This window comes from Candidatus Latescibacter sp. IFSED24 (assembly GCF_058273205.1).
Genome location: NZ_CM177850.1, coordinates 805,862 through 1,036,547, shown reverse-complemented (window position 1 = coordinate 1,036,547; position 230,686 = coordinate 805,862). Strand labels below are relative to the sequence as shown.

The 230,686-nt window shown below is 67.8% G+C and carries 192 protein-coding genes and 1 tRNA gene (2 of these 193 cut by a window edge); 32 read left to right on the top strand and 161 right to left on the bottom strand.

The genetic code is table 11. From position 1 onward, the window contains the following. From rnhB to fusA, 20 genes are all read right to left on the bottom strand, one after another. Positions 1-85 carry the beginning of a ribonuclease HII gene (gene rnhB, locus IFSED24_RS04155; RefSeq protein ID WP_491333964.1) on the bottom strand. Its footprint begins 560 nt before the window's first position, so 85 of the gene's 645 nt are visible here — the first part of the coding sequence; its start codon is at positions 83-85; its stop codon lies beyond the left edge, outside the window. Between the two features lie 4 nt (positions 86-89). After that, positions 90-440 carry a 50S ribosomal protein L19 gene (gene rplS / locus IFSED24_RS04150; protein WP_491333963.1) on the bottom strand — a complete coding sequence of 117 codons (351 nt, stop codon included), beginning with the start codon at positions 438-440 and terminating at the stop codon, positions 90-92. 77 nt (positions 441-517) lie between these two features. Then, positions 518-1,243 (bottom strand): tRNA (guanosine(37)-N1)-methyltransferase TrmD, encoded by a 726-nt coding sequence (trmD, locus tag IFSED24_RS04145; protein ID WP_491333962.1) that lies wholly within the window; start codon positions 1,241-1,243, stop codon positions 518-520. Beyond that, entirely contained in the window at positions 1,236-1,745 is a 510-nt protein-coding gene (locus IFSED24_RS04140; protein WP_491333961.1) for a ribosome maturation factor RimM, read from the bottom strand. The genes trmD and IFSED24_RS04140 overlap by 8 nt, the downstream gene beginning before the upstream one ends. 1 nt (position 1,746) lies before the next feature. Further along, the gene (locus IFSED24_RS04135) at positions 1,747-2,019 is read right to left on the bottom strand and encodes a KH domain-containing protein (RefSeq protein WP_491333960.1); all 273 of its coding nucleotides are present in this window, start codon (positions 2,017-2,019) and stop codon (positions 1,747-1,749) included. Between the two features lies 1 nt (position 2,020). Then, on the bottom strand, positions 2,021-2,518 hold the full coding sequence (gene rpsP, locus IFSED24_RS04130) for a 30S ribosomal protein S16 (RefSeq protein ID WP_491333959.1): 498 nt from the start codon (positions 2,516-2,518) through the stop codon (positions 2,021-2,023). Positions 2,519-2,593: 75 nt separating this feature from the next. Next, a complete protein-coding gene (gene ffh, locus IFSED24_RS04125; protein WP_491333958.1) occupies positions 2,594-3,934 on the bottom strand; it encodes a signal recognition particle protein in 1,341 nt (446 codons plus the stop codon). Between the two features lie 251 nt (positions 3,935-4,185). After that, complete coding sequence (rpe, locus tag IFSED24_RS04120) at positions 4,186-4,836, bottom strand: ribulose-phosphate 3-epimerase (RefSeq protein WP_491335025.1); 651 nt, start codon at positions 4,834-4,836, stop codon at positions 4,186-4,188. 7 nt (positions 4,837-4,843) lie between these two features. Beyond that, entirely contained in the window at positions 4,844-5,587 is a 744-nt protein-coding gene (locus IFSED24_RS04115) for a PASTA domain-containing protein (protein ID WP_491333957.1), read from the bottom strand. After that, a complete protein-coding gene (locus IFSED24_RS04110) occupies positions 5,580-6,959 on the bottom strand; it encodes an RsmB/NOP family class I SAM-dependent RNA methyltransferase (protein WP_491333956.1) in 1,380 nt (459 codons plus the stop codon). The genes IFSED24_RS04115 and IFSED24_RS04110 overlap by 8 nt, the downstream gene beginning before the upstream one ends. Further along, entirely contained in the window at positions 6,956-7,897 is a 942-nt protein-coding gene (fmt, locus tag IFSED24_RS04105; protein ID WP_491333955.1) for a methionyl-tRNA formyltransferase, read from the bottom strand. The genes IFSED24_RS04110 and fmt overlap by 4 nt, the downstream gene beginning before the upstream one ends. Then, complete coding sequence (def, locus tag IFSED24_RS04100; protein WP_491333954.1) at positions 7,894-8,427, bottom strand: peptide deformylase; 534 nt, start codon at positions 8,425-8,427, stop codon at positions 7,894-7,896. Before def ends, fmt begins: the two co-directional genes overlap by 4 nt. Positions 8,428-8,429: 2 nt before the next feature. Beyond that, positions 8,430-8,756: a preprotein translocase subunit YajC gene (yajC, locus tag IFSED24_RS04095; RefSeq protein WP_491333953.1), complete on the bottom strand. Its 327-nt coding sequence runs from the start codon at positions 8,754-8,756 to the stop codon at positions 8,430-8,432. A 78-nt stretch (positions 8,757-8,834) separates the two neighbouring features. Beyond that, a complete protein-coding gene (tgt, locus tag IFSED24_RS04090) occupies positions 8,835-10,046 on the bottom strand; it encodes a tRNA guanosine(34) transglycosylase Tgt (RefSeq protein WP_491333952.1) in 1,212 nt (403 codons plus the stop codon). Then, a complete protein-coding gene (queA, locus tag IFSED24_RS04085; protein ID WP_491333951.1) occupies positions 10,043-11,239 on the bottom strand; it encodes a tRNA preQ1(34) S-adenosylmethionine ribosyltransferase-isomerase QueA in 1,197 nt (398 codons plus the stop codon). The genes tgt and queA overlap by 4 nt, the downstream gene beginning before the upstream one ends. Before the next feature lie 2 nt (positions 11,240-11,241). Further along, complete coding sequence (ruvB, locus tag IFSED24_RS04080) at positions 11,242-12,273, bottom strand: Holliday junction branch migration DNA helicase RuvB (protein ID WP_491333950.1); 1,032 nt, start codon at positions 12,271-12,273, stop codon at positions 11,242-11,244. Between the two features lie 36 nt (positions 12,274-12,309). After that, positions 12,310-12,924: a Holliday junction branch migration protein RuvA gene (ruvA, locus tag IFSED24_RS04075; RefSeq protein WP_491333949.1), complete on the bottom strand. Its 615-nt coding sequence runs from the start codon at positions 12,922-12,924 to the stop codon at positions 12,310-12,312. Further along, positions 12,921-13,427 (bottom strand): crossover junction endodeoxyribonuclease RuvC, encoded by a 507-nt coding sequence (gene ruvC, locus IFSED24_RS04070; RefSeq protein WP_491333948.1) that lies wholly within the window; start codon positions 13,425-13,427, stop codon positions 12,921-12,923. Before ruvC ends, ruvA begins: the two co-directional genes overlap by 4 nt. Positions 13,428-13,515: 88 nt before the next feature. Next, positions 13,516-14,274, bottom strand: coding sequence for a YebC/PmpR family DNA-binding transcriptional regulator (locus IFSED24_RS04065; RefSeq protein ID WP_491333947.1), 759 nt, complete (start codon positions 14,272-14,274; stop codon positions 13,516-13,518). A gap of 11 nt (positions 14,275-14,285) precedes the next feature. Then, positions 14,286-16,373 carry an elongation factor G gene (gene fusA / locus IFSED24_RS04060; protein ID WP_491333946.1) on the bottom strand — a complete coding sequence of 696 codons (2,088 nt, stop codon included), beginning with the start codon at positions 16,371-16,373 and terminating at the stop codon, positions 14,286-14,288. Between the two features lie 371 nt (positions 16,374-16,744). Between fusA and IFSED24_RS04055 the strand changes: the two genes are divergently transcribed. Further along, on the top strand, positions 16,745-17,611 hold the full coding sequence (locus IFSED24_RS04055) for a hypothetical protein (RefSeq protein WP_491333945.1): 867 nt from the start codon (positions 16,745-16,747) through the stop codon (positions 17,609-17,611). Between the two features lie 139 nt (positions 17,612-17,750). On the opposite strand, the gene IFSED24_RS04050 is transcribed toward IFSED24_RS04055, so the two are convergent. From IFSED24_RS04050 to radC, 12 genes are all read right to left on the bottom strand, one after another. Next, entirely contained in the window at positions 17,751-18,143 is a 393-nt protein-coding gene (locus IFSED24_RS04050; RefSeq protein WP_491335088.1) for a hypothetical protein, read from the bottom strand. A 347-nt stretch (positions 18,144-18,490) separates the two neighbouring features. Beyond that, positions 18,491-18,576: transfer RNA gene (locus IFSED24_RS04045), tRNA-Leu, on the bottom strand. Positions 18,577-18,595: 19 nt separating this feature from the next. Beyond that, the gene (secG, locus tag IFSED24_RS04040; protein WP_491333944.1) at positions 18,596-18,997 is read right to left on the bottom strand and encodes a preprotein translocase subunit SecG; all 402 of its coding nucleotides are present in this window, start codon (positions 18,995-18,997) and stop codon (positions 18,596-18,598) included. 119 nt (positions 18,998-19,116) lie between these two features. Then, positions 19,117-20,313, bottom strand: a complete 1,197-nt coding sequence (locus IFSED24_RS04035; RefSeq protein WP_491333943.1) for a phosphoglycerate kinase — start codon at positions 20,311-20,313, stop codon at positions 19,117-19,119. 2 nt (positions 20,314-20,315) lie between these two features. Then, positions 20,316-20,948, bottom strand: coding sequence for a ComF family protein (locus IFSED24_RS04030; protein ID WP_491333942.1), 633 nt, complete (start codon positions 20,946-20,948; stop codon positions 20,316-20,318). Positions 20,949-21,174: 226 nt separating this feature from the next. Then, complete coding sequence (gene lgt, locus IFSED24_RS04025) at positions 21,175-21,948, bottom strand: prolipoprotein diacylglyceryl transferase (RefSeq protein ID WP_491333941.1); 774 nt, start codon at positions 21,946-21,948, stop codon at positions 21,175-21,177. Between the two features lie 10 nt (positions 21,949-21,958). Next, positions 21,959-23,230: a rod shape-determining protein RodA gene (gene rodA, locus IFSED24_RS04020; protein ID WP_491333940.1), complete on the bottom strand. Its 1,272-nt coding sequence runs from the start codon at positions 23,228-23,230 to the stop codon at positions 21,959-21,961. After that, on the bottom strand, positions 23,227-25,008 hold the full coding sequence (gene mrdA, locus IFSED24_RS04015; protein WP_491333939.1) for a penicillin-binding protein 2: 1,782 nt from the start codon (positions 25,006-25,008) through the stop codon (positions 23,227-23,229). Before mrdA ends, rodA begins: the two co-directional genes overlap by 4 nt. A 1-nt stretch (position 25,009) precedes the next feature. Continuing rightward, entirely contained in the window at positions 25,010-25,501 is a 492-nt protein-coding gene (mreD, locus tag IFSED24_RS04010) for a rod shape-determining protein MreD (RefSeq protein WP_491333938.1), read from the bottom strand. Further along, positions 25,498-26,343, bottom strand: coding sequence for a rod shape-determining protein MreC (gene mreC / locus IFSED24_RS04005; protein WP_491333937.1), 846 nt, complete (start codon positions 26,341-26,343; stop codon positions 25,498-25,500). Before mreC ends, mreD begins: the two co-directional genes overlap by 4 nt. A gap of 33 nt (positions 26,344-26,376) precedes the next feature. Continuing rightward, a complete protein-coding gene (locus tag IFSED24_RS04000) occupies positions 26,377-27,399 on the bottom strand; it encodes a rod shape-determining protein (protein ID WP_491333936.1) in 1,023 nt (340 codons plus the stop codon). A 32-nt stretch (positions 27,400-27,431) separates the two neighbouring features. Then, entirely contained in the window at positions 27,432-28,160 is a 729-nt protein-coding gene (radC, locus tag IFSED24_RS03995; RefSeq protein ID WP_491333935.1) for a RadC family protein, read from the bottom strand. 176 nt (positions 28,161-28,336) lie between these two features. Between radC and IFSED24_RS03990 the strand changes: the two genes are divergently transcribed. After that, complete coding sequence (locus IFSED24_RS03990; protein WP_491333934.1) at positions 28,337-29,587, top strand: aspartate kinase; 1,251 nt, start codon at positions 28,337-28,339, stop codon at positions 29,585-29,587. Here the strand turns inward: IFSED24_RS03990 and IFSED24_RS03985 are convergent. The 15 genes from IFSED24_RS03985 to IFSED24_RS03915 form a co-directional block, all read right to left on the bottom strand. Beyond that, entirely contained in the window at positions 29,514-30,782 is a 1,269-nt protein-coding gene (locus IFSED24_RS03985) for a rhomboid family intramembrane serine protease (protein WP_491333933.1), read from the bottom strand. The genes IFSED24_RS03990 and IFSED24_RS03985 overlap by 74 nt on opposite strands. Before the next feature lie 60 nt (positions 30,783-30,842). Then, positions 30,843-32,141 carry a GWxTD domain-containing protein gene (locus tag IFSED24_RS03980; protein ID WP_491333932.1) on the bottom strand — a complete coding sequence of 433 codons (1,299 nt, stop codon included), beginning with the start codon at positions 32,139-32,141 and terminating at the stop codon, positions 30,843-30,845. Beyond that, positions 32,125-32,829, bottom strand: coding sequence for an ABC transporter ATP-binding protein (locus tag IFSED24_RS03975; protein ID WP_491333931.1), 705 nt, complete (start codon positions 32,827-32,829; stop codon positions 32,125-32,127). Before IFSED24_RS03975 ends, IFSED24_RS03980 begins: the two co-directional genes overlap by 17 nt. Beyond that, the gene (locus IFSED24_RS03970) at positions 32,826-34,283 is read right to left on the bottom strand and encodes a TolC family protein (RefSeq protein ID WP_491333930.1); all 1,458 of its coding nucleotides are present in this window, start codon (positions 34,281-34,283) and stop codon (positions 32,826-32,828) included. The genes IFSED24_RS03975 and IFSED24_RS03970 overlap by 4 nt, the downstream gene beginning before the upstream one ends. Positions 34,284-34,502: 219 nt before the next feature. Further along, positions 34,503-35,165, bottom strand: a complete 663-nt coding sequence (locus IFSED24_RS03965; RefSeq protein ID WP_491333929.1) for an energy transducer TonB — start codon at positions 35,163-35,165, stop codon at positions 34,503-34,505. A gap of 7 nt (positions 35,166-35,172) precedes the next feature. Then, entirely contained in the window at positions 35,173-35,601 is a 429-nt protein-coding gene (locus IFSED24_RS03960) for an ExbD/TolR family protein (RefSeq protein WP_491333928.1), read from the bottom strand. A gap of 4 nt (positions 35,602-35,605) precedes the next feature. Beyond that, complete coding sequence (locus tag IFSED24_RS03955) at positions 35,606-36,028, bottom strand: ExbD/TolR family protein (RefSeq protein ID WP_491333927.1); 423 nt, start codon at positions 36,026-36,028, stop codon at positions 35,606-35,608. 30 nt (positions 36,029-36,058) lie between these two features. Continuing rightward, a complete protein-coding gene (locus IFSED24_RS03950) occupies positions 36,059-36,937 on the bottom strand; it encodes a MotA/TolQ/ExbB proton channel family protein (RefSeq protein WP_491333926.1) in 879 nt (292 codons plus the stop codon). Between the two features lie 247 nt (positions 36,938-37,184). After that, entirely contained in the window at positions 37,185-38,825 is a 1,641-nt protein-coding gene (locus IFSED24_RS03945) for a GWxTD domain-containing protein (protein WP_491333925.1), read from the bottom strand. 156 nt (positions 38,826-38,981) lie between these two features. After that, on the bottom strand, positions 38,982-39,914 hold the full coding sequence (locus tag IFSED24_RS03940; RefSeq protein ID WP_491333924.1) for a PorV/PorQ family protein: 933 nt from the start codon (positions 39,912-39,914) through the stop codon (positions 38,982-38,984). A gap of 57 nt (positions 39,915-39,971) precedes the next feature. Further along, complete coding sequence (locus IFSED24_RS03935) at positions 39,972-42,869, bottom strand: hypothetical protein (RefSeq protein ID WP_491333923.1); 2,898 nt, start codon at positions 42,867-42,869, stop codon at positions 39,972-39,974. Positions 42,870-42,919: 50 nt separating this feature from the next. Beyond that, on the bottom strand, positions 42,920-45,931 hold the full coding sequence (locus IFSED24_RS03930) for a TonB-dependent receptor (protein ID WP_491333922.1): 3,012 nt from the start codon (positions 45,929-45,931) through the stop codon (positions 42,920-42,922). A gap of 226 nt (positions 45,932-46,157) precedes the next feature. Next, positions 46,158-47,837: an ABC transporter ATP-binding protein gene (locus tag IFSED24_RS03925; RefSeq protein WP_491333921.1), complete on the bottom strand. Its 1,680-nt coding sequence runs from the start codon at positions 47,835-47,837 to the stop codon at positions 46,158-46,160. Then, complete coding sequence (locus IFSED24_RS03920) at positions 47,830-48,684, bottom strand: ABC transporter permease (RefSeq protein ID WP_491333920.1); 855 nt, start codon at positions 48,682-48,684, stop codon at positions 47,830-47,832. Before IFSED24_RS03920 ends, IFSED24_RS03925 begins: the two co-directional genes overlap by 8 nt. Continuing rightward, positions 48,681-49,667 carry an ABC transporter permease gene (locus tag IFSED24_RS03915; RefSeq protein ID WP_491333919.1) on the bottom strand — a complete coding sequence of 329 codons (987 nt, stop codon included), beginning with the start codon at positions 49,665-49,667 and terminating at the stop codon, positions 48,681-48,683. Before IFSED24_RS03915 ends, IFSED24_RS03920 begins: the two co-directional genes overlap by 4 nt. A gap of 291 nt (positions 49,668-49,958) precedes the next feature. On the opposite strand from IFSED24_RS03915, the gene IFSED24_RS03910 reads away from it, so the two are divergent. Further along, entirely contained in the window at positions 49,959-52,007 is a 2,049-nt protein-coding gene (locus IFSED24_RS03910) for a hypothetical protein (RefSeq protein ID WP_491333918.1), read from the top strand. A gap of 43 nt (positions 52,008-52,050) precedes the next feature. Then, complete coding sequence (locus tag IFSED24_RS03905; protein WP_491333917.1) at positions 52,051-53,307, top strand: DUF5723 family protein; 1,257 nt, start codon at positions 52,051-52,053, stop codon at positions 53,305-53,307. Here the strand turns inward: IFSED24_RS03905 and IFSED24_RS03900 are convergent. The 7 genes from IFSED24_RS03900 to IFSED24_RS03870 form a co-directional block, all read right to left on the bottom strand. Further along, positions 53,304-54,062 (bottom strand): lipoate--protein ligase family protein, encoded by a 759-nt coding sequence (locus tag IFSED24_RS03900; protein WP_491333916.1) that lies wholly within the window; start codon positions 54,060-54,062, stop codon positions 53,304-53,306. The two genes, IFSED24_RS03905 and IFSED24_RS03900, sit on opposite strands and share 4 nt — an antisense overlap. Positions 54,063-54,072: 10 nt before the next feature. Beyond that, positions 54,073-55,578 carry an aminomethyl-transferring glycine dehydrogenase subunit GcvPB gene (gene gcvPB / locus IFSED24_RS03895; protein WP_491333915.1) on the bottom strand — a complete coding sequence of 502 codons (1,506 nt, stop codon included), beginning with the start codon at positions 55,576-55,578 and terminating at the stop codon, positions 54,073-54,075. Next, positions 55,575-56,939, bottom strand: a complete 1,365-nt coding sequence (gcvPA, locus tag IFSED24_RS03890; protein ID WP_491333914.1) for an aminomethyl-transferring glycine dehydrogenase subunit GcvPA — start codon at positions 56,937-56,939, stop codon at positions 55,575-55,577. The genes gcvPB and gcvPA overlap by 4 nt, the downstream gene beginning before the upstream one ends. Positions 56,940-56,960: 21 nt before the next feature. Next, positions 56,961-57,338, bottom strand: a complete 378-nt coding sequence (gcvH, locus tag IFSED24_RS03885) for a glycine cleavage system protein GcvH (protein ID WP_491333913.1) — start codon at positions 57,336-57,338, stop codon at positions 56,961-56,963. Between the two features lie 24 nt (positions 57,339-57,362). Beyond that, positions 57,363-58,505, bottom strand: a complete 1,143-nt coding sequence (gene gcvT, locus IFSED24_RS03880) for a glycine cleavage system aminomethyltransferase GcvT (protein WP_491333912.1) — start codon at positions 58,503-58,505, stop codon at positions 57,363-57,365. Between the two features lie 131 nt (positions 58,506-58,636). Beyond that, positions 58,637-61,516 (bottom strand): excinuclease ABC subunit UvrA, encoded by a 2,880-nt coding sequence (gene uvrA / locus IFSED24_RS03875; protein ID WP_491333911.1) that lies wholly within the window; start codon positions 61,514-61,516, stop codon positions 58,637-58,639. Positions 61,517-61,544: 28 nt separating this feature from the next. Further along, positions 61,545-62,303, bottom strand: coding sequence for a peptidylprolyl isomerase (locus IFSED24_RS03870; RefSeq protein ID WP_491333910.1), 759 nt, complete (start codon positions 62,301-62,303; stop codon positions 61,545-61,547). A gap of 174 nt (positions 62,304-62,477) precedes the next feature. On the opposite strand from IFSED24_RS03870, the gene IFSED24_RS03865 reads away from it, so the two are divergent. Together IFSED24_RS03865 and IFSED24_RS03860 are read left to right on the top strand one after the other, a co-directional pair. Then, entirely contained in the window at positions 62,478-63,638 is a 1,161-nt protein-coding gene (locus IFSED24_RS03865) for an aminotransferase class V-fold PLP-dependent enzyme (protein WP_491333909.1), read from the top strand. 114 nt (positions 63,639-63,752) lie between these two features. Continuing rightward, complete coding sequence (locus IFSED24_RS03860; protein ID WP_491333908.1) at positions 63,753-64,331, top strand: hypothetical protein; 579 nt, start codon at positions 63,753-63,755, stop codon at positions 64,329-64,331. A 108-nt stretch (positions 64,332-64,439) separates the two neighbouring features. Here IFSED24_RS03860 and IFSED24_RS03855 read toward each other — a convergent pair whose 3' ends face one another. The 3 genes from IFSED24_RS03855 to IFSED24_RS03845 all read right to left on the bottom strand — a co-directional run bounded on the left by IFSED24_RS03855 (position 64,440) and on the right by IFSED24_RS03845 (position 67,739). Then, positions 64,440-65,060: an OmpA/MotB family protein gene (locus IFSED24_RS03855; protein WP_491333907.1), complete on the bottom strand. Its 621-nt coding sequence runs from the start codon at positions 65,058-65,060 to the stop codon at positions 64,440-64,442. A gap of 191 nt (positions 65,061-65,251) precedes the next feature. Next, on the bottom strand, positions 65,252-65,917 hold the full coding sequence (locus IFSED24_RS03850) for a potassium channel family protein (protein ID WP_491333906.1): 666 nt from the start codon (positions 65,915-65,917) through the stop codon (positions 65,252-65,254). A 22-nt stretch (positions 65,918-65,939) separates the two neighbouring features. After that, positions 65,940-67,739 (bottom strand): TrkH family potassium uptake protein, encoded by a 1,800-nt coding sequence (locus IFSED24_RS03845; protein WP_491333905.1) that lies wholly within the window; start codon positions 67,737-67,739, stop codon positions 65,940-65,942. 314 nt (positions 67,740-68,053) lie between these two features. Here IFSED24_RS03845 and IFSED24_RS03840 point away from each other — a divergent pair, with 314 nt between their 5' ends. Both IFSED24_RS03840 and IFSED24_RS03835 read left to right on the top strand, forming a co-directional pair. Beyond that, the gene (locus IFSED24_RS03840) at positions 68,054-70,096 is read left to right on the top strand and encodes a tetratricopeptide repeat protein (RefSeq protein WP_491333904.1); all 2,043 of its coding nucleotides are present in this window, start codon (positions 68,054-68,056) and stop codon (positions 70,094-70,096) included. A gap of 43 nt (positions 70,097-70,139) precedes the next feature. After that, positions 70,140-71,300 carry a DUF4388 domain-containing protein gene (locus tag IFSED24_RS03835; RefSeq protein WP_491333903.1) on the top strand — a complete coding sequence of 387 codons (1,161 nt, stop codon included), beginning with the start codon at positions 70,140-70,142 and terminating at the stop codon, positions 71,298-71,300. Positions 71,301-71,369: 69 nt separating this feature from the next. Here the strand turns inward: IFSED24_RS03835 and IFSED24_RS03830 are convergent, their stop codons facing one another. The 7 genes from IFSED24_RS03830 to IFSED24_RS03800 all read right to left on the bottom strand — a co-directional run bounded on the left by IFSED24_RS03830 (position 71,370) and on the right by IFSED24_RS03800 (position 78,495). Next, entirely contained in the window at positions 71,370-72,233 is an 864-nt protein-coding gene (locus tag IFSED24_RS03830; protein WP_491333902.1) for a hypothetical protein, read from the bottom strand. Between the two features lie 282 nt (positions 72,234-72,515). Further along, a complete protein-coding gene (locus IFSED24_RS03825) occupies positions 72,516-73,784 on the bottom strand; it encodes a M16 family metallopeptidase (RefSeq protein ID WP_491333901.1) in 1,269 nt (422 codons plus the stop codon). A gap of 1 nt (position 73,785) precedes the next feature. Further along, positions 73,786-76,011 (bottom strand): polyribonucleotide nucleotidyltransferase, encoded by a 2,226-nt coding sequence (pnp, locus tag IFSED24_RS03820; protein WP_491333900.1) that lies wholly within the window; start codon positions 76,009-76,011, stop codon positions 73,786-73,788. Positions 76,012-76,221: 210 nt separating this feature from the next. Next, the gene (gene rpsO, locus IFSED24_RS03815) at positions 76,222-76,491 is read right to left on the bottom strand and encodes a 30S ribosomal protein S15 (protein ID WP_491333899.1); all 270 of its coding nucleotides are present in this window, start codon (positions 76,489-76,491) and stop codon (positions 76,222-76,224) included. A 296-nt stretch (positions 76,492-76,787) separates the two neighbouring features. Further along, the gene (gene cysC / locus IFSED24_RS03810; protein ID WP_491333898.1) at positions 76,788-77,405 is read right to left on the bottom strand and encodes an adenylyl-sulfate kinase; all 618 of its coding nucleotides are present in this window, start codon (positions 77,403-77,405) and stop codon (positions 76,788-76,790) included. A gap of 29 nt (positions 77,406-77,434) precedes the next feature. Continuing rightward, a complete protein-coding gene (locus IFSED24_RS03805) occupies positions 77,435-77,650 on the bottom strand; it encodes a CopG family transcriptional regulator (protein WP_491333897.1) in 216 nt (71 codons plus the stop codon). 104 nt (positions 77,651-77,754) lie between these two features. Then, positions 77,755-78,495, bottom strand: a complete 741-nt coding sequence (locus IFSED24_RS03800; protein ID WP_491333896.1) for a sugar transferase — start codon at positions 78,493-78,495, stop codon at positions 77,755-77,757. Positions 78,496-78,689: 194 nt separating this feature from the next. Between IFSED24_RS03800 and IFSED24_RS03795 the strand changes: the two genes are divergently transcribed. Genes IFSED24_RS03795 through asnB form a run of 5 tightly spaced genes read left to right on the top strand, consistent with a single transcriptional unit; the run spans position 78,690 to position 84,496 of the window. Continuing rightward, positions 78,690-79,829 (top strand): DegT/DnrJ/EryC1/StrS family aminotransferase, encoded by a 1,140-nt coding sequence (locus tag IFSED24_RS03795; RefSeq protein ID WP_491333895.1) that lies wholly within the window; start codon positions 78,690-78,692, stop codon positions 79,827-79,829. 39 nt (positions 79,830-79,868) lie between these two features. Next, positions 79,869-80,495, top strand: coding sequence for a GNAT family N-acetyltransferase (locus IFSED24_RS03790; RefSeq protein WP_491333894.1), 627 nt, complete (start codon positions 79,869-79,871; stop codon positions 80,493-80,495). After that, the gene (locus tag IFSED24_RS03785; RefSeq protein ID WP_491333893.1) at positions 80,492-81,514 is read left to right on the top strand and encodes a glycosyltransferase family 2 protein; all 1,023 of its coding nucleotides are present in this window, start codon (positions 80,492-80,494) and stop codon (positions 81,512-81,514) included. The genes IFSED24_RS03790 and IFSED24_RS03785 overlap by 4 nt, the downstream gene beginning before the upstream one ends. A 33-nt stretch (positions 81,515-81,547) precedes the next feature. Next, positions 81,548-82,513 carry a D-glucuronyl C5-epimerase family protein gene (locus tag IFSED24_RS03780; RefSeq protein WP_491333892.1) on the top strand — a complete coding sequence of 322 codons (966 nt, stop codon included), beginning with the start codon at positions 81,548-81,550 and terminating at the stop codon, positions 82,511-82,513. Between the two features lie 33 nt (positions 82,514-82,546). Beyond that, on the top strand, positions 82,547-84,496 hold the full coding sequence (gene asnB / locus IFSED24_RS03775; RefSeq protein ID WP_491333891.1) for an asparagine synthase (glutamine-hydrolyzing): 1,950 nt from the start codon (positions 82,547-82,549) through the stop codon (positions 84,494-84,496). On the opposite strand, the gene IFSED24_RS03770 is transcribed toward asnB, so the two are convergent. The 14 genes from IFSED24_RS03770 to IFSED24_RS03705 all read right to left on the bottom strand — a co-directional run bounded on the left by IFSED24_RS03770 (position 84,462) and on the right by IFSED24_RS03705 (position 108,538). After that, the gene (locus IFSED24_RS03770) at positions 84,462-85,757 is read right to left on the bottom strand and encodes a lipopolysaccharide biosynthesis protein (protein WP_491333890.1); all 1,296 of its coding nucleotides are present in this window, start codon (positions 85,755-85,757) and stop codon (positions 84,462-84,464) included. The genes asnB and IFSED24_RS03770 overlap by 35 nt on opposite strands. Further along, on the bottom strand, positions 85,754-86,836 hold the full coding sequence (locus tag IFSED24_RS03765) for a glycosyltransferase family 4 protein (RefSeq protein ID WP_491333889.1): 1,083 nt from the start codon (positions 86,834-86,836) through the stop codon (positions 85,754-85,756). The genes IFSED24_RS03770 and IFSED24_RS03765 overlap by 4 nt, the downstream gene beginning before the upstream one ends. Then, complete coding sequence (locus IFSED24_RS03760; RefSeq protein ID WP_491333888.1) at positions 86,833-88,233, bottom strand: hypothetical protein; 1,401 nt, start codon at positions 88,231-88,233, stop codon at positions 86,833-86,835. Before IFSED24_RS03760 ends, IFSED24_RS03765 begins: the two co-directional genes overlap by 4 nt. 4 nt (positions 88,234-88,237) lie before the next feature. Continuing rightward, positions 88,238-89,236 (bottom strand): GNVR domain-containing protein, encoded by a 999-nt coding sequence (locus IFSED24_RS03755; protein ID WP_491333887.1) that lies wholly within the window; start codon positions 89,234-89,236, stop codon positions 88,238-88,240. 2 nt (positions 89,237-89,238) lie between these two features. Beyond that, positions 89,239-91,647 carry an SLBB domain-containing protein gene (locus tag IFSED24_RS03750; RefSeq protein ID WP_491333886.1) on the bottom strand — a complete coding sequence of 803 codons (2,409 nt, stop codon included), beginning with the start codon at positions 91,645-91,647 and terminating at the stop codon, positions 89,239-89,241. A 72-nt stretch (positions 91,648-91,719) separates the two neighbouring features. Further along, the gene (ribF, locus tag IFSED24_RS03745) at positions 91,720-92,820 is read right to left on the bottom strand and encodes a bifunctional riboflavin kinase/FMN adenylyltransferase (protein WP_491333885.1); all 1,101 of its coding nucleotides are present in this window, start codon (positions 92,818-92,820) and stop codon (positions 91,720-91,722) included. After that, positions 92,811-93,830 (bottom strand): tRNA pseudouridine(55) synthase TruB, encoded by a 1,020-nt coding sequence (truB, locus tag IFSED24_RS03740; protein ID WP_491333884.1) that lies wholly within the window; start codon positions 93,828-93,830, stop codon positions 92,811-92,813. The genes ribF and truB overlap by 10 nt, the downstream gene beginning before the upstream one ends. A 7-nt stretch (positions 93,831-93,837) precedes the next feature. Continuing rightward, on the bottom strand, positions 93,838-95,220 hold the full coding sequence (gene rbfA, locus IFSED24_RS03735) for a 30S ribosome-binding factor RbfA (RefSeq protein ID WP_491333883.1): 1,383 nt from the start codon (positions 95,218-95,220) through the stop codon (positions 93,838-93,840). A gap of 156 nt (positions 95,221-95,376) precedes the next feature. Beyond that, complete coding sequence (gene infB, locus IFSED24_RS03730; RefSeq protein ID WP_491333882.1) at positions 95,377-98,271, bottom strand: translation initiation factor IF-2; 2,895 nt, start codon at positions 98,269-98,271, stop codon at positions 95,377-95,379. Between the two features lie 25 nt (positions 98,272-98,296). Then, a complete protein-coding gene (locus IFSED24_RS03725; protein ID WP_491333881.1) occupies positions 98,297-98,671 on the bottom strand; it encodes a L7Ae/L30e/S12e/Gadd45 family ribosomal protein in 375 nt (124 codons plus the stop codon). Further along, positions 98,672-100,339 carry a transcription termination factor NusA gene (gene nusA / locus IFSED24_RS03720; RefSeq protein ID WP_491333880.1) on the bottom strand — a complete coding sequence of 556 codons (1,668 nt, stop codon included), beginning with the start codon at positions 100,337-100,339 and terminating at the stop codon, positions 98,672-98,674. A gap of 22 nt (positions 100,340-100,361) precedes the next feature. After that, positions 100,362-100,997, bottom strand: a complete 636-nt coding sequence (rimP, locus tag IFSED24_RS03715; RefSeq protein WP_491333879.1) for a ribosome maturation factor RimP — start codon at positions 100,995-100,997, stop codon at positions 100,362-100,364. A gap of 145 nt (positions 100,998-101,142) precedes the next feature. Further along, the gene (locus tag IFSED24_RS03710; RefSeq protein WP_491333878.1) at positions 101,143-102,096 is read right to left on the bottom strand and encodes a M28 family peptidase; all 954 of its coding nucleotides are present in this window, start codon (positions 102,094-102,096) and stop codon (positions 101,143-101,145) included. Next, positions 102,086-108,538, bottom strand: coding sequence for a hypothetical protein (locus IFSED24_RS03705; RefSeq protein WP_491333877.1), 6,453 nt, complete (start codon positions 108,536-108,538; stop codon positions 102,086-102,088). The genes IFSED24_RS03710 and IFSED24_RS03705 overlap by 11 nt, the downstream gene beginning before the upstream one ends. A 228-nt stretch (positions 108,539-108,766) precedes the next feature. On the opposite strand from IFSED24_RS03705, the gene IFSED24_RS03700 reads away from it, so the two are divergent. From IFSED24_RS03700 to IFSED24_RS03690, 3 genes are all read left to right on the top strand, one after another. Further along, a complete protein-coding gene (locus tag IFSED24_RS03700; protein ID WP_491333876.1) occupies positions 108,767-110,146 on the top strand; it encodes an LptF/LptG family permease in 1,380 nt (459 codons plus the stop codon). Then, complete coding sequence (locus IFSED24_RS03695) at positions 110,143-111,216, top strand: LptF/LptG family permease (RefSeq protein WP_491333875.1); 1,074 nt, start codon at positions 110,143-110,145, stop codon at positions 111,214-111,216. Before IFSED24_RS03700 ends, IFSED24_RS03695 begins: the two co-directional genes overlap by 4 nt. 139 nt (positions 111,217-111,355) lie before the next feature. Continuing rightward, positions 111,356-112,897: a PKD domain-containing protein gene (locus IFSED24_RS03690; RefSeq protein WP_491333874.1), complete on the top strand. Its 1,542-nt coding sequence runs from the start codon at positions 111,356-111,358 to the stop codon at positions 112,895-112,897. Between the two features lie 101 nt (positions 112,898-112,998). On the opposite strand, the gene metK is transcribed toward IFSED24_RS03690, so the two are convergent. The 22 genes from metK to rplU form a co-directional block, all read right to left on the bottom strand. After that, on the bottom strand, positions 112,999-114,144 hold the full coding sequence (metK, locus tag IFSED24_RS03685) for a methionine adenosyltransferase (protein WP_491333873.1): 1,146 nt from the start codon (positions 114,142-114,144) through the stop codon (positions 112,999-113,001). Beyond that, positions 114,141-115,109, bottom strand: coding sequence for a sugar nucleotidyltransferase (locus IFSED24_RS03680; RefSeq protein ID WP_491333872.1), 969 nt, complete (start codon positions 115,107-115,109; stop codon positions 114,141-114,143). Before IFSED24_RS03680 ends, metK begins: the two co-directional genes overlap by 4 nt. A 14-nt stretch (positions 115,110-115,123) precedes the next feature. Next, a complete protein-coding gene (locus tag IFSED24_RS03675; protein WP_491333871.1) occupies positions 115,124-116,182 on the bottom strand; it encodes an SIS domain-containing protein in 1,059 nt (352 codons plus the stop codon). After that, on the bottom strand, positions 116,179-117,936 hold the full coding sequence (ptsP, locus tag IFSED24_RS03670) for a phosphoenolpyruvate--protein phosphotransferase (RefSeq protein WP_491333870.1): 1,758 nt from the start codon (positions 117,934-117,936) through the stop codon (positions 116,179-116,181). The genes IFSED24_RS03675 and ptsP overlap by 4 nt, the downstream gene beginning before the upstream one ends. A 1-nt stretch (position 117,937) precedes the next feature. After that, complete coding sequence (locus IFSED24_RS03665) at positions 117,938-118,204, bottom strand: HPr family phosphocarrier protein (RefSeq protein WP_491335024.1); 267 nt, start codon at positions 118,202-118,204, stop codon at positions 117,938-117,940. A 72-nt stretch (positions 118,205-118,276) separates the two neighbouring features. After that, positions 118,277-119,056 carry a PTS system mannose/fructose/sorbose family transporter subunit IID gene (locus tag IFSED24_RS03660; RefSeq protein ID WP_491333869.1) on the bottom strand — a complete coding sequence of 260 codons (780 nt, stop codon included), beginning with the start codon at positions 119,054-119,056 and terminating at the stop codon, positions 118,277-118,279. Positions 119,057-119,078: 22 nt separating this feature from the next. After that, positions 119,079-119,816, bottom strand: a complete 738-nt coding sequence (locus tag IFSED24_RS03655) for a PTS sugar transporter subunit IIC (RefSeq protein WP_491333868.1) — start codon at positions 119,814-119,816, stop codon at positions 119,079-119,081. Beyond that, positions 119,816-120,322: a PTS sugar transporter subunit IIB gene (locus tag IFSED24_RS03650; protein ID WP_491333867.1), complete on the bottom strand. Its 507-nt coding sequence runs from the start codon at positions 120,320-120,322 to the stop codon at positions 119,816-119,818. The genes IFSED24_RS03655 and IFSED24_RS03650 overlap by 1 nt, the downstream gene beginning before the upstream one ends. After that, positions 120,319-120,711, bottom strand: coding sequence for a PTS sugar transporter subunit IIA (locus tag IFSED24_RS03645; RefSeq protein WP_491333866.1), 393 nt, complete (start codon positions 120,709-120,711; stop codon positions 120,319-120,321). Before IFSED24_RS03645 ends, IFSED24_RS03650 begins: the two co-directional genes overlap by 4 nt. A gap of 47 nt (positions 120,712-120,758) precedes the next feature. Next, positions 120,759-121,727 carry an HPr(Ser) kinase/phosphatase gene (gene hprK, locus IFSED24_RS03640; RefSeq protein WP_491333865.1) on the bottom strand — a complete coding sequence of 323 codons (969 nt, stop codon included), beginning with the start codon at positions 121,725-121,727 and terminating at the stop codon, positions 120,759-120,761. Between the two features lie 18 nt (positions 121,728-121,745). Continuing rightward, the gene (gene hpf / locus IFSED24_RS03635; protein ID WP_491333864.1) at positions 121,746-122,267 is read right to left on the bottom strand and encodes a ribosome hibernation-promoting factor, HPF/YfiA family; all 522 of its coding nucleotides are present in this window, start codon (positions 122,265-122,267) and stop codon (positions 121,746-121,748) included. Between the two features lie 79 nt (positions 122,268-122,346). Beyond that, positions 122,347-123,780, bottom strand: coding sequence for an RNA polymerase factor sigma-54 (rpoN, locus tag IFSED24_RS03630; RefSeq protein WP_491333863.1), 1,434 nt, complete (start codon positions 123,778-123,780; stop codon positions 122,347-122,349). A gap of 43 nt (positions 123,781-123,823) precedes the next feature. Then, positions 123,824-124,573, bottom strand: a complete 750-nt coding sequence (gene lptB, locus IFSED24_RS03625; RefSeq protein WP_491333862.1) for an LPS export ABC transporter ATP-binding protein — start codon at positions 124,571-124,573, stop codon at positions 123,824-123,826. Beyond that, positions 124,570-125,193 carry an LPS export ABC transporter periplasmic protein LptC gene (gene lptC / locus IFSED24_RS03620; RefSeq protein ID WP_491333861.1) on the bottom strand — a complete coding sequence of 208 codons (624 nt, stop codon included), beginning with the start codon at positions 125,191-125,193 and terminating at the stop codon, positions 124,570-124,572. Before lptC ends, lptB begins: the two co-directional genes overlap by 4 nt. An 8-nt stretch (positions 125,194-125,201) precedes the next feature. After that, a complete protein-coding gene (locus tag IFSED24_RS03615; RefSeq protein ID WP_491333860.1) occupies positions 125,202-126,113 on the bottom strand; it encodes a lysophospholipid acyltransferase family protein in 912 nt (303 codons plus the stop codon). Positions 126,114-126,272: 159 nt separating this feature from the next. Beyond that, positions 126,273-127,271, bottom strand: coding sequence for a KpsF/GutQ family sugar-phosphate isomerase (locus IFSED24_RS03610; protein ID WP_491333859.1), 999 nt, complete (start codon positions 127,269-127,271; stop codon positions 126,273-126,275). Next, on the bottom strand, positions 127,268-127,891 hold the full coding sequence (locus IFSED24_RS03605) for a KdsC family phosphatase (protein ID WP_491333858.1): 624 nt from the start codon (positions 127,889-127,891) through the stop codon (positions 127,268-127,270). Before IFSED24_RS03605 ends, IFSED24_RS03610 begins: the two co-directional genes overlap by 4 nt. Continuing rightward, on the bottom strand, positions 127,888-128,724 hold the full coding sequence (gene kdsA, locus IFSED24_RS03600; RefSeq protein WP_491333857.1) for a 3-deoxy-8-phosphooctulonate synthase: 837 nt from the start codon (positions 128,722-128,724) through the stop codon (positions 127,888-127,890). The genes IFSED24_RS03605 and kdsA overlap by 4 nt, the downstream gene beginning before the upstream one ends. A gap of 10 nt (positions 128,725-128,734) precedes the next feature. After that, positions 128,735-130,384 carry a CTP synthase gene (pyrG, locus tag IFSED24_RS03595; protein WP_491333856.1) on the bottom strand — a complete coding sequence of 550 codons (1,650 nt, stop codon included), beginning with the start codon at positions 130,382-130,384 and terminating at the stop codon, positions 128,735-128,737. Then, entirely contained in the window at positions 130,384-131,163 is a 780-nt protein-coding gene (kdsB, locus tag IFSED24_RS03590) for a 3-deoxy-manno-octulosonate cytidylyltransferase (RefSeq protein WP_491333855.1), read from the bottom strand. The genes pyrG and kdsB overlap by 1 nt, the downstream gene beginning before the upstream one ends. Positions 131,164-131,270: 107 nt before the next feature. Then, on the bottom strand, positions 131,271-131,525 hold the full coding sequence (gene rpmA / locus IFSED24_RS03585) for a 50S ribosomal protein L27 (protein ID WP_491333854.1): 255 nt from the start codon (positions 131,523-131,525) through the stop codon (positions 131,271-131,273). Positions 131,526-131,581: 56 nt separating this feature from the next. Further along, positions 131,582-131,893, bottom strand: a complete 312-nt coding sequence (gene rplU / locus IFSED24_RS03580) for a 50S ribosomal protein L21 (RefSeq protein ID WP_491333853.1) — start codon at positions 131,891-131,893, stop codon at positions 131,582-131,584. A gap of 265 nt (positions 131,894-132,158) precedes the next feature. Here rplU and trxB point away from each other — a divergent pair, with 265 nt between their 5' ends. The 5 genes from trxB to IFSED24_RS03555 all read left to right on the top strand — a co-directional run bounded on the left by trxB (position 132,159) and on the right by IFSED24_RS03555 (position 136,174). Further along, entirely contained in the window at positions 132,159-133,097 is a 939-nt protein-coding gene (trxB, locus tag IFSED24_RS03575) for a thioredoxin-disulfide reductase (RefSeq protein WP_491333852.1), read from the top strand. 63 nt (positions 133,098-133,160) lie between these two features. Continuing rightward, complete coding sequence (locus IFSED24_RS03570) at positions 133,161-133,613, top strand: hypothetical protein (protein ID WP_491333851.1); 453 nt, start codon at positions 133,161-133,163, stop codon at positions 133,611-133,613. Positions 133,614-133,631: 18 nt separating this feature from the next. Then, positions 133,632-134,513: a bile acid:sodium symporter family protein gene (locus IFSED24_RS03565; RefSeq protein ID WP_491333850.1), complete on the top strand. Its 882-nt coding sequence runs from the start codon at positions 133,632-133,634 to the stop codon at positions 134,511-134,513. Further along, positions 134,510-135,406 (top strand): 1,4-dihydroxy-2-naphthoate octaprenyltransferase, encoded by an 897-nt coding sequence (menA, locus tag IFSED24_RS03560; protein WP_491333849.1) that lies wholly within the window; start codon positions 134,510-134,512, stop codon positions 135,404-135,406. Before IFSED24_RS03565 ends, menA begins: the two co-directional genes overlap by 4 nt. An 84-nt stretch (positions 135,407-135,490) precedes the next feature. After that, entirely contained in the window at positions 135,491-136,174 is a 684-nt protein-coding gene (locus tag IFSED24_RS03555; protein WP_491333848.1) for a hypothetical protein, read from the top strand. Position 136,175: 1 nt separating this feature from the next. Here IFSED24_RS03555 and folE read toward each other — a convergent pair whose 3' ends face one another. From folE to IFSED24_RS03535, 4 genes are all read right to left on the bottom strand, one after another. Beyond that, complete coding sequence (gene folE / locus IFSED24_RS03550) at positions 136,176-136,724, bottom strand: GTP cyclohydrolase I FolE (RefSeq protein ID WP_491333847.1); 549 nt, start codon at positions 136,722-136,724, stop codon at positions 136,176-136,178. A 66-nt stretch (positions 136,725-136,790) separates the two neighbouring features. Continuing rightward, positions 136,791-138,137 (bottom strand): sigma-54-dependent transcriptional regulator, encoded by a 1,347-nt coding sequence (locus tag IFSED24_RS03545; protein WP_491333846.1) that lies wholly within the window; start codon positions 138,135-138,137, stop codon positions 136,791-136,793. Then, positions 138,134-139,621, bottom strand: coding sequence for a sensor histidine kinase (locus IFSED24_RS03540; RefSeq protein ID WP_491333845.1), 1,488 nt, complete (start codon positions 139,619-139,621; stop codon positions 138,134-138,136). The genes IFSED24_RS03545 and IFSED24_RS03540 overlap by 4 nt, the downstream gene beginning before the upstream one ends. Continuing rightward, a complete protein-coding gene (locus IFSED24_RS03535; protein WP_491333844.1) occupies positions 139,618-140,538 on the bottom strand; it encodes a PhnD/SsuA/transferrin family substrate-binding protein in 921 nt (306 codons plus the stop codon). Before IFSED24_RS03535 ends, IFSED24_RS03540 begins: the two co-directional genes overlap by 4 nt. 183 nt (positions 140,539-140,721) lie before the next feature. Between IFSED24_RS03535 and IFSED24_RS03530 the strand changes: the two genes are divergently transcribed. The 7 genes from IFSED24_RS03530 to IFSED24_RS03500 all read left to right on the top strand — a co-directional run bounded on the left by IFSED24_RS03530 (position 140,722) and on the right by IFSED24_RS03500 (position 147,860). Beyond that, positions 140,722-141,183: a CYTH domain-containing protein gene (locus tag IFSED24_RS03530; protein ID WP_491333843.1), complete on the top strand. Its 462-nt coding sequence runs from the start codon at positions 140,722-140,724 to the stop codon at positions 141,181-141,183. Between the two features lie 28 nt (positions 141,184-141,211). After that, positions 141,212-142,774, top strand: coding sequence for an SLC13 family permease (locus tag IFSED24_RS03525; protein WP_491333842.1), 1,563 nt, complete (start codon positions 141,212-141,214; stop codon positions 142,772-142,774). A gap of 2 nt (positions 142,775-142,776) precedes the next feature. Continuing rightward, on the top strand, positions 142,777-143,574 hold the full coding sequence (locus IFSED24_RS03520) for a hypothetical protein (RefSeq protein WP_491333841.1): 798 nt from the start codon (positions 142,777-142,779) through the stop codon (positions 143,572-143,574). Positions 143,575-143,576: 2 nt separating this feature from the next. After that, positions 143,577-144,218 carry a DUF47 domain-containing protein gene (locus tag IFSED24_RS03515; RefSeq protein ID WP_491333840.1) on the top strand — a complete coding sequence of 214 codons (642 nt, stop codon included), beginning with the start codon at positions 143,577-143,579 and terminating at the stop codon, positions 144,216-144,218. A gap of 10 nt (positions 144,219-144,228) precedes the next feature. Next, positions 144,229-145,824, top strand: coding sequence for an inorganic phosphate transporter (locus tag IFSED24_RS03510; protein WP_491333839.1), 1,596 nt, complete (start codon positions 144,229-144,231; stop codon positions 145,822-145,824). Continuing rightward, complete coding sequence (locus IFSED24_RS03505; protein ID WP_491333838.1) at positions 145,809-147,149, top strand: OprO/OprP family phosphate-selective porin; 1,341 nt, start codon at positions 145,809-145,811, stop codon at positions 147,147-147,149. Before IFSED24_RS03510 ends, IFSED24_RS03505 begins: the two co-directional genes overlap by 16 nt. Before the next feature lie 69 nt (positions 147,150-147,218). Further along, a complete protein-coding gene (locus IFSED24_RS03500) occupies positions 147,219-147,860 on the top strand; it encodes a hypothetical protein (RefSeq protein ID WP_491333837.1) in 642 nt (213 codons plus the stop codon). Here IFSED24_RS03500 and purN read toward each other — a convergent pair. The 3 genes from purN to lnt are packed head-to-tail and all read right to left on the bottom strand — an operon-like array spanning position 147,857 to position 150,616. Further along, complete coding sequence (purN, locus tag IFSED24_RS03495; RefSeq protein WP_491333836.1) at positions 147,857-148,468, bottom strand: phosphoribosylglycinamide formyltransferase; 612 nt, start codon at positions 148,466-148,468, stop codon at positions 147,857-147,859. The genes IFSED24_RS03500 and purN overlap by 4 nt on opposite strands. A 1-nt stretch (position 148,469) precedes the next feature. Next, entirely contained in the window at positions 148,470-148,994 is a 525-nt protein-coding gene (locus tag IFSED24_RS03490) for an NUDIX domain-containing protein (RefSeq protein ID WP_491333835.1), read from the bottom strand. Continuing rightward, a complete protein-coding gene (gene lnt / locus IFSED24_RS03485) occupies positions 148,991-150,616 on the bottom strand; it encodes an apolipoprotein N-acyltransferase (protein ID WP_491333834.1) in 1,626 nt (541 codons plus the stop codon). The genes IFSED24_RS03490 and lnt overlap by 4 nt, the downstream gene beginning before the upstream one ends. A 104-nt stretch (positions 150,617-150,720) precedes the next feature. Here lnt and IFSED24_RS03480 point away from each other — a divergent pair, with 104 nt between their 5' ends. Next, positions 150,721-151,647: a FlgD immunoglobulin-like domain containing protein gene (locus IFSED24_RS03480; RefSeq protein WP_491333833.1), complete on the top strand. Its 927-nt coding sequence runs from the start codon at positions 150,721-150,723 to the stop codon at positions 151,645-151,647. Here the strand turns inward: IFSED24_RS03480 and IFSED24_RS03475 are convergent, their stop codons facing one another. The 45 genes from IFSED24_RS03475 to IFSED24_RS03255 form a co-directional block, all read right to left on the bottom strand. Then, complete coding sequence (locus IFSED24_RS03475; RefSeq protein WP_491333832.1) at positions 151,648-153,147, bottom strand: sigma-54 interaction domain-containing protein; 1,500 nt, start codon at positions 153,145-153,147, stop codon at positions 151,648-151,650. It lies immediately after the preceding gene. Between the two features lie 248 nt (positions 153,148-153,395). Continuing rightward, a complete protein-coding gene (gene purM, locus IFSED24_RS03470; protein WP_491333831.1) occupies positions 153,396-154,409 on the bottom strand; it encodes a phosphoribosylformylglycinamidine cyclo-ligase in 1,014 nt (337 codons plus the stop codon). A 37-nt stretch (positions 154,410-154,446) separates the two neighbouring features. Continuing rightward, complete coding sequence (locus IFSED24_RS03465; RefSeq protein ID WP_491333830.1) at positions 154,447-155,790, bottom strand: HD-GYP domain-containing protein; 1,344 nt, start codon at positions 155,788-155,790, stop codon at positions 154,447-154,449. A 318-nt stretch (positions 155,791-156,108) separates the two neighbouring features. Continuing rightward, positions 156,109-156,957, bottom strand: coding sequence for a hypothetical protein (locus tag IFSED24_RS03460; protein WP_491333829.1), 849 nt, complete (start codon positions 156,955-156,957; stop codon positions 156,109-156,111). Positions 156,958-157,105: 148 nt separating this feature from the next. Beyond that, positions 157,106-158,014, bottom strand: coding sequence for a PfkB family carbohydrate kinase (locus tag IFSED24_RS03455; RefSeq protein ID WP_491333828.1), 909 nt, complete (start codon positions 158,012-158,014; stop codon positions 157,106-157,108). A 2-nt stretch (positions 158,015-158,016) separates the two neighbouring features. Beyond that, positions 158,017-159,756, bottom strand: a complete 1,740-nt coding sequence (gene argS / locus IFSED24_RS03450; RefSeq protein WP_491333827.1) for an arginine--tRNA ligase — start codon at positions 159,754-159,756, stop codon at positions 158,017-158,019. Positions 159,757-159,760: 4 nt separating this feature from the next. Next, positions 159,761-160,258 carry a ribosome silencing factor gene (rsfS, locus tag IFSED24_RS03445; RefSeq protein WP_491333826.1) on the bottom strand — a complete coding sequence of 166 codons (498 nt, stop codon included), beginning with the start codon at positions 160,256-160,258 and terminating at the stop codon, positions 159,761-159,763. Between the two features lie 19 nt (positions 160,259-160,277). After that, on the bottom strand, positions 160,278-161,282 hold the full coding sequence (locus IFSED24_RS03440) for a polyprenyl synthetase family protein (RefSeq protein ID WP_491333825.1): 1,005 nt from the start codon (positions 161,280-161,282) through the stop codon (positions 160,278-160,280). A gap of 89 nt (positions 161,283-161,371) precedes the next feature. Further along, positions 161,372-162,220: a twin-arginine translocase subunit TatC gene (gene tatC, locus IFSED24_RS03435; protein WP_491333824.1), complete on the bottom strand. Its 849-nt coding sequence runs from the start codon at positions 162,218-162,220 to the stop codon at positions 161,372-161,374. Beyond that, positions 162,217-162,684, bottom strand: coding sequence for a transcriptional regulator NrdR (gene nrdR / locus IFSED24_RS03430; protein WP_491333823.1), 468 nt, complete (start codon positions 162,682-162,684; stop codon positions 162,217-162,219). Before nrdR ends, tatC begins: the two co-directional genes overlap by 4 nt. 64 nt (positions 162,685-162,748) lie before the next feature. After that, positions 162,749-163,993, bottom strand: coding sequence for a serine hydroxymethyltransferase (gene glyA, locus IFSED24_RS03425; protein WP_491333822.1), 1,245 nt, complete (start codon positions 163,991-163,993; stop codon positions 162,749-162,751). 11 nt (positions 163,994-164,004) lie between these two features. Then, entirely contained in the window at positions 164,005-164,454 is a 450-nt protein-coding gene (gene rpiB / locus IFSED24_RS03420; RefSeq protein ID WP_491333821.1) for a ribose 5-phosphate isomerase B, read from the bottom strand. Continuing rightward, entirely contained in the window at positions 164,451-164,945 is a 495-nt protein-coding gene (locus IFSED24_RS03415; RefSeq protein WP_491333820.1) for an arsenate reductase/protein-tyrosine-phosphatase family protein, read from the bottom strand. The genes rpiB and IFSED24_RS03415 overlap by 4 nt, the downstream gene beginning before the upstream one ends. Positions 164,946-165,037: 92 nt before the next feature. Then, positions 165,038-165,640: an L-threonylcarbamoyladenylate synthase gene (locus IFSED24_RS03410; protein ID WP_491333819.1), complete on the bottom strand. Its 603-nt coding sequence runs from the start codon at positions 165,638-165,640 to the stop codon at positions 165,038-165,040. Beyond that, the gene (purE, locus tag IFSED24_RS03405; protein ID WP_491333818.1) at positions 165,637-166,116 is read right to left on the bottom strand and encodes a 5-(carboxyamino)imidazole ribonucleotide mutase; all 480 of its coding nucleotides are present in this window, start codon (positions 166,114-166,116) and stop codon (positions 165,637-165,639) included. Before purE ends, IFSED24_RS03410 begins: the two co-directional genes overlap by 4 nt. Beyond that, a complete protein-coding gene (gene purD / locus IFSED24_RS03400; protein WP_491333817.1) occupies positions 166,113-167,438 on the bottom strand; it encodes a phosphoribosylamine--glycine ligase in 1,326 nt (441 codons plus the stop codon). Before purD ends, purE begins: the two co-directional genes overlap by 4 nt. 81 nt (positions 167,439-167,519) lie before the next feature. Then, positions 167,520-168,512 carry a carbamate kinase gene (gene arcC, locus IFSED24_RS03395; protein WP_491333816.1) on the bottom strand — a complete coding sequence of 331 codons (993 nt, stop codon included), beginning with the start codon at positions 168,510-168,512 and terminating at the stop codon, positions 167,520-167,522. Between the two features lie 102 nt (positions 168,513-168,614). Continuing rightward, entirely contained in the window at positions 168,615-170,267 is a 1,653-nt protein-coding gene (locus IFSED24_RS03390; protein ID WP_491333815.1) for a hypothetical protein, read from the bottom strand. Positions 170,268-170,356: 89 nt separating this feature from the next. Continuing rightward, positions 170,357-171,880, bottom strand: coding sequence for a hypothetical protein (locus IFSED24_RS03385; RefSeq protein WP_491333814.1), 1,524 nt, complete (start codon positions 171,878-171,880; stop codon positions 170,357-170,359). Then, positions 171,877-172,650: a hypothetical protein gene (locus tag IFSED24_RS03380; protein WP_491333813.1), complete on the bottom strand. Its 774-nt coding sequence runs from the start codon at positions 172,648-172,650 to the stop codon at positions 171,877-171,879. Before IFSED24_RS03380 ends, IFSED24_RS03385 begins: the two co-directional genes overlap by 4 nt. After that, positions 172,647-174,290 carry a lamin tail domain-containing protein gene (locus tag IFSED24_RS03375; RefSeq protein ID WP_491333812.1) on the bottom strand — a complete coding sequence of 548 codons (1,644 nt, stop codon included), beginning with the start codon at positions 174,288-174,290 and terminating at the stop codon, positions 172,647-172,649. The genes IFSED24_RS03380 and IFSED24_RS03375 overlap by 4 nt, the downstream gene beginning before the upstream one ends. Before the next feature lie 53 nt (positions 174,291-174,343). Then, entirely contained in the window at positions 174,344-176,563 is a 2,220-nt protein-coding gene (locus tag IFSED24_RS03370; protein WP_491333811.1) for a hypothetical protein, read from the bottom strand. Positions 176,564-176,668: 105 nt separating this feature from the next. Further along, positions 176,669-179,356, bottom strand: a complete 2,688-nt coding sequence (gene ppdK, locus IFSED24_RS03365) for a pyruvate, phosphate dikinase (protein WP_491333810.1) — start codon at positions 179,354-179,356, stop codon at positions 176,669-176,671. A 178-nt stretch (positions 179,357-179,534) separates the two neighbouring features. After that, the gene (locus IFSED24_RS03360; protein ID WP_491333809.1) at positions 179,535-181,856 is read right to left on the bottom strand and encodes a WD40/YVTN/BNR-like repeat-containing protein; all 2,322 of its coding nucleotides are present in this window, start codon (positions 181,854-181,856) and stop codon (positions 179,535-179,537) included. A gap of 109 nt (positions 181,857-181,965) precedes the next feature. Continuing rightward, entirely contained in the window at positions 181,966-184,500 is a 2,535-nt protein-coding gene (locus tag IFSED24_RS03355; protein WP_491333808.1) for a hypothetical protein, read from the bottom strand. Between the two features lie 45 nt (positions 184,501-184,545). Continuing rightward, positions 184,546-187,026 (bottom strand): hypothetical protein, encoded by a 2,481-nt coding sequence (locus IFSED24_RS03350; RefSeq protein ID WP_491333807.1) that lies wholly within the window; start codon positions 187,024-187,026, stop codon positions 184,546-184,548. Between the two features lie 276 nt (positions 187,027-187,302). Next, complete coding sequence (locus tag IFSED24_RS03345) at positions 187,303-190,320, bottom strand: FlgD immunoglobulin-like domain containing protein (protein WP_491333806.1); 3,018 nt, start codon at positions 190,318-190,320, stop codon at positions 187,303-187,305. A gap of 477 nt (positions 190,321-190,797) precedes the next feature. Then, a complete protein-coding gene (glyS, locus tag IFSED24_RS03340) occupies positions 190,798-192,978 on the bottom strand; it encodes a glycine--tRNA ligase subunit beta (RefSeq protein WP_491333805.1) in 2,181 nt (726 codons plus the stop codon). Then, positions 192,975-193,859 carry a glycine--tRNA ligase subunit alpha gene (gene glyQ, locus IFSED24_RS03335; RefSeq protein WP_491333804.1) on the bottom strand — a complete coding sequence of 295 codons (885 nt, stop codon included), beginning with the start codon at positions 193,857-193,859 and terminating at the stop codon, positions 192,975-192,977. Before glyQ ends, glyS begins: the two co-directional genes overlap by 4 nt. Beyond that, positions 193,859-194,686: a DNA repair protein RecO gene (gene recO / locus IFSED24_RS03330; protein ID WP_491333803.1), complete on the bottom strand. Its 828-nt coding sequence runs from the start codon at positions 194,684-194,686 to the stop codon at positions 193,859-193,861. Before recO ends, glyQ begins: the two co-directional genes overlap by 1 nt. Next, on the bottom strand, positions 194,683-196,119 hold the full coding sequence (gene mgtE, locus IFSED24_RS03325; protein ID WP_491333802.1) for a magnesium transporter: 1,437 nt from the start codon (positions 196,117-196,119) through the stop codon (positions 194,683-194,685). The genes recO and mgtE overlap by 4 nt, the downstream gene beginning before the upstream one ends. Beyond that, positions 196,116-196,772 (bottom strand): DUF502 domain-containing protein, encoded by a 657-nt coding sequence (locus IFSED24_RS03320; protein ID WP_491333801.1) that lies wholly within the window; start codon positions 196,770-196,772, stop codon positions 196,116-196,118. The genes mgtE and IFSED24_RS03320 overlap by 4 nt, the downstream gene beginning before the upstream one ends. Positions 196,773-196,785: 13 nt before the next feature. After that, entirely contained in the window at positions 196,786-198,114 is a 1,329-nt protein-coding gene (locus IFSED24_RS03315) for a hemolysin family protein (protein ID WP_491333800.1), read from the bottom strand. Positions 198,115-198,131: 17 nt separating this feature from the next. Next, positions 198,132-198,662, bottom strand: coding sequence for an rRNA maturation RNase YbeY (gene ybeY, locus IFSED24_RS03310; RefSeq protein ID WP_491333799.1), 531 nt, complete (start codon positions 198,660-198,662; stop codon positions 198,132-198,134). Beyond that, on the bottom strand, positions 198,659-200,935 hold the full coding sequence (locus IFSED24_RS03305) for an HD family phosphohydrolase (protein WP_491333798.1): 2,277 nt from the start codon (positions 200,933-200,935) through the stop codon (positions 198,659-198,661). The genes ybeY and IFSED24_RS03305 overlap by 4 nt, the downstream gene beginning before the upstream one ends. Next, on the bottom strand, positions 200,932-201,972 hold the full coding sequence (locus IFSED24_RS03300; protein WP_491333797.1) for a PhoH family protein: 1,041 nt from the start codon (positions 201,970-201,972) through the stop codon (positions 200,932-200,934). The genes IFSED24_RS03305 and IFSED24_RS03300 overlap by 4 nt, the downstream gene beginning before the upstream one ends. Continuing rightward, entirely contained in the window at positions 201,969-203,762 is a 1,794-nt protein-coding gene (gene aspS / locus IFSED24_RS03295; protein WP_491333796.1) for an aspartate--tRNA ligase, read from the bottom strand. Before aspS ends, IFSED24_RS03300 begins: the two co-directional genes overlap by 4 nt. Beyond that, positions 203,759-205,033 (bottom strand): histidine--tRNA ligase, encoded by a 1,275-nt coding sequence (gene hisS, locus IFSED24_RS03290; protein WP_491333795.1) that lies wholly within the window; start codon positions 205,031-205,033, stop codon positions 203,759-203,761. Before hisS ends, aspS begins: the two co-directional genes overlap by 4 nt. Before the next feature lie 97 nt (positions 205,034-205,130). Beyond that, the gene (locus tag IFSED24_RS03285; RefSeq protein ID WP_491333794.1) at positions 205,131-206,045 is read right to left on the bottom strand and encodes a substrate-binding domain-containing protein; all 915 of its coding nucleotides are present in this window, start codon (positions 206,043-206,045) and stop codon (positions 205,131-205,133) included. Continuing rightward, a complete protein-coding gene (locus IFSED24_RS03280; protein ID WP_491333793.1) occupies positions 206,042-206,974 on the bottom strand; it encodes a CdaR family protein in 933 nt (310 codons plus the stop codon). Before IFSED24_RS03280 ends, IFSED24_RS03285 begins: the two co-directional genes overlap by 4 nt. Next, positions 206,971-208,302 carry an N-acetylmuramoyl-L-alanine amidase gene (locus tag IFSED24_RS03275; protein ID WP_491333792.1) on the bottom strand — a complete coding sequence of 444 codons (1,332 nt, stop codon included), beginning with the start codon at positions 208,300-208,302 and terminating at the stop codon, positions 206,971-206,973. The genes IFSED24_RS03280 and IFSED24_RS03275 overlap by 4 nt, the downstream gene beginning before the upstream one ends. 97 nt (positions 208,303-208,399) lie before the next feature. Continuing rightward, positions 208,400-209,308, bottom strand: coding sequence for a M23 family metallopeptidase (locus IFSED24_RS03270; RefSeq protein ID WP_491333791.1), 909 nt, complete (start codon positions 209,306-209,308; stop codon positions 208,400-208,402). Positions 209,309-209,528: 220 nt separating this feature from the next. Next, positions 209,529-210,395, bottom strand: a complete 867-nt coding sequence (locus IFSED24_RS03265) for a sigma-70 family RNA polymerase sigma factor (protein WP_491333790.1) — start codon at positions 210,393-210,395, stop codon at positions 209,529-209,531. Positions 210,396-210,449: 54 nt separating this feature from the next. After that, the gene (locus IFSED24_RS03260; RefSeq protein ID WP_491333789.1) at positions 210,450-211,655 is read right to left on the bottom strand and encodes a trypsin-like peptidase domain-containing protein; all 1,206 of its coding nucleotides are present in this window, start codon (positions 211,653-211,655) and stop codon (positions 210,450-210,452) included. 385 nt (positions 211,656-212,040) lie between these two features. Continuing rightward, positions 212,041-212,532, bottom strand: a complete 492-nt coding sequence (locus tag IFSED24_RS03255; RefSeq protein ID WP_491333788.1) for a hypothetical protein — start codon at positions 212,530-212,532, stop codon at positions 212,041-212,043. A gap of 71 nt (positions 212,533-212,603) precedes the next feature. On the opposite strand from IFSED24_RS03255, the gene IFSED24_RS03250 reads away from it, so the two are divergent. Continuing rightward, complete coding sequence (locus IFSED24_RS03250; protein ID WP_491333787.1) at positions 212,604-213,386, top strand: UDP-2,3-diacylglucosamine diphosphatase; 783 nt, start codon at positions 212,604-212,606, stop codon at positions 213,384-213,386. 16 nt (positions 213,387-213,402) lie between these two features. On the opposite strand, the gene IFSED24_RS03245 is transcribed toward IFSED24_RS03250, so the two are convergent. The 7 genes from IFSED24_RS03245 to IFSED24_RS03215 all read right to left on the bottom strand — a co-directional run bounded on the left by IFSED24_RS03245 (position 213,403) and on the right by IFSED24_RS03215 (position 226,749). Beyond that, entirely contained in the window at positions 213,403-214,341 is a 939-nt protein-coding gene (locus IFSED24_RS03245) for a PorV/PorQ family protein (RefSeq protein ID WP_491333786.1), read from the bottom strand. 118 nt (positions 214,342-214,459) lie between these two features. Beyond that, positions 214,460-217,852 (bottom strand): T9SS type A sorting domain-containing protein, encoded by a 3,393-nt coding sequence (locus IFSED24_RS03240; protein WP_491333785.1) that lies wholly within the window; start codon positions 217,850-217,852, stop codon positions 214,460-214,462. Positions 217,853-218,156: 304 nt separating this feature from the next. After that, positions 218,157-219,863, bottom strand: a complete 1,707-nt coding sequence (locus IFSED24_RS03235) for a DUF4384 domain-containing protein (RefSeq protein WP_491333784.1) — start codon at positions 219,861-219,863, stop codon at positions 218,157-218,159. A 27-nt stretch (positions 219,864-219,890) separates the two neighbouring features. Continuing rightward, positions 219,891-220,859, bottom strand: a complete 969-nt coding sequence (locus IFSED24_RS03230; RefSeq protein ID WP_491333783.1) for a hypothetical protein — start codon at positions 220,857-220,859, stop codon at positions 219,891-219,893. 903 nt (positions 220,860-221,762) lie between these two features. After that, positions 221,763-224,783 (bottom strand): sigma 54-interacting transcriptional regulator, encoded by a 3,021-nt coding sequence (locus IFSED24_RS03225; RefSeq protein WP_491333782.1) that lies wholly within the window; start codon positions 224,781-224,783, stop codon positions 221,763-221,765. Positions 224,784-224,927: 144 nt separating this feature from the next. Then, positions 224,928-225,236, bottom strand: coding sequence for a hypothetical protein (locus IFSED24_RS03220; RefSeq protein WP_491333781.1), 309 nt, complete (start codon positions 225,234-225,236; stop codon positions 224,928-224,930). Positions 225,237-225,393: 157 nt separating this feature from the next. Then, on the bottom strand, positions 225,394-226,749 hold the full coding sequence (locus tag IFSED24_RS03215; RefSeq protein ID WP_491335023.1) for a sigma-54-dependent transcriptional regulator: 1,356 nt from the start codon (positions 226,747-226,749) through the stop codon (positions 225,394-225,396). A 129-nt stretch (positions 226,750-226,878) separates the two neighbouring features. On the opposite strand from IFSED24_RS03215, the gene rlmN reads away from it, so the two are divergent. After that, the gene (rlmN, locus tag IFSED24_RS03210) at positions 226,879-227,934 is read left to right on the top strand and encodes a dual-specificity RNA methyltransferase RlmN (protein WP_491333780.1); all 1,056 of its coding nucleotides are present in this window, start codon (positions 226,879-226,881) and stop codon (positions 227,932-227,934) included. Positions 227,935-227,995: 61 nt separating this feature from the next. Here the strand turns inward: rlmN and IFSED24_RS03205 are convergent, their stop codons facing one another. Together IFSED24_RS03205 and IFSED24_RS03200 are read right to left on the bottom strand one after the other, a co-directional pair. Then, on the bottom strand, positions 227,996-228,394 hold the full coding sequence (locus IFSED24_RS03205) for an RrF2 family transcriptional regulator (RefSeq protein ID WP_491333779.1): 399 nt from the start codon (positions 228,392-228,394) through the stop codon (positions 227,996-227,998). 150 nt (positions 228,395-228,544) lie between these two features. Further along, positions 228,545-229,684, bottom strand: a complete 1,140-nt coding sequence (locus tag IFSED24_RS03200) for an A/G-specific adenine glycosylase (RefSeq protein WP_491333778.1) — start codon at positions 229,682-229,684, stop codon at positions 228,545-228,547. Between the two features lie 113 nt (positions 229,685-229,797). Between IFSED24_RS03200 and IFSED24_RS03195 the strand changes: the two genes are divergently transcribed. Next, a protein-coding gene (locus IFSED24_RS03195) for an AMP-dependent synthetase/ligase (protein ID WP_491333777.1) crosses the window boundary here: on the top strand, positions 229,798-230,686 show its beginning. The gene runs 923 nt beyond the window's last position; only the first 889 of its 1,812 coding nucleotides appear in the window; it begins with the start codon at positions 229,798-229,800; the stop codon falls past the right edge of the window.

The window sequence follows — 230,686 nt, the reverse complement described above, 5'->3', positions numbered from 1 at the left end:
CCTCGTCCACGCCGGCCAGGAGCAGGGTTCCCCCACGGGAACACTCCCGGTCGAATTCGAACAGTCGCGTCGTCCGTCGGGTCACGGCGCTACTTGCGCCGGGCCTCGCGGATCCTGGCCTTGCGACCGCGCTTGTGTCGCAGGTAGTAGAGCTTGGCGCGCCGGACACGACCTCGCTTGACCACCAGGATGTTGGCCACGTTGGGCGACTCCAGCGGGAAGATCCTCTCCACCGCCACGCCGCTCGAGAGCTTGCGCACGGTGATGGACTTCTCCTGCCCGGTGCCCTGCATGGCGATGACCGCGCCCTCGAAGTTCTGCAGGCGTTCCTTGCCGCCTTCCTTGATGCGCACGGCGACCCGGATGGTGTCGCCGATGTTGAACTCGGGCAGGTCCTCCCGCAGTTCCTCGTAGCGCAGACTGTCGATCACGTTGCTCATGACTGCCTCCAGTATGGGCGCCCGGTCCGGTGGACCAGGCCTGGTCGGCCCCGTCGGGGGCTCGTTCGTTTCGTTTTCTAGCGTCCCTGGGCGGCTTCACGGTCGCGTTCGGCCAGCAGATCCGGCCGCCGCTCGCGCGTGCGCTCCTGCGCCTGTTCGCGCCGCCAGCTCTCGATATTCGCGTGGTGCCCGGTCAGCAGCACCTCGGGAACGGACAGACCCCGGTATTCGGGGGGCTTGGTGTACCATGGACAGTCGAGGCCACCGTCACGGTCGCGGGTAAAGCTGTCACTCGCGGCCGAAGCGGCGTCGTGCAGGACGCCCTCGATACGGCGCACCATGGCGTCGACGATGACCAGCGCCGGTAATTCGCCGCCGGTCAGCACGTAGTCGCCGATGGAGACCTCGCGCATGGTCAGCAGCTGACGCACGCGCTCGTCGATCCCCTTGTAGTGGCCGCAGACGAGGATGATCTCGCCAGCGTCCTGCGCTGCGGCGAGCAACTCGAGTACGAGTTGTTCGTCGAGCCGTTCTCCCTGCGGCGAGGTCAGCAGCACGGGAGCGTCCGCATCGGCGCGGACCGCCTCCACCGCTTCGACCACGCACGGCGCCATCATGATCATGCCGGCGCCGCCGCCGTAAGGCGAATCATCGACGGTGCGATGCTTGTCCACCGCGAAGTCCCGGATATCGGTGACCTCGTAGCGGACGAGCCCCTGCTTCGCCGCCCGGCCGCAGATGCTGGTCTCCAGCACCGTGCGGACCATGTCGGGAAACAGCGTGAGCACCTTGACCTCAAGCATCGAGCAATCCCTCCGGCGGATCGACGACCAGCGGGCCGTCCAGACCGGCGTCGGGCGCCATGATCGGCGCCACCGCGGGGATCATCACCTCGCGGCCTTCGTGCTCGATGACCAGCAGGACCTGCGCCGTGTAGCGACGCACCTCCTGCACCGTGCCCAGGATCTCGCCGTCGCGTCGCTGCACCGTCCGCCCCAGGTAACGGAAGGGCAGGCCCTCCGCCGGTCGGGGGAAGTCGGCGTCGAGGTAGCGTGCGCGCGGAAAGCCGAGCTGACGTCCGACCATGGCCTCGGCCTGGTCGCGATCGTCACACCCGGCGGGCTTGACCGCCACGCAGTTACCCGCCGGTCGGGCCTTCTCGAAGACGGCGGCCTGGCCGTCGTCCCAGAGCAGGTAGTCCGAACCGAGCAGCGGCGCGTGGAAATCGAGCAGCGGGTAGAGCTTCACCTCTCCCCGCAGCCCCACGGCCTTGACCACGTCGGCGATGGGCACGAATCCGTCCATGCTACTCTTCCACGATCTCCAGCGCGAACCGCTGATCGCTGCGGGCGTTGATCGCCGCCAGCAACGTGCGGACCGCCCGGGCGGTCTGACCATTCTTGCCGATGAACTGACCATGATCGTCGGGATGCAATCGGACCTTGAAAACCTCGCGGTCGTCCTGGGCCACCAGATCGACGCGCACGTCATCGGGATGGTCGACCAGATTGACGGTCAGGTAGGAGATCAGATCCAGGGCCCGTTCCTGGGCCGCATTCAACTGCTGGGCTCCACTCACGCTACTCATCCTCCGTGGCGGGTTCGGTCGCCTCGTCGGCGGCTTCCTCGGCGGGCGCAGCCGCGGCAGCGGCCTCGGCGGCCGCGGCGGCCGCGATGTCGTCCCGACGCTTCTGCTCGGCCTCGTTCACCTGACGCAGGTGGTCGTGCCGGGCCTTCTCTTCCCGCTCGACCCGCGCCTGCTGGCCGGGCTTCCAGGCCTCCATCTTGGCCTGGATCTCTTCGGGAGACAGGCCCTGCTTCATCAGGCTGAACTGGTAGAGGATGCCCTCGCGCTTGAGCAGCGACCGGGCGGTATCGCGCACCTCGGCGCCCTTTTCCAGCCAGGAGAGGATCTCGTCGTGGTGCAGGTCCACCTCGAGGGGCTCGACGAAAGGATTGTAGTAGCCCAGGTTCGCCAGGTAGGCACCGTCCCGCCGCTTGCGGCTATCGAGCACGACAAGGCGGTAGAACGGGCGCTTCTTCTTGCCCATACGGGTCAGTCGGATGGTTGTCGCCAACTTATCAGCCTCCCATTCGGGTGGTGTCGCGACGCGCACCATGCGCGCCGCGTGCGCGAGGCCCCGCGGGGCCTCCTAATGCGGACTGCCGCCCAGCACGCGCTGACCGAACTCCTGCAGGCCACCGGCGGCGTTGATCTGCTTCATCATGCGCCGCATGTCCCGGTACTGCTTGAGCAGCTTGTTCACCTGCGAGACGTTGGTCCCGCTGCCGCGGGCGATCCGCTTGCGTCGCGAGCCGTTGATCACATCCGGCTTGCGTCGCTCCTCGAGCGTCATGGAGTTGATGATCGCCTCCACGCGCGCGAACTGCTTGTCATCCACATCGATCTTGTCCAGGGCGCCACCGCCCATGCCGGGCAGCATCTTGAGCATGCCCTTGAACGATCCCATGCGCTTGATCTGCTTGATCTGGCGCTGGAAATCCTCGAGCGAGAATTCGCCCTGGCTGAAGCGGTCGGCCAGGTGCTGGGCCTCGTCGAGATCCATCTTGCTCTCGGCCTGCTCGATCAGCGTGAGCACGTCGCCCATGCCCAGGATCCGGCTGGCCATGCGGTCGGGGTGGAAGACCTCGAGATCGTCGAGCTTCTCGCCCACGCCCACCAGCTTGACCGGCTTGCCGGTGATCTCCTTGACCGACAGCGCCGCGCCGCCGCGGGCGTCGCCGTCGAGCTTGGTCAGGACCACGCCGTCGTAGCCCACCTGCGCGGCGAACTGCTCGGCGATGTTCACGGCCTCCTGGCCGGTCATGGCGTCCAGGACGAGGAGTTTCTCGTCCATGGCCACGGTCTTCTCGATATCGTTCAGCTCCTTGAGGAGCGTCTCGTCGATGTGCAGGCGGCCGGCGGTGTCGACGATCAGCACGTCACAGTTGTTGTCGCGGGCCTTGCGCTGGCCCAGCTTGACGATCTGCGGCGCGCTCTTCTTCACGCGGTCGCTGAACACCGGCACGCCCACCTGGCCGGCGATGGTCTCGAGCTGATCGATGGCCGCGGGGCGGTAGATGTCGGCCGCCACCAGGAGCGGCCGCCGACCTTGACCCAGCAGCTGCTTGGCCAGCTTGCCGCAGAAGGTGGTCTTGCCCGAGCCCTGCAGGCCCATGACCATGACCGTGGCCATGCCCTTCTCGGGCAGGAGGAGCTCGGCGGTCTCGCCACCCAGGAGGCCCTTCAGCTCCTCGTGGACGATCTTGACCACCTGCTGCGCCGGATCCAGGCCCTCGAGGACATCCTGCCCCAGCGCCTGTTCGCGGACGCGCGAGACGAGACCCTTGGCCACCTGGTAGTTGACGTCGGCCTCGAGGAGCGCCAGGCGCACCTCGCGCAGCGCTTCCTTGATGTTCTCCTCGGTCAGCTGCTTCTGGCCGGCCAGCTTGCGCATGGCCCCTTCGAGGCGTCGGGTCAGATCCTGGAACACGGTATCGCTCTCCGCGGTGCGCTGCGCTGCGCACGAAGGCGCACAAGCCAGTGCCGGCCGCCAGGATGGTGGCGGTCAGCGCTCGCTCGCGCTAAAACATTGCCAACATGACACTTGTCGAGCCATGCCAAAAGTCGGGGCGGGCCGCTGGGCCCACCCCGGGATGCTCGACGGGCTGGAAATATAGCAGAATCGCCCGATTGGGGCAAGATTCACCTGCTTGAGGCCAGGATCCGCCGGACGGCATACCGTCAGGCGTGCTCGCCGCGCAGGATTGCGGCCGCGGCGGTCCGGTCGTCCGCCTTGCAGAACCAGGACCCCGACACGAGGATGTCGGCCCCGGCCTGACGGCAGCCGGCGGCGGTCTGGTCGTTGACGCCCCCGTCGACGCTGATGGCGTAGGACCAGCCGCGCTCCTCGCGCCACCGTGCCAGCTGCGCAATCTTCTCGAGACCACGGGGATCGAAGGCCTGGCCGCCGAAGCCCGGCTGCACGGTCATCACCAGGACCAGATCGGCAGCCGTCAGCAGCGGTTCGAGCGCGGCCAGGTCGGTACTCGGGTTGAGCGACAGCCCCCGGCGCAGGCCCAGCTCGCCGATCCGCTCGAGCGTGGCGGGCAAGGGGCAGTCCGCCTCGACGTGCACGGTGATGGCGTCGACCCCGGCCGCAGCGAACGGCTCGAGATACTGCTCGGGGTTGGTCATCATCAGATGGGCGTCCAGCAGCAGATCGGTGCACCGCCGCACCGCGGCGCAGATGAACGGCCCGAAGGTCAGGTTGGGCACGAAGTGGGCGTCCATGACGTCGAGGTGGAGCAGGTCCACGCCGGCGTCCCTCATGCTGGCGATGTCACGGCGGATGTCGGTGAAGTCGGCCGACAGGAGCGAGGGGGCCACGGCCACGCCGTGGTCAGGGTGACGAAGCCACCAGCTCAATGCGTTCTCCCTTGCGGATGCGGCGCCCCGGCGCCGGTTCCTGGCGCAGGACCAGGTTGGCGGCGAGGCGATCGGTACGCTCGTAGGTCACCGGGCCCAGCACGCAACCCGCGTCGGCTACCTGCTGGCGCGCGCGGTAGAGCGGCACGCCGCGCAGATCGGGCATGCACAGCAGGCGCGGCGGTGCCGGTTCGCCCACCACAAGGCCCACCGCCAGCCCCTTGCGCAGGTCGCGGCCGGCGGGCGGATTCTGGAAGAGGACGGTGGGCGTGGTGATGTCCTCGCGGGTCAGGCGGATGACCCGGCCGAGGCGGAAGTTCTCCCGTTGCAGCGTGATCTCGGCCTGCCGGAAGCTGAGGCCGGCGAGACTGGGCACGCCACCCCGGGGCGGACCGTTGCTGGTGACCACGCGGATGGTGCGACCGCCCCGGATGGGACTGCCGGCGGCCGGGGTCTGCTCGAGGATCATGCCCGCGGGGATGGTGGGATGCGCGCGCTGGCGGGACTCGGTGACCTGCAGCTGCTTATCGGCCAGGACCAGGTTGGCGCCCGCGACGGTCATTCCCTGCAGGTCCGGGGTCACCACCACGGTGTTGCGATGGACGATGCGCGGCAACACCGTGAAATTCACCGCTACCAGCAGCACGCCGCCGATGACCATCAGGCCCAGCAAGAGCAGGAGGAATTCCCAGACTTTCATGCCGCGCGCTTCACTCATGGCCCTCGGTCGACTCCCGTCGGCGACGCAGCCGCGCCGCGAAGAAACCATCGCAATCGTGGCGCCAGGGCAACCAGGTGCGCTGGTAGCAGCCGTCCGGATCGGGGTCCGGCTCCAGCCCCAGCGGCGCCGCCAGCAGCGCGGCCACGACCTGCTCGTTCTCCTCCGGTTCCAGCGAGCACGTAGCATAGTACAGGCATCCGCCGGGGACCAGCAAATCCGTGGCGCTCGCCGCCAGCGCCCGCAGCCGTTCGGCGTTGCGAGGCAGGGTGTCCGGTCGCAGCCGCCAGCGACCTTCGGGATGATGGCGTCCCACGCCAGTCCCGGAGCAGGGGCCGTCGACCAGGACGGCGGCGCAGCTGCCCATGCGCAGCGGCGGCTGCAAGCCGTCGGCGGCCACGAGCGGCATCCCTGCCTGCCCGAGGCGATCCCGATTCTCGCGCACCCGACTCAGCCGGCGCGGCCGGAGATCCATGGCCACCACCAGACGCCGGGCGTCGAGCATGGCGCGCAGATGCGCGGCCTTGCCGCCGGGCGCGGCGCAGAGATCAACCACGGGGCCGTCCTCGATACCGGCGAGGTCGCTCCCCTCGCGAGTCAACCAATCCAGCGCAGCCTGCGCGCCGGCATCCTGGACGAGCAGCCGGGGAATCCGGTCGAGCAGCGCGCGCAGGCGTGTCCGATCCAGCCGCTCCGCGAGGCGCAGGGCCCGGGGAAAACCGGCGACCGGTGCGGCGCTGGTCCCGGCGGCGGCCAGGGCCCCCAGGGTAGCCGTCGGATCCTGTCCGGGCAAGACGTGCAGGGTGATGGGCGCGGGCTCGTTGGCGTGCTGCAGCAGCTGGGTGGTCTCCGCGTCGCCGAAGCGCTCGAGCCAGCGCGAGACCAGCCAGCGGGGATGCGACCACCAGGCCGCCAGGTAATCGGCAGCGGTCCGTTCTGGCCCCATGAAGAGCTCGTGGACCGCCTGCAAGGGAGTGCCGGACTCGGCCGCCTCCACGTGGCGGATCACGGACTGCAGCACCGCATTGGCATAACCCACGGCGCGCGGCTTTCGCTCTGCCCGTAGCAGCTCACCGGCCTGGTGCACGGCGGCGTACGCCGGCACGCCGGTGCTCGTCAGGAGCTGGTGCAGGGCCAGGTGGAGGACGCCGCGCACCACCGCATCCGGGCTGGCCTGCCGGCGACTGAAGCGCTCGACGATGAAGTCGTAGCGGCCCTGCCACTGCAGCGCCCCCTTGACAAGTTCCTCCAGGACCCCCGCCTCGGCGCCGAGCGTCCGCCGCGCGCGCGCCAGCTCGGCATCCAGCGGGCGTCCGCGCCGGACGGCGAGGAGCACCTTGAGGGCCAGCCGGCGGCGTGGGTCGACGCTCACGAGGTGAAGACCTGCCCGACCTGCACCGGAAAACCGCGCAGGAACTGGTCCACCGGCAGCATGCGCCGCCCCGGAGCCTGCAGTTCCAGGAGGCGCAGCACGCCCTCGCCGCACGCCACCAGCAGTCCATCGTCGGCCACGGCGAGGACCGTGCCCGGCGCGTCGCCGTCCTGCTGGAGTCCCGCCGGTTCGGCCCGACCGATCTTCAGCAGCTTGTCGCCGACGTAGCTGGTGGTGCCCGGGAAGGGATCGAGGGCGCGGATCTGGTTGTGCACGGTCACCACGTCGCGGTCCCAGCGGACGGGGGAAAGTCCCTTGGTGAGCTTGGGCGCGTAGACCGCGCCGCGGTCGTTCTGCTGACGGGGTACGATCTGCCCGGCGTCCAGCAGTGGCAACGTCTCCTGCAGGAGCGCCGCGCCGAGCTCGCCGAGACGAGCCAGCAGCGCGCCACCGGTCTCCTGCGCCGCGATGGGTGTGGGCCGGGTGGCGAGGACGGGACCGGTGTCGACCCCGGCATCCATCTGCATGATGGAGACCCCGCTCCAGGCATCGCCGTGGAGGATCGCCTGCTGAACCGGCGAGACGCCCCGCCAGCGCGGCAGCAGGCTGAAATGTACGTTGAGACACCCCAGCCGCGGCATGCTGAGCAAAGGCTCGCGCAGGATGTGTCCGAACGCGGTCACCACCACCGCGTCGCAGGCCAGGTCGCGCAACATGTCCGTGACCTTGGTGCGCTCGGCGCGGCCGCCGTCCTGGGTCAGCACCGCCAGGCCCCGCTCCAGCGCTGCGGCCTTGACCGCGGTGGGGGCCAGGTGACGGCCCCGCCCAGCGGGACGGTCGGGCTGGGAGACCACCAGCGGCACGTCGTGGCCCCCGTCGAGGAGGGCGTCGAGGCAGGGCACCGCGAAATCCGGCGAGCCCATGAAGACGATCTTCACGCCGCGACCTCCGCTTCCCGCGCCCGCAACCGCAGCAGACGCCAGCCCAGGAGCCAGCGCCGCCAGCGCGGCAGATGATCGATGAAGAGGACGCCATCGAGGTGGTCGACCTCGTGCTGGACGATGCGCGACAGGATGCCGTCGTCGCGCAAGGTCCGCTCGTTACCCTCCAGGTCGCGGTACCGGACACTGATCTCCCGGGGCCGTTGCAAGGTCACGAAGAGCTCGGGAAACGAGAGGCACCCCTCCTCGAATCCGACCAGAGGACCGGAGCGTTCGGTGATCACGGGGTTGACCAGGACCAGCGGCTGCAGCGGTCGCTGGGCCGGATCGGCCGCCAGGACCACGCGCCGCAGATCGCCCACCTGCGGCGCCGCGAGCCCCACGCCGTCGGCGGCGAGCATGGCCTCGGCCATGGCCCGGGCGAGGTCGGAAACATCCTCGTCGGCGGGAACCTCGGCACAGCGAGCACGGAGGCACGGTGCGCCGTATCGCCGCACGGGCAGGATGTCGGCTGCCGTCTGGTCCAAGATCAGGCCTTCTTCTGCACCACGGCGCCGACCGCGCTCTTGGCGATCTCCACCTTCACCCCGTCGGCGATGAACGCCACGACCTTGTCCTCATGCACGTCCTTGACCGTGGCGAAGAGGCCGCCGTTGGTCACGATGCGGTCGCCGTTCTTGAGCGCCGAGATCATGGCCTGCCGCTGCTTCTGCTGCTTCTGCTGCGGACGGATGATGAGGAACCAGAAGACGGCGATGATCATGGCCATCATGCCGAAGGTCCAGAGGGGGTTGGGGCCGCCCTGGGCACCGTCGGCGGGCGGAGCGGACATGGCGAGGAAGTTGAACAGGGACACGGGTCACTCCTTGTCGTCGATGGTTCGGTTGTCGAGATTCGGTTCCATAATGCGACCGCAGCGGCGAGGCGGCAACTTCTATCGGCGTTTTCGCCCCCCGGGCGGACGGCTCGCGATCCGGGCCAGCCGCTCCTCCTCGCCCGCGTTCCACCGCTGCGTCACCTCCTGCGCGTAGGCCATCATCCGGCCCTCGGCGATGGCGGCCCGGATGCCGCGCATCAGTTCCTGGTAGAACCAGAGGTTGTGCTGGGTCGCCAGCATGGAGGCCAGCAGTTCGCGCGCCTGGAACAGGTGGCGCAGGTAGGCGCGCGAGTGCCGCCGGCAGACCGGGCAGGGGCAGTCGGGGTCGAGGGGACGCTCGTCGCGGGCGTACTCGCTGTTCTTGACCACCAGGCGGCCGGACCAGGTCAGCACCGAGCCGGTGCGGGCCATGCGCGTGGGCAGCACGCAGTCGAACATGTCCACGCCGGCCGCGACCGCGGCCACGATGTCGTCGGGGTAGCCCACGCCCATGAGGTAGCGCGGCTTGTCCCGTGGCAGCAGGTCCGCCGCCACGGCGCTCAACTCGTGCAGCACGGGCTTCGGCTCGCCCACCGAGAGGCCGCCGATGGCGTAGCCCGGCAGGTCGAGGTCGATCATGTCCTCGGCCGACCGCCGGCGCTCGGCCGCGCTGGTGCCGCCCTGCATGATCCCGAAGAGCACGCGCTCATAGCCACCCTGGAACCGGCGCCCGCCGGGCCCGAAAGCCTCCAGGCAGCGGCGCAGCCAGCGGCCGGTGCGGTCCACCGCGCGCGACACCTCGGCGGGCTCGGCGGTGGCAGGCACGCAGTGGTCGAAGGCCATGACGATGTCCGCACCTAGGGCGAGCTGGATCTCCATGCTCCGCTCGGGCGAGAAGAACAGCGGCGACCCGTCGAGATGCGAGCGGAAGCGGACCCCTTCCTCGCTCACCTTGACCAGCTCGCTCAGCGAGAAGACCTGGAAACCCGCGCTGTCGGTGAGCAGCGCGCCGTCCCAGGACTCGAAACGATGCAGGCCACCGAGGCTGGCCACGAGCTCGTGGCCGGGCCGCAGATGCAGATGGTAAGTGTTGCCCAGGATGATCCGGGACCCGGAAGCGGCGACCTGGTCGAAGGTGACCGCCTTCACCGACCCCGCGGTGCCCACGGGCATGAACACCGGCGTCTTCACGTCGGCATGCGGGGTGGCGAGCCGCCCCAGGCGCGCGCTGGTCCCCGCGTCGCGGGCCAGCACCGAGAAACCGAAGGGGCGTTCCAGCAGATCGCTCACGATCCCTCCTGCGCGGCGGGGCGGACGAACATGGCATCCCCGTAGCTGTAGAAACGGAGTCGCCGGGCCACGGCCTCGTCGTAGGCGGCGCGCCAGGACGATTCGCCGGCGAACGCCGCCACGAGCATCAGCAGGCTCGACCCCGGCAGGTGGAAATTGGTGACCAGGGCATCGGCGGCGGTCACGGTGGCCGGCGGCTTGATGAACAGGCGCGTCGTGCCGGCGATCCGCCACCCTGCCGCCTCGCGCTCGGCAAGCCCGTGGAACACGGCCCCCGTCTCGTCGAAGCGGTGGACCGCGCCGGTCGGCGCCTCTTCGGCGAGGCCGAGTCCGGCCACGGTGGCCAGGACCCGCAGACTGGTGGTGCCCACGGCGACCACGCGCCCTCCACGCCGGCGGCAGGCGGCCACCGCCGCGCTGGTGGCCGCCGGCAGGCGGAAGAACTCCGGGTGCAGCCGACCGGCGGTGATCTGCTCGAGCGAAGGCGGCTGGAACGTGCCTGGCCCCACATGCAGCGTGACCCTGGCCAGCGCCACCCCGCGCCCTGCCAGGATCGCCAGCAGGTCGTCGGCGAAGTGCAGCCCGGCCGTGGGCGCGGCCACCGAAGCGCCGTCGGGATCGCACGCCGCACGGGCGTAGACGGTCTGGTAGCGTTCGCGATCGCGAGCCCGGCGCGCGGCGGCCGCCGGGTCGTCGGGATCGCGTCGGATATACGGCGGTAGCGGTACGTCGCCCCAACGCTCGGCGATGCTCACGAAATCGGTGCCGTCCGGTGCCGTCACCACCACGCCCAGGTCATCGCGCTCGTGCACGGTGAGCCGTGGGCCCGCAGGCAACGAGGACGACGCCCCCACCACCGTCAGCACCAGCCCCGGACGCAGCCGGCGTGCGGGGCGGGCCATGGCCTGCCAGGCGCCCGGTTCGGCAGCATGCGGCTGCACGAGCAGCAACTCCACCCGACCCCCGGTGTCCTCGCGCACGGTCCACAGGCGCGCCGGCAGGACCCGGCTGTCGTTGGCCACCAGCAGGTCCCCCGGTGCCAGCAGGTCGGGCAGGTCCCTGAAGTCCCGCACTCCCTGGACCGGCCCGTGACGGTCGAGGATCAGCAGCCGCGAGGCGCCGCGGATGGCCGGCGGATCCTGGGCCACCAGTTCCGGTGGCAGATCGAAATCGTATGTATCCGGGCGTGCCATGGTCAGAGCAACTCGCCCTGGGTCGAGGTCGCGCTGGCCGGTGGCTCCAGACCCAGGTGCCGCCAGCCGCCCGGGGTGACCTCGCGGCCGCGCGGCGTCCGTTTGAGCAGACCCGATTGAATGAGGAAAGGTTCGACCACGTCCTCGAGAGTGTCGCTCTCCTCGCCCAGCGAGACCGCCAGGTTCTGGATGCCGACCGGCCCGCCCTGGAAGTGCTCGCAGACGATCTGCAGGTAACGCCGATCCAGGGGTTCGAGGCCCAGCTGGTCGACGCCGAGCAAGGTGAGGCCGCGGTCCGCGGCCTCGCGGTCGATGATGCTGGTCCCGAACACCTGGGCGAAATCGCGGACCCGGCGCAGCAGCCGGTTGGCGGCGCGGGGCGTGCCCCGGCTGCGGCGGGCGATCTCCAGCGCACCTTCAGGTTCGATCGCCACATTCAAGAGGCCCGCCGAGCGGTTGACGATGGTGGCGAGATCCTCGGGAGGATAGAAATCGAGGTGGCAGACGATGCCGAAGCGGCTGCGCAGCGCCGGCGTGATGAGACCGGCGCGCGTGGTGGCGCCGATGAGTGTGAACGGTTCGAGCTGCAGGTTGAAATGCCGCGCCCCCGGCCCCTTGTCGATGACCAGCTCGACCCGCCAGTCCTCCATGGCCGGGTAGAGGTGCTCCTCGATGACCCGGTTGAGGCGGTGGATCTCGTCGACGAAGAGCGCGCGACGCTCGGCCTGCTCGGACAGGAGGGCGATGAGCTCGGCGCTGTTCTGGAACGCCGGACCGCTGGTCAGGCGGATCTCCAGTTCCATCTCCACGGCGAGGATCTGCGCCAGCGTCGTCTTACCCAGCCCCGGCGGCCCGTAGAGCAGCACGTGGTCGAGAACCTCGCCACGCTCGCGTGCGGCCTGCACGAACACACGCAGGTTGTCCTTGATCTTCTCCTGGCCGACGAACTCGGCGAAGCTCCGCGGCCGCAGGCTGCGGTCCAGCTCACGGTCCTCGGGGGTCTGGCCAGGGTCGGTCCAGCGGGTCTCGTCCACGGGGCTCCTCCACTCGCTCGTCGTGCGTCTCGCCGCCTAGCGCCCGGGGGCACCCATGCTGCCGAGGGCCGACCGGATCCATATCTGGACATCGTCCGCCACGGCGGGATTCGCCTGACGTGCCTGATGCAGGAGCGCCTCGGCCTGGGCCGGCGGCAACCCCATGGCCTGGAGCACCTCGAGCGCCTCGCCCAGGCTGCCCGCCGGGGCGGCGGCCGCCACCGGACCGTCGCCGCCGATCAGGGTCGCCGGGACACGCTGGCCCAGCTCGACCACCAGGCGGGCGGCGCTCTTCTTGCCGATTCCCGGCAGGCGGGCCAGGGTCTTCTCGTCGCCCGTGCGGAGGCAGCGCGCGATCTCCGCCGGTTCCGCCCCCGAGAGCATGCCCAGCGCCACCTTGGGCCCGATCCCCGAGACCGTGATCAGCAGGCGGAACATGGCCCGCTCCTCCTGCTCGGGGAATCCGTAGAGCGTCCAGCCATCCTCGCGGACCGACAGGTGGGTATGGAGCCGCACACGCTCGCCCACCGCGGGCAGGCGGCCGGCCCCGCGCTCGGACAGCAGCAGGTCCAGGCCCACGGCGCCGTCGGCCACGGCCACCACAGCCTCGCGCCCCGCGTGCACCAGCACGCCATCGACAAAGGCGATCAACGGCGACCTCCCGCACCCAGCGCGGCGAAGCGCCCCCGCCCCTGATGGGCCAGGGCCACCGCCAGCGCGTCACTCTCGTCGAGGGGCGGCTCGTCCACCAGCCCCAGCAGACGCATCACCATGAACCGCACCTGCTCCTTGCCGGCCTGTCCGTTGCCGGTGACCGCCTTCTTGACCTCGCCCGGCGTGTATTCGTGCACTATCAGCCCGGCCCGAGCGCCCGCAAGCATGGCCGCCCCGCGCGCGTGGCCCAGGACCAGGCTGCTGCGCGCGTTCTTGGCGTTGAACAGATCCTCGATGGCCATGACCTCGGGCGCATGCCCGGCGATCACCTGGGTCAGCTCGTCGTGGATGGCGAGCAGCCGCACCGGCAGCGACGCCTCGCGTCCGGGCCGGATCACCCCCGAGGCGATGCGGCGCACGGTGGGGACGACCTGCACCACGCCCCAGCCGGTGGCATGGGACCCGGGGTCGACGCCGAGGATGCGCGTGGCCGTGGACAAGGTCTCTCCTCGGGAGCGGACCGCCGGCGCAGCGGTCCAAAAAAATACCGGGGGGCGTCCGCTCGCCCCCCGGTCGCAAGCGATCCGGTCAGGAGTCTAGCTTGGCCATCAGGTCGTCGTCGATGTCGAAGTTGGCCGAGACCTTGGAGACGTCGTCGAGATCGTCGAGGAAACCGACCAGGCGCAGCACGCCCGCCGCTTCCTTCTCGTCCTCGATCTTGACCTCGGTGCTCGGTTCCATGATCAGTTCGGCGCTGCGCACCGGCAGCCCGGCCTCGGTCAGCGCCGTGACCACGGTGTGCATGTCCTCCATGGCCGTGGTCACCACCGCGTTGCCCTCGGCCTCCTCCACGTCCTCGGCCCCGTGCTCGATGGCCACCTCCATGGCCTTCTCCACGTCGATGTCCTGCTCGTCGTCACCGACGACGATCAGGCCCTTGCGCGTGAAGAGGTACGAGACGCAGCCGGTGGAGCCCAGCTTGCCCGCGTACTTGGTGAACACGTGCCGCACCTCGGCGGCGGTCCGGTTCTTGTTGTCGGTCTGCGTCTCCACGAGGATCGCCACCCCGGCGGGGCCGTAGCCCTCGTAGTTGATCTCCTCGTAGGTGACGCCATCGAGGTCGCCCGTGCCGCGCTTGATCGCCTTCTCGACCGTGTCGTTGGGCATATTCGCGGCGCGGGCCGTGGTCACGGCGGCGCGCAGCCGGGGATTGGCCTCGATGTCGCCGCCGCCCTCGCGGGCGGCGATGGTGACCTCGCGAATCAACCGGGTCCACACCTTGGCGCGCTTGGAGTCCTGCGCCGCCTTGCGATGCTTGATGTTGGCCCATTTCGAATGACCGGCCATGGACGTCCTCCCTACTCGCTCTTGTTCCGGCTGGCCTGGTACTCGTCCACCAGGCGCTTCTGGACGTCACCCGGCACCTCGGCGTAGTGCGAGAACTCCATGGTGAAGGTGCCGGTCCCCTGGGTCATGGCGCGCAGCGAGATGGCGTAATGATAGAGTTCATCCTCGGGCACCTGGGCGTTGACGATCTGGAACGGTCCGTCGGCTTCCGCCCCCTGGATCGACCCCCGGCGCGTGCTGATGTCGCCCATCACGTCGCCCATGTAGTCCTTGGGCACGACGATGCGCACGTTCATGATCGGCTCGAGGATCACCGGACGCAGCTGAGCCGCGTCCTCCTCCACGGCCTTCTGCAGGCCGATGCGCGCCGCGGTCTTGAACGCCGCCTCGCTCGAGTCCACGTTGTGGTAGCTACCGAAGTACAGCGCCACCTTGATGTCGACCATCTCGTAGCCGGCGAGCAGGCCGTCGGCCAGCGTCTCGCGGCAACCCTTCTCCACGGCGGGGATGAACTTTCCGGGCACCACACCGCCGACGATCTCGTCGAGGAACTCGAAGCCCGCCCCGCGCTCGTTCGCCTCGATCCGCAGGTGCACGTCGCCGAACTGGCCGCGGCCGCCGGACTGCTTCTTGTGCCGCCCCTGCTTCTCGGTCTTGCCCTTGACCGTCTCCTTGAAAGCCACCTTCGGCCGCGAACGCTCGACCTCGACGCCCGTGGTCTTCTTGAGCTTGTCGAGGATGTAGGCGGTATGGATGTCGCCCTGCGTGACGAGGAGCGTCTGGGAGAGCTCGCCCTGGTGGCGGAGCTCGAAGGTCGGATCCTCCTCGTGGATCTTGTTGAGGCCAGCGGACATCTTGTCCTCGTCGCCCGCCGTGATCGGCCGGATGGCCTCGGCGTTGGTGGGGACGGGGTAGGGAATGGGCTTGAGGCCGAAGTCCCCCTTGCTGATCAGGGTGGTCCCCGTGCCGGTCACCTTGAGCTTGGCGGCCTGCACGATGTCGCCGGTTGCGACCGCCTCCACCTTGTCCTTCTGCTTGCCCACCGCGGCGGACATCTGGCCCAGGCGCTCGCCGCCGGCGCCGCCGCTGCCGATGAGGTTGTCGCCGCTCTTGACCTGGCCGCTGAAGACACGCAGCCAGACCACGTCGCCACCCTGCGCCTCGTACTGCTTCTTGAACGCGTAGACCAGCGGCTCGCCGCCGGGACTGCAAGGCCAGACGGCATCCTCGCCGTCGCTATCGACGCCCTGGACCTCGGTGCGGATCGCGGGGCTGGGCAGCAGCCCGACCACCGTATCCAGCAGGGCGGCCACGCCGACCTCGGTGTCGGCCGCGGTGGCCAGCACCGGATAGATGTTCCCGGCCGCGATCCCCGCCTCCAGGCCGCGCATGAGCTCCTCGTCGCTGAGGGTCATCTCCTCGAGGTACTTCTCCATCAGCTCGTCGACCGCCTCGGCAGCCGGATCCATCAGCGCTTCCCGGGCTGCCTGGGCGGCGTCCTGCAACTCGGCAGGAATGTCCTGGATGGTCGCCTTGTCCCCGTCCATGACATAGGCCTTCATCTTGATGAGGTCGACCACGCCCCGGAAACCCTCCTTGCTGCCGATGGGCAGCTGGATGGGCACGGCGTTGACGCCCACGCGCTCGCGGATGCCGGCGAGGGCGTCCTCCCAGTCGGCGTGTTCCTTGTTCATGCGGTTGATCACGATCAGGCTCGGCACCTCGTGGGCGCGCAGCAGCCGCCAGAGGCTGTCCGAAGCCACCTCATAGCCGCCGTCGGCCTTGATCACGAACAGCGCGCCCTCGATGACGGCGAGACTGGCGTAGACATCGCCGCGGTAATCGTCCACCCCGGGGGTGTCGATGATGTTGACCTTGGTGCCCTGGACGTCGGCCCAGGCCAGCGAGGCGGAGATGGTCTGCTTCTTCTCGATCTCTTCATCGAGGAAATCGAAGACGGAGCTGCCGTCGTCGACGTTTCCGCGACGCCCGACCTTCCCGGTGGCGTGGAGCATGGCATCGGCCAGCGCGGTCTTGCCCACTCCGTGCGGCGCGATGAGGGCGATGTTACGGATCTTGTCCATGGGATAGGTCTTCAAGGATCGTCCTCCCGGGTCGGTCGTCTCTGTCCGGATCGGAGCACGTGATCGCCGCGTGGCGGGTCCGGATCGCCCGCTTGGCTGGCGATTTGGCCTGTTTTAGGCGAAGAGCAATAGTAGTCGCCGCCAGGGTGCCTGTCAATATGGCCCCAGACCCTTCCTGCACCGTGGCGCTTGTCCCGGTACCGGCCGTTTCCTACATTGATGGCAAGGAATTAGCGCGGCAATTCCGGCTGGACACCCCGCCGGGCAGACATTACCGTTAGTTGTCGCCTGACCATCCGGTGGTGAGCCTGTCACCGCCCCGGTTCGCCGGCATTCTGTCGCCGCCTGGTCGATCCGGTCCCCACATCCCTGGCGAGGTGCCCTGCATGAATTCGAGGCTCTTCCTGGCTGTGATCTGCACGCTGGTAATGGCCCTCTGGTCCGCCCTGGCTCTCGGCCAGGACGCTGCCTCCAGCGACCCGCTCGAGAGCGACACCGCGGCCGAACCGGAACAGACCTGGCGCGACTACAGCATCAAGGCCTACACCATCGAGATCTTCGGTGGCATGTTCGGGGGGGACACGTACCTCGAGTTGCCGGTCAAGGGTGACCGCACCTACGTCGAGCCCGAGAGCGACAGGATCATGTCGTTTTCCGGCGAGTGGTTCCAGGACGCCGAGCTCGACCGCGAACGTTACGACGGTCCGGTCAAGACCATGGAAGATGGCTACACCCTCGGCGTGAAGGTCGGCAGCTACCTCTCCGACCACTTCCACCTCGACCTCGTGTTCTCCTACAGCGCCAGCGAAGCCGTGCTCATGCTCACCGACAAGACACCCGACGGCGGCGGCGCGCCCACCCAGGTCGAGTGGGACCGGGACAACAGCGTCCAGATCTTCCGCGGCGCCCTCGAGATGATGTACGACTTCGACAACTACCGACTGCTGGGGATCTATCCCTACCTCGGCTTCGGCTTCGGCGGTGTGATCAACCGCTTCAGCGCGCTCGAGGACGTGAGCGGTCTGTTCCTCGTGGGGACCGGCGGCCTACGTCGCGAGATCGCGGGCAACGCCTCGGCCTTCGTGCAGTTCGACTTCACCAACTTCTCCATGGACCGTCACGAACTGAACTACACGAAGAGCGTCAGCTACACCGACATCACCTTCGGCATCTCGTTCTTCATCGATGTCGTCCCCCAGGACATCCGCGCCCTGCACGATGCGGAGGTCGCCGAGTCCCGCCGTCACCGCTGAGCCCTCGACCTTGCCGCTCAGCACTCCCGGGTGCTGAGCGTGGCCACGGAAAGAAGAAGCCGCCCGGGTCCGAATGACCCGGGCGGCTTCCTTTCACGGCCAGGGATGAGCCCCTAAGAGGGCCCCACCCCCAAAGCCACTAGGCCTTCTTGGCCACCTTCTTTTTGGCGACCTTCTTGGCCACCTTCTTCTTGGCGACCTTCTTGGCCACCTTCTTGGCCACCTTCTTGGCCACCTTCTTCTTGGCGACCTTCTTCTTGGCCACCTTCTTCTTGGCCACCTTCTTCTTGGCGACCTTCTTCTTGGCAGCCTTCTTGACGACCTTCTTGGCAGCCTTCTTGACCGTCTTCTTGGCAGCCTTCTTGGCGGCCTTCTTCACGGTCTTCTTCGCGGCCTTCTTGGCAGCCTTCTTGACCGTCTTCTTCGCGGCCTTCTTGACAGCCTTCTTGGTCGTCTTCTTGGCGACCTTCTTCTTGGCCTTCTTAGCGACCTTCGTTCCGGTAGCCGCTGCGAGCAGGGTTCTCTCCTCCATCCTTGGACCTCGCTTGTTGGATGATCCTCTTTCCGCAACGGTCCAGCACCCTTGGAACCGGCGGCACTTCTTTGCTTGCAGCAGCGATGACTACTGGAAGCAGATGCATTATCCAGACGTGATGAAAAATCGGTCAAGCATTTTTCTGGATTAACTTCGAAAAAACAATCGCGTCTTGCACACCCGATCGTGAACTCCGCACACCATCCGTGACGCGGAGCGAGACGGTCGACGCTCAGCGCAGCGTGCAATCACGTCGCCGATCGACGTGAGTTCATCAGCATGTTTTCGACGAAGCGTGACACCAAAAGAAGAAGGGCTCCCGTGAAGGAGCCCTTCATTCATCGTGGTGCCCGGGGCGGGATTCGAACCCGCACGGCTTGTGGCCACTACCCCCTCAAGATAGCGTGTCTACCAATTCCACCACCCGGGCAACCGAACATCATCACGTTCTACTGGTCTCCACCCTGGGGCTCGTCCTGCTGTCCGCCACCGGCCGGTTGCTCGGCGGGTGCGGCGGGAGGAAGGGTGCCATCCTCGATGGGCGGCGCGGGCGAATCGGCGTCGAAGTTTCCGCTCTGCTGGGCGTTCTCGAGCAGGCTGCCGGAACTGGTCGAACCGGAACCGGACATCATGAACAGCGCCAGCGAGGTCACCATGAAACCGATGCCGCACCAGATGGTCACCTTGTGCAGCAGGGTGGTCATGCCACGCGAGCCGAGGATCTGCTGCGGCGCGCCACCAGAGCCGCCGAAGGCGCCGGCCAGACCGCCACCCTTGCTCGACTGCAGCAGCACGGCGACGCAGAGAACGATGCTGACCAGGACGTGAACGATCACGAAGAGCATGTACATGCCGGAGTCTCCCACGGTCTTACCGTCAATACAGACAAAACCCTCGCCCACCCGTGGTGCCGAGGGGAGGGTAAGTTAATACGCCCCTCCCCCTTCTGTCAACCTCCGCGCCGTCTGCTTCAGGCGTCGCTCAACACGGTGACGCCGGGCAGTTCGCGGCCACCCATCAGCTCGAGCGAGGCGCCGCCGCCGGTTGAGATGTGGCTGATACCCTCGGCCAGGCCCAGCTGATTGATGGCGGCCACGCTATCGCCACCACCCACCACGCTGACGGCGCCCTCGCCGGTGACCGCCGCCACCGCCTCGCCCATGGCCCGGGTCCCCTTGGCGAAGATGGGGATCTCGAACACGCCCATGGGTCCGTTCCAGAAGACCGACCGCGAACCGGCCACCACCTCGCGGAACGCGCTGATCGACCGGGGACCGATGTCGAGTCCCTGCCAGTGGTCGGGGATGTCGGTGACCAGGACGTCCTTGTGCTCGCCGGTGTCGGAGAAGTCGGTGGAGACCACCACGTCGGTGGGCAGGAGCAGTTTGGCCCGGCTCGACTTGGCTTGCTCGAGGATCTCGCCGGCCACGGCCAGGCTATTCTCGTCGAGCAGGCTGTCGCCGATGTTCAGGTCCATCACCTTGAAGAAGGTGAAGATCATACCGCCGCCGAGGAGCAGGTGGTCCACGCGGTCGAGCAGGTTCCGGATCACGTCGACCTTGCCGTCGACCTTGGCGCCGCCGAGGATCGCCGTGAAGGGGCGTGCCGGTTTCTCGAGCATGCCGTACAGGTAGTCGAGCTCCTTCTCCATGAGCAGGCCGGCGAAGCGTCGTGCGAACTGCTCGGCCGCGCCGACGGTGGAGGCATGCGCCCGGTGCGCGGTCCCGAAAGCATCGTTGACGTAGACGTCGCCGAGTGCCGCCAGCGCCACGGCGAACGCGGGCTCGTTCTTGGTCTCGCCGGGATTGAACCGCAGATTCTCCAGGAGCAGGACCTCGCCCGCCGCCAGTCCGGCGGCGCGCCGCTGCGCGTCGGGCCCCACGGTGTCCACGGCGAACTTCACGGGGACCTCGAGCAGTTCGGCCAGCCGATCGGCCACCGGCCGCAAGGAGAACTCGGGCTTGATCTCGCCCTTGGGCCGTCCCAGGTGGCTCATGAGGATGAGGCTGCCGCCGCCAGCGGTGATGTGGCGGATCGACGGCAGTGCCGCGCGGATCCGCGTGTCGTCGGTGATGGCGCGATTCTGATCGAGGGGGACGTTGAAATCGACCCGCATCAGCACCTTGTGCCCGGCAGGGTCGAGTTGAGAGAGGCTGGCCTTCTTCATGGTCACTCCTGAGGCTCGCCGCGCGCACGGGCGCCGGCGTCCGACTCGAGGCTGGTATCGTCCTGGCCTGCGGAAGCTAGCGACGGTGGGCCAGTAGTGTCAAGAGCCTGCCGCACGCCGAGGCGTGGCGCCTGGCCGAGCGCCGCGAACCAGGCCACGCGCCAGCCGGCCGTTTCGAGCGCGTCCGCCGCCGCGCACAGGGTCGCCCCGGTGGTGGCCAGATCATCGACCACCGCCACGGTGCGCTCTTCTCCGGACGCCGGCGCCCGGGCCGCGAAGACCCGGGAGACATTGATCAGGCGGCTGTCTCCGGTCACCGGCTGGCTGGCCTGCTGCGGCGTGTAGCGCGGTCGTGTCAGCACATCCTGCGTCAGAGGGAGGCCGCCCGGCCGGCTCGCCAGCGTGGCCAGCACCCTGGTCTGGTCGAATCCGCGCTCGCGCAGCCGGCGCCGATGCAGAGGGATGGGTACGAGCAGGGCCGGGCCGTCGACCGCCTGCGCCCGGATCAACACCGGCGCCAGCAGGGCGGCGAAGGGATGGCTCAGCCCCCGCAGGCCCTGATACTTCCAGGCTCCCACCGCCCGGACCAGCCTGCCATGTTCGGGCAGCGCCGACCACAGCGCACGGCCGGCCACCTTTCCCTGGCGCGGCGGGCTGCACCACGATGCGAAGCACTCGGCGCAGAGGTGTGGCTGGTGCCAGCGAGTCAGGCCGACCGCCCTCGCGTCAGGCCCTCGCCCGGTCCAGGCCCCCTGCGCCCGGGAGCGTCCACAGACGACACAATGCTCCGGCGCCAACACCTCGAGCAGGGCGTCGCCCAATCGTTGCAGGAAGAGCATGTCTGCCGACCGCCACGGGCGGTCACCGGGGAGGCAGGACCGTCGGCTGACGCCGGGCGAGCTGGAGCATGACGACCAGCCCCACGCCGACCAGACACACGCTCAGCCACTGGTTGTTGCTCCAGCCGAAGAGCATGGTCTGCGAGGGTTCGTAGTAGCGGGTGAAATCGACGAGGAACCGGTGGATCCCGTAGAGCAGGAGGAAGCGGCCCATGGTCTCGCCACGACGCCAGCCATGGCGCTCCCAGAGCAGGAGGAGGCCGAAGACGAGGAAGCCCCCCAGCGAGCTGTAGAGCTGCGCCGGATGCACCGGGACGTGGCCGAAATGATTCACGGGCGGCGAGCCCGCGGGGAACTGCACCGCCCAGGGCAGATCGCAGGGCTCCCCGTAGCAGCAACCCGCGAGGAAGCAGCCGATGCGCGTGATGCCGATCCCCAAGGCCACCGAGGGGATCATCAGATCGGCGGCCAGCAGGAAGGGCAGGCCGCGGCGGCGGCAGAAGAACCAACCGGCCGCCAGGGCCAGGATGATGCCACCGTAAAGCGTCAAGCCGCCCTCGGTGATGGCGAAGATCTGCAGCCACTGGCCGGCGAACTGGTCGAGATGCGTGAGCACGTAGGACAGCCGGACGCCCACCAGGCTGGAGACCAGGATCACGAAGCTGAGATCATAGATGGTCTCGGTGGCGACCCCGACCCGGCGCCCCCGCCGGGTCGCCACCCAGATGCCCACCAGGAAGCTGAGCGCCAGCATGAAGCCGTAGCTCTTGATCGGACCCAGCAGCACCGGGTGCATGGTTGACTCCTCAGTCGTCGTAGCGGTGCACGCTCAGGTTGAGGATCAACCCCACCATGAGCGAGGACACCAGCAGGCTCGAACCGCCGTAGCTGATCAGGGGCAGCGGCAACCCGGTGACCGGAAGCAGCCCCGTGGTGATGGCCACGTTGACCACCACATGGAACGTGAAGTAGGACGCCACGCCGATGGCCAGCAGGCTCGCGAAGGGCCGGCGCACGGAGGTGGCCACGTCCACGGTCCGCAGCACCAGCAACATGAAGAGCACGAGCAAGGTTCCCGCGCCCAGCAGTCCCAGCTCCTCTCCCGCCACCGAAAAGATGAAGTCGGTATGCCGTTCGGGCAAGAAGGCCAAACCCTTCTGCGTTCCTTGCAGGTAGTGCGTGCCGAAGAGTCCGCCCGAGCCGATGGCCACCTTGGACTGGATCGCCTGGTAGCCGGTGCCCATCTCGTCGCGCGTCGGGTCGAAGAAGGTGAGGATGCGTTCCTGCTGGTAGGGCTTCAGACGCGCCCAGACCAGCGGGATGCCCAGCCCGGCCGCGATGTTCGAGAGCAGGATCAGGACGCTGGTGCTCATGCTCAGGCGCACCAGATAGAGGATCGCCATCAGGACGACCATGTAGACGCCCCAGGGCCAGGGCTGCTGCAGCACCCGTTCGGAATAGAACATGATGACCGCGCTGGCCGCCGCCGAGAGCGCGGTCATGAGCAGCAAGCCCGAGATGCCGTACCAGAAGATCATGCCCAGCCAGATCGCGATGAAGACGAGGCTGGTCCCGAGATCGGGCTCCCGCAGGATCAGCACCGTCGGGACCAGGGCCAGCACGAACGAGCTCAGGGTGGCCATGATCCGCGACCCGCTCTCCACCCGCCGTCCGAGCCAGGCGGCTAAAAGCAGCACCACGGCTACCTTGCTGAATTCCGAGGGTTGCAGGCGCAGCGAGCCCATCGCCAGCCAGCGCCGCGATCCAGCCACCTCCGGAGCCGCCAGCAACACCAGCAGCAGGAGCGCCACAACCCCCAGGTAAGAGGGCCAGGCCAGGTTCTCCAGGTGTCGCATGGGGATCCGGCTGACGACGCAGATGGCCAGCCACGAGACCACCACCCACATGACCTGTCGCCAGAAGATGCCCTTGGGCACGTCGACTCGGTTCTGCGAGTAGGGACCGTGCAGCGGTTCGGTCACCGACCACAGGAGTGCCAGGCTGAAGACGATGAGCGCGGCGTAGGTGATCAGCAGACGGCGGTCGCCGCGAGGCCAGAGCGCACCCAGGTGGATCATGGTCCAGCCTCCTCGTTCGCGGTGGCCGGGCTTCCGTACCGCCAGTCGAAATAGACATGCAGCCATTCGCCGGCCACGGGGGCGGCCTCGGCGCCGCCGTGACCCGCGTTCTCCAGGATCACGGCCACTGCCACCTCGGGCGCCGTGGCCGGAGCGTAGCACATGAACCAGGCGTGATCCTCGCCATGAGGGTTCTGCGCCGTGCCGGTCTTGCCGGCCACGGGCACGCCCGCGCGTCTGGCCGCTCCCCCGGTCCCCGCGTCCACAACCTGGCGCAGGGCCCGGCGGATCCAGGACAGGTGTGCGGCGGAGAAGGGCAGCGCCACCTCGGGACTCACCGGTGTCTGACCGCGCACGAAGGTGGGACCGGGCACCGCACCGCTGGCGGCGATGCGCGCCGAGAGCAGCGCCATCTGCAACGGTGTGACCAGGATCTCGCCCTGGCCGATGGCGTTGTTGAGCAGGACGCCGCGGGTCCAGCCGCCGCGGCCGAAGCGGCGGTCGTACCAGGCCGCCGTGGGGATATTGCCCGCCGCCTCGGCGGGATAGATCCCGGACACGGGGCTACCCAGTCCGAACGAGCGGGCCGCCGTCGCCAGTTCATCGATCTCCAGGCGCAGGCCGAGCTGGTAATAGAACACGTCGCAGGAGTGGGCCAGAGCGCCGGCATGATCGAGCGACCCGTGACCGTTGGTCTTCCAGCAGCGGAACCAGCGGTTGCCGAACTGGTAGCCGCCGGGGCAAGGCTCGAGGACGCTGAAGGTGTCCACCACGCCCTTGGCCAGACCCGCCAGCGAGGTCACCGCCTTGTAGAGCGATCCCGGCGGATAGGTGGCCTGGACGATGCGGTTGAAGAAGGGCTTGGCCGGATCCTCGATGAGCGCATGCCACTGATCCGGACTGATGGAGGTGGTCATGAGGTTGGCGTCGAACGAGGGCAGGCTCACCGCGGCGAGCACCTCCCCCGAGGGCACCGCCACAGCCACGCCACAGCCGCGCCGTCCGGCCAGGAGCGACGCCATGGCCTGCTGCAACGGCAGTGCCAGCGTCAGCGCCACGTCGCGCCCCGGTTGCACGGGTCGCAGCCACAGCGATTCGCGCCCCACGATGCGCCCCGAGGCGTTGACCTCCTCGAGCTTCAGCCCGGTGCGGCCACGCAGACCCGTCTCGAAGGCCGACTCGACCCCCTGCTTGCCGATGAAGTCGCCGATGCGATAGTCCAGGACGGGATCGGCCCCGTCAAGATCCTCCTGGTCGACCTCGCCGGTGTAGCCGATGACGTGGGCGAAGAGCTCTCCGTGCAGGTACCGCCGCCGCAGCCGCGACTCGATGCGGACCCCGGGCAGGCGCGGCCGCCGCTCCTCCACCGCGACCAGTTGCGGCATGCTCGCCCCGCGGATCAGCGTGACCCGACCGCGACCACGGCGCCGGCGTTCCGCCTCGAGGCTGGCCAGGGTCTCGGTGGGCGGCAGGTCGAACCAGGTCATGAGCTGCTGCAGGGTGGTGTCCGCTGCGCCCCCGGTGAAGCAGCTCGTGGCGATGGTGATGTCCGAGAGGAACATGTTGTCGGCGAGAGGCTCGCCGTCGCGATCGGTGATCCGCCCCCGGGGTGCGGGCACCCGGAACTGCACCTGGCTGTTCTTCAACGAGCGCTGTCGGTAATAGTCGTGCTGGATGACCATCAACCCGAACAGGTTCAGCAGCAGGATGCCGAAGAGGAGCATGGATAGCATCCGGAAGATGCGACCGCGGAAGGGCTGGGCGGACTTGAAGTCCATCTCAGTCCTCCCGGCGCAGGATACCCAGCAGGTCCGCCAGCCTGATCAGCGGCACCCCCACCAGCGCGGTGTAGATCGCCGTCGGCAGGGCGAGCATGAACCAGGGCCCCAGGAAGGCCTCGCTCTGCTGACGGCTCTGCACCAGGAGGAAGATCGTATCATGGCCGAGGCTGGACACCAGCACCAGCGCCCCCTCCACCAGCGGCAGGCCATACAGCAGGCGCCCCCGGGTGCGGCCGACCACGTAGCCGAGGATCGACTTGCAGAACGCGTGCAGCCCCAGCATGGTGGGCACCGAGAGATCCTGGACCAGGCCCAGGCAGAACCCGCCGACTGTGCCGGCCCGCGAACCCTCGCTCATGGCCAGGATCACCACGGCGATCACCGCGAAGTCGGGAGCCACGCCCTTGATGGCGATCATGGGTGCCAGGAAGTTCTCGCCCAGGAACGCCAGGGCGATCCAGGCCAGGGTCGTGCGCAGGAAGACCCTCATGAGCCGTCCTCCGCCGTCGGCGCCGCGGCGGGCTCCGCCCCCACCACGTACACCGTCTCGTTGTAGCGGAAGTCGGCCAGCGGGTGCACCAGGATCTCCTTGAAGATCTGGTCGTTGGGCGCGGTGACCTGGGCGACCTCGCCGACGATGAGGCCGCGCGGCACCGGATCGTGCACCGGCCCACCCTGCTCGTCGCGGATCTCGGCGATGCCCGAGGTGATCACCAGGTCGCCCTGGCGAACATCCTCGTCGCGTCCGACCAGTTCGATGACGAACACGCCGGCCCGCGGACGCAGCACCCCGAGCAGGCCGGTGCGCTCGAGTTCCACGCCCAGCGCCAGGTCCGGCGCCGTGAGCAGCTCAACCCACGCCGCCTGGGGATCGATGATGGTGTGCAGACGACCGAGGAAGCCGGCGCTGGAGATCACCGCCAGCCCGGGCCGCCAGATCGCCGGCTCGAGGCTATGGACCTGGATCATGGTGGCCAGTCGGGCGCGCTTGCGGGCCGTGACCTGGCACGGCAGCAGCGGATCATCGCACCCAGCCGGCAGGCTGGGCCCCGCGCCGCGCAACGTATCGTTGACCGCCCGCTCCTCCGCCTGCAGCCGCAGCTGCAGCGTCTGGACCTGGGCGGTGAGCCGGGCGTTGTCGGCGCGCACTCGCAGCACATCCTCGCCGAAGTTGCGCACCTCGAGCCAGGGGTTGACGATCACCGTGGACAGCGCGTGCGCCACCTGGATCTGCGCCGCATCGGGCAGCAGCAACAGGACCAGCGCGAGGGCGACACAGATGCCGCCGACGACCCCGTCGGTCCGGACGCCGGGTTGGGACGTGCGCGCCATGCCTGTTACCGGGCTCCTTCCACGCAGGCTGCGTCAGCGCATGATCACGGGGCGGTACTTCTCGAAGTCGTCGAGGATCTTGCCCGTGCCGAGCACGACGCAGAAGAGTGGGTCGTCCATGAGATTGATGGGCAGATCGGTCTGCTCGCGGAGCAGTTCGGGCAGCCCCTTGAGGAGCGCGCCGCCGCCGGTGAGCACGATGCCACGGTCCTTGATGTCGGCCGCCAGCTCGGGAGGGGTCTGCTCGAGGGCCTGCTTCAGCGCGTCCACGATCTGCTGCACCGGCTCGATCAATGCCTCGCGGATCTCGGACGAGGAGATCTTCATGGTCTTGGGCACGCCCGACACCTGGTAGAGGCCCTTGACCTCCATGTCCTCGTCGTCGCCGGCCTTGTGCGCCGAGCCGATGGTCTTCTTGATCATCTCGGCGGTCTGGTCGCCGATCAGCAGGTTGTGGTTCTTCTTGATGTAGCTGACGATGGCCTCGTCCATCTCGTCGCCGCCCACGCGGATCGAGGTGTCGCAGACGATGCCGTTGAGCGCGATCACCGCGATCTCGGTGGTCCCGCCGCCGATGTCGATGATCATGTTGCCCGACGGCTGGTCCACGGGCAGGCCCACGCCGATGGCCGCGGCCACGGGCTCGGCCACCAGATATACCTCGCGCGCGCCGGCGTGCTTGGCGCTGTCGCGCACGGCGCGCTTCTCCACCTCGGTGATGCCCGACGGCACGCAGATGATGATCCGCGGGGCCACGAAGTGACGCTTCTTCTGCGCCTGCTTGATGAACTCGCGCAGCATGTACTCGCAGACCTCGAAGTCCGCGATCACTCCGTCCTTGAGCGGTCGGATCGCCGCGATGGTGTCGGGGGTCTTGCCGAGCATGGCCTTGGCCTGGGCGCCCACGGCGTAGACCTTGTCGGTGGCCTTCTCCACCGCCACCACCGAGGGCTCGTTCAGCACGATCCCCTTGCCCTTGATGTAGACCAGGGTGTTGGCGGTGCCGAGATCGATGGCGATGTCGTTGACGAACATGCCCTGCAGGCGTTTCAGCATGATCCCTCGTTCCTTCGACGTGTGGCCGACCGTCAGGGCGGATCGGGCCAGCCGTATTCCCTGATGCTGACCAGTTCGCCGTCGCCGACGACGAGATGGTCGAGCAATTCGATGCCCAGGAGCCGTCCGCCGCGTGCCAGACGCCGCGTCAGTTCCAGATCATCCCCACTGGGCCGGGCCGACCCGGAAGGGTGGTTGTGGGCCACGATCACCGCCGCTGCCTGCAACCCCACCGCGGGCCGGTAGACTTCCCGCGGATGGACCAGCGATGCGTCGAGCGTCCCCACCGAGACGGTCCGCACCGCACGCAGCCGGTGGCGGGCGTCGAGATAGATCCCCAGGAAATGCTCACGGTCCAGGCCGCCGAGTTCCCTGCCGAGCAGGTCGGCAAGATCCTCGGGTCCCCGGATCCGCAGGCCGGGAGCCGTCGTCCCCGCGGTCAGGCGACGGCCCAGTTCGCAGGCCGCCTGCAACCGCGCGGTGCGTACCGGACCCATGCCCGGCAGTCCCTGGAGGCGCTCCACCGGTTCACGGGCCAGCAACGTCGGTTCCGGATACCGTTCTAGCAACCCGCGGGCCACCAGCGTTGCCGGCAGCTTGCCACCGGGTCCCAGCACCAGCGCCAGCAACTCCACGGTCCCCAGCAGCCGGGGTCCGTGTCGATGCAGGCGACGGTGTTCTTCCCGATCCAGGACGCCACGCCGAGCGGGCGCGAGGCGGCCGATTGCCGTCGCCTTTCCTCGTAAGCTATTATTTTTCAATGATATAACCTCAACAACGGCAATCTGAAGGTAACAGACCGGTCGGGGACCGGCAACTCTTTTTCACACCACGATTTGCAGCGCCACGGGTGGGTCGGTTGGCACCACGGTCGTTCTTGTCCGGAGAAGGGTTTTGGCCTATCCTGCGCGAAACCCCCAGCGTCGGAGGATGGAGCTTGAGCGACGCCGTCAGGAAATCCGACGGTCCCATCGTGGTCCGCAAGTACGGAGGCAGCAGCCTCGCCGACATCCCCCGCCTACGCGCGGTGGCCCGCGACCTGCGCCGCGCCCGCGAGGAGGGCCTCAGACTCGTGATCGTGGTCAGCGCCATGGGCGACCAGACCGACCAGCTGGCGTCCCTGGCACGTCAGGTCAACCCCGAGCCGCCACGCCGCGAACTGGACATGCTGCTCTCGGTCGGCGAGCGCATGAGCATGGCGCTGCTCTGCATGGCCCTGGCCGCCGAGGGTGTTCCGGCCATGTCGTTGACCGGCAGCCAGGCCGGCATCATCACCGACACTAGCCACACCGATGCGCGCATCCGGGCCGTGCGCCCCATCCGGGTCCCCGAAGCCCTGGCTGCCGGTCAGGTGGTGGTGGTGGCGGGGTTCCAGGGCGTGAGCGAAGAGACCAAGGAGATCACCACCCTCGGCCGTGGCGGCAGCGACACCTCGGCCGTGGCCCTGGCGCACGCCCTGGGCGCCGAGCGCTGCGAGATCCTCAAGGACGTGCCCGGTGTCATGACCGCCGATCCCGGACAGGTGCCCGACGCCGTGTGCTTGCAGGAGCTCTCCTACGAGGACATGCAGCGGATCGCCGATGCCGGCTGCGGCGTGGTGCACCCGCGCGCCGTGGATTACGCGCGCCGTCACGCCGTCAAGCTGGTGGTGGGGTCGAGCTTCACGGGACGGATCGGCACCGTGATCGGCGCGACCGCCGCGCCCGCACCCCCCACCCTGGGCGCCTACCAGCCCAGAGTGCTGATCGTGGCCGAACAACAGGCCCGCCTGATGCTCGGCTCGCCGGGGCCGCTGCCACACCCCGACCTGCCCACGCTGGCCCGCCGCGCCACGGCGGCCGGCCCCCTGACGGGCGAGTGGCTGGCCGCCGGCGACCGCTGGTTCTGGGAAGGCTGGGGCGCCGTGGCCAATCTGGCCCCGGTGGCCATGTCCGCCGGAGAGCTGGCCGAGGCCGAGCCCGACGAGGTGCTGTACCACTGGGAGGACGAGCTGGCAGTGGTGACACTGGCCGGCCGCCGCCCCGAGAACTGGTGCGGCGCGCTCATGGCCATCGGCGACGTCCTCCGCGAGCACGACTGTGCGGAGGCGCCGCTGCGCACCGATGGCGAGGCCGTCAGGATCCTGGTGCCGCAATCGGCCCTGCCCCAGCTGCCGCAGGCTCTCCACACGGCTTTTCTCGGGGGCTGAATTCGCGTTCCAGATACTCGCGCCAGGCGCCAGGCGGCAGTTCGCGCCGGGCTTGCTCGAGCCAGCCAGCGGCCTCCTGCTGCCGGTTCGGATCGGCGTGCAGCAGCAGCACAAGGCGCACCCAGGCCCGCTGGCAGGCCGGATGGTCGGAACGCTGGGACACGAGGTCGCTGTAGATATGCGTGGCCAGGTCACGCTGTCCCACCTTGTCGGCATGATGGGCGGCCGTGGCCAGCTCTCCCGGCTCCAGGCCGAGTCCGGGCTGGCCACGACGCCCCTCGGCCAGGGTCGCCAGGGCCAGATCCCAGCGGCCAGCGCGCACCTGCCGCCGGTATACGGCGCGGTAATGAACCGCAGCTTCGCCGGCAGGCTCCACCAGGAGCAAAGCTCTGGCCAGTTCCACCCGCGCCTCGTCGTCGTGGTCGATCAGCTCGAAGTATTCGGTGAAGGCACCCACCGCCGCCCAGCCCTCGCCGCGTTCCAGATAGCGACGCGCCATGGCCAGCCGCGATTCGGCACGTCCTTCGCCGATCCCGCCCAGAGCGACCGCAAGAAGCAGGCCCATGGTGAAGCCGCCGAGGTGCGCGCCGTAGGAGACCATGCTCCCGCTCTCGGTGCTGACCAGCGCATTGACCACCTGCAGGAGCAGCCAGAGCAGGACCGCCGCCGGCAACGGTACATGGCTCCGGCCGGCGCGGTTCTGCCCCATGAAGGGCGCGAAGACCCAGTAGGCCACCGCCACCCGGGCGAAGGGCAGGCGCACCAGCGCGAAGCCCATCAGACCCGAGATGGCGCCCGAGATGCCCAGGATGCCCATTCCCCCCTGTCCGAACCACCCCTGCCAGGACACCAGGCCATGGGCCAGGTTGCCCCCGACTCCGGCGACCAGGACCAGCATGAAGAGCCCGACCCGGCCCAGGCGGTCCTCCAGGGCGGGCAAGAAGGCCCCCAGGTAAACGAGGTTGCCCAGCAGGTGCAGCCAGCTCCCGTGCAGGAAGAGCGCGGTGATGGCGGTCCAGGGCCGCCCGCCGCCCACGTAGAAGATCAGATCCCAGGGATGCACGGGCAGCAGATCCGGCAGCCAGCGTTGCCAGCAGAAGACCACCACCAGCAACCCGATCAGCGCCGCTGACAACCATGGCTGACGCCGTCGCCTGATATCCAGACCGGTGGGATAGAAGTAGCAGAAGTACATGCCGACCTCAGGTGGAGCCACACTCGTTCCCCGTATTGATCGGCCAGTCGGATAAGGGGTTTAGGGCCGGTCGGCCAGGGGTTCCTGGCGGCGCAGGCGGAAATCGCCCAGATCGTGGGCATCGTAGAAGAAGAAACGCAGGCCGAGCGAGGGATAGGTCCAGATCTCCCAGACCGCGCCCGGCGTCCGGTCGTCCGCGAAGGACTCCAGCTGGGCGGGTTCGCCGTACTTGATGAACACCCGACCGCGATCGCTCAGGGCTCCGCGCGTGTGGTTGCCGAAGCGGTCGTCGGCCGTCACGATGTGCAGCAGATGTTCCTGCTCGCAGATGGTGGGCTCGCGCTGGCTGGTGCCGGCGATCCTCTGCCAGAGGTCCGCCCAGGCCTGGTCCCGATCCGCCGGCGGCAGGGTGCCCAGCGAATCGCGAACGCTCTCCGGCAGCCGCCCATCGAGCCAGTCGAGGTGGCGCTGCCAGACCTCGTCGCTGGCCAGGTCGAGATGCAGGTTGAGCAGGGCGAGGGCCGGTTCTCGGGGCAGGCGCAGCGAGGCCCCCTCCACCGTGGTCTCCAACGCCACCTCGAGACGACAGCGTCCGAACGGCAGGTCCCGGGTCGACCAGGCCTGATGCATAATCAGGGAATCGGCGGACGCCGCCAGCGCGGGCACCGGCATGCGTTGCTGGCGTGCTGTTTCCAGTCCGGAACCCGTGACCTCGGTGAGCAGGTCGAGCTGGTCGAGGGGCCGGTCGGGGCCGCCCTGCCGCCGTGCCAGCACCGCCGTGATGATCAGGCTGTCGCGGGTGGCGGGCACCAGATGCTCGCCCGCGTGGTCGGGCGCGAGGTCGGCCTTGACCCTCGACAGCCACAGCGGCATGGCCTGGAACGCGCGCGGTGCGAAGCCGAGCTCGCGCTCCCAGCGCCGCGCCGTGTCGAGCACGCGCACCATGACGACCAGACGGACCGGCTCCTGGCCGCGGATGTGCAACGGCACCCTCACCGCCAGTTCGCCCTGGCCGCGAGTGGCGGCGACGTCCGGCAAGGTGATCCGTTCGCTGGCGACACCACCGCCCGCCGGGTCCTCGCCGCGCCAGGCGGTGACCTGCACCTCGAGCCCGCTGACCAGGCCGTCCGGCGTGTGTTGGAAGACCAGCGCCCGGTAGGGGACCACGGCGCGCACGCAGGGCTGGACCGTCCCCTGGGTATCCTGGTGGAAGGCCACCCAGGTCTGCAGGGGCAGTCGATTCAGGCGAGGGTCGGTGGTCCGGTACGCCGGCGGGTTGCAGCCGGACAGCAGGACCAGCAGGACCAGCAACGGGACCGGGACCGCCAGCGAGCGTCCGCGCTCAGGCGGTCGGAACATGGTGCTCGTCCGACGCGATGCAACCATCATGCAGGCGGATGATGCGGCGGGTATAGGCGGCGATGTCGGTCTCGTGGGTCACCAGGATCAGGGTGCGTCCCCCCCGGTCGAGTTCGCCCAGCAGCGCCATGATCTCCTCGCTGGTCCGCGAATCGAGGTTGCCGGTGGGCTCGTCGGCCAGCACGAGCGCGGGTTCGGTCACCAGCGCGCGGGCGATGGCCACGCGCTGGCGCTGGCCGCCGCTGAGCTCGTTGGGCTTGTGGTGCATGCGGTCGGCGAGCCCCACCTGGGTGAGGGCGGCCGTGGCGCGGTCGCGTCGTTCGACCACGTCGCAGCCGGCATAGACCAGGGGCAACTCGACGTTCTGCAGCGCCGTGCTGCGCGGCAGGAGGTTGAAGGTCTGGAAGACGAACCCCACCTGACGGTTGCGCACCGCCGCCAGCTCGTCCTCGCCCAGGCCCGACACGTCGCGGCCGTCGAGCTCGTAGGTCCCGGCGGTGGGCGTGTCGAGGCAGCCCAGCAGGTTCATCAGCGTCGACTTCCCCGAACCGCTGCTGCCCATGATCGCCAGATACTCGCCGCGCTCCACATCCAGATCCACGCCGCGCACGGCGGGCACCTCCTGGGTGCCCACCCGGTAGGTCTTCTCGATGCCGCGCAGGCGGATCAGGGGCGCGCCGTCGATCACTGCGATCGACCCATCTTGTTGAGGCGGCCCACCGCACGCCACAGGCGCGCCCGGCTGATGAGGTAGTCGCACACGGCCTGGACCTCCTCGGCCCGCGCCGACGCCAGGCTGACCTCGGCGTTGATGCGGTCGAGCTGGGTGCCGGCGCCCACACGGAAGCGCTCCTGGGCCAGCCGCAACTCCTCCTGGGCCTGCGTGATGGTCTCGGCGGCCACCTTCTGCTTCTCGATGGCCTCGCGCATGGCGTTGTGGTACTGGCGCACCTCGATCTGGGCGTCGAGCGCCGCCTGCTCGTGCTGGTACTCGGCGATGCGTGCCTGGGCCTTGGCCTTGCCCCGGTTGGTCCAGTTCTGGAAGCGGTTGAACACGTCCCAGGAGACCTGGCCGCCGTAGGCCCAGCTCTGCGACTCCTGCGAACCGAACTTGTAGGGCGACTCGTCGTACGAACGGCGGTACTGGGCGTAGAGATCGAGGCGCGGCCAGAAGTTGCCGCCGGCGGCGGACGCGCTGTAGTCGGCGGCCCGTGCCTGGGCCTCGGTGCCCAGCAGGTCGAGGCGATTCTCGAGCGCCTCGGTGTAGAGCTGCTGCACGTCCTCGAGCACCATCTCGGTCTGCAGCGGTGAGGTGTCGATGGCCACCCGGGCCGCCAGCGGCTGGTTCATGGCATAGGCCAGATCGGCGGCTGACTGCTCGACCCGGTTCTCGGCGACCACCAGGTCGTAGCGCGTCTGCTCGACGCGCACCCGCTGCTGGAGCACCTCGCTCTTCGCCGCGCTGCCGAGCCGGAAGTAGGTCTCGGTGCGTTCGAGCTGGGCCAGCGCCTCGTCGCGGGTATCGGTGGCTACCTCCTGGAGCTTCAGGTAGCGCAGGAGATCGTAGTAGGCCACGGCCACGTTCTGGATGACCTGCTCGCGCGTGTAGTCCACGCCGTACTCGGCCGCCTCGCGGTTGGCCTTGGACGACTTGATCCGGTTGATGTTGGCCATGCCGTCGAAGAGGTTGATGTTGGCCGAGGCGCCCCAGTTCTTGCTGGTGGCCTTGACCTTCACGTCCTCGATGTACGAGCCGATCTGCTGCTGGCCGGGCAACAGCACGTAACCCGGCCCACCCTGGACGTTCAGGGTGTCGAAGGCCGCACCGTAGACCGGATACTCGGAGTCGAAGTCGGTACGGTCGGATTTGTTGTACGACCCGTTGAGGTTGAGGTTGGGCAGCAGGGCGCCCCAGCTCTCGGTGACGTTCTCGTCGGCGATCTCGAGCTCGGCGGCCCGGATGCGCAGGTTGGCGCTGCTGTCGAGGGCGATCATCACGCAATCGCGGAGCGTCAGGACCCCACCGGCCGGGGTCGCCGGTTCGGCGTCCTGGGCGGCGACGGGCGACACCGTCCCGGAAAGGGTGACAGCCAGCAGCAGGACCAGCAGGAACGACAGGCGGCGATCGTGGCGGAACAACATGGGCGCTCTCTCCTCGCGGATGTCTACAGGGCCTGAGCCTCGGGGGCTCGCGGGCATTCTAAAGGCGACCGGGGCGGGCTGGCCAGCCTTGATTCGACCGGCGCATCAGCCATTCCTACGGACCAGAACTCGTGGGGTTGCCTGGTCCTGCGACGGCCTGGCCAGAAAAAGGGCCGCGTCAGATTGACGCGGCCCACGGCGTTCTGGTTGCCTCGGCGTCTACTTCAGCGTGAAGTTGTACGGCATGGCCATCCAGCACTTCACCGGGATGTTGCGCTGCTTGCCGGGGATCCACTTGGTCTTGCGCGCGGCCTTGATGGCCTCGCGGTCGAGCATGGGATGGATGCCCTTGAGGATCTGGGCGTCGAGCACGCTGCCGTCGGGCCCCACCAGGATCTTCACCACCACGGTGCCCTGCATCTGCGACAGCCGCGCCATCTCGGGGTACTCGGGCGGCACGTACCCGCCGGGCGCGAGCCGCGGCTTCTCCTGGCTCACCACGAAGCCCTCGTCGCCGCCGGTGCCGTACTGGGGCATGCCCGACATGATGGCCTGATCGAAGTCGATCATGGTGTCGGCGATGTCCACTTCCTCGGTGACCTCGTCGTCCGGCGCCGCCTCGATGACCTTGGGCGGTTCGGGCTGCTTGATCTCCGGCGGCGGCAGGTCGATGGCTTCCTGCTTGTCCTCGAGGTCCACGACCTCGAGCTCTTCCTGCCGCAGCTTGTAGGGCGTGAACCGGATCTCCGGCGAGATGATGAAGGCGATGACGGTGATCACCAGCGCGATGACCGCCGACCAGCGCAGCGTCTTCTGGTACTGCGCCTTGAACTCGGCGTTGGCCGACAGCGTATACTGCTGGGTTGCAGTCTCGGTCGTCATGGCGCTCCTAGTACTTCGGGCCGGGGTTGATCTCGAGGTCGTTGTTGAAGAAGACCCGCACCGCGTTGACCTCCTTCAACTCCTCCATGACGTCGCTGACCGTCCCGTATGGCGTGTACGTGTCGGTCTTGAACGCCACGATCATCTGCGGATTCTCGTTCATCTTCTGCCCGAAGAGGTCCGCGATGTGCTTGACCTGGACCAGGCGGTCGTCCACCGAGATCCGCCCCGCGCGATCGATGTAGATGTTGGAGATCATCTCGCGCTGGGCTTCCTCGCCCGCCTCGGCGCGCGGCAGCTCCACGGGCAAGCCGACCTCTTCGCGGAACACCGTGGTCACCATGAAGAAGATCAGCAGCAGGAACACGATGTCACCCATGGACGAGGTCGGGATGAACGGTTCCCGCTTCGTGCTGCGATTGAAATCCATGGCCATGCCGCTACCTCTTGCTCGTCTTGAGAGTCAGCTTCCTGGCGTTGGCCAGCTTCACCTCGTCGAGGCAGGCCACCATCATGCCGTAATGCGCGTCGGGGTGCGTTTCCAGGATGACCACGAGCTTATCGTTGGCGAGGATGCGTCCCTCGAGGATGTTCTTCACCTGGTTCAGCTCGATGGGCTTCTTGTCGAGGGTCAGGCTGTTGTCGTACGCGATGCGCAGGGTCGCGACGTTGGACTCCTTGACCTTCGCCACGTCCTGCTTGCTGTCCTGCTTCCCCGGCAGGAGCATGATGAGCCCCTGCTCCTCGGCGAAGATCGTCGAGACGATGAAGAAGATCAGCAGCAGGAACGAGATGTCACTGGTCGAGGCCATGGAGACCTCACCGAGCGCTTCCTTCTTCTTCTTGTTCTTGAAGACTGCCATGCCAGGCTCCCTGCGTCTGCCGACTGCTGACTACGACCTCAGGGTGTCCAGGGCCTCGATCAACTCCATGGCTGCTTCTTCCATCTCGATGGTGAAGCGGTCGATGGCCGACACGAAGTAGTTGTAGCCGATGGTCGCGGGGATGGCGATCACCAGACCGGTGGCCGTGGTGATCAGCGCCTCGGAGATACCAGACGCTACCAGCTTGGCGTTCACCTGGTCGCTGTTGGCGATGGCCTCGAAGGCGTTGATCATACCCGACACCGTACCGAGGAAGCCGACCAGCGGGGCGATGGTGGACACCGAAGAGACCCACACCAGACCGCGTTCGAGGAAGCTCATCTCGATGACGCCGGCGGTGCCGATCGCCTTCTCCACGGCTTCGTCGCCCTTGTCGGCCTTCTGCAGACCGCTGTAGAGGATGGCCGCGATGGGGCCGCGCCACTTCTGGCATTCCTCGGCCGCCGCCTGCACGCCCTCGGTCTTCAGCGTGGTGATCACCGTCCCGATGAGCTTGCGCGTATTGACCTTGGCGCGGCTCAGGGTGATCAGGCGCTCGATGATGAAGACCAGGCCGACCACGGCGATGGTCAAGAGCCACCACATGAAGTTGCCGCCCTTGAGGAAGAGCTTGCCGAAGCCGGTCTTGGCAATCGGGCTCTTCTCGACCAGGCCCATCAGGCCACCCCGGGGCTCGATGTAAACGGGCACCAGGCCGCTGGAATCGTTGGCGGTGACCCCGAAGCCGAGCGAGTCGGTGGGGGCCTCGATCTTCTCGTAACGCGCCCGCATGGCCTCCATCTCGGCGTCTTCATCCTGCGCGACTGCGGGCACGACGGTCGCCGCGGCCAGTACACCGAGGCAGAGGAACATGAAGCAGGCGTTTTTCAACGTAGCGTGACGAGCCATTGCCAAAGTCTCCCTTTCCAAATGGGACCCGGACGGGTTGGTCGCTCGGAGGTCCAGGCTGCAGGTGGGGCTCCTGCCTGGGCCTCCCTTTCGAGCGGGTTTGCGACCGGGCTTGAGCGTGCCCGAAGCGCCCTCTCGACCGCCGATTTTCGGCAGTATATCGACGTCAATTAAATAGTGTCAACAAGGGGTCTAAGTCAAACGTTTCTTCGCCGTTCGGCCCATTGAACCGCCTCGCATACGGGGTTCAATCGCCCATCATCCTCGCGTTCTGGCCTTCCAGGACGAAACGACCGGTGCCTGTTTGGTCGACGAACAGGAAGCGGAGACCGTCGCCCTGTCCGCTGTAGGAGTTGGGGAAGAGCTGATCTCCCCCGTTGTCGTAGCGCCAGAGCTGGAATACGCGGGAGTTGGCCGCGGTGTAATGCCGCTGCACATCCAGCTCGGCGGTGGACGAATAGGGCATGGGCACGCCGCCCACTTGCCGGTAGGGGCTGTAGCCCGCGCCGTCGTTGATGTTGAGGCCCTTGCTCATGGTGCCCTCGCGCTCGGGCGCATAGCGCTCGTAGAGCATGATCCGCGCGTCCTCGAGTTCGCGCTCGTTCATGGGCATGGCTTCCTCGCGAACGCTGTCGGGATCGCCCAGCAGGAGGTAGATGCGGCCTCGCGGGTCGGTGGCGCCCTGCTGATCCCAGCCACCCAGGTAATGCTGCACGTAGCTGACCCGACGGCGGAACTCGGCGTAGATCTCGTTGTAGCTGTCGAGCGGCGAGGGATCGAGGTCGTGCCAGAAGGCATCGAGCATGTTCTGCTGCTCGACCCGCGGCGCCTCCTCGAACCGGTCCAGATCGGCGCCGAAGAACACCGTCCGCCCCTCGGCGAGCAGGTCGTCGGTGGCGCGGGCCAGATTCGGCAGGCTCCAGACCATGTCGAACCCGGTGAGCAGGCCCTGGCCGACCGAATCCAGCGGGGCGATCCCCAGCCGGAAGGCTCCGGGCGGCAGGCCGCCGGCATCCATCTCCCAGTAGACCGCCGCCGGCCGACCGGACGTCAGTGCGCGGCGGACGCTGTCCTCCAGCCGCAGGGTGTCCACCAGGCTGAAGTCCAGATGATCGCTCTGGATCTCCAGGAAGACGTCACGGGCGGCGGCCCGCTGCCGATCCTCGGCGAGCGCGGGCGGTTCCAGCGTGAAATAGAGTTGCAGGAACTCGCTCTCGAGGCCGAAGCGGCGGGCGGGGTTGAGGTACTCCCAGGGACCGTCGGTGCCTGGCACCACGGGGCGGCCGTCGTGCTGCCAGGTCCGGATCGGTGCGTGCGCCATGAAGATGGCGTCGCCCACCGAGAGCCCGCGCGGTTGCCGCCGGGGCGGGGCGAACCAGTCGGCCGCCGCCAGGCTGGAGGCCCTGTTGTCGGTCCCCAGGTTCACCAGGCCAGGACGGCGTCGGTTCAGGTCCTCCAGGAGCAGGCTGAAGCGGCCGGCCGGGATGGTGACATCCTCGAGCACCACGCTGAAGACCTGCTGCAGGGTCGGTGAATCGGCCTCGCTGCGGTTGCGCGCAGCCACCCGGAGCGTGGTCTCGGTGTGCTGCTCGCGGCCGTCGAGGCCGACCAGGGTGGCCGTCACCCGCAGGCGGCCTCGCCAGCGGCCCGCGTCGTCCTCGAAGGTGATCTCGCGATGGGGCACCGCGACCATGGCCACTACATCGAGTCCACCGTCGCGCGTCGACAAGGTGGCCACATCGCAGACGAAGTGGAAATGCCCTTCACCCGTCACTGGCCGCAACCAGGCCGCCGCTGCCGGCGTGACTCCGGCCAGCAGCAGACCCACGATCAGGAACGACGAGGATGCCGCCAGCCTTGCTCCTCGCCAGTCGTGCAGGGACTTCATGTCGCCTCCCCGGACCGGGTCCACCTTGTCCGCAACGTCGAGCGGAACGTTCGCGTTCGTGACATTACGTTACAAAAAGCGACCCCGGTGGTAAAGCGACCCCGCCACCTCGGCTGGTGGCGGGGTCGGGAGGAAACGCGCAAGCCGCGGTCGGGATCAGTAGACCACGGTGAGCGAGAGCCGGTGCACGTACTGCAGCGGGCCCATGTCCACCGCGCTGTAGTCGAGCTGCAGCTTGCTCTTCTGCCCGGTCTTGAGGGCCGCACCGAAGCCGAAGGCCAGGCCGTCGGTGTCGTAGTTGATGTGGTAGCCGAGCCGGCCGTGGAAGGTCTCGTTCAGGCTGTATTCGCCACCCACGTTCGCCCGCTCCTTGTTGTCGGAGGGGTGGGCGAACTCGGCGGCGAAGAGCAGCTTGTGGTTGTCGCTGTGGATGGGCACGAAGCTGGCGCCAACCTTGAACTGGGTGGGCATCTTCGATTCGGTCTCGTCGAAGGTCATCTTGCCGCCCAGGTTCTGGATCACCATGCCCAGCTTGAGGTCCTTGACCCCGATGCGGTACATGATGCCGAAGTCGAAACCGACGGTGTTCACCGCGGTCTCGGCCAGGCCCTCGTGGATGTACTGCAGGGTGAAGCCGGCCGAGAACTTGTCGGTCCAGAACTTGGAGTAGCTGAAACCGAACGACGTCATGCCGGCATCGAAGTGCTGGCCGTTGCCATCGGGCTCGTAGGCGGTCCGCACCAGCATGGGATCCAGCCACACTGACCGCGCCGACAGCGCGATGGTGCCGGGGATCGAGCGCGGGTTGGTCGCCAGGACGATGCTCGTCAGGTTGATGTCGGCCGGCCAGCTGACGTGATTGATGGCCACTTCGTTGGTGACCACGTTGACCAGCCCGCCCGGGTTCCAGAAGACGCTGTTGGCGTCGTCGGCGACTCCGGTGAAGGCCGATCCCATCCCGGTCCCGCGGGCGCTGACGCCGATCTGCAAGAACTGGGCTCCGAACGTGCCGACCTTGGCGAACTGTTCGCCAAAGGCCGCTCCGGGCAGCGCCAGCAAGATGGCCATCAACAGGGCAATGCGCTTCATGGTTTCCTCCAGGTCCGTCTCGCGACGGGACGTCTAGTCTGATCCCTCGTAGCGGGTCTACCGCACCACCACGAACTTGCCGATGAAATCCTCGAACCCGCCGTCGTCCGAGTGGACGACGTACAGGTAGATGCCACTGACGACCTCCTGCCCGTTGCGGCTGATGAGGTTCCAGGACGCCTCACCATAACCCTGGGTGCCATCGTGCTCGATGGTCTCCACCAGGTCGCCGCTGAGCGTGAAGATCTTGATGGTATTGCGAGCCTCGGGCAGGTTCGCGAACCGCACCCTCACCCCCGTGGGATCGTCCCCGCTGGGGAACAGCTCCTGGAACTCGTTGAGCGCGTCCCGGGTGGCGGGGTTGGGATACACGTAAATGTTGGCGCCCTGCCCGTCGCGATCCGCGGCGCTCTGGGCCACCGAGGCCGGCGACGTGTTGTCGTAGCTGCTCGAGGGATCGCCCGAGAGGCCCTGGCCGACGATGCGGTAGGTACCGTCGGGCAGCACGTCGAGCTCGTGATCGGTGGCTGTCACCGAGTAGAAATAGATGAAACCGTTGTGCACGCTGGGATCGATATACTCGTAGAACTGGGTCGGATCCTTGCCGACCACCACGAGCTGTTCGTCGCCGCTATCGTCGACGAAGACGCTCTCGGCACGCGCGGTCACGGCCCAGAAGGTGTCCAGGGCGTCGGGTGCGTAGTACCAGTCCCAGACCGGCATCATCAGCTCGCTCCGCTCACCGTTGGCGTCGTAGAGCAACGGCAGGGAGGTGTAGAAACCATCCGTGTCGCGGTCGACCACCACCTGCATGGAGTCGTCCAGGTCGGCGAACTGCGGTTCCGAGAGGATCTTGGGCGTGTACATGACCGGTTCGAGGCCGGTGTTGGGCCCCAGCGGCAAGGTGTCGCTGACCACCTCGTTGGGCCCCACGTTGTAGTCGACGATGAACGAGTCCACCACGTCGTACTCGGCGATGAGCTGCCAGAGGTTCGACCCCGGACCGTTCTCCAGCGAGGAGCCGTAGGGACGGGTCCAGTTGTCCGCGCGCCAGATCCGGTAAGACTCGAAATCGATGGCGTTCAGGCGGATGTCCGCCGTGACCTCGCTCTTGTCATCCCAGTAGACGTGGACCCGGTTGTGCGTGGGCCACACCCGCATGCCCGGCGGCGGCGGGGCCATGCCCACCAGCCAGTGGACCTGGGTCTCGTTGCCGGCAATGCCGGTGCAGCCGGCCTTGGCCGCATCGGCCTCGGCGGGGTTGTTGCAGTTCCAGTAGTTCTCGATGTCGTACTGAGAACAGGCGGCATTCTCGGGCAACTCGCTGGGCGAGTGCGGCTTCTGGCGGAAGCACTCGAAGCAGTTGTCCATGTTGATCATGGCGCAGTGCTTCACCCGCGCGCCCTCGTACTCCTGGTACGTGAAGATGTCCTCTGGCGTCAGCGTGGGCTGGCCGATCAGGAAGGAGCCATCGACGCAGGTCACGTCGCCGAAGTCGGGGTACAGGTTGTCGAAATCGGCGGCGTTCTCGAAATCCTCGCGGCAGAGCATGGTCTCGCGACCAAGCTCACCGGTGATGATGGGGGTTCCGGCCTCGCTGATCTGGTCGTCGCCGATCAGATTGAAGAAGTTGCCGTGCCAGGTCAGGAAGGCCTCGGCGCAGTTGCGTAGGAGCCCATCCCGGCCCGGACCCACGACCATGCCCACCTGGAACTGGAGCGAGGCGTCGGGCTGCATGATCTCGAAGGGGCCGGCGGAGACCAGGAAGCGGAAGTCGTCCTGCTTGCCCGGCTGCACGTCGGGGTCACGATCCTCGAGCGAAGAACTCAGGAGCTCGTAGCGCTCCGCGTCGGTGCGCGGGTCGCCGCCCTGATCGAAGGGCGCCTGGCCACTGAACCGCTGGAAGGTCCGCAGGGCCACGGACCGCGGGGCCCGGATGCCCTGGGGATCGGTGTCGTGGCCGAGGAAGGCGATGCCGAAGTAGCCGTCGAGGCGATTCTCTTCGGCGGCGTCGAACATGTAGCCGACCTCGACGGGGACCCAGCTTCCGTCCGAGGCGCGCACCGCGCCCGAGAATGAGCCGGCCATGTCGTCGGCGGCGGTACCGCCCTGGTTGCGCGGGCCGATGTCGCTGTCGGCGAAGAAGCCGATGTAGATGTTGTTGAGGTCGGTGACGCCGACGTTGGTGATGGTGAACTGGAAGCCCACGAAATCATCGACCTGGTCGTTCTCCCACGCGAAGCTCTCCTGCACCACCTTCAGGTTGAGCGGCGTATGATCGGGGAAGCTCTCCGAGGCCAGCCGCGTGTTGTCGTACATCGTGGTGACCATCATCTGGTTGCCGATCTGGCCGAAATCCTCTTCGATCAGCCCGTCCTCATCGTCGTCGTAGCCGTTGAGGGTCTCCTCGTCGATCCGCTCGCGGCCGTTGTCGTCATAGTCCTCGTCGTCGTTGGGACCCGGCTCGGGGAACCGACGGCCGCTGGCGTCGGGGTAGTTGGGCGGGCGCACCAGCACGCCGCCGACCGCCTCGTAGATCGTGTCCTCGGGATTGTCCTGGGCCAGGAACTCGTTCTCGAACTGGCCGGTGGAGACCAGCCGTTCGCCCAGCAGCACGCCACCCACCCAGAGGCCGGCGGCGTAGAGGTACTCGTTGCCGGAACCGGCGGGCCACTGCGCCGAGGGCGCGTCGGAGTAGGTGGTCGCGTTGGAGAAATGCGATCCGATGAGGCCGAAGTTGGTGATGTTGATCTGGACCTCGCCCACGTTCATCACCATGGAGCCATCGTTCACGAAGGCTCCCCGGGGATTGCCCAGATCTCCGCCGCCGCCGATCTCGTCCAGATCGACCCAGGCTGCCGCTGGCGTGGTCGCCAGCAAGAGCGCCAGGCCGCCTACCATGGCGAGTCCGCGTCCCTGCTGCAGGAATCGACTCGAGCTGCCGTTGAGGGTCATCGCCATCCCTTTCCGGGGCGCCGGCCTGACCGGCGCCGTCCATCGCTATCCTAGAATCTCCAGCCAAGCCCGATGCGGAACAGCCGGTGCTGGGCGAAGGCCCGCGGGTCCTTGATCGGGATGAATTCCTCGAAGGTGTCGCCGTCCTGGTCCTGCAGGAAGGCGCCGCCGTACTTGCCCGTCTCCGTCAGATAGGAACGACCGCCGTTGCGGGCGTTGTTCATGCCGGGGAAGATACCCGGCTGGGTCGAGACCACCTGGTCCTGGTTCAGCAGGTTGAAGCCCTGCAGGTAGAGGGTCAGCCGCTGGCCGTAGACGTTGATCTGGCGCTGGAACTGCAGGTTCACGTCGATGGTCGAAGGCAAGCGCTCGCTGTTCTCCAGGAGCGGATCCTGACGCTTGGCGTAGCGGTCGAACGGGGTCCAGGGGAAGCCCGAGCCGTAGGTCACGTCGATGCCGCCGTTCCAGGCTCCGGGCTGCTCGACGAAGAGCTGGACCGAGAGCGTGTGCCGCTGGTCCCAGTCCAGCGGCAGCTCCTGGCTGGGCAGGAACTCGAGACCCTCGGGGTTGCCGCCGAACTCCGTGCTACTGGCCACGCCGTCGGCGTAAGCGAAGGTGTAGGCCACCTCGAACTGCCAGTGGTTGCTGAGCCGCTTCTCCAGCGAGACCTCCACGCCGCGCGCCGAGGCGTAGGCCTTGTTGATGTAGCGCTGGAGCGTGTTGCCGGTCTCGGCGTCGGTGACCTGGGTGGCGGCGATCAGGTCGTAGATGTCCTTGGAGTAGATGGCGAACGAACCCGCCAGGTAGTCGTTGAACTGGTGCTGCAGCGCGGCCTGGTAGCTGATGGTGGTCTCGGCGTCGAGGTTCGGGTTGCCGAGCGTGCCGATGTTGCCCACCACTTCCTGGCTGGCGAACAGGAACTGCCGGCTCGGGAACTGCACGAAGCGACCGTAGTGGAAGCTGAAGCCGTCGCGCTCGGTGATGGGGAACGCGAAGCCCAGGCGCGGCGAGAACTGGGTCTTGTACTTGATCACGTTGCGGTCGACATCGTCGTTCCGCAACTGGATCTCCGCGGCCGAACCGGGCGAGAACATGTCCCAGCGGAAACCGTAGTTCACCACCATGCCCTCGTACTCCCAGCGGTCCTGCAGGTACCACGAGGCCTCGGGGTTGTAGGTGTGGAACTGGTTCCGGTTGGCGCCCAGCGAGTAATCACCGGTGAAGCGGTTCTGGACCTCGAACGCCGGGTAGCTGATGTCGAGCTGTTCGAGGTCGTTGTACACCAGCTGCAGGCCCGTCTTGACCAGATGTCCCGACCAGCGCGCGCTGGTCAGGTCCCAGCGCATGGAATAGGTGCGGCTGTACTGGCGCGACCAGTACGGGTAGTCGCTGGTGGTGATGAACAGCGGATTCAGCTGGTCGGTATAGTAGTCGGTGGCCGCCTGGTAGACCTGGGCCTGGCCCGAGAAGAGGTTGGGCGACCACACGCCACCATGGTTGTACTGGTAGGGATCCTTGCCCTGCGAGTCCTGGTTGGTGTCGAAGGCCACCAGCGCCAGGGCGAGCGTATAGAAGGTGTCCTCGCTGAGGCGGTGCTTCCAGAAGAGCTTGGCGCTCTGGCTGAAGGTGCTCTGCTCGAGGTCGTTGTTGGCCGAGTTGAATTCGGTGTAGGACGAATCCTCGGCCACGGTGGAGAAATCCGAGTAGGGGTAGCGGTAGCCGTCGAAGGTGGGCTGGGCCGCCACCGTGTAGAGGCGGTTGTCGGCGGCGCTGCGCACCTCGAGGATGGGCACGCTGCGGCGGATGAGGCTGCTGTTGCGGTTGTCCAGAACGATGGCCGGGCGCGCGCGCTGCAGCATCTCCTCGTACCAGGGGCCGTAGTAGACCGGGATCTGGCTGCCCACGTAGAGGTACGCGTCCTGGAGGTCGCCCGAGTTGATGGGCTCGACGCGGGGCAGGTAGATCAGGCGCTGAGCGTATCCATCAATGCTCCAGTTCGGCGAGTAGCTCTGGTACCAGCCGCCCGAGTAGGTGTACTCGGCGGTGAGCTCCTTGGTGCCGGTGTCGTCGAAGAAGTAGGCCAGCTTGGCCGAGCCGCGCACCGTGTTGTTCTGGCGCCGGCGGAACTTCATGAGGTTGGTGTCGCCGACGTTGAGCGCATACTCGTCGCGATGGGCAACCGAGTAGTTCTCGCCGTCGTTCCAGCTCAGGTCGCCCGAGACGTAGTAGGTCAGGTTCTTGATGGGCGACGGGCCGCCGAAACCGTACTCGAAGCGGTCGAAGTTGGTGAAGGTGCGGTCCTGGCGACCGAAATCGTCGGTCAGGAAGCGCAGGCCGCCCTCGAACTTCTCGCGCGAGCCGGTCTTGGTGGTGATGTTGATGACGCCCGAGAGCGCGTTGCCGTACTCGGCGTCCAGGCCACCGGTCACCGCTTGCACGCTCTCCACGGCGAGGGTCGAGACCGACAGGGTCTGACCGCCGATGGGGTTGTCCACCGAGACGCCGTCGATCTGGGTCTGGACCTCGCCCGAACGGCCGCCGCGGACGTACAGCTGGCCGGCGCGCATGATGATGCCCGCCTCGCGGGAGAGCGCGTCCTCCACCGAGTCGATGGCGTAGCGCTCGAACTTCTCCGAGCCGATGTCGCGTTCGGTCGTGGCGTTCTTGACCTCGACCATGTACCGCGCCGCGTCGACATCGAAGGCCTGCAGCGTCTCGACGATGGTCACCTTCAGCACGAACTCGAATTCGTACGTCTGGCCGGCCTGCACCGTGAGGGTCTCTTCCGCCGGCTCGTAGCCGAGGTAGAGCACCTGGATGGTATAGGTGCCGGGCGCCAGGTTGCGGAAGTAGAACGCGCCGCCGCCGAGCGACATGGTCCCGCGGGTCGTGCCCTTGATGATCACGTTGGCGTAGTCGAGCAGGTCGCCCGTCTCACCGTCCTTGATGATACCCTTGATGGTGCCGCCTTGGGCCCAGGCGTCGCCGGTCGTCCAGAGGAGCGCGGCAACGATGATGGAAAAACCGAGGACGATCCGCGGAAGACGGAGACGCCGGAGCATGTGGGAGCTCCTTTCCGAGGGAACCAATCCGGTCGTACCCGTGGCCCATCTGGACCCGCGAGATGTTCGCGACGAACGTGGCACGAGCCTCAGCCCGGCTAGAGTGGGGAACCGGAGCGCGAAGGGCGGAAAGCCGCATAAGGCGCGGTGAATCAGCCGATTTCGCCTCCAAACCAGCAACCGATGGCTAAATGTAGAGATCGGGTAATGGCGTGTCAATAAATTGCTACCGTACATCACGATCCGTGACGGGACAGCGCACGAGATGGCCGTCGCCGCGGTCGACGAGTGCAGGCAGACCGGTGCGGCAGGAGGACTCCACGAGTCGGCACCGTTGCTGGTAGGGGCATCCGTCCGTGGGTGGTTGCTGATCCGGCTCCGGTTCCCCGGCCATGGGCCTTCCGGCTGCACGCAAGCGAGTCAGGCTGGCTGGGGCGGCGGCGGCGAGATCCCTCGCGAACGGATGCCGTGGCCCATCAACGATGGCGGGGCGATAAAGTTCCACGATGCGTCCCGCGAACATCACCGCCACCTCGTCGCAGAACGATTCGAGCAGCGACAGGTCATGCGAGACGAGGACCAGAGCCAGACCCCGCCGGAGCTGGATGGTGCGCAGGAGCGCCAGCAGGCGCTGACGCGCGGGGCCATCGAGCGAGCTGGTGGGCTCGTCGGCCAGCAGCACCCGGGGGCGCGCCGCCAGGGCTCGCGCCAGCTGCGCGCGTTGCCGCTGCCCGCCCGACAGCTGGCGCGGCTTCCGGGCCGCCAGTTCGATCGCGAGATCCACTTCCCGCAGCAACTCCTGCGTGCTGCGGGTCGCTGCCGCCCCGAGTCCCGCCGCCCGGGCCGCCTCGCCGATGGCGTCATGGATCGTCTGCTGCGGCGTCAGCGCGGCCGCCGCATCCTGGCTCACGAGCTGTACGGCGCGGCGGCGGGCGGGTTCTGGCCAGTCCTCGGTGCCGTGCACGCGGACCGATCCCGTGGCCGGTTCGAGCCAGCCAGCCACGGCCCGGACCAGGCTGGTCTTGCCGCACCCTGACTCGCCCACCAGCCCCAGGGTCCGACCCGCGGCCACCGTGAGGTCGACCTGGTGGACGACCCGCTGGGGAACCGGGGACGCTGGCACGTCCACGCTCAGCCCGCGGACCTCGAGGCAGGGGGTTACCGGCGACTGGGATGCCGGCGCGGACAGTTCCAACGCGGTCGTGGGCGCCGCGGCGGTGTCGCCCAGGTCGAGCACCGCGTCCGCCACCAGGGGCACCAGATCGCGGTCGTGCGTGACCAGGAGCAAGCCCAGCCGTCGGCGCTGGACCAGGTCGACCAGCAAGGCCATCAGGTCCCGCTGCACGGCCAGGTCCAGCGCGGTGGTGGGCTCATCGGCCAGCAGGATGCGCGGCGAGGCCGCCAGCGCCGCCGCCAGGCAGACCCGCTGCCGCTGCCCGCCGCTGAGCTGGTGCGGATAGCGGCGCGCCAGGGCGGCCGCCTCGGGCAAACGCACCTCGGAGAGCAGCGCCTGGACCGCGGCCGCACGCATCGCACGGCCGACCTCGGGGTGGTGCAGCGCCAGCACCTCGGCGACCTGGTCGCCCACGCGACGCACCGGATCCAGCGCGTGGCGATGGTCCTGCAGGACCAGGGCCAGCCCCCGCCCGCGGAGGGCGTGCCAGGCCTTGCGATCGGTGACCAGTTCCCGACCCTCCCAGCGGATGCTGCCGCTGCATTCGGTCCCCGGCGGCAGCAAATCCAGCAGCGACCGGCACAGCGTGCTCTTGCCACAGCCCGAAGGGCCGACCACCGCCAGGCAGCGGCCGGCCTGCAGGTCCAGGTCGAGACGGTCGAGAGCCGGCCACGGCGCGCCGGGGTAGCGCACGGTGAGGTCACGGACCGCGAGCAAGGCAGCCTCAGTCACGGCCCACCTCCTCCAGCGCGCCTACCGGGACCAGCCGGGACCGCAGACCGTCGGCCACCAGGTTGTAGGCGAGGACCGTGGTGGCGATGGCCACCCCTGGGAACGCCGTCAGCCACCAGCCATCGAGGAGGTGGGCCCGCCCCTGGGCGATCATGGCGCCCCACGTGACCAGCGGCTCCTGCGGACCGAGTCCGAGGAAGCTGAGGAAGCTCTCGAGCAGGATCGCCTCGCCGATGCGCAGGGCGCCGGACACCAGCACCAGCGGCAGCAGGCTGGGCAGCACGTGGCGCGTGGCCACCTGCCAGCCGCCGAGCCCCAGGCCGCGAGCCGCGGCCACGAATTCCCGGTCGCGCAGGGCCATGGCCTCGGCGCGGACCAGGCGCGCGGTCTCCATCCAGCTCGAGAGGGTCAGCACCGCGATCAGCAGCAACAGCGAGGGACGGCTCACCGCCACCAGCAGCAGCACCAGGTAGATGCGAGGAAAGGCGAGGAACAGATCGATCACCGCAGTCAACAGGCGCTGCAGCCAGCGCGGGCCCAGGCCGGCCGACAGGCCCACCAGCGTGCCCAGCAGGGTGGCCGCCAGCATGCTCGACCAGCCCACCAGGAGCGAGATGCGCCCGCCGTGCAGGAGCCGCGCGAGCAGATCGCGACCGAGCGGGTCGGTCCCCAGCAGATGGGCGCGGCCAGGCGCCTGCAGCGCGGTGCCCGTGGGTCCCAGCGCGGCGGGATCGCCGGGCACCAGCACCCCGGCCAGCACGGCGAGCAGCAGTCCGACCAGTGCGAGCGCCAGGCCGAGCCAGAGGTCGCCGGCGGCGGTGGTCATGGTCCAGCGTGGATCCCTCACCGCACCTCCCTCCCCCCGGCCTCCAGGCGCAGGCGGGGATCGGCCCAGCGGCAACCGAGGTCGGCCAGCAGCGAACCCAGCGTCACCAGCACCGCCACGCAGGCGGTGGCGGCCATGATCACCGGATAGTCCCGGGCGAGAAGCGCCTGCACCGCCACGCGCCCGAGCCCCGGCCAGGCGAACACCGTCTCCACCGCCACGGCGCCCCCCAGCAGACCCGGCAGGCTCAGCCCCACCAGGGTGATGATCGGCAGCAGCGCGCCGCGCAGCGCGTGACGCCAGACCAGGCGGCGCTCGGGAATGCCGCGGGCCCGCGAGCCCAGGACCCAGTCGCTGGCCAGGATTCCCGTCAGGCTGGTGCGCACGTAGCGCGCGGTCACCGCGAAGTTCCCCAGCCCCAGCACCAGGACCGGCAGGACCATGTGTTGCAGCACATCGAGCAGCCGGGCCGTGGGCGAAAGCCAGGCTGCATCGGGAGAGGCCATGCCCCCTGCGGGCAACCAGCCCAGATTCCTGGCGAAGACCATGATGGCCACCAGGCCGAGCCAGAAGCTGGGCAGCGAGTAGAGCACCAGTCCCGTCGTGTTGAGCAGGCGGGCGCGGCGACGGCCAGGACGACTGGCCACCACCACACCGGCCATCAGACCGGCCGCCAGCTCGACGAGCAGCGCGGTGACCGTCAACAGCAGCGTGTTGGGGATGGCCTCGCCGAGGATCGCCGCCACGGGGCGGCCCTGGCGCAGGCTCTGGCCGAAGTCTCCGTGCAGCGCACCGCCCAGCCAGGCGAGGTACTGCTGCAGCAACGGTCGATCCAGGCCCAGGCGCTGGCGAACCAGTTCGCGCCCCGGAGCATCGAGCTGCTGATCGGCGATCAGACCGACCGGATCGCCGGGCATGAGGTGGACCAGGAAGAAGACGGCCGTCAGCAGTCCCAGGACCAGCAGGATCGAATGGAGCGAGCGGCGCAGCAGGTATGACGGCACGGGGGGCCTTTCGGAGCGCAGTGCGGAGGGAAGCATCCGACACCTCGGGATACTAGGGACCCTGCACGGGAACGGTCAAGCCTCGGCACGGTCGTGCAAGGTGCAACGGGGAAGCCTGCGGATCGGGCATTAAAGATATCCCCTTGCCCGCGGGGCCCAGGCACGGCCTTCCCCATCGTTCCCCATGATGTCCCATCGCGGTCGATCATGCCCCAGCTTCTCCCGTGGTACGCCTCTTTCATCACCCGGACCGTTCCCGGAGGTCATTCACCCGCCGCGAAGGATCCGACCATGCGCCACCCTGCCCTCCCCCGCCTGTCCTGGAGCGTGCCGCTGCTGGGCCTGCTGCTGTCCGCCCTGTGGCTGACCGGCTGCGAGATCGCCGATCCGGAACTGCCCCGCTTCGACACGCGAGTGGCCCTGCCGCTGGGCGAGGAACGGCTCGACATCGCCGACACGATCGACGACGAGGACTACCTCGTGGCGCTGGCCGACGGCACGCTCGGGTTCACCGTCGACGGCGATCCCGACACCGTGGGCCTCGACCTGGACCTTGGCACCGACTTCGCGGCACAGACCGTCAGCGGCGACATCGGCAACTTCGCCCTGGACCTGGCCGCGCCCCCTCCGTTCGACTTCACGCTCGGCGACCTCTACCCCGCCGCCGCCAGCCTGCACGGATTGAGCGTCCCCGTGCCCGGGTTCACCTTCACCACCGCCAGCGATCCCGAGGACCTGGCCGACCTCGAGAGCGCCACCCTGGCTGGGGGCACCCTCGTGGTCACGGTGCTCAACGGTCTGCCTGTGCCCATCTCGGCCCTTGCGGGCCCCGAACGGCTCCTGCTCGAATTGATCGATCCGGTGAGCGGCGGCGTGATCGTCGCCCTCGACTTCGACCCCATCGCCGCCGGCACGCAGGCCCAGCGCCAGGCCGACCTCGCCGGCTTGACCCTGCCCGGAGCCATCGCCGTCCGGCTGACCGGCGGTTCGACCGGCTCCGGCGGCGCACCCGTCACCGTGGACGCCGGGGCCGCCATCGCGGTCAGCGCCGAGTTCCAAGACCTCGAGGTCTCGGCCGCCGAAGCCGTGGTCGAAGCCCAGACGTTCACCACCAGCTTCGTCACCGCGCTGCCGGCCGACTACGAGATCGAGCGCGCGGTGATCGGCAGCGGCGCGGTGGCGCTGACGGTGGACAACGAGATGGCCATCCCCTGCCAGGCCACGGTGACCTGGCCCCAGGTGGTGGACCTGGACGACCAGCCCATGCAGCTCGTGGTGGACCTGGACGGCGGCGGCAGCGCCTCGCGCGTGGCCGACTTCGCCGGCTACATCGTCAAGGCGCCCGGCGGCACCGTCCTGACCGAGCTGATCGCCGAGGTGGTGGTCACCAGCCCGGGTTCCGACGGACAGCCCGTCCTCCTGCAGGCCGACCAGGGCATCCAGGCCGACCTCGGCAGCGGACACATCGAGTTCACCAGCATCACGGGCACCGTGCCCGAGCTGAGCTTCGCCTTCGCGCCCATGAACGAGGAGATCGACCTGCCCGACGAGCTCGAGGGCCTGCTGTTGACCCGCGCCACCCTGGTGCTCGAGCTGACCAACAGCGCGGGCCTGGCGGCCGAGGCCGATTTCGACCTGGTCGGCGTCAACGACAGCGGCACCGAGCGCAGCCTCCAGGTCCAGGAGCAGATCGAGCCCGCGGAGGCCGGCCGCGCCGCGGTCACCCGCATCGTGCTCGACGAGACCAACAGCACCATCGTGGACTTCTTGAACAACCTGCCCACCGAGATCTCGCTCACCGGCGGCGTGAACCTGGGCGGCGACGGCCAGTCCGGCACCATCCGCGCCGGCGACTACGCCGTGGTGAACTGGGAGATCGTCTCGCCGGTGGAGGTCATCGTCGAGTCGTCGCACCTGTACGGCGATCCCGAAGACCTCGACCTCGACCAGGACGCGCGCGACCTGATCACCGACCACGTGGGGGCCGCCGAACTGCAGCTCGCGGTGCTCAACCACCTGCCGGTGGGCGTCGAGACGCGTCTGCTCTTCGGAACCGACAGCGAGACCATGAAGACCACGCCGCTTTTGGCCATCGGGCCGGTGACGGTGGACGCGGGCGTGGTCGACCCCATCGAGCACACCGTCCTCCAGCCGCGCACCAGCCATCCCGTGATCAACCTCACCGCCGCCGAGACCGCGGTGTTGGCCACCGAGGGCCTGCTGAGCATGCTCGAGGTGGTGCTGCCCAGTTCCGAGGGCGCGCCGGTGCGGGTCCTGACCACCGATTACGTCACCGTCCAGGGCCTGATCTACCTGGACGTCACGGTCCACGACGACTAGCCCCTACCCCGGCCTGGCCGGGATGCCCGAGAGGATCGAAGCCATGACGACCCCGCTGTTGAGCCGCCGCAGCCTCGCGACCTTGATCGGCGTGTTGCTGATCCTGGCCGCCGCCTGGCCGGTCCTCGCCGCCGGTGACGCCCGGTCGATGGCCATGGCCGGCGCGCACACCGCCGCTGCCCGGGGCCTCGACGCCGCCACCTGGAATCCGGCCAACCTGGCCTTCAGCCCGGGCACCGCGGTGGGCCTGGCCGGCATGTCGGCCGACCTGCACAACAACAGCTTCTCGCTGGGCCGCTACAACGAGGTCGCGGGACAGACGCTGTCGTATGCGGACAAGGAGCGCCTGCTGGCCGACATCCCCGCCGAGGGCTTCAGCCTCGACGCCACCGTGGGCGCCGGCGCGCTCGGCGTGAAGATCGGCAACTTCGCGCTCTCCACCGGCGTGGTCGGCGCCGGCCGGGGCAATCTCGACCGCGACTTCTTCGACCTGGTCCTCTTCGGCAATTCGCTGGGCCAGACCGTGGACTTCTCGGACACCGACGGCGAGGGCTACGCCATCGGGCGCGCGTCGCTGAGCTACGGCCGCGTGGTCTACGAGGGTGCCCTCGGCCGGGTGGCCGTGGGCCTGAGCGCCAGCTACCTCCACGGCATCTACGAGCTGCACGTCGAGGAGGCGTACGGTTCGGTCACCACCGGCATGACCGAGATCTCCGGCGAAGCGTTCGCCGCCGCGGTCACCGCCGAGGGCGGGTCGGGCTACGGCCTGGATTTGGGCGCCTCGTGGCAGGCGGCCGGCGGCTGGACCCTGGGCCTGGCGCTGGACAACCTGGCCAGCACCATCGCCTGGAACGGCACGGTGGAACGCACCGAATTCCGGGTGACCGCCACGGAGATCAACGCCATGAACGACGACCTCGACAACGCGGTCGCCGACACCGACACCACCTACGCCATCGACGGCTACTCCACCAGCTTGCCGCGGCGACTACGCCTGGGCGCGGCCCGCGACACCGGTCGCCTGCTGCTGGCCGCCGACTTCGTCCAGGGCCTCGAGGACAAGGCGGGCGCCAGCCTGACCCCCCAGCTCAACTTCGGCGCCGAGTGGCGCCCCCTCGGCTGGCTCGCGCCGCGCGCCGGCCTGTCCCTGGGCGGGGCCATGGGCACCGGGATCGCGGGTGGATTCGGCGTGCAGGTGGGCTTCTGGCAGGTGGATCTCGCGGTGATGAACCGCGGCGGGTTCAGCAGCGCCGACACCCGCGGCCTGGGCTTCGGGCTCAGCACGCAGCTGGTGTTCTAGCCGGCGTCGAGTTCCAGGTCCGCCCAGCTGAGGCGCTCCTGCTCCAGGCCCAGCGTCCGGCAGAAGACGGCCGCCAGGTGTTCCTCGAGCTCGTCGAGCTCCGCCGGACGGTACGGCGCCCCGCGCAGCCGCCCCAGATCCGTGGTGGCGGCCAGCAGCTGGTCGCGACCGAGCACGGCCCGCCGCCGCTCGTCGAGGCAGTCGAGCAGGTTCACGTGGTGCGGCCCCACCAGCAGCGACCCGTGCTGCAGGAACGCGCCCTCGGTGCGCCGCTGGGCCGACCCCACGATCTTCCGCCCCTGGACCCGGATCTCGTGCTGGCCCGCGCTCTTGAAGCACACGGCCTGGCGCATCTCGCTGCGGTCCTCGCCCCCGGAGATCTCCACGTCCAGCCCCAGATCCTTCAGGAACGCCACCAGCGCCTCGTTGATCTTCATGTAGCAGGTATGCAGCGTGTCGCCGAACAGCGGCGAGGGGCTGGGGCCGACCACGCTGTAGGTCAGCTCCTCGGCGTGCAGGATGGCCCGGCCGCCGGTGGGCCGGCGGACCAGGTCGTAGCCGAGGCGCGCGATGGCTGCCTGGTCGAAGTCCTCGGGCTTCTGGTGGAACCCGTAGCTCACGGCATAGGGCTGCCAGCGGTAGAGCCGCAGCACGGGCGCGTCCCCGGGACACCAGGCGGCGAGCAGGGCGGCGTCGCGCTGCATGTTGACGGCCCCCGTGCGGGGGCCGTCGACGATCACGCGCAGGTGGTCCATGTTCCCTCCGTCAGCAGTTGCAGGGACCGAGCCAGCGCAGGTCGGGCTGACGCGCGGCCAGGGCCTCGTCGAGCCGTCCGACCGGCGTGGCGTGCGGCGCGGTCTGCAGCAACTCGGGCCGCTCCTCGGCCTCGCGCCGGATCTGCGTGAGCGCGGCCACGAAGTGGTCGAGGCTCTCGCGCGGCTCGCACTCGGTGGGCTCGACCATGAAGGCCTCGTCCACGATGAGCGGGAAGTAGATGGTGGGCGCGTGCACACCGAAGTCCAGGAGCCGCTTGCCGATGTCCAGCGTGCGCACTCCGAACGCGTCCTTCCAGCTCGCGCCGCTGGCCACGAACTCGTGGAGGCACCCCTCGGGATGGTCCACCGGCAGCAGGTCCTTGAGCCGGGCCAGCAGGTAGTTGGCGTTGAGCACCGCCATGTCGCTGACCCGCTTCAGCCCGTCGCCGCCGCAGCGCAGGATGTACGCGAGCGCGCGCAGGCAGACCCCCACGTTGCCCATCCAGGCGTGGATCGCCGGACCATCGGCGTCGGGCACGCGGTCGAAGGCGAAGTCGCCGTCCACCTCCACCACGCGCGGACCGGGCAGGTAGGGCGCCAGCTCCTCGGTGACGCAGATGGGGCCGGCGCCGGGGCCGCCGCCGCCGTGCGGTGTGGAGAAGGTCTTGTGCAGGTTCAGGTGCACCACGTCGAAGCCCATGTCGCCCGGACGGGCCCGGCCCATGATGGCGTTCATGTTGGCGCCGTCCATGTAGAGCCGGCCGCCGGCCTGATGGACGATCTCGGCCACCGCCACGATGTCGGTCTCGAACAGACCCAGCGTGTTGGGATTGGTGATCATGATGCCGGCGGTCTGCGGGCCGCAAGCGGCGCGCAGCGCCTCGAGGTCGATCCGGCCGTCGGGCCGGCTCTTGATGGTCCGCGGCGTCATGCCGGCCACCACCACCGAGGCCGGGTTGGTGCCGTGGGCACTGTCGGGGATCAGGATCTCGGTGCGGTCGTGGTCGCCGTTGGCCACGTGCAGCGCCCGGATCACCAGCATGCCCAGGTACTCGCCCTGCGCGCCGGCGGCGGGAATCAGGCTGCAGGCCGCGAAACCGGTGATCTCGCAGAGGCTGTCCTCGAGCAGCTTCAGCGCGGCGAGCAGGCCCTGCATGTCGGCGGCGTCCTGCGCCGGATGCAGCGCGGCAAAACCGGGCATGGCCGCCACCTGCTCGTTGAGCCGCGGGTTGTACTTCATGGTGCAGCTGCCCAGGGGGTACATACCGCGCTCGATGTGGTGGTTGAGGCTGGAGATCTGGGTGAAGTGGCGCATGACCTCGGGCTCGCTGAGGTCGGGCAGGTCGGCCGGCTCGGCGCGCCGGCAGTCGTCCGGTAGCGCGGTGTCGAGCCGCTCGCCGTCCCAGCGAGGCATGCAGAGCGCCCGCCGTCCCTGGCGGCCCTTGGCGAAGAGGCTGGCCTCGCTGGCGCCGAGCCAGCGCTGGCACGAGGTCTCGGGCAGGATGCGATCGCTCACAGGTCCACCTCCTCGCCGCTCGTGAAGGCGTCGAGGGCCTCGGCGAACAGCTCGATGTCCTCGACGGTGCGCTTCTCGGTCACCGCCACCAGCAGGTCGTTCTCGGTGCAGCCGGCCACGCCGTCGAGCGGGATGCCGGCCAGGATGCCGAACTGCCGCGCGTAGTCGCGGAACTCGCGCGCCGACCGCGGTAGCCGGAGCACGGTCTCGTTGAACGCGGGACCGGGGAAAGGCAGCGTCACGCCCTCGATGTCGGCGACCTCGCGACGCAGCGTCTCCAGCCGGATGCGGTTGGCCTCGCCTAGTTCCTGCAGGCCCGTGCCGCCGAGCATGGCCAGGTAGACCGTGGCCCGCAGCGCGTTCAGGCCCTGGTTCGAGCAGATGTTGCTGGTGGCCTTCTCGCGCCGGATGTGCTGCTCGCGCGTCTGGAGCGTGAGCACGTAGGCCGGCCGGCCGTGGCGGTCGACGGTCCGGCCCACCACGCGGCCGGGGATCTTGCGCGTCAGCTGCTCGCTGACCGCGAAGAACCCGAGCAGCGGCCCGCCGGCGCACGTCGCGATGCCGAACGGCTGGGCCTCGCCCACGGCGATGTCCGCACCGTACTCGCCCGGCGCCTTGAGCAGGCTCAGGCTGACGGGGTTGACCGCCGCGATGAGCAGCGCGCCCTGGGCCTTGCCCGCGTCGGCCAGCGCCTGCACCGGCTCGATGAGTCCCAGGTAGTTGGGATTCTGGATCACCACCGCGGCGGTGTCCTTGTCGACCAGCGCCGCGAGGGCCCCGGGATCGGTGGTGCCCGCGGCGCTGACCGGCGCCTCCACGATCTCCACCGCGAACCCCTGCAGCATGGTCCGCGCCACCCGCCGCCAGCGCGGATTCAACGTGGCCGGCAGGACCACCCTGGACTTGCGCTTGCTCGTGACCGCCAGCACCAGCGCCTCGCCCAGAGCGGTGGCGCCGTCGTACATGCTGGCGTTGGCCACGGGCAGGCCGGTGAGGCGGCCGATGAAGGTCTGCCACTCGTAGATCACCTGCAGCGTGCCCTGGCTCACCTCGGCCTGGTAGGGCGTGTAGGCGGTGAGGAACTCGCTGCGCGAGGAGATGGCGTCGCAGGCGGCGGGCACGATGCTGTCGTACACGCCGCCGCCGAGGAAGGAGACCAGGTCGGCCTGGGTCACGTTCTCGGCGGCGAGGTCGCGCATGAACTGCCGCACCTCTTCCTCGCTGAGGCCGGGCGGCAGGTCCAGCTCGCCGGCGAGGCGCACGGCCTCGGGCAGGCTGGCGAACAGATCGTCGACCGAGTCGGCGCCGATGACATCGAGCATGGCGCGCACGTCCTCGGGCGTATGCGGGACGTAGGGCATGGTTCCTCCAGGCGGTGGCTGCTAGCTGCCGAGGAGCCCCTCGTAGGCGGCGGCGTCCAGGAGGCTGTCGAGCTCCGCGGGGTCGCTCAGACGGACCTTGAACATCCAGCCGTCGTCCAGGGGGCTGCTGTTGACCTGACCGGGATCGCCGTCGAGGGCCTCGTTGATCTCCACGATCTCGCCGCTGACGGGGATGTAGAGATCGGCCACGGCCTTCACCGATTCGATGGAGCCCACGGCGTCGCCGGCCGAAAACTCGGCCCCGACCTCGGGCAGATCGACGTAGACGATGTCGCCGAGCTCGCTGGCGGCGTGGTCGGTCACGCCCACGATGCCGATCTCACCCTCCAACTGGACCCACTCGTGTTCCTGGCTGTACTTGCGATCATCGGGAATCATGCTCGCTCCTCGGGTTGACTGTCCTCAGGACAGCGTACGATCGGCGCGCGGGTCACCCTTGACCCGCGCTGCCAGGAAAGGCAGATCGACCCGGGTGCAGTCCAGGCGCTTGCCACGGACCTCCACCGCCAGATCGGCGTCCTCGAAATCCTTGTCGATCAGCGCCAGCGCCAGCTTGCGCTGCAGGGTCGGCGCGAAGGTGCCGCTGGTCACGAACCCGACCTGTCGGTCGCCAACCAGGACCGGCGCCCCTTCGCGGGCGATGGGCCCACCGCTGACCGCCAGGCCCACCAGCGTGCGGGGCACGCCGGCCTCCTTCTGGGCGACGAGGGCGTCGCGGCCGATGAAGCCGTGCTTCTTCTTCAGCTTCACCGCCCAGCCGATCCCCGCCTCGAGCGGCGTCCAGTCCTCGCTCAGCTCGTGCCCGTAGAGGCAGTAGCACGCCTCGAAGCGCAGCGTGTCGCGCGCGGCCAGGCCGATGGGCTCGACCCCGAGGTCCTCGCCCAGGCTCAGCAGCTCCAGCCAGATCGGCAGCATGTCGGCGTTGGGCAGGTACAGCTCGTAGCCGTGCTCGCCGGTGTAGCCGGTGCGCGAGACGATCCACTCGCCGCCGGGACCGTCATGCAGGACGTGGGTGTAGAAATCGAGGGCGTCGATGTCGGCGCCACGGGCGGCGAGCTGCGTCAGCCGGCCCAGCAGTTCCCGGCTCTCCGGGCCCTGCACGGCGATCAGCGCCATGCGCTCGCTCGCGTCGTCCATGGTCACGCCCGACGCGGGCAAGTGCTGCGTCATCCAGGCCGCGATCTTGTCGTGATTGGCGGCGTTCATCACCACCAGCCAGCGCTCGGCCGCGAGCCGGTAGATCAGCATGTCGTCGAGGGTGCGGCCCTGCTCGTTGCACATGGTGGTGTAGACCACCTTGCCCGGCTCGCCCTTGAGGATGCTGTTGCTGACCAGGCCCGAGAGCCAGGTGCCGGCGTCGGGTCCCTCGAGGTAGACCTCGCCCATGTGGGTGATGTCGAAGAGGCCGACCCGCTCGCGGACGGCGGCGTGCTCGGCCAGGACGCCGGTGTACTGCACGGGCATCTCGAAGCCGGCGAACTCGACCATGCGGGCGCCGTGATCACGGTGCCACTGGCTCAGGGGGGTCTGCTTGAGATCGGTCACGCGAGGTCTCCTGCGGGTGTTGCGACCTGGTTCGATTGGCGGGTCGCCGAGCGCGCGCAGCGGCAGCGGCCAGCGCCCGGAAATCTAACGCCGCGGCCAGGCAAAGCCAAGCGGGTATTGGCGACCCGTCATCAGGAATCGCCCGTCGGGCCGCTTCCGGACCCGGCGAAGAATTCACGGAGCATGGCGCCGGTGTAGGACCGATCACAGCCGGCCACCTCCGCCAGCGGACCCGCCACCACCACCTCGCCCCCGGCCTGGCCGCCCTCGGGACCGAGATCGACGACCCAGTCGGCCCGGCGGATCACCTCGGGATTGTGCTCGATGACCAGCACGCTGTTGCCGTGGGCGATGAGCCGCGCGAGCACCTCGAGCAGCCGGTCGACGTCGCAGAAATGCAACCCCGTGGTGGGCTCGTCGAGGATATAGAGCGTGGGGCGCGAGCCGCCGCGCGACAGTTCCTTGACCAGCTTCAGGCGCTGGGCCTCGCCGCCGGAGAGGGTGGCTCCGGCCTGGCCCAGCCGCAGGTAGCCCAAGCCGACTCCCTGCATGGTCTCGAGGATCTTGCGGCAGGCCGGCACGGTCTCCAGGAGAACGAGCGCCTGGTCCACGCTCATGTCCAGGACCTGGGCGATGTCGTGCCCCTTGAAGTGCACCTCGAGGGTCTCGCGATCGAAGCGCCGACCCTGGCAATCCTCGCAGAGCACCTCCACGTCGGGCAGGAAGTCCATGGTCAGCCGCCGCACGCCGGCGCCCTCGCAGGTCTGGCAGCGGCCGCCGGCGGTGTTGAAGCTGAACCGTCCGGCGCCGTAACCGCGGATGCGCGCCAGGTTGGTCTGGGCGAAGAGCTTGCGGATGTGGCCGTAGAGGCCGGTGTAGGTGGCCGGGGTCGAGCGCGGGGTGCGGCCGATGGGCGACTGGTCCACCAGCACCACCGCCTTGAGCCGGTCGAGTCCGTCGAGTTCGCCGCAAGGCTCGGGCCGCTTGCGGGCGCGATGCAGGCGGCCGGCCAGCACGCGGTAGAGCGTGTCGTGCACCGCCGTGCTCTTGCCCGACCCGGACACTCCGGTGATCACCGTCAGCCGCTCGAGCGGCAGCGCCAGTTCGATATCCTTGAGGTTGCGCCCGCGCAGGCCGGCCAGACGCAGCCAGTGCTCGGGGGCGCCGCCGGTCAGCGGTTCGGCCGCGCGGCTGCCGACCCGTCCCGCCAGGTAATCGCCGGTGGCGCTGCCCACTGTGGCCATGACCTCGGCCACCGTACCCTGTGCCACCAGTTCGCCGCCGTGCTCGCCTGCGCCGGGTCCGAGGTCGACGATGTGGTCGGCCGCGAGCATCACGTCGCGGTCGTGTTCGACCACGATCACGCTGTTGCCGCGGTCACGCAGAGCCTCCAGCGTGCCGATGAGCCGGCGGATGTCGCGGTGGTGCAGGCCGACGCTGGGCTCGTCGAGGATGTAGAGCACGCCGGTGAGCTGGCTGCCGACCTGCGTGGCCAGCCGCACGCGTTGCCCCTCGCCGCCGGACAGGGTGCGCGTGGCGCGCGAGAGCGACAGGTAGCTCACACCGACGCGGAGCAGGAAGCCCAGCCGGTGCGCGATCTGCTGGACGATGGGTCCGCCCACGGCCTGGTCGCGCGCGCCCGTGAAGCTCAGGCCGTCCACCCAGGCCGCCAGTTCGGTGAGGGTCAGGTCGTTGACCGCGCCGATGCTGCGACCGCCCACCTGGAACTGGAGCGCCTCGGGTCGCAGGCGCATGCCCCGGCAGGCCGGGCAGGACTCCTCGGCCATGATCTTCTCGAGGTTCTGGCGGATGCGTTCGCTCTTGGTCTCCCGATGCCGCCGGACCAGCTCGGGCACCATGCCGGGCCAGCCCTTGAGGAAGGCCGCGTAGTGCTTGTGGTCCTGCAGGGCGCGGTCGGTGGCGGGATCGAGACCGTGGAGCAGGACCTCACGCGTGGTCGGCTCGAGCTCGCCCCACGCGGTCTCGAGCGAGAAGCCCAGCGCGCCTGCGAGTGCCTCGATCTGGGTGTAGAGCCAGCTGCTCTCCTTGCCCTTGAGGAACTCCACCGCGCCGCCGGCCAGGCTCATGCCGGGATCGGGCACCAGCAGGTCGGCCGGGATCGTGCGCAGCGTGCCCAGGCCATTGCAGTCGGGACACGACCCCACCGGACTGTTGAAGCTGAACAGCCGGGGATCGGGTTCGGGGAAGCCACGGCCGCAGCCGGGACAGCTGCTGGTGCGGCTGTACCAGTGCTCCTGGCCGCCTGCCAGCACCAGCACCGACCCCTCGCCCAGCTCGGTGGCCGTGGTCAGGCCGGCGCGGAGACGGTCGCGCAGGCCCTCGCGCAGTACGAAGCCGTCGACCACCACGGCGATGTCGTGCCGCTTGCCCGCGGCGAGTTCTCCCGGCTCGTCGAGGTCGCACATCTCGCCGTCGATCAGCGCGCGCACGTAGCCGTCCATGAACAGCTTCTCGAGCAGCTTCTTGTGCTGCCCCTTGCGCCCGCGCACCACCGGCGCCAGCAGGTAGCAGCGCGTGCCCTGCGGCAGGCCGAGGAGCTCGTCCTCGATGTCGGCGAGCGGCCGGCTGGCCGCCGGCAGGTTGCAGTCGGGACAGTGCGGCACGCCGACGCGCGCGTAGAGCAGGCGCAGGAAATTGGTGATCTCGGTGGTGGTGCCCACGGTGGAGCGCGGGCTGGTGCCCAGGCCCTTCTGGTCGATGGCCAGCGCCGGCGAGAGGCCATCCACGCGGTCGACGTCGGGCTTGGGCAACTGGTCGAGGAACTGGTGCGCGTAGCTCGACAGGCTCTCGATGTAGCGGCGCTGGCCCTCGGCGTAGAGCGTGTCGAAGGCCAGCGACGACTTGCCCGAGCCGCTGGGGCCGGTCACCACGACCAGCCGTCGCCTGGGCAGGCTGAGGTCCAGGTCCTTCAGGTTGTGGACCCGTACGCCCTTGATGGTGATCTCACCGCGACTGCGGTCGCCCCCACGTTTCACACGTTGTTCTGACATGATCCTCGTTCACTGGTGGCGCGCAGGGTTACCAGGTGCTCCCGCCGGCGGCGAGGGTCTCGAGCATGGCCCGGTAGGCCGCCTGCTCGTCGGCCGACAGGCTGGCCACGCCGGTCAGGACGTCGCAGCGTGCGATATGGACCGGATTGGCCGGAGCCTCGCGGCCCTTGGCGGGGTCGGTGGGCGCCGAGACGATGCGGTCGGCCACGTCCATGCCGGTGACCACGTGGCCGAAGATTGTGTACTGGCGATCGAGGGCCGGCGTGGCATCGACGCAGACGAAGAACTGGCTGCCCGCCGAGTCCTGCGCCCGCGACCGGGCCATGCTCAGGGTGCCGCGCAGGTGCTTGGCGGTCTTGGAGAACTCGGCCTTGAGATTGGCGCGCGTGTCCAGGCTCACTCCGGCGTAGCCCTTGGCCTCGAGGATCTTGCCGGCCTCGGCCAGCTGGGCGAGCTCGTCTTCCGTCAGCACGTCGCTCAGGGCCGGCCCGCCCTGGCCGTCGTTGCGCGGATCGCGGTCCTTGCTGTTGGGATCCCCGCCCTGGATCACGAATCCGGGCACGATCCGGTGGAACGCGGTCCCGTCGAAGAACCCGGTGCTGGCCAGGTGCAGGAAGTTGGCGGCGTGGTGCGGCGCCAGGTCGGGGAACAGCGCCACCAGCATCTCGCCCTCGTCGGTCAGGATGCGGACGAAGGGCACCTCGTCGTCGGCCGGGACGGCCGCGACGGGCAGGGCGAGCAGGATCAGGGCGCAGGCGGTGAGCAGACGGACGGTCGACCGGAACATGGTCCCTCCTCGGGTGCTGGGCGGTTGGCGACTCGTTGACCGCGGGATGGTAGCCCCCCACGGCCAGGCTGGCAAGGGGGTCGGTCTTGCTTCCACCGTTTCAGTGGGCCATACTTGCGGTGTCTTTGAGTCACCCGCCTGCCGGGCCCCCGTACGTCGAGCCGAGGAGCGAGCATGAGCGACCTGATCTACCTGGACAACGCGGCCACTGCTTTCCCCAAGCCTCCCGAAGTCATCGACACCATGGCCGACTTCTACCGGAACTACGGGGTGAACCCCGGCCGGGCGGGTTACGACCTCGCCGTCGAGGCCGGTCTGATGCTCGATGGCGCCCGTTCGCTGCTCGACCGTTTCTTCAACAATCCCGCCCAGGATCGCGACCGGGTCTGCTTCGGCCTCAACGCCTCGGCCGGACTCAACATGATGATCCAGGGCGTCTGCCAGCCGGGCGACCATGTCGTGAGCACCATGCTCGAGCACAACTCGGTGCTGCGGCCGCTCTACGAGATGGAACAGGTCGGCATCATCACTCACGACCTGGTGCCCTTCGACGGCCAGGGCTTCGTCGATCCCGACGACATCGCCGCCGCCATCAAGCCCAACACCCGGCTGGTGATCATCAACCACGGCTCCAACGTCCTCGGCACCATCCAGGACGCTGCGGCCGTGGGCAGGATCTGCCGCGAGAAGGGCGTGCTCTTCGCCCTGGACACCGCCCAGACCGCCGGCATGATCCCCATCGACATGGCCGCCTGGCACGTGGACATGCTGGCGTTCACCGGCCACAAGTCGCTCATGGGCCCCACCGGCACCGGCGGCATGGTCATCGGCCCCGACGTGCCCATCCGCGCCACGCGCTGGGGCGGCACCGGCGTCAAGTCGGCGGTCAAGACCCACCTCGACTACTTCCCCTACATCGGCGAGGTCGGCACCGCCAACACCGTGGGCATCGCCGGCCTCAAGCGCGGCGTCGAGTGGGTGCAGGAGCAGGGCATGGACAAGATCCGCCGCCACGAGATGGACCTGGCCCGGCGCCTCATCGAGGGCCTGCGCGAGATCCCCAAGGTGACGCTCTACTGCGCCGACTCCGGCGAGCGCAACCTGCCGGTGGTCTGCTGCAACGTCGCGGGCTTCGAGTCGACCCAGACCGGCGAGATCCTCGACGTCGAGCACGACATCGCCACGCGCATCGGCCTGCACTGCGCCCCCCTGGCCCACGTCGGCATCGGCACCACCCCCAAGGGCACCGTCCGCTTCTCCGTGGGCCCCTTCAACACGGTCGAGCACATCGACGCCGCCATCGTCGGCATGCAGGACGTGGCCTCCATGCGCTAGGCGCCGCGCCTCCAGGCTGCACCGGCGGCCCGCCCGGGACACCCCGGGCGGGCCGCCGTCGTTGACAGCCCGTCCCCCCGCGGCCTATCGTCAAACTCAACGGAGGGATCCCCCATGCACGCAAGACACCGGCGCGGACTCGCCTGCCTCTGCCTGGCCGCCCTGCTGAGCACCACCGGCTGCAGTTCCTGGCGGACCGTCCACCGGGCGGGCCCCGCGAGTCCCGAAGCCGCCTCCACCCCGCGGCCCGGCGACAACGTCCAGCTCGTGCGCCGCGACGGCGCGGTCCGCGACGGCGTCCTCGCCACCATGGACGCCGACAGCCTCTACTGCCGGGAGTTCGCCACCGCCTGGACCGACATCGCCGAGGTCCTCCCCCAGGCGCCCGCCCCGACGTCAGAACTCGTGCTCAACCTCAAGACCCGCCTGACCACCACCGACGCCAAGCGCCACGAGGGCTATCTCACCGCCATGGATGCCACCACCCTGACCCTGGCCGACCACCCTGCCCGCAACGACTTCCGCCCCCCCGACCTGACCACCATCCCGCTAGCCACCATCGCCACCATCGAACAGCAAGCCCCCAGCGCCACCGCCACCCTCATGGCCGCCCTCGGCATCACCGCCGCCCTCACCCTCGTCGCCGCCATCATCTACGTCAGCACCGCCGGCGGCTGGAACCTGGGCAGCTAGCCTCTCCTCCCACCCAAGGAGAAGTAGTCGGCGTCATCACGAGCGTTACAAGAAACCGCCCGGCCATGAAGGCCGGGCGGTTTCGCAGTTCGCTCGAGCTGACGCCGACTACTTCTCCGGCTTGTGGAGCACGATCCGCACCCGCCGGTTCTGGCTCCGACCATCCGCCGTCCCGTTGTCCGCGATCGGCCGGTAGGGGCCGTAGCTGACCACGGCGAAGCGGTCGGTGCCCAGGCCCAGGTCGTTGGTCAGGTAGCGGGTGACCGCCGACGAACGGAAGGCGCCCAGCTCCCAGTTGCTCGGCCACTTCTCCTGGTACTCCTCGAGGATCTTCTTGTCGTCGGTGTGGCCCTCGACGAAGATGTCCCAGTCGGGGTAACGCTGGAGCGTGGTGGCGATGGCCTGCAGCGCGGGCACCATGGTCTCCAGGACCATGGCCTGGCCGGAGGCGAACTGGACGGTGTCGTCCAGGTCGATGATCACGACCTCGTTCATCTTCTCCACGAGGACCGCGTTCTCCATCTCGGCTTCCTTGATGTTCTTGCGCAGCTCATCGGTCAGGTCGTTGCACTCGGCCAGCGTGGCCTCGCGCTCGCCGAGCTGCTGCTGCAGGTCGGCGATCTGGGCATCCAGCGCCATGATCTGCTCCTCGTACTCCTTGCACGAGCAACCAGCCAGGGTGACGGCCGCCGCCAGCACGGCCAGCAGGACGAGATTCCGCATCTTCATCGTGTCCCTCCTCGGGCTTGCGGCGCCTAGTTGCCCTGGGGCAGGGCGGGATCGACGCGCCAACATGAGAAATCCTTTTCGAATCTTACAGCGAGCAGGTGGTGCCATCCTGACACCACCTCATCGGAACGGCCACAAGATACCCCGGCTGCGGCGGTGTGCAAAGCATAAATTCTATCCACCGAGGCTGTTCAGGCGGTCGCCAGGGCCGCGAGAACCTCGTTCTGTCCGATGACATCCATGAGATCACCGGGCTCGAACACGGTGGCTCCGTGCGGCAGTGGAATGAAGCGTTCCTCGCCGTCCCCGACCTCGGTGCGCACGATCTGCACCAGGTTGATCCGCTCGCTGCCCAGCAGCTCCAGATCGGCCAGACTCTTCCCCGACCAGGCCGCCGGCACCGGCAGGCGGCGCAGGCTGTAGCCGGCGGGAAGCTCCACGAAATCCACGATGTTCCCGCCTAGGATGTGGTCGGCCAGACGCTCGCCCATCTCCTCCTCGGGCATCACCACCTGATGGGCGCCGACCTCATGCAAGACCTTGCTCTGCATCGGGTTGATCGCCTTGGCCACCACCAGCGGCACCCCCAGTTCGCGGCAATGCAGTGTCACCAGGACCGAGGCCTCGAAGTTCGAGGCCATGGCCACGACCGCCACATCCATGTCGCCGACGTCGTAGGCGGTGAGGTTGGTGCGCTCGGTCGCGTCGCAGGCGATGGCCGCGGTGACCGTGTCGGTGGCCCGCTGGATCACCGCCTGGCTGCGGTCGATGGCCAGGACCTCGGCTCCCTGATCGTAGAATCGACGGGCGCAGGCCGACCCGAAGCGGCCCATCCCCATGACGACCACTCTGGTCATCGCGACCTCCTTTCGTTCGGTATCAGCCGATCATGATGCCGCTGCGCGGCAGACGTACCGTAGCATCCCTGGCGGGGCGGACCAGGACATAGGCGAAGGTCAGGACCCCCAGGCGCCCCACGAACATGAGCAGCATCACCACGATCTTCCCCACCACCGAGAGCGCCGGCGTGAGCCCCAGGCTGAGTCCGACCGTGCCCAGCGCCGACACCGCCTCGAAGGCCGTGACCAGGAACGGGGCCCGTTCGGTGATCAGCAGCACCAGGGTCCCCAGCGCGGCCAGCAGCGCCGCGGCGGTGAGCACGACCGTGGCGCGATGGCGATCCTGATCCTCGAGCTCGCGCCCGCCGATCCGCGCCTGGCGGCGGCCGGCGGCGATGGCCCGGATCTCGGCAGCCACCACCGCCACCGTGGAGATCTTCACGCCGCCAGCGGTGGATCCTGGTCCCGCGCCCACGAACATGAGCAAGATCATGGCGAAGAGCGAGGCGGGAGCCAGCGTGGTGAGGTCGAGACTGTTGAAGCCGGCGGTGCGGCACGTGGCCGCCTGGAAGAACGCGTGCAGCAGGCCGTCCCGCCAGCCGTACTTCACCAGCGCTCCGCCGCGCTCCAGCCCCAGCAGCACCACGGTGCCCACCAGCAACAAGCCGGCGGTCCAGCGGAGAACCACCCGGGTCTGGAGCGAGAGCCGGGGCTTCGACGATCGCGGCAAACCGCGGCCGGAAGCGTGGGCCACACGCAGCAGGTCCAGCGCCACCACGAAGCCCAATCCGCCGAGGATCAGGAGTCCAGCCACGGCCAGCACTCCGGTCGGTCGGGCCGACCAGCCCACCAGCGAGTCCGCGAAGGTGCTGAAGCCCGCGTTGCAGAAGGCGGACACCGCGTGGAAGACCGCGCAGAAGAGTCGGTCGCCGGGGTCGGCCACCAGTCCGTCCAGGCTCGAGTAGAGCACCACGGTGCCCAGCGTCTCGGTGCCCAGGGTCCAGAGCAGGATGAAACGCAGGATCGGTCGCACCTGCTGCAGCATGGGCACCTGGAACACCTCGCGCATGAGCCTGTTCTCGCGGACGCCGATCCCGCGGCCCAGCAACAGCGCCAGCGCCGCCGTGAGGCTCATGATCCCCAGTCCGCCCAGCTGCATGAGGATCAGGATCACCACGTGCCCGAACCGCGTGAACTCGCTGGCCGTGTCGCGCACGATCAACCCGGTGACACAGACCGCACTGGTGGCGGTGAACAGCGCGTCGACCAGACCGATGGGATCGCCAGCGGGCGTGGCCTCGGGCAAGCTCAGCAGACCGGCTCCGGCCACGATGACCACGGCGAAGACCAGCAGGAACGCCACGCCGGGACGGATCCGCAGCGACGCGAACCGGCCGTGCAGGCGCGGCAGATTGACCAGGACCAGGGCCGTGATGTGCAGCTGCAGGACGACCAGGAAGATCTGGGTCAGCGAAGTCGGTCGCAGCCAGTCGAAGGTCTGCCCGGCGAGCAGGCGCGTGCCGAGGACCCGTACCGCCACCAGCTCCAGCAGCAGCAGGAACGACAGCACCAGCCCCGGCCAGCGCTGGCGCAGGAACGCCCGGGCTCCCGTCCGCTGGCACCAGGCCACCACCAGCTCGACCAGGAAGAGCGACACGGCCAGGATTTCCAGGATCTGCGCCAGCCGGTCGTGGACCGGACTGGCGGGCAGACCGTGGGCCACCAGCAATCCCCCCAGCCCGCAGACGCCCGCCGCCAGCAGGATCAGGGCTCGCTGGACCGCGGCCCGGTCATCGAGCAGCCCCAGCCTCATCCGCGGCCCCAGGGTTGCAAAGTGCATGCATCCGTTCCCCCGACCGCCAGGGGAACCAGGGAAAACCGTAGGCCAGCCGGGTCGGCAGCAAAAAGGCCCGGTTTCGCGCGATCGAGGGCTGCGGACGCCTGGAACACGTCCGGCCCCCTACGGCCGACCGCCACGTGGAACCATGAGGAATCCTGGGAACGTCCCGGCACGAACATTGAACCTTCCCACCCGCAGAAGGAATGATGTGGCGTTTTGCCACCACCGGACCCGCGACCTGTTGCGGGTGGCCAGCCGTCGACCATACTCCGGCCGGGCCCCCGGAAATGCAACCTTCGAGAGGCAGCAGCGCCGTGACTCGACACCTTCGCCAGCAACCGAGCATCGCCCCATGCGAATCCTGGCGCCATCTGGCGGGATCGATCCTGATCACGGTCCTCTGTGCGATCTGGACGACACCGGCCGTGGCCGAGCAAGCCGCCCCGCTGGATACGCTGGAAACCACACCGCCGCCGGTCAGCGGCGCCAGCCTGGCCATCTCGCGCAACGTCCTGCCTGACGTCTCGACCACCGTCATCCCCCGGTCGGCCCCCCCCCGGGTGCCGCCGCGCCTGGACGACCCCACCACCGGCGACCGTCTCTTCCGGGCCGCCCGCCATGCCGCCGAGCAGGGACTCCCGCAGCAGGCGGACGTCAAGGTCCGGGCCGCCCTGAACGCCCGGCCTGGCGACAGCAGGATCCCCATCTGGCAAGTCACACAGGCCCTGCGCAATCGCGACCCTGGCGCCTTCGTCTGGCACCTGCCCGGCGCCCTCCGCAGCGTCATCGCCGACCCCCTGGCCATCCCCCGCCTCGCCATCCAGGCCCACCAGGCTGCGGTGCTCCTGCTCGCGGTCTTCTGGAGCCTCCTGGTGGCGGCCGGCCTGGCAGCCTGGTGGCGTCCCCTGGCCCACGACATCTCCGCCCTGCTCTTCCGGGATCCCAACCACCGACTCCGGAACTGGGTGCCCTGGATCCTGATCTTCGCCATCATCCTGGCCCGGCCGGGCTGGTTCGGCGGCCTGGCGCTGTTCTCGGTGATCCTGCTCCTGCAGGCCCGCGGCCGCAGCCGCACCATCTTCGTGACCACCTGGGTGCTGGCCCTGGTCCTGACCTTCCCCAACTGGCCCTGGATGCGCGATTGCGTCGCCGTGATCGACCCCTCCAGCGAGACCACGCTGCTGGTGCGGGCAGGGCAGGAATCTCCCTCGACCCAGCTGATCCAGGAACTGCGTGAACGCCTGGCCGGCGCCGAGGACCCCGCCCGCCAGCTCCGCCTGCGACAGGCCCTGGGCCTGCAAGAGGCCCGCCGCGGTCGCTTCAGCGCGAGCAACGAGCAGTTCCGGGCAGTCCTCGACCAGAGCAGCGGCAACCTCACCGCCCTGGTCGGTGTGGCCAACAACTCCTACTTCACCAGCCGCTACGACGAAGCCCTGGCCGGCTACCTCCACGCCCGCGAACTCGCACCGGACCGCGGCGAGATCCCCTACAACCAGGCCCAGGTCTACTTCAAGAAGCTCTTCGTGCCCGAGGCCGGGCGCGCCCTCGAGGACGCCCGCCGCCTCGGCTTCGATCCTCCCGTCGAACAGGAAGGGACCCAGGGCGCCCAGAACTACTCGCCCGCCGTTTACCTGTCCCTCTCGCGGGAAGACCTGAAGGCGAGCGCCCACAGCGAGGCCGCCAACTATCCGCCGCTGGCCTGGCTGGCATCATGGAACTACTTCCTCGGTTCGCCACCGCTGCCGCTGTTCATCGTCCTGGCCGGCCTCTTCACCGCAGGCGTGATCCTCGCCTACTGGGGCGGCGTCGTGGACGAGATCCGCACCTGTGAGAGTTGCGGCAACGAGATCTGTCGCAGCTGCTGTGTCGATCGTGGCGGCGCGCTGATCTGCCGCGAATGCAACGAGACCGCGGACCGATCGCGCAGCGAGATGGTCCTGGCGACCCTGCTGAAGAACCGCAGCCGCACCGTGGGACTGGCCACCACGGCCAGGCTGGCCTTGCTGGCCCGCCTCCTGCCCGGCGCCGCGCATCTGGCCATCGGCGAGAACATGCGGGCGTTGTCCCGGCTGACCCTGCTGGCCCTGGCCGTCTACCTCATCGGTTTCGGCTGGGCGTTCGATCCCGCCGCCGCCTGGGCTTCCCCGGGCCTGAGCCTGGCCGAGGAGACCGTGCATCCGGTCTGGCTGCCCCTGCCGGCCACCGGCTGGTGTGGTTTGCTGGGCTGGCCCGTCCTGGCCGGCTGGGTGCTCCTGGTCCTGGTCTACAGCACCGCGCTGATCGATGGCACCAAGCTCCGCCTCCGACTACCCGAACGATTCGTCCAGTGCCATGGTGGCCCGGCCACCAGCCAGTGACAGGCATGACCGTATCACGACGTAGACATCAGGGAGACAAGACATGGCACTGAAGGGACAGCTCCACGACTTCAATCTGGCGGAGATCCTCCAGCTCATCGCCAGCCAGCAGAAGAGTGGCTTCCTGGTGCTCGAGGGTCACCGGGAGATGGTCTTCATCTTCGACAAGGGTGTCCTCATCTCCACGCGCGACCGACGCAGCGAGGCCCCCGACCCCCTGGAGACGTTCCTGCGCAATTATGGCTTCTTCACCGAGAGCCAGTGGGCGCACATCGGCTACATCCGTCAGAACAGTTCGCTCGACCTCGCCGAGATCCTGGTCTCCGAGGAGCTGATGACCAAGGAAGCCCTGGATGCGGTGTTGATGAATGCGGCTCGCGAAGCCGCCCATCGCGGCATGAAGATGCGCCGCGGTCGCTACAACTTCACCGCCACCAAGGACACGCCGCCTGGAGTCCGCTGGCGTATCCAGATGGACGTGCAGGGACTTCTGATGGAGGCCGCCCGACGCGTGGACGAGGAAGCCGAACTCGGACGCCTGCTGCCCAGCCAATCCATCACCTTCGTGCAGGGCGAGACCCCACCGCCACCGGATGCACTATCCGCCACCGGCCGCCGCGTCATCAAGCTGGCCCTGGGCGGTCGACCGCTCGGCCGCATCATCCGCCTCGCCCGGACCGACAGCTTCACCACCCGCGAGATGCTCAAGACCTTCATTGATGAAGGTTGGATCGCGGCGGTGATCCCCGAGGACGAGCAGGAAGGCGAGCAGAGGGGCAAGCCGAAGAAGGATCGTGGACAACGGCTGGGCAATCTCCGCCAACCGCTTCTGAGCCTGCTGCTGTTCCTCTTGCTCCTGGGCTTCGGCGCGTTCCGCTGGACGCCCCTGGCCCTCGGTGAAACCGCACTGATCGGCCTGGCGGCCCCGGCCCCGGAACAGGGCGTACCCCTGGAGCAAGCCATGCTGGTCTCCTGGCTCGACGAGAGCCAGCAAGTATGCCGGATGCTCCGGTTGCGACAACTGCAGGACGAGGTCGGCGAGGCTGCACGCCACTATCGCGTCGAGCACGGCAGCTTTCCCGAGCAGTTGCAGGCGCTGGTCCAGGATGGGTTGTTGCAGCGGGGGACTTGGGAGACTATTGATCGGTTGGGGTGGCAGTATGCTCGCCTTGATGCCGGCAATGCCTACCGTCTCTCCCTCTAGATTCTGCCTGGCAGATTGTTGCTCGAACACAACGATTCCAATCCTGCACCATCTACCAAGGCGCTCACATCAACGCGCGTACTTCAACTCATGCCTTCGATTCACTCCCAGCACTGGCGTCTCCACACGTCTCCAATAGTAGTCATCCCACCGCGGCGGTAGCGTGACCAAACTCGGAAACAACCGTCGTTCCAGGATATCTTCAACCGTCAACACCCGATCCACTACGCCCCGCAACATCGCCGCCGACACCCGGCACCCGTTCTCCCACCGACGCTTGACGTAGTTCTTCCACAACGCGAACACTCCGAACCGATAACAGCCGTCCTGACGCCTCTTCGCCTGCGCGATCGTCTCTCGACGATGATTAGCACAACTGTGCCGGATGAACGCATCCAGCGCGTTGATCTCGAACATCTCGTTACGCCGGTCCCGACGCGCCCGCGAATCGGTCCGCCGATGTTCGATTTCACAGGCGATCCCCCGCAACGCCCGAGGATAAGCTTGATGCTTATCACTGTGCACGACCGCCCGCTCGGCTCCCCGCAAGCTAACCGCGAACAGTTCTTTCATGCCGATCTGCACAGCCCGCGGATCAGGCCGTCCAATTTGCGACTCGAGCTCGCGACGTCGCTTCCTCTGCCGGGCCGTCATGGTTCCTGACCGCCGCTTTGGGGCGTCGGTGAAATACTCGATGAAGCTGTCGTTGAAACCAACCCCGACCAAGAGTTCGAACGGGAAGAATTGGCTGTACTCGAAGGTCACCAGGCCATCAACAACGATGTCCACACAGGGAGACGCTTCTTGCATCAACTGTCGCTGGAAGAGCAAACTGTGCCGTCCCAGCCGTTGCAGCATGGCATCGACAGTGCCTGGAGCACAACGGAGGGCTCTGGCGATTTGTCGGTTGGCCATACCGCCAATGGTCATCATGAAGATCCTGGGGAGCAGTTCCGGCCGTTTGAGCCAATAGGTTGAGCGGAAGGTCTGAGTAGAGAACGATCGCCGGCAGCTCAGACAGATGTAGCGTTGAACCGAAAATGGGGCGGTTTGACGTAGGAATGTGCCATTGAGCTTATAGGGCCAAAGATCGTGCAAGCCATAGTGATAAGTGCATTTATGATTCGGGCAGTGAGGTGGTTTGAAAGCCTGCTGTGTGACTCTCTTGGGTTGCATAGGGCCACACCAGGCAATGTGTGGGCCCGCAACAATCTTCTAGGCAGAACAAGGGCGATGCGCGGCACAGACTAGTCGGTCGGGGTCGAACCACGCCCCCGCACACCCCTGAATCGTCTCCCGATCCACCGAGTCAATCATCGCCACCAGCTCCGTCACCGGCAGGAACCTGCCAAAATAGATCTCGTTCCTCGCAGCCCGGAACAACTGGTTGTGCCCGCCCTCCAGCGCGAAGACGATCTGTGACTTGATCTGGGCCTTGTTGCTCTCGAGTTCGTCGCTGGGAACGCCCTCCGCGAGGAGTCGACGGTACTCCTGTCGGACGACCTCCCGCACGCGGGCTTCCTTCTCGGGAGTGCAACTGCCAGCACAGCTGACCAGACCGGTGTCGAGCCCCATGTCGGTGTAAGTGTAGACCGTGTAGGCCAGGCCTTCACGTTCGCGGACCGCCTGGAAGATTCGGCTGCTCATGCCGCCGCCCAGCAGGTTGCTCAGCAGCAGCAGCGGCACCCGATCCGGGTGGCTGGTGGCCACGCCGAGATTGCCGATCTCGAAGTAGGTCTGCAGCACGGGGCTCTGGATCACCAGATCGGAAGGCTGGCGAAGCGCGGGGTCGGGTGCAGGTGGACCGATGGTGGCCGGCTCGGTGGGAACGGCCAGGCCGGAGAACTCGGTCGCGACCAGGTCGCGGAAGCCAGGTTCGAGATTGCCGGCGAGAACCAGGACCAGGTTGGATCCGGAGAAGAGCTGCCGGTGTTCGGCCACGAGCAGTTCGCGGTCGAAGCTGCGCACCGTCTCGGGAGTGCCCAGGATCGGCCGGCCGCGGTGGTGCCGCTGGTAGACGTGGGCCGCGTAGGCGTCGTGGAGCCGGTCCTCGGGGGTGTCGAGGGCTTCCTGGATCTCCTCGCAGACCACGTCCTGCTCGAGTGCGATGAGCTGTGGATCCAGCGCCGGGCGCAGCACCATGTCCGCCATGATGGACACGGCCTCTCCGAAGAATTCGGGCAGCACCTTGAGCGTGAACGCCACGTAGTCCTTGGTGGTGAAGGCATCGACCATGGCGCCGATGGCGTCGAAGGCCGTGGCGATGGCGTAGGCGTCGCGGGTCGGCGTGCCCTTGAAGACCATGTGCTCGAGAAAGTGGGTGATCCCCTCGCGCCCCGGGGCCTCGGCGGCGCTGCCGCGTCGTACCCAGAGCCCGAAGCTCACCGCATGCGCGGTGGGGACTGGCACTTCCAGGAACACCGCCCCGCCGGGCAAGATGCTCCGGCGGGGCGGCAGTTCACCATGATAACGTCCGAGGTTCACGCTAGCGGCGTCCCCGGCCGCCGCCGCCACTGCGGCCACCGCGGCTGCCGCCGCGACCGCCACGGTCGCCGCCGCGATCCCGGTCACCGCTGCGGCCACGGCCGCCGCGATCGTCCTGCTTCATCTCCTCGTAGCCTTCGGGCTTGGGCAGCAAGGCCTTGCGGCTGAGGCGGACCTTGCCCGAACGGCTGTCCACTTCGACCAGCTTGACCTCGACCTCCTCACCCTCCTGCAGCACGTCCGAGACATCGCCCACCCGGAACCATTCGAGCTCCGAGATGTGCAGCAGCCCCTCCTTGCCGGGCAGGTACTCGATGAAGGCGCCGAAGTCCACGATGGAGACCACGCGGCCGGTGTAGGTCTTGCCCACCTCGGGCTCGGCCATCATGCCGCGGATCCACTCGAGGGCCGCTTCGCCGCTGGCCTGGTCGATGCTCGAGACGAAGACCATGCCCTCGTCGTCGACCTCGATGGTGGCGCCGGTCTCCTCCTGGATCTTCTTGATGACCTTGCCGCCCGGGCCGATGAGCTGGCCGATGTTCTTCACCGGGATCTGGATGGTGTCGATCTTCGGAGCGAACTTCGACATCTCCTTGCGCGGCTCGGCCAGGCACTTGGCCATCTCGTCGAGGATGTGGAAGCGAGCGTTGCGCGCGTCGGTGAGCGCCTTGGTGAAGATCTCGCGGCTGATGCCGCCGATCTTGGTGTCCATCTGGAAGGCGGTGACGCCCTCGCGGGTGCCGGTGACCTTGAAGTCCATGTCGCCGAGGTGATCCTCGAGGCCGAGGATGTCGGTGAGCACCGCCACCTTCTCGTCCTCCTTGATCAGACCCATGGCCACGCCGGCCACCGGTCGCTTGATGGGCGCGCCGGCGTCCATGAGCGCGAGGCAGCAGGCGCAGACCGTGGCCATGCTGCTCGAACCGTTGGACTCGAGGATGTCGGAGACCAGGCGGATGGTGTAGGGGAAGTCCTCGAGGTCGGGCAGGATGGGCTGGATCGCCCGCTCGGCCAGCTTGCCGTGGCCGATCTCGCGCCGGCCGGTCCCGCTGTAGCGGCCGACCTCGCCCACCGAGAACGGCGGGAAGTTGTAGTGCAGGTAGTACTTGCTCCAGTACTGCTCGGCGTTGAGCGGCTCGATGCGCTGCTCGGCCTGCTTGCTGCCCACGGTGCAGGTGCCCAGCGCCTGGGTCTCGCCGCGGGTGAAGAGGCACGAGCCATGAGCGCGCGGCAGCACGCCGGCCTCGATGGTGATGGGCCGCACGGTGGTCAGATCCCGGCCGTCGCTGCGCACGCCCTCGTCGAGGATCATGGTCCGCAGGTACTGCTTCTCGAGCTTGCCGAACATCTCCACGGCCTCGCTGTCGACCACGCCGTCGGCGTCGGTGAAGGCGGCCTTGACCTTGTCCTTCAGCGCGGACATGGCGGCGGAGCGCTCGAACTTGCCACGGGTGACCATGGCGGTCTTCAGCTCGGCGCCGACGAGTTCCTCGACCTTGACGAGCTTGCTGTCGTCGGAGACGGGCGAAACGAAAGCCCACTTCTCCTTGGCGCCGGCGGCGGCCACGAGGTCGCGCTGCAGCGCGTTGAGCTTCTGGATCCAGCCGTGGCCGAACTCGATGGCATCGAGCAGGACGTCTTCGCTGACCTCGAGGCACTCGCCCTCGATCATGCAGACGATGTCGTCGGTGCCGGCGACGATCAGGTCCAGATCCGACTCCTCGAGCTGGCTTACCGAGGGGTTGATCACGAACTCGCCGTCGATACGGCCGACGCGCACGCCGGAGACGATCTCGTGGAACGGCACGTCGCTCAGGGCCAGCGCAGCGCTGGCGCCGGTGATGCTCAGGACGTCGGCGTGGAAATCGGTGTCGGCGGAGATGATGAAGGCGACGACCTGCGTCTCGTGGCGATAGCCGTCGGGGAACAGCGGCCGCAGGGGGCGGTCGATGAGCCGCGCCGACAGGGTCTCGCGCTCGGTGGGACGTGCTTCACGCTTGAAGAAGCCACCGGGAATCTTGCCCGCGGCATAGGTCTTGTTGCGATACTCCACGAAGAGCGGGAGGAAATCGCGGTCGCTGGGATTCTTGTCAGCCGTGACGGTCATCAGCGACATCGTGTCGCCCATACGCACCACGCAACTGCCATTGGCCTGCTTGGCCATGCGTCCGGTCTCGAGGCTGAAGGTGGTCCCGTTCATCTCCAGACTGACAACGTGCTTTTCCATGGTATTCAAGTTCCTTCCTCAACCAACTGCTTTTGACGATACCGCCCGCGGGCGGCGCACATCCGGTCGTGGGCATACTTAAGGGTCGTGGCGATCACGCGCCGCCACGACCACGCTGCAGCTCAAGCTTCGCGCTGGTGACCAGATGCCATGAAAATCCCGGTGCGGGAGATCAAGCCCGCCAACCAGTGACACCCACGCAGGCCGGAATTAGCCGCGTAGACCAAGCTCCTTGATCAGGGCGCGATAACCCTCCAGGTCCTTCTTCTTGAGGTAGTTCAGCAGGCGCTTGCGCTGCCCGACCATCTTCAGCAGACCACGCCGGGAATGGTGATCCTTGGCGTGCATCTTGAAGTGGGCGGACAGGGTGTTGATTCGCTCGGTGAGCAGCGCGATCTGAACCTCGGGAGACCCGGAATCGTTCTCGTGCTTCTTGTGCTTGGAAATGACCTGGTCCTTGTGATCCTTGCTGAGCGCCATCGTCGAGAACCTCCAGAAAAAACGAAACGCTTTACGCGTCACGATGGCCGCAGGCCGACCACCTGCCCGAGTCGCTGCCAATGGTTCACGCTCAGGGAGATTTGGGTATCGGTCGACCCGCTGTGGACTGTAGCGTGCCGTCAGGCACACTTACGACGCGGATCCTGGATCCGCGCCCGGGCCGAATATAGGCGATCAGCCCGAGCTTGGCAAGACAAGGTGCGCAGGTGAACGCGGACGCGGCCGCCCCTGCCGGAGGAACGGCCGCGTCCGCCACTCGCTGTCGTTGATGGAGCCTATTCGCCGGCCGTGATGACGCCCCGCTTGCGGAGCGCTTCCACCACCTGCTGCACGCACTCCTGGGGCGTGAATTTGTCGGTCTCCAGCACGATCTCGGCGTTTTCCGGCTCCTCGTAGGGTGCGCTGATGCCCGTGAACTCGGGGATCTCCCCCGCCCGGGCCTTCTTGTACAGCCCCTTGGGATCACGGCGCTCGCACTCCTCCAGGGCGCACTGGCAGTAGACCTCGATGAAATCGCCCTCGGGGCAGACGGCCCGGGCGCTGTCCCGGTCGGCCCGGTAGGGCGAGATGAAGGCGGTCAGGCAGATGGAGCCGCCGTCGCGGATGAGGTTGGCCACCTCGCCGATGCGGCGGATGTTCTCGGTCCGATCCTCGGGGCTGAAGCCCAGGTCGCGATTCAGGCCATGACGGACGTTGTCGCCGTCGAGGATGTAGCAATGGCAGCCGTGCTCGAAGAGTTCGCGCTCCACGAGCTGGGCCATGGTGGACTTGCCGGCCCCGGACAGGCCGGTGAACCACACCACGGCGCCCTGATGGCGGTTGCGCTCGATGCGCATCTCGTAGGTGACGTGGGAGTCGGACCAGGTGATGTTCTTGCTCTTGGGGGCTTCCATGAAATGCGACCCTTCCCGCGGATTGCCGACTAGAGATAGCCCAGCTTCCGCAACTTGTCCTTGATGTTCTCGAGTTCCTCGCCGCTGAAGCGGGCCTCCGGCTGGGCTCTGCCGCCCTGATAGACCAGGTCACGCAGCACGAAGACCACGAAATCGGTGACCGAATTGAAGCCGGACCCCTCGATGAGCGTCTGGATGTGCTCGTAGAGCGGCCGGGGGATCTTGAGGGTGACCTTGTCTGCCATGAGTCCTATCGCGCTCTCATTGGAGTGTTATAGGAGTATAGCCCATGCGGTTCGGTAAGGCAAGGCCCTCCCTGCACCAGCAGGAAGGGCCCCATGGGATCGATTCAGGCGCCCGCTTCGACCTTGAGCGGCCTCGGCGCTTCCGGCCAGATCCGCTCCTCCATCTCTGCACCCGCTGCGGCGGCCATCATGCCTCGTGGCCCCTCCGGCAAGGTGTAGAGGCTGGCCAGGGGTCGGAAATCCGGCAGCGGCGCCAGATTCCGCCAGACCGGCACGATGGTGGCAAGGATGATCCGCAGGTCGCGCCAGAAGTCCCGCCGCCAGCCTTCACGGATCGAGGCCGCGAGCTTGCGGGGCAGCAAACGCTCCACGTAGTACCGCTCGGGATCGTCGGCCTGGGCCAGGATCTGCTCCTCGTTCCGGAGCTGCAGGGTGCAGACGTCGGTGATCCCGGGTCGCTGCTGGAGCACCAGGCCGAAGAGTTGCGGGTAGTGCTGGACGTAGCACGGCACCTCGGGACGGGGCCCCACCAGGGACATGTCCCCGCGGAGCACGTTCCAGAGCTGCGGCAGCTCGTCCAGCTTGCTGCGACGCAGCAGGCGCCCGAGTGGCGTGATCCGACGATCACCACTGGCGGTGACCTGTGGCCCCTTGTCATGCGGACGGTCCACCATGCTACGGAACTTGATGAGGTCGAAAAGCCGCCCGAACTGGCCCAATCGGCGTTGCCGAAAGAAGACCGGTCCGGGACTGGTGAGCTTGACGAGAGCTGCGACGACCAGAAGCAAAGGTGACAGCAGTAGCAATCCGACACCGCAGAGAGCCACTTCCATGTGACGCGGCAATGTATTCCCTCCAGAGCTTTGGACTGACCCACGATACAAACGGGTCAGGATTTGGCAATCTAATTCACAACAAGAGCTTGTCACGTAGAATTCTTCTGCAGGATACGTGCCATCTTTAGGCAATCTTTCACTGGACGCCACCGTGGCCCGATCCCTATCCTTTGCGCATCATTCCAGCCGGAGGGTTTAAATCCATGCGCGACAGCTTCCTGCCGTTCTCTCCGCCCTGCCTCGACGAGGACGAGATCGCCGAGGTCACCGACAGTCTACGCTCCGGCTGGATCACCACCGGTCCCAAGTGCCGCGCCTTCGAAGAGGCCTTCGCCGCGAGGCTGCAAAGCCCCGCCGCCCTGGCGGTCAATTCCTGCACTGCGGCGCTACATACCGCGCTGGCCGTCCTGGGCGTGGGCCCCGGCGACGAGGTGATCACCTCCACCATGACCTTCTGCTCCACGGTGAGCGTGATCGAACATGTGGGGGCCACGCCGGTGCTGGTGGACGTGGAACCCGACACCCTGAATCTGGACCCGACTCTGGTCGCCGCGGCCGTGTCCGAGCGTACGAAGGTGATCCTGCCGGTACACTATGCCGGACATCCCTGCGACATGACGGCGTTGCGGCGGATCGCCGACCAGCACGGTTTGCAGATCGTCGAGGACGCCGCGCACGCCTTGCCGGCCCGCTACGGGGACCGCTGGATCGGCCAGGAGGACAATCCCACCTGCTTCAGCTTCTACGCCACCAAGAATCTGACCACGGCCGAGGGCGGCATGCTCACCGGATCGCCGGAGTTCATCGACAAGGCTCGCGTGGCAAGCCTGCACGGCATGAGCCGCGATGCCTGGAAGCGGTACGACAAGGGCGGCAGCTGGTACTACGAGGTGGTGATGCCAGGCTTCAAGTACAACCTGCCCGACGTGCTCGCGGCCATCGGGCTGGCACAGCTGCGGAAGCTGGACCGGATGCAGGCGCGGCGGCGGGAAATCGTCGCCCGGTATGGGGAGGAACTGTCCGGATTGCCCCTGATCTTGCCGGTGGAGCGTGTGGGAGTAACAAGCGCCTGGCATCTGTTTCCGGTCAGGTTGCGCGATGAGGCCCGCCTACCTCGGGACACCGTCATCACGGACCTGCATTCCGCCAACATCGGAACCTCGGTCCATTTCATTCCGATCCATCTGCATCCGTACTACCGTGACAAGTACGGCTGGCAGCCTGGTGTACACCCCGTGGCCGAGGATGCCTACGCCAGGTTGGTGAGCCTGCCGTTGCATGGGGGATTATCCGATCGCGACCTGGATGATATCATCGCTGCCGTGCGCCGCTTGCTTGGCTGAAGCCTCTGGCCACCAGCACCATCGTCCCCGAGGAGCCCAATGAGCACCCCCGGAATCGAAATCCGCCCAGCCTGTGCAACCGACCTCGCGGACGTGGCCGCCTTGCACACCATAATGTTCCATGACCATTTCCTCGGACGATTGCCTGCTCGCATCATCATCCTTTTCTACGCATCCTTCCTGCAGGACGCCCTCTTCCTCGTGGCCCGTGACGAGGCTCAGCAGCTGCTCGGATTCGTCATGGGTGGGCGCACCGAAGTGCTCGACCAGGCGCGCGAGAGATTTGTGCAGCGCGCCCGGCTCCGCCTCGCCTGGCACATCCTGGTGACCCCCAGACTCTGGTCTCAAGCCTGGCACAGGATTGCCGCCCGCTTCGCCTCTCCTGCCGAACGACCCGCCAGCGTTTCCACCACCACGCACCGACTGCTCAGCATCGCCGTCGCGGAAGCCAGCCAGGGCCAGGGCGTGGCGAAGAATCTCGTCGCCGCCTTCGAATCCGGCCTCGCGGGCGCCTCCGAATACGGTCTGTCCGTCGAGGCCGACAACGAACGAGCCATCGCGTTCTACAAGAAGACTGGCATGCAGGTCGATGGACAGTGGGGTGGCTCGGTGTTCTTCCGCAAGCACATCGGCCTCGCGCTCGATGCCGGCAGAGAAGATTCATGACCACGAATCCCATGCAGGTATCGGTGATCATCCCCTGCCGCAACGAGCGCGAGTTCATCGTCCCGTTCCTCGAAGACCTGCAGCGCCAGACCGGCATCATAGGCGATTGGGAGGTCATCATCGCCGATGGCCAGAGCGATGACGGCACCCGGGAGATCCTGGCCGAGCATTGCCGGCATCAGCCTCGCGTTCGTGTCATCGACAATCCGGCCAGGATCGTCCCGACCGGTCTGAACCTCGCCATCGCGGCCGCCCGCGGCGAGGTCATCGTCCGCATGGACGTTCACAGCCGCTATGCAACCAATTATGTCCAGGCCTGTCTCGAGACTCTGGACCGGACCGGAGCCGACAACGTGGGCGGTCCGGCCCGGACCCTCGCCGACGGGCGACGGCAACGCGCCATCGCCGCGGCCTACGCCTCCCCCTTCTCCGTGGGCAACGCGCAGTTTCACTTCGCCGATCACGAGGGACCGGTGGATACCGTGACCTACGGGTGCTGGCGAAGGCAGACACTGCTCGACCTCGGCGGCTTCGATGAGCAGTTGGTCCGCAACCAGGACGACGAGTTGAATCTCCGGATCATCAAGGCCGGCGGCATCGTCTGGCAATCCCCGAACATCCGCTCTTGGTATTCGCCCCGCCGCTGTTTTCGCGACCTATTCCGCCAGTACCACCAGTATGGTTTCTGGAAGGTCGCGGTCATCCGCAAGCACGGCCGGCCCGCGTCGTTGCGGCATCTGGTACCAGGGCTGTTCCTCTTGTTCCTGCTGATGACCGGCCTTGCTGGCTTCTGGTGGCGGCCGGCCTGGTATGCCGGTTGCCTGGGACTGGGAGCCTACGCGATCTTCCTGGCCGTCGGGAGCCTGACCATCGCGAGGCAAGCTGGCTGGAGCCTGTTGCCCCAGCTCCCCATCGCCATCGCCACGTTCCATTTCGCCTACGGATCCGGATTCCTGCGCGGCCTGCTGCACTGGCGAGGACGACGCCGGACTGCACTGATGAACCAGCTATCGCGCTGACCAACACGACGATGCGGAGAAAGGGATCACGTCATGTTCCGCAAGCTCCGTCTTGGCTTCATGCTCTGTCAGCACTGGTGGGCGATGTTCCGGGGACAGTCCTACTGGCACCATCCTCAGCCGCTCGGTAAGGCCTTCTCCCCCGACAAACTGGCCGGCTACTTCAGCGATATGACCCACAAGGCCCGCTGGGACGGTCCCGTCGATCCCCGCTACGGCATCCCCTTGATCACCAACGATGCCGGCGAGTCGGTGCTCTTCCCCATCACGGCGTTCCAGAAGGCGCTCGGCCACTGGGATCTCTGGCTGCTCTCGGATAGGCGCGATGACCGGCAGCTCGCGGACTTCCAGGCGATCGTCGCCTGGGCGCTCGCGAACCAGGACGACCGGGGCGCCTGGCCCACGTGGAACCTCCTCTCGGTGGACATGACGCGGCCATATTCGGCCATGACGCAGGGTGAGGCCCTGTCGGTGCTCACGCGCGCCTGGACCGTGACGGCGGATGATGAACTGCTGGAGGCGTCGGCCAGAGCTGAAGCGCTGATGTTGACCGACCTCGCCAGCGGTGGAGTCTCCTGGCGGAGCGGACAGGGGCTGGTACTGGAAGAGAAACCCCTGGATTCCCCGAGCACGATCCTGAACGGCTGGATCTACTCGCTCTTCGGCCTGCACGACCTGACCCTCGTCGCACCGACCGATCAGCGGATAGCCATCCTCGCCGACACCCTGGTGGCCCTGGCGGCCTGGCTCGAGAGGTACGACACTGGAACCTGGTCGCGCTACGACCTCCATGGCAACCTGGCCAGTCCGTTCTACCACGCGGTCCATGTCGCCCAGTTGCAAGCCCTGGAAATGGCTTATGGCCACCGGCATGCGGAATTCGCCCGCACCCGGGAGCGCTGGCAACGCTGGAACCGGTCCCGCCTTCATCGCTGGGGCGCCATCGGTCGCAAGGGGTGGCAGAAGCTGCGCCGACCCCCTGCTCATTTCATGCGCTGAGCTCGCGGCCGCCAGCGGCAGGAAAGGATCGACATGTGTGGCATCGTCGGATTCGTTGATACCCGCCGGCACATCGGATCACCGGATTCAGTCCTGCGGCAGATGACCGCCGCGCTGGCTCACCGTGGACCGGATGCCGACGGCCACTGGCACGACCCCGAGACTGGAGTCCACATCGGTCACCGGAGACTCTCGATCCTCGATCTGAGCCATGAAGGCTCCCAGCCCATGCATTCGGCCGATGGTCGCTACGTCCTATCCTATAACGGCGAGATCTACAACCATCTGGTCCTGCGCCAAGAACTGACGAAACGCGGGCATCGCTTTCGCGGTACATCCGATACTGAGACGCTCCTTGCCGGCATCGGAGAGTGGGGACTCCATGGCTGTCTGGAACGTTGCAACGGCATGTTCGCCATGGCTTTGTGGGATCGTCACGAGAAGCAGCTGAGCCTGGTCCGGGATCGTCTGGGCATCAAGCCGCTCTACCTGGGGACCTGGAATGGCTGCTGGTGCTTCGCCAGCGAACTGACACCTCTGCGCCTGATGCCGGGCTTCCCAGGGACCCTGGACGCCGAGGCCATCCGGCTGCTGCTGCAGCTCAACTTCATACCGGCGCCCTGGTCGATCTTCGCGGAGGTCCGGAAAGTCCGACCGGGTACCATCGTGACCCTCTCCCTGGCTGGCGAACCACGACAGCAAACCAGCCGCTTCTGGGATCTCGGCGAGCGGGCGCGCGCTGGTCGATCCCGGCAGGCAGCGGCGGATCTCCAGACGAGGGTGACCGAGCTGGACGAGTTGATCCGTCGTTGCGTGGGCGAGCGCATGATCAGCGATGTGCCGCTGGGCGCCTTCCTCTCGGGCGGGGTCGATTCCTCGTGCGTGGTCGCCGCCATGCAGGCTCAAGCCACTGGCCCGGTCAAGACCTTCAGCATCGGATTCGTCGATCCGGCCTATGACGAGTCGAGATTCGCGCGCCAGGTCGCGGAGCATCTCGGCACCGATCATACCGAGCTGATCGTCACCCCGGACGATTGCCTGGCCACCGTGCCCGAGCTGGCCGAGATCTTCGACGAGCCGTTCGCCGACTCCTCCCAGATCCCGACCCTGCTGGTCTCCCGCCTCGCCAGGCGCGAGGTCACCGTCGCCCTCTCCGGCGACGGGGGGGACGAATCCTTCTTCGGCTACCACCGCTATCTGTGGCAGCTCGCCTACCTGCAGCGACTGGCCGGCTGGCCGGACTGGCTCCTGGCGGTAGCGAGGAATACTCTTCGCCATCTACCCGTGTCGGCGGGCGACATCCTGGCGCCAGTCTTGCGGCGCTTCGCTCCGACGAGTCTGGGCCGCCGACCCGACGGCGATTTCCTGCGCAAACTCGCCGATTATCTCGTCAAGGACACGCCGGAGCGCATGATCCGGCGCCTCTCGACCAAGTGGCAGGATCCGGCAGCCGTGCTCTGCAGCGATGTGTCGGACTGCCTCGCCGTGCCCCAGCCCTTCGAACCCCTGACCAGCGAGCATGCGCTCGCCCACTACATGATGTTTGCCGACCAGGTCGAGTACCTGCCCGACGATCTGCTGGTCAAGGTGGACCGGACCTCCATGAGTACCAGCCTCGAGACACGCGTTCCGCTGCTGGACCACCGTCTGGTCGAGCTGGCCTGGCAGACGCCGTTCACGCTGAAGTATGCTCAGGGACAGACCAAATGGCTGCTCAAGGAGGTTCTGCGGCGATACCTGCCCGACCCCATCATCGACCGCCCGAAGATGGGCTTCCAGATCCCGGTCAAGGAGTGGTTGCGCGGCCCCCTGAAACCGTGGGCCGACGACCTCCTGGCCACCGACAGTATCGCCGCCACCGGCATCTTCGAACCACGGCGCGTCTCCCGCATGTGGGACGAGCACCGTTCGGGAAAGCGGCACTGGCACTACCGGCTCTGGAGCATCCTCATGTTCCAGGCCTGGTATCAGCGCTCTGTTTAGGCTGGTCGCTGAGCCTGAACCCGGGCCGGAACGGCCGCCAGGAACAGGCGATGGTGAGCAGTGCCAGGACCACATAGCTGGCCAGCGCGGCCCAGATCACGGCCCACATGGGGTCCGCCTGCCGTCTCAGCAGGGCCTCCAGCCCATAGAACGCCGCCAGCGCGACCACGATATTGATGGTGTTGACCGGTCTGCGGTAAGCCGCGTCGACGATGCTGCGCAAGCAGCCGTAAACCGCGATGGGAATCAACCCGAGCGTGAACACCCGGAAGACCGGCACGGCAGGCCCGTACTCGGGCCCGAGATACCAGGTCGTCAACCAGGCCATGGCGGGCACGGCGATGAGGGTAGCCACCGCCACTCCGCCCACTACCACCGTCAGGGTCCCGGCCGCCGTGCGGCGCATCAGGTATCCCTCGCCCCTGGCCGCAAGGCTCGTGAAACGGGGTAGCCAGGCCGTGCTGATGGGTGCCACCGCAGTGACCACCATGGACATCATCGTGCCACAGAACGCCACGTAGCCACCCTCGATGAGGCCGACCCGGTTGGCCACCAGCATGCTCGGCAAACCCAGCATCCCGCCCATGGCGAAGTCTCCCGGCACCCGGGGAATACCGAACTCGAGCATGTCCCGCCAGGGCAGTCGTCGCAGGACCGGCCAGCCATGGTGGATGAAGATCCAGGAACTGATCCCGACGGCGACCACGAGGGTCAGCAGGGCGATCCCCACCAGCACCCCGCCTGCCGATGGTGGCGCGAACCAGAATCCCACCAGCGGCACGATCCCTCCGCAGACCAGGCCGACCAGACCGAACGAACGGAAGGCGAGCCGGCCCTGATAGTAGGCATTGACCACGAAGAAGTGTGCCTGGGACAGCATGAAGACCGTCATCGGCAGCAGGAGTTCGCCGTGCTCAGCTCCGCCGAAGAACCAGGTCGCCAACCGGTCGGGCTGGCCCAGGGCGAGCCCCAGGAAAAGCAGAGTCGTGACCAGGACGATCAGGTGGGAAACCAGGAAGGTCGACTGGCGCCGCGAGCGATCGGAAAGATCGAGAGCGATGCTACGCGGCAGGGCGACGAGTTGCCCCGCCAGGAGAGCCGGCAGCACCAACGCGATACTCCGGCGAGCGAGCGAGTACTCGGCGAAACCATCGAGGCCGAGCTTGACGCTGGCGAGGCGGTAGAGCAGCACATTGGTGATCAGAGCCGAGAGCTTGGCCAGATAGAGCCAGCCGTAATCGGTGAGATGCCGCCTGTTCAACGCATGGTCTCCTCGACATGGGCCATCAGCGCTTCCAGATTGCGGTGCAGATCGCCGCATCGTTCCACCAGCTGGCGATTGTCCCGTAGCCAGGCGTCTCGCTGATCGCCGATCCCGAGGGCCTGCTCGATCTTACCCGCGAGCGCCTCGGCGTCGCCGGCCACGAAGAGGAATCCGTTCATGCCGTCCTTGATCAGAGCGCTGTTGGCCGGGATGTCGCTGACCACGGGCAGGATACCACAGGCCATGGCCTCGAGGAGCGACAGGCTGGTGCCGTCCCAGAGCGAGGTCGACACATAGAGATCGTGGTTAGCGAAGATCTCCCCCAACTCAGCGCGCCGGTATCCGCCGCCGAAGGTGACCGTGTCGCCGAGATCCAGGGTCGCGGCAAGACGTCGCAATTCGGGCTCGAGCGGCCCGGTGGCTGCCAGCGTGAGGTGGCACTGGCGACCTCTCGCCTTGAGCAGAGCGGTGGCGCGCAGCAGGGTCGGAATATCGTAGAGCGTGCTGTTGAACGTCCGCGTGCAGACCAGACGCACGGTCTGGCCGGGACCGGCCGGCGCCGGGTGGAAGGGGTGGTCTTCCAGCGCGATCCCATGTGTCATGCAGAAGATCCGGCTGGCGGGTACGCCGAGGCGTTGCAGGACGCTCTGCATGTGTTCCGCCACCGGATTGACCAGGACAGCCCGCGCGAGGATCCGGCGGAGCAGGAAGCGTCCCAGCGGTGTCCGGCTCCGCTCCAGAAGATCCGAGCCATGGATGGTGACACAATATCGCGGCCACCCGGACAGCCATGCCACCAGGCCACCGCTGGACACGTAGTGTGGCCAGACCAGGTCGGGCTGGAGGCGCCTCAGGAGGACCCTCGCGCGCCAGCCGGCGCGTAGATAGGCCAGCTTGCCGAACAAGCTGAGGGTCTGCTCCTCGGAATCGTACAGACGATGGACCGTGACGCCGGGCACAGTGTACTGGCCAGCAGCGATCTGCAGCCAGTGGACATCCCATCCGCGCTCGACCATGAACTGCAGTCGGGAGACCACGTGGAGCATGTTGCCATGGCTGATCAAGCAGGTCTTCATGGCGCCTCGGCAGCCTGCGGGGGTCCTTCCGCGCGGGCCCGTGGAAAGAGTTGCCAGCGGGCTAGGGTCACCGTGAGCCACGGCAGGAGTATGTTGTAGAGGAGCAGACTCTTGTAGGAAGCAATGCCCGCACGCACGAAATCGGCCAGGCCGCCGGTCATGAAGGCGAAGCCGACCAGCCCCAGGAGCGCCCCCCGCCCGGACCGCCCCATGCGGTTAAACAGGGCCACCCAGACCAGGCCCAGCAGTGCACCGCCGATGATCACACCAGGAACACCGAAGTTCAGATACCATCCTGCGGCATGGTGTAGCGTGAAGCCCTGGTCCTCGGGCAGGCCGAGCGAATCCGCGTAGTGGACGTAGGTAACCGGCGGGCGGTCGGGCCAGAGCAGCCGGGGCACGAACGCCGTGACGAGCGCGACGATCCCGCGACCGTGGATCAGCGGCACGTCGTAAGCAAGGATCCCATAGAGTGAAAAATGCGTAGCGAACGCCTCGTTGCTGTTGAAGATCTCCAGGGGCGCACGCAGGGCTTGAAGCGGATCCACCTGACCCGATAGGAGGTCGCCCAGAGGCACGGTCCGCACGTAGTCGACCAGGGCGATGGCCGCGAAGAAGACCAGACCGCCCAGCACCAGACCGCCGAGTCGTGCCTGCGGCGTGTTTGCCATGTAGATGAGCGTGCCGGTGAGGAGGCCGGCGAAAGCTTCCGCCTTGTTGCCCAGCAGGAAACCGTAGACGAGAACCGCCACGACCAGGACCAGGTAGCCGAGCCTGATCAACGAGGAGCTTTTGGCGACAAGGAAGCGTCCACGCTCGCCGCAGAACAGCAATGGCGCGCCGATGGCCAGTGGCATCACGGTCAGACGGTTGAAGACCTGATGGAGGGGGAACAGCGGAACCGTGGCGGCACCCTCGCTTGTGAGCGAATAGCCCGACCGGTTCATCAGGGCGACTTCGACCAGCTGGTCTCGCACGATCAGGAAGCTGCCGAGCAGCGAGACGGCGGCCATGACCAGGAGCAGCCAGTGCTGGATTCTCACCGGTTCACCCCGACAGGCCCCCCGCACGGGTAGCGGTCTGGCCAAAAGCAAGCACGTCATGCCGACACTCAGGATGAAAATCCCGTAGAGGCCGATGGTCGCCAGATAGGCCGGATCGAGTTGAACGGGGAACATGCGTTCGAACAGGTACTGGTAGCGAGCCGATTCCTGGCCACGCCAGAGGTCGTGAATAACGATCCATGACCCATGCAGGCTCCAGAAGTAGAGCGCCATGAGGCCTAGCGGAAAGCCGAGACTGCCCGTGCGACGCCAAAGCCACCAGGCCAGGGCCAGGATGGCGATAACCAGCATGGTCTGCAACGCGAGGAATTCATGAGCCTCGTGCCAGACCACCACATCACGTCCCGCTGGTCGCGCGGTTCAGGAGTACGATGTTGTGCACCAGCACCGTCAGGGTGGCCACGACCCCTCCCAGCAGGATCCAGATCAGGACCAGCGAGAGCGGCTGGGGCGCCACCGGGCGCACGGGTGGATGACCGTGATCGAGGATGGCCAGGACAGGCAACTGCTTCTCCTGCTCGATGCCAGCGATCTCGAACTGCGTGTGCAGGGTCAAGAAGAGCTGCTGGTTCAGCTGGACTTCCCGCTCCAGACGCGCTTGCTCCAGCAAAAGAGGCGGCGATCCGACCACCGAGCGGTTTGCCTGCCGGAATTCGAGCAGGGCGTTCTCGGCGTCCGCCAGTGCCTCCTCCACATCCTGCAGCCGCTTAGCGATGAAACCGTACTCGCCTCCGGCCATGCTCGACTTGAGCGTCTGGTAGAAGGTGTCGAGTTCCTCGAGACAATTGTTGACCACGCTCGCGGCGAGGACCGGATCCGTCAACCGGACCTTGACCAGCGAGACGCCGCTGCGGCGATCCTTCTCGTAGCGCAGGATTCGCTGGTGCAGCACGATTCTGGCCCTGGCGAGACGACGGTCGAGATCGCCGTCGGGGTCGATGATCGTGTCGAGCAGTTGCACTTCGTGTCCATCGCTGTCGATATGCTTGGCCTGCAGGATCCGGCCGGATACCTCGCTGTTGCGGAGGATCCAGGGAAAGAGGAAGGTGGGGTCGCCCTGATCACCACCCAGGTTCACGCCGAAGCTGCTCGCCGCCGAGGCCAGTTGCCCCAGGTTACCGAGCGACTGATTCGATCCGAGCTGGCTGGCCGCGACCACCGTGGCCTCGGCCTCGTACTGCTTGGGCAGGACCAGCACGAGGGTCACCCCCAGGAGCGCCCCGCAGACCAGGCCGATGCAGAGCGGCAGCCAACGTCGGACCAGCAGAGTAACCAGGCCGGGGACCCCGGTGGCCACCAGATCCACACCCGCACCATCGTTGCGCACTGATGTCATGACTACTCCGTCGCCCGATCGATCACCAGCCACACCGTGGCCAGCGCCGCGAAGATCGCCGTGATCTCCTTGAGCGTCTCGAGCGTGGTCGGGCCCTCGGGCGGCGGCTCCACCGGCACCACGATGGTGGACCCCGGCAGCACCCGGTGCCCCCCCTTGTTGGGCTGCGACAGTCCGTTGGGATGGATCACCCGGGTGCGCCCCTTGTCGGCCTGCTCGAGGTAGCCGCCGGCGCGGTCGACGTACCAGTTGATGCTCTTGCCGTCCTCGAAGACCAGCGCCGTGGGGAAGCCCACCTCGCCGACCACCTTCACCGTGTATTGCCGCGGCGGCACCAGGATCTGGTCGCCACTTTCGAGGATGATGTCCTGGGGACCGCCGGGCGCAGCCATGGCCTGCACCAGGTCCACCGCCACGTTGCCCAGCCCCGGGCGAACGACGCGGCCGCCGGCGGCGTAGGCGTTGGGCTTGAGACCGCCGGCGCGCTCGATCACGCTGGACAGGCGTTCGTCCTCGTTCTCCAGGCTGAAGACCCCGTTGTAGAAGACCTCGCCGCGCACCTGGACCATGCGCTGCTTCTCGTACCAGGGCAGGCGGCGCACCACCACGTGGTCGTAGGGCTCGAGCAGGAACCCCGACCCCTGGCGCAGGTAGTCCGGGGCCAGATTCACCACGATCGTCTCCACGGTCTTGCCCGCGGGCGGCTCGGCGGCGGCCGAGAGGACCTTCTCCTCCTGCAGGCGCTGGATCTCCACGTGCTCGAGGTCGCCGGTGGCTGGGATGCCACCGGCGCGCACGATCAGGTCCTGCAGGGTCATGCCGCGGCGGAACTCGAACTGGCCCTCGCTGCGCACCTCGCCGCTGATGGAGACGGTCTCGCGGTCGAGCATCTCGCCCTTGGCGAACACCCGGAGCACGTCGCGTTCCTGGAGCGGCAGATCGGCCGTCTCGCCGCGGAGGACCTGGCCCAGCGGCAGGGTCACCGTGGAGAGGCGCTGCTGCTGGTCGATGCGATCGATCACGGCCACCTCGAGCAGCACGTCGGGCCAGGCGCCACCGGCCTGGGCCACCAGTTCGCGCACCGTGAGTCCCTCGTTGTACTGATAGCGTCCGGGCTGCTTGACGTGGCCCTGGATCTCCACCCAGCCCCAGACCTCGTCGCTGATGGCGTCGACGGTGACCCTGTCGCCGTCCAGCAGGATGCCGGTGGCCGGATCCTCGAGCGTGCCCGCGGGCGTGAGGTAGATGTCGATCCAGGTGCGGTCGGGCAGGTCCGGGCGCCGCTCGGCGGGCGGGATGATGCGGGCCACGTGGACCACGCCGGTGGCGGCCACGGGCGTGAAGCCGCCGCCGTAGCGCAGGAGGTCGGCCAGGGTCTCGGAGGCGGTGAGCTCGAAGTAGGCCGGGCGGCGGATCTCGCCGCGCAGCGTCACGGTCCGGCCGCGAGGGGGCACCAGGATCGTGTCGCCTTCGCGCAGGATCCGATCCTGCTCGCGCACGCCGCCGATGAGGTAACGGTAGAGGTCGAGGCTGGTGACGGTCTCGCCGTCGCGCTGCAGGCGGATGTCGCGGTAGCTGCCCGAGAGCGCGGGGCCGCCGGCGGCGTGGAGCGCGGTCATCACCGTGGCCACCGAGCTGACCTCGTAGGCGCCGGGCTGCTTCGCGTCGCCGATGACGAAGACCCGGATCGAGCGGAGCTGACCGAGGGTCACCGCGAGCTGGATCGACCCGTCGTCGATGCCGCTGTAGCTGCGGGCCAGCCGTTCGCGGATCACGGTGTCGATCTCGGCCAGCGTCCGGTTGTGGCAGACGATCTTGCCGCCACGGGGCAGGATGATGCTGCCGTCGCGGTCGACGATGCGCGTCACCCGCATCTCCACCTCGCCCCAGACGTCGATGACGACCTCGTCGCCCACGCCCAGCAGGTAATCGCCGGGCACGGGGCCGAAGCTGGGTGGACTGAAGAGCGCGGCATCGAGCTGGAAGAAATCCTGTCCGAAGAGCCGGAGCGAATCGGAGGGTGCCGCCAGGACATCCTGGAGCGAATCGAGCACCGCGTCGGCCATTTCCAGCTCGCTGAGCGGGAGCACCACGTCGGGCCGCTCGGCCCAGTAGGAGCTCTCGCTGCGGCTCGGGGGCGCGGCGGGAGCCTGCGGACCGCGATCGTCGAGACCCTCGAGGCTGGTCCGCCCCGGCGCCGCGGCGGTATCGGGGCCGGCGGTTCCCTGGCGCTGCTGGTACCGGCGCAGGATCTCTTCCTCGCTCAGTCCGGAACGCCGCGCGGCCTCCTCGAGCATCTCGGGCGTGAGCTCCTGGGCGACGGCCGCGCCCAGCGAGGTCACGAGCAGGAGCGTGGCGAGGACTGGACCCAGATGGCGCCGGAGCGCGGCCAGAACGCTGGCTGACGACAAGATGCTTCCTCCATGAATGGTCCCGGGAGCTTCGCGCCGGATTATGGGGGACCGCTGGCGAGGCTTCAACGGCTAATCGGTGTGCATGGGCGTGGTCGACACCACCATACGCGCCTGGCGCTCGTCCTGGCGCAGCTGAGTGATCAGGTCGCCGACCCCGGCGAACTGACGCTCGTCGCGCAACCGTTTCAGCCATTCCACCTTGACCGTCCGCCCGCGCAGGTCGCCGTAGAAGTCGAAGAGGTTGATCTCGATACGCGGCATGGCCAGGCCGCCCTCGTGGAACGTGGGCACGCGGCCGAAATTGAGCATGCCCCCGTACAGCCGCCAGCGACCGTGCCCCGGTGAGACCATGTCGCCCTGGCGGTCGATCTCCGGCAGCGGCTCGTGCACGAAGCCGAGCATGCCGTCGCCGCCGGCGGTGACCACGTCGCCCGACACCTGCACGCGGCAAGCGTACACGCCCGACGCCGGCAGGAGCTTGCGCGGATTGAGCGGCTCCACGTTGGCGGTGGGGTAGCCGATGGTCCGGCCGCGGCTGTCGCCAGGGACCACCTCGCCCCAGAGCGCGTAAGGCCGGCCGAGCATGGCGGCGGCCTGAGCGCAGTCGCCGGCGGCCAGCGCGTTGCGGATGGCCGAACTGCTGATGACCCGGCCGCCGAGGGTGGTGGGCGGCAACTCCTGAAGTTCGTAGCCCAGCTCCCGGCCCAGCGCGGTCAGCGTCGTGGTGTCTCCCCGGCGGTCGGCGCCCAGCCGGGCGTCGTGCCCCACCACCAGGTGGGTCATGCCGAGCCAGTCCACCAGGAAGCGCTGGACGAAGGTCCGGTAGTCGAGTCGGGCCAGGTTCAGCGAGAAATCGAAGGCCACCACCACGTCCAGATCGAGCTGCTCGAGCAGCGAGAGCTTCTCACGCCAGGTGGTCAGCAGGAAGGGGCCCTCATCGCCGCCCAGGACCCGGCGCGGATGATGGCGGAACGTGAGCATGACCGTGGACTGCAGGTCGTGCTCGCGCTTGGCGGTGCGCAGCGCCTGCACCAGTGCCTGGTGTCCGAGATGGAGCCCATCGAACGACCCCAGCGAGAGGGCGCACGGGCCGGTGTGGCGAGCGGTCAGGCTGGTCTCGCCGGCGAGCACCCCGTCGAGGTAGTCCTCGTTGAGCCGGATCATGCGCATGTCTCGTCCTTCGGGTCTGGGTCGCCTCCGACGCCATTCGCCGGCATCACGGCCGCGGTTCGGGCCAGCCCGGTTTCCGGGTCCCGGCGCCCCACGGCCACCAGGCCGCCATGCGTGTCCAGGAACCGCCAGAGGTCCGGCGGCGGCTGTGGCAGCCAGTCGGACGCGGGCTGTCCGCCCTGGCGCAGGCTCGCCGCCTGCTCCGGGTCGATGGTCACCGCCGGCAAGTGCGGCAAAGCCGCCGCCAGGGACCGTAACCATAACGCGGGTGCGGGGGCCTTGGCCAGTGTATCCGGGGTCACGGCCTCGTCCACAACGAAGGGCCCCACCGACAGTCGGCGCAGGGCCTGCACGTGGCCCTCGGTGCCCAGGGCGTGGGCCAGGTCGCGCGCCAGCGAACGCACGTAGGTGCCGCTGCTGCAGGTGATGTCGAGATCGATCTCGTAGACACGGCCGTCGGCTGCCGGAATCCCCGGCTCGTCGGGCGCCGGGTCCTCGCCCCAGCGGACCGTGCCGGCCGTCAGGCGGTGCACGGTCACCGGCCGTGGCGGCGGCGGCGGCGTGTCGGGGTCGCGACGCGCCAGGCGGTGCAGCGGCTGGCCATCTCGCTTGAGCGCCGACACCACCGGCGGCTCCTGCATGATGGTACCGGTCAACGCGGCCAGCGCGGGTGTCAGGTCGGGCATCGAGGCGGGGACGGGCGCGGTCCGGGTGACCTCGCCGTCGCGATCCAGGCTCATGGTGGCGGCCCCCAGGCGGACGGTGGCCACGTAGCGCTTGTCAAGCCCCATGAGGAACGGTTGCAGGCGCGTGCCCCTTCCCACCAGCACCAGCAGCAAGCCCGTGGCCAGCGGATCGAGCGTGCCGGCGTGTCCCGCCCGGAACCGAGGTCCGCCGCGCCGGCGCCGCGGAAGGTCCGGTGCGAAGAGCTTGCCGACGGCCTCGACGACACGGCGCGAGGTGACGCCCGCGGGCTTGTCCACCAGCACGATGCCGCAGGGTTCGCGCACGCCGGGCCTATTCCGCCGCGAGGAGCGCCTCGGTCACGGCAGCCATGACCTCGTCGGCGTCTCCCTCCAGGGTGCATCCGGCCGCGACCTTGTGGCCGCCGCCGCCGAAGGCCGCCGCCACGGCCTGCACGTCGCCGCCGTTGGTACGCAGCGACACGCGCCAGCCGCCCTCGGCCAGCTCCTTGACCAGGGCCGCGTACCGCACCCCCTCCACCGCGGTCAGGATGTTCACGAAACCCTCGGTCTCGGCCATCACCGCTCCGGTCTCGGCGAGCATGGCCTGGGTGATCGGCATCACCGCCACCCGACCGCCGCCGGGATAGGTGGTCGCCACCAGCGCGCGCTGAAGCAGGTCCAGCGCCTGCCGGCGGCGCTCGTGCAGGAGGACATGCTGCACGCCCGCCGTGTCGACTCCACGTTCGGCCAGATCGGCGGCGAGGCGGAAACTGAGCGGCGTGGTGTTGTCGAAGCGGAAACCGCCGGTGTCGCCCGCCAGGCCGGCGAAGATGTTGGTGGCCACATCGGTGGTGATGGGATCGTCGGCGCCGCCGCCGGCCAGCACCTCGATGAGTCGGTAGGCCAGGGTGCTGGTGGATTCGGCCCGCGACTCTAGCCAGCCCGCCACCGGAGCGCGCCGACCGGACACCAGATGGTGATCGATGCAGACGACGGCGGGGCAGCGATCGAGGGTGTCGCGCAGCGGTCCGGTGCGATCGGTCCGATGGCAATCCACCAGGACCACCAGATCGGGCGGTCCCGCGGCCAGCAATTCCTCCGCCCGGTCAGCCTCCTCGGTGAGCTCCCAACCGGGCAGCGTGGTCAATCCCGTGGCCGGATCGGGGAAGCGCAGCACGGTGACGTCCTTGTCGAGGCCACGCAGGACTTCGCCGAGGGCGAGCGCGGCGCCCATGCAATCGGGGTCGGGATTCCAGTGACCGGTGAGCCAGACCGTCCGGGCGGCGCGCAACGGTTCGACCAGCTCGCGTGGCGGTTCGAAATCGGCGAGGGTCAGCTGCCGCTTGCGCTCCTGCTCGTCCTGGAACTCGCCGCGAACCTCGAGTTCGCGAAGCATCTCCTCCACCCCGAAGCCGCGGTCCAGGCTGTCGTCGTACTCGAAGCGCAGCTCGGGGACGTTGCGCAGGCGCAGACCGCGGCCCACCTGGCCCTGCAGAAAACCGGCGGCCTTGCGCAGCCCGGCCATGCTCTTCTTGCGCTCATCCTCGTCGCCGGTCACCGCGACGAAGACCCGCGCCACGCTGTGGTCGCGATTCAGCTCGACCTGGGAGATGCACACCAGCCCCACCCGGGGATCCTTGACCTGGGTGGCGATGAGATCGCTGAGCGACCGCTGCAGCGCCGCGTTCAATCGATTGGTCTTGTAGGGATCCATGTCCTCGTTCCTCGCTATGGCTCCTGGGGACCCGACAGCATAAGCCGCGCCCGGGCCGCGGGCAATCACGCATCGACCGCCGGGAACGGTGCGGCGCGGCTACACAGGCCGTGCAACCGCGCCGCTCACGCCCTCTTGCGCGCCGGTTCGCGCCGCTCAGAGCTCGGTGCGCTTGATCTCCTCGATCTCGTAGGTCTCGATGAAGTCGCCTTCCTGGATCTCGTTGAAGTTCTCCAGGCCGATGCCGCACTCGAAGCCCTGCAGCACCTCCTTGGCGTCCTCCTTGAAGCGCTTCAGCGAATTGATCTTGCCCTCGAAGATCACCATCTCGTCGCGGACCAGACGGCCGCGGCTGTTGCGGGTGATCTTGCCGTCGAGCACCATGCAGCCGGCGATCTGGCCGATCTTCGGGATCCGGAAGACCTGGCGCACCTCGGCCTTGCCGGTGGAGACCTCGCGCTGGATCGAGCCGAGCAGGCCGGCCATGGCCTTCTTCAGCGTGTCGACGGCCTCGTAGATGATGTCGAAGACCTCGATCTCCACGTGGTGCTTCTTGGCCAGCTCCTTGATGGCGGAGCCCGGGCGCATGTGGAAGCCGATGATCAGCGCGCCGGTGTTGCCGGCCAGCAGCACGTCGGACTCGCTGATCGAGCCCACGGCCTTGTGGATGATCCGGACCTGGACCTCGCTGGTGCCCAGCTCGAGGAACTGGTCGGCCAGCGCCTCCACCGAACCCGCCACGTCGCCCTTGATGATGATGGGCAGTTCCTTGAGGTCGGCGGCGTCGATCAGGTCGGCCAGCGAGTCGAGGCTGAGCTTCTTCTTGGGCGCGGTGAGCTGCTGCACGCGCAGTTCCTGCTGGCGCCGGGCGGCGATGTCGCGCGCCTCGCGCTCGCTCTCCATGACGTAGAAGCGGTCGCCCGCCTCGGGCACGTCGTTGGCGCCGAGCACCTCGGCGGGCTGCCCGGGCAGGCACTCTTCCAGCTTCTCGCCGCGCTCGTTGACCAGCGCGCGCACCCGGCCGTCGCAGAGGCCGACCACGAAGATGTCGCCCTGCTTGAGGGTCCCCTTGTCGATGAGCACCGAGAAGACCACGCCGCGGCCGGGCTCCTTGCGGGCCTCCACCACGGTGCCGCGCGCAGCGCCCTTGGGGCTGGCCTGTAGCTCGAGCACCTCGGCCTGCAGATGCACCTGCTCGAGCAGCCTCTCGATGCCGATACCCTTCTTCGCCGAGATCTCGGCGCAGAGGATGTCGCCGCCGAACTCCTCGATGAGGATCTCGTGCTGCATGAGCTCCTGCTTGACGCGGCCGGGATTGGCGTCGGGCAGGTCGATCTTGTTGACGGCCACGATGATGGGCACGCCCGCGGCCTTGGCGTGGTTGATGGCCTCCACGGTCTGGGGCATGACGCCGTCGTTGGCCGCCACGATGAGGATCACGATGTCGGTGACCTGGGCGCCGCGGGCGCGCATGGCGGTGAACGCCGCGTGGCCCGGGGTATCCAGGAAGGTGATGGGGCCGCCGGCCGTTTCCACCTTGTAGGCGCCAATGTGCTGCGTGATGCCGCCGGCCTCGCCCGCGATCACGTTGGTGGCGCGGATCCGGTCGAGCAACGAGGTCTTGCCGTGGTCGACATGGCCCATGACCGTGACCACGGGGGGCCGGGTCTCCAGGTCCTCGGCGGGCACTTCCTCCTGCTCGTGCTCGAGCAGCTCCTCGCCGAACTCGCTGAGGAACTCGTAATCCCGCTCGTACTCGTCGGCGAGCAACTCGATCTGATCCTTCTCCAGGCGCTGGTTCATGGTCACCATGACCCCGAGCGAGAAGAGCTTGCCGATGATCTCACGCGCGGGGACCTCGAGCTTCTCGGCGAATTCCTGCACCGTGATGAACTCGGTGATCCGCAGCAGCTGGTCGTCGGTGACATCCTCGCGCTGGCCACCCTTGCGGCGCTTGCGCTTGCCGCCGCCGGTGGTCTCCATCTGCGCCATGGTCTGCTTGAGCTGTCGTTCCACTTCGGCCTCGTCCACCTTCTTCTTCTTGGAACGCGACCGCTTGCGCCGGCCGCCAGCAGCCTCCTTGGCCGCCTTCTCGTCCTGTCGCCGCCGAATCGCGGCCTGGATGGACTCCTTGACGCTCTGCGAGCTGGAACCGGGATCGCCGCCGCTGGGTTCGGCGGGCATGGGTGCGGGTGCGGGCTTCGCCGCGACCTTGGGTGCGGGCTTGATGATGTCGCCGACCTTGAAGCCGTCGTTCTTCACCACCGGTCGGCGTTCGGCGTCGTCCTCGGACTCGTCCGGCGCCTCGGCGGTCGTCTCCGCGGGCTCGGCGGTGGTCGTGTCCGCCTCCTCGCTCACCGGGGTGGTTGTCTCGTCGGCCACGGCGGGCTCCGCCTCGGCCGGCGTCTCGGTCACCGTCGCTTCCGTGGCAGCGGCTTCCGCAGCGACCTCCGTGCCGGCATCCACCGCTTCGTCGACCACGACCTCGCCGGCCTCTTCATCCACCACGGCCTTCTTGACCAGCTTGGGCTTCTTGATCAGACGCGCTTGCTGGTGCTTCTCCCGCTCGGCGGCCCGCTCGGCCTCCAGCTGCTCGCGCTCGAGGCGCGCGGCCTCCTCGCGCTCGGCCTTCTCCGCCTCCTCGGCCGCCCTCTGCGCCGCAGCGGCCTTGGCCACCTTGGTGGCCTGCCCCGCCTTCTTGATCACCACGACCTTGGACTTGGCCGGGACCTTCTTCTTCTTCTTGGCGGCCTTCTTCTTGGGCTTCGGCTCCTCCTCCGGCTCCTCGGGCGGTTGCGGCCGCGGCAGCGGCCGCAGGCTGGCGATGCTCTCGAGCTTGGAGGGCGGCAGCCCGTGGGCCTTGGCGTAGTTGTTGCGGGCCAGTTCGCGCTTGCGCTGGAACACCGCATGGACCTTGTCCACGGCGTCGTCCTCGACCACGCTCATGTGGCTCTTCGCCTCGACCTTCATCTTCTGGAGGAGGACCATGATCTGCTTGCTGTCGACACCGTAGTGCCGTGCCAGTTCATAAACTCGAAGCTTCCTCGCCAACGTAAACCTCCAGCCGCGAGCGTCGTCATTGCGACGTCGCGGTGTCCTCCTCGGGTCCGGTCACCACACCCAGCTTCTGTAACCCTCTGACGAAACCCATGTCCGCCACCGCGACCAGCACCAGATCGTTGCGGCCCAGCCGTCGGGCCAGGTCGTCCCGGGTCACCAGGTCAGCCACGCGGCCCCGCACGGGCCCGAGCGTGCTGGCCCGCCGCGTCATGGCGGCGCCGGCATCCCGGGCGACGATGATCACCGGCCTGGCGCCCTGGCGGACCATCTTCTCCACCGCGGTGGCGCCCACCGCGAGCTTGCCGGCGCGCCGGGCCAGCCCCAGCAGAGCCATCACCCGCTCGACGAGCTCTTCGCCGGCCGGCGGGTTCACGGGCTCCCGGTGTGGCATCTAGCCGTCCTGCCCGGCATCGGCGAGCGGATCGCGTCTGGTCTTCTCGTCGTCCTCGTCCGCGGTCTCGTCTTCGCCCTGGTCCTCGTCCTGACTCTCGGCCTCTTCGGCCTCTTCGGCCTCTTCGGCCTCTTCGGCCTCTTCGGCCTCATCGGCCTCCGCGGCCTCGCCCACGGGTTCGTCCTCATCCTGCTGGGCCTCTCCGGCCGCGGCGTCCGCCTCGACGACGTCCGTCTCGCTCTCGCCGGAGACCTTCTCCTCGAAATCGCTGAACGGGTCAGCGGCCGCCGCAGCGGAGACGGCCGCGGCCGTCTCCTCGGTGGCCGTCAGCTCGCCGTCCTCGAGCATGCTCTCGTCGAGCAGACCATCGCCCAGCTCCTTGTTCAGCTCGGCGTGGACGGTCTCCTCGATGATCTTCTCCAGCTCGGCCAAAGTCGCCTCGGCATTGGCCTTGAGCTGGGACGCCGTCTCCTCGCCCACGCCCTCGAGGCCGGCGAGGGCCTCGAAATCGATGCGGGCCAGGGCGGCGATGGTCTCGATCCCCACGTCCTGGAGCGCGGCCGTCAGCTCGGGCGTCATGCCGGACATCTCGTCCAGGGTCATGGTGACCTCCTCGGCCACGCGCTGGCGGATGCTGTATTCGCGGCTCGAGATGAGGTCGATCTTCCAGTTGGTCAGCTTGGCGGCCAGGCGGACGTTCTTGCCCTCCTTGCCGATGGCCTTGGAGAGCTGGTCCTCGGTCACCACCACGGTGGCCTCGCCGCGCGCTTCGTCGAGCATGACCTGGCTTACCTCGGCCGGGCTCAGGGCGCGGCTGATCAGCTGCACGGGGTCCGGGCTCCAGAGCACGATGTCCACCCGCTCGCCCTTGAGCTCGTGCGTCACGGCCTGCACGCGGCTGCCCTTCATGCCCACGCAGGACCCGATGGGATCCACGCGGTCGTCGCGGCTCACCACGGCGATCTTCGAGCGCGTGCCCGGCTCGCGGGCCACGGCCTTGATCTCCACAATGCCCTCCTGGATCTCGGGCACTTCCTGGGCGAACAGCGCCTTGAGGAACTCGGGATGGCTGCGCGAGAGGATGATCTGCGGACCCTTGGCGTTGTCGAGCACCTCGATGATGAAGGCGCGCACCGCGCTGCCCTGGCGCAGCGGCTCGGTGCGGATCTGCTCGCGATGCGGCAGCAGCGCCTCGACTCGGCCCAGGTTGACCAGGGCGTTGCCCCGTTCCATCTGCTGGACCTTGCCCTCGATGATGGTGTTGACCCGGTCCTTGTACTCCTCGAAGATCTGGGTGCGCTCGGCCTCGCGGACCTTCTGCACCAGGATCTGCTTGGCCACCAGGATGGCGTTGCGGCCGAAGTCCGCGAGCGGCAGCTCCCAGCGCACCTCGTCGCCCACCTCGACCTCGTCGCCGAACTCGATCTGGGCCTCCTCGAGGCTGATCTCCAGGTCCTCGTCGTCGAGATCCTCCACCACGGTCTTGACCTGCTCCACCAGCATCTCACCGGTCTCGGGGTTGACGCTGGCGATGATGTTGGCCTCGGCGCCGAGCTTCTTCTTGGCGGCGGATTGCAGGCCGGCCTCGAGCGACTCGAGGATGATCGATTGATCGAGTTGCTTCTCGCGCGTGATGGCCTGCAGGGCCTGGATCACATTGTGGTCCATGGTCGACGACCTTACCTCTCGTTCACTGAGCGTCCGGCTCTTGCCGGTCCGGCTTGCGGGATCGACCGCGCCGCGCGGCGCGTTCCTCCCGCTTCTCCTCTTTGCGCCGCCGGCGATCCTGGCGGATCACCTCCTGCGCGTCGAAATCGTGTTCCAGGTTCGCCTCCAGGACGCACGCCAGCGGTACCGTCACCGGCTCCGGCTGGCCGTCCGGGGCATCCTGGGGCGCCGGCGGCAGGACGATGATCGCGTCGCCGGTGCACTGCTCGAGGCGTCCCCGCAAGTTGAGCGGCTTACTGGTGGGATCGCTGGGCGGCCGCCACTTGAGCACCACCTCGCGCCCGACCACCGCCGCGAAATGCTCCGGCCGTCGCAACGGCCGGCGGATCCCGGGCGACGAGACCTCCAGCACCCAGGCGCCGGCGAAGATGTCGGCCTCTTCGAGGAACATGCCGGCGCTGCGGGAGGCCCGGGCGCAACCATCCAGATCGATGCGCTCCTCGCCCGGCAGGTCCACCGACAGGCGCACCTGCAAGCGGCCGCCGCCGCGGAAGATCCGGACGTCCACGAGGTCGAAGCCCTCGGCGGCCAGCTCGGGGCCGAGCAGATCGAACACGCGATCGGCCTGCGCGTACCTGTCCAGCTCCTGGGGCGTCACGGGCGACTCCTCATAGCACGAAAAGAAGTGGACTTGCGCCCACTTCCGGAACATCCCGGATACGGGGTCTACGATGCCCGCAGAATATAGACGCTGCCCGCGAACGGGGCAAGTGGAATCGGCGGCGGTAAACCCGCCCCTGGCATCAGAACCCGGGCAACGGCTGGTAGATGAGCGAGGTCACCAGGAGACCGACTTCGCCGAGGACGGCCGGGTCGCACTGGTCCGGGGTGTCGGCGGTGGTGTGCCAGGGAGGATAGTCGAAATCGATGAGATCGACCGCCGGGATGCCGACCTCGAGGAACGGCACGTGGTCGTCGTAGACCCCCACGGCCGGCTCGGCCGCGAAGACCGTCAGCGGCAGCGAACGCGCCCGGGCGAAGACCGCCCTGGTGAGGTCCGGCGCGTAGCGCAGCGAATAGCCCTCCATGCCCACGTGCAGGCCGCGGGCCCCCACCATGTCCAGAACCACCAGGCCCCGGGGCCGGCCGCCCGCCAGCGGGCTGCCGAAATCGTTCCAGGTTCGCGCCAGTTCCCGGCTGCCGAGGCAGAAACCGTCGACATCGCCGGCCGGGCCCGAATCCTCGCCGTCGAAGAACAGCAGGTCCAGTCCCTGCGGCGGCGGCGAGGCGGCGAGGAGCTCCATGAGATGCAGGAGGATGGCGGTGCCGCTGGCGCCGTCGTTGGCGCCCAGCAGCGGCTCTTGGCGCCGCGCCGGGTCGGGATCCTTGTCGCAGGCCGGCCGGGTGTCGTAGTGCGCACCGAACCAGAGGCGGTCGCCGCCCGGCGGTCCGGCGGACACCACCAGGTTGCAGACCTGCAGGGGTCCGCCGTGCCAGGGGTCGGTGGTCTCGAAGCAGAGGCGCGTCGAGGCGAGACCCAGGTCCGCGGCCTGGCGCTCGATCAGTTGCCGCAGTTCCTCGAGCGCGGCCGAACCGGGCGGCCGCGGGCCCAGATCGCACTGGACGGTGAGCCAGTGCATGGCCCGATCGCCCGAGAACTCGGGCGCCGGCGGCTGGGCCTGGGCCGTGGCAACGCCGACGATGACGAGGCCGGCGAGGATGGCGACCACGCCGTGGCGGTTGAGGCTAGAAGACAAAGGTCGCCTCCAGTCCGAGTCCGATGGTGGTGGTGGTCAGATCGGTGGCGATGTTCTTGTTCTGTGAGAAGTTCAAGCTGAAGGCCCCCGACAGGTTCCGGGTGATATTATAGCTGAAACGAGGCGCCAGCGAGATCTGACGCGTCCCGGTGGGTGGCGGATCGTAGGCGGCGCCGGGGACTTCGCGCTTGCTGGTGTTCTTGGCGTAGCGCAGGTCGATGGCCATGTTCACGGTGGGCTGGTTGCCGGGACGATAGAGCCCGAGCTTGGCCAGGATCTTCTGCGCCGAGATCTCGTGCTGGAGCTGCAGTCCGATCTGCATGCGCTTGCCCAGGGTGCGCGTGCCGTTGTTCAGCGAGTTCTCGTCGGACCAGCTGCCGTTCAGGGCCAGGGTCATGCCGCTGTGGAAGTTGAAATTCCAGCGCGGCGTGATGGTGGTGGTCAGGCGTGGAGCGTAATAGGTGTCGGTGTAGTTGGGCACGTTCTTGGAGTGCTTGTAGGCCACGTCGATGGACGAGGAGCGGAACCAGCCGGCGTCGCGGTCGTCGGGTTGACCGCCGAAGACGCGCCAGCGCTCCAGGCCGGCGATGTTCAGCCGCAGGTCGGGCCAGTCCTGCGTGTAGTTGTTGGTGATGTTCTCGCTCTGCAGATTCTGGCTCTCGGTCAACGCGTACTTGATGTCGATCTGCACCTCGCGGGTCAGGCGGGTCTTGGTGGAGACCGTGATGTTCTGGCTCTTGTCGTTGCGGCGGATGGTGTACGCGGAATCGGGCACGTCGAGCTCGGTGAGGAAGCCCAGCTTGTAGCGCCAGTCCGGATTGTAGCCGGTGATCCGGCCGTAGCCGCTGGTCCGGCGGTCGGTGTAGTTGAACGCGATGGGGTCGAACCCGCGCAGGATGTTGAGGAAGGGGTTCAGCAGATCGCCGGGCCTGATCCCCCCGCCCTCGTCGACGGGCTGCTGGCCCGCCTGCTCCTCTTCGAGTCGCAGCTCGGCCTGCTCGAGGAGCCAGCGCTGCTTGGCCTCCTCGCGCTGGTCGAGGGTCATCTCGTCCCAGCCCTCGATGACCGCGGGGTCGAACTGCTCCTCGGCCTGGCCGCGCGCCTGCTGCATGAGCCGCTGCTGCTCCTCGATCAGCCGCGTCTTCTCGGCCTCGCTGCGCTTGCGCTCGGGGAAGATGCTCTTGAACACCTCGCCCACGGGCAACTGGGTCCGGAACTGCCACTCGTTGCTGTTGCTGATGTTGCGCACGTCGGGCGGGTCGTCGGCCTGACGGACGCTGGGGTTGTGGTCGTTGACGTAGGAACCCTGATAGGTGAGCGACGGCTTGATGTCGTTGAGACCGCGCACCAGCGTGCGCAGCGGCGCGTAGAACTTGCCCTCGGGCATGCTCTTCTGCCGCGGCACGGTGAACGTCAGGCTCATGTCCTGCGAGTACTTGTTCTCCTCGCCGATGTTGACGCCGCCGACCTTCTGCTCGCGCAGCAGGTCGCGCTCGCTGCGGTTGTTGAACGCGGCGGTCACCACCGAAATCGGACGGTACTCGAGTCCGCCGGTGAGGGTCCCGGGCCGGGTCTCGGTGACCGTGGGCGGATAGGTGGTGCCGTCGAGGTCCTTGCGCTGGCTCTCGCGGTTGGTCGCGGTGAAACTGGCCGCGCCCTCGATGCGCCGGGGCAGAAAGCTGAGCGAGCCGAGGATGGGCACCGCGCCCAGCAACGGCACGCCGCCCAGGGTGTGCTCGCCGGTGATCTGCAGGTTGTAGTTGAGCGACCCCTGCAGCGACGACTGGGCCGATTCCTCGGTGGGCGACTGGCGGTCGGACTGGCTGCCCGAGAGCTGCGCGTTCCAGGGATCGATGAGGTAGCGGGGGATCGCCGACCGGCTCGGCGGACGGCTCAGCCGCACCGAGAAGCTCTCGCGCTCCTCGAGGGTCGACAGCTCGTTGCGCCGGTCCTGCTCGAGGATCTCGATGTCGCTGTTGATCTCGTACTTGGGCCGCTGGGTGGATTGTCGTCGGCTGAAGCTGACGGGCAGCTGGAACCCGAGCAGCGGCACGAAATCGTCGACCCTGAAATTGGTGGACAGGCTCCAGTTCTGGCTCAGATAGCCCTGCCCCGCGTCCTGGTCGAGCCCGTGGAATTCGGCGTCGCGCCGGTCCCAGTCGAAGTCCAGCTTGAAGACGTCGGCCATGTTCAGGCGCATGCCCACGCTCTCGGCCAGGCCGATGTCGCGCTTGGCGCCCAGGAGCATCACGTCGTTGATCCAGATGTCGCCGCTGATGGAGCGCCGGGTCTGGTTGGCCACCCCGAAGTAGTAGCGCGTCACGCGCCGCAGGTCGGGGTTGCCGCGGATCGTCACCCGGTAGCTGGTGCCGTCCTCCCGGTCGCGGACGGTGCCGCGAATGACCCCGTCGGGATCCGGCTCCAGGGTCTTGACGTTGGTCAGGTCCACCAGGTCGAGACCCACGCGCCGCCAGCCCACGCGCTGGTCGGTCTCGGCGAAGCGCAGGCTCACCTCGTAGTAGTTCAGGCTGTCGGCGCCCAGGCGATAGAACATGTCGAGATCGGCCACGTCGGCGGTGGGGCAGTGCCACCACCAGGTCAGGGCGTTGTAGCGCGTGTAGTCGTCGCCCTGGGCGGAGACCTGCTTGCCGATGCGGACAAGGTGGTCTGGCTGGAGGTTGGTGAAGTCCAGGACCAGCGACGACTCCTTCTCGGGGATGTTGTTCTGCTCGTGCACCGGGAACGGCGGCACGTAGATGTTGGAGTTCTCCTTGTTGTTGACCTCGCCGATGAAGAAGCCCTCGTCGGGGCCGAGGTCGGGACCGTCGAGCACCCGCTCGTCGCCGACCTTGCGGATGCCCTGCCGTTCCCAGCGGCTGCCCAGGAACTGCAGCTCCGAGAGCTGGATCGTCTTGCTGGTCGGCGCGCCGCCGTCCGGGTCCTCGTACCAGATGCGCACGTGGCGGATGGCGGCGATGTCGGCGATGGCGGTCTCCGAAACCTCGAGCACGTCGCTGAGCCGAATCCGGTACTTGCGCCAGGCTGTGCCCTCGAGGTCGCCGCGCGCCTCGGGATAGTCGTTGTAGACATCGACCAGCGGCGCGGTGTCGCGCAGGTCGATGATCGCGCTGAAGTACCCGTTCTGCTGGTCGAAGCGCGTGTTGCCGTCGAGATCCTCGCTGTCCTCGTAGTTGTTCTTGGCGGTGCGGTTGATGTACGGGTACTCCCCGGGCACGCCCGCCTCGGTCTGGTTGGCGCTGTAGGGGACGCCCTCCTGGATCACGTCCTGGCCTTCGACCACGGCGTCGAGGCCCACGTCCTCGGTGGCCACGTTGAAGACGCCGTCGGTGTTGAGGTCCTCGAGCTGCCAGGTCCCCGTCTCGAAGTCGCCGCGCACGTTCTCCCAGATGAAGTCCTCGCTGATGGTGCCGAAGTCGATGTGCAACCGGCCGCGACGTTCGTCGGACAGCTGCTTGGAGTCGTTGATCCAGATCTCGATGAACTGCGACTTGCTCAGGTCCAGGCCGGTGCGGCTGATGCCGCGCATGATCCCGCCCCAGCTGTCGGCGTTCCAGCCCGAATCCTGGCGGAGGTTCAGATCGATGGCCTGCTGGGTCTCGTTGCGCTCCTCGTTGATCAGATCGGGATTGAGCCACTTGCGCAGCACCCGCGTGGTGGGGACGTGCCAGCGGATGTCGTCGATCCGGTCCTCGTAGTCGAACGTGCGCGTGTCGTCGGAATCGACCGGCCTGCTCGCGGGATTCCAGCCCAGGCGGCCGAGGGTGATCAGGTCGGTGCTCGCGGCGCCCTCGAAATCCTCGAGGAAGACCTGGTCGCGGGTGTTGGGGTTGGGGATGGAGATGGCCGCCTCGCCGTTCAGCGCCAGGGTGCTCTCCTTGTCGCGATGGCCGCGCGCCAGGACGTTGGCCACACCGGTCAACAGATCGGTCTTGACCGTGTGGTTGAGGTTCAGGTTGCCCACCAGGTTGCGGCTCGGCTCCTCGCCCAGCTTGGCCTTGTGGCCGACGATGCTGTTGCTCTCGTAGAGCCAGGTGGTGTTGAGCTTGCTCTCGGGTCCCAGGTCGTAGCCGAGGTTGAAGCCCAGCAGGCTGCTCTGCCCGCCGCCGAAGAACGGCGCGTACTGGTAGGTCACCTGCACGTTGCTGTCGGGAGTGAGGTCGGCGGCCGCCTGACCCTTGAGCGAGACGGTGCCGAAGAGGTAATCGATGTCGTAGTCCACGCCGCTCTGCAGCGTACGACCGTCGAGGACCACCTGCTCCGAGCCCTCCTCGATGTTGGAGACCCCCAGGTTGAGGGTGCTGCTGGCAGCGGCGTGCCGCGCCACGAGCTTGAACTTGGCGTATTCGTCGTAGTCGCTGGGCCGGGTGTGCCAGTCGTAGATCTGCGGCGTGCGGTCGCTCTCGAGCCGGGTGCCCGCCCATTGCCATTCGCCCAGATCGGCGTCGATGGCGAACTGGGCATAGTCGCGGTAGGCGGCCTCTTCGGCGGCGAAGGGGAAGGGGAAGTCGAGGGGGAACTTGAGGAGCCCCGCCCCCAGGTCGATGAGTTCGGGGATGTGGGCGTCGACCACGCCGTCGGGAACCTTGACGCCCTGCGCGTTCTCGGTGTCCAGCCCGAACGCCTGCAGGTAGAGGATGCCGGTGGTGTCGTGGAGCGCGGGCTGGGTCACCGGCTCGGTGGTCTCGATGCGCAGTTCGAAGCTCTCGGCGTTGATGTTGGCGCCGCCCAGCGAGTAGATGTTGCGCAGGACGTACTGGAAGCTGAAGCGTTCGGGCTGCTCGGGCTTGAGCAGCTTCATGCGATAGTAGCCCTGGTCGTCGATCTCCAGCCCGCGTTCGGCGTTGTTGTTGGGATCCTCGCCCACGCGGTAGACCAGGTTGCGCTCGGCGTCGATCACGTCGTAGGTCACCGCCAGGATGGATTCATCGGACAACTCGGTGCGCAGGTCCACCGCGACGAGGTCGCCGTTGACGTCGTTGAGCAGGGTGAAATCCACCGGCCGCCAGGTCCAGGCGGAATTCCAGGCGTTCTCGGCGATGGCCTCGATGTGGGCCGGACTCCAGATGCCCGTGGTGTCCAGGGCCGCCGCCACGTACTGGACATCGCCTTCCTGGGGCTGCACGCCGCCCAGGTTCCGGTAGATCCGGATGGAGCCGGTGTCGATCCGGAACTGGCTGGCGTCGCGCCCCGGAACGTCCGGATAGAAGTAGCCCAGCACCTCGTGGTTGACGTAGTTGGGCAGGTCCAGCCGGAAGAATCGGTTGTTGAGGTAGTTCCACGAGTAGATCGAGTGCTCGGTGACCTCGCCGCCGGTGCTGGAGAAGGTCTTGGAATCGGACTCGGCCTTCTTCTTCGACGCCACCACGGTGAAATCGGCGGGTCCCACCTGGCCGGTGACCTTGATGCCGAAGAGCCCCGAGGCGTTGGAGCTGTAGCCGAGGAGGCGGCCGCCGGGCAGGGTCAGGCCCACGTCGCCGGTCTCGATGCTCTGGATGATCTCGTCCTCGTCGCCCTGGTAGCTCAGCTTGATCTTGGTGCCCTCGGGACCGATGGCCTCGCTGTTGTGGTCCACCTCGATGAAGATCTTCTCGCCGATCTGGCCGGTGAGGTTGACCTGGAGCTGCTGTTCCATGTCCAGGTCGGGGAACCAGCTCTGGTTCTGCACCCGCTCGGAGGGTGTGAACTGGTTGCTGCGGGTGGTCTCGCCGCGGATGGCGATGTGCTCGCGGCCGGTGATCTTGATCCGCGTCTTCTCGCCGCGGCCGATGATCATCTCCAGCGTGCGCGGCAGCTTGATCGGGATGGTGAAATTGATGAGATTCTGGTCCTGATTGGCGCGGCGGCCCCCGCCAGCGATGTCCAGGGCGCCGAGGCGGGCCAGGCGCCCGGTGGCGGCCCACTCGCGGGTCAAGGCCAGCGCCACGTCGTCCACGAAGAGATCGACCGCCGGATCGTCCACCGGCCGGGTCGGGTAATAGCTGAAACCGCCGGGCAAGGTCTTCTGGGTCTGGAACAGAAGCAGCCAATCGGGGTATCGGATGGTCGTGTAGAGGCCGGTGATCCCGCTGGCCTCGGAGACCTCGCTCTCGCGCTCGAGGTCCACGCCCACCCGGCGCTTCATGTTCGCGTAGATCATGGTGGAGACGTCGGGACGGCGCGGATCCTTGAGCGGGTCGATGCCCTGGGCCAGCAGGCGTTCGCGCAGGACCAGACGCTCGACGCCCAGGAGGCGGGGATCACGGGTGGTCTTGAGGACCGGATCGAGCCCGTAGAGGATGGGGCCGGGGTACTCGGGATCGGCCTGGGCCTCGCTGGCGGGGATCAGGAGCAGGCCAAGCAGGAGCAGGAGCGAGGGCCAGGCCTCATGCCAGGCCCGGCTGGGGCGCCTCTCGGGGCTCGTCGGCCGCCGGCGCGTGGTCAACCCTCGACACTCCTCGTCGATACGTTACACTGGCCCTTCCCGGAGCGGGGCCAGACCCGAGGTTCCGTCCTCCCAGGTGGTCGCACTGGCCCCCCGACAGGACGGCCCGCCGCCCCGGGGCGGCAGGTCGACCAGGAGTCTGGTCCGGGATCTCCGGCGGGGTCGAACGCCTGGTGCTGAATGTAGCCCGTTTCGACCAGGCGAACCAGAATGGATCCGCGGATGAACATGCTGGACAGGCACTTGTTGCGGGCGGCGGTGGGGCCCTTCTTCTTCGGGCTCTTCACCATCACCTTCCTGCTGATGATCGATGTCCTTTTCCGTTACGTGGACATGTTCGTCAGCAAGGGCGTGCCGTTCGCGGTGGCCACCAAGGTCCTGATCCTCAGCCTGGGCTACACGCTTGCATTATCCGTTCCAATGTCGGTCCTCATCGCGGTTCTCATGAGCATCGGTCAACTCGCTGGCGACAACGAGATTACGGCCATGAAGTCCAGCGGCGTCAGCCTCTGGGCCATCCTGCGCCCGCTGCTGCTGGGAGCGTCGCTGATCGGAGGCGGGCTGGTCGCCTTCAACCACTACGTCTACCCCGAATCGAACCACACCCTGGTCAACCTCCTCTACGACATCAAGCGCTCGCGCCCCATGCTCGAGATCCGCGAGCAGATGTTCACCGACCTTGACGACGCCACCACCATCTATGTGGCCACAAAGGACGACCTCACCGGCCGGATCACCGACGTCTCCATCATCGAGAAGGAGAAGCCCGGCGACCTGGGCCCGCGCGTGACCACGGCCCAGTGGGGCGAGATCCGCACCGATCCGGCCACCGACGCCATGATCCTCGAGCTGCACGACGGCGAGATCCACGAGATGCCCGATCCCGCCCAGCCGGACAAGTACCAGGTCATCCGCTTCGGCCGGCACGATATCCGCATGGACGGCATGAAGCGCGAGATCAGCGACAGCCAGCGACAGACCCGTGGCGACCGCGAGATGAACCTCACCGACCTGCGCGACGCCGCCCAGCGCCAGCGCGACCGCCGCGAGGACGTGGAGCAGCACGTGGCCAACCTCGGCCTCGACATCGTCCAGTGGCAGTACCGCCTGCTCGACCCCGACCAGCGCGCCACCATCGCCAAGCGCGAGCCGGCCAACCCGGCCGAACGCCGCACCCGCCTGGCGGCCACGCGGCGCAAGCTCGACCACGCCACCAGCCAGTCGCGCGCCCAGGCCACCGTCGACGCCGCCAACCAGCGCAAGGCCAACAAGTTCATGGTGGAGTACCACAAGAAGCTGGCCATCCCCTTCGCCTGCGTGGTGTTCGCGCTCCTGGGCATCCCCATGGCCGTGACCACCAGCCGCAGCGGCAAGGGCGTCTCGGTGAGCCTGGCCATGGCGGTCTACCTGGTGTACTACCTCTGCCTCGTCGGCGGCGAGAAGCTCTCGGACCGCGGCCTGGCACCCCCCGCCCTGTCCATGTGGTCGGGCAACCTGCTGCTGCTGGCCGTGGGCATCCCGCTCTTCCTGCGCAGCGTCCGCGAGACCAGCTACCTGCAGTTGCCTCGCCTGTTCGGTCGCCGCCGGCCCACCGGAGAGGTCGCATGAGGATCTACGAGCGCCTGGTCCTGGGCACCTTCCTGCGCTACCTCCTCTACACCATGGTCGGGTCGTTCATCCTGTTCACCATGGTCGACCTCTTCGACCACCTGGGCAGCCTCCTCGACAACCACGCCACCGTGTCCCAGACCCTGCGCTACTACATCTTCAAGGGCGCCTGGATCATCGACCAGGTGCTGCCCATCGCGGCGCTCATGGCCACGCTCTTCACCATCGGCAGCATGGCGCGCTACCTCGAACTGACCGCGCTCTACTCCAGCGGCCTCTCGCTCACCCGCATCGGCCGCCCGCTGTTCATCGCCGGGCTGCTCCTGACCGTGGCGGCCCTCGGTTGGCGCGAGTACGTGCTGCCCGAGGCCAACCTGCGCAAGTGGCGGGTCTGGGAGGTGGAGATCCACAAGAAGACCGAGAAGATGCGGCCCACCCGCCAGATCGCCGCCACCGGGCCCGACGGCCGGCTTTACTACGCCAAGAAGTACGACCCCAACACCCACACGGTGACCGGCCTGAAGGTCCTGGGCATGGACGGTGCGGTGATCCTCGAGAACCTCGATGCCGAGCGGGCCGAATGGGACGGCAAGCACTGGATCCTCCACCAGGGCACCCGCCGCGACTTCAGCGGCGAGAGCGAGGTGATCACCACCTTCGAGACCCTCAAGGCGTCCGACCTGGCCATCACGCCCGACGGCCTCTACCGCACCCGGGTCCGCCAGGAGAACATGAACATCCGCCAGCTGATCCAGCACCGCGACCTGATCCGCCAGACCGGCGGCGACCCCACCACGCTCGACGTGGACATCCAGTTCCAGCTGGCCTTCCCGCTGGTCAACTTCATCGTGGTCTGCCTCGGCCTGATCCTGGCCTCTGGCCCGCGCAAGACCACCGTCGCCTCGGGATTCGGCCTGACGCTGGCGGTGGGTTTCGGCTACTACCTGCTGATGATGTTCGGGCGCTCGTTCGGCCACAGCGGCGTCTTGCCGCCGGTGGTCGCGGGCTGGGCCGGCAATGGTCTCTACGCCCTGGGGACCTGGATCCTCTTCCTGCGCGCCAGACGCTGAAAAACCGGCTTTTCCCTGGACTCCTTGCCCGGCGAGGCCTAGGTTTATACATTGATGTGGCCGCGATTTACGCCCGATGTTGTTGCGGCGTCTGCGCCTGCCTCGGCGCGTCACGTCCCACCTGCACCCGGAGCCGGTGATGCCCATGAAGAAGCTCGGTCTGATCCTCCAGCTTACCACCCTGGCCGTCCTGACCGTGATCGCGATCAGCGGCTGCTCCGAAGACGACCCCAAGCCGGAAATCACGCGGTTCACCGCGAGCCAGACCTGCGGTGTCGTCCCCATGCGGGTGGATTTCCGCGCCGACGCCTCCGGGGGCACGCCCATGGCCGACCCCACCGGCGGCAACAACTGGCTGAAGATGTCTTGGGATTTCGGCGACGGCACGGTGATCGCCGATGGCACCTCCATCGCCTACCACCAGTACGAGGAGCCCGGCCAGTACACGGTCACCGTCACCGCCGAGGACGACAACGGCGACAAGGCCTCGAGCCAGCTCGAGATCGTCGCCACGGCCGACAGCCTCGGTCTGCGCAGCTTCACGGTGGTCGAGGCCGACACCACCGACGAGGTCATCGCCTGCCAGCCCATGGAGTTCGGGATCCGCGGCTACCTCTGCGGCTTCGATCCCGAGGAAGACAGCTACGAGCGCTTCATCTTCCGCTGGGAGATCGGCGACAGCATCTACGACGGCACCAATCCGCGCCACAGCTTCGCCCCCGTCGATGTCGGCGAGAACGTGGTGGTGCTGCATCTCGAGGATCCCACCCGCGCACTCTCCCGCGTCGACACCATCCAGGTCGAGGTGCTCGCCTCCAACGGCTCCGACCTCTGGATCGAGAACGACTGGCTCCTCTCGCCGCAGGGCGCGGCCCAGGACTCGCTCTTCCGCGACATCGTCGAGTTCCCCGACGCGCTGGCCTACACCACCACGCTGCACAACGACGGTCCCGACGAGGCGTACGCCATCACCATCACCGGCGACTTCCCCAGCAACAACCGCATCGTCTTCGACCGCACCGAGCCATCCGTCGGCTCGGCCGTCTGGTATCCCGGCGAGCGCGAATGGATCTGGAGCATCGAGTATCTGGCGCCCGGCGAGACCGCCACGCTGAGCGCCTTCTTCGACCTCGAGATCGGCGATGCCCGCTCCTACCACAGCTTCGATACGGTGATGAGCGATTACGCCTGCGACATCTCCGCCGATAACGATTCCTTACGAGCGGTGCTGAACATCGCCTCGGCGCCCGCGGATGTCATGCTGTTCAGCCACTGGTTCAACAACTCCAGCCAGCCGGTCTTCGCCGACAGCTTGCTCCGCGACGTCACCAGCTTCCCCGACACGCTGGTGGTCACGGTCGGCGTGTTCAATGCCGGCCCCAGCGCCGCCTTCGACCTCGTGGTGGACGGCGACCTGCCGGCCGACCCGCGGATCCAGTTCGTGCGCCAGAGCGTCGCGGACTCCGTGTTCACCTACGACGAGGTGACCAAGCACTACGTCTGGGACATCCTGCGGGTCACCCGCGACGGCTTCGCGAGTTGCAACCTGACCTTCTTCGTCGAGAGCGGGGACGTCGGGGATAGTTACTTCTTCGACGCGGTCATGGCCGAGTACCCCGACGATCCCAACCCCACCGACCATGAGACCCGCGCCACCTTGATCTTGAACTCGGTGCCCTAGCGCCACCGGGTTCCTGCCGCAGCAGACGAATAGAGCCCCACCGCCAGGCGGTGGGGCTCTTCATTCGTCTCGCATTCGCTACACCGGGCCGTCCATGGTCGTCAGCCCACCGCCCGCTGCAGCTCCTCCACCTTGTCGGTACGCTCCCAGGTGAACCCGCCCTCCTCGCGGCCGAAGTGCCCGTAGGCCGCCGTGCGGCGGAACACTGGCTTGCGCAGGTCGAGGTGGGTGATGATGCCGCGGGGCGTGAGGTCGAAGACCTTGCGCACCGCCTTGGTGAGCTGGCTGTCCGGCGCGGTGCCCGTGCCCATGCTGTCGACCATCACCGAGACCGGCTCGGCCACGCCGATGGCGTAGGCCAGCTGGACCTGGCAGCGTTCGGCGAGGCCGGCGGCCACCAGGTTCTTGGCCACCCAGCGCGCGGCATAGCTCGCCGAGCGGTCGACCTTGGTGGTGTCCTTGCCGCTGAACGCGCCGCCGCCGTGAGCGGCCATGCCGCCGTAGGTGTCGACGATGATCTTGCGGCCGGTGAGCCCGGCGTCGCCCTGGGGACCGCCGATGACGAACTTGCCGGTGGGATTGACGTGCGACTTGTAGCCCTCGTATGGCACGCCGAACTCCTCGAGCACCGGCTCGATGACGTGGCGGCGCATGGCCTGGGTGATGTCCTCGTGTTCGATGTCGGGATCGTGCTGGGTGGAGACCACCACGGTGTCCACGCGCACCGGGCGATGGTCCTCGTACTCCACCGTGACCTGGGTCTTGCCGTCGGGGCGCACCCAATCGAGCGTGCCGTTCTTGCGGACCTGCGCCAGGCGCATGGCCATGCGGTGGGCCAGGGTGATGGGCAGCGGCATCAGGACGTCGGTCTCGCGGGTGGCGTAGCCGAACATCAGGCCCTGGTCGCCGGCGCCGCCCGGGTCCACGCCCATGGCGATGTCGGGCGACTGCTCGTCGATGGCGGTGAGCACCGCGCAGGTGGTGGCGTCGAAGCCGTACTCGCAGCTGGTGTAGCCGATCTCGCGCAGGGTCTGGCGCACCAGCTTGGGAATATCGACGTAGGTCTGGGTGGTGATCTCGCCGGCGACCATGGCCATGCCGGTGGTCACCAGGGTCTCGCAGGCCACGCGACCGGTGGGGTCCTCGGCCATGATGGCGTCGACCACCGAATCGGAGATCTGGTCGGCGACCTTGTCGGGGTGGCCCTCGGTCACCGATTCGCTGGTGAACAGGAAACGCTCGCTCATCGTTGCTCCTTTGCCGTCAACTCGCAGAAGTCGCCGATATTGATCTCGCCATGGATGCCCGTCAGACGGCACTGCTCGCCCACCAGGCTCCCGGTGAGCCGGCAATCGTGCAGGACGCTGCCGGCGCTGATGACACAGTCGGCAAGGTCGCACCGTTCCAGCACCACGCCAGGGCCGATGGAGACATGCGGGCCGAGGCGGCAATCGGTGACGGTGGCACCGGGGTCGACATGGATCGGGCCATGCTCGCCTTCGGCGGCGTCCCTGTCAAGCAGGACGCGGTTGGTCTCGAGCCAGGTCTCGCGCTTGCCGCAGTCGTACCAGTCGCTCACGGGCACCGTGCGGAACACGCAGCCCTGCTCGAGCATGAGCTGCAGGCCGTCGGTGAGCTGGTACTCGCCGCGGGTGCGGCGGTCCTCGCGCACGATCCGGCCCATGGCGTCGAAGAGCGCGCCGCCGTCGCGGAAGAGGTAGGCGCCGACGATGGCCAGGTTGCTGGGCGGGACCTCGGGCTTCTCCACGAAGCCCGCGACCCGCTCGCCGTCCATGATGACCACGCCGAAACGGCGGGGATCGTCCACCTCTCGCACGCCGATCATGTTGTCGGGACACGCGAGCAGCGACTGATAATCCGCCTTCAGTATGGTGTCGCCGAGGATGCAGAAGAAGGGTTCCTGCCCCACGGCCTCGCGGGCGGTCCACACCGCGTGGCCCAGACCCAGGCGCTTGGTCTGCTCGACATACTGGATGTCGAGCTGGGGCCGCTCGGCGGCGAACCAGTCGCGCACCGCCTGTCCGTGGTAGCCCACGATCAGGACGAAACCGTCGATGCCCGCGGCGGCGAGATCGTCGACGATGTGCGCCAGGATGGGCCGGCCGGCCACCGGCAGCAGGGCCTTGGGGCGGTTGAGCGTGTGCGGTCTGAGCCGGGTGCCGATGCCGGCGGCGGGAATGACGGCCTTCATGGGTGTCCTTTCGGTTAGCGACCGGCCAGGCGCTGCTTCAGCGCGTCGATTCGCGCGATGGGCACCGGATCGACGTCGTTGAGCACGGCCAGCTGCGCACTCACCAGATCGCCGAACACGATCAGTCCCAGGATCCGGCTCAGCCGGTCGGGACCGCTGGCTTGGACCTCGTGCACGCGGCCGAACTGAGCCGCCAGGAGCTCACGGGTGGCCTCGACGCGCAAGGCGCCGTCGGTGGATTCGTCACCACCGCGCAGGATGAGCAGGGCGAAGCGGTCGCGTTGCAGGGCAGGCAGGTTCCAGCCCACGATCTCGTTGTGATCCAGTTCGGGAAAGGCGGCCAGATGCCCGGGCGCCTTGGCGTTCTCCTGGAGCTGCGCCAGCAGCCGCCGCCCCGCTCCGTGGGCCTCGTCGCCCGAGGTGAAGATGACGGTGAAACGGCCGGCCAGCGAACGGGCCAGCGTGGCCGCCTGGTCGGGCCCGTCCCCGGAAACGCCGTCCAGTCGCACGAGCTGACCGGCGGCGGCGTGCGCGCAGGCGCCGGCGATGGACGCGCTGGGGTCGGCCAGCAGGCCACAGCGATGCAGCAGGTGCAGGAGCCCGCCGAGCGCGGCGCCCAGCACGGTGCGCGGCGGCTGGCCGGTGGGCAGCACCACGGCGGGGAACGGCGCCTGGCCATCCTCGCCGCGCGCGGCGGCCAGCAGCGGCCCGCCTCCGGTGACGGCCGCGAGCCGGCAGCCCCGGGCGCGGGCCGCGGCCAGGGCGTCCAGGGTCTCGGCCGTGGTCCCGGAGTGGCTGCAGGCGACGACCAGGGTCTCGGGACCGGTCCAGGCGGGCAGGCCGGCATCGCGGTGCACCAGGACCGGCACCGGGAGGTCCGGCCAGCCGTCGGCGAGCAGGCTGGCGGGCATGGCCGAGCCGCCCATGCCGCAGCAGAGCACCTGGGCCGGAGCCGGCGCCAGCGGCTGGATGTCGGCGAGCCCCGGGAACCCGCCGCTGGCCGCGAGCTGGGCGGGCAGTCCCGCGATCCAGGCGAACATCTGCGCCTGGCCGGCGGCGCGGTCGGCGCTCATGTCGTCGTTCCCCCGTTGGCGCGGGCGTCCTTGCGGGCCGCCACGTAGTCGGCCAGCCAGCGGTCGGCCTCGTCGGCGGTGGTCATTTCCAGCAGGCTGGCCACGACCTGGCGCGCCTCGGCCAGTTCGGTCCAGCGGATCACCTGCTTGATCTTGGGCAAGGCCGCGCTGTGCATGCTGATCTCGTCGAGGCCCAGGCCGAGCAGCACCTCGGCCAGCCGGGTCTCCGAGCCCATCTCGCCGCAAAGTCCCACCCAGATGCCGGCCTCGTGGCCGGCGTCGATCACGTGCTTGATGGTGCGCAGGATCGCCGGATGCAGGGGTCGGTAGAGGTAGGACACGCGCCGGTTGCCCCGGTCCATGGCCAGGGTGTACTGGATCAGGTCGTTGGAGCCGATGCTCATGAAGTCGCACTCGCGGGCGAGCAGGTCGGCCACCGCGGCGGCCGAAGGAGTCTCGACCATGATGCCCAGCGGCATGTCCTGCCGGTAGGGCAGGCCCTCGCGCTCCAGCTCGTCGCGCACCTCGGCGCAGATCTCGAGCGTCGCGCGCAGCTCCTCCACCCCGCTGATCATGGGCACCATGAGGTGGGCGGGGCCGGCGGCGCCGGCACGGTAGATCGCGCGGATCTGGGTCTTGAAGAGGCCGCGGTTCGAGAGCGAGAACCGGATCCCCCGCCAGCCCAGGAAGGGGTTGTACTCGCGCTTGGCGCCCAGATAGTCGGAGACCTTGTCGCCACCGACATCCAGCGTGCGGAAGACCACCGGCCGGCCGGCCATGCGCTGCAGCACCTGGGTGTAGAGCTTGACCTGCTCCAGCTCGCTGGGGATGTCCCGGTGCTGGAAGTAGAGGTACTCGGTGCGCAGCAGGCCCACGCCATCGGCGCCGCGGGCCACGGCCTCCTCCAGCTCCACGGGCAGCTCGATGTTGGCGCCCAGGCGGACACGGTGCCCGTCCGGCGTCTCGGCGGGCAGGTCGCGCAGGTAATCCAGCTTGCGGCTGACGGTGATCTGATGCTGCTTCAGGGTCACGAGCCGGTCGTGGGTTTCCTGATCGGGATCGACGATCACGCGCCCCACCATGCCGTCGACCGCGACCATGGTGTTGTCGGCCAGGCTGGCCACGCTGCCCCCCACCCCACAGACCGCCGGCACGCCGAGACTCCGGGCGAGGATGGCCACGTGGCTGGTGGCGCCGCCCTCGTCGGTGATGAATCCCAGCACCTTGTTGCGATCGAGCGCCGCCGTCTCGCTGGGCACCAGATCGCGCGACGCCACCACCGCCGGCACGGTCCAGTCGTTCTCCAGGGCCTGCGGGTCGTCGTTGAACGCGCGCAGCACGCGGTCCTCGAGATCGCGCAGGTCGGCGATGCGTTCGCGCAGCGACTCCTCCTGCATGCCGTTGAACTGCAGCACGATGTCGCCGATGGAACGCGCGAAGGCGGCCTCGGCGTTGACGAGCTGGGTGCGGATCCGCGAGAGGGTGGTGTCCCAGACCAGCTCGTCCTCGAGCATGAGCAGCTGGCTGTCGATGATGGCCGCCTCGTCAACGCCCAGTTCGCGGGCCAGCTTGTCGCGCAGCGAGGCGAGTTCCTGTCTGGCCCGGGCCACCGCCGCCTCGAAGCGGTCGCGCTCCGTGCTCACCTCGGCGGTGGCGATGGAGCGACGCTGCACGCTGACGGTGGCGCGCCGGAGCTGCCGCACCGGGCCGACCGTATAACCTGGCGCCGCCGGGATGCCGCTCAGCTCACGCAACTCAACCCCCGTTCTCGCTATGGGCCAGCTCGACAGCGATCAACTGGACCAGGCGTTCGAGCGCCATGTCCTCGTCGGGGCCGCTGCATTCGATCTCGACCTCGGCGTCGAATTCCGCCGCGAGACTCGCCAGCCCCATGATGCTCTTGGCGTTGGCGGCCCGCCCCTGGTAGCGGATGATCACATCCGACTGGAAGAGCTTGGTCATCTTGACAATCCGCCCCGCTGCCCGCAGGTGGAAACCGACGGGGTCGGCGACTCTGGCCAATGCTGTCTTCAAGGTTCGGTTCCTCCAACCCGACGCCCGTGGTGCGGTCGGCGGGTACCAGATGCTATGTCGTCACCCCAGGACCAGTGCGAGGCCGGTGGTGACCACCAATCCGGCGAGCAACTGGGTCTCACCGGATGCTTTCTGACGAACGAGCAGAGGCAGGCCCAGGCCCGCCACCAGGCAGCCCAGGAGACGGCCATCGCCGAGCGATGGCCTCAGCGCGAGGCCGTCGACGAAGAAATACCCGAGCATCAGCCCCGTCAAGATCAGGGCCAGTCGGCGGAGCCAGGCAATGGCCCGGTGCCAGCCCGAATGGCCGATGATACGCAGGACCTCGGTGCCGAGTTCGAAACCGAGCCGCAGTCCCTGCCAGCGCAGCACCAGCTCGGCCACGGCGAAACCGGCGATCAACAGCAGGACCACCGGCCACCAGCCCGCCAAGGCCAGCAGGCAGCCCAGCAGCATCAGCGCTGGCCGCAACCCCATCCAGAATAACTGGTCGCCCAGCGATCCGCAGGCCCGCGCCAGGGTATCACGGAATCCGACGACCAGCCGCTCGGAGACCACCTCGCCCCTGGCCTGCTCGCGCTCCAGCCGCAACAGGCCGCCGATCACGAAGTTGGCCAGGTACGGATTCGTGTTGAAGAGTCCGAAATAGCGCCGGCAAGCGCGCCGCAACTGATCGCGGTCCAGCCCGAGGTGGCGCCACCAGGGCGAGAGGATCGCCAGGAGCCCGAGGTTCTGCATGCGCTGCTGGTTCCAGGACGCCTGCAGCGTGAGGCTCTGCCAGAACACGCGGCGCGCGACCGTCCCGGAGAGTTCCGGATCGTACATGTCGCTCCGGGGCATGGTCGACCTCCTCTCAGCCCTGTCAGGCCAGGAACCGGCGCATCAACACCATCACCAGCGCTGCCGTGGCCACCCAGGGCAACGCCCGCCGGTGCCCGAAGCGCTCGAGCAGGGTGCCCGCCGCCAGGGCGGGAACCAGGAGCGGTAGCAGAGCCAGGCCCCCGCGCAGCGGTGCGGGAGCCGCCTGCAGATCCAGCGGCCAGACGAGGCGCGCCACCAGGGCCCAGCCCACGGTCAGGACCGCCCCCCGCAGCGCCGTGGTCAGCAAGGCCCGCCGGTGCAGGCCCTCGAGCCGGCCGAGGTGGCCGTCGCGGACGCTCCGGTAGCCGTCGAGCATCCAGCCCAGGCGCCAGCGGTGCTCACGGGCGACCAGCTGGCCCCCGGCCAGGCTGGCCAGCGCCATCAGCGCCAGGAGCCAGCCCAGGCGTTCGGCGCTGTCGCCGGCAACGGTCAACTCCCCCATGGTGCCCGGGGAGAGCCGCCAACCCGCGGTGATGGCCCCCGCGGACACCCCCAGCACCGCACTGCCGGTGTCGAGGCAGAAGCTGGCACCCACGGGGAAATTGCCGATGGCCACCAGTTGCATCAGGAGTCCCAGCAACGCCCCGGAGGCCGGATCGCCGGCGAGAAGGCCGGCCAGGATGCCCGCGGGCAACGGCTGGCTCAGCCAGGTCTGGGCCAGGCTGTTCTCGTCCATGGCCAGCACCATGCCCAGCAACGCCAGCAGCGGCCAGAAACCCCAGCCTGCAGGCTCCGTCATCACAGCCGCGCCTCCATGGCCGAGAGCAGACCGTCGTCCAGTTCGACCTCGCGGCTGCCCGGCACCGCCTGGGCCGTCAGCCGCACCCCCCGCCGCAGGAGGGTGCGGAACACCGCCAGATCGTCGCGATCGACGTAGACCGAGGGCAGCATCTCCTGCTTGCCCCCGGCGAAGTGCATGCCGCCGATGTTCACCTGGGTGATGGCCACCCCCTGCACCATGAGCGCGTGCATGTCGGCCGGAGCGCCGGCCAGCAGGATGACCCGATCGTAGGGCGCCGCCTCGCCGTCGGGATCGCGCAGCGCCGCGGCGGCCGCGGCCACCGGGAGCACGGCCACCGCCACCTCGGGCTGGACGGTTGCGGCGTAGACTTGCGCCTGCCAGGGATCATCGGCGATCTCGTCGTTGGCCAGGACGATGAGGTCGGGCTGCAGCCGCTGCCCCCAGCCCACGGTCACCTGCCCGTGGATGAAGCGATCGTCGATCCGGGCGAGCACCAGCTTCATCGAGCTGCCCCGACCACGGTGACGGCCTGGCGGCCCTTGTCCACGATGCGCTGCACCAGTTCGGAACGCTCGAGTTCCTGGCGCCAGGTCACGAACGCCAGCAGCATGGTCAGGTTGACCCCGCTGATCACCGCCACCCGGGTCTGGTCGGCCAGGCCGAGCCGCGCCGCCGTGGCGCAACTGCCGCCGTAATCGTCGATGAAGACCACGCCCTCGGTGCCGACCTCGAGACCGGCGAGCCAGTCGCTCACCGCCTGCGCGGTGTCCTTGGCCGAGCGGCCCTGGTTCGACTCCGCCCGCAACCCCTCCACCGGCCCCATGATCAACTCGACAACCTTGACCAATTCGCGACCGATGCCCCCGTGAGTCAGGACAAGTCCCTGGATCATCGTCGTCATTCCTTTCGGTGCCGGTGGGCGCGCCGGCCGGCTGGCCGCTATTCCTGGTCCTGTTCGAGGTAGCGCTTGAGACGGCGGCTGTGCCGGATCGACTTGACGATCCGCTCGTTGAGGATCCGCGCCGCGTCATAACCGTAGATCTTCAGCATGAAGTCCAGGGCGATGACCTCGCTGATCACGGTGATGTTCTTGCCCGGATTCAGCGGCAGCACCACCTGCGGGATCTCCACACCGAGGATCTCGGTGGTCTTGCGCTCCATGCCGATCCGTTCGTAGTCCACCTGGTCGTCCCAGTCCTGGAGCTCGACGGTCACCTCGATCCGCTTCTGCATGCGGATGGCGTGGATGCCGAAGATGGCCTGGACGTCGATGACGCCCACGCCGCGGATCTCGATGTTGTGCTGCAGGAGCGGCCGGAAGCGGCCGATCAGCACGCTCTCGCTGGTGCGCACCACCTCGACGATATCGTCGGCCACCAGCCGGTGGCCGCGTTCCACGAGGTCCAGGGCGCACTCGCTCTTGCCGATGCCGCTGCGACCGGTGAACAGGAGTCCCACGCCGTAGACGTCGACCAGGGTCCCATGCACCTCGCCCCCCGGCGCGAAGAGCCGCTCGAGATAGCGGTTGAGTTCCTGGGCGATGGTCACCGCCGATCGGCCCGAACGCAGCAGCGGGAAACCCCGCTCGCGCGCCACGGTCAGGACCGCCTCGGGCACCGGGAGCGCCCGCGTCACGATGATCGCCGGCGGATTCAAGGCCAGCACCCGGTCGAAGGCCTGGACCTGGCCCGCCGCCTCGAGCGTCGCCAGGAACGACATCTCCGACTCGCCCATGATCTGGATGCGTTCGCTGAGGAAATTCTCGGTGAATCCCATGACCGCCATGCCGGGCCGGTGCACATCCGGCGCCACGACGGGCACGGGCTGGTCGGGCAGGGGGGTCAGGGCCTCCAGGGCCAGAGGCTCCTGGAGGTCCTTGAAAAGCAGCTGGACGGTGGGCTGAGACATGCGACCTCCGCTGACACGCTAGTCGTTACGCTCTTCCATGAGGCCCAGTTCACCGTCGCTGCGACGGTAGACCACGCCGATCCGGCCCGTGGCCTCGTTGCGGAAGACCAGGAAGGGAGCATCGCTGTCGGTGAACGCGGCGCGGGCCGCCACCGCATCCAGGTCCCGGAGAATGAAATCCTCGTCCTGGCTCGTTGGCGGCTGATCGTCGGGCAGCATGGCCTTGCCCAGGCCCCCGGCCTCGCCGCGCTGCTTGGCGCTGACCTTGCCCTTGAACTTCTCGAGCTGGCGCTGGAGGTTCTCGACCACGCCCTGGGTGGCCAGCTCGGGCTCGGCCCCCTCGTTCTCGGCGCGGAACTCCTGGTTGCGCAGGTGCAGGACGCCGTCACAGGTAAAGATGTTCTTTTCGAGCACGATCTGCAGCTTGACCCCGGTGACGGGGCGCGGGCTGTAGCGCTCGAGCTTCTCGAACTGTCCTTCGATCACCTCGCGGGCATCGTCACCGAGCTGGAAATGGCGGGTCTTGATCTCCATGTCCATGCTTGCTCTCCTCGCCAGGGTTCACCGGTCGATCCGGTCGTGTGTGGTCGTCATGGTCGGGCGGCTGCCACGGCCGCCGCTAGAACTGCTTGCGCATGCGGGCGTTCAGGATGCCCAGTTGCTCGCGATACTTCGCCACGGTGCGGCGGGCGATCTTCAGGCCTTGCTCGCTGAGGATGTCCGCGATCTTCTTGTCCGAGAGCGGCCGGCTCGTGTTCTCGCCCTCGACGATCTCCTGGATCATCAGCTTCACGGCCTTGGCCGCCACCTCGTTGCCCTCGTCGGTGTCCAGCCCCGCGGAGAAGAAGTACTTCAGCGGAAACACCCCGCGCGGCGTCTGGACGTACTTCTGCCGGGTCACGCGCGAGACCGTGGACTCGTGCATGCCGATGGCGTTGGCGACCTGCTGCAGCGTCAGGGGGCGCAGCGCGATGGCGCCGCGCTCGAAGAACTCGCGCTGCTCGGCCACGATGGCCTCCATGACCTTGATCATGGTGCGCCGGCGCTGCTCGATGGTCTTGATGATCCACTCGGCGTATCGCCGCTTCTCGTCGATGAAGGTGGCGGCGTCGTCCTGGCGCGCCGACGGGTCCCGGAGCGCCTCGTCGTAGGCCCGGCTCACCCGCAGCCGCGGCAGGTTGCCGTCGTTGAGATAGACCACGAACTGGTCGCCCTCCTCGTCCACCTTCTCGACCACGAGGTCGGGCACCACGGCGCGCGCGCCTTCCCCCTCGCTGCTCAGGCCGGGGCGCGGATCGAGCTCGCCGATGATCGCCGCGATCTCCTGCACCTCGTGCGGCGTGATCTTCATGGCCCGCGCGATGTCGCTGAACTTGCGGTTCTTCAGCGCCTCGAAATGGTGCCGCACCACCTCGGCGGCCTGCGTGTCCTCTTCGCCGCGCGCCTTGAGCTGCAGGAGCAGGCACTCGGACAGGTCCCGCGCGCCCACGCCGGGCGGGTCGAAGCCCTGGATGATCGCCAGCACCTCCTCGATCTCGGCCTCGTCGGTCTCGAAGTACTGGGCGATCTCGGCCACCGGCGCGACCAGGAAGCCGTCCCCGTTGAGACAGCCCACGATGTACTCGCCGATCTCACGCTGCCGTTCGTCCCGCACGCCCAGATGCAGCTGATCCTCCAGGTGCTCCTGGCCCGAGGGGATGTAGACCGGCGGCCGCTCGAGCTGATCGTCGTCGTCGAAGCCCTGCTCGGTGGCGGCGCCGCGGAAGCCGTCCTTGAAGTACTCGTCCCAGTCGACGTCCTCGCCGGTGACCTCCACCGTGGTGTCGGCCGTGTCGGGAGCAGCGTCGTCCTCGGTGTTGGCCGCTTCCTCGTCGTGGTCGTCCTCCTGATCGACCTCCTCGAGCAGCGGGTTGGCCTGCAGCTCCCCGCGCAGGATCTGCTCGAGTTCCATGGTCGGCACCTGCAGCAGCTTGAGCGCCTGCTGCAGGCGCTGGGTCATGACGATCTGCTGCTTCAGGTGCAGGCCCTGGTGCATGCCCATCTTGATGTCCATACGGGATGCTCCTTGCCCCGGCCTCCTGCCGGCGGCGGTCCGGTCAGAGCCGGAAAGACTCTCCGAGGTAAATGGCCCTGGCCTTGTCCGAGGCCACGATCTCCGCGGCCGAACCCGCGAGCTCGATGCGTCCCTCGAACAGGATGAAGGCGCGGTCGGTGATGGTCAGGGTCTCGCGCACGTTGTGATCGGTGATCAGGATGCCCAGGCCCTGGTCCTTGAGCTGGGCGACGCAGAGCTGCAGGTCGGACACGGCGATGGGATCGATCCCGGCGAACGGCTCGTCGAGCAGGATGAAGTTGGGCTGGGTGACCAGGGCGCGGGCGATCTCCACCCGGCGCCGCTCGCCGCCCGAGAGCTGGTAGCCGAAGCTCTTGCGGATATGCGTGACGCCCATCAACTCCAGCAGCTCGTCGACGCGTTCCTGCCGCGCCTTGCGTCCCAGCTTCAGGGTCTCGGCGATGGCCATCAGGTTCTGTTCCACGGTGAGCTTGCGGAAGATGCTCGACTCCTGCGGCAGGTAGCCGATCCCCAGCCGCGCCCGCTTGTACATGGGCTTGCGGCTGATATCCTGGCCATCGAGGAAGATCTGGCCCTGATCGGGTCGGATGAAGCCAACGATGCAATAGAACGAGGTGGTCTTGCCGGCGCCGTTGGGCCCGAGCAGGCCCACGACCTCTCCCTGCTCCACGAACAGATCCACGCCGTCGACCACGGCGCGTCCGCGGTAGGTCTTGTGCAGACCGCGAGCCTCGAGGCGGTGCGGGGTCGCGGGCGAGGTCACGTCGGTCATGGTGTTTCTCCGGGATCCTCGGCGGTCCTGGCGGTCTCGTCGCCCACCTCGGCGGCGACCTCCTGCTTGATCTCAATGTAGTCGAGGTCCGGAGTGGCTTCCAGCCCGATGCCGGTGACCACGTCCTCGCCCCGATCGAACACGTTGTACACCTCGTTGCGGATCAGGCCGTCGGTGTTGGTGTAGGTGAGTTCGCTGGTCCGCAGGCGCCGGCCGTCCTGGGTGGTGATGGACACGTGTCCCCAGACGAACACGTCGCGCGTCTTGAGGTTGGCGGTCCCGCTGTCCGAGACGAGGGTCGAGAAGTAGGCGCCATCCTGGAAGAAGTCCATGTTGACCCGGACCAGTTCCACGTCCTCGCGGTCGGCATACTTGAGCATCTCGTCGCTGTCCAGGACCCACTGCCGCACCCCGGCCTGGCTCTCGATGAGCCGGTAGTCGTAGAATTTCTGCTGGGGTTCGGCGCGACCCGGTGTCGCGGCCTCCGGGGCCGTGCCGCCCTCGTCGGCGGGCTCCTTCTGCCCACAACCGCTGACGGCCAGCCCCACGCAGACCAGGACGACCGCCCAGATCGGCAGCGTCTGGCGGCGGCGAGGCTGTAAACGACGATGGACGCGCATGCTCTTGCCTATCTCCCGGGATCCACGTTCCAGCGGTCATGGAACCACACCCACTGGGCGATGTTCCGCAGGACCAGTTCTTCCAGGGCCCGGCTACAACGGGCTGTCAGTTCGCGAGCGTCGGCGGCGGCGTCCGGTTCGATGGGCGCCAGATGATGCACCGTCCAGCGCCCTCCTTCCAGCAACATGGCCGCGGGCACCAGGGGCACCCCGCGCCGGCGGGCGATGATCGCCGGTCCCAGCGGCGTGGGCGCCGGCCGGCCGAGGAACGGCACCGGCACGCTATGGACCCGCGTGTTCTGATCGAGCAGCACGCCCACCACCGCGCCGCGGTCCAGCGCCCGCAGCAGCGGTCGCGCACCCGCCTGGCGGGGCAGCGGCTCCAGGCCGAGGGCTCGCCGCCGGTCCTGCAGCAAGCGATCCACCGCCGGATTGCGCACCGTCCCGGTGATGACGGCTGGCCGCTCGAGATGAGCCGCGAGCCAACCGCCCAGCAGTTCCCAGCAGCCCAGATGCCCGGTCACCAGCAGGACCCCACGGCCCCGGGCCTCGAGTTCGTGCAGGACCGCCAGGAGGCCGCGCCCGTCGGGGCCCGGCGCCTCCACCACCTCCGGAAACCCCCGCGCCGCCGCGCGGTCGACCGTGAGGGCCGCGTAGAGGTTCTCCCCCAGCGCATGGACCGCCAGTTGCAGCACATGCTCCTGTTCGGACCGTGGGCGGTCGGGAAAGACCAGGGCCAGGTTGCGCCGCGCCCGCAGGGTGTCGGCACGCCGCAGCTTCAGGGCTCCCCAGGCCAGGTTCCGGCAGAGCCCGCGACCGGCCGGTGCCGGCAGGACCCGCATCCCGGCCAGGACCATCCGGGCCACCAGGTACCAGAACCGGCGCCGGAAGCGCCGCCAGCGCGGCAACTGCTCGGCCATGAGACCTCCGAATCCAGGCGACGATGAGCGTCCCGCAAGCAGGTTCGCGACTGGTGGAGCGTGCGTCAAGCACTTTGCGTGCCATTGCCGCGCCTCTCGAGGCGGACCACCTCGCGCAAAAGCTCAGGCGAGACCTTCAATACAATATGGATAAATAATTTAGAGCAGGCCAGCTCTCAAGACGTCGTGAATGTGCAGCAGCCCCAGCGGGCGACGATCCGCATCCACCACGATGAGCAGCGTGATGGGGCCGGCCTCGCGCTCCTCCATCAGTCGCAACGCCCTGGCCGCCAGCATGTCCGGGCCGATGGTGGTCGGCGCGGGATTCATGGTCTCGGCGATGGGCCGATCGAGGGCGTCTTCGTGATCGAGGAGGACGCGCTTGACGTCCCCGTCGACACAGACACCGGCCAGGCGCCCCTCGGCATCCACCACGCAGGTGCCGCCCAGACGCTTGCCGACGATCTCGGGCAGCGACTCCCGCAGCGTCATGTCGTCCCGGACCACCGGCAGCTCGTCGCCCCGATGCATGAGCTGCTCGACCCGCACCAGCAGGCTACGACCGAGCACGCCGCTGGGATGGAAGACCGCGAAGTCGTCGCGGCTGAAGCCCTTCAGGGTCAGGAGCGTCACCACCAGGGCGTCGCCCAGGACCATGGCCGCGGTGGAGCTGGTGGTCGGCGCCAGATTCAAGGGGTCGGCCTCGCGCTCTACCGGCACCGGCACCACGATGTTGCAGACCCGCGCCAGCTCGCTCTCGGGTGCGCCGGTCAGGGCGATGGTGGTGACGTCGAAGTGACGGCACGTCTGGACCAGCTGGCTGACCTCGGGGTTGTTGCCGCTGCGGCTGATGGCGATGAGCACGTCGCTGCCGCGCACGATGCCCAGATCGCCGTGCGCCGCCTCCACCGGGTGGATGAAGTGGCTGGGCGTGCCGGTGCTGGTGAGCGAGGCCGCGATCTTCCGCGCCACGATACCGCTCTTGCCGAGCCCCGTGACCAGGACCCGATCCCGGCAGGCCAGCAGCGCCTGGACCGCCGCCACGAACCCCTCGCCCAGCTCGGCGCCGACCCGCTCGAGAGCGGCGGCTTCCTGGACGAACGTGGCGCGTCCGAGCTCGAGGATGCGCTCGGGATCAACCGAGCCGGGCTGGATCACTGGGTCACCTCCGGATCGTCAGCGGGACACCCGCTCGCCGCCAGACGCTGGATCGCGGCCACGTACTCGCCCCGGGCCTTGAGCACCAGGTCGCAGACCTCGCGCACCGCGCCATGTCCGCCGGCGGCCCGGGTCTCCAGCGCGCAGAACTCGCGCACCTCGGCCGGCGCCCCCGGCACCGTCACCGGCAGCGCCGCCGCCGCCAGGGCCGGCAGATCGAGGATGTCGTCACCCATGTAGAGCGTGTGCTCGGCGTCGTGGCCGGTCTCCCGCCAGATCTCCGCCAGCGCCGCCACCTTGTCGAAGCGCCCCATCTTGATGGATTCGAACTTCAGATCGGTGCAGCGGCGGGCCACCATCTCGCTCCGGCGCCCGGTGAGAACGGCGCGGGCGATGCCCGCGGGTCGGAGCATCATCAGCCCCAGGCCGTCGCGCGCATCGAAGGCCTTGAGCGCCTCGCCGTCGGGGCCGTAGAGCAGGCTGCCGTCGGTCAGGATCCCGTCGCAATCCAGCACCAGCAACCGGACCGCCGCCAGCCGCTCGCTCAGTCCCTCGCCCACCTGCTCGAGGATCTCCACCCGGTAGGTCTCCTCGTCCCTGAGTGGCCAGCGTCCGGTCATGCCTCGTCCTCCAGGAACAGCTCGCGCAGCTGGGCCAGGCGGGACACCAGCGGGGCGAACCGGTCGAGCGGCAGCTGGCTGCCCGCGTCGCAGAGCGCCCGCGCCGGTTCGGGGTGCACTTCCAGGAACACCGCGTCGCTGCCGGCGGTGACGCCGCAGCGGGCCAGCATGGGGATGAGCTCGGGCTTGCCGCCGGTGGCGTTGCCGATGGACCCCGGCGTCTGCACCGAGTGGGTGGCGTCGAAGACCACCGGATGCCCGAGGCCGCGCATGATCTGGATCGAGCGGAAATCCACCACCAGATCGCGGTAGCCGAAGAAGCTGCCGCGCTCGGTCAGCAGGATCCGGTCGCCGCCGGCGGCCTGGACCTTGGCGGCCCCGTGAGCCATGTCGGCCGCGGCGAGGAACTGACCCTTCTTGATGTTCACCACCCGACCCGTCCTGCCGGCGGCCTCGAGCAGCGAACTCTGGCGGCAGAGGAAGGCCGGGATCTGCAGGACATCCACCACCTCGGCGGCCGTCGCGCATTCCTCGGGACCGTGGACGTCGGTGAGCACGGGCACGCCCACCTCGCGGCCGATCCGCGCGAGCAGCGGCAGCCCCACGTCGGGACCCGGCCCGCGGAAGCTGTCGCCGCTGGTCCGGTTGTCCTTGAGGTAGCTCGACTTGAAGCAGTAGCCCACGCCCAGGTCCCGGCACACACGGGCCAGCTCGGTCGCCACCATGAGCATCTCGTCGGGATCCTCGAGGACACAGGGACCGGCGATGATGAACAGCGGCTTTCCCCGCCCCAGGGACTGGTCGCCGATGCGCACGGTCGTGTTGCGGCTCATGGACACCCCCTCAGGCCTCGGCCTGCTGATCACGGGTCCGGGCCTGGTGCTCCACCGCCGCGCGCACGAACTCGCGGAACAGCGGATGCGGTCGGTTGGGTCGCGATTTCAGCTCGGGATGGAATTGTACCGCCAGGAAGAACGGATGGTCGGGCAGTTCCATGATCTCCACCAGCTGGCCGTCGGGCGAGAGGCCGGAGAACACCACGCCCGCCTTGGCCAGGGCCTCGCGGTACTCGTTGTTGACCTCGTAGCGATGGCGATGCCGTTCGCTGATCTCCTCGGCGCCGTAGCAGCGATGGGCCAGGGTCCCGGGCTGGATCAGGCAGGGCCAGGCTCCCAGACGCATGGTGCCGCCCATCATCTCGATGTACTTCTGGTGCTCCATCAGATGGATCACCGGATACGGGGTGGTCGGATCGAACTCGGCGCTGTTGGCCATCTCCAGGCCGGCCAGCTCGCGACCGATCTCGATCATGGCGCACTGCAGGCCGAGGCAGATCCCGAAGAAGGGGATGCCCTTCTCGCGGGCGTAGCGGATGGCGTTGATCTTGCCCTGGATGCCGCGGTCGCCGAAGCCGCCGGGCACCAGCACGCCGTGGCAGTCCCGGAAGGCCTCGGCCAGCTTGCCTTCGCCAACCTCGCGCCCCTCGAGGCTCTCGCTGTCCACCCAGACCAGATCGACGCCCACGTGGTTGGGGATGCCCGCGTGGACGAAGCTCTCGGTGATGCTCTTGTAGGCGTCCTTCAGCTCGATGTACTTGCCCACGATGGCCATGCGGACCCGGTCGGGCGGATCGAGGATGATCCGGGTCATGCGCTCCCAGGCCGAGAGGTCGGCCTCCTGGGGACATTCGAGCCGCAGCCGCGAGCAGACGTGGTCGTCCATGTGCTGCTGGTGGTAGATGAGCGGCACCTCGTAGATCGAGCGGACGTCCAGGCCGTCGAAGACGTACTCCTTGGGCAGGTTGCAGAAGAGCGCGATCTTGCGGCGGGCGTCTTCGCCGATGAGCTGGCGCGAGCGGCAGATGAGGAAGTCGGCCTGGATGCCGATGTTGCGCAGGGCGGCCACCGAGTGCTGGGTCGGCTTGGTCTTGATCTCGCCGGCGGCCTCGATGTAGGGCACCAGGGTGAGGTGGACCGAGCAGGTGTCCTCGGGCGGGGACTCCAGGCGCAGCTGACGGATCGCCTCCAGGAAGGGCAGCGACTCGATGTCGCCCACGGTGCCGCCGATCTCGGTGATGACCACGTCCAGCTCGGGGTCCTTCTCCGCGGGCAGCATGATCCGGCGCTTGATCTCGTCGGTGACATGAGGAATCGTCTGAACTGTTCTTCCTAAGTACTTGCCCTTGCGCTCGTTGTAGAGGATTGTCTCGTAGACCTTACCCGCCGTGAGGTTGTTCTCCTGGGAGAGGTTCACGTCGGTGAAACGCTCGTAGTGGCCCAGATCCAGGTCGCACTCGGCCCCGTCGTCCAGGACGAAGACCTCGCCGTGCTGGTAAGGGCTCATGGTGCCCGGATCCACGTTGAGGTAGGGGTCGAACTTCTGCAGGACGACCTTCAGGCCACGGGCGGCGAGGAGGTTGCCGAGGCTCGCGGCGGCGATGCCCTTGCCCAGGGCCGAGACCACACCGCCGGTGACGAACACGTACTTCGCCATCAATCGTTCCTTCTTTGCGGCCCCGCCGGGGGGCCGTTCTGGGTGCGCCAGATCGCACGCACCCGCTCCAGGTCGGCGGGCGTGTCCACCCCCACGGGCCCCTCCGCGATGGTCACCACCCCGATGGTCAGTCCATTCTCCAGCGCCCGCAACTGCTCGAGCCCTTCGATCTGCTCGAACTGTCCCCGTGGCCAGTCCAGGAACCGCCGCAGCGCGGGGGCCCGCCAGGCGTAGATGCCGACATGGCGCAGGGCGGCGGCGCGGGCGGTCGCCGGGTCGGCGCCGGGGAAGGAGCCGGGAATGGCGGCGCGACTAAAGTACAGGGCCCGTCCCCTCCGGTCCACCAGCACCTTCACGACGTTGGGATCGGCCCAATCGTCGGCGGGGCCGAAGGCGTGGGCGCAGGTGGCCAGGTCGAGGTCGGGATCCTGGCCGAGGGCCGCGACCAGGCGGTCGCCGATGGACGGGTCCAGCAGCGGCTCGTCGCCCTGCAGGTTCACCACCACCGCGGCCTCGTGGCTGGCCAGGACCTCGCCGATGCGGTCGGTGCCGGTGGCATGCTCACCGGTCATGACGCAGGACATTCCCGCGCCGGTGACCGCGGCCGCGATGCGGGGATCGTCGGTGGCCACCAGGACCCTGTGGGCGGAGGCCATGCCGAGGGCCTGTTCCACCGTCCGCACCACCAGCGGCCGGCCCTCCAGGTCGGCCAGCGCCTTGCCGGGGAACCGGCTCGACCCGTAGCGGGCCGGGATCACCACCAGGACCTCACCGCTCATGGCGCCTCCCCGGGATCGACGACCGGGCCGGTTGCGGTTCCCGGACAAAGAGAAACCCGCCCCTGGCGAGGGGCGGGTTCGGGTGTGACCAGGTGGTCACGGATGCTTCAGTTCGGCTGCACACTGACGCGCTTCCGATTCTTCCCGAAGCTCTCGAAGACCACCGTGCCATCCTCGAGGGCGAACAGGGTGTCGTCGCCGCCGCGGCCGACGTTGCGGCCGGGATGGATCTTGGTGCCGCGCTGCCGCACCAGGATGGTGCCGGCGGTGACGGCCTGGCCGCCAAAGCGCTTGACCCCGAGATACTGGGGGTTGGAATCGCGGCCGTTGCGTGTCGAGCCGCCTGCTTTCTTATGAGCCATGATGCTCTCCCTGTGGCTCCGCACCACGGGTGCGGACTCTGCCGGTCAGCGAGCCGTCAGCTGCTGATGCCGGTGATGTTGATCTCGGTGAAGGGCTGACGATGGCCCTTCTTCCGCCGGTAGTTCTTGCGCCGCTTGCGCTTGAAGACGACGATCTTGCGGCTACGGCCGTGCCGCAGCACCTCGGCGGCCACGCTGGCCCCCGCGACGATGGGGCTGCCCACCTGGACGTCCTCGCCATCGGACAGCATCAGGACCTCGTCGAAGGTCACGTTGGCGCCGATCTCATCCTCGAGCAACGGCACCTGCAGCTTGTTTCCAGGCTCGACCCGGAACTGCTGCCCCTTGATCTTGACAACCGCGTACATGCTTCTGTCTCTCCGCAAATGCTGCAAACCGGCACGCCGCCACCTGTCATAGCCAACCGGCTGGTGGCCGCGCGCCCAGGAACTAGATCACAAGCGGTTATAACTAATACCTCTCTGTCGATTAGTCAAGTCGCAATACCCTCGCGGCGACTCCGGTGACGATGCCCGCCAGTCGCCGATCCGAGAAGGTTGACAGCGCCCCGGATGTCCTATACCAATGGCCGGTGAATGTCCGCCCGAGACCCCTATTGACCCAGGAGGCGCCATGAGCGATCCCAAGCCCAAGGTCATCATCGCCGGCAGCGGCCCGGCCGGCTACACCGCCGCCATCTACCTCAGCCGCGCCAACATCCCCAACCTGATGTTCGAGGGCATGCAGCCCGGCGGGCAGCTCACCATCACCACCGACGTGGAGAACTTCCCGGGCTTCCCCGAGGGCATCATGGGACCCGAGCTCATGGAGAAGCTGCGCGCCCAGGCCGCGCGCTTCGGCACGGTGATCAAGGGCGGCAACGTCGACGCCATCGACTGCCAGGGCCCTCCGTTCAAGGTCACCGCCGGCGGCGAGACCTACGAGGTGCCCGCGGTCATCATCGCCACCGGGTCCACCGCGCGCTACCTGCACCTGCCGGGCGAGGACGCCTTCCACGGCAAGGGTCTGTCGGCCTGCGCCACCTGTGACGGATTCTTCTACCGCGAGCAGGACGTGGTGGTGGTCGGCGGCGGCGACACCGCCCTCGAGGAAGCCACCTACCTCTCCGGGATCTGCAAGAAGGTCACCTTGATCCACCGGCGCGACGAGCTGCGCGGGTCGGCCATCATGCAGCAGCGAGCCTTCGACAAGGAGAACATCGAGATCGCCTGGTCGCGGGTCATCAAGGAGTACCTGGCCGACGACGCCGGCATGCTCCGCGGCGTCCTGCTCGAGAGCACCAAGGGCGAGGACGACCTCGAGGTGCCCTGCACCGGCTGCTTCATCGCCATCGGCCACGACCCCAACACCGAGTTCCTCGCCGGCCAGATCGAGCTGGACAGCGAGCGTTACATCATCACCAAGCCCGACCACACCATGACCAGCGTCGAGGGCATCTTCGCCTGCGGCGACGTGCAGGATTCGGTCTGGCGCCAGGGCGTCACCGCCGCCGGCACCGGCTGCATGTCCGCCATCGAGTGCGAGCGCTGGCTGGGCGAGAAGGGACTCTAGGCCATCCCCTCATCGGGGAGGGCCGGCCCCGCAGCCGGCCCTCCCCACACCGGAGGCTCCCCCATGCGTGCTCGCCATCTGTCGCTTTCGATCCTCGCGTTGCTGCTCCTGTCGACCACTCCCGTCCACGCCGCCAACCCGCAGGATTTCCAGGAGATCGGCCCGCGCGGCGAGACCCCCATCCCCGCCGATGCCCGCTTCGCCGTGCTCAGCGGCGGTCCCGACGTGCTGCCCAGGCTGATCCGGCTCGACAAGATCACCGGCCGCACCTGGCAGCTCGACCGCAACGAGGCCGCCTGGGAGCCGCTGGCAGTGCGGGACTTCGGCCCGGCCATCGGCGGCAGCCAGATCCGCTTCCAGCTGCTCTGTCACGACCGGCGCTGGTACCTCCTGGACACCAAAGACGGCCGCTGCTGGCAGCTGCGGCCCGGTCCGGTGGCGGATTACACGCGCTGGCGATATCTACCTTCGACTGCGAGTGACAAGGTCCTGGGCTGGCTGCCCATCACCGATTGAAACACCCCCTGGAGTAGCATGAACGCGCTGATCATCGTGATTCCGGTCCTGGTCCTGTTGATGTTCTGCCTGGGCCTCGAACTGCGGCCGGCCGACTTCGCCCGCGTGATCCGACGCCCGCGCGCCGTGAGCGTGGGCCTGGCGGCTCAGCTCTTGGGCCTGCCCCTGGTGGCCTTCGCGGTCGCCCGGATCCTCGGCCTGGAGCCGGTGTTCGCCGTGGGTCTGGTGCTCCTGGCGGCCTGCCCCGGCGGCGCCAGCTCCAACGCCTTCACCATGCTCGCCCGCGGCGATGTGGCGCTGTCGGTCACCCTGACCGCGGTCACCAGCGTGGTCACGGTCTTCACCATCCCCCTGGTGGTGAACCTTGCCATGGGCTGGTGGCTGGGCGCCGACTCGACCCTGCGGCTTTCGTTGCCCCGGGTGCTGCTGCAGAACGGGGTGACCATTCTCGTGCCGGTGGCCCTGGGCATGGCGGTGCGCTGGTGGCGACCGCTTGCCGCGAGCCGGCTGCACGCCGTCCTGCGCAGGGTGTCGCTCCCCTTGCTGGTCCTGATGATCGCCGTGTTCGTGCTCCAGCAGCGGTCGGTGCTCGCAGCCCACGCCGGCAGCCTGGCGGCGGCCACGCTGCTGCTGATCCTGGGCACCATGGGACTGGGTGCCCTGCTCGGCCGCGGGTTCCGCCTGCCGGAGGTGGCACGGCGCGCCGTGCTCATCGAGGTGGGCATGCAGAACGCCGCGCAGGCCATCGCCATCGCCGCCAGCCCGTTCCTGCTCGGCGATTTCCGCTACGCCATCCCCGGCGTGCTCTACGCCGTGGTGATGAACGTGGTCCTCTTCGCCTACCTCGGATTCATCCGGGGCCGGGCCCTGCCCGCAGGCACGGCCGGCGAGACCGCGTGACCCGGCCCGGTTCCTCGCGGGCCTGGCTGCTGGCCTGCCGGCCCCGGACGCTGCCGGCCTCGACGGCCCCGGTGATACTCGGCACGGCGGTGGCCATCGTCGCCGGGCCGGTGCGGATCGACCTCGCCGCCGCCTGCCTCGCCGTGGCGGTGATCCTCCAGATCGCCGCCAACCTGGCCAACGACTACTTCGACGCGCGCAGCGGGGTCGACGGCAGCGATCGCCTGGGACCGCGCCGCGCCACCCAGACGGGACTCCTGCGCCCTGGGCAGGTCCTGGCCGGGCTGATCCTCTCCCTGGCGCTCGGGGCGGTGGCCGGGCTCTTCATCGCCTGGCAGGCCGGCTGGTGGGTGCTGGGCCTGGGCGTCGCCTGCCTGGTGGGCGCCGTGGCCTACACCGCCGGGCCCTGTTCCCTGGCCCGCCAGGGTCTGGGCGAGCTGGCGGCGCTCGTGTTCTTCGGTCCGGTGGCCTGCACCGGCACCTACGCCGTGCTGGCCGGTCCGCCCCCACCGGTGGCCTGGGCGGCGGGGCTGGTGCCGGGCCTGCACGCCGCGGCGTTGATGGGAGTCAACAATCTGCGCGACATGGCCAGTGACCGTCGCGCCGGCAAGCGGACCCTGGCTGTCCGGCTGGGCGAGCGACGGACCCGACTGCTGGTGGTGGCCCTGCTGCTCTCGGGCAACCTGGCCATCGTGCCGGTGGCGGTGGGCAGCCGCCAGCCGCTGGCGCTGGCGGCGCTGCTCCTGGTGCCGCTCTCGTCGCCCCTCCTGCAGAGCGTGCTGCGCACCCCCATCTCCCCCGCCCTCAACCGGATCCTGTCCCGCACGAGCCAATGGGAGCTGGTGACCTGCCTGGTGCTGGCGCTCGGCCTGGTGCTGGGCCGGGCCGCCTGAACCCATTCGTTGTCCCAGCGCCACACCAATCCGTGCTATGATCGCCAGGAGAACGCCACCTCGACTCGCCCGGAGGGAGCGACCATGAAGTCCACGATCTGCCGGCTCGCCATCCTCGCCGGCCTGCTCGGCCTGGCCCTGCCCGCCGCCGCCAACATCTCGGTCCAGGCCGCCTGCCAGGACGGCGCCATCACCATCGACATCCACCTGCAGGACGTCTCCAGCGGCGATGACGTCGTCGGCCTCCTGGTGACGCGCTACACGGTGGGGATCTGCGACAGCCACACGGTCCTGAATCCCGACGACCTCCTGTCTTGGCCCGAGGATGGCCAGGCGCTCGACCACCAGGTCATCGACGACCAGGTGGCGGAGGGCTGGGGCTACCTCTATCGCCTGGTCGCCGTCGACTCCTTCGGCGAGGAGCATCCGGTGGTATGGCCGCCGGAAGCCCGCGCCATCGCCGGCTGCGGCGTGTGGGGGCTGACCCGCGGCGTCCTGCCCGAGGCCGACGAGTACGGCTACTTCTGGGAGTTCCCCGCCTGCGATTGCTGGTACGGAGCCATGACCCTGGATGCCAGCGGGCTGGACCCGGCGGTCTGGCAGCCCTACGTGGGGCAGATGGTGGAGATCCGGGGCGAGCCCTTCTTCAGCTCCATGCCCGGCGGACCAAACGTGATCGTCACCGGGATCGTGCCGGTGGAGTCGTGCGACGGACCGGTGGCGGCGGTGCAGACCACCTGGCACACCCTGAAGTCGCACTTCCGGTGAGCTAGATCTTCTCGCCGATCAAGGTCAGGAACTCGCTCCGCGTCTTGGGATTGGCCTCGAAGGCGCCGAGCATCTCGCTCGTGACCGCGAACGAGTTCTGCTTCTGGATCCCCCGCATCATCATGCACAGATGCTGGGCATGCAGGACCACGGCCACGCCGAGGGCGTCGAGGTTGCGCATGAGGCAGCCGGCGATCTGGGCGGTCATGCGCTCCTGCACCTGCAGGCGTCGCGCGTAAGCCTCCACCACCCGGGCCACCTTGCTCAGGCCCACGATCTTGTCGTTGGGGATGTACGCCACGTGGGCCTTGCCGAAGAACGGCAGCATGTGGTGCTCGCACATGCTGTAGAAGTCGATGTCGTTGACCACGATCATCTCCTTGCCCTCGGCCTTGAAGAGCGCCTTCTGGACCATGGCGTCGGGTTCGGCCTGGTAGCCGGCGCAGATCTCGTCGTAGGCCCGGGCCACGCGCTCGGGGGTCTTCAGGAGGCCCTCGCGGTCGGGGTCCTCGCCGATGTTCACCAGGATCTGGCGGATCAGGTTCTCCATGGTCTCTCCTCTGGATGATGGCCGGTGGCGCCGTCCGATACGTTAGCATCGGCGCCCGCCGGCGCGCTAGTTTTTCTCCAGCTTGCTGCGCAGCGTGCTGCGCGGAAGGCCGAGCATGCGCGAGGCCACGGTGATGTTGCCCCGGGCGCGGGCCAGGGCCCGTTGCAGCAGCCGCTGTTCGCAGAGCTGCATGTAATGCCGGTAGCGCGGCACCGGCGCCGTGTCGTCGTCGGCCGGCAGGGGAGCGGGCTCCAGGTCGCCGGCTGCCTGCTGCTGGGGCGCATCGAAGAGGTCGGCGAGGGCCACGTCGGGCAGGGCCAGCATCCGTTCGACCACGTTCTGCAGTTCGCGAACGTTGCCCGGCCAGTGATACGACATCAGCGCCTGGTATTGGGCGGCCGAGAGCGAGAACGTGTCCTGGCGTCCGTGCTGGGCGATGAAGTGCTCGATCAGCGCCGGGATGTCTTCCTTGCGTTCGTCCAGGGTCGGCAGCTTCAGGAGGATCACGTTCAGCCGGTAGTAGAGATCCTCGCGCAGGCGCCCCTGCTCCACCAGCGACTTCAGGTCCTCCTTGGTGGCGGTGATCAGCCGGAACTCCACCGGAACCGGCTGGCTGCCGCCCACGGGCTCGACCTCGCGCTCCTGGATGACCCGCAGCAGCTTGACCTGGACCACCAGCGGCAGGTCGTCGATGTCGTCGAGGAAGAGGCTGCCGCCCTGGGCCCTGGCGATGTAGCCCGGGCGATCCTGCGCCGCGCCGGTGAACGCGCCCTTGCAGTAGCCGAACAGCTCGCTCTCGAAGAGGGTCTCGGGGATCGCGCTGCAGTTCACGGCGACGAAGGGGCCGTCGCGGCGATCGCTCGCGTCGTGGACGGCCCTGGCCACCAGTTCCTTGCCCGTGCCGCTGGGGCCCTGGATCAGCACGTTGTAGTCGCCCGGAGCCACCATCTCGATGGTCCTGATCAGCTGCTGCATGCCCGGTGAATTGCCCACGATCCGGCGGGACGGCGTGCTGTCGATCTGGCGCCGCAACAGGCGGTTCTCGGCCACCACGGCCTGCAGCTGGCGGATGTTCCCGAGCCGCTTGAGGATCTTGTCGGTCTCGAAGGGCTTGATGATGTAGTCGTAGGCTCCCTGCCGCAACGCCTCCACGGCCGTCTCGGTCGATGCGTACGCCGTCATGATGATGACCTTGGCCTCGGGACTGGTCTGCCGCGCGGAGGTGAGGATCTCCAGGCCGTCGGGCCCGGGCAGGTTGAGGTCGGTCAGGATCACGTCGAAGCGTTGAGACGCCAGGGCATCCAGGGCCACGTGGCCATCCGGGCAGGGGGTGATCTCGTACCCCGCCTTGCGCAGCGAACCGGTGAGCGCCACCCGCGTCATCTTCTCGTCCTCGACCAGCAGGATCTTCACTGGACGACCTCCTCTGCTCCGGCCTCGGTCATCGCCGGCAGGACGATGGTGAAGGTCGTGCCGTCGCCCGGCACGCTGGCCACCTCGATCTGTCCGCCGTGGGACTGCACGATGCCCAGGCAGATGGAGAGGCCGAGCCCGGTCCCCTCGCCGGTCTTCTTGGTGGTGAAGAAGGGATCGAAGATCTGGTCGAGATGCTCGGCCGCGATGCCGTGGCCGTCATCCTCGACCCGCAGCAGGAGCTGGTCGGCACGCGCCAGCGTCTCCACCCGGATCGCGCCCCCGTCCGCCACGGCGTCCCGGGCATTGAGCAACAGGTTCATTACCACCTCCTGGAGCAGCTGGCGGTCGGCCACCACCAGGGGCAGGTCCTCGGCGAGCTTCTCCTCCAGCTCGATCTGACTCCGTTCGAGGTCGAACGCCAGCAGGCGCACCACCGAGGAAACGGTCTCGTTCAGGTCCACCGGGCCCGGGCTGGTCTGCTGCTTGCGTGCGAACCCGAGCAGCTTGGCGATCACCCCCGAGGCATGGCCGAGCCCCTCGTCCATCATGGCCAGGTACTCGCGGGTCTGCTCGCGGTCATCCAGATCCGCGCGGATGGCGTAGATGCAGTTGCGGATCCCGTTGAGGGGGTTGTTGATCTCGTGCGCGAGGCCGGAAGCGAGGCGGCCGATGGCCGCCAGCCGCTCGGCGTGCCAGACCTGTCGCTGGGCCGCGAGCAGTTCCTGGCGGCTCTGCTCGAGACGACGTTGCATGCGCACGAAATGCTTGTAGAGGATGCCGATCTCGTCGCGCCGATAGGGCAGCACCGGAATGTTGGCGGCCTTGAAGTCGAGGTTGTCCATGGCGGTGACCAGGGTGCGCAGGGACCCGAGCAGGCGGCCGAGCAGCAGCCAGAGCAGCACGAGCATGATCGAGGTCACCGAGGTGGAGAAGAGCGCCAGCTGGATGAAGCTGCGCCGGATCTGCTGGCGGATGGAGTCGGCCTCCACCGCCAGGACGAGCACCCCCCAGCGGCGTGCGCCGGTGGTCATGGGCAGGATGGTCTCCAGGACCCAGGGGCCTTCCGGCGTCCTGGTGATCGTCGACCAGGGCGCCGACACTGCGAGCATGTCCTCCAGCGAGCCCGCGACCCAGGGCGGGTCGCGGCGATCCCAGCTGCGGGCGACCACCGCTCCTTCCGGATCGAGGATGGTGATGGCGCGCAGGCGTTCGTTCTGGCCCATGAACATCTTGACGTAGTTGTCGAGGAAGCCCTCGGACTGGTAGAGGTCCTGGTCGGCGAAGATCAGGGCGTCGATGACGGCCACGGCGAACGCCCGGCTCACGGCCAGCGCGTTGGACTTCTCCTGCTTCACCAGCGACCGGCGCCAGCTGTAGAGCATGCCCCAGGAGAGCACGAGCATGATCAGGGTCGCGGTCAAACCCACCGTGATGAGGATCCTGCCCCGCAGGCCATGGGGTCCCAGCGTCCGTCGTGTCATGGCTGCTCCGCCTCTTGCGCGAAGGCCTGGGTGTATGCCTCGCGGTCGGTGGTCGTGAAGCCGTAGGAGAATTCCGTGGTCCAGGAATCCAGGACCTCGCGATCATGCGGATCGGCGCGGTCGAGCGCGAGCAGCAGGCGCGTGAGTTCGTCGCGGACCGCAGGCGGGCAGAGGCGATGCCCCACCAGAGGCGGGCCGGGAATGGGCGCCGACCTCGCCACCTCGCGCAGCCCCTCGCGCTGGTAATGGCTGGCCACGGCCTCCTTCACCACGCCGGCCTCGAACGACCCGTTGAGGACCTGCCAGACCACGGTCTGGTGGTGGTCGAAGTGGTGCACCGAGTCCAGGTCCGCCTCGGTGAGACCGACCCGCGGCAGCGCGCGCGTGCGCAGCCAGTTCCCCGACCATGACTGGGCCGAGGGCAGGGCCACTCGCTTGCCCCGCAACTGGGCGACTCCGGCCAACGGGCTGCTCGATCGTGTCACCAGCACCGCCTGGAACGCCGAATCGCCATGGGCGTTCAGCGGCGCGACCAGAGGCACCAGTGCGCTGTCCGGGTCCACATGGCCGAACATCCACGCCCCCAGGAACGATGCTTCCACCTCGTGACGACGCAGGCGGTCCAGGGCATCCTGGTAACTGGTGCTCAGGCGCAGTTCATAACGGTGGGTCCCATGCTGATTCAGATAATCGACGATGGGCTGATAGCCGGTGTAGATGATGTTGGGGGCGAAGCGCGAGATCACGCCGATCCTCACCAGCGGGCGCTGAGCCAGATCGGTGGGCGACGGATGCGATGCGGGAGGACGGGGTTCCCGAGACTGGATGTCGGTGAGATCGAGCAGCACCAGCCAGCTGGCCACCAGGACGACGGCCACCAGTCCGCCACCCAGGATCATGGTCAGACGGTCATTCATCGGGCAATCATAGCGATCGCGGCGAGATTTCGCCAGAACAGCGGCGAAATTTCGCCTTTCTGCTTCGCCAATCCCCCGTGGAAATGGCTAACCAATTGCCATTGTACCTCTTGTGGAGGCGATCGGTTCGGGCATGCCGGTTGCTGTCCAGAATCGGAACCATCCCCAACCTGAGGAGCGAGCATGGGCAAGGAGATCGAGCGCAAGTTCCTGGTCACCGGTCAGGCCTGGCGAGACCTGGCGGCGGGCATCCTGTTCCGGCAGGGCTACCTCAGCGCGGTGAAGGAGCGGGTGGTGCGCGTGCGCACCATGGGCGAGACCGCCGCCCTGACCATCAAGGGGATCACCGTGGGCGCCACCCGCCTCGAGTTCGAGTACCCCATCCCCCTGGACGAGGCCCGCGAGCTCCTGGATCTCTGCGAGCAGCCGCTCATCGAGAAGACGCGCTACAAGATCTCGGTCGCTGGCCTGCTCTGGGAAGTGGACGAGTTCCACGGCGTCAACGAGGGGCTGGTGGTGGCGGAGTGCGAGCTCACGTCCGAGGACCAGGCCTTCACGCGGCCCGACTGGGTGGGCGAGGAAGTGACCGCCGACCCGCGCTACTTCAATTCCAACCTCATCGCCAACCCCTTCACCTCGTGGTAACGGCCGGCGCGGTCGCGGGAGACGCCAGATGACAGCAGCAGCCGCCTCGGCCCAGGCGAAAGCGGTCCTCGGCAAGATCGACGAGGTGCTCGACCTGAGCCGCCACAAGCTGAGCCAGGTGCCCGAGAAGGAGCTGAAGACCACCGACCGCTGGATGCGGTATCTCGGCTTCCCCGCGGGCATGCTCGTGTTCCTGGCCTTGCTCTACATGCCGACCCCGGCGGGGCTCTCCACCAGCGGCCAGGTGGTCATCGCGGTGTTCGCCGCCGCACTCGTCTGGTGGATCACCGAGCCGGTCCCCACCCACGTGACCAGTCTCATGCTCATGGGCATGCTGGTGTTCTTCCGGGGCTGGGGCGAGAGCAAGGTCCTGGGCGTCCTCGGCTACAGCGTCATCTGGCTCAACGTGCTGGCCTTCATCCTCTCGTCCATGCTGGTCAAGACCAACCTCGCCAAGCGCCTGGCGCTGGCGTTGATCGTCCGCTTCGGGCGGACGTCCCGCTGGATCCTGCTGGCGTTCTTCGGCCTCAACCTGGTGCTGGCCGCGTTCATCCCGGCCACCGCCGCGCGCGCCGCCATGCTCCTGCCGATCCTCATCGTCGTCGCCAGCATCTACGGCGCCAGCAACAAGCATCCGAACAACTTCGGCCGCAATCTCTTCCTGCAGAACCTCCAGGGCATCGACTTCGGGTCGAGCGCCTACATGACCGGATCGAACGCCAACCTCATCGCCGTGGCGTTCATCCTGTCCATGGGCGGCACGCGCGTCTACTACACCGACTGGCTCTTCGCCTCGCTGCCGGTGGTGGTGGTCGCCATGCTGATCAGCTGGTGGATCGGCCCCCGCCTGGTCTTCAAGCTCACGCCGGCCGAGCAGCAGCCCGTGGTCGAGGGCGGCCTGGAGATGATGGGGCGCAAGCTCGAGGAGATGGGACCGGTGACCGGCGGCGAGAAGAAGGCCACCGTCATCTTCGGCCTGGTCATCCTGCTCTGGGTCACCGACAAGCTGCACCTCTCCGTCCTGGGCTTCGAGATCTCGGCGGTGATGGCGGCGTTCATCGGCGCGGTGATCGCCCTCTTCCCGCGGATCGGCCTGCTCAAGTGGAGCGAGGCCGACATCCCCTGGCACCTCATGCTCTTCTCGTGCGGCGCCTACGCCGGCGGTCTGGCGCTCAACGACACCGGGGCCGCGCGCTGGCTCGTGGGATCGCTCTTCGACGAGCTGAACATCCAGCCCGGGGTGAACTTCTGGCTGGTCTACTGCCTGGTGATCGCCATCAACATGTTCAGCCACCTCTTCTTCACCAGCAAGACCATGCGCACGCTGATCTTCATCCCCTTCGTCATCGCCATCGCGCAGACCCTGGGCTACGACCCGCTCTGGCTCGCGCTGCCGTCGGCGTTCACCATCGACTGGGTCATCGGGCTGCCCATCAACGCCAAGCCCAACGTCATCCTCTTCTCCACGGGACAGTACTCGGTCCTGGACAACCTGAAGTACGGTCTGATCATGACCGCGGTGGGCACCGCCCTCCTGATCGTGGCCGGCTTCACCTGGTTCCGGGTCCTGGGCATCACGCCGGGATGGTAGCGATGCGCGCACGACGGGTCCTCATCCTGCTGATCATCATCGCCATCTCGGCGGTGACCCTGTTCCTGATCTCCCTGCTCGAGAGCGAGGCGGCGGCGGCGACGCTGCCGATCCCGGCATCACCCGATACCCTGCAGTACTACGGCGAGACCATCCTGGTCGGGCCGGATGGGGATGCATCCGTGATCCATGTCGCGGTCATCGATCAAGGCAGTCCTGGCGACCTCCTTCTGCCTTTCGGTTTCAAAGGCGGCACCACCTTCACGATCCTGTCCGGCCCGATCTCTTTCGCCACCGATTCCAGCGGCGTGGCGCAGCCCACCACCGCGGTCCTGGGCCATCGCGCCCTGAACCTGCGCCTGCTGCCCGGCGCCGCGCCCGGCGACACGGTCCGCGTGCGCACCGAACTTCCCGGCTGGTTCGATCCGGCCAAGGCCCGTCGGCCCCTGGGCGAGAAGGCCCTCGGGCGCCGGTTCGTCAACGTCTCGGCCCACGTGATCCGGGATTTCCGCCTGGAGCTCGTCCTGCCCGAGGGACAGCAGGTGCATGCCGTCACCAAGGTCGAACCGCCCCACGACCCGAAGCAGGATCCGGAGCCGCCCTTCTGGCTGGGCCGCCGCGGCGACCGGGTCTTCGCCGCGCTGCGGGCCCGGGACCTGGCGCCCGCGAGCGCGGTCGAGTTGCGCATCCACATGCGTCCGGCGCGGCGCGGCCTGCTGCCGCTCATCGGCGGGCTGATCGCCGTGGTGCTCTACCTGATCTTCTTCCGCGACGTCCTGAAGCCGCAGACCAAGGATTGATCATGCCGCTCTTCCGTTCCAACCGCACCATCGTCGCCCAGATCGACGAGTTCTTCGACACGGTGGCCGAGGGCGTTCTCGTCTACCGGGCCGGCATCCAGGCCTATCTGGGGCACGACGCCGACGACTTCGAGGCGTCCATCACCAAGATCGACGCCCTGGAGACCAAGGCCGACAACCTCAGCCACGACATCGAGTCGCACCTCTACAGCAACTCGCTGATCCCGGAGCACCGCGGCGACGTGCTCGGCCTGCTCGAGAACACCGACAACATCATCGATACCGCCAAGACCAGCCTGTACCAGTTCTCCGTGGAGCAGCCCACCATCCCCACCGAGTATCACGAGGGTTTCCTGCGCCTGGCCGAGGCCGGTCACGCCGCGGTGGAGGCGGTGATCGTCTCGGCCCGCGCCTTCTTCCGCGACGTCGAGACCGTGAAGGACAACCTCTACAAGGTCCACCACTACGAGAAGGAGGCCGACAACATCAGCGTCCGGCTCAAGCGCAGCATCTTCGCCAGCGACCTGGCGCACGCGCACAAGATCCACCTGCGCTACTTCGCGCTGAACGTCGAACTGGTTTCCGACCGGGCCGAGCAGGTGGCCGACCGGCTGGCCATCTACGCCATCAAGCGGACGATCTGAGGCGATAGGCATGGAGATCCTCCTCTTCCTCTCGAGCGGTCTGTTCCTGGGCTGGTCCCTGGGCGCCAACGACGCGGCCAACGTGTTCGGCACCGCCATCGGAACACGGATGATCCGCTTCCGCACCGCGGCCCTGGTCTGCTCGATCTTCGTGATCCTCGGCGCCACCATCAGCGGCGCCGGCGCCGCCCACACCCTCGGCCGGCTCGGCGCGGTCAACGCGCTGGCCGGCTCGTTCACCGTGGCGCTGGCCTCGGCGCTGACCACCTTCGTGATGACGCGTTTGAAGGTCCCGGTCTCCACCTCCCAGGCCATCGTCGGCGCCATCATCGGCTGGAACATCTACTCGGCCTCGGTGACAGACACCGCGTCGCTGTCCAGGATCACCGCCACCTGGGTCGCCTGCCCCCTGATCGCGGGCCTCATCGCCGTGGTGCTCTTCTGGGTACTGCGCGGATTGATCCGTCTCGGCAAGCCCCACCTGCTCGACCTCGATTCGGGCACCCGCTTCGGCCTGCTGGCCGTGGGCGCCTTCGGCTCGTACAGCCTGGGCGCCAACAACATCGCCAACGTCATGGGCGTCTTCGTGCCCGACAACCCGTTCCAGGATCTGACTCTCTTCGGCTCGCTGACCCTCTCCGGCACGCAGCAGCTCTTCTTTCTCGGCGCCGTGGCCATCGCGGTGGGCGTGTTCACCTACTCCGACCGGGTCATGAGCACCGTGGGCGGCGGACTGGCTCGCCTCTCGCCGCTGCCCGCGCTGGTGATCGTGCTGGCCCAGTCGATCACCCTGTTCCTCTTCGCCTCCGAGGGGCTGGAGCACCTGCTGGCGAGCCACGGCCTGCCCACCTTCCCCCTGGTCCCCGTCAGCAGCAGCCAGGCGGTGATCGGCGCCATCATCGGCATCAGCCTCATCAAGGGCGGCGGAATCCGATACCGGGTGCTCGGCGGCATCTCCCTCGGCTGGGTGGCCACCCCGGTCATGGCGGGCGTGATGTCGCTATTCTTGCTGTTCTTCGTGGACAACGTGTTCGACCAGCAGGTGCACCAGGTGGTCCGCCATCGCATCGATGGACCGGTGCTCGCCGAACTCGAACGCCGCGGTCTCGACCCCGCCGCGCTCACGGACCTCGCCGACCGCACCTACACCAACGCCGTGACCATGAAACAGGACCTCGAGCGCCAGACCGCACTCGACGGCGACCAGATCACCACCGTGCTCGACCTGTCGCGCCTCGGCCTCTGGCGCGTCGATGCCGGCATCATCGCCCGCAACGTGGACAGCCACTGGCTGACCCCGCAACAGCTGACGGCGCTGCGTTCGCTGACCGGGCAGGAGTACGATCATGCCTGGATGCTCCATCGCTCTCTGGCCGACGTCTCGCCGCAGTGGCGGCCTCGCCCCAAAACGAAAATCAACAAGATCTGGAATTCTGAGCTCGACAAGAAGCTGTCATACCTGGAACGTCTGTTCCAGGTGGACTCGATGAGCGAAGACGACCGTCTGGCCGGAAGTGCTCGTGCGGAATTCCCCGCAACGACCGGCCTTTCGGTGGTCCCGCTCGGTATCCCAAGCAAGGAGAGCCTGTCATGCGTAACTGGGTAATCACCCTTGGTCTGGTGGCACTGATCCTCACGGCCCTGGCCGCTCCGGTCTGTGCGGCCTCGACCCCCCTGAAGGCGACCAGCGAGGATGGAATCCTGGTCTTCAATTCGGACGACGGCGCCTTCAAGTGGTGGGTCGACGCCCGCGTGTATCTGGACGCCGCGATGTACATGGATGATTCTCCCTTGTACAACCCCGATAGCGGTGATTACGAAGACTACGAGGACTTCTGGGTCACGCACGACGGTCTGGCCGGGGGAGCAATCCTGCGCCGGGCTCGCTTCGCCCTGAAGTCGCAGCTCTGGAACAACTGGTACGGTGAGATCGACCTCGACTTCGCCGAGGAATCCGCCGCGGTGAAGGACGCCTACATCAGCTACCGGGGCCTCTTCAATGGCAACGGTCGCGTGCGCGTCGGCAACTTCCGCGTGCCCAACGGCCTCGAGGAAGTCACGACCAGCCGCAACCTGATGTTCCTGGAGCGCAGCCAGGGTACCGAGCCGTTCGTGGTCGGCCGCCGCATGGGTGTCGAGGTGACGGGGTGGCAGCCCAAGTACCGCTGGTCCGTGGCCATGTTCGGCGGGGATGTCGAGGACTTCGTGAAGGAAGGCAACGAGCAGATCAATTTCGCGGCCCGCGTGAACTGGGCGCCCATCGCCACCGACGAGAGCACGCTGATGATCGGTGCCTCCGGCACGCTGCAGAAGCCCACCTTCAAGGGTCCGCTCAATGAGGACGGTGACGGCTACGAAGGGTCCAGCGTCAAGTTCAACACCCGTCCCGAGACCAACGTTTCCGACACGAAGTTCCTCTACGCCAAGTACTCGGACGTCGACAACTTCAACACCTACGGCGCCGAGCTGGCCTATGTGAACAAGCGCCTCATGTTCCAGGGCGAGTACATCGGTGCCAGCGTCAGCCGCTACGAGGACGCGGGCCTGGATCATGTCGCCGACGGATACAAGTCCAAGATTTCCCACGGCGGCGGTTACGCGTTCGTCAGCTTCTTCCTGACCGACGACATGCACAAGTACGACCACAAGGATGCCGAGTTCGCGCGCGTCGTCCCCAACTCCGAGAAGGGCGCTTGGGAAGTGGCCGCCCGCTACTCGACGGTCGACCTGAACGACGCGGACGCCGGCGAGGAGAACGGCGGCTCGACGTCGTTCACGCTGGGCGTGAACTACTACCCGAACGCCAACGTGAAGCTCATGCTGAACTACGGGCACGTGAACAACGACGAGTTCGCGACCGGAGAGAAGGGCATCTACTTCGGCGACTACGACTTCGACTACGTGCAGATGCGGTTCCAGACCGCCTTCTAGTCTGCCCGCGCATCGATCACCGGGGCCGGTCCGACCGGCCCCGGTCTATCAAACCGAGGAGAGAGCCTGATGGGCAAGGAAGAGATGAAGATCGGGGAGATCAGCAAGCCCCGGTTCGAGTTCCGCACCTTCGGCCAGGATTTCGGCGAAGCCGCCTACCTGATGTCGCGCCTGTCGGTCCCCGTGCCCCGCAAGGTCTGGGAGCGCCAGTCCCAGGAGATCTACATCATGTCGCGGGCCAACGACATCAACAACACCAAGATCCGCGACGGCAAGATGGACATCAAGACCTTCGTCACCGAGCAGGAGGGGCTCGAGCAGTGGAACCCCCTGCTCAAGGGCGAATTCCCGCTCAGCGCCGAGATGCTGCGTGAATCGGTGTTCCCCGCGTTCCAGGTGGACGCGCCGGCCTTCGCTCAGGACAGCTACTCGCTGGCGGAATTCCTGGCCATGGTCCACGACCATCCCGACCTGCAGGCCGTCAAGGTGGTCAAGCAGCGCTTCGGCTACATGGTCAACGACACGATCTGCGAGGTGGCCAACGTGCTGATCAACGGCGCGAGTGTCATGTCCGTCAACTCCGAGTCCACCGAGATCGCCGACATCAAGCAGACCATCGACGACCTCGGGCTCGAGGGGGTCGAGAACATCAACTACCTGCAGGCCATCAAGCGGGTGATCGGCTGGATCGACAAGGACCTGGCGAACTAGCTCCGGTCGTCCGGCGTCGCCAGCGTCCGCGCCAGCTCGGCCAGCACCCGCGGATAGAGCACGCATTCGGCGGCGAAGACGCGGTCGGCCAGGGCGTGGACGTCGTCGCCGGGCAGTACCGGCACCCGGCTCTGGGCGATGATCCGGCCGTGATCGTACTGCTCGTCGACGTGGTGGATGGTGCAGCCGCTCTCGGACTCGCCGGCCGCCAGCACCGCAGCGTGCACCCGATCCCCGTACATGCCGCGCCCGCCGTGCTTCGGCAAGAGCGCCGGATGGATGTTCACCAGCGGACCGTGGAACCAGTCCGGGCGGATCACGAAGCAGAGATAGCCCGCCAGCGCGATGATCTGCGGCGCCAGCGGCTCGAGCCAGCGCGCGATCGCCGTGTTGTGCGCGGCCACGTCGGGATAATCCTTGCGCCGGAAGACCGCCACCGGCAGGCCCGCCTCGCGAGCGATGGCCACTCCGCGCACGTCGCCGCGGCTGCTGACCACGCCGACGATATCGAGGGGCAGCTCGCCGCCGGCGATGCGCTCCAGCAGGTTGGTGAGGGTCCGGCCGCTGCCCGACAGCAGCACCGCCAGCCTGACACGACGCTCGTTCATCTCAGCCCCCGATCTCGGCGCCCAGCGCCCGCAGCACCTTGCGGTGCGCGGCGAAGGCGATGGGTCCGGGCAACGCGTCCAGCGCGAAGAAGTCGGCGCGCGCGGCATCGTCGCCAGCTCGCAGTTCGCCGCCGATCTCCTCGGCGGTGTAGAAGACAACGACCACGGGTGTGTCGGGCGGCAGGATGCCGTTGTGCACCGCGAACAGGCCGGTGAGCCGCACCACCAGCCCGGTCTCCTCGCGCACCTCGCGCACCGCGGTCTGCTCGATGTCCTCGTCCCATTCCATGAAACCCGTGGGCACGGTCCACTGGCCCTGCTTGGGCGGATACTTCCGCTCGACCAGGCAGATCCGTTCACCGCGGCGCAGGACCACGCCGGCTCCCGGCGCCGGGTTCAGGTACTGCACGAAATCGCACGCCGGGCAGTGCGGCCGGGTGCGGCCGCCCACCAGACGGAAGGCCATGGGCGTACGGCAGCGCGGGCAGAACGGGTAGGCCTTGGCCAGGGCGTCGAGGCTGCTCATGCCGTCCCCTCGCTCCCGCCGTCGTCGCTCCGCCGGGCCAGCCAGAGGCCGAGCAGCGACCACAGGACGAGATAGGCCAGCGCCGGCCAGTAGCCGGCACGCACGTACCAGGTCTCGCGCGGGGCGGTGGCGATGGTCGCCTGCACGAGGCCGCGGCGATCGAGGTCGAGCTGGTCCAGGACCGCGCCGTCGGCGTCGCAGATCATGCTGATGCCGTTGTTGGCGCAGCGCACCAGCGGCACCCCGCACTCCACGGCGCGGATCCGCGCCAGCGCGGCGTGCTGGCGCGGGCCGGCGGTGCGGCCGAACCAGCCGTCGTTGGTGATATTCACCAGCACCGCGCCGCCGCGGCGCACGGCCTGCCGGGCCAGATCGCTGAAGACGGCCTCGTAGCAGATGAGCACGAAGATGGGGACCTCGCCGGCCGGGGTCGCCAGCGCCAGCGGACCGGGGGGCTCGCCCTGGGTCCACTCCGCCTGGCCGACGTCGAGGTCGCCCAGGATGGGGATCAGCCGCTGGAAGGGCATGGCCTCGCCCACGGGCACCAGGTGGTGCTTGCCGTAGGTGTCGACCAGCGTGCCATGGGCATTGAACAGGCCGGCGGCATTGAAGCGGAGATAGCGGCGGCCCTCGGTCCGGGTCTCGTCGCCGGCGACGAGCCGCGCATCGGGGAAACCGGCGACGATGGCCACGGCCTCGTCCCTGGCGAGGCCGCGCACCCAGTCGAGGAGCTCGCGCTCGTAGCGGACATAGGCGGGGATGGCGGTCTCGGCCCAGACCACCAGCTCGGCGCCGCCCCGGGCGGCCTGGCGGGTCAGGCGAGTGTAGGGGATCCGGGTGGAGTCGATCTTGGCGTCGTCCCACTTGTCGGCCTGGGCGACGTCGGCCTGGACACAGGCCACGCGGAGCGTCTGGTCCGGACGGTCGGACTCCCGGGCGGGCGACAGTGGCCCGCCGCCGAGCCAGAGTCCCAGCCAGAGCAGCGTGGCGGCGGCCACCAGGGCCCAGCGGTGCGCGCGGCGCCGGGGGGTGCGGCAGACCAGATCGGCCACCCCGACCAGGCCGGCGGCGGTCAGCGCCGTGGCCATCCCCACGCCCAGCTCGCCACAGGCCGCGTAGAGCGGTCTCAGCGGCGTCTCCAGCCACGCAGCGCCGGCCAGGCACCACGGGAACCCCAGCTCCCCCACGCTGCGCAGGAGCTCGGTGGCGGCCCACAGCAGCGGCAGCAGCACCAGGGTCCGTTCGCGACCCAGCCAGCGCCGGACCCGCCCCGCCACCAGCCCCAGCAGCGCGTAGTGTGCCGCCACGAAGGCCATGGCCAGGATGGCCTGCACGGGGACGAGCGCCCGCGTGGGGATGCTCTTGGCGGGGTCCAGGAAGAAGAGCCAGCTCATGAGCGGGACCGCGTACGCCAGGCCGAAATAGAAGCCGTGGCGCGCGGGCTGGTCGCTATGGCGCAGCAGGTGGAAGAGCAGGGCCAGTGCCAGCGGCGCCAGCAGCGCGGTGCCCCGCAACGGCGGCATGGCTGTGGTGAGCATCATGCCGGCCACGATGGCGATGCCGGAAGCGGCGCTGGGGCGCCAGCGGGCCGCTGGCGGGAGGGTCAGCAGGAGGTCGTTCATGGCCGGGAACATAGCCCGCACGCCGGGAGGTGTCGAGTCCTGGCTGTGACGGCGGATCGGCTCCGGCGTTATCACACCGGGAACCCAATTCGGAGGTTGATGTCATGCTGCGCCTGTTGCTCGCCACCATCCTGACCGCACTCGCCTGCTCGCCGGCCTTGGCCGACCTGCCCGCCACGCCCGACGCCTGGACCGAATTCGCCACCGCCCAGGAGGCCGCCGACGCCGGCTGGTGGGTCCAGTGCGGCCTCTCCCAGCAGTTGATCGTCGACAGCGACCGCGACTGCGGCGAGTTCAGCGTGGGCTGCCGCACCACGCGGACCAACTGGGGCGACCGCTTCGGCCTGACCCGCAGCGTCCCGGTGCCCGGACTGCAGTCTGTGCGCTTCGCCCACAAGACCAGCTGGACCGGTTACGACCAAGTCGCTTGGCACTGCTTCCTGGTCATGGCTCCCACTCCCGCCGAAGCGGCCGCCGGCCTCGACGCCAAGCAGGTCCACTGGCAGTACGACAAGGCCGAGGACTGGACCGTGACCATCCTCGCGCTGGCCGACGGCGAATGGGCCTGGCGCGACGCCGAGTCGGGCATGTGGCGCTACGACGACTCCGACGGCACCACCGAGCCCACCACGCTGGTCTCGCTCGAATGGTATACCAACATCCTCTACGGCCTGACCATCGGCGACCACCTGCTCATCGATGCCCTGACCCTGGTCACCGAGGGCGGCGTTCCCGCGCCCGAGGTCGTCCCCGACTCCCCCTGGCTGGCCAGCCCCTACCCCAACCCGGCCAACCCGGCCGTGTCGCTGGACTTCACCTTGCCGCGGGCAGGCCAGGTGCGGCTCGACCTGCTCGACGCCGCTGGCCGCCGGGTGTGTCGCCTGCTGGACGGCTGGTGCGCGGCGGGCCCGCACCACCGTCGCTGGGACGGGCGCGACGCCCGGGGGCTTGCCGTGGCCTCCGGCGTGTACCTGGTGCGACTCGAAAGCGCCGCGGGCCAGCAGCTGCGGACCGTGACCATCGTGCGGTAGTCAGCCCTCGGCAGCCCCGATGAGGTCGGTCATGCCGTGCCGGGCGATCTTCTTGTAGAGGCCCTGACGACTCAACCCCAGCTTGCGCGCCGCCGCGGCCTTGCGCCCCTCGGAGGCGGCGAGGGCCTTGCGGATGAGGTAGCGCTCGAGCAGCGCGCTGGCGTCGTCCAGCCGGCGCAGCGTCCCCAGTTCCCGGGGGTCCTCCCTGGGTCCGACGTTCTCCTGGATCTCCCAGCTAAGGTGCGCGAACCGGATCGTGGGCTCGTCGCGGTGCAGGGCGGCGAAACGCGCCGCCTCGTTCTCGAGCTCGCGTACGTTGCCGGGCCACCGCCAGGCGTGCAGCGCGGCCGCGGCTCGGTCGGAGATGCGCAGGCGATCGGTGTCGCAACCCGCACGTGCCAGGAAATGGGCCAGCAACGGCAACACGTCCTCGGGCCGCTGGCGAAGCGGCGGGATCTCAAGGCAGACGACCTTGAGCCGGTAGTAGAGGTCGAGTCGGAAGCGGCCCAGCTCGATCTCGCGCGCCAGATCCTTGTGCGTGGCGGCCACGAAACGGATATCCACGGGCCGGCTGTCCAGCTCGCCCACCCTGCGCACCCGCCGTTCCTGCATGACGCGCAGCAGCTTGATCTGCAACGCCAGCGGCATGTCGCCGATCTCGTCCATGAAGAAAGTGCCGCCGTGGGCCGATTCCAGCAGTCCCGGCTTGTCGCGGGCCGCCCCGGTGAAGGCGCCGGCGCGATGCCCGAACAGCTCGCTCTCGAAGAGGTTCTCGGGCAGCGCGGCGCAGTTCAGGCCCACGAAGGGCCGCTCGACCCGTTCGCTCCCTTGATGCAGGGCCTGGGCGATGATCTCCTTGCCCGTTCCGCTCTCGCCATGCAGGAGCACGTTGACCCCGCTGCGGGCCACCGCCGTCAGCCGGGCGGCGAGCGAGCGCAATTCGCGGCTACGGCCCACCGCCCCGGGCAATCCCGGCACCGGGCAGGGCCTCGGCAACGGCAAGCCCCCGGCCGGGACGAGCCGGCGCGGCGGCGGCAGCTGCGACGGAGCGAACAGGCTGGGCTGCCAGGGCGCGGTCGCCGGTTCGGCGGACAGCCAGGTGCCGGGCCACGGGGGCAGTTGCCGCAGAAGCGGTCCCAGCCGGCTGGCGGCCCGTTCCGCCCACAGGCGGACCGCCTCACCCCAGGGCGGACGGTCGGTCCCTGCCACGGCCAGCACCCCCACCGGCGCCCCGCTCTCGCAGAGCGGCAGCGCCTGGCACAGCGGCGGACGCCGGCTACGGCTCTCCTCGTGCTGGACCTCCGTTCTGCCCGTCTGGAGCACCCTGAGCACCATGCCCAGCGGCAGCGGGGCCGGTTCGCCGGCCGCGGTCCAGCCGCAGAGCAGGCGCAGCGGACTGGTGGGCTCGGCGCCCTCGCGCCGCACCACCCAGAGCGCGGCGGGGCCGCCGTCGCGCGGCAGATCGCGGAGTTCTTCTTCCCAGATACTGGTGTGGGGCATGGTCATCCTCCGGCTCGGGACAGGGAGGCGACCGGAGTCATGCAGGAATGGGACCGCGGACGGCCTTTCTGCCATCCGGCGCGATCTGGCGCTAGGTATGGCGGTTCAGGAGGGCCGCATGGTCGCGCCCGGGAAGCGTCTCGTTGGAGCCGCGATTGCTCACCGGGGAGGCGATCCGCCAGCACCCGGGTCCTGGCCGGCTTTCCCGGGTGTTACCCTGGCGCCACACCCCCCGGACGACCGGACACTCAGGTCAGCCGGACGTCGACCCTGGCCTCGCCGGCGGTCAGCTCGCCGATGAGCCGGGCCTCCAGGCCCGCCACCGTGCCCAGGTCGAGCTCCGGCGGGGTCACCACGCAGAGCCCCATGCCCATGTTGAAGACCCGGTACATCTCGGCCGGCTCCACCCCGCCGTGCAGCGCGATGAGCGCGAAGAGCGGCGGCACGGTCCAGGCCGTGGTGTCGATGACGGCGCAGAGTCCGTCGGGGATCACCCGGGGCACGTTGTCGTAGAAACCGCCGCCGGTGATGTGCGCCAGCCCGTGCACCGCGGCGCGGCCGTGGGCCGCCCAGATGGCCCGGACCGCGGGCAGGTAGCTGCGGTGGACCGCCAGCAGGGCGTCCGCCACCGAAACACCGAGCTCGGCCGGAACGTCGTCCAGCGCGTAGCCGGCATCGTCGAGCAGCACCTTGCGGGCCAGCGAGTAGCCGTTGGTGTGCAGGCCCGTGGAGGGCAGGCCCCAGATCCGGTCGCCGGCCCGGATCGCCGACCCGTCGATCACGTCGGCCTCGTGGACGCGACCGACGATGGTGCCGGCCAGATCGAACTCGCCGGGCATGTAGACCCCCGGCATCTCGGCGGTCTCGCCGCCGAGCAGCGCGCAGCCGTTCTCGCGGCAGGCCGTGGCGAACCCGTCGAGGACGGCGGGGAGCACGTCCTCGGCGAGCTTGCCGGTGGCGAAATAGTCGAGGAAGAACAGCGGTTCGGCGCCCTGGACCAGGATGTCGTCGACGCAGTGATTGACCAGATCCTGACCCACGGTGTCGTAGCGGCCCGCCTGGACCGCCACCATGACCTTGGTTCCCACGCCGTCGACGCTGGCCACCAGCAGCGGCTCACCGGGCGCCGGCTGGTAGAGCCCGCCGAAGGCGCCCACGTCGCTCTTGACGCGTTGATCCCAGGTGGAGCGGACGGCGGACTTGGCGCGGGCCAGGGCCCGGGTGGCGGCATCGATATTCACACCGCTGTCGGCGTACTTCATGGCTTCCTCGTAGTCGGCAGGTGGCAGGGTGCGGCGCTCAGGAGACGAGCGTCTGCCTGGTGGCGCCGGCGGGGCGGGCGGGCTCCAGGTACGGAACGTTGGCGACCCGCATCTCCCGCATGGAGTCGAACTCGCCCTGATGATAGAGCCGCAGCATGGTCTCGACAACCCGTTCGTCGAACTGGCTGCCCTTGTAGCGCACCAGCTCCTCCATGGCCTGCTCCACGCTCAGCGCCTTGCGATACGGGCGATCGCTGGTCATGGCGTCGAAGGCGTCGCAGACGTTGAGGATGGCGCAGCCCAGGCTGATCTCCTCGCGGGCCAGCCCGTGGGGATAGCCGTGGCCGTCGGGGCGTTCGTGGTGATGACGCACCAGGTCGGTGGCCTCGGAGAGGAACTTGATCTGCTCGACGATGTCGGCCCCGATGGTGGGGTGGGTCTTGATGACCTCGAACTCGCTGTCGGTGAGGCGACCGGGCTTGCAGATGATCTCGTTGGTGATGGCGATCTTGCCGATGTCGTGGAGCAGGCCGCCGTACTCCAGGGTCTCGAGCTCGCGCTCCTTCATGCCCAGCGCCTTGCCGATGGACACCCCGTACTTGGCCACCCGGTAGCTGTGGCCGTGGGTATAGGGCTCGTCCGCCTCCAGCGCCGTGGTCAGCGCCGCGATGCTGTTGATGTGGGCTTCCTTGTTGCGCTGGTAGAGGCGGTCGCTCTGGTAGAGCGCCAGCACCGGGAACAGGAAGAGGATCAAGGTCCAGGCGCCGGCCTGCATGTAGAGCAGGGTGACCATGGCGGCGAACGGCAGGTCGAGCAGGCCCCGCAGGCGGACCCAGCTGAAGCTCCGGCGGTAGACGCGCTCGAACGGCGTCTGCGAATCCAGGCTGATGATGACCCCCAGCATGAGGTGGTTCACCAGCGAGTGGACGATCATGGCGGCCGAGAGGGGAATGAAGAAGAGCGGCCCCTGGAAGTTGTCGGACCAGGGCAGCGCATGGTAGACCAGGCCGCCAGCGCCGGCTGCCGCGCCGAGCATGGCGGCGTTGAAGACCGCCTTCCGGGGACTGCTCCGCCGCAGCACCAGCCCGCGCACCAGCGCCGAGACCGCCTCCATGATCGCCGCGGGAGCCGCCCCGAAGAGCGCGATCACCGACAGCACGATGCACTTGGAGGACATCACCCGGCCGCCCGAGGCCTGGGATTCGCCGAGCTTGGTGTCCGCACCCACGAGGAACACGAAGAACACGCCCAGCGAGGGCCACGAGAGCGTGCGGTAGGCCTGGATGTTCAGCAGGTAGTACAGCACGCCGAAGCCCGCGACCACGAAGCTCCAGTAGGCGATGTGGAATAGCCAGCCTGAACTGTTGCGTTGCTTGTCCAAGCCCACGCCTTCCTTGGCGAAGAAAGTTGTCCCTCGGATTATCGGCGGGCGAGAGGCCGAACTTGAGAGACCGAAGACTAGCGCCAGACGGGGGATGAAGCAAGTTCCGGGAATGGAGTCAAGGAGGGAACCGGCACGTGAGAATGGTCTTCTACCACTCGAACTTGGAGAACAAGCCCATCAGGAATTCAATCATGGTGCCACCTCCCGTTCTTACGAAATCTTGCTGCCTTGCTAGATTACAAGAAAGCAGAAGGCGCTCCGCTCGGCTTCTCCGCTTCGTGGTGTCGATCCAGACTCAGTGCCGGTCCAACCTCCCTATCCCGATTCGGCCTGGTCGGCCGATTTGAACAGCATCATCTCCAGGCGGCGGTTCAGTGCATCCAGGACCGCGTAGACCACGGCCTGGTACAAATTGTTGCCGGGCTGGCAAGTGCCGTAGAGCTGCTCGCACCGCCGGCCCTGGACCAGCTCGACCGCGGCCAGGAGGATCTCGCCGGCGCCGAGCCGCTCCCGACGCAGCTCGACCAGTTCCAGCCCCAGAGATTCCTGCATCAGCGACTCCACCGCATCGAGGGTGGCGGCCGCCACCAGCTGCAGGTCTCCGCCGCTGCGATTGGGGCCCTCGGCCACTCCGGACGCTTCCAGGTCGGCGGCCTGCAGGTCCACCTCCGCACGCAGCATGTTATCCGTGCTCAAGACTCCAACCCCGTTGCAGAGCAATCGGGGAGTCAATTCCTCGGCCAGGAGCACCGCATCCTGGGCCGTGAACTCCTTGCTTTCCAGCGTCGCACCCGGGCTGCTAGCCTGATCCGCGCGGTCCGCACCGGCATTCGGCTTGCCCGCGGGCGACTTGGCGGGCTCCAGGGGCGGTGCGACCGTGGCGGCCTTCGCTGGCTCTTCCACCAGTGGCGCCTCGGTTTCGACCACCTGCACGACGCCGATCTTCTTGTAAAAGACCGAGATACCCAAGCGGGCCTTGAGTAGTCCCTCCACGTCGCGAACGAGGTGTCGGGGTTCTCGATCCGATCTGGCCACCACGTGCACGCCGGAGATCTCCCCGTCCGACGCCAGATCGATCTTACACTGCAGCACGCCCTTGATCTGGGATATCCACTTCTCCGCATCCGCGACCCAGGCGTCCCGGTCCTCAGGCTGCCATTCCACCGCTCGAGCTCCTCTGTTTACCACCCGACGCATGTCCTGAGCTGCTGTTCCCCCTTGGCTCCATCCAGCGTCGATCATACCCCATGAATTGCCGTATGACAAGAAACATAAGCGATTAGAAAGCAGACACTTATAATCGAGTCACGAATCAAGGGATCATCATCCTCTCCAGCTCGTGATAGCGCTGGTCGACCGTCTCGGGCGTCCTCCTCAGAAGCCCGCCCACACTGAAATCCTCGGGCACGAAGCTCGCCGTCACCGTGGCCTGGAGCATGGCGCGTCGGAACGGCGCATCGCCGGCGTCGCGGTCGACTCCGTCGGCCGCCAGCGCCGCCATGAACCCGCCGGCGAAGCTGTCGCCGGCGCCGGTGGGGTCCACCACCCGGGGCAAAATCATCGCCGGCACCGCCAGCACCGAATCACGCCCGAAGAGGAGCGCGCCGTGCTCGCCCTTCTTGATCACCACGCGGGACGGTCCCAGGGCCTTGATGGCGGCCGCGGCCGCGGCCAGGCTGCGTTCTCCGCTGAGCAGGCGCGCCTCCGAATCGTTGACCATGAGCACGTCCACCCGGGGCAGGATCGCCAGCAGCTCGTCGTGGGTGGTGTTGATCCAGAGGTTCATGGTGTCCAGCACCACCAGGCGGGGACCGGTCACGGCCTCGAGCACGCCGCCCTGGAGCGCGGGATGGATGTTGGCCAGGAAGACATACTCGCTGCCGGTCCACGCGGCGGGGACCTGCGGCTGCCAGTCGGCGAAGACCCCGAGTTCGGTGGCCAGGGTGTCGCGCTCGATGAAATCGTCGTGATAACGGCCCGACCAGTGGAAACTGGGACCCACGGCGCGCTCCACGCCGCCGAGATCCACGCCGTGCTCGCGCAGCAGCTCGAGATCACCATCGCGGAAGTCGTCGCCCACCACCGCGACCACGCGCACCCCGGCGGCGGGCCCGGCGGCCAGGGCGAAGAAAGTGGCAGCACCGCCGAGCTGGCGCTCGCGGCGCTCCTGCGGTGTCTCGACGGTGTCGTAGGCCATGGACCCCACCAAGAGGATCGCCATCGTCACTCCTTGTCGCCCATGCTCTCGGGCGCGTCCACACCGATCAATTCGAGGACCTTGGCGAAGGTCAGGCGGGTCAGCTGGCAGAGCATCAGCCGCGACTCGCTGCGCTGGAGATCCTCGGGATCGATGATCTTGCACTGGTGGTAGAACTGGTGGTAGAGCCCGGCCAGCTCGCTGACGTAGCTGGTCAGACGGTGCGGCTCGCGGCTGCGCGCCGCCGCCACGATCACCTGCGGCAGGCGGATCAGCTCGCGGGCCAGGTTCTGCTCCGCCTCGGCGTCGAGTCGGGCCAGGCCGTCGGCCGTGGGCTCGGGAATTGGCAGCTTGAATTCGGTCGCCTTGCGCAGCACCGCGCAGATACGCGCGTGGGCGTACTTCACGTAGTAGACCGGGTTCTCGTTGGACTGCTCCCGCGCCAGGTCCAGATCGAAATCGAGGTGCGAGTTGGGCTTGCGCGTCAGGAAGATGAACTTGGCCACGTCGGCCCCCACCTCGTCCATGAGCGCGTCCATTGTCACGAACTGGCCCTTGCGCTTGCTCATGTTGATGGGCCGGCCGTCCTCCATGAAGGTGACGTGCTGGAGGATCTCCACCTCGAGCCAGTTCGCGGGCACGCCCAGCGCCTGCATGCCGCCCTGCATCCGGGCGATGTAGCCGTGGTGATCGGGTCCCCAGTAGTCGATGGCCCGCTCGAACCCGCGCTGGAACTTGTGGTGGTGGTAGGCCAGGTCGGCCAGGAAGTAGGTGGGGCGGCCGTCGGCGCGCATGAGCACCCGGTCCTTCTCGTCCCCGAAATCGGTGGACCGGAACCAGAGCGCGTCTTCCTCGGTGTAGACCGCCGCGGTCTTGCGCAGCGCCTCCAGGGTCCGTTCGACCCGCTTGGTCTCGTGCAGCTCCGACTCGAAGTACCAGGTGTCGAAACGCAGGCCGAACCGTGTGCAGGTCTCGCGCTGCCAGGCCAGGATCTTCATCAGCGCGTACTTGGCGAAACGCTGGATCGAGTCGGTCTCGGGCAGACCGCACCAGTCCTCGGCATTGCCCTCGGGCGGGGAGATCCGCTGGAAGCTCTCGTTGTCGAAGACCTTGGCGGCCTCCTTGACCGCCCCGCTGTCCTGGTCGAGCAATTCGCCGGCCATGATCTCGAGGTACCGCCCCTGGTAACCGTTCTCGGGGAATTCCACCGGCCGGCCGCGCAACTGCATGTAGTGCGCCCGTAGCGACGCGCCGAGGAGGGTGACCTGGCGACCCGCATCGTTGACGTAATACTCGCTGTGTGCGTCGAAGCCCACCGCGTCCAGGAGGCGGCACAGGGTCATGCCGAACGCACCCGCCCGCGCCGAGACCACGTTCAGCGGACCGGTGGGATTGGCGCTGATGAACTCCACGTTGATCCGCTTGCCGCCACCGGTCTGGATCTCCTCCAGGACCGCGCCTGTCCACAGTCCGAGCAGCTGCTGGATGAGATAGCCGCCGCCCAGGCGGAAGTTGATGAACCCGGGACCGGCGATCTCCACCGACTGGACCAGGTCGCGGTCGAACTTCAGGCCGGCCGCCAGCTCTCCCGCCAGTTCGCGGGGCTTGCGTCCGAGGCGCTTGGACAGCATGAGCGCCAGGCTCGTGCTCAGGTCGCCGTGGGTCCGGTCGCGGGGTTTCTCGAGGACGATGTCCACGTCCTCCTCGTAGATCCCCAGCTTCTCGAGGGGCGCCTTCAGGGCGTCCTTGATGATGGTCTCGATCATGGCATCAATCCGCGGCGGCCGGTGCCGGGGTTGTACCCGGAGGCGCCAGGTCGGGGTGGCGGTGGCGGAAACCTTCGCTCGCGAGATGCTCACGGTCGACCACCAGGGCCGTGGCATCGGCCCACAGACGCTCCAGCTGGTAGTAATCGCGCACCTCGGTCTTGAGCAGATGCACCACCACGTCCACGAAGTCCAGGAGGATCCAGCGGCCGTCGGCCTCGCCCTCCGAACCGACCACGCGCTGCTGCACCTTCAGCAGGCCGTCGCGCATGTTCCGGGCCATGGCCTTGATCTGGACATCGGCCTGGCCGGAAGCCAGGACGAAGAAGTCGCAGACATCGGAGAGCTCGCGCAGGTCGAGGATCACCACGTCCTCGCCCTTCAGCTCCAGGGCATACCAGGCTGCGCGTTCAGCCAGCAGGAAGCCCGGCGAATCGTCGGGCATGACCGGCTTCGGCTTGGTCTTCTTCTCGTCCACGTCTTGCTGCTTGTCCAGGGTCATGCTCCACCGTCGTCTAGCCTCAATTGAGGCGGTTGATAACGTACTCCACGGCCACGGTCAGGAGTTCCCGCCGCGAACCGTCGGCCAGCCCCTGCAGGGCCTCCTTGGCCTGGTCTCCATAGCGCCGGGCCCGCTCGTAGGCCTGGTCCACCCCGCCGTGCCGTTCCACGAACTCCTGCACCAGCGGCCAGCTTTCGGCCCGGACCGCCGGGTCGCGCGGTGCCGCCAGCGCGGTCAGTTCGCGGCGGGCGACGGCATCGGCCTGGCCCCAGGCTGCGATCAGGGGCAGGGTGATGCGCCCCTCCTCCCAGTCGCGGCCAGTGGGTTTGCCGAGCCGGCGGGGATCCCCGAGGTAATCGAAGATATCATCCGTGATCTGGAATACCAGGCCGGTTTGTCGACCGAACTGCTGAAAGACGGCATCCAGTTCGTGGCCGCCTTGCACGAACGAGCAGCCGATACGGCACGCGCATTCGATGAGTGACGCGGTCTTCTGGTAGATGATGCGCAGGTAGGTGTCCTCGTCGATCTCCAGGTCGTAGCGGGTCTGGACCTGCAGCATCTCCGCCTCGCTCATGTGGACCGCGGCATCGGTCATCAGGCGATAGGGGCGGACCAGGTCGAGGCGCGCCAGGTGTTGCAGCGCCCGGGTATAGAGCAGGTCGCCCATGATCAGCGCGGTGGCTGGCCCGTATTGCTCGTTGACCGAGGGCCGGCCACGCCGCGTCATGGCCTCGTCGATGAAGTCGTCGTGGACCAGCGTGGCGGTGTGGACCAGCTCCACGGCCGCGGCCGCCTCCACGGCGGCTGCGGGGATCGTGCCGTCGTCCATGGCGCAGAGCAGCAGCAGCGTCGGACGGAAGAGCTTGCCCTGCCCCTTACGGACGTGCCCGCCGACCTCGTCGGCCAGCGCGATGTCCGAGGACGTGAGGCGGTCCAGCGCGGTCTGCATGGCGTCCAGGTGCGGCCGGATGCGCTTCTGCAGCCGGGCCAGCTTGATGCGTTCGAAATCGGGCAGGGACATGCCTCTCCCAGGGGTCGGTGGCGGGCGAGATGCGATTCCATTATCGGAGCCTGGAACATGGTGTCAACGAGCAAGGTCCGCCGTCACGGTCACTCCGGCAGGTCGGGCTCATCTTCGGTCTCCGGGTTTCGCCGGCGCCGCGTGACGAGCATCGACACCAGCACCGAGGTGATATACAACAGCACCACCGGGATGGCCATAGCCAGCTGACTGAAGATGTCCGGAGGCGTGAGCACCGCGGCCGCCACCGCGATGATGATGACGGCGTAGCGCCAGGTCCGCAGCAAGAGGCGCGGATCGATGATGCCGGCCACCGAGAGGAAGAAGACCAGGACCGGCAGCTCGAAGACCAGCCCGAAGGCGAGGCTGAGCTGCGCCACGAAACCGAAATAGGGTCCGATGCCGATGAGCGGCTGCATGATGGCGGTCCCGAAGCTCAGCAGGAACCGGATCACCATGGGCGCGACCACCAGGAACGAGAACGACACCCCCAGGTAGAAGAGGAGCGTGCTCGTGATCAGGAGCGGCGTGACGACCTTGCGCTCCTTCCCGTAGAGGCCGGGCAGGATGAAGCTGTAGACCTTCCAGAGGATGAACGGCAGGACCAGGAAGAGACCGCAGATCGCGGCGAGCTTCAGGCGCGTCACGAAGGCCTCGTTGGGAGCCGTGAAGTAGACGCCCTGCTCCTGCAGCGGCCGCACCAGGATATCCAGTAGCTGGGCCGACCAGAACCAGCACAGGATCGCCGCCAACAGCGCCGCGACCAGGCTGTGGATCAGCACGCTGCGCAGCTCGTCGAGGTGGTCGAGGAACGACATGCCGTCGTCCTCGGCAGGCGGTTCGGGCGGCCCCGCCGGACCGTCCGTCACCGGCGGCACCGGCTGGCCTGCATCCCTGGGCACGGCGCCGGTGGGCTCGTCCTGCGGCAAATCGCTCACTGGCGACCTCCGCGATCGGCGAGCAGCTGGCGCAGCAGTTCGAGGAACTCCTCCACGTCCTGGAAGCTCCGGTAGACCGAGGCGAAGCGCACGTAGGCCACGTCGTCCACTTCGCGCAGGCGCTCGAGAACCATCTGGCCCAGGGTCTCGGTGGGCACCTCGCGCCGACCGCTCTTGGCCAGATCGTGTTCGAGCGCCTCGACGATGATCTCGATCTGCTCGAGCGAGACCGGGCGCTTCTCGCAGGCCTTGGCGATGCCGGTGGTGATCTTGGCGCGATCGTAGGCCACCCGCCGGCCGTCGCGCTTGACCACGAGCACGGGGCGGGTCTCCCAGCCCTCGTAGGTGGTGTAGCGCTCGCCGCAGGCCAGGCACTCCCGGCGGCGGCGCACGGCGCGGCCCTCGCGCACGGCGCGCGAGTCGATGACCTTGTCGTCGTCGTGGCCGCAGCGCGGGCACTTCATGGCCGGCCTCCGGGATCGGACTTGCCATGGCCGGGGCGCCCAGGCGCCCCGGCCGCGAGCGGATCTAGAACTCCGGGTACAGCGGGAACGCGCGGCCGAGCTCCTCGCTCTCGCCGCGCAACGTGGCGAGGGCCGCCTCGTCGTCGCGGCTGGCCACGGCCCGGTCCATGATGTCGGCGATGCGCCGCATCTCCTCGGCACCCATGCCACGCGTGGTGAGCGCGGGCGTGCCCAGGCGCACCCCGCTGGTCACGAAGGGGCTCTCCTCGTCGAAGGGCACGGTGTTCTTGTTGCAGGTGATGCCCACCAGCTCGAGCAGCTCCTCCATCTCCTTGCCCGTCAGACCCTTGGGCTTGCAGTTGACCAGGAGCAGATGGTTGTCGGTGCCGCCCGAGGCCAGCTTGAAGCCCTTCTCCAGCAGCGCGGCCGCCAGCACCTGGGCGTTGTCCAGGGTCTGCTGCGCGTAGGCCTTGAACGCGGGCTGCAGGCACTCGTGGTAGCACACCGCCTTGGCCGCGATCATGTGCATCAACGGACCGCCCTGGATGCCCGGGAAGTTCATCTTGTTGATGGCCTTGAGGTGTTCCTTCTTGCAGACGATCATGCCGCCGCGCGGACCACGCAGCGTCTTGTGCGTGGTGCTGGTCACGACGTCGGCGTAGGGCACCGGGCTGGGGTGCACCCCGCCGGCCACCAGGCCGGCGATGTGGGCCATGTCGAAGATGAACACGGCGCCCACTTCCTGGGCGATGCTCTGCATGGCCTCGTAATCCCAGGTTCGCGGGTAGGCGCTGGCGCCGCCCACCAGAAGCCGCGGCTGCTCGCGCTTGGCCTGCTCGCGCAGCTTGTCGTAGTCGATGGTCTCGTGGCCGGGCTCGACCTCGTAATGCACCGCCTCGAACATCAGTCCCGAGAAGTTCACCGGATGGCCGTGCGTCAGGTGGCCGCCGTGGCTGAGGCTGAGGCCCAGGATCTTGTCGCCCGGCTTGCAGAAGGCCAGGTAGGCGGTCATGTTGGCCGTCGAACCGCTGTGCGGCTGGACGTTGGCGCGCTCGGCGCCGAAGAGCTCGCAGGCACGCTGCTTGGCCAGGATCTCGGCCTCGTCCACATGGATGCAACCGCCGTAGTAACGCTTCTTGGGATAGCCCTCGGCGTACTTGTTGGTCAGCACGCTGCCCATGGTCTCCAGCACCGCACGGCTGGTGAAGTTCTCGCTGGCGATCATCTCGAGCTGAGTACGCTGGCGGCCGAGCTCGGCTTCGAGGATCCCGGCGATCTCGGGATCGGTCTGGCGCACGACGTCGTACATCACATACCTCTCTACTGGTGGTGCTGGTTCTCGTAATCAGTGATCTTGGCCACGCGCCTGGCGTGGCGACCTCCCTCGAACTCGGCGGCCAGATAGGCCCTGGCGATCTCTACGGCCTCGGCGGGCGTGGTCCGATCCCCACTGAGGCAGAGCACGTTGCTGTCGTTGTGGCGGCGGGTCATGACCGCGGCCTCAGCGTCGGTGCAGAGCGAGGCGCGGACACTGGCGACCTTGTTGGCGGCGATGGAGACGCCGATCCCCGACCCGCAGATCAGGATGCCAACACCCGCCCGGCCGTCACCAACCCGTTCGCCGACCGCGATGGCCGCGTCGGGATAGTCCGCCGACTCCTGCGAATGGCAGCCGCAGTCCTCGAGTTCGACCCCGGGACCGGCCAGCGCCTCGAGGAGCCGCTGCTTGTGGGGATAGCCCCGATGATCCGAACCGATGGCGATCTTCACGTGGTGCCTCCTCCGCGGGATCCGGTTCCCGCGGTCATGGTGGCGTCCCAGGCAGCCAGCAGGCGTTCGAGCTGGTCCGCCGTGGTCCGGTAGGTCTCGAGCGACGCGCCGAAGGGGTCGGCTACTTCCTCGTCGGCCGGGGTCGGCCGGCCGGCCAGATTCACGTTGGGCGTCCCGAGCAGGCCGACCCGGACGCTGGTGCCGCGCAGGGTGGCGTTGAGCTGGGCCACGTGGGACCGGGTCATGCCGATGATCCAGTCGGCCCGGGCCACCAGTTCGGCGTCCAGACGCCGGGCCCGGTGGCTGCCGAGATCCGTCCCACGTTCCCGAGCCACGGCCTGGGCCGTCTCGGCGGCAGGCTGGCATTCCAGCGCCTGCAGGCCGGCCGAAAGCACGGTGGCGCCTGGCCAGCGCTGCTTGGCCAGGGCCATGGCCAGTGGGCTGCGGCAGGTGTTGCCGGTGCAGACGAACACGACCGTGATGGCGGCCAACGCGGGTCCTCCTCGATCATCCGAAAAGTAGACCCCCCTTTCGGGGAGGTCAAGCAGCCCGGGCAGGGGCGGGACTCTTGCGGGAGGGTCGGTTACGCCCCACCGTCGGCGTCTGGAAGCGGCTGTGGGCCGGGCCGCAGCAGGCGAGGCCGGGGGCCCGTCAGGTCGACCAGGGCCGAGGCGGCGGTCCCGTGATCCGCGGCGGTGATCCGCCAGGCAGGCAAGGTCGGGAAACGGGTCCTGGCCGACTGGAGATCGGTGGCCGGAGCCTGACCGCTCAGGTTGGCGCTGGTGGAAACCAGCGGGCCGCTGCTCGCCAGCAGTTTGCGTAGCGGGGTCCAGTCGGGCACCCGGATGGCCACGGAGCCCGTGTCCGAGGTCACCGCCGCCGGCAGGTCGGCACGACCATGCAGGATCACGGTGAAGGGTCCCGGCCAGAGTCGGTCCAGGCGGTCGAGGACGGGGCGGTCCAGCGGCGTGGTCAGGGCCTGGGCCGCCGCGAGGTCGGCTGCCAGGACCAGCAGCGGCTTGCCCGGCGGTCGCCGCTTGAGCCGGTCGATGGCCGTCAGCGCGGCCGGGCGGTCGAGGCGGGCGTGCAGGCCGGGCAAGGTATCGGTGGGCAAGAGCATCACCGCCCCGTCAGCCAGGGCCGACAGCACCCCTGCCGTGTCTAGCCAGAGCGCCTGGCCGGTCACTTGCCCCCCTGGGCCAGCGCGTCGCGATAGGCGGCGAGGGCCTCGGCCACCGCGGGATCCTTGAGCGCGAGGATCCGGGCCGCGAGCACCACGGCGTTCCGCGCCCCGGCGCTGCCGATGGCCACCGTGGCCACGGGGACGCCGGGCGGCATCTGCACCATGGAGAGCATGGCATCGACTCCGGCGAGCGGACCGGCGGCCACGGGCACACCGATCACGGGCTTGGCCGTCAGCGACGCGGTGACGCCGGGCAGGTGGGCCGCCATGCCAGCCACCGCCACGAACACCTCGGTCCCGCTGGCCTCGCTGTCGCGGATCACCTGGTGCAGCTTCTCGGGCTGGCGATGCGCCGAGGCGATCTCCACGCGACAGCTGAAACCGAAGCGCTCGCAGAGCGGCGCCATGCCTTCCACCACGGGCAGATCGCTGGCGCTGCCCAGCAAGACCACGAGCCGGGCCGTATTCTGATCACTCACACCGTTGTCCTTTCGATACCGCCGGCAATGTCCTGCCGATAGAAAAGATTGTCGCAATCCACCTTCTTCAGGTGCGCATAGGCCTGCTGCCGGGCGGCAGCCAGGTCCCTGCCCTCACCCACGGCGCCCAGCACGCGACCGCCGGCGGTGACCAGGCCACCATCATGCAACGCCGTGCCGGCATGGATGATCCAGGCCGTGGCGGTGTCCTGGGGCAGTTGCAAGGCATGCCCCTTGGCGTAGGCGCCCGGGTAGCCCTTGCTGGCGCCCACCACCACCACCGCGCTACGGTGCCAGTCGGTCATGCCGCGACCGGGCCAGCCCTCGGGCCCACCGGTCTCGGCATCGGGCAACCCCTGCAGGAAATCGGCGAGGCGGCCCGCCGCGGTGGCCTCCACCAGGCTCAGGAAATCTCCCTGCAACAGCGGCAGCACGACCTGGGTCTCGGGATCGCCGAAGCGGCAATTGAATTCGAGCACCCGCGGCCCCTCGTCGGTGAGCATGAGTCCGGCGTAGAGGACGCCGCGGTAGGGGATGTCGCGCCGCACGAGTTCGGCCAGCAGCGGCGCCACCACCTCGGCGTCGATCCGGTGGCAGAGGTCCTCGCTCAGCGGTACCGGCGCGAAGGCGCCCATGCCGCCGGTATTGGGGCCGGTGCTGCCCTCCCCCACGCGCTTGTGGTCACGGCTGGGAGCGAGCAGGGCGTAGTCCTGGCCGTCGGTGACCACCAGAACCGACAGTTCGGGGCCGAAGAGGCAATCCTCGATGATCAGGCGCTGGCCCGCCTTGCCGAAGCCATGGTCCTCCAGGCACAGCCGGATGTGCTGCTCGGCCTCGTGGCGCGTGTCGCACACCGCCACGCCCTTGCCCTGCGCCGCGCCGCATGCCTTGACCACGCAAGGCATGTCCACGGTCTGCAGGTGGCGCAACGCGGCGTCCACCGTGCTGAAGGCATGGTAGCGCGCGGTGGGGATCCCGGCGGTGGCCATGACCTCTTTGGCGAACTCCTTGTCACCCTCGAGGCGCGCGCCGAGCTGTCCGGGCCCGAAGACCTCCACATCGACCAGGCGCAGCTGGTCAGCCAGACCGGCGATCAGCGGATCCTCCGGTCCGATGATGGCCAGATCGATCCCGTGCTCGCGGCAGGCCGCCATCACGGCGGCAGTGTCGGCAGGGTTCACGGGGAGATTGTGGGCCAGGCTGGCCGTGCCCGGATTCCCGGGTGCCACGAAGATCTCGGGCCGTCGTGGCGACGCTGCCAGTTGCCGGATCAGGGCGTGTTCGCGACCGCCGCTACCGATCACCAGGACCTTGCGTGTCATGAGCGAAGACCTCCAGTTTCGACCCAGACTAGACCACGGCTCTTGCTCTCACAATGGTAAAGGCGGAGCGTGCCGACCGCCTCAGGGTGAGCCTGGCTCACCGGGGGAATCCGCCACGATACGGGTCCCCGCTTCGCCGGCCACCGCCGCCAGGATCGAACCGGGATCGGTGATGATCACCTCTTGGCCGCCATGGTCGAGGAAGCCCAGGGCCGCCTCGATCTTGGGCCCCATGCTCCCCGGCGGAAACTCGCCCGAGGCGAGCAGCTGTCGCGCGCGGCTGGCCGGCAGGACATCCAGGGCCTCGGCGTCGGGCTGGCCGAAGCGCACGAAGACCTTGTCGATCTGGGTGACGATCATCAGCGTATCGGCGCCGACCAGGCGGCCCAGCAGATCGCTGGCGCGGTCCTTGTCGATCACCGCGTCGACCCCGCTCAGCTGCCCATCGGCCCCCTTCACCACCGGGATCCCGCCGCCGCCCACGGCGATGACGAGCACCCCGGCGTCGAGCAGCGCCTTGATCGCCGGCCACTCCACCACCTCGAGCGGACGCGGGCTGGGCACCACGCGGCGCCAGCCACGGCCGGAGTCCTGCACCACGGTCCAGCCGTTCTCCTGTTCGAGAAGTCGGGCCTGGGCCTCGTCGTAGAACGGACCGATGGGCTTGGTGGGCTTGGCGAAGGCCGGATCCTCGGGATCGACCAGCACCTGGGTCACCACGGCGGCCACCGCCCGGTCGATACCTGCCAGCAGCAGCGAGTTGCGCAACGCCTGCTGGAGCAGGAAACCGAGGCCACCCTGACTGTCGGCACCGCAGACGAACATGGGCATGGCCGGGATGCCGTGCAGTTGCTCGCCCGCGTCGCCCCGCAACACGATGTTGCCGACCACCGGCCCATTGCCGTGGCTCATGACCACTTCATGGCCTGCCAACGCCAGCTGGGCCACCTGGTCCATGGTCTGCCGGGTGACCTCGACCTGCTCGGCGAAGGTCCCGCGCTTGCCCACCGGCAGGATCGCGTTTCCGCCGAGAGCGATGACGAACCGCCGGCTTCGCGTACGGTCAGCCTGCATGACCCACCTCCGGAAAACGACGACCGGCCCCGTTGCAGGGACCGGCAATATTCAGGATTCGAAATTAGGCCGCTCGGAGAGCGGCGTCAAGGCGAGGCGCGCTCAGTTCAGTGATTCCAGATACTTCTCGATCTCCAGGCAGACCTCCTTGCGCAGCCTGGCCTTGTCCTTGGCCATGCGCTTGAGGTCGGTCTTCGAGACGTACTTCACGTGGATGAAACGGCGCAGGGTCTTGACCGGGACGTTCACTGGACTCTCGAGCAGCGCCCGCGGCACGTCCTTGTTGGCGTGTCCGCTGGTCAGCGTGCGCTCGCTGGCGATGACCTCGAGCACGCGGCCCGACCGGGTCCGCCTGGCCACGTCGGCCACCAGGCCGGGGATGGCCGTGACCTTGGGATTGCGCAGGAAGCCCAGCAGGATGCTCACGCTGCCGATGTTGTTCATCACCAGCTGCTTCACCGCGCTGGCCGACTTGTCCTCGTCGACCCGTTCCGGATCCTCGGCCGCCTCCATCTTGTCGTCGGCGTCGGTGGTCTCCGTCCGCGTGGACTGCATCTGCTCCAGGGTCGGCAGATCGTCGCGCCAGATTCGATCCCCGAGCCCCAGATCGGGTTCGCTCAGGATGAGGTCGTCGCCGCGAATGGCCAGGCCCACCAGGTCATCCAGGCCGCCGCGTTGGCTTGCCAGCAAGATCCGGTTCAACGCCTCTCGCAGCTCGGGCGTGAGCGCGAGCTCGAAGCGGCCCGCTGGGCAATGGGTGAGCACCAGCGACACAGCCGCCAGCAACCCCAGAGGCGCCTCGCGCAGACCCTCGCGCTGGAGGGCCCGCCCCAGGACGAGCATCCGCGCCACCGGCCCGGCGAGATGACGGATCGACAGCGGGCTGGCCAGCAGCGCCTGGTAGGCGGTGGCCAGACTGGCCAGTTGGGGATCCTCGCGCAGTGCGGCCGTCAACTGGGGGCGTTCCGATTCGTCGAGAACCTCGTGGAAACGGGGCACCCGGCGGCGGAAAGCAGCCTCCACGTCGCCGTCCGCGAGCCAGGATGCCAGCCGGCTCAGGTCCCGGACCTCGGCGTCGGCCCGGCTCAGCAGGGGCAGCGCGCGCATCACGGCGGAGACCCGGAAGGGGTCGATCGCACCCGCGAGCCTGCTCACGCGTTCCTGGTAGGCATCGCATTCGAGGCGGACCAGATCCGCAACCAGGGTGAGATCATCGCGACCGGGATCGGCCGCGGCGAGGCCCGCCGCGATCACCGAGAGGGTCTGCCGGAGCAAGGGCAAGGGATATTGGTCCACCGGCCGCGCGGGCGCTCCGGCCGCAGGGGCCGCCTCGGTCCCCAGCCTCTGCTGGCAAGCAGCGGCCAGATCGTGCAAGCGTTGCTGCCAATCAGCCAGGAAGGTCGCCCCCACCAGATCGGGATCGGCGTTCAGGAGGCGTCCGGTCGAGCGGAACCGACGGATACGCGGCAGGAGTTGCGAACCGGGGGTGTTGGCGTCGAGGAAGGCGGCGAGCAGGCGGGCTCCTGCCGGCTCCCCTTCCTCGGCGAGGCACTGGATGCCGCGCAGACAGGCGCCCAACCGCTCCTGGCCGAGCATCTTGCGCAACTGCTCGAAGAGCTGTCGCGAGCGGACGGGCAGGTGGTCGTGACGACGAGCGAGGTCCCGGAGTTCATCCAGCAACGCCTCGGGTAGCTCGGCGGCGACCGAGGGCGGTCCAGGCTCAAGCAGCGGATGGCATTCGGTGACGGTGCTCATGATCCCCGTATAGACTGGTGGTGGTGACCACGGGCCCCCGAGCCCGCTGGCCTCCCACTCATCGGCCGCTACCGACCGGAGTTGAGCGATCAGAACGCCCCTCCCCAGGCGACCCGCCCGGTGGCCACCAGCGCCCCGGTTTCGTGGTAGCGGAATGCCAGCCCCAGCCGCCAGCGGAGCGAGCCGGTTCCTTCGGCTCCGAGCAGCCAGCCACCACGCCAGTGGCCCCAGTGCTGCAAGGTCACCAGGCCGGACACCGGGGTGGCCACGGCGACCAGATCCAGCGGTGCTCCCCAGGCCACCTGGCCCGCCAAGAGCCAGCGCCAGCGCGGCTTTCGGTGTCGCCAGCGCCACGTCAGGAGCTGCCGTGTCCCGTCCTGCTCGTCGAGCCGCCGCCAGCCCAGCGACAGCTCGTTCGCACCGAGCGGGCGGGTGGCCCGGACCACGAGCCAGCTACGCCAGCGCTGCTTCGTGATCGCCGCGGGCAGCCACGGTTGATCCTGGTCCCAGCTTTGCCAGCTCTCACGGATACGGCGCCAGCCCACGTCCCAGCGCAGCCGGTCGGGATCCGACCTCTGCCACGCCACGGCCAGCAGGCCGCGGCCGTGGTCGGCGCTGGCCACATCGTCGGGATCGCGCTCCCGGGTATCGCCAGCGACGAGCTCGAGATCCGAGCGCTCGCCGGTGCGCAAGCGCAACCGGCCCGCCCAGCCGGTGGCCTGCCAGCCGGCCAGGCAAGCGGGCCGCACGGCCCCCGGCATGCCGAGGTGCGCCTGGCTGACCGCCGCCGTGATCTCGCCCTGCCAGCGCCGTCGGCGGTGAGTGGCCGCCAAGACCCACGCCCGCTGCCAGGCCGCCACGCCCCCGTCCTGGCGCCAGGCCGCAGCTTCGCCAGACAGCCGCCAGGGCCCCCGCTGCCAGGCGAGGGCGAGGCTCCCGCCCGTGTGGCCGGCACGATGCAGCCCCAGCAACGACAGCGTCACCAGGGGTGCCTGGAATGCCGTCCGGACCAGGGTCTGTCGACCACCCTGTTCGTCCCGCCCCATCATCCCGGCCACCGCCACCGGACCGGAGGCCAGGCCGAGGGCCAGACCACGTGGCATCTGATCGCCGACGCTGGCGATCCCGGGCCGCCAGCCGGGTTCCGCCGGCTGGAGCGAAGCGCCGGTGGCCAGCCGCGAACGCGCGCCCAGGGGCGCGGTCAGGATGCCGAAGCCATGGCGCCACCGGCCGCTGCCGGCGGCCGCGAACCACGGCCCCTGCTGCCAGCGACACCAGCCCGCGAGCCTCTCGCTGGCCTCGTCCTGTCGCCAGCGCAGCCGCCCCGCGACCGGGCCGCGCCGCTGCTGGAGGTCGCCTGTGAGCCTGCGACGACGTTCCTGGCTCCAGTCTACGGTCAGCGCCCACGTTCCTCGACTCTGCGCCGGCTCCACTGGCGAGCTGAGGATCGCCCGGTCCTCGGCGCTCAGGACCCCGCCGCTGGCCTCCAGATCCGCCAGCAGCGCCGCCAGTTCGGCGGGATCGAGGACGTCCTGCGCCAGGAGCGGCCCCGCGGCGGTCAGCTGCCACAGGAGTCGACACCCCAGCAGGCCGCCGGCCAGCCAGCGCCTCACGAGCCTCCCCCCAGTACCAGTCCCCAGCGATGGGTGGTGCCCAGGTCGGGATGCAGCAGATGGCTCGTCCGCAAGAGCAGCGCCCCCATGCGCCAGCCCGTCACCATCCCCACGGCGTGAGACCAGGGCTCGATCCGCATCCCGAGGGTGGCCGCTGGAGCCAGCTTGAGCTGGACCTCGCCCTGGAGCACCGGATGCCCCAGGACCGACCGGTCCGCGGCAACGGCCCAGGCCCAGTTCTCGTTGCCGCCGGCGAGGAGGAGCCAGCGCCGCAGCCCCTGCTGACCGAACCAGGACGGGCTGGGATCGAGGTGGAGCCAGGCCTCCAGGATCAGGTGGGCCGGCAGCGTCACACGCGCACGCAGGGCCCCCGTGAGGTGTCGCCGGAGGGGATCGCCCTCGAGGTCGAGCAAGTGAGCCCCCCCCGCCACGCCCAGCTGCAGCCGGTTCCCAACCAGCAGTTCGCCACGGATCTGGTCCTCGCCATAGAGGTCGGATCCGAGCCGCTGCCAGGACATGGTCGCCGACCAGCGTCGGCCATGCCGCGCGAGCAACAGTCCCCTCTGCGGCAGTTCTGGCAACCCGAACAGCGCACCCTGGGCCAGCATGACGCGCCAGCCACGAGCGGTCTCGTCATCGCCCAGGAGGGCCCGGGTCTGTGCGACCGGCACGAGCCAGGCATCCTCGAGATCATGCATCCCGCCGGCATGCAGTTCGCCAGCCAGGAGCAACACCAGGACGGGCCAGCAGACCCGGCAGCCACGCCTCAAGGCCGGCCCTCCCTGAGGACCAGCAACCGGCGCCCAGCCGACACGCGGCCGCCACCGGGCAGCCGCCAGTGCAACACCGCCACGTAGCCGGCGGCTGGCACCTGGTCGCCGGCCTCGTCGGCGCCATCCCAGCTCAAGTCCCGTTCTCCCGGGCCGAGGTCGTCGCCGCCGAGATCACGGACCAGGCGGCCCCAGAGATCGAAGATCCGGAGCTCCCAGCCCAGGGCTTCGTCCGGAACCCCGAGACGCAGGTGGAGCGTGCCGTCGGCCTGCCGGCGGGAGAAGGGATTGGGGAAGATCCGGAAGGTGCCGGCGGCCGCCAGGGGTTCCGCCGGTGGTGGACAGCCTGGCGTGGCTCCGGCCGGTGCGGTGGCGGCGCGCCAGCGGAGGTCCGCCCCGCGCTCGAGGCTGCGCCCCACGGGGGCCCGGCCATCGCCGAGGCCGATGGTCACGTGGTCGATCACGCTGGTGTCGGCGGTGGCGAGGTAGAGGCGATCGGCGAACGGACGTCCCGCGGGTGCCGAGTTGTTCAACGATGGCCAGCCGGACATTCCGATCACCGGCTGCGGATCACAGGTGCGCGGCGCTCCCGAGGCCACGCATTCGGCGAGCCAGGCCTCGAGAGCGGCGGCATCCTGCGCCACCAGACGACAGTCCCCCGGAGCCAGCACCTGTTCGGGCAAGTTGCGCCAGGATCCGTCCTCGTCGCGTACGACCAGTTCGGCGAGGCTCCGGGGAACCGTTCCCGTGTTGATGATCTCCAGCCACTCGCCACCGGCACGGGGAGCCGCCATCACCTCGCTCAACCGGATGTCGCCGGGTCCGACCTGCACGCGCCCCAGGCCGAGCGTGACGGTGTCCGGCGCCTGGAGCGCCACGATCTGCAGCGAGGCGGGCAGCGATCCGGCCACCGGCGGGTGCAAGGTCAAGGCCAACATGGTGTCCTGGTCCGGAGCCAGCGGCGGGAGCAGGAAGACCGTGTCGGCAGCACCCACGGCCAGGCGTCCCCGACTGCCGCCGAGGTCCTCGCAGCCCGCGTTGACCAGGCGGATGCTGGCCGTCAGCATCCCACCAGCCGCGACCAGGGTCGGCGGTTGCCAGGTCCACCCCGCCAGCCGAGGCCCGAATCGGGGCCAGTTCGCAGCGCCGGGCGTGGGCTCCGCCGGCTGGAAATCCTCGGCGTTGTCCTGGGTGTCGCGGCCGTCGGGTCGCCGGGCGAGCGCCAGCCCCGTCACGTCCACCGCCGGCTCGCCCTCGCTGAGTTCGGGCCAGGCGAGGTCGCCCCAGCCCACCACGTCGGTGCTGCCGTCGGCGCGGACCAGTCGCAGCGCATCGGGTCCATTCTGCAACGCCAGCGAGACCTCGGCCTGGGCTGGCGGCCCGACCCAACCACTGGCAGCCACCAGGAAACGTGCCCCGGCGGCGAGCGAATCGGCGGCGCCCCCAGTCCAGCGGGTCTGCCAGGCTGGTTCGACGGCGCCGTTGGCGAATTCGAGGCGCACTCCTGCCAGCCCCAAGGCCTGCGGGCCGGGATTCAGGAGTTCGACGAACTCGGCGCCCTCGTCGGAGCCAGCGGGGTCATAACAGATCTCGTTGATCACCAGCGGCGAGAGCAACACCAGCAGGGCGAATGGGCACACGGACCAGGCTCGCTGTCCGGGAGGCAGGAGATGACTTCACTCAGCAGGCAGGATCAAAGGAGGCCCTGGCGCCGACGCACCAGCCATTCGGCGCCCAGCAGACCCACCACCACACCCAGCCAGGCCCAGCCGGCCGCCGGTTCGCGCCGATCTTGACGCGTGGTGGTCACCGGCGCCAGGTCGAGGGCGGCCAGGTCGGCGACCAGACGCGCCCGGTCGGCGGCCTGGCTCGCATCCAGGTAGGTCGCGCCGCTGCGGGCCGCGATCTGCCGCAGGTTCCGGCGGTCCTGGCGCACCTGGGCCCGCTCACGCTCGGCCCTGGTGACCACGATCTCGCGCGGCGTCCCGACCACGACCGGATCGGCCTCGCCCCGGGGCGTCAGGCGCCAGCGCCCCGGCGGCAACGGTGGCAGCGATCCCTGGGCGATCCCCGGCCGGGCGGGATCCCAGCGTAGCGAGTGTTCGCGTGTCTCGCGCGAACCTGCGACCTCTTCCACGGTCACGGTGATGCTGCCACTGGTCACCGGCTCACCGCGGAGGTCGCGCCAGCGCGCCGCCACGGGAACCGGCTCGCCTTCCTCGTAGACCAGCTTGCGCCCCAGCAAGGCCACCCCGCCCGCTTCGTCGCCCAGAGCGGTCCAGAGCAGCATCTGCTGCAAAAGCCGGCGTTCGGGCGTGAGGGCCTCCGCCTGGCGGGCCGGCAGCTGCCAGAACGCCAGCTCCCACAGGCCTCGACCCGCGAACCAGAGGCTCCGGCCCTGGCCCGGTCGTGCGGCGGCCAGCAGCAGGCCCTCCCGGCCCGCGAAGAGCAGCGCCTCGGCTCCGGGCCGCAACTGCGATGGTTGCAGGAACGGCAACGGCAGTCGCTGGCCGGGATCACCCACCGCCCCCGGTCCGTGTGTCACCCCATCGAGGACCGGGTGCTGGGCGGCCGCCGCGGCCGGCTGCCAGACGAACTCGCCGGCCCGGGGCGGTCCTGCCGAAATGGTGGCCGGCAGCACTTCCTGCAACGCCGGAGGCCAGAACTGTCCGTGGTCACCCACCGCCGGGTGGCCGGCGATGGCGCAGAGCCCCAGCCCCTGGCGGACCGCCTCCGCCAGCGACGCCCCACCATCGGACAACAGGATCCCCGGCGATCCCGAGAGCACCACCGCGTCCCAGTCCGCCAACCAGCCGGCGGCCGTGGCTGGCGGCACCCAGGCCTGGAGGCTGTCTGCAAAGACCGGACCCTCGGGACCTGGCCTGATGATCCGCAATTGCAGCCGCGGTTGCCGCAGGGCGGCCTGGGCCAGGAAACGGACGTCCCAGCCAGGCACCGGCGCCAGGACCGCGACCCGCGACCGGTCCTTGTGGACGTCAACGGCCAGGGTCGCGCGGTTGTTGGCCAGGAAACGCTCGTTGTCGAGGGGCGTGACCTCCACGGCGAGCACGGCCAGCCCGATCTCCTGCGGGGTCCATGTGAGTTCCCAGCGACCGAGATCGTCGAGCGGTCCGGTCTGTTCGGCCACCACATCTTCACCGTGCAGCAGACGGATGGTGACCGGCACGCCTACCAGGGCGCCCCCGTGCTGACGCTGGCCCACGGCCACCTCCACGGTGAGCGGCTCCCCCCGGTGGACGGCCTCGGGGTAGCGCAGGTCGGCCAGGTAGCGGTCGGGCGGTCCCTGCGGATCCCCCATGCCCACCAGCCAGAGCGGAACGGCCGCCATGGCCGCCGGTCGTGATCCGGCCTCGGAATGGCCGTCGGCCAGCACCACCAGGCCCCGGAGCGGTTGCCCCAGCAGTTGCTGGCGTGCCTGGATCACGAGATGGGGCAGGTCGGTGCCCACGGCGCGCGGCGTGTCGGCCAGCGCCGAGGCCGGATCGGTGGGCACCAGAGGCTGGCGGCCGTTGCCGCGGAAGAAGATCACACGGGGCGGCTCGTCCATGGTCCGGGCGAGCGAGTCCACGGTGGTGGCCAGCCCCCAGGCTGCCGTCCAGCGGTCCGGACCCTCGCGATGATCCCGGAGCGCCATGCTGCCGGTGTCCTCCACCACCACGGCCAGGATGGCATCGGCGCGGACCGACAGGAGCCGGACCAGGAGCGGCCGGGCCACCGCGACCAGCACCAGGACACAGGTCACGGTCCGCAGCGTCACCAGCAGACGCTGCGCCCTGACGGTGGGCGCGGGCACGGTGGAGGCGTAGGTCCGGCGAGCCCAGAAGAAGCAGGCGAGCGCGGCGAACACGAGCAGAGGCCAGGCCCAGATCGGTGTCAGCCACTGCACGTGCACGACGGCTCCTCGGGTGGCGGTCGGCCGAATGCCGACCTGGAAAGCGGCGGCGGTCGCGGCCGGAGCCGGCGACCGCCGCGGCGGGTTCGGTCATCTACGTCGGAATCAGCCCGCGAGTTCCTCCTCGATGGCGATCTGGGCCGCCGCCAGCCGGGCGATGGGCACCCGGAACGGCGAGCAGCTGACGTAGTCGAGCCCGACCTTGTGGCAGAACGCGATGCTGCTGGGGTCGCCCCCGTGCTCGCCACAGATGCCGAGGTGCAGCTTGGGGTTGGTGGCGCGACCCTTCCTGGCCGCCATCTCCACCAGCTGGCCCACGCCGGTCTGGTCGAGCTGCTGGAACGGATCCGTGGGCAGGATGCCGTGCCGCAGGTAGATCGGCAGGAAGGTATTGATGTCGTCGCGGCTGAAGCCGTAGGTCATCTGGGTCAGGTCGTTGGTGCCGAAGCTGAAGAAGTCGGCCTGCTCGGCGATCTGGTCGGCGGTGAGCGCGGCGCGCGGGATCTCGATCATGGTGCCCACCAGGTAGTCGATCTCGGCGCCCTGCTCCTTCATCACGCGCTCGGCGGTGGCGATGCAGAGCTTGCGCAGGTCGGCCAGTTCGCGACGGGCGCCCACCAGCGGGATCATGATCTCGGGATGCACGTCGATACCCTTGGCCTTGTCCACCAGGGCGGCGCCGATGATGGCCTCGACCTGCACCTCGTAGATCTCGGGGAAGGTCAGGCCCAGCCGGCAGCCGCGGTGGCCCAGCATGGGGTTCTGCTCGTGCAGGCTCTCGATCTTGCGCTCGATGTCGGCCACCGAGACACCCAGGTCGTCGGCCAGCTCCGCGATCTCCTTCTCGCCCTGGGGCAGGAACTCGTGCAGCGGCGGATCGAGGAGGCGCACGGTCACCGGCAGGCCGTCCATGGCCGCGAAGATCCCCTCGAAATCAGCCTGCTGGAGCGGGCGGATGTGCTCGAGCGCGGCGCGGCGGGCGGTCTCGCCCTCGGCCAGGATCATCTGGCGCATGCGTCGGATGCGGTCCTCGCCGAAGAACATGTGCTCGGTGCGGCACAGGCCGATGCCCTGGGCGCCGAACTCGCGGGCCTGCCGGCTGTCGTGGGGCGTGTCGGCGTTGGTCCGCACCTTGAGGCGGCGGAACTCGTCGGCCCAGCCCATGACCTTGGCCAGATTGGGGTCGTCCATGCTCGGCGGCACCAGCGCCGGAGCACCGTCGATGACGTCGCCGTTGGTGCCGTTGAGCGTGATGATGTCGCCCTCGCCGTAAGTGCGGCCGGCGACGGTCATGGTCTTCTTCGCGGCGTCGACCTCGACATCACCGCAGCCGGCCACGCAGGGCTTGCCCATGCCGCGTGCCACCACGGCCGCATGGCTGGTCATGCCGCCGCGGCTGGTGAGGATGCCGCGGGCCTTGTTCATGCCGGCGATGTCCTCGGGGCTCGTCTCGCGCCGCACCAGGATCACGTTCTTGCCCTCGTCGGCCGCGGCCACCGCGTCCTCGGCGGAGAAACGGATCTCGCCCTGGGCAGCACCCGGCGAGGCGGGCAATCCGTGAGCCAGGACGGTCACCTCGGCCTTGGGGTCGATCTGGTCGTGGAGCAACTGGTCGAGGTGGTCGGGCTCGACGAGCATGACCGCCCCCTTGGCGTCGACCAGGCCCTCCTTCTCCATCTCGGCGGCGATGCGGATCGCGGCGGTGCCGGTGCGCTTGCCGTGGCGGGTCTGGAGCATCCAGAGGCGGCCTTCCTGGATGGTGAACTCGATATCCTGCATGTTCTTGTAATGCTTCTCGAGGCGCACCCGGATGGCATCCAGTTCCTCGTAGAGCTCGGGCATCAGCTCGTGCATGGTGGGCAGGTTCTTGGCCTCGTGACTCGCGGGTAGGGTCTCCCGACCGGCCTCGTTGATCTGCTGCGGGGTGCGGATGCCGGCCACCACGTCCTCGCCCTGGGCGTTGACCAGGAACTCGCCGTAGAACCGGTTCTCGCCGTTGGACGGATCCCGGGTGAAGGCCACGCCGGTGGCGCTGGTCTCGCCCAGATTGCCGTAGACCATGGTCTGCACGTTGACCGCGGTGCCCCACTCCTCGGGGATGCGGTTGATGCGCCGGTACTCCTTGGCCCGGGGCACGCCCCAGCTCTTGAACACGGCGGTGATGCCGCCCCAGAGCTGCTCCCAGGGATCGTCGGGGAACGGCTGGCCGGTGTCCTTCAGGACGATCTCCTTGAAGGTGGCGATGAGCTCCTTGAGGTCGGCGGTGGACAGCTCGGTGTCCAGCTTGACGCCGCGGTCGGCCTTGATCCGGTCGATGGCGTGCTCCAGGTGCTCGCCCTCCACGCCCATGACCACGTCGCCATACATCTGGACCAGGCGGCGGTAGCTGTCGTAGGCGAACCGCTCGTTGCCGCTCTTGTCGGCCAGACCCTGGACCGTCTCGTCGTTGAGTCCCAGGTTCAGGACGGTGTCCATCATCCCGGGCATGGAAACCCGCGCGCCGGAGCGCACCGAGAACAGCAACGGATCGGCGGCGTCGGCGAAGGTCTTGCCCATGATGGCCTCGACCTTCTGCATGGTCTGGCGCACCTGGTCCTTGAGCGCAGCGGACAGCTCGCCGCTCTGCTGGTAGGCGATGCATTCCGCGGTGGTGATGGTGAACCCGGGAGGCACCGGCACGCCCAGCAACGTCATCTCGGCCAGGTTGGCACCCTTGCCACCCAGCAGGTTCCTCATCTCGGTCTTGCCGTCGGCCTGACCGTCACCGAAGAAATAGACCTTCTTCTCGCTCATCATTCCTCCTCAAGGGCCGCACTCCGGCGGCCGTCAGGTGTCCCGGCTCGACTGCTCGAACCTCTCGGGGCGCACGGGGATCCAGTATAGCCACGGCTGGCTGTCAGACAAGTCCCTTCCGTCACAGGGACGGCGCCGGCCGGAGCCGGCGCCGCCTGGATGCCACGGGAACCAGGGGTCAGCGGATGATGACCAGCTTGCCCCAGAAGTCGCCCCGCTCCGGCATGATCACCCGCCACATGTAGATGCCGGAGGCTAGCAAACGGTTGTCATCGTTGCGGGTGATCCAGTAGATATTGCCACCCTCCTGGGGGCTGTCGGCCTTGGGCAGATCGGTGATCTTGTCGCCAGCGAGCGTGAAGATCTCGATCTTGCTCTCTGGCGGCAGGTTGGTCCAGATCACCTCTTCGCCCTCCCCGCCGGCGATGCCCACGCCCCGCCGCAACGGGTTGGGGTAGACGTAGATCTCCTTGCCGTCCGCGGCGGGCGCCGCAGCCAGGTTGACCTGGACGGCCTGCCGGTTGCCGGGGCCCTCCACCGCGGCATCGGGATCATCCGGGAAGCGCGCGGGGAAGATCATGGGCGTCGAGAGCGACACCGGGTCGACCACCAAGGAGACGTCGCCGTAGTCGAAGGGCGTCACCGAATAATAGTAGGAGAAGCCATTGAAGACGTCTCCGTCGTAGAAGCTGACCTGGCCGGGCACCGTCCTGTCGAAGCAGGCTGCGCGACGCTCGGAGAAGCAGTTGGGCAATAGCACGTAGTTATCATCGCCGCAGAAGCCCTCGATGCAGGTCTCGGGGTTGTTCTTATCGAGCCGACCGGCCATGATCATGGTGTCGGGATCGTTGAGATCGGAACGCCAGACGACCCAGCCCTGGAAGACCTGGCCGATGAGGTTGAAGATGAACGGCTCGCCGTTGGCGATGGTCACCGAGCCCTCGCCGAAGGTCATGGCGATCCCCAGCTCGAGGTCGCGATACGCGGGGTCGGTTGCCGTGTTGGTGATGGTGGCACTGATGTCCACCGTCGAGCCCTTCTCGAAGATGCCGCCCGAGTAGCTGGCCAGTTGCAAGCCTTCGGGCGTGCTGAGCACGCGCCGGGCGTAGCGGATGAACGGCTGGTCGGCCACCTCGGTCCAGGTCAGGCCCTGGTCAGCCGATTCGATCAGGCCGTAGCTGTCGGCCATGGCCAGCAAGGCGCCGTCGTGGTACAGCACGTTGTAGACCTTGGGCTTCTCGGGATACTCGACGGGGTCGTCGAAGGGCGTGGTGGCCTGGTCCCAGGTGCCGCCCCCATCGAGGGTGCGCCACAGAGTCTGGGTCACGGTGCCCACGCTCAGCCGCTCGCTGGCGCTCGGATCGATGGCGATGCTGAGCGCCGTGCGCCGCCAGGGTACGACATCATCGTCGGGATTGCTGTCGGGAGGGAGCCACGACGCCGAGATGGTGTGCCAGGTGCTCATGCCGTCGGTGGATTCCCAGACGCCATGCTCGTCCAGACCCACCAGGACCCGCTGCGCATCGTTGGGATCCTCGACGATCGTGTTGATCTTCGGCCGCCGGAGCGTCGGGTCATCCGGGCTGGTGGGCACCTGGATATCCGATCGGGTGAAGGAGGCGCCAGCATCGGTCGAGACGAAAAGCCCGAAGGCGTTGATGGCCACGCTGAGCCGGTTGTCCGTCCATTGCAGGGCCGTCACCTGGAAGGTGGTGGGTGGCGCGCTGGCGGGATCCAGGTTGCTGGTCCACTGGGTGAAGGACTGCCCACCGTCGCTGGAGACGAACAGGCCGCTGCTGTAGGTACCCACCGCGATCCGGTCGCTGTTGCCGGGATCGATGGCCACCGCGGATGCGCTGCGCATCCGGCCGAATACCTCGACCGCAATCTCGTCCCAGGTGCCGTTGGTGGACACGAAAACGCCCCGGGGATTGTTCTGGGTGTTGTTGGGATTGCCAGAGGTCAGGCCCAGGACTGCCGTCCCGTCGTCAGCCACGGCCAGATCGATCACGTTGGTGTAAGGCAGATAGGACGGGAGCCCGGCATTGTCCTGGTCCCAGTCGCCGTCAGCGGGCTTGACCCACAGGCCGCCCGTATTGCTGAGGTTGATCTCGCCGCCGATGCGACCGGTGCGCACCGAATTGCCGTTGTTCCAGATGCAGGTGAAGCGGTTCTGCAGGGTGTCGCCCACGGTGCCGGAGTTGATGAACTGGAAGATCAGGGTCCGGTCGAAATCATCGGCATAGCTGCCGGACAAAACCAGCGGAATGCCCAGACCGGCGGTGTCGGTGAGGGCGTAGCAGGTCGAGGCGTCCAGGTCGGGCACGGGCCAGGTCAGCAACAGGCCGGGGCCACGCACCGTGGGCTGCAGGGTGACCGTGACGTCGGCGGCATCCGGCACGGCCAGCGGCAGATCGCAGCTGGATTCGGGCTGGGCCTGAGCGGGCTGGAATCCCAGTGCCGCCAGGATCAGGAAGGTGGTCAGACCGGCCGTCCGCACGCGCCTCATCGTCCCAAAAAACATGCTCATTGCCTACCTTTGACTGCTTTGCGGAGTCCGTTGGTCGGGGGCGCCTCCAGGCGGCATCCCCGACCGACGGTCCAGCGGACTATTCGGTGACGGTCAGGCCGAAGTGGTGCCCCAGCACCCAGAGGATCGCCTTGGACATCTCGGTGTTGTCGAACCGATAGGGATCGAAGCCCCAGTTCACGTCCCCCACCTGGCTGGGCTTGTCGGGCGCGGTCTTGCGCGCGACGAACCCGACCACCAGGTTGTTGGTGATGGCGCTGCTCTGATCGGACTGCAAGGCCTTGGGCCCGCAGTAGGTGTCGAGCGTCAGTTCCTCGTCGTAGTAACCCGTGGGCCAGGTGGACTCGGGATCGTCCGCGAGCCGGCTGGCGCGGATCCAGTCGAAGCGCGTCCACGACCGGAACATGGGCTCCACGCAGTCGACGCCGTCGCACTGCTGGATGGTGATCTGCGAGTTGCGGGCCACGATGTCGCGGTCGTAGAACTCGTCGTTGCCCCAGGTGTAGGTCAGGGCGAGCACGTCGTCCAGCGGCGTCTGGTTCTGGGGAGTGACCGGTGTGTAGGGATCGTCGTACCAGTCGATCACCGGGTCGTTCAGGATGGTGTCGGCGAAGACCGATCCGCCGGGCAGGTAGTTCGCCTTGAAGGTGCTGTCCAGCACCAGCCCCTTCATGCCCACGCAGGTGGCCTTGCGGCGACGGTTGACCAGCGCACCGGTATTGTACTCGTAGTAGGCCGCATTGACGGACATCATGTCCAGTGCCGCGATGCCCATGGTGGCGTAGGGATAACGGGTGAGCCCGACCTGCACGGTGGTACCGTCAGGCAGGGTCCGGGTGCCGAAGGCGCGGCGCACGGTGATCCCGTTGACCTGCTCGTTGCCGTTGGAGACATTGCCCTCGCGCGACTCGAAGACGATGGGCACCTCGTAGGTCGATTCGGCCAGGAAGGCGTTCATGCCGCGGTTGCTGGCGTACAGCACGTTGCCGACGTTCTGCTGGTAGGGCGTCAGCCAGATGTACTTGTCCACATCGCCCTGGCCGGATGTGAGAGGCCGAAACTCCCGACCGATCGCGCTGTTGTTCTCCGCGACCCAGCGGCCGGTCCAGACCACGGTACGGTAACCGACCACGTCGCGGTATTCGACCTGCTCGTCCTCGGTATCGATGGAATGGAACACCGGGTTGAAGTTGGCGACGGCCTGCAGCGTCCCCTCCCAGAACGCGTCGCGATGGAAGTCTCGATCCAGCGGAGCTCCGTTCGGGTCCGGCCATTTGTTGCTGTCCTGGTCCTTGACATCGTCCACCAGCAGCACGGGCAGCTGATCCCCCGGGGCCGGCACCGGCACCACGCTCAGGTTGATCTGGATCTGAGTGAGCTGGTTCGAGTTGTCCCTCACCTGGATCGTGAGGGTATGCACGTTGCTGGGGAAGGAGATGGTCGGGGAGCGGCGGTGCTGCGCCGAGTTGCCCGGCAGGACCGCCCAACCAGGATCGTTGGCGTCAGCGACATCAGCCACGTCCCAGCCATAACGGTAGCTGACGATCTCGCCGGCATAGCCGCTGGCGCTGGCGGTCCAGGAGAAGTTGAGCTCCTGGCCGGCCGCGATGTCCAGGCTCCGCGCCAGGTTGGGGCCGGCGCCGGCGAACTCGCCAAGGTACTGCTCGAGCACCCGGAGCTGGGGCGCCAGGGCGTCGGTGATCCGGACGTTGGCCACCTGTTGGCCGTAGATGCGGTCGATGCTCACGGCGCCGGCGGTGTCCTGGGCCTGCAACGCGAAGAGGTAGTAGATATTGTCGCCATTCGCGTCGGTCTGCTGCCGATCGGGCAGGGTCACGCGACGGGTCTCGTCGTTGGTGTCGTAATCTTCCCAGTCGGTCCAGAGCGAATCGTCGAACGAGACCAGGTAGTCCATGTTCGCCCGGAAGTCGTTGCGTGTATCGGCGTAGTCGCCGTTGGGCAGGATGGCGCGCTTCCAGAGGTGACGCACCTTGGTGGGCAGCCCCACGTCGAAGTCGGGATCGATCCCGTAGTAGAGGAAGGTGACGGTCTTGGGCAGCGCCGAGGCCTCGATCTGGCCCACCACGCTGGTGGGGCCGTTGAGAGTGACCGAGGGCAGCAGCGTGGTGCTGGTGAAGCTGACGCTGGCCGGCGAGGGGTCGATCCCGCCATCCTCGTCCACCGCACGGACCCAGAAGCTGTGGGTCTGATAGCTGCGGTTGTAGCCCTCGGGATCGCCGGGGAAATCGGGGATGTCGGCGGAGACCAGGAAGGTCGAGTCGCTGGAGAGCGTGTCGAACCAGGGGTTCAGCGTGTCGCCGGTCACCGGATCGAAGGTCAGGGTGTCCTGCACGCTGATGCCGTCGGTGCCGTTGTTGCTGATCCGCCACTGGTACTTGTCGATGCGGCCGTCGGGATCGCTGGCCGTCCAGTAGAACTGGACCACGAACCCGGCCTCGATCACGTCGGGCGGACGCGCGGTGACCCGGGTGTCGGGCAAGGCGTTGGGGATGGGAGATCCGGTGAGGTCGGTGGACGGACCGCAGCCCGCCCCCAGCACCAGGGCCAGGAGGCTACCCAGCAGCAACCCCGTCACCGTGATTCGCTTCACCATTGCTTCGTCCTTTCACCGGACCGCCGGTCCGGCCGTGCTGTCTGTCTATCGCCAGCGTCGCTGCTTGTTCGTGTCGGGGATCCAGTACGGCGGATCCTCGTACCCGGTGAACGGGACATTGATATCTGGCCATTCCGGGGTAGGGGTTTGCAGGTACAGGCTCAGGTTGAAATCCTTGGTCACCGGGATCTGGTTGTTGCTGTAGGCGATGAAGTCCTGCAGATCGATGCTGCCCAGCTCCGGATGATCTTCATCCTCATAAGCCCCATCCTCACACCGTCTCCCGTTGGGAGTGGGGATCCGCGTCCCATCGTAGTAGTGATACGTGTTGGTGTTCTGGCGCCAATCGCACGTGGCATTGTCCGCTGCGATGACCTGCACGTTGCCCGGCGAGAACTGCATCAGGGTCAATTTCCAGGCCTTGTAGGCCTTCTGGACCGCAGGATCGGCCTGCCAGGCCAGAGTGTCGGCTTGCGACCCGGCGGGCAGCGGCGGACAGTTGTAGCCTGAGGAGCTGCGCAGGTAATTCCAGTAGAGACCCGGACCGATGAAAAGGAAGTTCGGCACAGCGACCGTGATCCGGTTGCCCCAGACGCCGGTCGTGGGGATCACGAAGAAATCACTGAGCTGCGGATCCGGGTTATTCTCGTTGATGTTGAACCCGCTCAGGAAGTTGATGTTGTCGGATCCGCCGCCATCGCTGATCGCCCCGCCCACATCGAGGTCGTAATCAACCTGATAGCGCCAGGCTTTGATGCGGTCCCTTGCCAGGGTACTGAACTCGCGGGGGTTATCCTTGCCGCTCATGTAGATCATGAAATGGTACTCGGTGGATTGTATCCCCAACCAGGCAGCTGGGTCGCCAGCGGGCCTCTCTGTCTGGAAAAGGATGGCCCCGGCACTGGCATTCACCCACATGAACCTGTTCGTGTTCGTCGCGAACGTGAGGCAATTCGGATCCGTTTCGGCGTCATACCTCGGATCGCCGCTGAAGCCATTCCATTGGTAGACCTCGAGCTCGGGCGTCCCCTCCAGACAGGCACTGTCGTAGCAGGGATCCTCGAAGGCGTTCTGCGGCTGGAATTCCCGGTTCATGATCTCCACGCACTGCACGCACGGCGGGTAGTTGCCCACGAAGCTGAACGTATCCGGCGTGCCGTCGCGCGTGCCCTGCTCGTCCACGGCGCGCATGACCACGCTGTAATTGAACGGACCGACCTCGAAGCCCAGGGTGTCGGCGCTGGGGTTATCCCAGTCCGCCGCGTCGGCGGCCTTCCACTCGCCGGTGGAGTGGGTGTCGCTGTAGGTGGTGGCGAACTCGAAGTAGATGCCGTTGATCCGGATGTTCTGGCCGGCGATGAACTGGCCCTGGAAGGTCAGGTTGTTCGCGCTGCCGAGCTGCTGGTCGCGAGGATCGTCCCAGCCCAGCGCCTTGAACCGGACGTAAGCGCGGTCAGGGACGGTGTCGCCCTCGGAGAAGCTGTAGATCCCCGGCTCGGGGCCGTTGAAGATTTCGTAGTACGGGTATGTGAAGTCATCGTTGTGGTCGTCCACGGGGTCCTGCTCGTTGCGCAGGATGTAGGTGTCGGGATCATAGTTGATGACGATGTTGAGCGTCTGGTCCAGGGCCGGCACCTGGACCCCGGCCACGTCGATGGTGTTGACCAGCACCTGCAGGATCTGGGCGGGCAGGACCTGACCGAAGCAGCCGGGGCCCGAGCCGTCGCTCCGGAAATCCAGGGCGGTGACGTTGCCGAAGTAGCTGAAGCTGTCGCCAGTGGCCTCGTCGAAGGCCTTGGGGTTCCAGCAGTCCTCCTGGGCGTCGTTGCAGTCGTCGCAATCGGGGACGCGCCACTTGAAGCCGAAGAGGCCATCGTCGTAGGGGAAGACGGTGTCGCGTTCGGCGAGCAGCTCGGGATCGTAGGCGTAGATGTTGGGCGTCGAGCCGGACCAGCGCAGGAACAACGGCGCGTGGTACGCCACGGTGTCGTAGTTGGCGAACTCGTTGCCGGGGGCGATCTCGTCGCGATAGAACTGAACCTGCGGCTGACCGAGGGCGTTGCTGAAGAAGTGCAGCCGCGCCGGCGTCCGGTCGAAGTCGCCGCGGTCGTCCATGGCCACCATGTGCAGCGTCATGTCGTACGTCAGGTTGGCGCCCTGGTCGATGCGGAAATCGAAAATGGAGTCGGTGCGCGTGGTATAGGTCCCGATCTCCAGAGTGTTGCTGTTGGTGGCGGGATTGAAGTTCAGGTCCTCCTCGTCGTCGTCGGTCTCGGGATCCTGGATCGAGGTGTCGGTCAGCGCCCAGACGAAGCGTTCGACGTAGCCGTCGGCATCGGTCCCGTACCAGAAGACGTGGAAGTGGAAGTAGGCCCCGCTGGTCTCGGCCGGCGAACCGATGATGTAGGTCTCGGGAGCGCGGTTGACGATGACCGCCTCGGGCTCGAAGGCCCGGCACCCGAAGAGCAGCGACACGGCGAGCAGGCAGAGGAAGAGGGTTACGAGGACGTGTCTCGGGCTCCACATAGGGTCAGCGCTCCCTCGTTCGTTGGGGCTTACTTGCCAGGATCCCGGGCCGTTCTCGGTGGGGGCAAACAGCTTGTAGACGAGACGCTGGCCGGGGCGCAGCCACCGTCTCCGGATCCCTCATGAATGCGTGTGAAATATAGGGATTACGTCTCGCCAGTGTCAACTTCGGGTTTCCCGAAAGGCCGCATGATTGCCGCGAGACCGTGTCCCTGGCTCAAAAAGAGCGGCGGTCCCCTGGGGGACCGCCGCCTGTCAGCGCGATGAGTCCGTGAATTACTTCACGAGCGCCATCTTGTTGACCTTCACCTGGCCGGCAGCGCGCGTCTCGTAGAAGTAGACGCCGCTGGCCGCCTGGTTGCCACGATCGGTCTTGCCGTCCCACACGATGTCGTGCGCACCGGCTTCCATCTGGCCATTGACCAGAGTACGGACCAGCTCACCACGGACGTTGAACACCTTGAGGCTGACATCGCCGGTACGCGGCAGATTCAGCTTGATGGTGGTCGTCGGGTTGAACGGGTTCGGGAAGTTGGTGACGCTCAACACGGCGTCGGGGGTGACACCGATCACGGGGGAGCCACCGGTCTTGCCGAAGAAGTTGAGGATATCCTCAAGCATCACGGTACGAGCCGGCATGCCCTGGTAACCCGGAGGCGGGGTCCAGCCCGGAGCGTTGTAGATGAACATGAAGTCATACGGCATCATGACGACACGAGCGTTGTCAGCGCCGTTGACGTTGTAGACACCAGCAGCATAGGTGTAGACACCCGTGTTGCCGTTCAGGTCGGTGAACTCGGCCAGACGGGTGGCAGTACCAGCAACCTCGACGGCATCGAAGGTGTTGATGGTGTTGCAACCGCCGTAGCAGACCCACTCGGAGGTCCGAGCGAGCACGCCATTGCCAGCCATGGGCTTGGCGATGGGCGCGGTCTGGTTGGCGATGTAGCCGAGGATGTTACGATCGATGAGGTTGACGCTGAAGTACGTGTTCACGAAGGCGCTGCCCTGGTCACCGGCATCGAGGATACCGTAAACCAGATCGTCACCGGTCATGAACGCATTCTTGTCACCACGACCGAGCCAGTTGGTGACCACGTTCAGGTCGTCCGACGGATCGTTCGTGAAGTCACCGTTCGCCAACAGGTTCACCGAGAGGTCGCCCGCGGTGTAGAGCATGGTGTCGTAGCCGTCCAGCAGCGCACTGGTGGCGCGGCCGCCGAGACCATTACCCACGCCCGAGGAGGGACCGTTGGTGTAGTAGATGTCGTAGTCGATACCCTCACGGAAGCCGAGCTGACCGAGAGCGTACAACCACTCGTTCTCACCGCCGCGATCGCCGAAGTCGTTCCACCAGAGGATCTCCGGCTGGTCGCCGGCAGTGGCGGAGAACAGGGTCGGCAGGGCGCGGACGATGAAGTCGCTATCGTACTGCAGACGGTGATCGAAGGTGGCGAAACCGGTGGTGTCGCCAGGCAGGATGGAGGTACCGATGGTACCGGCCAGGTTGTCCTTACCCTCGATGTAGTAGTGGATCACGTCGCCGGGGAAGAAGAAGGCGTCGCCTTCCTCGTCCGGCAGGTCGAAGTTCCAGCGATCCGCAACCACGGTACCGGCAGCGGTGAACGTGGTATCACCCTCGACGTAACCTTCGATGAGGTTGTCACCATCTTCGAAGAAGTCGTTGGTCCGGGTGAAGTTGGGAGGAAGGATACGGACACCCTCGAAGATGTCGTTGGCCTTCATCCGCACGTACATCCGGGGAGCACCATCCAGGACCGCACCGGCGACAACGGCCTTGACGTCGAAGAAGATCGAGTCGCCGGGGTCGTTCCGCTGGTCGTCCTCAGGAGAGATGTTCCGGGCCATATCGAAGCGGACCTTGTTGGCGGCCAGATCCGAGAAGTCGAAGTCGCCAGCTTCAGGGAAGTTGTCGTTGGCGATATCGATATCACGGGTGCTGATGCCAGGACCATCGTACGGATAGGCCAGGAACATGGCATTGTCGAAGTAGGGAGCAGGAGTACCGTCGGTACCGATCCAGCCCCAGTTGTAGCCGTACTCGATGCAGCGTAGGCTCAGCTGCACCTGGGTGCGACCGGCCACCATCAGGTCCGTCACGACTTCCCTCTGACGACCGTAATCCGGACCGCCGTACTGGACGAAGTTCCGGTTATCCCAGGCCGCGTTTTCGATGGGATCGGCGATGGGATCCGCGGTGGACCGCACGTGCCACTGATAGAACATGCCGGGCCAGGTGTTGCCCGCGCCGAGTTCCTCATGGCGGAAGAAGCCGTACTCGATCGTGGCGCCGTTGAGGCCGGCGGGCCAATCGAGCGGGGGGCTGATGATGATGTTGTTGATGTAGAAATCGGGGCCCATCAGACCACCGGTGTTGTTCACGATCCAGCCACCGGGTCCGTAGCACCAGGTCACGCAGGACGTGCCACCGGTACCGGGAACCACCACGCCGTCGTCGATGAAGGCGACCTGCGGCGAGAAGTTGGACCGGCAGGGATCGGCATCCTGCAGGTTGGAATACAGCTCCGCATAGTCACCCACGCCGGGATCCAGCACGGGGAACCACATGTCGCTGACCTGGTCCTCGAAGTCCTCGAAGTCCACCAGGGTGCCATTGACGGTCACGCTGATCAGGTCGACCTGGCAGGCGCCGTCGGTGGGCAGCAGACCATCTTCGTCGTCCGTGTTGCTGTCGGACGCGAAGCGGATCCGCAGCATGATCTCGTTGGCGCCGGAACCGACGTAGTCGGTGCTGGCGTACGAGAACGTCTGGTTGAACGAGTAGGTCCGGTTGCCGTCATAGGTGGCCAGCCCGGTCCAGATGCCGGCACGGTTGACTTCCATGTAAGTGAAGTCCCAGCCGACCTCCGAATCCTGCTGCACCGTGGCGCTCCAGTTGACCGTGCTGGGCAGTGTGTTGTCATCCACCTCGTAGGTGAAGACCAGGTTCACGTTCCAGTCGTGGCCATAGCCCGGAGGCGTCGCGTAGTTCTCGTCGTAGGTGCCACACCACATGGAGTAGTCACCCTCGGCGGGGTTGAAGTCGCTGACGTTCCAGTACGAAACCGGGCTGAACGTCAGATCTTCGTGAGTCCAGCCATTCCAGTTCTCATTGCCGAACTGGTCTTCAAAAGTGCCGTTGCCCTGCGGCGGCGAGCCGTTGAACCACTGATCAGTGTTCAGCGGGTTGCCGAGCAGGTAAACGGTATCACCAAGTGCCTTGGCGGTGTTGATCGACTCTCCGTGCAGGGTACCCCACCCACCGCGGACCATATGCAGCGGCTCGGAGGCAAACGCACTAAAGGCAAACAACAGTGCCAAGGACAGGGTGGCGAACAGAACAAATCGCTTCATGCTTTTCCCCCCATCGTTGACCAAATGTCAACACATGGATTGGCGAACAATCTCCTCGCGTCGGCAAACGAACTTCCCGACGCACGATTCGGAGCAGACAAGACGTTCCCTCTTGCGGCCGTCCAATGCGCACAACCGGAGTTGTGCACGGTGCGAGAGAGACCTCCTCTGATGTTTCGCAGACCTTAGGTGACGAGTGAACGTGTCAAGTGATGCTAACGAGCGGAAAGTCAGGACAGCGCACCTCACAGGGGTTGGGAACTCATTGCCCATGAGTCGCTGGGTAACCTTACAGGACGCTTTGGTGAGCGTCAATAGTCTACGTGCAAAAAAAAGTACGGTGTCCACTAAACAGGAACCCCCCGATCCTGGCCAGGGGGTTGAAGATCATGAGAATCATTCTTCGTCTGGGACGACCCGGGAAAAGTCGGCAAACCGCAGGAATAGCGCGTGAATCTCGCGCAAGAAAGCATGTCGCAAGGCGAGCAGGGCCGGATTCTCGGCATTGACCCTCACCTCGTCGAAGAAACGATCGATGGTGGGGCCCAGGCCCGATAGGAGCTGGAACACGGCACGATACTCCCCGCTGGATTCGGCCTGCAGGATATCGGCGATGGCCGCCACCACCGCATCGCGCAACGCCACCTCGGCGGACTCCTGCAAGGTGGTAAAATCCTCACCACTCGCCCCGCGGCCACCCTCGAGCCAGCGCTGACACGCCGCCTCGCGCTGATCGGAGGCCAGGGTCTCGCCCTTGAGAATATTGGTGCACCGTTTGAATCCCGTGGCCAGGAGCAGGAAATCCTCGCGACTCCGAAACTGCTCCAGGGCCTGAATCCAGGCTCGGGCATCGGCCGGATCGTGCCCCCTTACGGGCAGCACGGCGCGCACCACCGCCAGGTCGTGGCGCTCGCTGTCCACGAGCCAACCCTCGAGTCGGCGCTGGGTGAAATCGTAGATTTCGGTCAAAGCCTGGTCCAGATCACCTGTGGCCGGTAGTTCCGCATAGAGCGACAGGGCCTTGGCGAGCATCGCCGGCAGATCCACCCGCGCGTCGTAGTGAAGCAGGATCCGCAGGATCGCCAGGGCATGACGGCGCAGCGCGTAGGGATCCTTGGCCCCGGTGGGGGCGAATCCCGCCAACCAGCAGCCGGCCAGGGTGTCCAACCGCCAGGCGGTCGAGAGCACGCTGCTGGCCCGGTCGGCTGCCAGCTCCCCCGCGGCCGACCGCGGCAGCTGGCTCTGCTCGAGGATCGTGCAGACCTCGGGATCCTCGCCGGCGGCCGCGGCGTAACGCGCCGCGATCACCCCCTCGAGCTTGGTGAACTCCTTGCCGTCCTTGATCATCTCGGTGACCAGATCGAACCGGCTGATGGCCGCGGCCCGGGACAGCGCGGCGGGCACGTCCCCTTCACCCAGCCCCCCGGTCCAGAGCTCCCTGGCCAGGACAGCCGCGCGTCGGGTCTGGTCGGCCACGCTGCCGAAGCCCTCGAGCCAGGTCACCTGTGCCAGGGCTGCCGCATGCTCGTCGGGTGTCTTCTGCTGGTCGAACCGCCAGTAGAAGAGCGCGTCGGCGAGCCGTGCGCGCAGGACCCGCTCGTTGCCGGCCTGGACGCCGGCCAGGTGCTCCTCGCCGCCATCGCGCACGGCCACGAAGCAAGGCAGCAGGCCGCTGCCATCGGCCCGATCCACCACGAAATAGCGCTGGTGCGACTTGAGGGCGGTGACGATGACCTCGGCCGGCAGCTCGAAGAACTCGGGCTCGAAGCCGCCCACGAACACGGTGGGGTGTTCGCAGAGGTTCACGACCTCGTCCAGCAGCTCCTCGTCCCGGCGCAGGACACCGGGCTCGGCGAGCGTCTGCAGCCGGGTGGCGGTCTGGTCGAGGATCCGCTCCCGGCGCGCGGCCGGATCCGGCATGACGCACAGCTCGGCCATGATCGCGTCATAGCGGTCGCAATGGTCCACCTCCGCCCGGCGATCTCCGGTCAGGGTGCGGTGGCCGCGGGTCACGCGGTCGCTGGCGATGTCACCCACCGTCACCGGGATCACCTCCGCGCCCAGCAGGCAGACCAGCCATTGCAGCGGGCGGGCGTACTCGATATCGAGATCGCCCCAGCGCATGGTCTTGCGGAACGGCAACGACAGGATCAGGTCCCCCAGCCGCTCGCCGAGGACCTCTTCCGCGGGCCGGCCGCGGAGCGTGCGCCGGATCAGAAGGTGCTCGCCGCGCTGGTCGGTCCCCCGGCCGCAGTCGCTCAGCTCCACCCCCAGCTTGCGGGCGAAACCCAGGCCGGCCTTGGTGGGCTCGCCAGCGGCGTCGAAGGCCACCTGCACCGGCGGTCCCTTGATCTCTTCCTCGCGGTCGGGCTGTCTGACCGCGAGCCCCGACACCTGGGCGGTGAGCCGGCGCGGCGTCGCCACGACCCGCAGTTCGTCGTGTTCCAGATGCGACTCCTGCAGCAGCAGACGCAACCGCTCCGACAGCTCGGCCATGGCGGTGGGAATGAACCGGGCGGGGATCTCCTCGCTCCCGATCTCCAGCAGGAAGGGCTGGCGCTGGGCGGTGTTGGTCATGCGCTGGTACCGTCCTTCTTCAGCAAGGGGAATCCGAGCTGCTCGCGGCTGGCGACATAGGACTGGGCGGCCAGGCGCGCCAGGTTGCGCACCCGGGCGATGAAACCGGTCCGTTCGGTGACCGAGATGGCCCCGCGAGCTTCCAGCAGGTTGAACAGATGGCTGCACTTGATCACCGCGTCGTAGCCGGGATAGACCAGCCCCTTCTCCAGGAGTGTGCGGGCCTCGTGCTCCTTCTCGTCGAAGTGGCGCCGGTAGAGAGCAACGTCGGCGTGCTCGAAGTTGAAGGCGCTGTACTCCTTCTCGAACTGGCCCATGACCTCGCCCCAGGTCAGACCGCCGCCCCAGCGCAGATCCTTCACATGGTCGCAGCCCTGCAGGAACATGGCGATGCGCAGCAGGCCGTAGGTCAACTCCACCGCCACCGGCTGGCAGCGGACGCCCCCGACCTGCTGGAAGTAGGTGAACTGAGAGATCTCCATGCCGTCGAGCCAGACCTCCCAGCCCAGGCCCGCCGCGCCCAGGGTGGGCGACTCCCAGTCGTCCTCCACGAAGCGGATATCGTGCTTCTCGGGCTCGATCCCGATGGCGCGCAGCGACTCCAGGTACAGCTCCTGGCTGTTGCCGGGGTTGGGCTTGAGCACCACCTGGTACTGGAGGAACTGGTGCACCCGGTTGGGATTCTCCAGGTAGCGGCCGTCCTTGGGACGCTTGCTGGGCTCGACATAGGCCACGCGCCAGGGCTCGGGTCCCAGAGCGCGCAGGAAGGTGGCGGGATTGAACGTGCCCGCTCCCACCTCGGAGTTCCAGGGCTGGACGATGACGCAGCCCCGCGCGCGCCAGAAGTCCTGGAGTGCGGCGATCATGTCCTGGTAGTCCATCAAGAGCCTTCCTTTGGGGTCGGTTGTTCGGACGCCGCCGGGCGCCTGGTCCGCAGCAGATCGAGCGCCGCGGGCAGCCGGTATCCCGGCAGGTGGTATTCCAGAAACCGATGCAGCATGACGCCCCAGTCCCGGGCGACGGTGCGTGTCAGGCTCAGCCGCGGCCAGTCGCCGGGCGCGGCGGCCAGCGCGGGCCAGACCGCCAGGCTGGCCGGCGTCAGCGGCCGGGCGCCGCCGGCGCCCCCGCCCGCGGCGCAGGTGGCACAGACCAGCCCGCCGGCGGCGGGGTCGAGCCAGAGCGCGTTGTCCCGGAGGTGCGCCCGATCCTGGCCGCACCGGGTGCAGGCCTCCAGCAAGGGACGGACCCCCTGCAAGTCGAGCAGGGCCGCCTCGAAGGCATAATAGAGCGCCACCTCGTCACCGGTGTCCGCGCAGGATAGTACCTGGACGAAATCATGGCAAAGGGCGAAGAGACCCGCCTCGTGGCCGTCGCCCGGCCGGCAGCGGTCCACGATCTCCAGCGCCGCCTGCAGGTAGGCCGATTTCTCGAGCGAGGGCGCCCGGGCCAGAGGGTCGAGCACGAGGGCGCCGCCGCGGAGATACTGGAGCTCCCGGGCGGGGTCGAGCGAGAACTCGAGATCGGCCAGCCGTCCCGGCTGGACCAGTCCCCGCAGCCGCGAACGCGGTTGACGAGCGCCCTTGGCCAGCAACCGTACCAGACCGTGCTCGGCCACCAGGACCGAGGCCACCAGGCTGGTCTCGCCCGAGGGCCAGATCCGCAGCACCAGCGCCCGCCCGCTGGCGACCGGACGCGGCAGGATGCTCACGGCGTGCCGACGCCGTGCAGGCCCAGGATCAAGGTGGCCAGCCCCAGGTACACGAACAGTCCGAAGATATCGTTGGCGGTGGTGATGAACGGCCCGGTGGCCACCGCCGGATCGGCCCCGAAACGATGCAGGAGAATGGGGATGCCCGTGCCCACGGTGGCCGCGATGATGATGACGATCAGCATGGAGAGGAAGAGTACCGAGGCCAGGGTCAGGTTGCCCACCACCATGCTGGCGATGCCGAAGAGCGCCGCACCGATCACGCAGCCGATCATGAGATTGGTGAGCAGCTCGCGCATGAGATGGCGCCCGAGATGGAAGAAATCGACCTCGCCGGTGGCCAGGCCGCGCACCACCACCGAGCTGGTCTGGATGCCCACGTTGCCCGCCATGGCCATCATCACCGGGATGAAGAACGAGAGCGCCACCAGGCTGGTCAGGCTCTCTTCGAAGTGCTGCAGCAGCAGGATCGCGCCGATCTGGCCGCCGAGGCCCCCCAGCAGCCAGGGCAGGCGCGAGCGCGCCACCCGCAACGGCGACTGCTCGCCGAATTCGGCCACGCTCACGCCGGCCATGCGCGCGATGTCCTCGCTCGCCTCCTCCTCGATGACGTCGAGGATGTCGTCGGCCGTGATGCGGCCCGCCAGTCGGTGGCGGTGATCCACCACCGGCAACGAGATCAGGTCGTGGGTCATCATGAACTGCGCCACGTCCTCCTGATCGAGGTCGACCTCGACGTAAAGGGGGTCGCTCTCCATGACCGTGCGGATCTCGGTGGCCGGATCGGTGAGTAGCAGGCGGAACAGCGGCACCCGGCCCACCAGGTGCTCGCGCTCGTCGATGACGAAGACGAAGTGCATCTCCTCGAGCTCGTCCTGGTCGTACTGCCGCAGGCCGGCCACGGCCTCGCCGCAGGTCTGGTCCTCGCGGCAGGTGACCACCTCCTTGCCCATGATGCCGCCGGCGGACTCGGGCGGGTAGCGGAGCAGGTCGGCGACCTCCTCGCGCTCCTCCTCTTCCATGGCCTCGAGCACCGCCTGCTGCTGCTCGTCGTCCAGCTCGGCGATGAGGTCGGTGGCCTCGTCCGAGGGCATCTCCTCGAGGATGTCGGCGATGGCGTCATGGTCCAGGAGCGTGAAGAACGCCGAGGTGCTGCGGTTGTCGATCTCGGCGAGCACGTCGGCCAGCGGTTCGGCGGGCAGCTGGCCCAGCACCCGCACGGTGTCCTCGACGCTGAAGGGCCGCAGGATCTCGGACAGGTCGCCGGGGTTGAGTTCGGAGAGGAGCTGGGAGATCCCGTCCTCATCATCGGCGGCCAGCAGTTCGTTAAGGCGCTGCCCGTACTGGTGCCGCTCGACCTCGAGGTTCGAGGGATCGAGCACCACTTCCTGGTCACGAACCTCGCCGTTCTCGTCGGTGCGTTCGTCGCTCACGGATGCTCCTTGATCGCGTTCGAGAGGCCCTCCAGGTTCCGCGCGGCCTCGTGCAGCGGCACCGCGTGCTCCTGGGTCATGACCGAACCGCCCGAGATGATCAGCTTGATCCCCTCCTCCACGGTCAGGGGCAGGATGGCCACCTGTTCGCGGGGCAGCAGCAGCATGTACCCGCTGGTGGGGTTGGGCGTGGTCGGCAGGAAGATGTTGAGCAGGCGATTCTCGGGTTCGTCGTGCGTGACGAAGCCGATGCTGTAGCAGCCGGTCCGGGGATACTCGAACAAGGCGACCTTCTGGAACGCCGACCGCTTGTCCGAGAGGAAGACCGTGGCGATCTGCTTGGTGGCCATGAAGATGGTCTTGACCACGGGGATGCGGACGAAGAAGCGGTCGACCAGGTTGAGGATCGCCTTCCCCACCAGGCTGCGCGTGGTCAGGCCCACCAGCACGATCAAGAGCAGGAAGCTCAGGAACGCGATGAAGGTGAGCACGAAGTCGGGGTACGACTCGGTGAGGTGCGGCACCCGCTGCAGCCACGGCCGCAGGATATGGTCGATGAGCTCGTAGCTCTTGACCAGGATCCAGACCGTGAAGGCCAGCGGGGCCACCGCCAGCAGTCCGGTCAGGAAATGGCGCTGCACCGCCTTCCACATGTCAGCGCTCCTTTCACGGCGTTTCCTCGGTGGGCGGGGCGGACTCGTCGCCCGGACGCGGCCAGCCGGGCAGGGGTTCGGGCGCGTGGATCCGGGCCAGCAGGATCCGCTGGTCCTCCACCTTTTCCACGGTCACCTGAAGATCGGCCACAGCCACCGCATCGCCGGCATCGGGCACGTTGCCGGCGGCCTCGTAGATCAGCCCGCCCAGCGTCTCACTGCTCTCGCCCGAGGCGGCCAGCACCGGCCGGCCCAGGACGTCCTCGAGGTCCTCGAGGTCGATCTTGGGGTCGACACGCAGGGTATGCTCGTCGAGCCATTCGTAGAGGCTCTCTTCCTCGTCGAACTCATCCTCGATCTCGCCCACGATCTCCTCGATCACATCCTCGAGGGTGACCAGCCCGGCGGTGCCGCCGTACTCGTCGATGACCACCGCCATGTGGATGCGCTTGGCGCGGAACTCGTCGAGGACCTCGTCGATCTTCTTGCTCTCGGGGATGAAGTAGGTCGGCCTGACCAGGTCGGCCAGCGTGCGCCCGCCCGGATTCAGGCTCCCCTCCTGGACCAGGTCCAGCAAGTCCTTGGCGTAGAGCACCCCGACCACCTTGTCGATGCTGCCCTCGTAGACCGGCAGACGCGAGTGCCGGCACTCGTTGACCACGGCGATCACCTGGTCCAGCGACTCGGCCTGCTCGAAGGCCACCATGTCGATGCGCGGGACCATGATTTCGCGGACCGCGGTGTCGTGGAAGGTGAAGATGCTCCGGATCATCTCCCGCTCCTCCACGTCCAGGTCCACCTCGTCCTCGTGGTCCTGGATGAGGCTGCGGATCTCGCCGCTGGAGAGCAGCGGCTGCGCCTCGGCGGCCCAGAGCGTGTCGTCGAGCCGGTCCATGACCATGAGCAGCAGCGAGGCCCACGGACGCAGGAGCCAGGTCAGCGGCCAGGCCACCGCGCCCACCGAACGGACGTAGCCCACGGCGGTGCCGGCGGCCATCATCTTGAAGAGCAGGGCACCCAGGGTCCAGGCCAGCAGCACCAGCACCACGAAGACCAGGTGGAAACGCACGCCCAGCGGCCCCTGCCAGGCCACGGCCAGGAGGCGGCCGCAGGCGAAGACGCCCAGCACGGTGGCGGCCAGATAGAGGCTGCTCATGATCACCTGGGCATGGCGGAAGGCCGCCAGGTAATGCCGCACTACCCAGCCGACCTTGTCGCGTTCCAGGAGACCGTTGTGATCGAGGGCGCTGAGGCGATGGAACGCCGTCAGGAGCCCGGCCATGAGCATGGCCACGAGGTAGCAGCCCGCCGCCAGGGCCACGGTGCCGACCGCGGGCAACATGCTGTCGCCTTCTGCCATCAGTCCTGTGCCTCCTCCGCCGAGAGCGGGTGCGTGAAACCATGCCGCGCCAGCACCTCGGCCTCGCGCGCCCGCATGGCGAGTCTCTGTTCAGGCAGACCGTGCTCCCAGCCCAGCACATGGAGCGCACCATGCACCAGGAGCAAGGCCCATTCGTTGGTCAGATCCCAGCCCTCCTGCCGGCAACGTCGCGCCACGAAATCCGCGGCCAGCACCACCTCGCCGGCGGTCACCGCCGCCGGAGCTTCGCCCGGCGCCACCCAGAGGTCGCACGCCGCCTCGCCGACGCCGCTCGCCAGGTCGGGCTCCTCGCCGCCGGCATCCTCCAGGTAGGTGAAGGAAAGAACGTCGGTGACGCCGTGGCCACCGTACCAGCGCACGTTGAGATCGGCCATCACCGGATCATCGACCAGGACCAGGTTCAGCACCCAGTCCGGATGCCCCAGGGTCGTCACCAGATCGGCCAGCTGGACCGCATTGAGAGGCAGTGCCTCGGGTCGCGTCCGCTGCTCGACCAGCTCGAGTTTCATGATTCGCTGCTCCTGGGCTCGCGCCGTTCCTCGTGCTGGTCCCGCTGCCCAGGATAGGCGATGCGGGCGTGATGGATGCCGGTCAAGAGCGGGATGAAGGCCTCGCGCACGCGCGCCAGATCGCTCAACGTCAGCTGGGAGTCGTCGAGCTCGCCGCTGAGCATGCGCTTGTCGCAGATCTGCTTGGTGATCTCCTTGATCCGGCTCGGCGTGGGCTTGGCCAGCGAACGCGTCGCCGCCTCCACCGCGTCAGCCAGCATGAGGATCGCGGTCTCCCGCCGCCGCGGCTTTGGTCCCGGATAGCGGAAGTCGTCCACCTTCACGGTCTCCCCCACGTCCCCCTCGAGCGCCTTGTGATAGAAGTACTCCATGACCTGGGTGCCGTGATGCTCGGGAATGAAATCGATGACCTCGCGCGGCAGGCGCCAGCGGCGCGCCAGGTCGATGCCCTCCTTGACATGGGAGGCGATGATCAGCGAGCTCATGCTCGGGCTCAGCTCGTCGTGCTTGTTCCCGCCCTGCCCGGGTCGCTGGTTCTCCACGTAATATTCCGACTTGAGCATCTTGCCGATGTCGTGGAAGAGCGCGCCGACCCGGACCTGCAGCGCGTTGGCGTCGATGGCCCGCGCCGCCTGCTCGGCGAGCTGCCCCACGACCTGGCTGTGGTGATAGGTCCCGGGGGCCTCCAGCGCCATGCGCTTGAGCAGCGGGTGGTTCAGGTCGGAGAGCTCGAGCAGCGTCAGGTCGGAACAGATCCCCACCAGCGGTTCGACCAGCGGCAAGAGGAACAGGGCGAACGCCACGGCGATGGCCGGCGTGAGCAATGCCACCAGCAGTTCGGAACCCAGCCCGCCGAGGTCGGCCTCGCCCGCGAGACGCACCACCACCAGCAGGAGCAGCGAGGTCAGGGTCAAGAATCCGATGATCTGGTAGAACTGGCTGCGCTTCTGGATACGGCGCACCATCACCACGGTGGCCAGGCCCAGCAACGCCAGCGCGGTCAGGTCCAGGGAATGCGGCTCGGGCAGCACCAGGAGGCAAGCCACCAGCAGCAAGGTCGTGCCGAATCCGACCTTGTCCTTGAACAGCACCGTGACCAGCAACGCGACCAGCGCCACGGGCACGCCGAACGGACCCACTCCGGGCGTGGTCAGCGCGAAGGCGGCCGCGGCCAGCCCCAGGCCGAGGCAGATCTCGATGGCCAGCAGGCTGCGCCAGCCGAGCAAGGCCGCCGGGAAGTAGACATAGCCCAGCCAGCCGTAGAGCGCGAGCAGCAGCGCCAGCAACAGGAAGCGCATGACCACGGCGAGGAGGCGCTGGCCAGTCCCCGCGATGGTGCCCGGATCGTTGCGCAGGCGCTCGCGCAGTTCCGCCAGGAAGAGCCCCTGCTGCTCGGTGACGCGGTCGCCGCGCCCGACGATCTTCTCCCCGGGGATGAACTCGCGGGTGGCCGGTACCGAGGCGCGGATCCGATCCTGGCGACTGCGGGTCTCCTGCGCGTCGTAGATGAGGTTGGGCGTGATGAAGTTGCGCGCCAGGGAGCCGGCCCACACGATCTGCCCCGGCGTGAGGCCCGCGTCCCGCAGCGAATCGGTGAGCACCGCGAGGAGCTGGTCCTGGGGCGTGATCTCGTCGAGGTTGCGCAACGACTCGCTCTGGTCGTCCACCACCAGGACCCGGTTGTACTGGCCCGGTGGCAGCATGTCCGCCACGCCGCGCACCGTCACCTCCGAGAGCGCGGTGGCCAGCGCCGCCAGCAGGGCCTCGGCGTCGGGGGCGGTCAGGGCGCGTTCGATCTCCTGGGCCCCGAGGTGCGGGAACTGGAGCGCCAGGAGCTGGCGGCGCTCCTCGGCGGTCAGGTCGACCATGGCCCTGGTCTGACGCAGGGCCTCGGCGAACACCTGCAGCCGGGCCTCCGAGTTCTGCTGCCGCGCCGCCTCGAGCCGCCGCAGCACCGGCGGTTCCACCAGGACCTTCTGGATCCGGCGCAGTTCCACGTCCTGGGGCAGGAGGTCGGCGGTGAACGAGAACGGCGCACGCACGTCCTCCTCGGCGATGCTCCCCACATCCGGCAGCGCATCCTGCGACAGCCGTGGCACCGGCGGGAAGAGCAGCATGTGGAGCAGGATCAGCACCACGCCGCCGATCGCCGGCAGCCACCAGTTGCCGGACTGCCGCGTGCCGTCGCCGATGGCGAACAGCCGGGCCGGATTCCAGGCGCCGGGCCCGCTGCGGAGCATCCGGCGTTGCAGGCGTTGCAACCAGGCGATCACGGAACGTCCTTTCGGTGGTCCCCGGCGGGAGCCGGGTCCGTGGGCCGTGGGTCGTGCTGGTCCCGTTCGGCGACATCGAAGGCATCGACGATCCGCCGCACCAGCGGGTGCCGCTGGGTGTCGCGGCTGTCCAGGTCGACAAAGGCCACGCCCTCGGTGCCGGCCAGGATCTCCCGCACGTGAACCAGACCGGAGCGTTCGTCCGCGGCGAGGTCGATCTGAGTGACATCGCCGGTGATCACGGCCTTGGCCTCGTAGCCGAGGCGGGTCAGGAACATCTTCATCTGACCGATGGTGGTGTTCTGGGCCTCGTCCAGGATCACGAAGGCGTTGTTGAGCGTGCGACCGCGCATGTAGGCCAGCGGCGTGGCCTCGATGACGCCGGACGCCATGTACTTGCCGATGCGGGCCGGGCCGAGCACGTCCGAGAGCGCATCGTAGAGCGGCCGCAGGTAGGGGTTGATCTTCTCCTGGAGGTCGCCAGGCAGGAAGCCCAGCTGCTCGCCAGCCTCCACCGCCGGCCGCACCAGGATGATGCGGTCGACCAGGTTGCGCTTGAGGTAGTCCATGGCCAGCACCACGGCGAGGTAGGTCTTCCCCGTGCCGGCGGGGCCGACCGCGAAGACCACATCGTGTTCGCGCACGGCCTCCACGTACTGGCGCTGCCCCGCGGTCATGGCCCGGATCGCGCGGCGGGACCCGCTGGCATGCAGCAGCGGCTGGTCGGCCGGACCGTCGGGATCCTCGGCGGCCTCGCCCCGCCCGGCGCTGGCCAGCAGGTAGTCCACCGTCACCGTGTCGATGCGCTGTCCACGGCGGACCCGCTCGAGGATGTCCGCCACCACGTCACGGATCAGCGGCACCTGTTCGGCCGGACCACTGATGCGCAACTGGTCGCCCCGGGCGGAGACGGTCCCGTCGAAGCGTCGCTCGAGTCGGCGCAGATTCTGATCGGCCGGGCCGCACAGCGCCACCTGGTCGATCCCCCGCAGATCGAAGCGGACCTCCTCGGTCCCCCCACCGCCAACGGTGCTCATGACGCAGGTTCCTCCCGGGCGGGTGGGGTGATGGCCAGATTCAGCTCCACGAGCTGGGCGTCGCTGATCGGTCCCGGCGAACCATCGAGCGGGGAGGCGGCCAGCGTGGTCTTGGGGAAGGCGATGACCTCGCGCAAGCTGGGTGCACCGCAGAGCAGCATCACGATCCGGTCGAGACCCAGGGCGATCCCGCCGTGGGGCGGCGCCCCGTACCCCAGCGCCTCGAGGAAGAAGCCGAACTTGGCCTGGTACTCCGCGGGCTCCATGCCCACCAGCTTGAAGATCCGTTCCTGCAGATCGCGCTGGTGGATCCGGATGCTGCCCGATCCCAGCTCGACCCCGTTGCAGACCAGATCGTAGAGCTGGGCATGGACCGCGCCGGGATCCTCTTCGAGGGTGTCGACGAACTCGGGGCGCGGCATGGTGAACATGTGGTGGCAGGCGGTCCAGCCGCCGCTCTCCTCGTTGGGCTCGAAGAGCGGGAAGTCGTGGACCCACGCCAGGGCCCAGCGATCGGCGGGGATCCAGTCCTCGCGCCGGGCCAGTTCGCAGCGCAGGTCGCCCAGGGCGGGCAGGACCTTGCGCGCGGGGCCGGCGCCGAAGAGCACCAGGTCGCCGTCCTGGCAACCGAGTCGCCGGTGCAGCGCCTGCTGGAACTCGGGAGCGAGGAACTTGGCGATGCCGGTCTCGAATCCGTCGGCGGTGGCCTTGACCCGCGCCAGGCCGGCCAGTCCCCGCTTCTTGACGAAGGCCTCGAGCTCATCCACCTGCTTGCGGCTGTAGCTCGCCAGCTGCGGGCCGCGCAGGCACCGCACCGTGCCGCCCTGCGCGAGCGCATCCTCGAACACCGAGAAGCCGCAGCCGGGCACCAGGTCGTCCAGGTCGCAGAGCTGGTGGCCGAACCGCAGGTCGGGCTTGTCCGACCCGTACAGCGCCATGGCCTCGTCGTAGCCGATCCGCGGGAACGGCGTCTCCAGCTCGATGCCCACGGCCTCGCGGAAGATGGTGGCCATCATCTCCTCGATGAGCACGTAGATGTCCTGCTCCTGGATGAAGCTCATCTCCAGATCGATCTGGGTGTGCTCGGGCTGGCGGTCCTTGCGCAGGTCCTCGTCGCGCAGGCAGCGCGGCAGCTGGAAGTAGCGGTCGACGCCGCTGGCCATGAGGATCTGCTTGTAGAGCTGGGGTGACTGGGGCAGCGCGTAGAACTGCCCATGATGGATCCGGCTGGGCACCACGTAGTCGCGGGCGCCCTCGGGGGTGGTCTTGATCAACAGCGGCGTTTCGACCTCGAGGAAGTCGCGGTCCGAGAGGTAGCGCCGGGCCGCCATGGCCACCCGGTGCCGGACCTGGAGGTTGTGCGCCATCTCGGCGGTGCGCAGGTGGAGGTAGCGGTACTTCAACCGCATCTCCTCCTCGACGCGATCGGCCTGGTCGAGCTGGAAGGGCAGCGGAGCGCAGGAGTTGAGGATGACCACCTCGCGGGCCACCACCTCCACCGCCCCGGTGGCCTTGTTGACGTTGACCATTCCCTCGGGCCGGGGCCGGACCACGCCCGTGACCTGGAGCACGCACTCCAGCCGGAACTCGCGGGCCAGTTCCACGGGCTGGCCGTCCTCGCAGACCACCTGGATCTCGCCCCAGCGATCGCGCAGGTCGACGAAGGCCACCCCGCCCATGTCGCGGATGCTGGCGGCCCAGCCGGCGAGGCGCACGGTCTGGCCGACATGGCCGGTGTTGATGCTGCCGCAGTGGTGCGTGCGCAGAGCGGTGGCGTCGTTGTGGTTCACTGTCCCAGGACCTCCCTGACAGCGGTCAGGACCTCGTCGCGCGCCACGGGCCGCTGCTCCCCGGTGGCCAGGTTCTTCAGCTGGAAATTCTTGGCGGCGATCTCTTCCTCCCCCACGGTCAGCAGGACCCGGGCGAGACGCAGGTTGGCAGCCTTGGCCTGGGCCTTCATGCCCCGATCCGAACAATCGATCTCCACCCGGCAGATGTCGCGCAGGATGTCGGAGTTGGCCAGGGCATAGCGCTGGGCCTTCGCCCCCAGGCAGGCCACGTAGACGTCGACCACCGTCTGTCGGCTGCGTTGCAGATCGACAGGTTCGTCGTTCAGGTGGAGCAGCGTGCGCTCGATACCCACCGAGAAGCCGATGGCCGGAGTGGCGGGACCGCCGCACTGTTCGACCAGGCCGTCGTAGCGTCCGCCACCCGCGAGGCTGCTCTGCTTGCGTTCGCTGCGCGCGGTCACCTCGAAGGTGGTCCGTGTATAGTAGTCCAGACCCCGGACCAGAGTCGGATCCGCCTCGAAGACGATGCCCAGATCCGTCAGCGAATCTTGCACCGCGGCATGATGGTCGAGGCATCCCTGGCAGAGGTGCTCGGAGATGGGCGCGTGCTCGGCGATGACCGCGAGGACCGCCTCGTCCTTGGCGTCGTAAAGCCGCAGGGGGTTGCGCTCGATGCGATCGTGGAAGACGGGCGGGATGCGCTCCAGGTTGGCCTGCAGGAACTGGCTGAGGCTGGCCAGGAAACCCGGACGGCAGGCGGGACAGCCGATGCTGTTGAGCAGCAACGTCAGGCCGCGGGCATCCACCGCGTCGAAGAGCGCCAGCAGCGTCTGGATGACCTCGGCGTCGACGATGGGGCTGGCCGCGCCGATGGCCTCCACCCCGACCTGGTGGAACTGGCGGTAGCGGCCCGCCTGGGGCCGGTCATGACGGAACATGGGTGCCATGTACCAGAACTTCAGCGTCCCGGGCTGGCGGATGAGGCCGTTCTCCAGGTAGGCGCGCACCACCGAGGCGGTCATCTCCGGCCGCAGCACCAGGCTCTCGCCGCCCTTGGTCTCGAAGGCGTACATCTCCTTGTCCACCACGTCGGTGCCTTCCCCGATGGAACGCAGGAAGAGGTCGACCGGCTCGATGATCGGCGTGCGGATCTCGCCGTAGCCGTAGCGCGCCAGGGTCTCGATCCAGCGTTCCTCGCACCAGCGCCAGCGTTCGACCTCCTCGAGGAGGATATCGCGGGTGCCCTTCAGTCGGTGGTACTTCAGATTCATGCGGGTCGTCCTCTCATGCCAGCGAGCATACCGGGGCCGCAGCCTAGCACAGCCACCGCCCACCGGGCCACCTCGGGCCCGGGCGGCATAATATGGGTCAATCGCGGGACCGGGGCCAGCAGGGGCCTAGCTGACGGCGCAGACGATCGAGATCCGGTCCCAGCAGCAGGTTGAATCCATCGAGTCCCACCAGCGCCAACCCCGTCGCCAGGCGGCGGTGCTCGGCGGTGGTGCCGTCCGGCTCGCGACCGAGCACGGTCAGGGCCTGCTGCAGGTCGATGCGGACAGCCCGGGACAAGCGCCGTGAGGCCAGGAGCACCACGTCGGGCAGCGGCTCACTGAGCGTCTTCAAATGCCACTCGGCCGGATCGAGACGACCGTCGGCGAGAGCCGCCTGGGCATCCCACTGCCGCACCACCACGTGATCGAACGCGCCAAAGCCGGCGGCCGCCAGGATGGCCCCGTGGTCGAAAGGATCGCGCCCCCAGGCCACTCCGGTCGGAAGCGGCGAGACCTGATGCCCGGCGCAGAGCGGTGCCAGACACACCAGGGAGAGCGAGTCGCCGAAAGCCGTGCGTCCAGGGACCGCCCGCCAGGGGGTCTCGGCCCCCTGGGCTCCGACGCGGCTGAGCTGGATCGAGGCTGGCCGCAGGTTCCAGGGCACTCGCCGCCGTCCGGCTGCCAGCGGCTGCCAGGCCGCCGCAGGCAGGGTCAAGCCGGGGCCATCGGCGGTCAGGATAACCAGGGCCTCGGCCAGACCGGCGTCGAACCCGGCACGGTCGGCCACGACCAGGAGCTGCAGGTCGATCCGGGCCTCCTGTCCGAGGTAGTCGACGAGCTGCGCGTACACATCGCGCCGGTGGGCATTCGCCGCCGGGTCGAGGACCAGCAAGTAGCCATCGCCACGTTGCGCGGGTTCTTGTGGCCAGAAAAGCGCCCCCGCGGTCAACAGCAGCAGCACCAGGGCCGAGAACCGGGCAGCATAGGGAAGCCGTCGCGACGGATCGCTCAAGGGCCTTCCTCCGCGTCCGGGGCCTCGCCGATGATCACCATGAAGATGGCGGGCTCCAGCTGGACCGAGGTGACCCAGTCGGGATGGTGAGCGAAACCAGGCACCTGATGGACCCCCGGTCCGAGCCCGCCCAGGGCCACCGTCACCGTGAGCCTGGTCGGCGAGAGCGCGCTCACCGAGTCGGCGGGACCACGCACGAGCACGTCGCACACCGGGGGCGAAACACCGGTCTCGCCCAGGTGAGTCTCCGCCAGCGCGATCACCGGGATGTTGGCCAGGATGCGTTCCTCGAGCATGACGACCGGCACGGTGACCGCGACCGACGTGGCCCTGGCCTCCAGGGGCGCCGGAGGGCGCACCAGCGGCAGATCCTTCACCAGCGACTGCTGCAGGATCGTCAGGTCCACGGGCTCGGTCACCAGCGAATCGAGCCCCGCGAAGAAGCGCCGGGGACCGGTGACATCGACGCTGTCGGGCACCACGGTGACCGGTCCACCCAGCATGTGGTCCATGGGCAATTGGCCCTGCAGCGGCACCTTCACCGGCAACCGCTTGGTGTCCTGCCAGTCCAGGCGCAGCGGCAGGCGCACGGGCGGCAGCAGGCTCACCACCTCGGCCTCGGTCCGGACATCGGCCTCCTTCAGCTCGAAGAGGCGGGGCGCGCCGGGAACGGCATCGGCCAGGTTCAGCTGCACCTGACCGAGGGAAACGCCCAGATAGCGGTGCGCCATGACCGAGAGCTTGGGCGCCCTCAGGCGCACCGCAGCCATGTCGGGCAAGGTGCTCCCGGCCACGGTCATGCCCTCGCCCAGACCGACCACGACCATGGGCAGGCGCAGATCCTCTTCGACCATGGTTGTGGCCGCGACCAGGATCCAGGTCACGATGGCCACCAGGACACAGACGATTTTCAGGAACAGGTTCTTCACGATCCAGGCCGTCCCTCGGGTAAGCTCAGGTATTGCCCCGCCCGGATCCGATCGCTGCGCAGATTGTTGCGCTCCCGGATCGCGAGCACCGTCGTTCCGTGGCGCTGGGCCAGACGCCAGAGATTGTCGCCCCGCTGCACCTTGTAATGCCGCGACCAGTCGGGTTCCGCGACCACCACGGGACCCCCGTCGCCAAGATACGCCAGCAGGCCGTCGGCCACGGCCTGGGCCAGTTGCTGGCGGCCATCGGCGCTGAGCAACAGGCTGCGGTCTTCCCGGTTGGTCAGGTAGGCCAGTTCCACCAGCGCCGAGGGCATGGCCAGCGACCTCAACACCTGGAACCGTGCCTGCTTGACCCGGCGGGTGGCCAGACCCCGTTCGGCCGTGGCCGCCAGGATCTCCTCGGCCAGCCGGCTGGACCGGTGCAGCACCCTGGTCATGTGCAGGTCCATCAGGATGGAAACCACGGCATCATCGTGGTCGACACCCGGAGCCAGGCCCACGAGGTCGGCCGCGTTCTCCTTGTCCGCCAGTTCCTGGGCCTCGCGGTCGGTGGCTCCCTGCAATGACAGGAAGTAGACCTCCATTCCCCGCACCGAGGACCGGCGGTGAGTATTGCAATGGATGGAGACGAACAGGTCGCCATCCTGGGCGCTGGCCGTGGTGATCCTGTCGGCCAGGCTGGGGTACCAGTCGCGGTCGCGTGTCAGGATCGCCTCGTGTCCTGGCGTCGCGTTCAAGATATCACGCAAGCGGAGGCTCACGTCCAGGACGATATCCTTTTCCTGGCTGGAACCTCGCACCGCACCCGGATCGAGGCCACCATGGCCGGGATCGATGATCACACGGATGGACGTGCCCGGCACCGAGTTCCGCTCGGGAGCTGGTTTGGCCTGCTCCGGGGCCCTCAGGACATCCACCACCACCCGGTGGGGTCGGCCCTCGGCAGCCGGCAAGGCGAAGTGACGGAACTCCGCGGCCTGCTCCAGATCGATGACCACCTGGGCCTTGGTGCGCAGCGCATTGCGGCGCAGACCCTGGACCAGACCATCGGCGATGGCCACGGGATCCGTGGCGAGAAAGCTGGCGGCGGCCACATCCACGGCCAGGCGGGGCGGATCGGCGACCGTCCTTACCTGGTAATGGCCGGGACCGTCCAGATCCAGCACGACCCGTGTGTGATCCGGCGCCGAGAACCAGCGCAAGCCCACCACCTCAAGACCCTCGGCCGGCACGGCCAAGACGCCGAGCAGCAAAACGGCACTGAAGGCCAGATCTGCGGGCTGGATCCGGATGCGATCCGGGTGACTCGATTGGGTCCATCGCATGCCGTAGGCGATCCTCATCGCTGAGCCGATGGGTCCTTCCACCGGACGCAGAGGACCCTAGCACAGGCCCTGGAGGCTGCCAAGCGTCGCCGGCGGTTCAGTGTTGGTCCGCGTAAGTATCGAGAATGTAGGTGAGCGGGTTGACCGGCCGGTTCCCCACCCGCACCTCGTAATGTAGATGAGGTCCGGTGGAACGACCCGAATTGCCCGTCAGCGCGATGATGTCGCCGCGCGCAACGGCCTGCCCCTTCTTGACCGTTGCTTCCTGGAGATGGGCGTAGACGGTGACCAGGCCGCCACCGTGGTCGACCTTGACCAGGCGCCCGAGTCCGCGCTGCTTCTCCACCGACACGACCACGCCGTCGGCGGTCACCCGGACGGGCGTCCCCACCGGCAGGCTGAAATCGATGCCGCGATGGAAGGTCTGCTTCGAGGTGAAGGGGTCCTGGCGCATGCCGTAGCGCGAGCTGAGCCAGCCGATGTCGCAAGGGCGGATCGAGGGCAGATGATCACGGACCTCGTGGCGGCTGGCCAGGGTGTCCAGCAGCGCCGCCATGCCCTGACGCTGGATCCGGGCCTGCCGCAGCAGGCTCTGCAAATCCGGTTCGGGGGTCAGGCCGGGAATCTCCGCCATGACCTGAAGCGGCTCGCGACCACCGATACCGCCGGCGCGGGTCTCCGGGTCCAGGGGCTCGACATCCACCGCCGCCGCCACCAGCTGCTGGTACTCGAACACCGCGTCGAGATCCTGCTGCATCGAGGCGACGCGGGTCTCGAAACGATCCACCTCCAAATGCAAGCGCTGGTTCTCGCTGGCCAGCGGGGATCCGCCAGGCCGCCAGGCGGCCCCCACCGAGTAATCCACCACCCACAAGCCGGCCATGAGCAGCAACAGCACGACCAAGCCAACCGCCGCGAGGATCGACCAGCGCGGTACCCTCAATTCACGGGTCCGGCCGTCGTTCTCGGGCAAGAAGAGGAAGGAATAGTGCTTTTGCAGCTTCATTCGGCATCCTGTCGCATAGGCCGGCACTCCTCACCGGTCCGTGGGTATTGCCCAGCATGGTCATTCGGGCTGCATCTGTCAACCACCCAGGAGGGTGCGTGCAGACCGCGACGCATGGGATGCTACGATACGCAGGGAGCAAGAAGTACGCCATATGAACCACCGCCGACCCTCGCGAGGGCCGGCGGCGATCCTGGACCACCTCGTGCACCGGACGGGCCTAGAGGCCGCCCTGGTAGTAATCGAAGAGCAACTCGTGCCCCACCGACCCACGCATCTTGGCGAGGGCCCGTTCCTTGATCTGGCGGATCCGCTCGCGGGTCAAGCCCATGCGCTGACCGATGGTCTGCAGGGTCTGGGCATCCTCGAAGCTCAGGCCGAAATACTGGATGATGACCTCGGCCTCGCGCTTGCTCAGCACGGAGAGGGCTCGGCGCACATCATCCCGCAGGCCACGCATGAGGACGTCATAGTCCGGCGGCGACTGGTTGTCGTCGGCAAGGGTCTCGCCGAGTGGACGGTCGTCGCCATCGGTCCCCAGGTCATCCAGCCCCAGTTCCACGCGATCACTGGCCATGGCGTGGCGGACGTCGCCCTCCTCCACCTCCAGGCGCTGGGCGATCTGACCCGGGTCGGGGTTGATCACGCCCTCGGATTGCAGGGCCGCCCTGGTCCGGTTGATCTTGATGAGCAGGGCCGTCTGGTTCTGGGGCAGCCGGACGGTGCGCGACTTGTCGAGCAACGCCTGCATGATGGCCTGCCTGATCCACCAGACCGCATATGAAATGAACCGATAGCCCCGGGTCTCGTCGAAGCGGCTGGCCGCCTTCAGGAGCCCCAGGTTGCCCTCGTTGATGAGGTCGGACAACTGCAATCCCTGGCCCGAATACCGCTTGGCCACCGAGACCACGAACCGCAGGTTGGCCCTGACGAGATGCCGCAGGGCTTCCTCATCGTCCTGGTGGATGCGGACAGCTAGCGCCGCTTCCTCCTCCCGGCTCAGCAAGGGGTAGCGGTTGATATCGCGAAAATAGACTTCCAGCCCCTTCTCGTGAGTGGCCGGAAACATGTTGCGACGGCTGGCCATGGCTCTCTCTCCCAGCTGCGTGGGGCGTCGCCGCTCCGGAATCATTGGTCACGCTCATTGCAGGGTTCCTGCTTCACGAGGCGTCACCTGGACGAACCGTTCGTTCGCCCCCGTCCGGACCAGCAGGTTCAGGGATTCCCGTTGCCCGCCCAGGGCGGCGCGTGCCGCCTGCCAGGCCGACAGGTCAGGAAGCTCCCTGTCTTCTATGGCGACCAGGACATCACCAGGGCGGAGACCGGCCTCCGCGCCAGGACGCCCGGCCTCAACTGCCACGACCACGAGGCCGTCGGCAGACCGGATGCCTAAGGTTTCCTTTAACCGCTCGACCCGGGGATCGGTTCCAGCCAATTCTGCGACCTCGAGACCGAGCCAGGCTCCGCCAGAGGCCTTGTCCAGGAGCTTGGGATCGAGTTCGGTCAGGGAGACGCTCAGATCCAGCCGGCGTCCCTGACGGTCCACCCGACAGGACACGGGCTCACCGACTGGAGTCTCGGCCACCAGGAACTGGAATTGTCGGCTGCTGGTGACCTCCTGGTCGGCGAACCGAAGCACGACATCGCCGGGCTGGAGGCCGGCTGCGGCGGCGGGGGAGCCGGGCACCACGTCATCCAGGACCACCGCCGCGGGTCCATCGCCTTGCTTGGCGGATGCTCCGAGCCAGCCGCGAATGACCCGGCCGTGCTGCGCCAGCTGGTCGTGGATGTAGCGCACCATCCGGCTCGGCACCGCGAAACCGATACCTTGCCCCACGGTGTTGATGGCCGTATTGACGCCGATGACCCGCCCGTGAATATCCACCAGAGGACCGCCGCTGTTCCCGAAATTGATACTGGCGTCTGTTTGCAGGAAATCCTGATAGCGTGGCGTCAGGCCCTGGATGTTCAGGTTCCCCCGACCCTTGGCGCTGAGAATGCCCACGGTCATGGAGCCCTCGAGATTGCCGAAGGGATTGCCGATGGCGATGACCCAGTCGCCGACCTGCAAGGCCTCGCTGTCGCCGAATTCGAGGTAGGCCAGGTCCCGGTCCGCAGGATCGAAGCGGAGCAGGGCCAGATCCGTGAGGGGATCCGCGCCCACCAGCTCGGCGGGGTATTCCCGTCCTTCGCCCGCGAAACGGACGAAGATGCGATCCGCACCCGAGATGACATGGTGGTTGGTGAGGACTTCGCCTCCGGGGTCGACCACGAAACCCGAACCGGTTCCCGGATTCTCGAAGCGGCCGCCTTCACCCTCCCGGTCGGGGAAGAACTGCCGGTACATCTCCTGCAGCGGCGTCCGGTCGACCCCACCGGTGCCCACGGCCTTGATGATCCGGATCGAGACCACGGCGGGTCGGACGGCGGCCCCCACGGCGGTGAAGGGCGAGGGAGGCGCATCCACGTTGACCTGCACGGGAGCCGCATGAACGATTCTTGGCCCCAGCGACATGGCCAGGAGCAGGACAGAGAGTGCCGCCAGGAAGACTGGAGATCTTCCCGGATGCGGGCAGGATATGCTGCACGAACGCACACGCATGCGACACTTCTTCCAGGTTATGTGGGGGGACATCCGGACAGGATCGAGGCGGGCAGGGGATTCGCCTCAGCAGGGACAATCCCAGCATAGCCGAGTACAGATTTGGTGTCAACCGTTCTTAAAGAGAATATCAATCACGTTGCCGGTCGTTCTCAGAATCCTCGGAGGGGACCTCCGCGGCTGTCTCGGAGCTGCTCGCAGGCTCGGCAGATGGCGGGAAAGGCGCCTTCTCCGCCGACGCGCCCTCCTGCGCTTCCTCCGCCTGCAGGGGCTCTCCAGCCCCGACTCCCTCCTCCTCGGAGCGCTCCCGGGAGGCCTGCTTCTGCTGCCTGGCCACACGGATGTCGTCGATCTCCTCGACCTTGGCGGCGAGATCGATCTCCAGGGTCCGCACCCGATCGATCCAGGCCTGGAACTCCTGATCGCCGGCGAAATCGGTGCGGCCCTCCTCCACGGCGTGGTATATGTAGCTGCCGAGTTCGGAGAGCTGGCGCTCGATCTCGCGGCTGATGCCGTACTTGTCGTACATGCGCACACTGATCTTGGCCATCTCGCCGGTCCGGTCGGCGGCCAGCGAGTACCATTCGCGGAGGTTTTTCTTGACCTGGTCCATGATCGACATGACGACCTCTCTCGTCCGGGTCCAGGTTTGGGGTTGCCCTTGCTGGAGCCCTAACCTACAAATTGGGGACCATGAATAGCAACCTGAATGACGCATCGGCCCGGGCCTTGTTCCTAGCCGACAGCCACTTCCACGTCAAGCGCGGACCGGCGGAGAACCGTCGGCTCGACCTCTTCCTGGCCCTGCTCGACCACTGGGCCGGAATTCCAGAAGTCGTCCTGCTCGGGGATATCTTCGACTTCTGGTTCGACTATCCCCACTTCGCCATGAAGGGCTATGACCCGCTCCTGGCCGCCCTGGATCGGGTCCGCGACCGCGGTTCCCGGATCCATTTCATCGGCGGCAACCACGACATCTGGGCCGCCCGGTACCTCCACGAACGCTACGGCTCCGACCCTGCGGGCGGGCCCCTGACCCTGGAACTCGACGGCCAGAAGGTCCGCTGCATCCATGGCGACGGCCTGCTCGGTCGCGATCTCCTCTACAAGGCCTTCCGGACCGTGGTCCGCCATCCGGCCGGTGTGTGGCTGGGCAAGGCGATGCACCCCGAGGCGCTGTTCGCCTTCAGCAGCTGGCTCAGCGGGCACAGCCGGCATAGCAACCGCGACGAGGTGGCGGGAATCGAGGCCAAGGCGCGCCGCTGGCTTTCCCGTCACCAGGACGCCGGATGGGACCACCTGGTCATGGGGCATGTCCACCATGCCTTCACGGCCGAGGCGCGCGGCCGCCGCCTGACCACCCTGGGCGGCTGGCTCGATCCTCTCTACTACGGGCTATGGCGCGGGGAAGCGTTCGAACATCACCGTGGCGAGGAGACGGCCACGGGCGAACCGGCGCTGCCGGTTCGCCCGTGATCGCATCGTCTCGGACCTAGAAGAAGAACTCCAGCGAGAACCGGTGCCCCGGATCCAGCGCGGAATCGGTCACGTCCTCGAAAGCATAACCGAGGCCCACGGTGCGGTAGCGGAACCCGGCGCCGGCGGTGAAGCCCTGGTTGTCGTAATTGACCTTGTAGCCCAGACGCAGCGCCAGCTCGGGCACCACCTTGACCTCGCCGCCCAAGTGCGCCTTCTCGTTGCCGTCGTTGTAGAAGCCTACATCGCCGGTCAGGGTCAGCCGGTCGGCCAGCTTACCCGAGACGGGCGCCCAGGCCACGCCCACGGTCACCGCTTTGGCGGGATCGAAGGGCTCCTCGTTGACGGTCATCTGGCCGCCCAGGTTGGTGGCGCTGACTCCGAGCGAGAAGCCCGGCAGATGGCGCAGATTCCAGGTGCCGAAGAGGTCGAACAGTGCCATGGAGCCGCTGTAGATATCGATCTTCTCGTACACCCACTTCACCTGGGCGCCCAGGGCGATCTCCTCGCCCAGCCGCCGCGAGTAGCTGGCGCCGATGCTCAGATCGTAGTACTGGAAGGTGCCCTCGGGAATGCCCACCTGGTCGACGCCCTGGCGATCGAGGCGGTCGGAGAACAGGCCCGCGAAGGTCAGGCCCAGGACCCCGAAATCGCCATGGTGGGTCAAGCTGGCGGCCGTGTAGTCCAGGGTCTTCAGCCAGGTCTGGTTCTGGAGCAGGACCTCGGTGCCCTGGCCGGAGAAGGCCAGGCGCGAGGGATTCCAGTAGGCCGCGGCCGCGCCCTCGGTGCTGGCCACGCCCGAGCCGCCCATGGCCGCTTCGCGCGTGCCCATGCCCATGCGCAGGAAGAGCAGGCCGGCGTCTCCGGGCGTGCCGCCGGCGCTGGCGATGTTCGGCACGATGAGAGCGGCGAAGCAGAGCAGCCCGACGCCCGCGATGATGGTCTTGTTCCGCATGGGTACCCTTTCCTCTCGCGGCCGGCCGGTCGTTCGTGGCCGGCCCCCCTAGTTCGGTCCCTGACTGTAGCTCTTGAGTGCCGTGGCGGCAAGCACCAGGGCACCCGGCTGTCCGTGGCTACTGCGCCACAGCGATGGTCTTGATGCTGGTCTGGCCACCAGCTTCCAGCTTGCACAGGTAGAGGCCCGAGGCCACCCCCTGCATATCGATCACCAGATCGAAGGGCGATCCGGCCCGTACGGCCACGCGATCGGTGGTGCGCACGGTCTCCCCCTGGAGGTTGTAGATCACGGCCCTGGCGAAGCCATCGGTGTCGGTCCGGCCGCGGACGGTCAGGATCTCGGTCGTCAGAGGCTGGGGATAACAGACGTGCGTCGTCGCCAGCGGGACCTGGTCCTGGGAATCGATCAGCAAGGTCCGGACCCCGAGACCGCGCCAGGGTCCGCCGCCGTACATGGCCTGAAGCGGATCGGGAAGATAAGCGGCGGGCAGCGTCAGGCCGTAGGTCCGCAGACGGGCCACCGGGCGCGTCAGCAGCAGCTCATCCTGCGCATCGACCCCGGCGAGCTCCGGCGTCGTCCCGGCCACGACCAGCGTCAGGCTGGCCTCGCCGCCGGCGATTTCCTGTCCGGCCAACACCGGTGTGGCCGCCACATCGGCCGGCCCGGCCTTTGGCCAGCCCGGCTCGATCTGCCCCGCGGCATCGGTCAGGAAGAGGCGGCCGTCACGGCTTGTGAAGAGGAAGCCGGCAGGCTGATCCGCCGGTCCGAGGGCCAACGGTTGCGCCTGGGGCGATCGGATCTCGGGCAGCGGGCGCCGCGGCCAGCCGAGCATCCAGGCCCCCTCGTCGCCGATCCGGCCCAGCCGGCCGTCGCCCACGAAGACGCCCCCCGCGCCGAGCGGCGTTTCCACCACCACGCTGGCGTCCCAGAGCGGCTGCACGGCCGGCGAACCGCCCGCAACCAGCACGGTCTGGCCGTGGCCGTCGGCCGCGGTCACCAGCACCGCCTCCGCCGAGACCAGCGGTGGATGGGTTCCGGGTACGAGATCCAAGGCCACCGTCCAGAGGCTCTCCGGATCACCGCTCTCGGGCCAGGACACGGCCTGCAGGATCCCGGTGGCATCGGGAGCGACCACTGCGCAATACAGGATGTTCTCGTAGCGCACGGGATTGGAGCTCAGCCAGCCATCGAGGCTCACCGCGGCGCGGGCCTCGTCGCCCGCCGCGTCGAGGAAGCGCAGCACGGTGGGTGCGCCATCCACATCCGGCGCCGTCGTGCCCACGCAGACCAGGACCTCGCTCTCCGGGCCGCTCCCACCATGGCGTGGCAACAGGATGGCCGCGGAGGTCACCGGCAGGTCGGCGATCAGGCCAGAGCTGGTTCCCCCGGGGCCGGTCGCGAGCGGCGTGCCATCGCTACGGAAGGCATAGACCCCCGCCGGCGCCGCCACCACGATCTCCAGGCCGGCGTCATCGGTGGCGAGCTGGCCGGCGCAGGCCGGCAGGAGCCACTCCACCGGCTGCCCCAGATCGTCGGTCCCCACAGCGAGCGGGGCGAAGGTGTCGGAGTCGCCATCGTGATCGACCCACTCGGCGAGCGACGCATCGAACGCGAAGATGCGCCCCGAATCCGCCGCCGCCACATACACCAGGGCATCGTCGGTCCCGGCGGCCAGGTCGGCGGCGAGCAGATGGCCACCGGTCAGATCCACGCCGGGCAGGTCGCGGGAGGCCATGGGTACGAGGGCACCCTCATCCTCCAGCGAACAGCGGAAGGTCAGGGTGTCGGCGTAGAGGATGCCGACATACTCGTCCTCCGCGCCGGGATTGAAGGTATGGGACGAATCCACCACCACGCTGCTGATGGCATCGATGAGGATCCCGGTGCGCAGGCCGCCGTTGGTCCGCGTATCGGGCCGGCTGTCTGGTCCGAAGGTGTCGTTGTCCTCGCCGCGGTAGCTGTCGTCGTCGCCGCCCAGCCACCAGGCCGAAGGCTCACGGGTATCCAGATCCTGGATCCCGTCGGCCTCCTCCAGGTCCACCGACTTGCGCTGCGGGTCGGCGTTGAAGAGGTTGCGACGCTGGCCGAAGGCATCGCGCACCACGCCCTCGTCGATGTGCCAGATGTAGATCCCGCTGCCCGCGCCCTTGACGCCTTCCTCGCGGGCGGTGTTGTCGCTGAGGAAAAAATCCCACTCGGCACCGTCGAACCATTCGCGCTCATCCTCGTCTGGGTCGAAGAATTCACCCCAGACCGGGACGTGGGTGGGTGGATTGCTGGCATCCCAGAAGTCGGGCACGTTGTTGCCGTTGCGGTCGCCGGTGAAGCTGAAGATGCGGTTGCCGTCGGGATCCTGGAGGCGGTATTCGAGCAGGTAGTACTCGGCGCCCGTGAGATCCACCCGCGCCGCCGCCCGGGGATGGGTCGGAAATTCCGAGGGGTGCAGGACCCAGGTGTCCGCCGCACCACTGTCCACCGGCTGGGGAACGAGCCAGCCCATGAGCTGCTTGTTGAAGGCGCAGGGCTGGGGCGGCACGAAGCCGCCCGCCGAGAAGAGGCCGTACCCCATGAGGCCGAACTGGCCGATACCCTGGCTGTCCGGCGAGCCCGCGGGGGTGAAGTCGGTGAGCGAGAGCATGCCGAGGCGGAGCCCCACCTCGAAGCAGTAGGTGCCCAGGCTGCCGTAGAACCCGCTGTAGCCCTCGAAGGCGTCCTGGAACTGGTTCTCGGGCAGGATCAGCACGTGCCGAACGCCCTCGCCCTCCGGGAAATCCGCGGTGGGGATGTAGGGCTGGTCGAGGATCGAATCCTCCACGGCCTGGGCGAAATCCTCCGGCCCGAGATAGGTGCTGTAGATCTGCTCGGGCGAATCGTCCAGGACATCGGTCTCCTCGCCGGCGCCGGCGTGGATCAGGAAAACCGTGTCGTAGAGCGAGAAATCGACGGTGGCGTCGAGCAAGGCGATGGCATCGCGTGCCAGGATGATGGGCTGCTCCCCCTCCTCCGGATGATCGCCATAGAAGCCCATGCCCACATCCAGGCCCGCGACCTGACCGTGGACCACGTAGTTCAGCGAGAAGCGGCCGCCGCTGGTGGCGGCGTAGTAATCCGCGACGTCGCGCAGCAGGTGGTGGTAGTAGAGCGAGTCGTGCGCCGCATAGTAGAAATCGCTCTGGGTCGAGGTGGGCAGCGGACCGGGGAACTCGTCCTCGCGTCCGTAGAAGCAGGAGTCGGCGAAATCGACCATGATGGCGATGGCCTGGAGCGCGTCCGGAGCCCGCAGGCCGGCCAGCCGACGGGCCTGCAGCGAGGTCGAGCCATCCGCCAGCAGCGGCGCGAAGGCATGGGGAAGGCGGGCAGCGGCCCCGTGGGCCGTCTCCTGGTCGCGGGCCTTGTCGGGCGGCGCCGATCGCCAGGGATCCCAGCCCTCGGCGGCCGACACCTGGGCCACGAGAAGCAGGCTGAGCAGACAAAGGCTGAGTCGGATGCGGGGGGACCAGGAGAACATGAAGTCGGCCTTCCAGGGGATTGAAGGGGCGCCACCAGCGAACGACGGCGCATTATAGGTTCGGGCCGGACCCGGGTCAATCGCACCCCGCAGCCTGGCCTGGAAATTGGGAAGGGTCCCGGACTCCGTCATTGCCACCCCTGATCGACAACAGCTTCGTCCGAGACCCTTCCACAGTGTTGGTGGCCCCCGGCCTTCCGTGTCCTTCCTTCACCCGTCCTCTGGCTGCCAACCTTCTGCGAGGATCCGGAATTACCTTCCGGCCGGGAAGATGGGGGGAAAAGCCTCCAACACACTGCGATGTCTAACGGCGACCTCCCGAGCTGCGACCACCCTTGCTCCCGCTCTTGGTCCCGCCCGAGCTGTTGCTCCGGGGCGTGGCCGGCGGCGGGGTGGCCTTGGTCGGCGTCTGCTTGCTTGGCTGGCGGCCCACCGAGCTGCCGCTGTTCCTGTTCTGGCTCCCGCTGCTCCGGCCACTGCTGGATCCGGTGTTGCCGCGCTTGATCTCGGTGGAACGATTGCTGGTCTGCTCACGCGGCTGCACGGCGGGACGACTGGATCCTGAGTTCCGATTGGTGGGACTGGCCTGCGGTGTCCGGCGCGAACCGGTGTTGGTGTTGCTGCGGCGGCTGGTCCAGACCCTGCCGCCGTCTCCACGGGGCTCGACGGGGCGGATCGTCGTCCGGCCTGCATCGGAATCGCTCCGTGTGGGCGGCCGGCCGTCATCCCGCACCCGGGTCCGGCCCGTCCGCTCGACCGGCTGCTTGACCGCATCGCCACCGACGGCCTGGCCGGGAATCCGCAACCCTGGCGAAGTGCGGATGCGGCTCACCGGATCGTAGGATCGTTGCGAGCGGCTGGAGGGCGAGACGTTGCTGGCCTCTCCACCGGGCAACAGCCGGCGGTCGCGGTCGGCCGCCACGCTGGCGGCCCCCTCACGCCCGAGCACCGACTTGGTGCGCATGGCGCGGATCCGTTCATCTCCGGGCAGGTCGCCGACCACGAGCTCGTTCTTGGTGCGGACCATGGACTCGTTGCGATCCCGGCCGAGGGTGCTGCGGTCCAGTGGCGTGTAGCGCTCGCGCCCTTCGCGATGGGCGGTGTGGCTGTCGCCATGCCAGTAAGGCGAGTGGTGCCAGTCATAGCAGCCGTGAGGCCAGTGATAGGGCATCGGACGCGGCCAGCAGTACCAGGGCTGGTACCAGTAGTTCACCCAGCGCGAGCCGCACCAGGGATCCACGTAGTAGTACACGGGGTAGTAATAGACCGGATAGTACTGGTAGGTCCCCCACCACTCGTTCACCCAGCCATAGTCGTATTGGATGCTCACGGTGCAGCTCTGAGCGTAGGGGTCGTAACCCTCGTCGTGGCACTGGAAGCAGAGGTACCGCGGGTGATCCACCTGACGATGGACGTAGTAGCTTACATAGTTGCTCACGGCGTAGGCGTCGGGATCCTCGAGCCCGGTCACGGCATAGTTGACCTCGTTCATGGCCAGGAAGGGGTCGCCAGCGACGTAATAGGCGAAGTCCTGGCCGCCGTTCTCGTGGTGGAAATTCAGCTCCAGATCGCGCAGATCGAAGGGATAGCGCGAGACCAGGGCGTGGACATAGCCGAGGCCCTCGAGTTCGCCGACGCGCAGGCGATTGCCATCCCGGGACGGCAATCGATACTGGTGGCCGCCGAAGACGAAGCCATCGCTGTACCGTGTGGTCGGCCACAGCACCGACACATAGCCCTCGGGGTCGATGTGGTAGATCACGGCATAGGCGTCCTCGTTGGTCTGGAACGTGACCTTCAGCGGTTCACCACGCTGATAGACCTGGTCGGCATCCTTGTCGAGCCAGAGACTGACCCGGAGGGACTGCTCGTCGTAACGCGCGGCGACCTGCTCCTCGGTCAGCGCCTGATCCTGGGCCATGGCCCCACCAACCACACCCAGGAAAGTCCAGACGGCGAGCACAGGGGCCAGTGATACCAGGATCCGCGCCAGTCTGTTCGTGCTGTTCATGTCCGTCCTCCTTTCCTGATCCATCGCCTAGAGACGGAAGAGATCCTGCCTGAAATCGCCGGTGGGCTCGGGCTCGGGAGCCGCTAGCTCGGGCAGACCATTGACGAGCTGGTAGGCCCACATGACCCGCGCGGTGCGGGTCGCTGCGTCCACCGAGACCACGCCCAGCTTGGCGTAATGGATGTCGCCCACGGCCGGTTCGTCGAAGATCTCGACCACGTAGATGTGGCCGGCGATCAGTTCGAGGACGCCGCTCTCGGACCATCCGAACTCCGGTGCCCACGACACGCCCTCGAAGTAGAACTGATTGTTGCCATCGATGAAGGTGCCGTAATCCTGGACATGCACTTCCCCGCGCATGGTCTCCAGCCAGGGCACCCCGACCCCGTCGAAGCGGATCTTGATGTCGGCCGAGGTGCCCGGCGCCGTGGGATCGACGATACCGTCGGCCCCGTTGCCGCCGCCCTGGCCGTGCTCACCGGCCAGGCTGAAATCGAAGCCCGAGAGCTGGGCGTTGGCCCCGTTGACATCGAACAGCGTCAGCGGGGTCTCGCTCATGGGCAGGGGCGTGTCCACCACGAACTCGAAACTCAGATAACTCTCGAGATCACCAGCCACGGCGCTGACCGCATACTCGTAATCGACGGCATTGTCCACCTCGTCGTCCACGAAAAAATACTGGCCGCTCGAGGGGTTGTAGTTCTGCCCCACGGCGACCTCGCCGATGAGATAGAATTCGCGGCCGGGATCGTTCTGGTCGCCCTCGACGAAGTATCGGCTCCAGATCCTGTACCCCGTGAGGTCCTCGCTGTAGATCTCCGGATAATCGTTCCAGAAGACCGTGATCTCCTGATCCCCGCTGACGGAATAGACCTGGGTCGGCGCCACCGGAGCCAGTGGTTCCGGTTCGAGGCACGTGACGCAGTCATCTTCTTCACAACCACCGAGCCAGGACAGGACCAGCAGCACCAGGATGCTGGTGACTGTCAGGATCAATCGGTGGTGTCTCGTCTGCGTTGCCATGGTCGGTCGCTCCTTCCCGACGGGGGTCGTCTATCCTGGAAACGCACACTTCGTGCCAATGCGTTGTCGGCGTTCATGGGCCTCGGTAGTATCGAGTTCAATGCTTTGATTAAATATGACTTACAGAATCGAGGCAGGCCGCATCGGTCCGTCCGATCGGGCCGATGAGGAACGTCCTGGACCCAGGACAGATGTGTGGTCGGGAGGACACCGTCTCCGAATGGAGACGGCGGAATTGCGCGGTCAGCAAACAAGAAAATGAGAGAGCCCCGCCACCGAGTTGGCATCCTGATCTTGAATCTCGCCAGTTCAAGATCAGTGGGACTCTCTCAACATCATCAGAAAACTGCTGTCTTGCTCGTTCGAGACCGCGCCTGGAGGCCGGAACCGCTGTCTTTCCTCTCCCGCGGGCGAGTATCCATAAAGACCCCACCTCTTTACCAATCCCGCCACGGGCCTATCCGTGAAAGACTCCCTCGGTTTGCCGGTCAGCCCGAGGGTCAGTTCCGCACCCCCAAGCCACGATCTGTCCAAAGCATGAAGGGCTCGTTCCCTGCAACTCACCGCTTCATGCTCATATTCTGCAGCTAACGTGCCTAAGTTCAGACCCTTTTACATATTTTTAAATGACTTAATGACAAGGACTTACAGATCTTGCCGAACCGGTGTTCGGGATGCTCGGCCACCGGATTATTAAAGATTTTGATAACCCCCAGGCCGTGCAAGATAAGTAGCTATTCCAGAGTGGCTTACGCTGTCAATCGCCTTGACACCGCGGTAGGGATATAGCGCCCAGAAAGGGAAGTTCACGGCATGAAGAAACCGGGCACCCAGGCGCCCGGTTTCGCTCTCAACCCTGGACCTTTGTTCAGGTCCTCAATCCAGTCCGTAGATCTTGATCTTCTTCAGCAGGCTCGGGTAGCTGATCTGGAGCAGGCGAGCCGCTGCGGACTTGTTGCCTCGGCTGGCCTTGAGCGCCTGGGCGATCTCCCGGGATTCCACCGCCGCCAGGGTTTCGCGCAGCGGTGTCACCCCGCCACGGCCAGCCGCCGCCAGGTAGGGCGTCATCTCACGCGGCAGATGCTCGGGACGCAGACGACTTTCACCCTGCGCCAGCACCAGCGCCCGCTTCAGGCACTTCTCCAGTTCCCGGATATTGCCCGGCCAGTCGTGCTGGTTGAGGGCATCGAGCACATCGGATCCGAGCGTGGGTGTGGGGCCGGCGAAGTCGTCGCCATACTTCTGGATGAAGTGCTGGGCCAGCAGGGCGATGTCATCCGGGCGTTCGCGCAGCGGGGGAACCACCAGCGGGAAATCCAGCAACCGGAAGTAGAGATCCTCCAGGAACCGGTCCGACTCCACCAGCTGCTGCAACTCGCTCTTGCTGGCACAGACGATCCGCACATCGACCTGGCGCTCGGTGGCAGAGCCCACCGGACGCACCACCCGGGTGTCCAGGAAGTGGAGCAGCTTGCCCTGCATGGACAGGGGCATCTTCCCGATCTCGTCGAGGAAGACCGTCCCTCCCTCGGCCTCCATCAGCAGGCCCTTCTTGTCGGTGTCGGCACCGGTGAAGGAGCCCTTCACGTGACCGAAGAGCTCGCTCTCGAGCAAGGTCTCCGGGATGGCTGCACAGTTGATCGACTGGAAGCGCTGATTGGCGCGAGGACTCAGACGATGCAACGCATAGGCCAGCATGCCCTTGCCCGTGCCCGTCTCACCACGCAGCAGGACCGTGAGGTCGCTGGCGGCGACCTTGCGCACCAGGGCGAGGACCTCGAGCATACCCTCGTTGCAGGTGATGATGTTCCCCAGGCCCTCGTTTTCGGGCATTCCGTGCGAGTGGAGGACGTCCTCGTGGGATTTCTCGGCGAGGAAAAGGCCGAGGAACCCGAGGTAGTTGACCAGGAAGTCCAGCGTGGACTGATCGATGGCCGAGGCCTCTTCGGCGTCGCGCGGCAACCCCAGGAACAGCACACCCAGCGGACGCTGATGCACGGTGATGGGCAGGAACAGGCAGCCGCCGTACTTGCTGGCGGCCAGGGCCGGGATCTGCTTGACGAGGGGCGAGGCCTCGCTCAGGCGGCTGAAGTAGAGCGGCTGGACTCCGTCACGACCACGCTCGCAGTACCACTGGATCAGCTGGGAGGCCAGATTGGCATCGATCTCCTGGCGCGCCACCAGTTCGGCGCGCTCTGCATCGGTGGGATCGCCCAGCGCCAGGAACCCGCTGTCAGCCTTGGTGCGGCTGCAGGTCGCGGCCAGGACCGCATCGAGGTTGCGCGTGAGGGTGGAATCGCTGGCACGGAAGAGGCCGGGAATGCCCGACAGCGCACGGACTGGCGAGCCGGCGGCGTCGAGACCGCCCACCAGGCCGGCCTCCACCAGCTGGCGCAGCTGGGCCACCTCGCGCAAGCGTGCGTCGTCCTCGAGGCCGCGGGCCACGCGTTCGAGCTCGAACACGGTGAGCAGGGCGTCATCGCAGAGTCCCAGCCGGAGCTGGACCCTGGCCAGGCCGGCAAGGCAGGCTGTCAGCCAGGCATCACCCACGCTGGCCGCGGCCTGGTCCTGGACATCCAGGAGCAACCGCCGCAAGAGCAGCAACAGCGGCTTGTCCGCCGTGTCGAGGCGTGCGTCCAGGAAAGCGCAAACAGCTTCGCACCATTCACGCAAGAGGTTCTGGGACTGGAAGATATCCACAGCCTGGCGGAAGTGGGCGTCAGCCTGGGCCCAGTCGTCACCGGCGGCGAAAGCCTCGCCGAGCGTAAGGTGACAGAAGCCAAGCTCGTAGGACTCACCACATTCCTCGCAAACAGCCACGGCAGCATAGGCGTCGGCCACCGCCTCGGAGAGGCTGCCATCACGACGTCGGGCCTCGGCCTGACGTCGCAGCAGCTCGCCCTCCAGATCGCTGGCGCGGCCCAGTGACCGGGTCTTCTCCAGTCCCAGACGATAATTCAGCAGCGCCTTGTCCCACTCACCACGCGACAGGAGCACATCCCCCAGGTACTCGTCGGCGATGATGGACTCACGCCTCATCCGCTCGCGGTCGGCCAGGGTCTGGCCGGCGAGGATATGCTCCTCGGCCTTGGCCAGACGGCCGGACAGTAGTTCCAGGCGTCCCAGGGCCAGCAGGATCTTGGGCTCACGGATCCGGTCCCCGAGACTCTGGCTGAGGCGCAGGCTCTTCTCCAGAGCCAGGCGGGCCTCGGCGAAACGACTGATCTTGATCAGGATGATGCCCCGGTTGAGATGGAAGGCCGAGAGCAGCTGGGGAGCACCATGACGCTCCGCCAGGTCGACGGCCTTGTCCAGCAGATCCAGAGCCTTGTCCCAGCGGCAGCCGGCCTTGTGGAGCATGGCCAGCGCGTTGTGCAGCGTGGCCACGCCGACCTCGTCACCCACGCGACGGTACGTGCTGAGGCTGTCGAGATAGAACTCCTCGGCCTTGTCGAGACGGCCGAGGCGCTGGTGGCAGGCCCCCATGGTCAACTGGAGGTTGGCCACCTCCACGTGCTGATCGGTCAGGGCGAGGTAGGTGAAGGCATACTTGGCCACGTCCAGGGCCGTCTGGTACTCGCCACGCTGCATGAGCATCGCGGCTTCGCGCACCTGGAAACGGGCCCGTTCGCACTCGCGTTCGTCCGAGTCGACCAGGCCGTCGGTCTGGGCGAGCAGTTGCCGGGCACGGCCCAGCATCTCGTCGGCACGATCGCTCCAGCCCAGATGCAAACAGGCCGTCAACGCCTTCCGCAGCACCTGCAGCGCCCTGGTCGGCGGCAACTGGACGAGCATGTCAGGCGGAAGAACCCGGCCATAGTAGTCGAGTGCGGTGGTGTACGCCGCGGCATGAAAGTGCAGATCCCCGACCTCTTCCAGGCGCTCAAGCTCCTGCATGCGGTCGGGTCTCTCGACTCTGTCGCGCCCCTGCGGGGTCCTGTCGTACGCTTCAAATTCAGCCATGCATCTGCATCCCCTGGCGAGTTGGTGGATCGCAGATCTAACGTGTGACCGGGCGGCGATCTCGGGTCGCCGACCAGGTCAGATGAGTTGCATGATCAGCGCGAAAACCACTGGTGGGAACCAAGGGATGATACCATCGGCACCGGTGCCCGCCGGCGGAGCGCCGTGATTGCGGAAGCCGCCACCGAGGTCATCGGGATCACCATTGTTTTCCTGCTGGTCCGCTTCCTCCTGCCCTCCACCATCATCGGTGACCGGCGGCACGTAGATCCCCTGGACTTCCGTCGACGCAAGTTCTGCATCACGGATGTGTCCCCGGGTACTCGCTGCCGTGGGCAAGACGAGAACGATGCTGACCAATGCGAGGATGGCGAGAATTCGTTTCATGCCTTCCTCCCTAGGGGGTTGATGCGGCGGGTCAAGTCCCGACCGCTAGGGATGGTTCAAGGACGCGAGGGTCCATTCTGGCAAATCCTCTATACTTGAGGATACGGAATCGCGAGGGGCGCGTCAACTCCGGCAGTCTCTATTTTTTTTGATTTCGTCACAATGAATCCTCGACCTGGGTCTGCAGGCCATACCTGGTGATCTTCTTGTACAGATTGCTCCGTTGCATGCCCAGGATCTCGGCCGTGCGACTCACGTTATAACGATTTTCCCGCAACTTTTGTTGCAGGAAGATCGCCTCGGCCTGGGCCTTGAATTCCTGGAAATCGTCACAACGGAAGAGGTCGGGGGCATCCATGGCCTCGCTGACCGCGCCCGGCAACAGCGGCAGGTCCGCGGGCCTGACCACCGGTCCCGGCGCCAGGATCAGCAGGCGCTCCACCAGGTTGCGGAGCTCGCGCACGTTGCCCGGCCAGGAATACTCGTCGAGGAGAGCCAGGGTCTCGGGTGCGAAGGTCTTGATCTCCGTCTTCATGGCGTGGGCCAGCGATCGCATCAGATGCTCGAGCAGGAGCGGAATATCGCCAGGACGGTCACGCAGAGGTGGCAGGTGCACCGAGAGGACGTTGAGACGGAAGAAGAGGTCGCGCCGGAAACCCGAATCGGCGCTGGCGAGGTTCCGGTTGGTGGCGGCGACGATGCGCACATCCACCTTCATGCTCTCCCGTCCACCCACGCGCTGGATGGTGCCCTCCTCCACGGCCCGCAGGACCTTGGCCTGGGCGTGCTCCCCCATGTCGCCGATCTCGTCGAGGAAAAGGGTCCCGCCGTGGGCTTGCTCGAACTTGCCGATCCGCAGACGATCGGCGCCGGTGAACGCACCCTTCTCGTGACCGAAGAGTTCGCTCTCGACCAGTTCGCTGGGAATGGCTGCGCAGTTGACCTCGACCAGGGGGCCCTCGCGACGGGGACTGCCCGCGTGGAGGGCACCGACCACCAGCTCCTTGCCCGTCCCGTTCTCACCGGTCACCAGCACCGTGGAGTCGGTGGGCGCCACCTTGTCGATGAAGGCGCGGACGTCCTGGATGGCCGGGCATTCGCCGATCAGCGGCGACGTGCGCCCCGTCTTGGCGGCCAGGCGTTCGCGATCGGCCAAAGCGCGGCGATGGGCGAGGCAGTTCTGCAGGGTGACCAGCAGACGCGAGCGGTCCAGCGGCTTCTCGAGGAAGTCGTAAGCCCCCTGCTTGACCGCCTGGACCGCGGTCTGGATGTCGCCGTGCCCCGAGATCACGATGGCCGGTAGACCCTCGTGATCCTGCTGCAAGCGTGCCAGCAACTCGAATCCGTCCATGCCCGGCATCTTGATGTCGAGCAGCACCACATCCACGGCCTGCTCTTCCAGCAGGGCCAGGGCCTCGGGCCCCGACCCGGCGGTATGGACCCGATAATCCTCGTAGCCCAGGATCTGGGCCAGGGTTTCCCGGATGGCGACCTCGTCGTCCACGACCAGCACGGTTTGCAAAAACGGCCTCCTCTGCGATCTTGGCGGTTGTTCGCGGGACAGCTTGCGATCGGGCAGGGTCGCTGTCAACCCTGCACGCCACGTTCTCCAAACCGCCGGTCGGCGGATATCGGCCAAGCCATGAAACCCTTGCTGCGTGACATCGTTCCCGCGTCGTGGCCGGATCTCCTGAGGGCCCGGGGACATGCCGCCTACCGTGGCCGTCAGTTGACCCACTGGCTCTACGATCGTGGAGCCATGGACTGGGAGGCCATGCACAACCTCCCGCAGGATCTCCGCAACGACCTGGCCGGGGATCATGACCTCGTCGGCCTGACCCGGCGGGAACGTCTGATCGCCGACGACGGTACCCGCAAGTTCCTCTTCGACCTGCGTGACGGCCACACGGTGGAGAGCGTGATCATCCCCATGGAGAATCATGCCACGTTCTGCATCAGCAGCCAGGTCGGCTGCGCCATGGCCTGCCGATTCTGCGCCACTGCCCGCGGGGGCCTGATACGCGGACTGACGGCGGGTGAAATCGTCGAGCAGGTGCAGCGATTAGCGCTCGATCTGGTCGCCGACCCCTACCCCCAGCATGGCGATCGCGGATATAACGTGGTCTTCATGGGGATGGGTGAGCCGCTGGACAACTTCCCTGCGGTCCAGACGGCACTCGAGATCTTCACCGCCACCGCCGGCCTCGGCCTCTCACCGCGCCGGATTCAGATCTCCACCAGCGCACCGCCCCACGGCCTGCCACGACTGGCTGAGTTGTCGATCCCCGTGGGGCTGACCATCAGCCTCGGTGGATCCAGCGATGCCGACCGGCGCCAGGTCATGCCCGTCTCGGGGAAGGCCGGGGTCGACGAGGCCCTGGCGGCGGCGGAGGAATATGCGCACCGGGTCGGCCGTCGCGTCACCATCGCCTGGGTCCTCATCAACGACCGGACCGATCAGCCCGAACAGGCCGCCCGCCTCGCGCACCTCGCGGCGAACCGCCCCTTCAAGGTGAACCTCATCCCGCTCAACGAACTCGATGACGACAACCTGACGGCCACGGGCAGCGAACGCGTGCTCGCCTTCCAGCGCGTGCTCATGGATGCCGGCGTGCCCGCGTTCATCCGGGTCTCGGGCGGTCGCGATATCGGGGCCGCCTGCGGCCAGTTGCGGCGGCGGCGCCTGCGACAGGGCTGAAACGAACACGCCCCCGCCAGGACGACGGGGGCGCGTTCATCAACCGGGAACCGGATCGCGGTCAGAGCAGGTCGGAGAGGCGCGTCTCTTCCAGGGCACCGACCAGGGCGTGCTGGGCCTTGGCCCAGGCCTCGGTCATGTTGCAGTCGTCCGCGTTCTCGCAGCGATTGGCCTGACGCAGGCAATGGTTCAGGGCGATCCCACCCTCGCAGACTTCCACGATGTCCCGCAGGGAAATATCCTCGGGAGTGCGCCCCAGACTGAAACCGCCCTTGACGCCACGATGGCTCTTGACGATGTGCTGCTGGGAAAGCATCTGGAAGATCTTGGCCAGGAAGGCCTCGGAGACATCACAGTTCCGAGCGATGGACTTGAGCTGCACAGGAGCGTCGCCGTTGCGGCGGGCCAGTTCCTGCAGGCCACGAATGGCATATTCGGTCTGCCTGGTGATCTGGAGCATCGCGCTTCCTTCCGAGGGTGTCCTCAGAGCCTAAAGATTGCCACAGTTCGCAACAAAAGTGCGAGATCAACTCCGCATTGTCAAAGATCATTTGCACAGTATCGGCCGGTCGCCATGCGACAGCCGCCGGGTGATCCGCCGTTGGTCAATTCAGGGTCGCGAGAAGGAGGACAGACACCGACGTGCCAGGCTGGGCAACGCCAGGGACTCGGCCGGCCAGAGGGTCCAGATCGCGCCAGGGACCAGGGGCGCCGGGCTGTCCTGAGGCCAGCTGGCCGTTGCAACCTCAACGCGGAGTCTGTAAATGGTGATGGCATGCCGCTGCGAGGCTCCCGCCATCACCTCGGGAGCGTCCCAACCGAGGCGACGGAGCCAGGACTGCCAGCCAGTGGCGAAGAGGGTCCGTACCTCCCGGGAGGGCGCGGCGTACCAGGGTGTGGTCGGCCAGCAATTCATGCCGGCGAAGAGTCCGGTCAGATCGTCGCGGAGCGGGCGACCGAGACCACGCGATCGCGTCACCACCGCCTGGTCACATGGCAGAGCCAGGACCCGCGGACCATGCCGCAGCAGGAGCATGCCGAGCACCACGGAGCGGGCCGGTTCCCGCCGGGTTCGAGGCGGGATCTCAGCGCCGCGACCGGCCTGGCCTGCCGCACAGGCACCACGCATGGGGCACTGCTGACAGGCGGCGTGTTCGGCCCGGCAGATCGCCGACCCCAGATCCATGAGCGCCTGGTTCCAGTCACCCGGCCGGGCCCCGGCGACGTGCTGTGCCGCCAGCTGTCGAAGCCGGGCTGGTGTCAAGGTCGCGGCCGCGAGCGGATCGGCGCAGGTCCAGCGCGTGAGCACGCGCTTCACGTTGGCATCGACGGCGGCCACCGGCAGGCCGAGCCCGATGCTGGCGATGGCACCCGCGGCATAGTCCCCCACGCCCGGCAGCGCGCGCCAGCCCTCGTGGGTCCGGGGCAACGTCCCACCCGCCGCGGCCACCGACCGGGCCGCCCGGTGCAGGTGACGCGCGCGCCGGTAATAGCCCAGTCCGGACCAGGCCGCCAGGACCTCCTCCTCGCTGGCAGCGGCCAGGGCCTGCACGTCGGGGAAGCGGCGCAGGAAGGTCGACCAGCGCGGCAGGACGGCGCGGACCGTGGTCTGCTGCAGCATGATCTCGGCGATCCAGGTGGCGAAGAGCGTGGGCTCATGACGCCACGGCAGGTCGCGACCATGACGATCGTACCAGTCCAGCAGCTGCTGCTGGCGCGTGGCCACCAGCGCGGCCGGCACCGTGGTCACCCCAGCGTCGCTCCGAGAACGCGTTGACAAACCCTACCCCCACGTCTAAGCATGATGCCAATCGGCCAAAGCCCCGCACCAACTTGCCGGTGCGCCTCCCGGGAGACGCTGCCATGGCGACCACGACCTTGCCCGAACTCTTCCTCGATTCGGTCCGGAACCGTCCGCGGGGCGACTGCTTCCAGCGCTACGATCGCGCCCAGGGCTTCGTACCCGTCTCCAGCGGCGAGGCGCGGGACCGGGTCCACCGCCTGGCCCGCGGCCTGCGGGCGCTGGGAATCGCCAGGGGCGACCGGGTGGCCATCCTCGCTGAAAACCGGCTCGAATGGGCCCTGGCCGATCTGGCCATCGTCTGTAGCGGCGCCGTGTCGGTGCCCATGCATTCGATCCTGCTGGCCGACACGGTCGACTACATCATGCGCGACTGCGAGCCCAAGGCGATCTTCGTCTCGGGTCAGCGACAGGCCGACAAGATCCAGAGCCTGCACCACGGCCTACCCTGCCTGGGCACGGTCATCGCGTTCGACCCGGTCCAGACGCCCTCGGTGATCGACCTGGCCAAGCTCGAGGAGATCGGCGCCAACCTGGCCGATCACGAGGATCCGGACCAGACCCTGGTGCCACCCGATCTGGCGGCGACCGACCTGGCCAGCATCATCTACACGTCCGGGACTACTGGCAAGCCCAAGGGCGTGATGCTCAGTCACGCCAACATGGTGGCCAACGCCCAGCAGGCCCAGGAGATCCTCCGGTTCAAGACCACGGACCTGTCGCTGAGTTTCTTGCCGCTCAGCCATGTCTTCGAACGCACCTGCGGCCTGTACACCATGCTGCACGCCGGGGCTGGCATCGCCTACGCCGAACGCATGGAGACCGTGCCGCGCGATCTCAAGCTGGCACGACCCACCATCCTGATCTCGGTGCCGCGGCTCTTCGAGAAGATCCACGGCCGGGTGGTGAGCCAGGCGCTCGATGCCGGCGGCCTGAAACGATCCATCTTCC

Bases quoted from the DNA above. Each gene is read 5' to 3' on its own strand.
- glyA (WP_491333822.1), bottom strand. From the start codon at position 163,993: ATGTACGACGTCGTGCGCCAGACCGATCCCGAGATCGCCGGGATCCTC.
- IFSED24_RS03300 (WP_491333797.1), bottom strand. From the start codon at position 201,972: ATGAGCACCGTTGGCGGTGGGGGGACCGAGGAGGTCCGCTTCGATCTG.
- IFSED24_RS03970 (WP_491333930.1), bottom strand. From the start codon at position 34,283: ATGTTGTTCCGCCACGATCGCCGCCTGTCGTTCCTGCTGGTCCTGCTG.
- IFSED24_RS04000 (WP_491333936.1), bottom strand. From the start codon at position 27,399: ATGCTGAAACGCCTGCAGGGCATGTTCGTCAACGACATCGCCATCGAT.
- IFSED24_RS03270 (WP_491333791.1), bottom strand. From the start codon at position 209,308: ATGAAGCTGCAAAAGCACTATTCCTTCCTCTTCTTGCCCGAGAACGAC.
- rbfA (WP_491333883.1), bottom strand. From the start codon at position 95,220: ATGGATCCCTACAAGACCAATCGATTGAACGCGGCGCTGCAGCGGTCG.
- IFSED24_RS03205 (WP_491333779.1), bottom strand. From the start codon at position 228,394: ATGCTCCAGATCACCAGGCAGACCGAATATGCCATTCGTGGCCTGCAG.
- IFSED24_RS03765 (WP_491333889.1), bottom strand. From the start codon at position 86,836: ATGAAGACCTGCTTGATCAGCCATGGCAACATGCTCCACGTGGTCTCC.
- IFSED24_RS03695 (WP_491333875.1), top strand. From the start codon at position 110,143: ATGAGGATCTACGAGCGCCTGGTCCTGGGCACCTTCCTGCGCTACCTC.
- IFSED24_RS04055 (WP_491333945.1), top strand. From the start codon at position 16,745: ATGAATTCGAGGCTCTTCCTGGCTGTGATCTGCACGCTGGTAATGGCC.
- argS (WP_491333827.1), bottom strand. From the start codon at position 159,756: ATGATCGAGACCATCATCAAGGACGCCCTGAAGGCGCCCCTCGAGAAG.
- IFSED24_RS03805 (WP_491333897.1), bottom strand. From the start codon at position 77,650: ATGGCAGACAAGGTCACCCTCAAGATCCCCCGGCCGCTCTACGAGCAC.
- ppdK (WP_491333810.1), bottom strand. From the start codon at position 179,356: ATGAGCGAGAAGAAGGTCTATTTCTTCGGTGACGGTCAGGCCGACGGC.
- IFSED24_RS03780 (WP_491333892.1), top strand. From the start codon at position 81,548: ATGTTCCGCAAGCTCCGTCTTGGCTTCATGCTCTGTCAGCACTGGTGG.
- IFSED24_RS03535 (WP_491333844.1), bottom strand. From the start codon at position 140,538: ATGAATGACCGTCTGACCATGATCCTGGGTGGCGGACTGGTGGCCGTC.
- IFSED24_RS04065 (WP_491333947.1), bottom strand. From the start codon at position 14,274: ATGGCCGGTCATTCGAAATGGGCCAACATCAAGCATCGCAAGGCGGCG.
- IFSED24_RS03700 (WP_491333876.1), top strand. From the start codon at position 108,767: ATGCTGGACAGGCACTTGTTGCGGGCGGCGGTGGGGCCCTTCTTCTTC.
- metK (WP_491333873.1), bottom strand. From the start codon at position 114,144: ATGAGCGAGCGTTTCCTGTTCACCAGCGAATCGGTGACCGAGGGCCAC.
- IFSED24_RS03950 (WP_491333926.1), bottom strand. From the start codon at position 36,937: ATGGCTCGTCACGCTACGTTGAAAAACGCCTGCTTCATGTTCCTCTGC.
- purD (WP_491333817.1), bottom strand. From the start codon at position 167,438: ATGACACGCAAGGTCCTGGTGATCGGTAGCGGCGGTCGCGAACACGCC.
- IFSED24_RS03850 (WP_491333906.1), bottom strand. From the start codon at position 65,917: ATGACCAGAGTGGTCGTCATGGGGATGGGCCGCTTCGGGTCGGCCTGC.
- IFSED24_RS03675 (WP_491333871.1), bottom strand. From the start codon at position 116,182: ATGAGCGCCGACCGCGCCGCCGGCCAGGCGCAGATGTTCGCCTGGATC.
- secG (WP_491333944.1), bottom strand. From the start codon at position 18,997: ATGTACATGCTCTTCGTGATCGTTCACGTCCTGGTCAGCATCGTTCTC.
- IFSED24_RS03240 (WP_491333785.1), bottom strand. From the start codon at position 217,852: ATGTTCTCCTGGTCCCCCCGCATCCGACTCAGCCTTTGTCTGCTCAGC.
- IFSED24_RS03900 (WP_491333916.1), bottom strand. From the start codon at position 54,062: ATGGACCACCTGCGCGTGATCGTCGACGGCCCCCGCACGGGGGCCGTC.
- IFSED24_RS03650 (WP_491333867.1), bottom strand. From the start codon at position 120,322: ATGAAGCTGGTGCTCGCCCGGATCGACGATCGCTTCATCCACGGGCAG.
- IFSED24_RS03980 (WP_491333932.1), bottom strand. From the start codon at position 32,141: ATGTTCCGACCGCCTGAGCGCGGACGCTCGCTGGCGGTCCCGGTCCCG.
- IFSED24_RS03680 (WP_491333872.1), bottom strand. From the start codon at position 115,109: ATGAAGGCCGTCATTCCCGCCGCCGGCATCGGCACCCGGCTCAGACCG.
- IFSED24_RS03235 (WP_491333784.1), bottom strand. From the start codon at position 219,863: ATGAACAGCACGAACAGACTGGCGCGGATCCTGGTATCACTGGCCCCT.
- IFSED24_RS03540 (WP_491333845.1), bottom strand. From the start codon at position 139,621: ATGACACGACGGACGCTGGGACCCCATGGCCTGCGGGGCAGGATCCTC.
- IFSED24_RS03255 (WP_491333788.1), bottom strand. From the start codon at position 212,532: ATGTCGATCATGGACCAGGTCAAGAAAAACCTCCGCGAATGGTACTCG.
- IFSED24_RS03390 (WP_491333815.1), bottom strand. From the start codon at position 170,267: ATGAGCACCGTCACCGAATGCCATCCGCTGCTTGAGCCTGGACCGCCC.
- IFSED24_RS03615 (WP_491333860.1), bottom strand. From the start codon at position 126,113: ATGGCCGAGCAGTTGCCGCGCTGGCGGCGCTTCCGGCGCCGGTTCTGG.
- kdsB (WP_491333855.1), bottom strand. From the start codon at position 131,163: ATGAGCGGTGAGGTCCTGGTGGTGATCCCGGCCCGCTACGGGTCGAGC.
- IFSED24_RS03945 (WP_491333925.1), bottom strand. From the start codon at position 38,825: ATGAAGTCCCTGCACGACTGGCGAGGAGCAAGGCTGGCGGCATCCTCG.
- rlmN (WP_491333780.1), top strand. From the start codon at position 226,879: ATGAAACCCTTGCTGCGTGACATCGTTCCCGCGTCGTGGCCGGATCTC.
- IFSED24_RS03260 (WP_491333789.1), bottom strand. From the start codon at position 211,655: ATGTACCGGCAGTTCTTCCCCGACCGGGAGGGTGAAGGCGGCCGCTTC.
- IFSED24_RS03660 (WP_491333869.1), bottom strand. From the start codon at position 119,056: ATGCCCCGGAGCGACATGTACGATCCGGAACTCTCCGGGACGGTCGCG.
- IFSED24_RS04050 (WP_491335088.1), bottom strand. From the start codon at position 18,143: ATGGAGGAGAGAACCCTGCTCGCAGCGGCTACCGGAACGAAGGTCGCT.
- IFSED24_RS03320 (WP_491333801.1), bottom strand. From the start codon at position 196,772: ATGTGGAAGGCGGTGCAGCGCCATTTCCTGACCGGACTGCTGGCGGTG.
- IFSED24_RS04115 (WP_491333957.1), bottom strand. From the start codon at position 5,587: ATGAGTGAAGCGCGCGGCATGAAAGTCTGGGAATTCCTCCTGCTCTTG.
- rplU (WP_491333853.1), bottom strand. From the start codon at position 131,893: ATGTACGCGGTTGTCAAGATCAAGGGGCAGCAGTTCCGGGTCGAGCCT.
- IFSED24_RS03515 (WP_491333840.1), top strand. From the start codon at position 143,577: ATGCCGCTCTTCCGTTCCAACCGCACCATCGTCGCCCAGATCGACGAG.
- IFSED24_RS03910 (WP_491333918.1), top strand. From the start codon at position 49,959: ATGCGCCACCCTGCCCTCCCCCGCCTGTCCTGGAGCGTGCCGCTGCTG.
- IFSED24_RS03785 (WP_491333893.1), top strand. From the start codon at position 80,492: ATGACCACGAATCCCATGCAGGTATCGGTGATCATCCCCTGCCGCAAC.
- cysC (WP_491333898.1), bottom strand. From the start codon at position 77,405: ATGGAAGCCCCCAAGAGCAAGAACATCACCTGGTCCGACTCCCACGTC.
- IFSED24_RS03835 (WP_491333903.1), top strand. From the start codon at position 70,140: ATGGCACTGAAGGGACAGCTCCACGACTTCAATCTGGCGGAGATCCTC.
- glyS (WP_491333805.1), bottom strand. From the start codon at position 192,978: ATGACCAACACCGCCCAGCGCCAGCCCTTCCTGCTGGAGATCGGGAGC.
- IFSED24_RS03490 (WP_491333835.1), bottom strand. From the start codon at position 148,994: ATGAGCAGCCTCGACGCCCTGGCCAAGGCCTACCCGTTCTGCCCGCGC.
- IFSED24_RS03440 (WP_491333825.1), bottom strand. From the start codon at position 161,282: ATGTCCCTGCCCGATTTCGAACGCATCAAGCTGGCCCGGCTGCAGAAG.
- IFSED24_RS03790 (WP_491333894.1), top strand. From the start codon at position 79,869: ATGAGCACCCCCGGAATCGAAATCCGCCCAGCCTGTGCAACCGACCTC.
- IFSED24_RS03315 (WP_491333800.1), bottom strand. From the start codon at position 198,114: ATGTTGCCCGCGGTCGGCACCGTGGCCCTGGCGGCGGGCTGCTACCTC.
- IFSED24_RS03655 (WP_491333868.1), bottom strand. From the start codon at position 119,816: ATGACGGAGCCTGCAGGCTGGGGTTTCTGGCCGCTGCTGGCGTTGCTG.
- IFSED24_RS03870 (WP_491333910.1), bottom strand. From the start codon at position 62,303: ATGTTCCGGTCGACCGTCCGTCTGCTCACCGCCTGCGCCCTGATCCTG.
- IFSED24_RS03455 (WP_491333828.1), bottom strand. From the start codon at position 158,014: ATGGCGATCCTCTTGGTGGGGTCCATGGCCTACGACACCGTCGAGACA.
- IFSED24_RS03350 (WP_491333807.1), bottom strand. From the start codon at position 187,026: ATGTGGAGCCCGAGACACGTCCTCGTAACCCTCTTCCTCTGCCTGCTC.
- IFSED24_RS03220 (WP_491333781.1), bottom strand. From the start codon at position 225,236: ATGAAACGAATTCTCGCCATCCTCGCATTGGTCAGCATCGTTCTCGTC.
- IFSED24_RS03505 (WP_491333838.1), top strand. From the start codon at position 145,809: ATGCGTAACTGGGTAATCACCCTTGGTCTGGTGGCACTGATCCTCACG.
- queA (WP_491333951.1), bottom strand. From the start codon at position 11,239: ATGGCACGCCCGGATACATACGATTTCGATCTGCCACCGGAACTGGTG.
- IFSED24_RS03275 (WP_491333792.1), bottom strand. From the start codon at position 208,302: ATGCGATGGACCCAATCGAGTCACCCGGATCGCATCCGGATCCAGCCC.
- IFSED24_RS03830 (WP_491333902.1), bottom strand. From the start codon at position 72,233: ATGATGACCATTGGCGGTATGGCCAACCGACAAATCGCCAGAGCCCTC.
- mreD (WP_491333938.1), bottom strand. From the start codon at position 25,501: ATGAGGGTCTTCCTGCGCACGACCCTGGCCTGGATCGCCCTGGCGTTC.
- IFSED24_RS03510 (WP_491333839.1), top strand. From the start codon at position 144,229: ATGGAGATCCTCCTCTTCCTCTCGAGCGGTCTGTTCCTGGGCTGGTCC.
- arcC (WP_491333816.1), bottom strand. From the start codon at position 168,512: ATGCAGGCTGACCGTACGCGAAGCCGGCGGTTCGTCATCGCTCTCGGC.
- IFSED24_RS03645 (WP_491333866.1), bottom strand. From the start codon at position 120,711: ATGATCCAGGGACTTGTCCTGACTCACGGGGGCATCGGTCGCGAATTG.
- trmD (WP_491333962.1), bottom strand. From the start codon at position 1,243: ATGCTTGAGGTCAAGGTGCTCACGCTGTTTCCCGACATGGTCCGCACG.
- IFSED24_RS03965 (WP_491333929.1), bottom strand. From the start codon at position 35,165: ATGACGACCGAGACTGCAACCCAGCAGTATACGCTGTCGGCCAACGCC.
- IFSED24_RS03530 (WP_491333843.1), top strand. From the start codon at position 140,722: ATGGGCAAGGAGATCGAGCGCAAGTTCCTGGTCACCGGTCAGGCCTGG.
- IFSED24_RS03795 (WP_491333895.1), top strand. From the start codon at position 78,690: ATGCGCGACAGCTTCCTGCCGTTCTCTCCGCCCTGCCTCGACGAGGAC.
- IFSED24_RS03940 (WP_491333924.1), bottom strand. From the start codon at position 39,914: ATGAAGCGCATTGCCCTGTTGATGGCCATCTTGCTGGCGCTGCCCGGA.
- IFSED24_RS03475 (WP_491333832.1), bottom strand. From the start codon at position 153,147: ATGCCCCACACCAGTATCTGGGAAGAAGAACTCCGCGATCTGCCGCGC.
- pnp (WP_491333900.1), bottom strand. From the start codon at position 76,011: ATGGAAAAGCACGTTGTCAGTCTGGAGATGAACGGGACCACCTTCAGC.
- glyQ (WP_491333804.1), bottom strand. From the start codon at position 193,859: ATGGACTACCAGGACATGATCGCCGCACTCCAGGACTTCTGGCGCGCG.
- hprK (WP_491333865.1), bottom strand. From the start codon at position 121,727: ATGTCTCAGCCCACCGTCCAGCTGCTTTTCAAGGACCTCCAGGAGCCT.
- IFSED24_RS03690 (WP_491333874.1), top strand. From the start codon at position 111,356: ATGCCCATGAAGAAGCTCGGTCTGATCCTCCAGCTTACCACCCTGGCC.
- IFSED24_RS03860 (WP_491333908.1), top strand. From the start codon at position 63,753: ATGCACGCAAGACACCGGCGCGGACTCGCCTGCCTCTGCCTGGCCGCC.
- mreC (WP_491333937.1), bottom strand. From the start codon at position 26,343: ATGGCGCGCACGTCCCAACCCGGCGTCCGGACCGACGGGGTCGTCGGC.
- pyrG (WP_491333856.1), bottom strand. From the start codon at position 130,384: ATGGCGAAGTACGTGTTCGTCACCGGCGGTGTGGTCTCGGCCCTGGGC.
- IFSED24_RS03565 (WP_491333850.1), top strand. From the start codon at position 133,632: ATGAACGCGCTGATCATCGTGATTCCGGTCCTGGTCCTGTTGATGTTC.
- hpf (WP_491333864.1), bottom strand. From the start codon at position 122,267: ATGGACATGGAGATCAAGACCCGCCATTTCCAGCTCGGTGACGATGCC.
- gcvH (WP_491333913.1), bottom strand. From the start codon at position 57,338: ATGATTCCCGATGATCGCAAGTACAGCCAGGAACACGAGTGGGTCCAG.
- lptB (WP_491333862.1), bottom strand. From the start codon at position 124,573: ATGACCGACGTGACCTCGCCCGCGACCCCGCACCGCCTCGAGGCTCGC.
- uvrA (WP_491333911.1), bottom strand. From the start codon at position 61,516: ATGTCAGAACAACGTGTGAAACGTGGGGGCGACCGCAGTCGCGGTGAG.
- IFSED24_RS03845 (WP_491333905.1), bottom strand. From the start codon at position 67,739: ATGCACTTTGCAACCCTGGGGCCGCGGATGAGGCTGGGGCTGCTCGAT.
- kdsA (WP_491333857.1), bottom strand. From the start codon at position 128,724: ATGAGCCGCAACACGACCGTGCGCATCGGCGACCAGTCCCTGGGGCGG.
- gcvPA (WP_491333914.1), bottom strand. From the start codon at position 56,939: ATGCCCTACGTCCCGCATACGCCCGAGGACGTGCGCGCCATGCTCGAT.
- IFSED24_RS04035 (WP_491333943.1), bottom strand. From the start codon at position 20,313: ATGAAGAAGGCCAGCCTCTCTCAACTCGACCCTGCCGGGCACAAGGTG.
- IFSED24_RS03985 (WP_491333933.1), bottom strand. From the start codon at position 30,782: ATGTACTTCTGCTACTTCTATCCCACCGGTCTGGATATCAGGCGACGG.
- rpmA (WP_491333854.1), bottom strand. From the start codon at position 131,525: ATGGCTCATAAGAAAGCAGGCGGCTCGACACGCAACGGCCGCGATTCC.
- rsfS (WP_491333826.1), bottom strand. From the start codon at position 160,258: ATGACCCTGGACAAGCAGCAAGACGTGGACGAGAAGAAGACCAAGCCG.
- IFSED24_RS03855 (WP_491333907.1), bottom strand. From the start codon at position 65,060: ATGAAGATGCGGAATCTCGTCCTGCTGGCCGTGCTGGCGGCGGCCGTC.
- trxB (WP_491333852.1), top strand. From the start codon at position 132,159: ATGAGCGATCCCAAGCCCAAGGTCATCATCGCCGGCAGCGGCCCGGCC.
- IFSED24_RS03930 (WP_491333922.1), bottom strand. From the start codon at position 45,931: ATGCTCCGGCGTCTCCGTCTTCCGCGGATCGTCCTCGGTTTTTCCATC.
- IFSED24_RS03905 (WP_491333917.1), top strand. From the start codon at position 52,051: ATGACGACCCCGCTGTTGAGCCGCCGCAGCCTCGCGACCTTGATCGGC.
- lgt (WP_491333941.1), bottom strand. From the start codon at position 21,948: ATGCACCCGGTGCTGCTGGGTCCGATCAAGAGCTACGGCTTCATGCTG.
- ribF (WP_491333885.1), bottom strand. From the start codon at position 92,820: ATGCGCATGATCCGGCTCAACGAGGACTACCTCGACGGGGTGCTCGCC.
- IFSED24_RS03865 (WP_491333909.1), top strand. From the start codon at position 62,478: ATGAGCGACCTGATCTACCTGGACAACGCGGCCACTGCTTTCCCCAAG.
- hisS (WP_491333795.1), bottom strand. From the start codon at position 205,033: ATGAATCTGAAGTACCACCGACTGAAGGGCACCCGCGATATCCTCCTC.
- IFSED24_RS04140 (WP_491333961.1), bottom strand. From the start codon at position 1,745: ATGGACGGATTCGTGCCCATCGCCGACGTGGTCAAGGCCGTGGGGCTG.
- IFSED24_RS03225 (WP_491333782.1), bottom strand. From the start codon at position 224,783: ATGCAGGAGCTTGAGCGCCTGGAAGAGGTCGGGGATCTGCACTTTCAT.
- nrdR (WP_491333823.1), bottom strand. From the start codon at position 162,684: ATGAAGTGCCCGCGCTGCGGCCACGACGACGACAAGGTCATCGACTCG.
- IFSED24_RS03245 (WP_491333786.1), bottom strand. From the start codon at position 214,341: ATGCGGAACAAGACCATCATCGCGGGCGTCGGGCTGCTCTGCTTCGCC.
- IFSED24_RS03355 (WP_491333808.1), bottom strand. From the start codon at position 184,500: ATGGTGAAGCGAATCACGGTGACGGGGTTGCTGCTGGGTAGCCTCCTG.
- IFSED24_RS03935 (WP_491333923.1), bottom strand. From the start codon at position 42,869: ATGACCCTCAACGGCAGCTCGAGTCGATTCCTGCAGCAGGGACGCGGA.
- mrdA (WP_491333939.1), bottom strand. From the start codon at position 25,008: ATGGACTTCAAGTCCGCCCAGCCCTTCCGCGGTCGCATCTTCCGGATG.
- IFSED24_RS03605 (WP_491333858.1), bottom strand. From the start codon at position 127,891: ATGACCGGACGCTGGCCACTCAGGGACGAGGAGACCTACCGGGTGGAG.
- ybeY (WP_491333799.1), bottom strand. From the start codon at position 198,662: ATGAAACTCGAGCTGGTCGAGCAGCGGACGCGACCCGAGGCACTGCCT.
- purN (WP_491333836.1), bottom strand. From the start codon at position 148,468: ATGAACGAGCGTCGTGTCAGGCTGGCGGTGCTGCTGTCGGGCAGCGGC.
- IFSED24_RS03520 (WP_491333841.1), top strand. From the start codon at position 142,777: ATGCGCGCACGACGGGTCCTCATCCTGCTGATCATCATCGCCATCTCG.
- IFSED24_RS03960 (WP_491333928.1), bottom strand. From the start codon at position 35,601: ATGGCCATGGATTTCAATCGCAGCACGAAGCGGGAACCGTTCATCCCG.
- IFSED24_RS03570 (WP_491333851.1), top strand. From the start codon at position 133,161: ATGCGTGCTCGCCATCTGTCGCTTTCGATCCTCGCGTTGCTGCTCCTG.
- IFSED24_RS03265 (WP_491333790.1), bottom strand. From the start codon at position 210,395: ATGGCCAGCCGTCGCAACATGTTTCCGGCCACTCACGAGAAGGGGCTG.
- rodA (WP_491333940.1), bottom strand. From the start codon at position 23,230: ATGATCCACCTGGGTGCGCTCTGGCCTCGCGGCGACCGCCGTCTGCTG.
- IFSED24_RS03345 (WP_491333806.1), bottom strand. From the start codon at position 190,320: ATGGTCCGCGGTGGGTGGGGTACCCTGCACGGAGAGTCGATCAACACC.
- IFSED24_RS03725 (WP_491333881.1), bottom strand. From the start codon at position 98,671: ATGCCACACCGGGAGCCCGTGAACCCGCCGGCCGGCGAAGAGCTCGTC.
- lptC (WP_491333861.1), bottom strand. From the start codon at position 125,193: ATGCGCGTCCATCGTCGTTTACAGCCTCGCCGCCGCCAGACGCTGCCG.
- IFSED24_RS03755 (WP_491333887.1), bottom strand. From the start codon at position 89,236: ATGACATCAGTGCGCAACGATGGTGCGGGTGTGGATCTGGTGGCCACC.
- IFSED24_RS03525 (WP_491333842.1), top strand. From the start codon at position 141,212: ATGACAGCAGCAGCCGCCTCGGCCCAGGCGAAAGCGGTCCTCGGCAAG.
- IFSED24_RS03955 (WP_491333927.1), bottom strand. From the start codon at position 36,028: ATGGCAGTCTTCAAGAACAAGAAGAAGAAGGAAGCGCTCGGTGAGGTC.
- rpoN (WP_491333863.1), bottom strand. From the start codon at position 123,780: ATGGACATCAAGATGGGCATGCACCAGGGCCTGCACCTGAAGCAGCAG.
- rpsO (WP_491333899.1), bottom strand. From the start codon at position 76,491: ATGGCGCTCAGCAAGGATCACAAGGACCAGGTCATTTCCAAGCACAAG.
- rplS (WP_491333963.1), bottom strand. From the start codon at position 440: ATGAGCAACGTGATCGACAGTCTGCGCTACGAGGAACTGCGGGAGGAC.
- lnt (WP_491333834.1), bottom strand. From the start codon at position 150,616: ATGAACGACCTCCTGCTGACCCTCCCGCCAGCGGCCCGCTGGCGCCCC.
- IFSED24_RS03555 (WP_491333848.1), top strand. From the start codon at position 135,491: ATGAAGTCCACGATCTGCCGGCTCGCCATCCTCGCCGGCCTGCTCGGC.
- nusA (WP_491333880.1), bottom strand. From the start codon at position 100,339: ATGGACCACAATGTGATCCAGGCCCTGCAGGCCATCACGCGCGAGAAG.
- purM (WP_491333831.1), bottom strand. From the start codon at position 154,409: ATGAAGTACGCCGACAGCGGTGTGAATATCGATGCCGCCACCCGGGCC.
- IFSED24_RS03250 (WP_491333787.1), top strand. From the start codon at position 212,604: ATGAATAGCAACCTGAATGACGCATCGGCCCGGGCCTTGTTCCTAGCC.
- folE (WP_491333847.1), bottom strand. From the start codon at position 136,724: ATGGAGAACCTGATCCGCCAGATCCTGGTGAACATCGGCGAGGACCCC.
- IFSED24_RS03480 (WP_491333833.1), top strand. From the start codon at position 150,721: ATGCTGCGCCTGTTGCTCGCCACCATCCTGACCGCACTCGCCTGCTCG.
- IFSED24_RS03500 (WP_491333837.1), top strand. From the start codon at position 147,219: ATGGGCAAGGAAGAGATGAAGATCGGGGAGATCAGCAAGCCCCGGTTC.
- asnB (WP_491333891.1), top strand. From the start codon at position 82,547: ATGTGTGGCATCGTCGGATTCGTTGATACCCGCCGGCACATCGGATCA.